Source organism: Ruegeria sp. H8 (genome assembly GCF_056532905.1).
In genome coordinates, this window is record NZ_JBQFNY010000007.1 from 57422 (window position 1) to 227940 (window position 170519).

Genomic DNA, 170519 nt, shown 5'->3' on the forward strand with positions numbered 1-170519 from the left:
TTCATTATCATTTTCTGGGGTACGATTGCCGTGATCCTGCAATATTCTCTGCCCCAGCATGACATTGTGCGCATCGTCAACACCTATGAAGAACGGCAGGATCTGAATGACTGGACCCGGATCTTTTGGTCAGAGCCGGAAGATCAATCCACCAGCCTGTCCAACCGGGATGTGCAGTTCATTCAGGCGGTGCGGGCCAACGGAAAACCCATCGTGTACCGAAATGAGGATACCGGCTGGGGATGGCCCCCGTATTTCAAGTTCGACACGGCGAACCTGTATACCGAGGCCAATGATGCGAAGTCCACCAAGGAAAACCCGAAATGGGTGGTCGTAACCCACTACGGGTGGCGCAACGAATTCATGTCGATCTTTCCCAACGCCATTTTCATCAAAGACGTTGAAGGGCCGGATGTTCGGATCATTCCCTGGTTCAATATCATCTTCCTGACGATCTTTGCGGCGTTCGTCTGGGCGATATGGGTGCGTTGGCGCAGGTTCCGGCAAGCACGGATTGATCCGATGATCGAAAACGTGGAAGATGGCCTATATGCGGCGGGTGACGCCATAGAAGAGCGACATAACAGATTTCGGCGCTGGCTGGACAGCTGGAAATCGAAATAGATACAAGCTTTGGTGGGCGTGCCAGCAGCGCGCCATCCAGCTGGCGGTGCCCTTCACCTGACGATGAATTCCGCATGCAGCGCGCCTGCTGCCTTGATCGTTTTCAGAATGTCGATCATGTCCTGAGGCGAGACCCCAAGCGCGTTCAGACCTGCGACAACCTCGGACAACGTGGTGGCCTCGGGGATTTCGGCGAGGCCGGTTCCCTCTTCTTCCTCGATCCCTGCGATTGTACGTGGCACGACCACTGTTTCACCTCTGGCGAACGGGTTAGGCTGCACCGCAATCGGTGCTTCCTGAACCGTCAGAGTCAGGTTGCCTTGAGACACCGCAACGCGCGAAATTCGGACCTCCTGCCCCATGACAATGGTGCCAGAGCGCTGATCGACAACAACGCGCGCTTTCGATTCAGGCTCGACCAGAATGTTTTCGATGCGCCCTATAGCGTGGGCTGTCGAAACCGCCTGCGTCGCCGCGACGTTGATCTCAACCGTTCCGGAATCCCGCATGATCGCCACGGCTCTGTTGAACTCAGTGTTTATCGCGGTTTCGATGCGCGCGGCTGTGGTGAAATCGGGCTCTCTGAGTGCAAGGCGCATCTGAGTGAGAGTTGACAAGTCGAAGTCAATTTCACGCTCGACCCTTGCACCGGATGGGATCACGCCCGAAGTCGGCACCCCACGCACGACCGAGGCTGCCTCTCCTTCAGCCGAAACGCCACCTGCAAGGATTGTGCCCTGCGCGACCGCATAGATTTGGCCATCGGCTGCGTTAAGCGGGGTCATGATCAATGTTCCACCCAACAGGCTGCTTGAATCGCCTATGGCTGAAACCGTTACATCGATTTGACCACCCACCCGTGCAAAAGGCGGCAGGCTGGCCGTGACCAATACCGCTGCCACGTTTTTGGGCCGAAAATCCTCACCTGTGACGTTGACGCCAAGACGTTCGAGGATATTGGACATGATTTCTTCGGTGAAGGGCGCGTTGCGTAACCCATCGCCGGTTCCGTTCAAGCCGACCACCAGGCCGTAACCCACCAGATCGTTGCCCCGCACACCGTCAAAATTCACGAGGTCCTTGAGACGGATTGTCCCAGCCCAAGCCATGCCGGGAAGGAAAATCAGGAGAAATATCAGCGCCCTCATCTCAGAAAGTTCACCAGCGACAGGTTCGCATTGCGAACGGTTACGGAATACAGGCTTTCCAACTGAAATTGCACCGTTTGCAGTTTCGCTGCCGTTTCAAAAGGATCGGCCGCGATCAGTTCGTTCCTGCTGAATTCTAGGCTGGTTCGGGCCGAGGAATTGCGTGTTGCGGCCTCTTCGATGCGGGCTTCGGCCGCCCCGACCTTTGCCCGGAGCTTGACAGTGGCATCCTTTGCGTTGGCCAGATCGACCCCTAACTGCGTGAACAAAGCCGTGCGTTGATCGGGGGAAAGTGCCAATGCGCTGTCGGTGGCCAGCGCCGCAACGGCGACATCCCTGAGTGCGGTCTTGAACGCCGGGTCCGTTGCCGTGATCGGCAGCGTGACGCCTTCGTTTTCCGAAATCTGCATCGGAGACAGTGTGCTGTTTGACCCCTGATAAATCACGGCGTCGAAACCGGCTGGGTCATTGAACCAGTTTTCTGCCGCCAGCCTGATATCAGCGACCGTGGCAAGCCCCGTCAACTGCGATTTCAGCGCCGTCAAAAGATCGTTCATAGATTGCAGGGGCGACACATCGGTGGCGGTACCGGAAAACAGGCTGCGCCCTCCTACGCGCGTGTTCAGTGCCGAGATCATCGTGTCCAGTTCATTCTTCGCCTGTTGGGACGCTTGTTCATGATTGACGGGCTGATTGGCGGTTCCGTAGGCCAGCAAAGACGCGGTCATGTCTCCGACCGAATCTCCGAAGGTTTTCAGGCTCAGTTGCATGGTATCGGTGAACAGGGCCGCTTCGGACGTTGCGATGCCAAAGGCGTCGAGTCTGGCGAGGCTGCGGTCGAGATCCAGAATTTGCGAATAATCCCCGCCAAGCCGCCCCGAGACGTCCTGTACCCGCCCGGTGGACATTTCATAAGACAGGGTTTCGATCTGGGTTTTGATATCTGTTGCGCGGGTTCGCAAGGTCATTCCTCGCGCCAAATCGCCGATAGAAGTGATATTCATGGTCACAACCTCAGAAGAGTTTCCATAAGCTCGTCAACAACCGAGATGACACGAGCGTTTGCGGCATATGTCTGTTCGACCTGCATGAGCCGCTGTAGTTCCTGATCGGTATCCACGCCCTGCGCGGCCTCGATCTGCGCCATTTGCTGCTGGAAGCTGTTTGCAAAAGTCTTGCGCTGATCTGCGGCATGGGCGTGTGCGCCCGCTTTCGACAACAGGGCCTCGGTCAACTCGGCAGCGCGCATGTTTCCCGTGCCGAACAGCCCGCCGGGTACCGGACGTGCGTCGTTCAATATGTTTCCGAACGCGCGCAATTGAGCAGCCTGCCCGGGATCACCCGGAGTTGCGGCACCCAGACCCGCGCGCAGTTTCCAACTGTCCCCGCCCTTGTCAGGGTCCACGGTTGAATTGAGTGAAATCCGTGATGCAAGCCCGACAACAGATGCAGGATCAAATCGGTTGCCATCGTCGGTGAACAGACCAGGATCTGTCGCAAGAGCCGACGAATCCAAACCGGGCGTTTCAAATCGTTCAATCAGGTCCCTTGCAACCGTGTCGAGCTGAACCTGCGCCTCGACTGCCAAGTCGTCGCGGATGGTGAACTGCGCCATCAGTGCCCCGCCGCGGATTTGAGCGTTGTCTCCGCTTGTCCGTACCGGGTTGCCGTTCATCTCCAGGCCGGACAACAGACCATTTGCCACGGTCATGTGAGGCTTTGTTTCGCCGGTCGTGGAAAAAGTGAACTCCGAGGCTGTGCCTTCCAGCAGGATCAGCCCGCCCTCAGAGTACAGAGATACCTGATCATTGGCGCGCGGCACGACATTGACCGGGATCAGGGTGTTGACCTGGTCGATCAGGACATGCCGCTGATCCAGCAGGGCACCGATGTCACCGCCAGAGTTTTGAACGGCGGGAATCTTGGCGTTCAGGTCTTCGATATCTTTCAGAGTCTGATTCAGGGTGTCGATCTGGGCGCCAATTTTTCGATCAGCATCCGAGCGTGCCTGGCGTACGCCTTCGGACGCCGCGTTCAGCTCGTTGGTCAGATCGCGGGCCGAGCGTGCAACCTGATCCAGCCGTTCGATCGAGTCAGGCAGACTGGCCGCCGTGATAAAGGCGTTTTCCAACGAGGAAAGACGAGTAGACAGCGAAGGGCCGCCATCAGGAGACCCCACCAGTTGTTCGAACCGTGCGTGAAAATCTGAAACGTCCGACCGATAGGCGAGTTCGGCATCAGACGAACGTCTGTTGGCGGTCAAAACCGGATCCTGATGCCGGATCACGCCAACGGTGCGTACGCCATTTCCGGAAATTGGGCTTGTGGCAAGTTCCAGGGACCGGCGCGCATAGCCGGGGGTCAGCGCATTCGCGATGTTTCCGGACACCACAGCTGCCCCGCGACTGGCCGCAGTCAGCCCGCCCAATGCGTTATTGAGTGCTGTCGACATGTTCATGAGGCCGCTCCTTTCTTGGGGTCAGAGCTGGATTAACGCTTCAGGTTTGTCGTTTCCTGCAACATCTCGTCCACCGTCTGGATCACCGTGGCGCTGGAGGAGTAAGCACGTTGCGTCTGAATCAATGAGGTCAGCTCGGTCGCTACATCCGTGGTGGATTCCTCACGCGCGAAAGAAACAAGATCCCCGGTCGGGCCTTCGCCGGCATTCCAAAGAAAGAAGGTACCGCTTTCACGGGAAGGCGCGTAAGTCTGACTGTCCAACGCGGTTAAACCGTTGGGATTGGGTACATCTGCCAACGGAATCTGGTACATCCGGCGACTGACGCCGGTGTCGTAGAACGCGTAGACATATCCTCTCTCATCGACCTGAACGCTGGTCATTGTTCCCACGGCAGAACCGTCACGTGTGATCGAAACAGGCGCGAACGTGTCGGACAATTGGGTTATCCCGTCTGCATCTCCGATCAGGCCGATATTGACCTCCATCGCTCCGCCGGCGACGTTGACCATGACACTGCCCGTTGCTGGATCATAAGCTCCGCCAGAAACAGGTGTGACGCTGGCCAGAGTGCCGCCTGCCGTACGGTTGTCGGTGAATGTCAGCGTGTATTCACCGATGACTGCGCCACCCGACGCCGAGTCACGCAAGACCATGGTCCATTCGTTGCTGCTGCCGGTTGCGGGAACCGTTGGGATCAGCTGGATATCGACGCTTTCAGACTTGCCGAGATTATCGAAATACTCAACCGACAAAGGTTGAACGTCGCCCGGCGCGCCCGCATTTGTCGCCGTGGCCGGAAGGTTCATACGCAGTTTCATTTCTGTGGTTGGTGAACCCGACAGCTGGTTCACGCTCAGCTGAATGGGTTCAAGCGCGGCGGGTGTATCGCGCGAAACCGGTGGAATAGTGCCATCAGGTGCCGCGGGCCACCCCAGAAGAACAAGGCCTGATTCGGTAACCAAATACCCTTCTTCGTTGGTGCGGAACGACCCGGTGGTGGTCAGTAGCATCTCGTTCGAATTATTCCCGATCTGCGAACTGGGGCGCACAGGCAACATGCCGCGCCCGCGAACTGCCAGATCGGTAGAGTTGCTCGTCGTCACCAGGGGCCCGCGTTGATCAATCATGCGCTGGCTTGTCGTCCGCACGCCGCCTGCCGAATAGCTGCCACCCTGGCCCGACGTGACCATTGAATGAAAATCCGTCTCGACCCGTTTATACCCGTAGGTTGAAGAATTCGCGATGTTGTCGGAAATCGTCGCCAACCTGTTGGCATTGGCTTTCAGCGCCGCCACACCGGCATTGAGCGAAGAGGAAATGGTCATGGGTGCGCCCTTCTGTTGCGTCCGTCTTTGATGCAACAGGTAACGCGCTGCCCCTTAACAGCGCGCTAACATGTAAAATACGCTCTATCATTTAGGGCTGGCGCAGAAAGATCACTTCGATCCTGTTGTTCCGCGCAGCCATGGGATTGTCGGCGAACAATTCTCGGTCTGCATGGCCCGTAACACGATCCATCCTTTGTGCCGCAACGCCCTTGTCCTGTAGCAATTGACGCAATTTTTGGGCCCTTGCCGTGGACAGTTCCCAGGCAGTGTTGCGCGCCTGCACAACCGGAGACGCGCTGACATGCCCTTCGACGGCGATCGAATTGACGACAAGATCCGAGGCTCGGGCGATGATCAGGGCCAGGGACCGCAAAAAGCTGGTTGGCTTGTCAGAACCCGATTCGAACAATGCCTGATCGTCGGTGTCGAACAGTTCCACCACCAATCCTTCATCGGTGACCCGTGTGACGATATGCTTGAGCAGTTTGTCCGAGACCTCGCTTTCACCCGTGCGCCCCAGCAGTTGCGCCTCCAACGTAGAGAAATCTTCCTTGGCCCCTTTGCCGCCGCCCTCGGCATTCACTCCGATCGAGCCACGGGCCTGATGCGATTCGGTCGGATGTGTGGTCGTGGCACCCTGACCGTCTCGCAGCAGCACTTCTTCAGACAGCATGCTGTCGCCGCCAAACGCCCCGTCCCCGCCGCCGGATTCCGGGCTTAGCGGGATTGTCGGCGCGAAATAATCCGCCAACCCTTTTCGTTGCTGTTCCGTTGTTGCGTTCAGCAGCCACATCAACATGAAGAAGGCCATCATGGCCGTCACAAAGTCGGCATATGCGACTTTCCACGCGCCACCGTGATGGCCATCGCCACCCGATACACGCTTCTTCTTGATGATGATTGGCGCCGCATTGGTTTGCGCACCCATCTCCACCACCTTTTTATCACCCGACTATTGGAATAGCAGTGCAGGTCTTAAGGCGGCCTTAATACTTAAAACTGTTCCGAGTTCACTAACGCGGCAGGCCGGCCGAGGCACGGCGCAGAATCAGGGACAAGCGGTTAAAGCTGTTTTCAATTCCTTCGGAATCGGGTTTGCCGAAAAACGCGTCCAACTCCTCATGAACGCGCACGGCCTGATCCAAGAGCGGATCTGATCCTTCTGAATACAGCCCGGCCTTTATCATGACTTCAGATTGTTCGTAGCTGCCGACAAGTTTGCGGGTTTCGTTGATCATCTGGTTCTCGGCCTCTGACGCGGCCTCTGGAAGGCTGCGGGATACGGATTTGCTGAGGTCGATGGCCGGGAAGCGCCCGCGTTCGGCAATCTCGCGGCTGAGTACGATATGCCCGTCCAACACACCGCGCAGAATGTCGGCGATGGGTTCATCCATGTCGGAGCCCGCAACCAGGACACTGAATACGGCGGTAATATCACCCTGCTCCTGCGTGCCGGGGCCTGCGCGTTCACACAGGTTGGCTATCAGGGGGGTGACAGAGGGCGGATACCCTCGGAGTGACGGGGCTTCGCCCATGGCAACGGCGATTTCACGGTGCGCTTCCGCGAAACGGGTTACCGAATCGGCCAGAAACAGAACGTTCAGCCCCAGATCCCGCAGGAACTCGGCCGCCGACATGGCCGACCACGCGCACCGTCTGCGCGCCAATGCAGACTGGTCGGACGTCGCAGCGACCACGATAGTGCGCTTCATGGCTTCCGGGCCTATGGCGCGGGCAACAAACTCGTTCACTTCACGCCCACGTTCGCCGACAAGAGCCACCACAACCACGTCAGCCTGCATGTAGCGCGCCAGCGTCGACAGCAGCGTCGATTTCCCCACACCCGATCCCGCAAACAACCCAACGCGTTGACCGCGTACAATCGGCAGCATGGTGTTGAGAACCGATAGTCCGGTGGCCATCCGCTTTCCCAATGGCTTGCGCGCCACCGCAGGCGGTGGGGCTTGCATGATGTCGCGATCCTGTGGCCCGTTCAGCAGGGGTTTGCCGTCCAGCGGTTTGCCAAACGGATCAATGACGCGCCCAAGCCAGTGCAATGCGGGCGCGAATCCAGGCGAGGGATCAAGGTACACACGGTCCCCCAGGCTGACACCGTCCGGGGCGGACCCCGGAATCATGTGGATATGGTCTGCACCGACATGCAGCACTTCGCCGGCCAGATCGGGCCCCGCGCGCCGCCGTAATGTAAGCAGGTCTCCGATTCGCGCATGTTCGTTGAGGCCACTGATCTCGATCAACCCTTGTGCGACGCCGCTGACCAGGCCCACGTGGCGGATCGAAGTCATCCGATCGAATTCATGTTTCAGAAGCATCGGGTCGAGATCGGACATCTTGGGTTCTCCAATTGGGTTCTGAAAACGGTTTCTAAAGGAATCGGGGTTAAGCCTTGATTGAAATTGATCGAGGGAGAAGCCCCGATGTTCTATGACTTGAACGTCCTTAAGACCGCGTACGCAATGGCAACCCATGCCGGGCAACGGCAGGCGGTGATTGCGCGCAACATGGCCAATGCGGATACGCCGGGCTACCAGCCGCGCGATATCGAGCCCTTCCACAAAGCACTTGAAACCTCGGGACGCGAAGTGACCATGATGGCCACGCGGCGGGGTCATCTGCATGGCGCTACGGGTGCACAGCCCTGGGCAGAGCACCAGGCCGCTCCGTCGGGTGATCCAAATGGTAACGGCGTATCGCTTGAAGAAGAGATGCTGAAATCGGTCGAGGTCAAACGACAGCACGACCGCGCATTGGCGATCTACAAATCCTCGATGAACATCCTTCGCACCAGTCTGGGACGTGGATAAGGAGGCCGAGGATGAGCGATTTTTCCCACTCACTTGCGGCATCCGCCAGCGCCCTGCGCGCGCAGGCAGCCCGGCTGCGCCACGTGTCCGAAAACATATCGAATGCGGATACGCCCGGGTACCGGCGCAAGACGGTGCCGTTTGAGACCATAGAAAAAGATGGTCAGAACGTGGTGCAAGCTGGCCGCGTAAAGCTTGATCGACGCGACCTGACACGAATTTTCGACCCCGGCCACCCGATGGCAGATGCCAGTGGTCACTATCTGGGATCGAATGTCGATCTGATGATCGAAATAGCCGACGCGCGTGAGGCGCAGCGGAGCTACGAAGCTAACCTCAAGATGTTCGATCAGACACGGCAAATGTCGTCGTCGTTGATGGAACTGCTCAGAAAATAAAGGACAGCCAGAATGGACATCCGATCCTTGACCGCCGCGCAGAATTATGCCGGCGCCCGTCCTGCAACCCAGGCCGACCCAGATCGCTCGGGCATGGTGCAGGGGCTGAAGGCAAGTTTTCAGGACTTTGCATCCACGTTGAAACACAGCGAGCAGATGTCGCAGACCGCGATGGTCGGGCAAGCCGACCCGCACGCGCTGGTGCAAGCGCTGGCACAGACCGAACTGGCCGTCGAGACAGCTGTGATCGTTCGCAACAAGGTGGTCGAGGCCTATCAGGAAATCCTTCGGATGCCGGTCTGATACCATGCTGAGCGAAGGTCTTTTCTATGACATCGTGCGTCAGGCTCTCTGGATCGCCGTCATCACATCGGTCCCGATTCTGGCTGTTGCTCTGGTGTCAGGCCTGATCGTTGGTCTGTTTCAGGCCCTGACGTCGATACAGGAAATGACACTGACCTTTGTTCCCAAACTGATCGCCATCGTCGTCGTGTTCTGGATCTCGATGGGGTTCATGACTCAGACCCTTGTTACGTTTTTCACCGGTACGCTTGTTCCATTGATCGCAGGAGGTCGCTGATGGACACCGCCTATGTCACCCTGTCCCGCCAGTCCGGGCTGATGAACGAAATGCGCCTGGTGGCGAATAACATCGCAAATGCCAACACGACCGGCTATCGCCAGCAGGGGCTGGTGTTCTCGGAATACATTCGAGATATGCCGAACAGCCCCTCCCTCTCCATGAGCCGGGCCGAGGCGCGAAATTCGTCAATACAACAAGGCGTGCTGACGCAAACCGGCGGGCAATTTGATTTTGCCATCGAGGGCGACGGGTTCTTCATGGTCGAAACCCAGGATGGCAACCGGCTGACGCGGGCTGGCAGCTTTTCTCCCAATGCCGATGGCGATCTGGTTTCAATGGATGGTGCGCGCGTGCTCGATGCCAATGGCGCGCCTGTGTTCATCCCGCCTGACGCAGCGTCAATCGATGTCGGCAGCGACGGAACGCTGAGTGTCGATGGTCAGCTTCTGGGTCAGCTGGGCGTTTTCAACGTCGCCGATACGAACGAACTTGTACGCGAAGGAAACACTCGTTTCCGCACCGACGGTGCAATTGAGCCGGTCGACGAGCCGGTGGTTTTGCATCGCTTTCTCGAAGGGTCAAACGTGAATGCGATTCAGCAAGTGACCCGTTTGGTGGAAATCCAGCGCGCCTATGAGCTGGGGCAAAGCTTTCTTGAGAGTGAAGATGAGCGCGTGCGTGGAGCACTCAAGGCGCTGATGCGCTGATTTGGATGAGGAGAGTTGGACATGCGGGCCCTTAAAATTGCCGCCACCGGGATGACAGCACAACAGATGCGGGTTGAGACGATCTCGAACAACCTCGCGAATATGAATACCACCGGCTACAACGCCCGACGGGCCGAATTCGCCGACCTGCATTATCAACAGATGGCGCGGGCCGGCACCGTGAACGCGTCGGACGGAACGGTTCTGCCCACGGGTATTCAACTGGGTCTGGGTGTGCGACCGGCCGCGGTGACAGTGCAATTGGAACAAGGGGCCTTGTCGGCCACCGGGAGCGACCTGGATGTTGCAATCGAAGGTCGCGGATATCTGGAGGTGACCTTGCCCAGCGGTCAGGCCGCGTATACGCGCGACGGCAGTTTGAAGCGGTCGGCAGAGGGCCTGATCGTCACCTCTGACGGGTTTGCGGTTTCGCCGGAAATCACCATCCCTGACGATGCGCGTTCTGTTTCGATCAACGTGTCGGGCGAAGTCTATGCGTATTTTGACGATTCCCCCGAAGGTCAGTTGCTTGGGGAGTTTACGCTGGCCAGTTTTTCGAACGCCAAAGGCCTGGAAGCCGTCGGAGGCAATCTGTTCAAGGAAACCGAAGCTTCGGGTGCTCCGGTTCTGGGTACGCCGGGCGAAGACGGTCTGGGAACTTTGCGGCAGGGTTATCTGGAAGACAGTTCGGTTGACGCCGTTCGCGAAGTTACCGAGCTGATCGAAGCGCAACGCGGCTATGAGATGAATGCCAAAGTCATCACGGCGGTGGACCAGATGATGAGCGCGACAACGCAGGTACGGTGATGCGACATCTGGTTCTTTCTCTGGTGCTTATGGCGCCAATTGCCGCCCAGGCTGACATTGTGGTGCCGACACGCACGATCCGGGCCAAGGAAGTCATTTCTGCGGCCGATCTCGAGTTGAAGCCAACAGATGTTGCCGATGCAATTTCAGACCCTGATCTTCTGATCGGACAAGAGGCCCGGGTGGCGCTCTACCCTGGTCGGCCAATTCGCGGCTCTGATGTCGGGCCACCTGCCATCGTGGATCGAAACGATCTGGTCGTGCTGGTGTTCAGCAGCCAACCCTTGTCGATCACCACAGAGGGCCGGGCCTTGGGGCGCGGCGCGGCGGGGGATCGCATTCGGGTCATGAACCTTTCATCCCGAACAACCGTAACAGGCCGAATCCGTCCGGACGGTCAAATCGAGGTACAGTGATGCACGGATTGCCAAAAACCCTTGTCCTGACGGCTTTTGCCTTGTCCGCATGTGGTCGAATGGATCATTTGGGCAAACCGCCAAGTTTCACACCCAACGAGGATTCCCCGGAACAGGTTGCAATGTTGTGGCCGGGATTGCCATTGCACACCCAACCCCAGCGAAACGTCGACCGGTCCTCTTTGTGGAGCGGCGGGCAGCATTCGTTGCTGGGCGACCAGCGGGCGATCAAGAAAGGCGACATCCTGACCGTCGTCATCGAGTTGGACGAGAAGGCAGAAATTTCGAACAATACCAGACGATCCAGATCTGGGTCCGAGAACCTCGAAGTCCCCAGCCTCTTCGGCCTGCCTCAGCGCGTGCAAAAGAACCTGCCCCAGGGCGCGTCATTGGATGAAGCCGTTTCGATTGAAGCGGATTCCTCGAGTTCTGGCCGGGGATCCGTCAGGAGAAACGAAAAACTGACTCTGCGTGTTGCCGCAACAGTGCTGGATGTGTTGCCGAACGGAGTTCTTTCAATATCGGGATCCCAGGAGTTGCGGGTCAACTTCGAACTGCGAGAGCTTCTTGTGACGGGATATGTCCGCCCGCAGGACATCTCGCGGCAAAACGAAATAACCTATGACAAAATCGCGTCAGCGCGCGTGTCATATGGCGGCAGAGGGCAGATAACGGATGTCCAGCAACCCCGCTATGGTCAGCAAGTTCTTGATTCCCTTTTGCCGTTCTGAGGTGAGATCGTGGTTGCGAAATTGATTCCCGTGATTTTTCTGATTGTTGGACTCGGCGCGGGTATTGGCGCGGGTCTGGTTCTTGCACCTGCAAAAAAACCTGAAACTGCCGGTGCCGAAAAAGAAGCAGTCAAAGAAGACAAGGCGGCCGGCAAGAAAACCGGGAAATCAAAGGAAAAAGGCAAGGGGGAAAGCTATGGTTATCTGAAAATGACCAAGCAATTCGTCGTCCCCGTTGTAAGTGACGACCAGATCGAAGCCATGGTAACGCTGTCGCTGAGCCTTGAGGCGAACCCGGCCATTACAGAAACCTTTTATGCAATCGAGCCTAAACTCAGGGATGGCTTTCTTCAGGTTCTTTTTGACCATGCAAACACGGGCGGCTTTGACGGGACCTTTACAGAATCCGGGAACCTGGATGTTTTGCGGAATTCCTTGCTGGAAGTGGCGCGCAACGAATTTGGCGACGACGTGTCCAAAGTGCTGATCCTGAGTGTAAACCGACAAGACAGCTGACACTGACCGGCCCGATACGCCGGGTCGGTCAAGCTAGGGCCCGAAGTGCTTTTCGGCATTTGCTTTTCGGTTTGCTTGCTGAACTTTCTTCCGCAGTGTTTCCACCGCTTGTTTTCGCCCAAAGGCAGTACGCAAAGCTTCCATTCCGGCCAGTTTCTGCGCGCGAGTTCGTGCCAGTTGCAGGTTCAATTGTCTCCGCGTCGCGGACTCCCAACTATTCCAGAGAACGTCGGTCCCTGAAACCTGATAGCCTTCGACCTTGGTGCTGTCTTGGCGCGCCTGACGGAGTTGACCGTCCAATCTGGCAAGTTGCTGCTTGATCCGTGCCTCGGCCTCCAGGATCGGTCGCAGCGCTTGAAATTGCTTCTGAAACGCCGCGTTGGTCACTTTTTCCAGATCGGGTAATTGCGTGTGAGTCATCGAACTTGCTCCTTCGCGCGTTTTCGCATCGCTTCGGCAAACCGGATCGCGGCGGCAACAGGACGATAGTGCTCTTCGGTGATCTCCTGACCTATGTCCACGGTCGCGTGAAGGGCGCGAGCTGTGGGAGGGTCTGAATGGATCGGAACGCCTGCTTCTCCTGCGGCGGATCGGATGGTGGCGGCGATTTCGTCCACCCCTTTGGCAACGCAAACCGGGGCGCTGCCGGCAACCCGTGTCCATTTAAGCGCCACAGCATAATGGGTGGGGTTTACGATCACGACATCCGCGCCGGGAACATCTGCCAACATTTGGTTGGTTGCGATTTCCTGCGCGCGCTGGCGCCGGTGTTGTTTGACATGAGGGTCGCCCTCGGCATCCTTGGTTTCATCCATGATCTCCTTGCGCGACATACGGTTCTTGCGCATGTGTTCGGCATATTGCCAAAGGAAATCGACAACCCCGATGGCCAGTGCGATTGCGATCACGATGAACAGAAAGCGAAACAGCAGGTTCATCATGAGCAGAATGGATGACTTTGTCGGCGCCGCGCTGGCAGACAGAATCTCGGTTAGATTGGCTTTCAGAAAAAGCGCAAGGCAGGTGCTGTAGATCAACAGTTTGGTGGTGCTTTTGGCAAACTCGAACAGGCCGCCCCGCCCGAACTTGTTCTTAGCGTTCGAAACCAGAGAGATACGCGATAGCTTTGGTTTCAATTTGCTTGGGGCAAAGATCAGCGCGCGCTGGGCGATCAAGTTCAGCAGAACAGCCGCCGCAGGAAGACAGAACAGCAAAGCAACAGGCAGCAGGGCACTTTTCAAAACCCCCGCAACCGGAGCATGCGATGGCCCATCCGTCAGAAGCCGTGCAAATGCGTCGGACTGATCGATCAGAACCATGAACCCGGTGCCCATATGCTCGACGCTGTATTGACCGACTGTGAGCAGGGCGGTCAGAAACCCGGTATATGCCGCCACGACCGACAAGTCGTTGGATTTTGGAACCTCACCCTTCTCGCGCGCCTTCAGCAGCTTTTGCGGTGTCGGCTCGTATGACTTGTCGCTGTCGTCATCACCTGCGCTCATCTTTGCGCTCCTATCGGGTTGGTGAAGAAGGCAACCAGCGCGTCAGCCCACACGGACAGGATCAGCGGTGTACCGGCGAACAGCAGAAACAGCCCGGCGAAGGTGATTGCAGGAGCACCAACGAAGGCCACCATCAGCTGGGGCATTGCCCGGTTGATGACCCCAAGTGCCAGGTTGTAGATCAAAGAGGCGATGACGAACGGTGTTGCCAGTGCAAAAGCCAGCCCAAAGCTGTTGGCGACCTGATGCAATCCCCAGCGCGACGCATCCGCGGCATCAGGTGCCAGCCCTATTGGGAACAGGGCATAACTCTGGATCAGGAACTGCGCGGCCCGGATGTGCAGGTCCATGATTACGGCAAGTGTCAGTCCTGCCAGGGTCAGCAGGTATCCCATGGCGGGGATCGGATCGGCCGCCGCGCCACCCAGCAGTTGCGACAATGACGTGGACTGAGCCGCAATGGACCCCGCGGTTTGCAGCGCGAGAACGAACAGGCGCAGGCCTATCCCCAGGACAAGCCCGATCAGAACTTCGGTGCCGACCAGCCGCACGGTCGCCCAAAGGCTGGGATCTATTCTGACGGGGGGCGCAGCGGGCAGTATGATCAGCGTGAAAGCAACGGAAGCACCAAGCTTTACCCGTGTCGGAATACTGCGCTCACCGAAAGCTGGAAGCAGCGAAACAAGAGCGGAAACGCGCAGAAACACGACAAAGGCCTGCCAGATTGCTTCGGCCAGCTGCGACAGCATCTCTGGCGGCAGGGCAATCACGCTGCAACAGTTCCGACCAAGGCAGGTTTGGCTTCCAGCCCGATTTCTTCGAAGGACAAAACCGGGTTGGACACGCCGCGTGCTTGCATGACGGTGCGCAGCAACCGACGACGCCGGGTCGAGGTCACGACGGCTGGAAACAGACCGTTGTCAGCGGATTTGGCGATGGTGCTCACGACTCCGTCGGCCAGTTTGTTGAACACGTTCGGGGGCAGCGCGACATCCATGCCGGTATTTGGGGCGTCGATCTGGTAAGAGGCGAATGTGTCCTCCCATTCCGGGGCCAACTGGATCAGAGGGATCGAACCATCCTCGCGCTTCATGTCCGCGACCAACTGAAAGCCAAGACGCTGACGCACAAGTTCACAGATGCCTTCGGGCTGGGTTGTGGTCAGCCGCGCCTCGGCGACACTTTCAAGAATCAGCGCCATGTTCCGGATCGACACACGTTCGTCGAGCAACAGGCGCAGAACAGCGTGCAACGTGTCGATCGGCACTTTGTCGGGGATCAGTTCATCCAGCAGCTTACGGTTGGCTTCGGCGCGTACCGGGTCGCTCAGGCGGGTCATTTCCGACAGCAGGCGCCGGAGGGATTTCAGTGTCAGCAGGCGCGAGAAGTTCTGTTTGATGATCTCCAGCAGATGGGTTGCAAGAATCTCGGGCGGTGAAACTATGGTGGCACCGCTCAGCGCGGCGTCCTCCTGATCCTTGGGCAGGATCCAGCGTGCCGGAGCACCATAGACCGGCTCGGTCACGTCATTGCCCTCCGGCAAAAGGTCTAAACCGTCCTGCACGAGCGCCAGGATCAGATCGGGGTGCAAGACACCGCGTGCCTGTTCGACGCCCTGAACCTTGATCACATACGTTCCGGTCGGCAGGTCGGCGCGGTCGGTCAAGCGGATTTCGGGCAGGATCAGGCCAAAGGTCGACGCCACATAGGTCCGCATATTGGCAATTCGGGCGTCCAGCCCGGTGCCCGGATTCAGAACCATGCTGACCAGATCCGGCGCGAACTCCAGATGGACATCATCCAGGTCCAGGATGTCGCCGATAGCTTGGGATGTCGGCGCTTCGGTTTCGGTCGAGGGCAGGTTTGCCGATGCGGTTGCGTCTTGCTGTTTTCGGTGAACATTGTAAGCCGCGTATCCCAGAATGGCCGCGCCAAGGATGAATGGCAAAAAAGGGAGACCGGGCACCAGCGCGAACAGGACCATGAGCACCGCGACAGTGGACAATGCTGCCGGGTGGCGGCCGAGTTGAGAAAAGATGGCGGTGTCTGTTGCCCCCTGCGTGCCGCCCCGTGCCAGCAGCAGGGCAGACGCTATGGAAATGATGACGGCGGGAATTTGCGACACCAACCCGTCGCCGACGGTCAGAATCGCATAGGTTTCGAACGCCGAGGCCACGGGCATTCCATGCACGACGACGCCCATGACCAGGCCCATGACGAGGTTCAGCAACGTGATCAGAAGCCCGGCGACGGCGTCTCCCTTCACGAATTTCGACGCACCATCGAGAGAGCCAAAGAATGTCGTCTCCTGCTGTTCCAGCTCTCGCCGTTCCTTGGCTTGCTGATGATCGATTGCCCCGGCGGACATGTCGCTGTCGATCGCAAGTTGTTTGCCGGGCATCCCGTCCAACGCAAAGCGCGCGCCGACTTCGGCCATTCGGGCGGCGCCTTTGGTGATGACCATGAAATTCACGATCAGCAGCACGCCGAACACCACCAGGCCAAGAAAAATGCTGCCGCCCATGACGAAACTGGAAAAACCTTCGATCACGTCTCCTGCAGCATTCGGGCCGGTGTGCCCCTGCCCGATGATCAGTTTCGTCGACGACACATTCAGCGACAGGCGCAACATCAAAGACGCCAGCAGAATCGTCGGGAAGGACGAAAAGTCCAGCGGGCGTTCAATGAACAGCGTCAGGGTGAAGATCAGGATGGCCAGGGCAAAGGAGGCCGCCAACCCCACGTCCAGCACCCAGGCTGGCATGGGCAGGATCATCATGACGATGACCGTCATCAGCGCAATCGCCAGCAGGACAGTAGGCGAAAACAGCGACTGGATGTTTACCTTGGGCACGCGAAACTCCTAGTTGAAGGCGATAAACGCGGTTGCGGCGCCTGCGGCTGGCACCAGAGACCCAAGCGCGCCGGTGCGGGGCGAGGCCGTCGGAATGGGAATCAAGGGGAGTCCGGCCTCGGTGAACGGATCCCGAGACGTGCCCGCAACCCGGGTTCGGGGGGCCCCTTCGAGCTGTGCCAGCACCGTTTGAAACCGCTCTTTGTAAGCTTCGGCAAGGGGTGTCGTGCGGGAATGATAAGCCCCCGCGGCTGCGGGCCACGAACCTAGCTCGGCATGGAGTTCATTCAGGAACCGGGCGGCGTAGGTCGCGTTCTCATCTGGATCGAACATCGCGTCGATCGAACGGAAGGCTTTGCCGTGCCAGCGATAATTGATCTGAAAACAGCCGACATCAAAGCTGCGGGTGCCCGATTTGAAGATTTTGAATGCATAGGCCTTGGCTTCGACCTCGGACTTGAACCAGTATCCCTGACCGCCGACGTTGATTGTCCAGGGCCAAGGCTGCAACCGGCCGTCCAGCCTGCGCCCGGTTTCAACGCGCGAGATGGCGCGGAGCACGTCCAGGGGCACGCCTTCGGACAAAGCGGCGCGGCGCGCGGCATGATCGCACAGGTCACCGGTTTTGGCATCTGGCATGGCAAACCCTGCCTGCGCCAAAAGCACATGCACCAACATGAGTAACAGCGGGAACTTCTGATTTGGCATTCTGCCGGTCCGGGATTCTGATCTCTCCCGGCCAAGCTAGCCAACGATCGGTTTACAGAGAGTTATCGCCGCTTCAGTTTCGATCTATCCTGCGCCCGAAAACAACGCTGGTATTGGTGCGCAGGACACCGGGAATTTTCGCCAGGTCATCGACCAGAATGTCCAGATCCTCCAGCCTCGGCGCCTCTGCGGACAGCATAAGGTCGAACTCTCCGTTGATCGACAGGCACAGTTTGACTTCGGGGTAGGCTTCGAGCCGCTTGATGATCCGGCTGGTTTCCTTTTGCTGCACTTCGAGCATGACGATGACTTGCACTTTCGGCGTGTCTTCGGTGGACCCGAGGCGCACGGAGTATCCTTCGATCAGGCCGCGCTGTTCCATCCGGTTAATTCGCTCGTGCACGGTTGTCCGGGCAACACCCAGCGTGGTCGCAATCTGCGTGGTCGAGGCGCGTGCGTTGGCTTGCAGGGCGGCGATGATGCGACGGTCAAGCTGGTCCATTGGGGCTCTGGTTTGTGGTCATTGCGGGTTGAGATCAGGTCGAAGCGCTCGCTCAGGGTTCGCGCGGGATGCGCGGGTGCAGATCGTCGATTATGATCGGATGCGCGTGCGGGCCTGACCCGGCCAGATGTGGATGATCGGGCGGCAGGTCGGGGTGATCATGGGTGATCGGTTCCTGGTCGAGGCGCGGCCACAGGCCGATTGCACCGACGACGCCCGCCACGGACAGCGTCGCCATGCTGCTGAGTGTGACGGTCGGGCCGAACACGGTCATCAACCACCCCGCCAGCGGATAAAGAACCAGCCAGCAGCCATGCGACAGGGTAAACTGTGCGGCGAAGACGGCTGGGCGATCCTCGGGGTGGGCCGACCGGGTCAAAAGGCGGCCCGAAGGTGTCAGGGTGGTGGAGTATCCGAAACCGGTAAATGCCCACAACGCGGTCAGCAACCCGAGCGACAGAGGAGCAATTGCGGCCAACATCGCGGCGACGGCCATGGAGCCAGTGGCAAAAACGGCGCCCGCGACCATGACCCGACGGTCCTCGATCCGGTCCAGAAGGCGGGGCAAGGTAAAGGCTGCAAGCATCGATCCGCCCCCGAACCCCGCCAGGGCAATGGCCACCGCGCTTTCCGACAGGCCCAGATTGGAACGCACGATGACCACGGTGTTCACGATTACCATCGAGCTCAGGGCCGCCGCACTCCAGCTGAGCGCAAGCAGCCCGCGCAACCGGGGTGTTTTCAGATAGATACGTATGCCGCGTGTGGTGCGGTCATAGATACCGCGGGGTCGGCTTGGTTTGGGCGACGGAAGCACGGCCGAGACAACCAGCAATGCCGATGCGACAAAACCAAGCGCGGTACCCCAGAACAGGCTGTTGAAGCTGACCAGCAGCAGCAATGCGGCGGCGAACATCGGGCTCAGCAGGCTTTCCATATCGTAGGCCAGGCGTGACAGCGACAAGGCACGCGTGTATTCGGCTTCGTCTGGCAGAACGTCTGGAATCGTGGCCTGAAAGGCGGGCGTAAAGCCCGCCGACGCCGATTGGAGCACGAAGATCAGCACGTAGATTTGCCAGACTTCAGTCACGAAAGGCAGACACACTGCAACCGCTGCGCGGATCAGGTCCAGCACGACCAACATCTTGCGACGATCCAGACGCTCGGCAAAAGCAGCGGCGAGCGGTGCAACGGTGACATAAGCCACCATCTTGATCGTCAGTGCCGTGCCAAGGACAAGTCCCGCAGCATTCCCGGCCAGATCAAAGGCGAGCAGCCCAAGGGCGACCGTGGCCAGCCCGGTTCCGGTCAGAGCAACGATCTGGGCGGCGAACAGGTGGCGGTAGGTGCGGTGTTTCAGAATACTCAGCATGGCTTAGAGGTACTTTGTAATCGCCTTGAAGTCTTCGATCCCGCCGCCATCGTCGTCAGCGGACAGGCAGTGTTCGATATGATCATGAATCAAAGCGCGTTTGGCATTGGTGACGGCTTTTTCTACTGCAAACAACTGTTGGGCGACGTCCGAACAGGGCGCGTGCTCTTCGAGCATGGCAATGACCTTGGCCAGGTGCCCATGGGCCCGCTTCAGCCGGGCCGTGATCTGCGAATGTGACTGGTGGGTGTTGTCTGACATGGCTTATCCATATCCTCCCGATGGGGATATGGTCAAGGATTTGGCATCGAATGGCCCGCGACTTTCGGACGGCGTTGAGTTTGGGGACCAAACCGCCTATCTCGGGGGCGATATCGCACAAAGGAATAGTCGCGTGGCGAACCATTTGTACAAAAACGATCTGCCGGATGGGCTGGATCTGGGCCCCGTTGTGGCCATTGACTGTGAAACCATGGGGCTGAACCCGCATCGCGATCGCCTGTGCGTGATTCAAATGTCAGGCGGTGACGGAAACAGCCATATCATCCAGGTGGACAAGGGCCAGACCGAAGCCCCGAACCTGAGTGCCATGCTGGAAAACCCCGATGTCCTGAAGCTGTTCCATTTCGGGCGGTTCGACATCGCCGCGATGTATCACACCTTTGGCGCCCTGGCCGCGCCGGTTTACTGCACCAAGATCGCCAGCCGGCTGGTGCGCACCTACACCGACCGCCACGGGCTGAAGAACCTGTGCCAGGAACTGATCGGCGTGGATATCTCGAAACAACAGCAGATGAGCGATTGGGGCGCTGATACCCTCACGGATGCTCAGCTGGACTATGCGGCCTCGGACGTTCTTTATCTGCACCGCCTGCGCGACGAGTTGAACAAACGGCTGGCGCGCGAGGGCCGGACCGAGATGGCGCGGGCCTGTTTTGATTTCCTGCCGATGCGTGCGAAGCTGGACCTCGCCGGTTGGCCCGAAACGGATATCTTTGCACACTCATGACCGACACCGAAGCATTCCTGAGAACCGCCCGCCAGGTCGTCACCGACGAGGCCCGCGCGCTGGACGTGCTGGCCGACAGCCTTGACGAGCATTTTGCAGAGGCGGTGCATCTTATCCTGAAAGCAACCGGGCGCATCATCATCAGCGGCATCGGAAAATCGGGCCATATCGGCCACAAGATTGCCGCCACTCTGGCCAGTACCGGAACGCCCGCCTATTTCGTGCACCCGGCCGAGGCCAGCCATGGCGATCTGGGCATGGTTTCCAAAGGCGATGTGGTGCTGGCGATTTCGAATTCGGGCGAAGCGCCCGAGCTGGCCAACCTGCTTGCCTTTACGCGCCGCTTTGGCATTCCGCTGATCGGGCTATCCAGCAAGCCAGAAAGCACGTTGATGAAACAGGCCGATGTGCATCTGCTGATACCGTCGATGGGCGAGGCCTGCGGTTTCGGCATGGTGCCTTCGATCTCGACGACGCTAACCCTAGCCATGGGCGATGCGCTGGCCATTGCGCTGATGAAGTATCGCGACTTCCGCCCCGAGGATTTTCGCGCCTTCCACCCCGGCGGAAAGCTGGGTGCACGGCTGAGTACGGTGCGTGACCTGATGCATACCGGCGACGCCTTGCCTCTGGTCGCGGCGAACACCCCGATGAGCGACGCGCTGATCGAAATCAGCCAAAAGGGTTTCGGCGTGGCCGGTGTAACGGATGCGCAGGGGCATTTGTCGGGCATCATTACGGACGGTGACTTGCGGCGACACATGGACGGTCTGCTGGACAAAACGACCGAGCAGGTCATGACCGCCAATCCGACCACCATAACACCGGACGCATTGGCCGAAGAGGCGGTGGCGATCATGAATGATCGCAAGATCACTTCGCTGTTTGTGGTCGACGAGGCTGCATCCGGGCAGGCGCTGGGTCTTCTGCATATCCACGACTGCTTGCGCGTCGGTCTGGGCTGAGGGAGGCCGAATTGGACAGGTATTCCCGCATGGTACAGTTCCTGAAGGTTCTGTTGCCGCTTGCGGCCATTCTGATGCTGTCTACAGTGTTCCTGCTATCCCGCAGCATCGAAACCAACGTATCAGTGCCATTCGCAGAAAAAGACATTGACGAGCGGTTGGCGCAACAGGTGGTCACACAGCCGAAATATCGCGGGACAACCCGCAAAGGCGAGGATGTTCAGATCGAAGCCATCCAAGCCAAGCAGGGCGGCGAAGACGAAACCCCGACCGCATCCGAATTTCGGGGCCGGCTGGGGCTTCTCAGCGGTGGAACGATATTTCTGGATTCCAATTCAGGTTTGATCCGCCCTGATGAGGGCACGGCAACTTTTGTCGGCGACGTGGTGATTACCACTGCCGACGGGCTTCAAGTCACGACTGACCTGCTCAACACGTCGCTGGACGAAATCCGGGGCGACACGCCGGGGCGGGTGAACGGAACCGGGCCGATCGGCAATTTTTCCGCCGGCCGCATGACCTTTGGGACTGAAAAAAAGGACGGACCGGTCCATATTGTTTTTACAGACGGCGTGAAGCTGGTATACGAGCCTGAAAAAGCAGAAAGATAACCTGTGTTCGATTTTCGTTTTGTTCCTTTGTGCCTTGCTCTGTTTGCAGGTGCCGTAACCGCGACTGCGCAGGAGGCGCAGGTGGCTTTTGGTTCTGCAAATGCCGACCCGAGCCTTCCGGTCGAGGTCACATCCGAAATATTGAACGTCAACCAGGAGGACGGTTCTGCCGAATTCCTCGGAAATGTCGTCGTCATTCAGGGCGAAATGCGGCTGACCGCTGAACGGGTTCTCGTGATCTACAACGAGGAACGTTCGGCGATTGAACGGATGGAAGCCACCGAGAATGTTGTTCTGGTCAGCCCGCCCGATGCGGCAGAGGGCGATTGGGCAGAATACACGATCGAATCCGGTGTGATCGTCATGAAAGGCAATGTCCTGCTGACGCAAGGCCCCAGCATCATCAGCGGCGATCAGATGAACGCCAATCTGACAACGGGCACAGCGACCATGACCGGACGCGTCAAGACGATCCTTCAGCAGGGAAACAACTGATGGCGCGACCCGACCTGTCAGTGGCCGAAGGCAATTCCGGGCTGCGCATCGAGAAACTGCGGAAATCCTACCGTAAGAAAACGGTGATCCGCGATGTCTCGATGACACTGGACCGGTCCGAAGTCGTTGCCCTGTTGGGACCCAACGGATCGGGTAAGACCACGACCTTTTATTCCGTGGCAGGGCTTGTTTTCCCAGAGGCCGGCAAAGTCACGATTGACGGCCAGAATGTTACGACGTTACCGATGTACCGGCGTGCGCGAATGGGCATCGGTTACCTGCCGCAGGAGATGTCGATCTTTCGCGGCATGAGCGTCGAGGACAACATCGCCGCGGTACTGGATATCACGGTTCCTCATGCTCACAGGCGGAAAGAACGGCTGGAAGAGCTGTTGTCGGATTTCTCGATCGAACATCTGCGCCGCGCGCCCGCTCTTGCCCTTTCCGGCGGTGAGCGCCGCCGCGTTGAGATAGCGCGATGTTTGGCCGCAGACCCGAAATATCTTTTGCTGGACGAACCATTTGCGGGTGTTGACCCGATCAGCGTCGGCGATATCCGACATCTGGTTGCCGACCTTAAAAAACGGGGGATCGGTGTTCTGATCACCGACCATAACGTGCGGGAAACGCTGGAAATTGTCGACCGCGCCTATATCCTACATGACGGGCAGGTTCTGATGTCGGGCACACCGGACGAGGTCGTCGAGAACGAGAATGTCCGCCGTGTCTATCTTGGCGAAAACTTCCGTATTTCATAGGCTTGTTATGGTCTGCGTCGGATGCATGGCGGAAATCGCGTATATACACACCTGTTTTGATTGACTCTTCCCTCGTCTCTTGCCTCAATTGTCCCATGGCATTTACCCGGTTCCAGTCTGGAGATCGTTGTCCCTTCGTTGAAGGGCTGGAGTTAAGACAACCGCGGAAAGTGTCTCGACCCCCCACCCGATAAAAACAAGTTCGTCGCGTAACGTGACGTCAGAATGGGTGTGAATTGTGAAGGAGATCACATGCGTTACCAAATCAGCGGAAAACAGATCGACATCGGTGCGGCGCTTCAGACTCACGTGCAGACCGAATTGGGCGAGGTTGTGGGTAAATATGCCCAGCGGCCTACCGATGCCAACGTCGTCTTTTCCCGTTCAGCGCATGAATATGTATGCGAAACAACAGTGCACCTGTCCACCGGGCTGACCGCTCAGGCCAAGGCGCATGCAACCGAAATTTATGCGGCATTCGAGGCATGCTGCGACAAAATGGAAACACAACTGCGGCGCTATAAGCGTCGTTTGAAGGACCACCACAAGGATCGGTCCGAGCCGGTTGAACTCTTTGGAGCGTCCTCTTATATCCTCGCTTCTGACGAATCGGACGCGGCCGATGAACCCGAATCGCTGCAGCCCATGATTGTGGCTGAGATGGAAACAAAAATCCCATCTTTGAGCGTTGGTGAAGCCGTGATGCAAATGGAACTTGCCGGCGCCCCGGTGCTGGTGTTCAGAAATGAGAACAAGGATGGATTGAACGTCGTGTATCGTCGCGAAGACGGTAACATCGGCTGGATTGATCCTTAACAGGCAAGGATACGGGGCCGCACCCGCCAACGCGGGTGCCGTGCCTATGGAGCATGATCATGGAGCTTTCGAGCATACTGAAGCCCGAAGCAGTACGTGTACTATCCGCCGCTTCCAGCAAGAAGCGGTTGTTTCAGGAAATCGGCGATGTCGCAGCCGCCAATCTGGGCCTCGATTCTCAGGCCGTCGTCGACTGTCTGCTTGAACGGGAAAGCCTGGGCCCGACCGGCGTGGGGCATGGCGTTGCGCTTCCGCACGCGCGGTTGCCCGAGCTTGATTCGGTTTCGGGCGTATTCGTCATGCTGGAAAAGCCCATCGACTTTGGGTCGGTTGATCGTCAACCCGTGGACATCGCCTTTGCACTGTTTGCGCCGGAAGAGGCCGGCGTCGATCACCTCAAGGCGCTGGCCCTTGTGTCACGCACGCTGAGGGACACGTCGGTGTGCACCAAGCTTCGGGCGAACCCCGATCCGGTCAAGCTTTATGCGATCCTGACCGAAGCGCAGTCCATGCAAGCAGCGTAATCAGAAAAAAAGCCCCCGGATTTCGGGGGCTTTTTTCTGTGTACGGTGATCGGGGTCAGCCGCCGGTTCCCATTTCCAGCGTCCACCAGATTTTCCCGCCTTTTTCCTGATGCCAGGCGAACCCCATCTGCGTGGCCTTGGGGTCCATGATCACGGCGCGCGGTCCGGGTTCCTGCATCCAGGCGGCAAGGGTTTCGGTTTCGGTTTCGTAGGTCTCGGAAATTGCTTCACCGAGGAACGTGCCGAAATATCCGACCCGTGCAGCCCGATCGATCGGAGAGGAGCCGTCGGACCCAAAGTGCCAGGGCCGGTTCTGTCTGGCCATGTCCTTGGAATGGGTCGCCGCTGCTGCGTTCAACTGCGCGTTCAGCTGGACAGGCTGCAATCCCTGAGCCTGACGCAGGGCATTGACCGAATCAACCATACGGAACTGCAACTTTTCCGGGTTGCCGCGAATTTTGTAGACCGTGGGCAGCGGGCGACCGTCTGCACCAATGGTCGTGGTGCCGGTGTCTGTACATGCCGCCAGCGCGACAAAGCAAATCAAGAGTAAAGAAACGATACGCGTCATGATCGACCTGGTTATTGTGTCATTACAGGGCATAGCGCGCCTGACAGCTCTGAGCAAACGTGCAATAGCCTAAACTTGCGTGATTCTGCCGGTTTGATTTGCGACTGAAGCATTCTGGCAATAGAATGTCACGGATTTCAGACCTCACTTGAACACAGGACCCGTTGTCATGGTCAAAAAGCGCATTCAAACGTCCACACGCAGGGGTTTTCTGGCTGGGGCCACTGCAACGCTGGCAACACCCGCACTGGCGCAGTACATCCCCGGTGATCCGCTGCGCCCTGCACCCGAACCCGAACCGTCGGTGCGCCGCAACGTATCGGGTTTCCGGGCGCTGGATTGGCAGCCGTACTTTTCGAACACCAGAAACGGTGCCATTCTGGTCGATACCGTGTCGCGCGCGCTGCACTATTGGTCAGATGATCAAAGTATATACAAACTCTACCCTTCATCGGTTCCCCTGACCGAGGAACTGACCCGCCGGGGGCGTACCAGCGTGATCAGAAAGGTTGAAGGGCCCAGCTGGTCTCCGACACCGTCCATGAAAAAGCGAAACCCGGAATGGCCTGACTATATCCCTCCGGGACCGGATAACCCGCTGGGAACACATGCTTTATACCTGAGTTGGAAGTACTATCGCATTCACGGAACGCACGATACGCGAAAAATCGGACGCCGGTCGTCGAATGGCTGTATCGGTCTGTTCAACGAAGACATTGCCGAGCTGTTCTCGATGGCGAAGGTCGGCACGCAAGTGTTGCTAATTTGACGACATTTTCGTGTGGGAACCCGCTTAGCGGTCAAGTTGCAATTGCATTCCAGCGTCAATGCTGATTAGAAAAAACCACGAGGTAAGTCTTAGATGTGTGGTTCCGGGCATTGGAACTGCGCAAATTCTGGAGGTTAATATGAAGAAACTCGTTCTCGCTGCTGCACTGACTGCTGCTGCTTCGACCGCTTATGCTGGTAACCTGGAAGAGCCGGTTGTTGAAGCACCTGTTGTTGTAGAAGAAACTCAGGGTTCGTCGCAGGGCATCCTGCTGCCGCTGATCCTGCTGGTCGTTGTTGCTGCTGCTGTTGCTGCAAGCTAATCCGACACGGAATTCATGAAAAAGGCGGTGGAGCAATCCACCGCCTTTTTTATTTTCCCAAGGCTGTGCAGGTCAGTCCAGCCAGCCGCGCAAGTTTTCTTCGATCACTGTGCCCAATGCAGCTATGTGCGCCGCATCGTCATTGAGACATGGAATATAGGTGAAGGTTTCGCCGCCCGCTTCTTCGAAGCTTTCCTTGATCTCTTCGTTGATCTCTTCCAGCGTTTCGATGCAGTCGGCCGAGAAAGCCGGCGCGATGACCGCTATGTTCTTTTTGCCCTGTTTGGCCAAATCCGCCACATGATCCACTGTATAGGGTTTCAGCCATTCCTCGGGGCCGAATCGCGACTGGAACGTTGAAACCAGTTGATCGTCAGACCATCCCAGCCGTTCCTTCAGCAGCCGTGTCGTCTTGGCGCACTGGCAATGATAGGGGTCACCCTGTTGCAGATACCGTTCCGGCATCCCGTGATACGAGCAGACCAGAATATCGGGTTTTATCTCCGCCGCTGCATAAGCACGTTCAACGGATTGCGCCAGAGCGTCGATATAGGCGGGTTGGTCGAAATAGGCCGGTACGGTTCGCGTGGCAGGCTGCCAGGCCTCATCCATCAGTGCACGAAAGAACTGGTCATTGGCGGTGGCCGTGGTTGCGCCCGCGTATTGTGGGTAAAGCGGGAAGAACAGAATACGGTCACAGCCCGCGGCAACCATCTCGCGCACTTTGGATTTTGTTGACGGGTTGCCGTAGCGCATGCAGAAATCGACCATCACCTGATCCCCATACCGATCCTGCATCGCGTCGCGCAGCTTGGCAGTCTGGTCCTTGGTGATCGTCATCAGCGGGCTTTCGCCCTTCTCGTGATTCCAGATCGATTTGTAGGCTTCACCCGAACTGAATGGCCGTTTGCTGAGGATGATTCCCTGAAGAATCGGTTGCCATTTCCATTTCGGATAGTCGATGACCCGCTGATCCGACAGAAACTCGTTCAGATAGCGACGCATCGGCCAATAGGTGTAATTGTCCGGTGTGCCCAGATTGGCCAGCAAAATGCCAACACGGCCCATCTTGACCTTGGGATGGTCGGCAGGGGCATGAGCGGGACGAGTGGCATCAAACATTGGGCATTCCTGAATTTTCGTGTTCCGACCTGAGATAAAGGGATTTGGTTGCGCGTCAATCCGACAGTTTGCCCTCTTCCGTGCGCAGGGCATCTGCCAGGCGCATTTGGGCTGACCCCGGGCGCAGCGGCTTTGGTTGGCTGTCATCGGGGGACCAACCGGTCAGGCAAATCAGTTCGAAGGTTGCGGCAAGACGGCCTGTTTCCGTCGAAAAGTGATCCGAATAGACGCGCTGCGCGGCTTCGAACACTTTGCGTCGGGTCGGACATTTCAACCGGGCAGCCAGAGCGTTGGTCTCACCCATGTCCCTCAGATCATGCATCAGGTGCCAGATATCGCGGTATTCTGCCGTCAGCGGTACGGCATCGGCCACTGGCAATGCCAGACCGGCCCTTTGCAGCAACCCACCCAGATCGCGCAGTTCGGCCATGGGGACGATGCGGGGGCTGAGCCCGCCCGTGACTTCGATTTCGGCCTGACCCAGCGCGGCGCGCAATTCGTGAAGGGTCTCACCCCCAAGGCATACAACAAGAACCAACCCATCCGGTTTCAAAGCCCTTTTGCATTGGATCAACTGGCCGACCGGGTCATTGGCGCAGTGCAGCGCCATCGCATGAATCACCAGATCATGCGCACCGGGTTGCAGCGACAGCACATCGTCATCCGCGACAATGGCGGCATCCGGAAAAACGTCTGCCCAAAGCTGTGGGAAAGGGGTCACAACCGCAGGTGCCGTAAAGGTTCTGTTAACCATGGAGAGCCGATCCTGAACCTCATCAATGGCGGCGCGGTGCAAGAACAGTGCGTCGTCCTTCGCGCGGGCGCGATGATGCAGAATGGCGTTACGGTCGAAAAGAGAGGGTGCGGTGGGCTCGGGCAGTTTCATAGGTCGCAAGTATCGCATTGCGCAGCGGATTCAAACTGCCCTTGCACTGATCTACCCGCCGCGTTGCATGAGCTGCGGAGAGCTGACGGAATCCGATTTCGGCCTGTGTGGGGCGTGTTGGCGGGATACGCCGTTCATCGGTGGCACGGTTTGCGAAAGCTGTGGTGTGCCCGTGATCGGAAGTGCAGACAGGTTCCGGACCGAGTGCGACGATTGTCTGAAAACCCCTCCGCCCTGGAACACGGGCCGCGCTGCGCTGATGTATGATGGGAAGGCGCGGTCACTTGTTCTGGCCTTGAAGCATGGTGACCGGACCGAACTGGCCCGCCCCGCTGCCCGTTGGATGGCGCAGGCCGGGCGCGATCTGCTGCGTCCCGGGATGGTGATTGCTCCGGTGCCGTTGCATTGGTCACGCCTGCTGAAACGGCGATACAATCAGTCTGCGCTGCTGGCACGCAACTTGGGGCAAGAAACCGGATTGGACTACGTGCCGGATCTGCTGGTGCGCAAACGGCGGACCCCTGTGCTGGACGGAAAGACCGCGCGGGAAAGGGGCGAAGCCTTGGCAGGCGCAATTGACATCCACCCAAGGCGGGCGCTGCATTTGAAGGGGCGCGATGTCCTGCTGGTGGATGACGTGATGACATCCGGCGCGACGTTGGCGGCGTGCACGCGTGCGTGTCAGGCCGCAGGGGCAAATCATATTTTCGTGTTGGCACTGGCGCGCGTTGCCAAGGATGCCTAATTCGCCCAAGATCGCACGAAACCCAAAGGGACCGGAACATGAAGCCCGTAGAAATCTATACCTCGCCGCTCTGTGGTTTTTGCCACGCGGCCAAACGTCTGCTGAAGCAGAAAGGCGTTGAGTTCAAGGAAGTTGACATTCTGATGCACCCCAAACGCAAGCCCGAGATGATCCAGCGCGCAGGCGGCAAACGCACCGTGCCTCAGATTTTCATCGGGTCACAGCATGTGGGCGGCTGCGACGACCTTTACGAGCTGGAGCGGCAAGGCAAGCTTGACCGTCTGCTTGCGGCCTGATGAAGACCGCGCTGCTGCAAATCACGTCGTCGGATGATCCGGTCGAAAACTTGGACATGGTGCGCGCCATGGCGGCCGACGCGGCAGGGCAGGGTGCGCGGTTTATCCTGACGCCAGAGGTCACGAATTGCGTGTCAAACAGTACGACGCGGCAAAACGAGGTTCTTCAGCACGAAGAAGACGACATCACCTTGGCCGGCCTGCGGGATCAGGCCGCCCGACTGGGCGTGTGGGTGTTGATCGGGTCACTGGGAATCAAGACTCATGACGCTGACGGGCGGTTTGCCAACCGGTCTTTCATGATCAATCCGCAAGGTCAGATCGTGGCGCGCTACGACAAGATCCATATGTTCGACGTGCAGGTCACCGAGACCGAGACGTTTCGCGAATCAAAGAACTATCGCCCCGGCGAAAAGGCGGTCATAGCTGAAACCGATTTTGGCAAGGTGGGTTTGACCATCTGTTATGACATCCGGTTTCCATACCTGCATGCGGCTTTGGCGCAGGCAGGCGCGCGCATCCTGACCGTTCCGGCAGCGTTTTCACCTGTTACGGGCGCCGCGCATTGGGAATCGCTGTTGCGGGCCCGGGCGATCGAGACAGGCTGTTGGGTCTTGGCCCCCGCGCAAACGGGGGAACACCCATCAACGCGCGGAAAGACGCGTTTTACCCATGGGCACAGCATGGTTGTGGACCCTTGGGGAAAGGTGCTGATCGACGCAGGGACAGATCCGGGCATTCACATTTTCGATTTGGATGATAGTTCTGTGACAGAGGCGCGCCGCCGCGTGCCGTCGTTGACACACACCCGGTCTTTCACCGGACCCTGACAGAATTGAACAATGACGGAAGACACCAACGCCCTTGCGGTCACGCTGTTCAGCGAGATCCTGACCGCGGATCAGTTGTTGCGCAACCGGCTCAGCCGGGTGCTGCCCAAGGGTATGGAAATTTCGCATTTCTCGGTGCTGAATCATCTGGTTTTCGTCGGGGACGAGCGTAGCCCGGCGCAACTGGCCAACACATTCCACGTGACCCGTGGCGCGATGACCAATACTTTGGCCAAGCTGGAATGGGCCGGTTACATCCACATCCGCCCCGACTGGGACGACGCCCGCCGCAAGATGGTGGCGATCAGCCCCGCAGGTCGACGGGCGCGGGATCAGGCGATTTCCTCGATTGCCCCGCTGATCAACCGCGTGGTCGGAGAGCTGGGGCTGGAGCGTGTGCGCAGCGCCCTACCAGTGCTTCGGGATTTGCGCATGCAGTTGGAGGGGGAATAACTCCCTACTGTGGCTTCACGCTCGCCGTCACGTAGTTCACGCTCAAGTCCCGATCCGAGATGGACCAGCTCCAAAGGATCGGGTTGAACACGAACCCTTTGCGGTCCACCGGGTCCAGCCCGGCCTGACGCAGCAGGTCGAACAGCTCGTCCGGCGTGATGAACTTGTTCCATTCATGCGTTCCGCGCGGCAGCCAACGCATGACGACCTCGGCCCCGAAAATCGCCATGGCGTAGGATTTCGGGTTGCGGTTGATAGTTGAACAAATCTCCAACCCGCCGGGTTTGAGCAACTGACGCGTGGCGGTCAGATAGGACAGGGGATCAGCCACGTGTTCCACCACTTCCATGTTCAGCACAACATCGAATTGCTCACCGGCAGCGGCCATGTCCTCGGCCGTGGTATGGCGATAGTCGATCTTCAGCCCGGACTGTTCCGCGTGAATGCGCGCCACGGGCAGGTTGCCTTCGGCCGCGTCGGCGCCCACAACGTCGGCCCCCAAACGGGCCATCGGTTCGCTCAGCAGCCCGCCGCCGCAGCCGATATCCAGCAGGCGCAGGCCTTCGAACGGCACAGGCGACTTTAGGTCGCGATCGAATTCACCGGCGATCTGCTGCGTGACATAATCCAGTCGGCACGGATTAAGCATGTGCAATGGTTTGAATTTTCCGTGCGGGTCCCACCATTCAGCCGCCATCGCCTCGAATTTTGCGATCTCGGACGGGTCCACCGTGTTCGGATGCGCTTGCATTCCTGTCTCCGTGTGCTCTTTTACGCTTAAGGACTATATAGGGCCATAATGGACAAGTACCCGGACCAAAAGCGCGCAGTTCAATATCTGTACCCGCCGATCGACCCTTTCGACCAGCGGATGGTCGATATGGGCGATGGGCACCGTATTTATGTGGAACAATGCGGAAATCCTGACGGCATACCCGTCGTGATCCTGCACGGGGGGCCGGGTGGTGGGTGCAGCCCGGCCATGAGGCGATACTTCGATCCACAGGCCTACAGGGTGATTCTGTTTGACCAGCGCGGATGTGGCCGGTCGCGCCCCACCGCCTCGGTCGAAGACAACACGACGTGGCATCTGGTAGCCGACATAGAGCGGCTGCGCAAACTCTTCGAGATCGAAGAATGGATCGCTTTTGGCGGAAGCTGGGGGGCGACTCTGGCGTTGATCTATGCCCAGACCCATCCCGATCGCGTCAGCCGGTTGGTGCTGCGCGGGGTGTTCCTTGCGACTCAGGCCGAGCTTGACTGGTTTTACGGCGGCGGCGCTGGGCGGTTCTGGCCCGAGCAATGGCAGAAATTTACCTCGCTGCTGCCCGAGGTTGAACTGGACGACACCATTGCCGCCTATAACAAACGTCTGTTTTCGGGCGACCGCGCGACAGAGATCCTGTATGCGCGGGCCTGGTCGCATTGGGAAAACGCGCTGGCCTCGATCCACACCAACGGATCGGTTGGCGAAAGCCCCGGCGAATACGCGCGCACCTTTGCGCGGCTCGAGAATCACTATTTCACCAACAAGGCGTTTCTGGAAACGGACGGGCAGATTCTGGAACAGATGGACCGGATCGCGCATATCCCCGGCCATATCGTGCAGGGGCGCTATGATATGATCTGCCCGCCGCAGGCCGCCTGGTCCCTGGCGGAACGTTGGCCGAATGCCGAACTGAAGATGGTTCGTCAGGCGGGGCACGCCCTGTCCGAGCCGGGTATCAGCGCGGAACTGGTGCGGATCATGGACCGTGTGGCGGAGGGTGTCGCATGACCCGCATCGATCGCCGTGCTCTCTTTGCCTCTGGTGCCGCTGCCGCATTGCTGGCGGCGACAGGAGCATCCCTTGCCGGTACGCCCAAGAAAGGCGGGACATTGCGTCTGGCCGTTCCGCGCGATGACAGTCTCGAGCAAGTGGCGCGTGGGGCCGTTTTCGACACAATGACCGAAATCGCCCCGGATGGTACGTTGCGCGGTGAGCTTGCGACCGGCTGGCAAACCGACGCCGACGCACGGGTCTGGAGCTTTGATCTGCGTGATGATGCGGTCTTTCACGATGGCGAACCGTTGCAGATTGCCGATGTCCTGGCCGTTCTGGCCGAAATCGGAAGGCCCGAGGCGCTTGCCCCCAACCGCCTGCGGCTGGAACTTGCCGAGGCAAATCCCGGATTGCCTTTCCTGTTGGCCGACAGCCGCTTTGTCGTTGCGCGCGCCGGTGAAACCGTATCCCCGTTGCGCAAGGCCAACGGCACCGGCTGCTATCGTGTCGAACGGGCAGAAGATGGCCGCCATTTTCTGGGTCGCCGTGTCGAGGGGCATTACAAAGAGGGTCAGGCCGGATGGGCTGACGCGTTTGAGGTCATTGTAATCCCGGACCCTGCCGTGCGGGCCGAGGCGCTGCGGGACGGGTATGTCGATATCGCGGCGCTTCCGGATCGGGCCGGAATGCGAGGCACGCGCGGTGTCCGGTTCCACCCGTCCGAGGCCGACATGGCCCTTGCCGTATCGGATGCTGTCGGGATGCCGCGGCATATTGCCGGGAACGGTGCGCTGGACGATGGCCGCATCGCCGAACGGTGGTGGATGGTGTAAATCCGAATGCGAATCCCTCGGGGGGTTGCAGACTCGGGCCATCCTGCGTATATGCAGTTTCAACAGCGGCGCGTTGGACTTCTGGTCCAAGGCTCCACCGGAAAATTCGACGGGCCGCGCGCCCGTTTTTTTGTGCCCGATTGAAGGGTAGAGAACCAGATGACAAACGACCTGATAGCCAAAGCTGCCATTGACCGGCGACTGGCCGAGATCATCACCCCCGTGATTGAGGATCTGGGGTATGAACTTGTGCGCATTCGCTTGATGAGCGGCAAGCAGACCACGCTGCAGATCATGGCTGACAAGCCAGACGGTGGCATCGAAGTGGACGACTGCGCTGAGATTTCCAATGCGGTCAGCGCCACGCTGGACGTCGAGGATCCGATCCTTGATGCCTATACACTGGAAGTTTCCAGTCCCGGAATCGACCGTCCTCTCACGCGCCTCAAGGATTTTGAGACGTTTGAAGGCTATGAGGCCAAGATCGAGACCGCCGAGCTGATCGACGGCCGCCGCCGTTTTAAGGGTGAATTGGCCGGGATCGAAGGGGATGAGGTTCTGATCAACATCCCCGAGGGGGACGAGACGATCACCATCGGTTTGCAATTCGACTGGTTGAGCGACGCCAAGCTGGTCCTGACCGACGATCTGATCAAGGAAATGCTGCGCCAGCGTAAAGACGCCGGTGCCCTGAACGAAAACGCTTTCGACGAGATTGAGACCGAAGGGTCCGAAGAGGAGACGAACTGATGGCAATCACCTCAGCCAACCAGCTGGAGCTGCTGCAGACCGCCGAGGCCGTGGCACGCGAAAAGATGATCGACCCCGGTCTGGTTGTCGAAGCGATGGAGGAATCGCTCGCCCGTGCCGCCAAGAGCCGTTACGGCGCGGAAATGGACATTCGCGTGTCCATCGACCGCAAGACCGGCAAGGCGACCTTCACTCGCGTGCGCACCGTGGTCGAGGATGAAGAGCTTGAGAACTATCAGGCCGAGATGACTGTTGAGCAGGCGCGCCAGTACATGGAAGCGCCTGAGGTTGGCGACGTCTTCGTCGAAGAAGTGCCGCCGGTTGAAATGGGCCGGATCGCGGCGCAGTCTGCCAAGCAGGTGATCCTGCAAAAGGTCCGCGAAGCGGAACGCGACCGTCAGTACGAAGAATTCAAGGATCGCGCGGGTACCATCATCAACGGTGCTGTCAAACGCGAAGAGTTTGGCAATGTCATCGTCGATCTGGGCGGTGCCGAGGCCGTTCTGCGCCGCAATGACAAGATCGGCCGCGAAAGCTATCGCCCGAATGACCGCGTGCGCGCCTATATCAAGGAAGTGCGCCGCGAAGTGCGTGGCCACCAGATCTTCCTTTCGCGTACCGCGCCGGAATTCATGGCCGAGCTGTTCAAAATGGAAGTGCCGGAAATCTATGACGGCATCATCGAGGTCAAGGCCGTGGCTCGTGACCCCGGCTCGCGCGCCAAGATTGCCGTGATCTCGTATGACGGATCGATTGACCCAGTCGGTGCTTGCGTCGGTATGCGCGGCAGCCGTGTGCAGGCCGTTGTGAACGAACTGCAGGGTGAAAAGATCGACATCATCCCGTGGAACGAAGATCAGCCGACCTTCCTGGTGAACGCGCTGCAGCCCGCCGAGGTCTCCAAGGTGGTTCTGGACGAAGAAGCCGGCAAGATCGAGGTTGTCGTGCCGGAAGAGCAGCTGAGCCTTGCCATCGGTCGCCGCGGTCAGAACGTCCGTCTGGCCAGCCAGCTGACCGGTCTGGACATCGACATCATGACCGAGGCCGAAGAATCGGCCCGCCGTCAGAAGGAATTCGAAGCCCGTACCAAACTGTTCATGGACAGCCTGGATCTGGACGAATTCTTTGCTCAGCTGCTGGTCTCGGAAGGCTTCACCAACCTCGAAGAGGTTGCCTATGTCGAGATTGAAGAACTGCTGGTCATTGACGGCGTTGACGAAGGTACCGCGCAGGAACTGCAAACCCGCGCCCGCGAATTCCTGGAAGCACAGGCCAAGGCGGCACTGGATGCGGCGCGTGAATTGGGGGCCGAGGACAGTCTCATTGAATTCGAAGGCCTGACACCCCAGATGGTAGAGGCGCTGGCCAGGGACGACGTGAAGACTCTGGAAGATTTCGCAACATGCGCCGACTGGGAACTGGCCGGTGGCTGGACGACCGTCGATGGTGAGCGTGTCAAGGATGACGGTGTATTGGAGCCTTTCGGCGTAACGCTGGAAGAGGCGCAAGATATGGTCATGACGGCGCGTATCCTGCTGGGTTGGGTTGATCCGGCCGAGCTGGAACAGGCGGAAGAAGACGTCGACGGCGACGCAACAGACGAGGAGGTCGAGGCCTGATCTCGGGCTTCGGGTGGCGTGTATGAGTCGCGGTGGCGCCCATAAGGATCGGTCCGACGGACCCGAGCGCAAGTGCATCGCCACGGGCGAGGTGCAGCCCAAATACGGGCTGATCCGCTTTGTGACGGGGCCGGACGGTCAGGTTTTTCCGGATGTCGCGGCGAAACTGCCCGGGCGGGGGGTCTATGTGGCGGCGGATCGTGCCGCCCTGGACAAGGCCGTTGGCAAGAAACTGTTTGCGCGGGGGTTCAAGGCGCAGGTGTCTGTGCCCAAGGACCTGGCGGAAAAGGTTGAACAGCAGATCGCGCGCCGCGTTGTCGAGCTGATCAGCCTGGCGCGCAAGTCCGGCGACGCAGTCGCCGGGTATGAAAAGGTCAAGACGTGGCTGGACCGGGAAGAGGCGCAGGTGCTGATTCAGGCCGCTGATGGATCGGGGCGCGGCAAGTCCAAACTGAGCACGCCGCACTTCGGGAAATACATAGGTTGGCTGACGGCAGACGAATTAGGACAGGCATTTGGGCGCCAAACGGTGATTCATGCGGCCTTGGCCTCTGGCGGACTCGCCAAACGTGTTGTAGAGGAAGCGCAGCGCCTGCGTGGCTTGCGCGAAACGGATGACGGCGGCAGGGGCCGCGCGGAAGGGTAAGTAGCTTTATGAGCGATAATGACGGCAAAAAGACATTGGGTCTTCGTGGCGGGGCACGCCCCGGAAATGTGAAACAGAGTTTCAGCCACGGACGTACCAAGAATGTCGTGGTGGAAACCAAACGCAAACGCGTGGTGGTTCCCAAGCCGGGCGCAGCAAAGCCGGGTGGCGGTGCTGCACCTTCGGGTGATCCGTCGCGTCGTCCTGCGGGCATTTCCGATGCGGAAATGGCGCGCCGCATGAAGGCGTTGCAAGCGGCCAAGGCACGCGAGGCCGAAGAGGCCGCGGCGCGCGAAGCTGCTGAAAAGGCGCGCGAAGAAGAGCGCGCACGCCGCCGTGCGGAACAGGAAGCCAAAGAACGCGAACAGCGCGAAGCCGAAGAGCGTGCGCGTCAGAAGGCTGAGGAAGAAGAACGCAAGCGCAAAGAGGCGGAAGAAGCTGCCAAACGCGCCGCTGCCGCGCCCGCACCGGAAGAGCCCAAAGCGGCTCGTGCCCCGGCCAGCAAACCTGCGCCGGCAGCCACACCGCGCAAACAGGACCGCGAACGTGAACAGCGTGGCCGTGGCAAAGGACGCGACGACAACCGCCGTTCGGGCAAGCTGACTCTGGGTCAGGCGACCGGTGGCGAAGGCAACCGTCAGCGCTCGATGGCCGCGATGAAGCGCAAGCAGGAGCGTGCGCGTCAGAAAGCCATGGGCGGTGCCGTTGAACGGGAAAAGGTGATCCGCGACGTACAGCTGCCCGAGGCCATCGTGGTGTCGGAACTGGCCAACCGTATGGCCGAGCGTGTGGCTGACGTGGTCAAATCGCTGATGCAGATGGGCATGATGGTCACGCAGAACCAGACCATCGACGCAGACACCGCGGAACTGATCATCGAAGAATTTGGCCACAAGGTCACGCGCGTATCCGATTCGGATGTTGAAGATGTCATCAAAGAGGTCGAAGACAGCGAAGACGATCTGCAACCGCGTCCGCCGGTCATCACCATCATGGGTCACGTTGACCACGGCAAGACCTCGCTGCTGGACGCAATCCGCGACGCGCGCGTTGTGGCGGGTGAGGCCGGTGGCATCACCCAACATATTGGCGCGTATCAGGTGAAAACCGATGGCGGCACCACGTTGACCTTCCTCGACACTCCGGGCCACGCGGCGTTTACGTCGATGCGCTCGCGCGGTGCTCAGGTGACGGATATCGTGGTTCTGGTCGTCGCGGCTGACGACGCGGTGATGCCGCAGACGATCGAAGCGATCAACCACGCAAAAGCGGCCGAAGTACCGATGATCGTGGCGATCAACAAGGTCGACAAGCCGGATGCAAACCCGGACAAGGTGCGCACCGATCTGCTGCAACACGAAGTGATCGTTGAGAAAATGTCCGGTGACGTCCAGGATGTCGAAGTGTCCGCTATCACGGGTCAGGGTCTGGACGAATTGCTGGAAGCCATCGCGCTTCAGGCCGAGATTCTGGAACTGAAGGCAAACCCGAACCGCGCCGCCCAAGGGGCCGTGATCGAGGCGCAGCTGGACGTGGGTCGTGGCCCGGTCGCCACGGTTCTGGTTCAGAACGGCACATTGCGTCAGGGCGACATCTTCGTTGTAGGTGAGCAGTACGGTAAGGTCCGCGCGCTGATCAACGACAAGGGTGAGCGCGTCAAGGAAGCTGGCCCCTCGGTTCCGGTCGAGGTTCTGGGCCTGAACGGTACACCCGAAGCGGGCGACGTTCTGAACGTGACCGAGACCGAAGCGCAGGCCCGTGAAATCGCCGCTTATCGCGAACAGGCCGCCAAGGACAAACGCGCCGCGGCAGGTGCCGCGACCACCCTTGAACAGCTGATGCAGAAGGCCAAGGAAGACGAGAACGTGGCCGAGTTGCCGATCCTCGTCAAAGCCGATGTGCAGGGTTCTGCCGAGGCCATCGTTCAGGCGATGGAAAAGATCGGCAACGAAGAAGTGCGCGTGCGCGTTCTGCACTCGGGTGTGGGCGCGATCACCGAGACGGATGTTGGTCTGGCCGAAGCGTCGGGCGCGCCGGTCTTTGGCTTCAACGTCCGTGCCAACGCATCGGCGCGGAACACGGCGAACCAAAAGGGTGTCGAGATCCGCTACTACTCGGTGATCTATGACCTGGTCGACGACGTGAAAGCGGCCGCATCCGGCCTGCTGAGTGCCGAGATCCGCGAAAAGTTCATCGGCTATGCCGAGATCCGCGAAGTCTTCAAGGTTACCGGTGTCGGCAAGGTTGCCGGGTGTCTGGTGACCGAAGGCGTTGCCCGCCGTTCGGCAGGCGTTCGCCTGCTGCGCGACAACGTAGTGATCCACGAAGGCACGCTGAAGACCCTGAAGCGCTTCAAAGACGAAGTGGCCGAGGTCCAGTCGGGTCAGGAATGTGGTATGGCGTTCGAGAACTACGACGATATCCGCCAGGGCGACGTGATCGAGATCTTCGAGCGCGAAGAGGTTACCCGCACCCTGGATTGATCCCAAGCGGGACGGACGCAAAAAAACAGCGGCACCGATCGGGCCGCTGTTTTTGTTTGAAAAATGCCTCATTGCGTGTCGGGCTGGAATGTCCCGGAATGCAGGATGATGTCGAAATGGTGCATTCCGTGTTTCAAGGCAAAGCTGACCGAGTGCCCGGCCTTGCGCAGCCGTTCCGCATAGTCGCGGCTTTGACGAATGAATTCACCGGTGTCCCGTTCCCCCACTGAAACATGATAGCGGGGGCCCGGTGGGGGCAGGTTGCGGATTGGGGACAGATCGTTCACTTCGACCGGGGTCAGTTGCAGAGGATCATTCACGGATGTCAAACTGATGGGTTCCAGATCATAAACACCGCTGATCAGAAGCACGTCACGCACACGCAGCCCGGCGCGGGCCAATGCGCCGGCCGAGGTCGCCATGACCATGCTAGCCAGATGGGCGCCGGCACTGTGTCCTGACAAGGTGACCCGCGTCGGGTCGAGTCCCAGTGCCTCGGCCTGTGACGCAAGCCACAGGAGGGCGTCGCGACATTCGTCGACCATTTGATCCAGCCGCGCATCCGGGGCGAGCGTGTAGTTCAAGGTGGCAAAGGATTGCTCGGCTTCGATCAGCGCCGGGGCCATCATGGCCGATTCGCGCTGGCTGAGATCCTGCCAATACCCACCGTGAATAAAGACATGCAACGGGGCGCCGGCCCCCTTCGCGGGAAAGAAATCCAGCACCTGGGCCGGGGCGTCGCCATAGGTCAGGTTGGCCTGAACGGGCAGCTCGGCACGGGCTTGCGCACTCAGCGTTTGATAGCTGGCCAGATAAGGGGTCAGGTCGCCACCGATCATCGAACTGGGAGAGTATTCCCGCTCCAGTTCGGCTTGTGAAAATCCGCGATACAGCATGGCTCAGCCCTGCCCGCTGTACATCAGTTCCGTCCGCACATCATAGAGGTCATGGAAGAACCGCAACTCAAGTGCTTTTCGCAAGAAAGCCACGCCGCTGGAACCTCCGGTACCGGGTTGCATTCCGATCACACGTTCAACCGCGGTGGCGTGGTCAAAGCGCCAGCGTTGAAACAGGCTTTCCACATCCATGAGCTTTTCTGCCAGCGCATACAAATCCCAATACTTGTCCGTGTTGCGGAACACGTCGACCCAGATCTGAACCACGCGCGGATCACCGGAATAGGGTTCGGAGTAGTCCCGCTCGATCAAATCCCTTGGAACGTCGAACCCCTGCCGGGCCAGCATGTGCAACACTTCGTCATACAGGGACGGTTTGGTCAGGGCGGCGTTCAGCATCTCCATCACCTCGGGGTCATGCTCGTGCACTTTCAGGGTCGAGGCATCCTTGTTGCCCAGAATGAACTCGATCTGCCTGTACCCATAGCTTTGAAACCCGGAAGAATTGCCGAGGGCCTGCCGAAACGTCATGTAGTCGGCTGGCGTCATGGTCAGCAGCGTTTCCCAGGCCGCAATCAATTGCCGTTGAATGGCCTTGATGCGGTCGAGGTTTTTCATGGCGGGTCCGAATTCGTCTTGTTGCAGGAACCGACGCACCTCGACCAGTTGGTGATGCATCAGTTTCAGCCACAGCTCACTGACCTGATGAATGATGATGAACAGCATCTCGTCAGGTTGTGCGGGGTCCTGAAAGGTTTTTTGCAGGTTCAGCAGCGTCTTCAGTTGCAGGAAGTCGCCATAGCTTTTGCGGTGCGTTTCGGCGAAATCAGTGACTAGGGTGTCTTCGACCCCCCGTTGCAACAGACGATCGTCTTTGTTCTCGCCCATCTCATGCCTCCCTTGTGCAAGTTCTGCACCTGTCTAGGGGCTGAGGGTGCAACTTTCCAGCGCGTTAGGTCCAGTCCAGAACAACCTTGCCGGACAGGCCTGATTTCATCGCGGAAAACCCTTTGGTGAAATCATCAACCGCAAAGCGGTGCGTGATCACGCGGGACACATCCAGACCGTTTTGCAGCATGGCGATCATCTTGTACCACGTCTCGAACATCTCTCGCCCATAGACCCCCTTGATCGTGATCGCCTTGAACACGATGCGCGACCAGTCAACCGGAGATTTGCCCGGAGGAATCCCCAGCAACGCGATCTTTCCACCCATCACCAAGGCTTCGACCATCTGGTCCAGGGCGGCTTGCGAGCCGGACATTTCAAGCCCGACATCGAACCCTTCTTTCATCCCAAGCTCGGCGATGACGCCCTGCAAGTCCTCCGTGGAGACATCGACGGTCCGCACCGAGGGAACCACATGTTCGGCCAGTTTCAATCGGTCTGCGTTGATGTCGGTGATGACCACGTTGCGTGCACCCGCATGACGAGCGACGGCAGCGGCCATGATGCCGATGGGGCCCGCACCCGTGATCAGAACGTCCTCGCCCAGCAAATCAAAGCTGAGGGCGGTATGCACCGCATTGCCCAGCGGATCGAGGATGGCTCCGATCTCATCCGGTATGTCCTCGGGCAAGGGCACCACGTTGAAGGCAGGCAGTTTCAGATATTCGGCAAATGCGCCCTGTTCATTCACTCCGATGCCCCGAGTTCCCGGATCCAGGTGAAACTTTCCGGCGCGGCTCTGACGGCTGTCGGTGGTGATCAGATGACCCTCGCCCGAGCATCGCTGGCCGATTTCAAGCCCTGTCACGTTGCGCCCGATCTCGACGATCTCTCCAGCAAACTCATGGCCGGTGATCATCGGAACCGGCACGGTATGAGACGCCCATTCATCCCAGTTCCAGATATGGATGTCGGTGCCGCAGATACCCGTCTTGTTGATGCGGATCAGCACATCATCCGGGCCAATTTCGGGGATCGGGGCCTGCACCATCCACAACCCTTCTTCGGGTTTGGATTTTTCCAGTGCTTTCATTGTGTTGGGTCGCATATGTTTACTCCCACAAATCGGTCGACAGGTATTTCAGGCCGCTGTCACACATGACGATGGCGACGCAGCCGCCTTCTTCGGGGCCGCGCAGCAGTTCAATCGCCGCAGCAAGATTCGCGCCTGCCGAATAGCCGGCGAATATCCCCTCGGTCCGCGCCAGAAGCCGGGCGCAGTCCCGCGCGGCCTTCCCCGAAACAGCAAGGTGTCCGGCCAATTGGCTATCCTTCAAATGCACCAGATCATCCATGGCGTAACCGCCGCCCTGAATGGGATGGTCCGGGGTCGAAACCGGCTCACCGGCCAAAGCGCGCGCGCCCGCAGGTTCCACGGCATAGCATCGCACGCCGTGCCGGTTCAGATACTCTGCCGCTCCGGCCAGCGTTCCGCCCGATCCTGCAAAGTCGCAGAATGCCGTGACGGTGCCTTCGGATTGCGCCCAAACCTCGGGCCCGGTCCCGGTTTCGTGGGCCTTGGGGTTTCCCGAATGGCCAAACTGATCCGCACGAAACGCGTTGCGTGCGGCCGTGATGCGTTTCGCCTCGACATCGACCAGTTCAAGATCGGCCCCAGAGACTTCGCCGGGTTTGCTGCCGGGGGCCTGGGGCACGATGACAACTTCGGCCCCCAGGGCCCGCATCATACGTGCGCGTTCGATCGAGTTTCCGGCGCTCATGACAGCCACGAAAGGATGGCCCAGAATACCGCAGACAATGGCCAGCCCGGTGCCCATATTGCCCGACGTCAGCTCGACCACCGTTTGCCCTGGTGACAAAGTCCCGTCTGCGCGCGCCGTTTCGATGATGGACTTCGCCGCGCGGTCCTTTTTCGAAAATCCCGGCAGCAAGTAGTCAAGCTTGGCGATAATACGCCCGTTCAGCTTCTGCTGGGCGCACACGCGCGACAGTTCCACCATGGGGGTGCCGCCGATCACATCGATGACCGATGGAAGGATCATTCGATGACCCCCAGCTCTTTGCCGACCCTGCCGAATGCGGACAGGGCGCGGTCCAGTTCATCCCTGGTCAGAGCCGCATTCATCTGCGTTCTGATCCGAGCTTGCCCGCGTGGGACGACCGGAAAGAAGAAGCCCGAAACATAGACGCCTTCGTCGAACAGCCGTGACGCCATGTCTTGTGCCAGCGTCGCCTCACCCAGCATCACCGGGATGATCGGGTGTTCCCCGGGCAGCAGGTCAAAGCCAAGCTTTTCCAGCCCAGCGCGCCAATACTTGGCGTTTCCAAACAGTTGCGCGCGCAGCATGTCGCCTTCTTCGACCAGACGGATCGCCTCCAACCCGGCAGCGACGATCGAGGGCGGCAGCGAGTTTGAGAACAGATAGGGCCGCGCCCGCTGCCGCAGCAGGTCGATCACTGGCTGCGGCCCGGCGATATAGCCGCCGATTGCCCCCCCAAGTGCCTTGCCCAAGGTTCCCGTCAGAATATCCACATCGACGCCGAAATGATCGGGTGTGCCGGCCCCGTTCGGCCCCATGAAGCCGGTCGCATGGCAATCGTCCACCATGACAATCGCATCGTATTTATCGGCCAGTTCCCGGATTTTCGGCAGGTTGGCCAGATAGCCGTCCATCGAGAACACGCCATCGGTGGCGATCATGGTATGCCGCGCCCCGTCCTCGCGCGCCTGTTTCAGCCAGGCTTCGAGGTCGTTCATGTCATTGTTCAGATAGCGATAGCGCTTGGCCTTGCACAGCCGCACGCCGTCGATGATCGAAGCGTGGTTCAGGCTGTCCGAAATGATGGCGTCTTCCGGTCCCAGCAGAGGTTCAAACAACCCGCCATTGGCGTCGAAACAGGCGGCAAAAAGGATGGAGTCGTCCTTGTTCAGGAAATTGGCAAGACGTTGTTCCAGTTCGCGGTGAATGTCTTGCGTGCCACAGATGAACCGAACCGACGCCATGCCGAATCCTTTGGGCGCCATCGCTTGTGTCGCGGCCTCGATCAGCGCCGGGTGATCCGCCAGACCCAGATAGTTGTTGGCACAGAGGTTGATCACCTGCTTGCCGCCCACAGTGATCTCACCGCCCTGAGGCGAGGTGATCATTCGTTCGCGTTTGTAAAGACCTTCAGATTCGATCTGCGCAAGTGTGTCCGTGATATGGGACAGGAATGCATCTGCCATGGCGACCTCCGTTCAACTGAGTCGCACATCTAACATAGCGGATGAAATTCCCAAATAGGGGAAATTCAATATGAAGGAAAAATATCCGTGAAGGCGGAATTTCGCGGATGTCAGGCGTTTTTTACGATCAGAAATACCCGGGCTGGCCCCTGGGCACAGATGGAATGCGCAATGTCGGCGGCGTATCGGGCCGTGTCCCCCTGGTTCAACTCGGACACCGCATTGCCTGAAGTGACTTTGACCGCGCCTTCCAGCACGGTGAGCTGTTCGCGGGCACCGCGGGCGTGGGGTTGGCTGTTCAGGGCCCCGTCCTCGTCGAATTCGATATCATAGACTTCATGACCCCCGGCCTCTTCCGGCGGTGACAGGATGCGAATTCGGCAGTTCTGCCCCATATTGTCGATGCTGGGCACTTCGGAGTTTCTGAGCACCTCGATCTGGTCCGTGGCCTTTGTGCCCTCCAAGAGACCGGCGAAATCCACCTGCAAGGCGCGTGTCAGATTCCACAAGGTCGAGATCGTCGGGCTGCTTTCCCCGCGTTCGATCTGACTGACCATGGACCGGGACACACCGCTGAGATTGGCGACCACTTCCAGGGACAGGCCTTTGGCCCGGCGTGCCTCTTTCAGGCGGGCGGGCAGGAGGTTCAGGATATCGTCTGTGTCTTCCGTCATGACGGAATCCATGGGGGGTGCGCAACGCAATGTCAATTCCCGGCGTGACGGGACGTTTGGGGCGACAGTGCCATTCTGCGCATGCATAATGCAGCGAAATTCAGGAGGAGTAGCTCATGAGCGATATCGTTATTCTCGACGGTGCCCGCACCGCAATTGGCACCTTTGGTGGTGCGCTGGCTTCAACCGCGCCGATTGATCTGGCCACTGTCGCGACCGAAGCGGCGCTTGAGCGATCGGGGGTCGAGGGGGCGCAGATCGGGCATGTGGTGTTCGGTCATGTGATCAACACTGAACCGCGTGACATGTATCTGTCGCGCGTCGCCGCCATGCAGGCTGGCATCCCCAATAGTACGCCGGCCATGAACGTGAACCGCCTGTGCGGATCGGGCGCGCAGGCGATCGTGTCAGCCGTTCAGTCCCTGATGCTGGGCGATGCTGACTTTGCGGTGGCAGGCGGAGCAGAAAGCATGTCACGCAGCCCCTATATCGTTCCGCAGGCGCGCTGGGGTGCAAAGATGGGCGACGTCACCTCGCTGGACATGATGCTGGGTGCGCTGAACTGCCCCTTCGGCACTGGACATATGGGGGTGACGGCCGAAAACGTGGCGGATGAGCATCAGATCAGCCGCGAGCAGATGGATGCGTTCGCATTGGACAGCCAGACACGTGCGGCAGCGGCGATCGAGGCCGGGTACTTCGACAGCCAGATCACTCCGGTACAGGTCAAGGTCAAGCGGAACATGGTCGATTTCAAAGTTGACGAGCATCCAAAGGCGACGACTGCCGAAGCGTTGGCCGGTCTGCGCCCGGTGTTCAAGAAGGACGGGCGTGTGACAGCCGGCAATGCCTCGGGCATCAATGACGGGGCGGCGGCGATGGTGCTGGCGACAGCGGATGCGGCCGAAAAGGCCGGTTTGCAACCGAAGGCGCGCGTGATTGGTTATGCGCATGCAGGCGTGCGGCCGGAAGTCATGGGCATCGGTCCGGTTCCGGCAGTGCAAAACCTGTTGAAGAAGACGGGCCTGTCAGCGGATGATTTCGACGTGATCGAAAGCAATGAAGCCTTCGCCGCGCAGGCACTGGCCGTGAATCAGGAGCTTGGATTGGACGCGAGCAAGGTGAACCCCAACGGCGGTGCGATTGCGTTGGGGCATCCGGTGGGGGCCACGGGTGCGATCATCACGCTGAAAGCACTGTACGAGCTGGAACGTACCGGCGGGTCCAAAGGGTTGATCACCATGTGCATCGGGGGCGGTCAGGGGATTGCCATCGCCATCGAGCGGCTCTGACCCGGAAGGGGTGCGGGGGGCTGTCTGCCCCCCATCGCGCCAGGGCGCGATTCCCCCCGAGGATATTTGTGGCCAGATGAAGCAGGCGGGTTGGTTCAGCTGAGCGCGTTGACCAGCAAGACCAGTGCCGCACCTGCTGCGGCGCCGATCGTGGCGGGCAGAGCAAAGGACCAAAAGGTGGGCGTCTGCGGTTCGTCCTTCTGGGTCTGCGCGATCAGTGCGTTTTCGACCAGTGCCGGCAGACGCGGGCCGAAGCGGGCCAGCACCATTGCGGTTTTCCCAAAATCACGCAGGGCCGCCCGGGGGCCGATGGATTGTTTGATGTAGTCTTCGACCACGGGGCGGGCGACTTCCCAGATGTTCATATGAGGGTCGAGTGAGCGCGCAACGCCTTCGACGACAACCATGGTGCGTTGCAGCAGGATCAGCTCGGTTCGGGTTTCCATCCCGAACCGTTCGGTCACTTCGAACAGATAGCTCAGCAACCGCCCCATGGAAATATGCGTGGCGTCCATGCCGAAGATCGGCTCGCCCACGGCACGTAGAGCGCGTGCGAACTCGTCCACGTCCTGGTTGGCGGGAACATAGCCGGCTTCGAAATGCACCTCGGCCACGCGTTTGTAGTCGCGGCGGATGAAACCGAACAGGATTTCGGCATAGACCCTGCGCGTGTATTCATCGATATGCCCCATGATGCCGTAGTCATAGGCTATGATGTCTCCGTTCGCGGCCACCTTCAGGTTGCCCTGGTGCATGTCGGCGTGGAAAAAGCCGTCGCGCAGGGCGTGGAGAAGGAACAGGCGCAGGACACGTTCGGCCAGATCATTGCGGTTGTGACCTGCGGCATCCAGGGCATCATTGTCACCCAGCGCGATCCCGTCCGCCCAGCTGAGCGTCATGACGCGCCGCGCGGACAGTGACCATACAACGGGGGGCAGCCAGAAGCCGGTGTCGTCCTTGGTGTTGGCGGCATATTCGGAGGCCGCCGCGCTTTCCAGACGCAGATCCAGTTCGCCGCGCACGACACCGTCGAAATGCTCGATCACTTCCATCGGTCGCAGGCGGCGCGCGCCGGGGGCGAAGAGCTGGACGATCCGGGCGGCGAAATAGAACGCATCGACATCTTTGCGGAACGCGCGTTCGATCCCCGGGCGCAGGACTTTCACCGCGACATCCTCGCCCGTGCTGGTCAGCTTGGCCTTGTGAACCTGCGCAATCGAGGCTGCGGCAATCGGTTCGCTGAATTCGCTGAACATGTCTGAGATCGGCTGACCCAGTTCTTTCTCGACTTCGGCCATCGCGTCGGCTTTGGAGAAAGGGGGCAGTTTGTCTTGCAGAACGCGCAGTTGCTCGGCCAGTTCATTTCCGACGACGTCAGGGCGGGTCGAAAGCACTTGCCCGAATTTGATATAGGCGGGGCCAAGCGCCGTCAGGGCGCGCGTGGCCGGTGGCATACCGGGGTCGCCTTTGTAGCCAAGCCATTGAAAGGGTTTGCCCAATGCGTGGGCCAGAATGCGAACGGCGCGCGGGGCTTCGAACGCATCCAGCACCACGTTCATGGCGCCTGTGCGCTCGAGCGTGGCGCCTGTGCGGATCAGGCGGATGATGTTATGGGGACCACGCATGTGTCAGATTTTCCAGCCGGAATGCAGCGCGGCGATACCCATGCTCAGGTTCCGGTATTTGGCGTTTTCGAAACCTGCGGCGCGAACCATGTTCAGAAACGTTTCCTGATCGGGGAATTTTCGGATCGATTCGACCAGGTACTGATAGCTGCCATAGTCATTGGCGATCAGTTTTCCCATGCGCGGGATGACGTTGAAGCTGTAAAGGTCATAGAGCTTTTGCAGCCCCTCATTGGGCAGCTGGCTGAATTCCAGCACCATAAGACGGCCGCCGGGTTTCAGCACGCGGTAAGCCTCGTTCAAAGCTTCTTGCGGGCGGGTGACGTTCCGAATGCCGAACGAGATCGTGTAGACATCGAATGTATTGTCTTCGAAGGGCAGGGCCATGGCATCGCCCACGACCCAGTTCAGGCTGTCCGACATCTGATCTGCCTCGGCACGTTGCCGCCCTTCGATCAGCATCGGCTCGGTCAGGTCCAGCACCGTGGCGTGGCCGTGACCCGCGCGCTTGAGGAACCTGAACGAGATGTCGCCCGTACCGCCGGCCACGTCCAGCAGCCGCTGGCCGGGGCGTGGCGCCAGCCAGTCCATCATCGCGTCCTTCCAGACCCGGTGGATGCCCATCGACATGACGTCGTTCATCACGTCATATTTCGAGGCAACCGAGTTGAACACGCCCTGCACGCGCCCGGCCTTTTCGGCCTCGGGGACGGTTTCGAAACCGAAATGAGTGGTCTTGTCGATGTTGTCGGACATTTGCCTTGCCGTTTGTCGATTTTCGCCTCTGTTATAGGGCCAAGAGAGGCGGGCACAATGCGGCCCTTTGAATTAGGAGCCCTGTAATGCCCGAATTACCTGAGGTCGAGACAGTAAGACGCGGCCTGAGTCCCGCCATGGAAGGGGTCTTGATCGAACGGGCTGATGTGAACCGCCCCGATCTGCGCTGGCCGTTCCCCGAACGTATGGCCGAACGGCTGACCGGGCAGCGGGTGGAGCGGCTGCGGCGGCGGTCGAAATACATTCTGGCGGATCTCAGCAGCGGTGAGACGCTGTTGATCCATCTGGGTATGTCGGGGCGGATGACGGTGTCGGGTGATCCGTTGGGGCAATTCGTCCATGACCATCCCGCCGTGCAAAAACATGACCATGTGGTCTTTCATATGGCCAACGGCGCGCGCATCACCTTCAACGATCCCCGCCGGTTTGGCGCGATGGACCTGTTGCAAACGGCCAACGCCGAAGATCACAAGCTGCTGTCGGTTCTGGGGCCTGAACCCTTGGGCAACGATTTTCACGACCAACACCTGATCAAGGCGTTCAAAGGCAAGAACACCCCTGTCAAATCCGCCCTGCTGGATCAGGGAATCGTTGCCGGTCTGGGCAATATCTATGTTTGCGAAGCTCTTTATCGCGGCCGAGTGTCGCCACGTCGCAAAGCCGGACAGATTTCCGAACCCCGCGTGGCGGCGCTTGTTCCGATCATCCGGCAGGTGTTGCAGGACGCCATCGAAGCCGGTGGGTCTTCGCTGCGGGATTTCCGCCAAGCCGATGGAGAACTTGGATATTTTCAGCACAAGTTTGATGTCTACGGCCGCGAGGGCGAGGCCTGCCGGACCGAAGGGTGCGGAGCGCCGATCAAGAGAATCACCCAGTCCGGTCGCTCATCCTTCTATTGTGCGCAATGCCAAAGATAGCTTGATCCAAGTTTTTCGCGTGGTAAGGAATCGTACCTGAACGGAACAACCGGAAGCTTTCTCCTCATGGCTTTTGAGACGATCATCGTCGAAATCGAAGACCACGTCGCACTTATCAAACTCAACCGACCGGATGCGCTGAACGCGTTGAACACCCAGCTGCTGGGTGAGCTCTGCACCGCGCTGGAAGATGCGGACAGCAACGACAAGGTGCGCTGCATCGTGATAACCGGATCGGACAAGGCCTTCGCCGCCGGCGCGGACATCAAGGAAATGTCCGAGATGAGTTTTGTCGACGTCTACAACATCAACCTTTTTGCCGATGCGAATGATCGTGTGACCGCAATTCGCAAGCCGATCATTGCGGCCGTTGCAGGTTACGCCCTGGGCGGTGGATGTGAACTTGCCATGCTGTGCGATTTCATCATCGCGGCGGACACCGCGAAATTCGGCCAGCCCGAGATCAATCTTGGCGTCATTGCCGGTCTGGGTGGAAGTCAGCGTCTGACGCGGTTTGTGGGTAAATCCAAATCGATGGACATGAACCTGACCGGGCGTTTCATGGATGCCGACGAAGCCGAGCGTGCGGGTCTCGTCAGCCGGGTGGTGCCAGCCAAGAAGCTGATCGAAGAAGCCGTGAGCGCAGCGCAGAAGATTGCCGAGAAATCGCAGCTGACCGCAATGGCCGCGAAAGAAGCGGTGAACCGCAGCTACGAGCTTCCGCTGAGTGAAGGCATGTTGTTCGAGCGTCGTGTCTTCCATTCGATGTTCGCAACCGAAGATCAGAAGGAAGGCATGGCCGCGTTCCTGGAAAAGCGCACAGCGCAATTCCGCGACAAGTAAAGCGCGGGACTTGTGTGGCGGGTGGCTTTAGCCCGCCCCATATTCTTGGCCATGGTTCCAAGAATCAACTTGGCAATCTCTTTGAACTTGGCTAAAGACCCCCGTTATACATGCGCGTGCGGCCCGCTTGGCCCGACTCACACTCGTGATTTCTGATCCGGTGCGGATATGTCCGTGGCGCGCAACCCAAGATTAACGTACCTAACGAAGGTCAGATTCACATGGCAAACTCGCCTCAGGCAAAAAAGCGCGCTCGTCAGAACGAAAAGCGTTTCGCAATCAACAAAGCGCGTCGTTCGCGCATCCGCACCTATCTGCGTAAAGTCGAAGAAGCGATCGCATCCGGCGACAAGGACGCGGCGACTGCTGCTCTGCGTGCGGCTCAGCCCGAGCTGATGCGCGGTGTCACCAAGGGTGTTTTCCACAAGAACACTGCTGCCCGTAAAATGTCGCGCCTGTCTTCGCGCGTCAAAGCACTGGGCTAAGCTTTGGGGTGACCCTAGGTCACGTCAGAAAGGCTGAACCATTCTGAAAAGGCGCCGCACATCACGGCGCCTTTTTTCGTGTTGCCAGAAAACCGCGCCTTCACAAAACCGAGAGATTCTTTCGCCCAAAGACCCGAGTCAATATCAGAGTTTCGTTGCCGCGCCCCTCTCGGAATTGCTACGACTGATGTCAGCGATTCACTCGCTTGGGGGGACAGGCTGTTTTCCCGATCGAACTGACGGGCATCAGAGCGATCAGGGGACAATTGTCGACGACTGGCTTGAGCCAGGCTGCCGATCTGCCATGGAAGCCGGAATAAACCCGGTGATCTTGGCCCTGTCTAAAAATTGAGATTGCGACGTGCAACCCGATTTTCGGGACGTTCCGTTATTGCTGAGCGTCAGAACTGGGGTTGCCGAGCTCTTCGGGATGGTCCCGCCAAGCCGACTGGTTTGGCGACTGGATACCTATTGCGTGTGAATACAACACCGGGAAACCGGCTTCGTATGAATAAGGCTGACAGGCCAATAAGAATGGGATGCGTGAGGCGCTTAATGACACAAGAGAAATGGGGACTACTGCGTAACAAGTTGCTGAAGGCCATCGGTCGGAACAATTATACGACCTGGATCGAGCCTTTGGAATTCAAGGAGCTTCAGGACGGCGTGGCGGTTTTCTCGGTGCCGACCAATTTCATGGGCAATTACGTCAGCCAGAATTTTGCGGACCTCATTTTGTACGAGCTGAACACCGCAGGTGAAACTGTGCAGCGTCTGGATTTCCGCGTCGCTGCAAACTCACCTGCCCGACCCAAGCCAGCTGTCGATACGCCGCCGGTGGCAAAGCCTGAACCTGTCGCCGCGCCGAGCGAGGACCCGGCGCAGGATACATTGGAATCGCTTCAGGCCGCCCCGTTGGATTCCCGCTTTACCTTTGAAAGTTTTGTCGTCGGCAAGCCCAATGAACTGGCCCATGCGGCTGCGCGTCGGGTATCCGAGGGCGGACCGGTGACCTTCAATCCGCTGGTTCTGTACGGCGGCGTAGGGCTGGGTAAGACCCACTTGATGCATGCCATCGCATGGGAGCTGAAAACCAAACATCCGGAACTCAATGTTCTGTACCTGTCGGCGGAACAGTTCATGTACCGGTTCGTGCAGGCCCTGCGCGAGCGTCGGATGATGGATTTCAAACACCTGTTCCGTTCGGTTGACGTTTTGATGGTTGATGACGTGCAGTTCATCGCCGGCAAGGATTCCACTCAGGAAGAGTTTTTCCACACGTTCAACGCGCTGGTGGATCAGAACAAGCAGATCATCATCTCGGCCGATCGCGCCCCGGGTGAGATCAAGGATCTGGAAGATCGGGTGAAATCCCGCCTGCAATGTGGTCTGGTGGTTGACCTGCACCCGACCGATTATGAACTGCGTCTGGGCATTTTGCAGAACAAGGTGCAGCAATACAGCTCATCCTATCCGGACTTGGCGATTGCTGATGGCGTTCTGGAATTTCTGGCGCATCGCATCTCGACCAATGTTCGGGTGCTGGAAGGTGCCCTGACCCGTCTGTTCGCCTTTGCCTCGCTGGTTGGTCGCGAGATCGACATGGAACTGACGCAGGATTGTCTGGCGGATGTGCTGCGCGCCTCGGAACGCAAGATCACCGTTGAAGAGATCCAGCGGAAGGTGTCCGAGTATTACAACATCCGGCTTTCTGACATCATCGGCCCGAAGCGCCTACGCTCTTATGCACGTCCGCGCCAGGTGGCGATGTATCTGTGCAAGCAGTTGACCAGCCGGTCGCTGCCCGAGATCGGCCGCCGTTTTGGCGGGCGCGATCACACGACGGTCATGCATGGCGTCAAGCGCATTGAAGAGTTGAAGCTGACCGACGGCCAGATCGCTGAAGATGTGGAAATGCTGCGCCGGTCGCTTGAAGCCTGATCCGCGCCTGTAGTCTAGGAAACCGCCCCGGTTCCTCGGACCCGGGGCGTTTCTTGTGCGCATTAGTCCACGGTTGGATCAGAACTGGTGCTCGTCAGGCACGCTGCCCTTGACGCTGGACGCAATCCAACCCAGAAATCCGTAAAAAATCCTTGTGCCTCAGGGTGGAACCGCTAACGTGCCAGTCCCGCCCATGTCGGTACGCAAGTCAGAGGAATTGAGGGTATGAAGATCAGCATCGAACGCGGCACCCTTCTCAAGGCCGTTTCGCAGGCCCAATCCGTTGTAGAACGCCGCAATACCATTCCCATACTTGCCAATGTCCTGATCGAGGCGGAAGGCGATCAGGCGCTGTTTCGCGCGACCGATCTGGATATCGAAGTAGTCGACAAAGCCCCGGCGCAGGTCGAGAAAGCCGGTTCCACCACCGTGGCAGCGACCACTTTGCACGAGATCGTGCGAAAACTGCCCGACGGAGCGTTGGTCACGCTGACCGCCGACAGCGCGGCAGGGCGTCTGACGGTTGAGGCCGGTCGGTCAAATTTCTCGTTGGCGACGCTGCCGAAAGAGGATTTCCCGGTCATGGCGTCCTCGGAGTATCAATCAAATTTCACGGCTTCGGCTGCCCTGCTGCGACGGCTGTTCGACAAGTCGAAATTCGCAATCTCAACAGAAGAGACACGGTATTATCTGAATGGTGTCTACATGCATGTGGCCGACGGATCCGATGGCGGCAAGGTACTGCGCTGCGTGGCCACCGACGGCCACCGGCTTGCTCGGATCGATGCCGATTTGCCGGATGGTGCAGAGGGCATGCCAGGCGTTATCGTCCCGCGTAAAACCGTGGGCGAGCTGCGCAAGCTGCTGGACGATGATGAAATGGATATCGCGGTTTCGGTCAGCGAAACCAAGGTGCGTTTCGCCACGCCGGATATCACGCTGACCTCGAAGGTCATCGATGGCACTTTTCCCGACTACACGCGCGTTATCCCGCAAGGGAATACGCGCAAGCTGGAAGTGGATGCTGCCGAGTTCGCACAGGCCGTGGACCGGGTGGCAACGGTGTCTTCCGAGCGTTCGCGTGCGGTGAAGCTGCAACTGGATGGCGACAAGCTGGTCCTGTCGGTGAACGCGCCAGACAGTGGCGCGGCCGAGGAAGAACTGGCCGTCGCCTATGGTGATGAGCGTCTGGAGATCGGGTTCAATGCCAAATATCTGCTGGAGATCGCGTCTCAAGTGGATCGAGAGAATGCGGTGTTCATGTTCAATTCAGCTGGCGACCCGACCCTGATGCGCGAAGGCAATGATCAGAGCGCAGTTTACGTCGTCATGCCAATGCGCGTCTGATCGCGCGGACGCGCGATGCCTTCGGCGGGAGTATTTTTGAAAAGATGAAGGGAGGGGTCATGGGATTGGCCCTGACCGAGCTTACGGTCTCGCATTTTCGGTCTCACATGCTGGCGCGGTTGTCTCTGGACGGGCGGCCGGTGGCGATTCACGGGCCGAACGGGGCGGGCAAGACCAATATTCTGGAAGCGGTATCCTTGTTTTCACCCGGTCGCGGGATGCGGCGGGCAAGCGCGGCCGAGATGACGCGGCGGCCCGAGGCGTTGGGCTGGAAGCTGTCGGGACTGTTGCAATCGCAGGGTCAGAATTTCGAAATCGAAACCTGGTCTGAGGGGGGTGCAGCACGGCAGGTAAGGATTGACGGAAAATCTGCCACTCAGATTGATCTGGGTAAACTTGCCCGGGTGGTCTGGCTGGTTCCGTCCATGGACCGCCTGTGGATTGAAGGGGCCGAAGGCCGGCGCCGGTTTCTTGATCGCATTGCGCTCAGTTTTGATCCGTCTCATGCAGAGGCCTCGCTGACGTACGAAAAAGCGATGCGCGAACGGAACCGTTTGCTGAAAGAGCAGGTTCGGGACGCGCATTGGTATGCTGCGCTTGAGGGTCAGCTGGCCGAGATGGGGCATCGTATCCACGCAGCGAGATTGGCGGCGTTGAGCCATCTGCGGGTGGCGCAGGATCAGGCGGAAACGGCTTTTCCGTCTGCCGAGTTGGAATTGGTGCAGACCGAAGGCGCGATGCCCGAAACGGCTGAGGATTTGCGCGAAGCTTTGAATGAAAGCCGGTTCAGGGACTTGGCTGCGGGTCGGACTTTGGTTGGTCCGCATCGGTCAGACTTGTATGGCGTCTTTTCTGCCAAGGGTGTTCCCGCCAAGGATTGCTCGACCGGTGAGCAGAAGGCGCTGCTGGTTTCATTGATCCTGTCCAATGCCCGAGCTTTGGCCGCAATGGTCGGTGCGCCACCGATCGTATTGCTGGATGAGGTGGCCGCTCATCTGGACGCGGGTCGGCGCGCTTCACTTTATGACGAGATTTGTGCGTTGGGTGCTCAGGCCTGGATGACGGGCACCGGGCCTGAACTGTTTGAGGAGTTGGGTGACCGGGCCCAGACGCTGATCGTGACCGAAGGCGATGAGGGGTCGGTGGTGTCGGCTTAGGCCGGTTCGTTGACTTTGCGCTCCCACAGGAATCCGCGCATGACTTCATCGACCGGTGTTTTGGCCATGTGGTTGACGTAGTTTGACATGGTTTTTTGTGCCAGGCCCAGCACCACGTCCAGAACCGCACGATGCGAATAGCCCGCGTCGAAGAACGCCTGAAGCTGTTCCTCGGTCGGGTTGCCACGGGTTTCCATCACTTGCAGGGTGAAGGTGCGCAGCGCTCCGAGTTTGGCGGAAGGCAGTGGGGTTTCATTGCGCAGAGCCTGCGAGATTTCGTCTGATACCTTCATCATCTTTGCGATGCCGGTGTGCGCGGGCACGCAGTAATGGCATTCGTTTTCCACATTGATGGTCTGCCAGACGACGGTCTTCTCATTGTTGTCGAAATCGGTCTGCAAGAACAGGCTGTGCAGAACTTGATAGCCTTCAAGGTGCTGTGGGCTTTCTGCCATCACCTTGTGCAGGCCCGGCAAACGGCCAAAGGCGGCCTGGGACTTTTCCAGCAGTGGTTTGGATGCTTCGGGTGCGGATTCGATATCATGAGACGGGAAAGTGGCCATGTCGGAACTCCTGTTTCTGGCGCGATGGGTGGTATTTAGGGTTTCTTGAGTGATCACTCAAGTATATATTTGAGCGAACGTTCAAAAATTGGTGATGCCGATGCCCCGTAAACCCGCATATGATCGCGACGCGTTGATCGAGAAGGCCCGTGACATCTTTTGGCGTCAGGGCTGGGCTGGTACGTCGCTGAAGGACCTTGAGCGGGAATTGAAACTGAAACCCGGCAGTTTCTACGCGGCTTTCGGGTCGAAGGATGCGCTTTATGCGTTGACGCTGGAAAGCTACACGCAAGAAGGCGTGGCGCGCCTGAACGCCCTTGCTGAAAGACTGGGGCCGAAGGAAGCGCTCAAGGCGCAACCTCGTTTGGTCATCGAAGCGGTCGAGAACCCGGCAAAGGCTTGCATGTTGGCAAAGACATATGCCGAGTTGCAGGCGAAGGATCATGCGCTTGCGGATCAGGCCGCGCTTCACATGGCGGAAATGAAGGCGTGTTTCGCCGACCTGTTTCGCAGCGCCCAGGCTGCCGGTGAAATCCGGCCTGAACATGACCCGGATCGGCTGGCGGCCCGGTATCAGTCGGACATTCTGGGGCTTCGGTTGTCGGCCGAACGCAAGGATGTCGATGCGCTGGAAATCGCGGCGGATATCGCTTCTGACATCGACCGGTTATGAGGTGGATTCGGATGGGCAGAAAACGACCCGAGCACACACAAAATATTGGGGGATCGCGTGACAATCCCCACCAGAAAACGTATAAGGTACCAAAATAATATAGGTACTGACTGAATGTCCGAAGACGCACAGGCTCCTCAAGAATACGGCGCAGATTCCATCAAAGTTCTCAAGGGCTTAGAAGCCGTTCGCAAACGCCCCGGGATGTATATCGGGGACACGGATGATGGATCGGGCCTGCACCACATGGTGTATGAGGTTGTCGACAACGGAATTGACGAAGCGCTGGCGGGTCACGCCGATCATGTGACCGTGAAAATTCACGCGGATTCCAGCGTTTCGGTCAGCGACAACGGTCGCGGAATTCCGGTTGATATCCACCCGGAAGAAGGCGTTTCAGCGGCAGAGGTCATCATGACCCAGCTGCACGCAGGCGGCAAGTTCGACAGCAACTCGTACAAGGTGTCGGGCGGCCTGCATGGTGTGGGCGTTTCGGTGGTGAACGCCCTGTCGGACTGGCTGGAACTGCGCATCTGGCGCGCGGGCAAAGAGCACGTGGCGCGATTTGAGGGTGGTGAAACGGCAGAGCATCTGAAGGTTGTCGGCGAATGCGGCGATCGTACGGGAACCGAAGTGCGGTTTCTGGCGTCGACCGACACGTTCTCGAATCTCGAATACTCGTTCGAGACGTTGGAAAAACGGCTGCGCGAACTGGCATTCCTGAACTCGGGCGTGCGGATCATCCTGATCGACGAACGCCCTGCCGAGCGGCTGGAGACTGAGCTGTTCTACGAGGGCGGCGTAAAAGAATTCGTCAAGTACCTCGACCGATCCAAAACGCCGGCCATGCCCGAGCCGATCTATATCAAGGGCGAGCGCGACGATATCGGTGTCGAGATCGCCATGTGGTGGAATGACAGCTACCACGAAACGGTGCTGCCATTCACCAACAACATCCCGCAACGCGACGGCGGGACCCATGTGGCTGGGTTCCGGGGGGCTTTGACCCGGACGATCAACAACTATGCGCAGTCCAGCGGGATCGCGAAAAAGGAAAAGGTCAGCTTCACCGGTGACGATGCGCGCGAAGGTTTGACCTGCGTATTGTCGGTGAAAGTGCCCGATCCGAAATTCTCGTCCCAGACCAAGGACAAGCTGGTTTCCTCCGAGGTCCGTCCGGCTGTCGAAGGTCTGATGAATGAAAAACTGGCCGAGTGGTTCGAAGAAAACCCCAACGAGGCCAAGAATATTGTCGGCAAGATCATCGAGGCTGCGTTGGCCCGGGAAGCTGCGCGGAAGGCGCGCGAGCTGACCCGGCGCAAGACGGCGATGGATGTGAACTATCTGGCTGGCAAGCTGAAGGATTGTTCCGAGAAAGATCCGTCGAAAACCGAAGTTTTCCTCGTCGAGGGTGACTCGGCAGGTGGATCGGCACAGACCGGACGGGATCGTCTGACGCAGGCGGTTCTGCCCTTGCGGGGGAAAATCCTGAACGTCGAACGCGCCCGGTTCGACCGGATGCTGTCGTCTCAGGAAATTGGCAACCTCGTCATGGCGCTTGGCACTGGCATTGGCCGCGATGAATTTAACATCGAAAAGCTGCGCTACCACAAGATCGTCATCATGACCGATGCGGATGTGGACGGCGCGCATATCCGGACCCTGTTGCTGACCTTCTTCTATCGGCAGATGCCGGAACTGATCGAGGGCGGGTACCTCTATATCGCGCAACCACCACTGTATAAGGTTTCCCGCGGAAAGTCAGAGGTTTACCTGAAGGATCAGGCCGCTCTGGATGACTATCTGATCAATCAGGGCGTCGAAGGAGCGGTGCTGAAACTCGGCTCGGGTGAGGAAATCATCGGCCAGGACCTGACCCGCGTGGTCGACGAGGCGCGTCAGCTGAAACGTGTGCTGGACGCGTTTCCAACGCATTACCCGCGTCATATTCTGGAGCAGGCCGCCGTGGCTGGGGCTTTCGTGCCGGGTGCGGTGGACGCCGATCTGCAAGGTGTGGCTGACAAAGTCGCCGCACGGCTGGATCTGATCGCGTTGGAATACGAACGCGGTTGGCAGGGTCGGATCACACAGGATCACGGCATCCGGCTGGCCCGTATCCTGCGCGGTGTCGAAGAGGTTCGCACGCTGGACGGCCCGATGCTGCGCTCGGGCGAGGCGCGCAAGACCGGCAGCTTTACGCAGAGCCTGCAAGAGATCTACAACTCTCCGGCCACTTTGAACCGTCGTGATCGCAGCCAGATGATCCACGGTCCGCTGGACTTGTTGCGCGCCATTCTGGAAGAGGGTGAAAAGGGCTTGTCCTTGCAGCGCTATAAAGGCCTGGGTGAGATGAACCCTGACCAGCTGTGGGAAACGACACTGGATCCGGATGCGCGGACTCTGCTGCAAGTGCGCGTGGATGACATGGTCGAGGCGGATGATCTGTTCACCAAGTTGATGGGTGACGTCGTGGAACCTCGTCGGGAGTTCATCCAGAAAAACGCCTTGAGTGTTGAGAATCTGGATTTCTGATCATGTTGTAGCAAGTTCCTTTGCCAAACAGACCTGCGAATGAAGTCGGATGAACAGCTTTATCTGACTGGTCCCTTGAAATTCTGGACTGATCATTCCACATCTACGCCATGAGCAAAGAAATCCTTCCAATTGCCGACATCAAGTCGCCCGCAGGCCCGGGTAGGCCTCGTGCCTTTGACGAAGCCGATGCTTTGGAAAAAGCCTTGTGCGTATTTTGGCACAAGGGCTACGAGGCCGCGTCGGTGGACGATCTGACCAAGGCCATGGGTTTGAGCCGTTCCAGCTTTTATGGAACCTTCGGAAACAAGCAGGCATTGTTTCGCAAAGCCCTCAGCCACTATTCAAGACGTGGTTTGAAAGCTTTGCGCGACGTCGCGGACGCGGGCGGAGATGACCCCGTCGGCGCGATAATGGAAGCCTTGGCGAATCCGCAAGGAGGTCGTGACGGCTGCATGCTGATCAACTGCCTTACCGAGCTTGCCCCGCATGATGATGAAGTGGCCGATCTCGGGCGCCAACATTTGGAGAGCATTGACAAAATTATTGCGGAAGCGCTTGAGCCTTCAGATCCGGGTCTGGCGCTCGACAGGGCGCGCGCCTATGCCTCCCTTGCCATTGGCACGCTAGCCTTGCGTAAGGCGGGCGTTCCCGCTGAGCAGATATCGCAAACCCTGAAACAAGCCCGGTTGGTGATTTCGCCATAAGGTCTCCCGCCGCCATAACGAAATGAAACCTAACACAAACTCAAACAAGAGACAGTGAGCACAATATTGGACTAGTTGGTCCAATAATATCTGAACGAAGTTTACCAAAGAAGGAAGCAGCAATGGCTGATGAAAAACTGTTCTCGGGCATCAAAGCTGGTGCAATCGAGCTGAAGAACCGAATTGTCATGGCGCCACTGACCCGTAACCGGGCAAGAGCTGAGGATGACAGTGTCCATGAATTGCAGGCCGAGTACTACGCGCAGAGGGCATCTGCTGGTCTGATCATCACGGAAGCATCGCAAATCTCGCCCCAGGGCAAAGGCTATGCCTGGACGCCCGGCATTTATTCCAAATCGCAAGTCGACGGCTGGAAAAAAGTGACTGACGCCGTCCATGCCAAGGATGGGAAGATCGTAATCCAACTTTGGCATGTGGGCCGGATTTCGCATACCAGCTTGCAGCAGGACGGCGGCGCCCCTGTAGCGCCATCCGCAATCGGCGCAAAGGCCAAGACCTTTGATGGCGAGCAGTTTGTTGAAACATCGGAACCGCGGGCTCTGGCCATCGAAGAAATTGCAGGCATTGTCGCCGACTACCGGAAGGCCGCGGAAAACGCCATGAAAGCCGGATTTGACGGTGTCGAGGTCCATGCCGCCAATGGATATCTGATCGATCAGTTCCTGCGCGACGAGTCCAACAAGCGTGAAGACGAATACGGAGGTCCAGTTGAGAATAGAGCGCGATTCTTGAAAGAAGTCATGGACGCCGTTGTCGACGTGTGGGGTGCCGACCGCGTCGGTGTCCGCCTCAGCCCGTTCTCGAACGCCAACAACATTTCCGACAGCGACCCGCAGGCGACGTTCTCGCATGCGATCAAATTGCTGAATGGCTATGGGTTGGCCTATCTCCATCTCGTAGAAGGGCAGACCGGCGGCCCGCGCGATATTCCGGAAGGTGGTAACCTGAAGGCGCTCTATGAATTGTTTGACGGAGTGAAAATGGGCAACAACGCTTATGACCGAGACATGGCGATTGAAGCGGTTGAGACCGGCGCCGTCGATCTGGTGGCCTTTGGTCGGCCGTTTATTTCCAACCCGGATCTTGTCAACCGGCTGGAGAAAGACGCCGCGCTGAATGAGCTCGATCCAACCACTCTCTACGGCGGCAATGAAAAAGGGTACACCGATTATCCGGCACTGGAAGAGGAAGCGGTCGCCGCAGAGTGATACATCGCTCGTAACCCCTTAGCGACGGGCTATACCAAGCAAAGTGAGCGCGCCGGGTTGGACGCGCTCACCCGGCAACTACGGAGATCTCTATTCTTAAGGCGAGGGCCTGTCACAAACCTGCAAATGAACTGCTGCCATATGATCAGGGTTGAATGTATCCAATCAGGATGCATCCTTGATTGAGGGGCGCCCGGTTTTAGTTGAGGAAGATGTGCGGTGACTACAATCAATTGAACGCGTTTCTCGAGCCGCGCATTGTCGCAAGTAAATCGTGCAAAATAGTTCAGTCTTATGGCGTAGTCTTGGCCGTTACGGCCCCTTGCGTTGCTGAATCCCGCAAAAGTCCTCCTTAGGAACCTTGGGTTCTATGCAGCCTTTATTGCTTGGACTTTCGCAAATGTCTCCGATGCGCAGAAAGCGGGCTGTGCAGAGCCGTCCGGATTCGCCAATTCTTGCAATCTGCAATGGCGTTCAACGCTGTAAAGCCTTCGGACCAAGACCAATCATTCGAGTTCAACGTCGCATTGTACCTCTGAATGTGACATCAAGAATTGACCCTAGAACACTTTGCATCGGCTGCGATACGATTTGTTTGATCAGTATCTAGTCAGAGTATCAAGTATCGCTTGCCGCGTTGCGTCATCATTGTGGAAGATCCTGCCGGCGAGAAACTCCGATGGAAACTCAGGCCACGTTTTGCGCATTTCGGTGACCAGTCGTTGTGCTTCTTGCGAATGTCCCAGCTGATCGTGCGCAACGGCCTGGAATAGGAGCGACGGAGCACTTACGGGCGCACCGGCAGCGGGCGCGCCTTGAAATGCTTCGACAACCTTTTTGTAATTCCCGAGCATAAGCTGCGATACACCCCAAATATTACGTGCGCCAAAGCGGCCCGATCCTGACCTTAGTCTTTCGGGATTGCTAACCTCGGCAGCAAGTTCCGGTGCGTTAGCCAGGATGGCTGTGATGCCGACAAGATCCAGGATATGACCATCATTCGGAGCAAGTTCGACGGACATTCTTGCATATTTCTTAGCCTCGACTGGATTATTTTGGGCAGCCAATACCCAACCATTTGCGCCGTTTGCCCAGGCATCTGTCGGAGACAGATCAAGCGCCCTTCCCGACATCTCCGAAGCCTTGCTGATGAGGTCATCTCTTTGCGCTGTGTCCGGGGCCAAAATAGCCAAAGTCGCCAGAACTTGTGCCGATCCGGCGTAGCCATCGGAAAGTGCCGGGTCCAACTCTGTGGCATGCTGGAACATTCCCAATGCTATTTGCTGTCGTTTGACATCGAAAACAGGAAAAAACATGCCTCTGGCTTGATCCGCAAGGTTAGCCGCCTGAAGTCTCGTCAAGGACTGCTCACCAAGCGCTGCTCTTTCAGCCTGCCCTAGGGATTGGGTTGGGGGCAAAACCACATTGCTATCTTGAGCCAGCCAAAAGCCAATTCCAGCAATCAGTACAAGGCCACCCAGTCCAAACGGCAGCATTTTTTTCAAACGCGGATGTTCTGCAAGCACATCGCTACTCGGTACCTCTGAGGCGTCGTATGCTGTCGTATTTTTTTGCGAAAACCGTGGCTTGTATCCACCCGGATCAACAAAAATGCGAACTCCTTTGCCGTTCCATTGATCTTCGTAAAACTCATGAAGCAGTCGACGCAGCCGTCTGGCTTCAACGCGAACGAGATTTCGGCCACCGGTGCCATCAATACTTCGACCGTAAACTTCGACTGCGATTGCTTTGCCACGGATTTGGGCGCCGCGACCAGCGAGAGTTTCTTCGACCACGTAAGTAATAAATTGCTGGAGTCGCGGCGAAGCCTGGAACGCGACGCTTGAAACAACGCTCTGAAGTGCCTGTCGGACAAGCTCCGGCGATGGCGGTGCAATATCTGGATCTATCGGCAATTCATTAGCTTGGTTCAAAGCAAACTCACCCCCAACTCACGGTGACTCACTTGGCCTGCATCGTCAACCGCACTCATCTTGATCTGAGAATAGATAGTGGGAACCATGGATAATCCAGTGACTTGGGAACTGAGTGACGAGCTTCCAGAGCTTTCCGATGCGCTCTCAGGGTTTAACGAAACGGATGCGTTGCTCAGCGAGGCAATCGAAGACCTGAAGAAAGTATCGGCACTGTTGGATGACACATCAATACCAGCCCCAGAGCGCGCGGAATGGACCCACATCAAATCTGAGCTGATCAACGAGCTTCGCCGGATGGTGAAGCGAAACCTTCGCAACACTTCTAACTGAGGACTGGTCCATGACTAAGGAAGACAATGGGAAAGACCTGGACAACAAACAGGGGCAACCAACAGAGCAAATCGAAGACCCGTCGCGGAGGAGTGTTCTAAAGGGCTTGGCCACTGGAGCGGCTGCGACAGGGGCAGCAGGGTTTGCGGCAGGAAGTGCCGAGGCCCACGAAGGAGACGGCCCCCTGGGAGAAACACTCAAGAACCCATATGGCGGTCGACCCGCAGGCGGCATATCATTGCCAGAGTACTTCCGCCCGACGAAGTACATGACCGGTTCAAACGCGAACTATTTTCCATTGAGTGAGGAGTTGGGGCCAGATGAGATGCGAATCTCATTCTGTGGCTCAACACCATATCCGCCGCGCGAAGATCAGGCGGGTACTTGTATCATGGTGGAGTTGGGGAATGGAAAACGGTTCTTCTTCGATTTTGGATCCGGTTGTGTCCGCAACATCATTGCCATGCAAGTACCGGGGCAACTGATCAACGACATCTTCATCTCTCACCTGCATGTCGACCACTATGCCGACATTCCGTATATTTACCCGTTTCGTGCCTGGTCGGGTGGCTACACACCGCTGCGCATTCACGGTCCCTCTGGTCGGACACCCGAACTTGGGACAGCCGGAATGGTCAAAGGCATGCAACAGATGCTCAAATGGCATCTGGAGGCCTTTGATGTGTTCCCGATTGGGGACGGCTACGAGATCGAAGTCAACGAATTCGATTTCCGTCAGGAAGGCGGCATCGTTTATGACGAAGATGGCGTGACTGTTCGGTCCTGGCCACGAAGCCACGCCAAGGACGGTGCGGTTGGCTATCGGCTCGATTGGAACGGGCTGAGCTTTGTATGGACCGGCGATGGTCGCCCGGATGAGCTTTCACGTAAATACGGCGAAGGTGTTGATGTCTTTGTAACCGAAATGTCGGGACAGGATATTGGTCAGCTGATGACCTACAAATATGGTATCCCACAGGATCTCTTTAACTACACTATCGATACGCATCACACCTCCCACTATGCCGTGGGTAAGCTCTTTGCTGACACAAGGCCGCGTTTGGGAATGGTGACACACTATACCCAGGACGAAGACATCGACGCTGAAATGCTGGCTGGTATTCGCGCTCATTACGACGGTCTGTTCCAATGGGGTCTCGATGTAGCCGTTGTGAACGTGACCAAGGATGCAATTTGGTACAGGAAAGCTGCACTGCCCGGAAAATCCGGTACCGTTCCGCCATTCCGGGAACTGGCTGCGGCAGCTGAGGCCGGACGTATTGAGCTTCCGGATGAAATCACACTACCGAACCCGAGGCTCACCCGAGCAGATCAGCAAGACCAGAAGTACAGAGATATGGAGATTGATCCACGCGAGTACTACCCAACTGACGTTTTCCGAGCACCCGGCGGGGACTGGCCGCAGGACTTTACCATCAAAGTTTCGGATGTAATCGGCACGCGTGATGAAGACTGAGAGGAGATCGAACGATGATTGAATTTGGTTCGACTTCTGCGATCCCCGTGACGATCCTTACCGGCTTTCTAGGAGCCGGTAAGACAACACTTTTGAACCGCATCCTGACAGGCAATCACGGGTTGCGGGTTGCGGTTCTGGTAAATGACTTTGGATCCATCAATGTCGATGCCGATCTTGTAGTCGGCCTCGAAGATGATGTGATGAGCTTGGCTAATGGTTGCGTTTGTTGCTCGATACGAGATGACCTGATCGAAACGGTGGAAGCCGTACTTGCCCGGCCTGAGAAGCCGGAATACATCGTCCTTGAGGCAAGTGGTGTGTCGGACCCGTCGTCAATCGCGATGACATTTACCGATCAGAAGTTTCGGGACATGATCCGCTTGGACAGCCTAATGTGTCTTGTCGATGCGGAACAGCTATTTGCTGCGCCGGAACAAATGGAACTGAAGCTCCGTCAAATCGCGTTCTCGGACATGGTTATTTTGAACAAAGTCGATCTCGTCGACAGGGCAGCTGTTCAGAAGGTGCACGATTGGCTTGGGTCTCGCTTCCGTCGATATCGCCTGGTCGAAGCTGTCAATGCCGACGTCCCACTGGATATACTTCTTTCCGTTGGTCGCTTTGCCGCCGAACAGCTCGAAACAACAATACCCGATCATCACGAACATGGACCAGATTGTGGTTGTGACCACTCTGATCACTCGGACAGTTTCTCAACAACCATGATGAAAGCTGAACGCCCGATAAGCCTATCTTCTCTCCGGAACGCAATTCGGAAGCTTCCAGGCGATGTCTATCGCCTCAAGGGTTTTGTTTTTAGCGAGGAGGACCCGGATCATCGCATTCTCGTTCAGGTCGTTGGAAAACGTATGGACATCGCAAGGGATGGGGTATGGGGCCACCGAAAACGCGAAACAAGGCTTGTTGCAATAGGTGCACCGGGTGCCCTGTCAGAATACGAGCTTTCCGATGCGTTGTTGGCGACCGCATAGCGGCAAGTTCGACCAAACTTGCTTGCGTGTGATTCTTAAATTCCAACTCGTAACCGCTCGAAAACCCGCAGCGCCAACGACCAAATAAGGAGAAACACCTGATTGCCGATACAGAATAGGGAATTGGTTCAAGCGATCACATGGCCCAAACCTGCCACTGCGTTTGTATTATCGGGCAAGGTTGCTTGCGCGCAGGACGCCTCAGATCCAGAACTTGAAGATGCGGCCCCAGTACCCGGATTGCCGAGTACAGCCGGAGGACAAGATGCCGAGTTGTTTTCTGCTTTCCACGGGCCCGAGGCGTTACCTCGGGTCGCAAATCTCCTTTTCTGGGGTTCTAGGGGCAAAGACAGGATGCCTATATTTTTTCAACCGAGGAAAATCTGGAAGCCATGCAGCGGGTGACGTCAGTGTTTTGACAAAGTCAGGCGAGGTCGGAACAAAGCACTGCGCGTCAGTGTTGCCCGCCAATGTTCCCGGTGAATTGCGTGCGGAGCTTCTTATCAGGGACTTTGGGAGCGATTCCGACGATCCACCCGTGGCAGTCGAAGTTATTGGCCACCTGCATTTCATCGAGGCCGCACTTGATCTCCGAGGCGCGATTGTAGCCGCAACTTCGAAAGCAATTATTGGCTGAACCACGATAGGCAAAAGGTGTAATCTGATCCAAGACACCCGCCGAGGCGTATTTATCAAGTACCTCTTAATCAGGAGAAAAGAATGCTTCCACCCGGCATTATCGCTGCGACCCTTGGGTTTTTCGCAGCCACATCGCTTCAAGCTGGTGTTCAAATTCGCTTCGTAGAGGGCGCACCAAAGGATCGTTTTGTTCTGACAAATGTCGGAACTTGCGACGTCGTAGCCTCGACCGTCAAAATTGACTTGTCGCAATCTGCCGGACGTTTGATTTTCGACGTTACCGAAAAAGGCGCGGGCGTGGAGGTTTTTCAACCTCTCGAATTCGTTGAAGGTGCTGACGCACTGCGTCAGCTTCCTTCGGTCGTGGACGGGCAAAATACAATTGAACTTGAGATCGCCTCCCTCGGGGCAGGGGAACAACTCGCTTTTACCATCGATGTAGATGACACCATTGGGCAACGCGAAATCACTGTTTCTGGGTCGGAGATCGAGGGCGCCATGGTGTCATATACTGCCTCGGATGAGACCAATACTGCGACCTTCTCTTCCGAAGCGTTCGTCAACGTGATGACCAAGGATTGCTGAGAACTGCCCGGCAATGTCGAACTGGTTGATCCGCATAGCATTTCTTGCGCTCATGCTCGGAGGCGGCATCCTGATCGGGATACTAACCGCACCCGGTGATTGGTATGCGCAACTTTCTAAACCTGCTTTCAATCCACCAAATTGGATTTTTGGCCCGGTTTGGACGGCGCTTTATGTTTTGATCGCGATGGCGGGCTGGCGCCAGTTCGAAGCAGACCGGAGCTCGGCCGCCATGAAGTTGTGGTGGGCGCAGATGGGGCTGAACTTTTTGTGGTCACCAACCTTTTTCGTACTGCAAATGCCGTGGGTTGCCTTTGTGGTCATTGTTGCGTTGCTGGCTGTCATCTTCGTGTTCATCGCTCGGGTGAGGAACTCGGATCCAGTCTCCGCGCTGGCCTTCCTGCCGTATTGTGCATGGGTCGCATTTGCCACGGCGCTTAATCTTTCCATTGCGATACTGAATTGAGACGGAACAACATGCGTGCCAACTTCTTTGGGCTTTTTTCGGGGCTTGTTATGCTCGGATCTACAATGGCACAGGCTGATGAAAACCTTGCTGAGGACTTTTCCAAGTCTCCGGAGACGCGTTGGGACTATGTTGCGGACACAGTCATGGGAGGCGTCTCTTCAGGGCAAGTGCAGTTTCGTTTGGAAGGTGATGTCGCATTCGCGCGTCTGACCGGAACCGTCAGTACAAAAAACAACGGCGGCTTCATCCAGTTCCGACACAAGGTGCCTGATCGGCCCGATGTTGGCGTATCGGGCGTAAGGCTGTTGGTCCGGGGTAACGGCGAGCAATAATTTGTTCACCTCAGGACACGTGGCACCGTGCTTCCTTGGCAATACTATCAGGCCGAGTTTCCAACTTCAGAAGACTGGACCGAAGTCTCTTTGCCTTTGTCAGACTTCAAAGCTTCAGGTGCCATGTTGCGCGCTATTCCCGTCGCTGACGAAATCACCTCGGTTGGAGTTGTAGCCTATGGGCGTGATCACGAGGCCCGTGTGGATGTCAGCGAGATTGGGTTTTACTGAAGGTCGCCCGGGCGATGGCCCAAAATACGTCTGGGCATCCCCATTTCGGTGTAGCCGCGCCCCCCAAAAAGGGCGACACGCCATCAGATTATTTGTCAAAAAGACCTAAAGCTGCGACCCAATTGGCAAAATACTCAGGAAACCGGAAACTATGTGATCCCAGGCTGATCCTGTCGGCTCGGATTCGTATTCAAGGACGTTGCCATCATCATCTCTTGTCGTCCATTTAAGCTGGCCAGCTTGCTCGAGTGTGACGTGATATGTGTATGCGGGCAGCGCGTCGTCCAAGGCACCCATCGTCTGTGCAGTCATTGCTGGCGAGTCAATCAGAATTCCCATCTCGGTGTTGATGTTGACAGACCGGGGGTCCCAGTTGAACGACCCTACGAACAAGTATCGGTCATCAACCGCAAATGCCTTGGAGTGTAGGCCTGATCGCGATTGAGCCCAGTTAATCCCGCGGCGTTGAACTTGATAAGCGTCGGGTCGCAGTTCGTAAAGTTCTACTCCACCGCGTAAAAGTGCTCGGCGTTTTTTAGCGTAGTGTGCGTAAACGGGTGCGACGTCGTTAGATGCAAGTGAATTGGTTACGACCTTTACGTCGACCCCGCGCTTCTCGAGTTCGGTCAACCATTTCACACCGTTGTTGCGCGGCACAAAATAGGCGGACACGATATTCACCTCACTGCGGGCATTCTCAAAATACGGAAGCAATTGAGATGCCAGAACGGGGTCTGAACTATCCAGACCCGCCGCTTTTGAAGGCGGATCAGCATATAGTTTCGCAGGCAGCCAATCCAGTGACAGGGCTCCATCTGCGAAGTTCTCTTGTGCTGACTTTCTGAGGGCGGCGCCGTACTGCGTTTGCTTCGCTTCTTCGACCAGTTCCTTCAACCTGCCTCGCGCATCGCTAAGGTCAAATTCTTCGGGTTCCCCAACGACCGCACGCGCCGGAACGGCGAACTCGCTGTTCCAGTAAGAGTCAAAGCTACGCGACACCTCGCGCACAACGGGGCCTGCGGCCAGCACATCCAGATCAGCGTAGTTCATTTCTTCCCGGGCCAGAAAGTACTCGGCACCGATGTTCCTTCCACCCACAATCGTGAACACATTGTCTGCCGTCATGGACTTGTTGTGCATTCTTCGATTGATGCGTTTGAAATCTGTGATACCTGCAATCAAAAGGCTCTGATCTCGCCAAAATGGATTGAATAGCCTGATCTCAATATTTTTGTGATTGTCCAACGCGGCCGTCATCGCGTCATAGCTGGACGTGTCCATGTCATCCAGCAACAATCGGACACGAACACCCCGATCTGCTGCCTGCAAAAGACTGGCTGCAAAAAGGTGACCTGTTGGGTCATCGTGCAGAAGGTAGTATTGCGCGTCTATCGTTCGCTCGGCAGCAGCCGCCAACAGCAGCCGTGAAACAAGCGCTTCTTCTCCATCACTGATCAGCTTGATGCCTGACCGACCGTCTTTGGGGTCCCCTAGGCGATCGGCCGCCTGGCCCAGAGCCGTGCCCGAATTCGCCGGCAGCGCAGCCGATGCTGTCTTTTCATATGTACGGGATTTTGGAGCGCAAGCGACAAGAAACAGCGCGCAACAAAACCCAATCACGAACTTCCATTGCGCCATAGGTTTCCTCCAACCGTATGCCCTAGGTGACTACGCCGGACCATGCGATGGCAAGTTTGTTCTATGACGCCTGAGGTTGTTTCGTTTGTAAGTGTTGATTTCGCATACCAGCAATGGCGGAATTGTCAGTCTGATGCTGGGCGACGGTTTGATGGCTCTTTTTGGAGTTCCGCAGCCGCCGCCGAACTTGGCGCAAAGCTCAGCGTAGGAAGGGCACGAAATGCATAACACGATTGAGATGTAAGTTCACGAACGGCGCTCAGAAGGGAAAAGTAACCTGAAAATCAGCATCGGAATAGCGACTGGCGAAGTCGTCGCAGGCTATGCCGGTACGGATAATTGGGCGACGTATACTTGTATCGGATCGACCGTAAACCTTGCTGCTTACCTTGGGACAGAGACGCAGAAAACCGGAAGCCTTTAATTGATTGATCAAGAAGTCTTCGATCTGTCGGTGGCGGCATATGTGTTGGACACATTTGGTGGAACCATGATCAAGGGTTTCTCCGATCCATTCGGCATCCATGCGCTATGACCAATCGAGCGACCTCAAAAAATGGCTGAAATACTTGAAGTATTCGACGCAGTTTATGAGGGCTTAGAGCGTAAAGCAGAACAGTCAGTAAGCTCGGACTATCGGTCAGGGGCGTACCAAATTGGCGAAGTGTATGCGCGTTCCTGCGCTGTCAATGGGACATTGTCTGGCATTTGTATTCCAAACTTAACGGCATCATACGCCGTCCAGCGGGGTGTCGGAATTTCAATCACTCGGGCGTAGTAAAACGCGCTTTCTAACGGATCAAAGTCGGGATCCTGCCACACGGTTCCCAACTCAGAAGCACCTATCGTGTTGGTCCACGAGGGGATTGAAAGGTTAACTGTGGTGCCTATGGATGGCAGCTTACCAGCGGCATCTGGTTCGCGGGAACCGGACCAGGCCACATCGTAGACTTTTTCCCGTTGCTCTCCATCTGCATCTAACCAACCCTTTATGATCTGGATTCGATCCAAGTTTGCTCCTATCGGATCACGAAGCGCGTATACCAGAAAAGTAGGAGAGCCTTCCCCAGGGCCAAGATCGCCACCCATCGGCACACCTTTGGTGTATCCCACAAGCGCCAAGTCCCGCCGCAAGGCATCCTCTTCGGTAAAAGTATATCCACCGAACATACGGACGCGCATTCGGGGACCTGTTGTTGCGTAAGTTTCACGCCGATGCATCGCATCCCAGATGGCTGTGCGGGAATTCTCCTCGGCCCATACTGCTGTCAGACCGCCGGTAATATATTGCGACGACCGCAGCGCAACAGTCCCGTCAGCATACGTCTTGCTGACATGTTGGCTCCGTTCTTCGCTGGGCTCGTAGCCGGTAAATTTTCCGAAGAAATTGTCGTTGTCAGGGGCGGTCAAACCTGTGTGCGTGTCACTGGCCCCACCCAAACCAAACTTGAAAGGGTTCACCCCAAGAATTTTTTGAAGCGACAGGCCGCGAAGCAACCCGGATCGGGCATATTCGCCGGGCAACATATCCGCCTCTTTTCGAACCGAAGCATCAAGGTTACCGAAGTCCCACGTTTCGAAGTCAGCAAATTCATCATCAGGTGAAAGGAGCGGGTGGGCCTCACCGTCCCCCTTTATCTGGGTTGGTTCATATAGCCTTTCCCATTTGTTTCGCGCTTCTGCATATGCGGGATCCAACGGCACCCCGTCTGCGAAATCGTCAACGAGCGGGAACATCCAGCCGTTCGATAAGTTTCCATTGTGCGGAATAGCAAGCACACGCCCGCCAGTTGTTTGCTCATAGTTTTCCAACCACTTCCAAAGCTCACGAGGGTTTGGTGAGCCTACCGGGGGCGTCGTTGTATAAGGCAGTATCTGCCTTGTGAGCTCAGGGCCGTCGCGAAATATCACATTTCGGTGCAAATTGTTCCCTGCAACCAGAGATGTCCATTCATAGGCTATTAAGGTGCTGAACACGCCTGGGTCATTGTACTCCTCCGCGGCATCAATAATGTCGTCCCAAACACGGGCGTAAGCGGGATTGCCGGGTTGATAGTTCAGCGCAGGGGAAACCTGTCCTTGAGCAAATGCCGCGGTAAGCTCAAGCGCAGCTGCCAAGGCGGCTTCCCCACCTTTGTTGAATTCCTCGTGGAAATATCTGCCTTGCTCATCCGCCAGGATGTTGGGTGCACCCCCAATGATGTCGGTGATTGCTCCCATCGCATCCGAATGGTCTGTAATCATGAAGAAATCGAGAGGTATCGAAAGTTTTACTGGTTGACCCGTGTTAGAGATTACCTCTTCGCCACGCGCAAACCGATAAGCATCTCGCGGCATCAGGCGTGTCCCGCCGCCGCCAGCGTCCCCGGAAAGTCCGGTATGAACGTGGGTGTCTCCAAAATAGACTTGAGTTGGATACGCACGCTCAGCGTAAGGTGAATAAGGGCGACCAGAAGGTCCAGAAAGCCCAGACGGGTTTATTGCATCCTGAGCATGGATTGGGTTCCCCAAAATGAGAGCGACGGGCAAAACATAGCGAAACAACTTTTCCTCCATAATTGTAGGCATCATAACACAACTCCGGTACGGAGTATTTCCGGCCGAGAATAAATGTCTTCTACACTTGAGGAGTAGACCCTCGGTGAACTTCACCAAATGGCTGCAACGAGCCGGGCGCAGCAAATTATCCCGTGGTCCTAGCGATTTAATGAATTTTCGAAGAGCCGTCCAAGTGGCTCAAAGGCTGTTGAGCCGATGCTTCTCGAGTATCCCACAAAGCATAGTCTTGGCTTGGAGCCTGTGTTCTCGATGGCGTTCGCGCGCCACATCCGGACGACCTTCACTTATCGCTTGGAAAACAACACGATGATCCTCATTGGATTTGACTGGTAGCGGCCTGATAAACAGTGTCGTTGCGCGTGCGCGACGAACTTGGTCGCTCATCATGGCCACAATCGCTTCGACCCGTTTGTTGCCACCTAAACGCACGAGTTCCTGATGAAACAGCTCATCGGCCTCGGCCCAGGCTTCAAGGTCTTCGGCTTCGATGGCTTGGTCCATCTTTGCAATTGATCCGGCGAGTACCGCCAATTCATCTTCCGAGTAACCCGCTTCGGCGGCGCGCTGTGCTGCGAGACTCTCGAGTTCCGTCAGTATGTCGTAAATTTCACGCATATCGTCTGATGAAACAGGCAGTATCCGCACACCCTTGCGGGGCCGCATTTCCAGCAACCCCTTACTTTCCAACATCAGCGCAGCTTCTCGTATCGGGGTGCGGGACATGCCAAGGGTTTCGGCGAGTTCCGACTCCAGATGGTCAGTTCCGGCAGCAAGTTCGCCGGATAGGATCATCCGCCGCAAATCCCTTACAGCGCGTTGTGTATTGGAAAGAGTTTTTGCGTCCTGATCCTTCACGGCGTCTCCAGGTTGATCTTTCGTCCCTCCGCAGCCGAGAGATAGATTTCCTCTTCTATGCGGATCACATCCAAATATTCTCGGGCCGTGTTTTCCAACAGCGTGCCCCGTAGAAGGCCCGAAATGACGTGACTTTGCAAGGCGTGGACGCAGTCTCCTCCAAATCCATCGTGATCGCTCGGAGGTAGAATCTGCTGTCGCTTCTGTTTTCCAAAAGCGCGCAGTTCAACTGAACCGTCGCCGTTAAGAACCAGCGATCCTTTCGTTCCTTCAATAAGCGCTTCGCCCATGGTTTGGCGCAGGTTTTCGGCACTGTGATCAAGGCACCTGTTCCCGTCGAACAGAGCTTTCAAGCCGTTGGGGTGATCAAACAAGATGTAACCTGCGTCCTCGCCTGCGATGACGGGGTTCACTCGACGCAGGTCGGCATAAACCGCGCTGGGCGCCCCGAACAAAAAACGGAACGTGTCTACCCAGTGAACCGCTGTTTCATGAACGAGGAAACGCGGCATGTCCTGAAAGTAGGGCTGCCGGTCCAGATAGGCGCGTGGTCCCTGTCCGTCACCGGGCCGAAGCCGGAAAGTCGCTTGTAGAGGCGTTCCAATTCGACCTTCAGCCATCGCTTCCTTGATTGCGCGGTACCAAGGCTGGAAGCGAAAGTTCTCGTGTACGACAATAGTTGTGCCAACCTCATCTGCTTCGGAAACAACCTCCTCCGCTTCACCCAGAGACAAACAGAATGGCTTTTGGCAGATCAGCCACTTGATACCAAACCGCAGTGCCGTGCGGATGGCCTCGGCCTGCGCCACAGGTGGAAGGATGATGTCCACGAGATCCGGTTCTTCTGCCTCCAACATTTTCGACAGATCATCATAAGCCGCCAGCCCAGTTTCCCTCGCTTTTTTGATATCACGGTTGCAGGATGCAACTGGAACAGCGCCAGGCATTCTTGACCAGCTTTCGTAGTGGAACTTGCTGAAGTATCCCGCACCTACACACGCGACCCGAACGGCTTCTTTAGTACTCATGCCGGCAATGCTTCCAATACCGCTGAGGCCGCTTCCTGAGTTCCAGCTTTGCCGCCCAAGTCTCGCGTCAGGTTTTGACCGTTCGCCACCACCTTTTCCACGGCCTCGCGCAATCGAGCGCCGTCGCTGGACAGTTCCGGGTGATCATGGATCAAACCCAGCCATTCAAGCATCATTACCGCGGACAGGAACATTGCAAAAGGGTTGGCAATACCCTGTCCCGCAATGTCCGGAGCGGAGCCGTGGCAGGGTTGGAACACGGCGTGGTTCAATCCGATATCTGCTGAAGGAGCCAGTCCAAGACCGCCCATAAGACCTGCACCAAGGTCAGAGAGGATATCTCCGAACATATTCTCAGTTACCAAAACATCGAATTCCCAAGGCTTCTGGACCATCCAGAGGGCGGTCGCATCAACATAAGCATGGTCTGCTTGTAAATCGGGATGGCGTGCGGCCTCGGCGACAAAGATTGATCTGAAGAATGCAAAGGCGCGGAATACATTGGCTTTGTCGACACAGGTGACCCGTCCTTGGCCGCGACCGGATGCTTTCCGGTTTTTAGCGAGGTCAAACGCGAAGCGGAATAGTTTTTCGGATACCTCTCGGGTGATCACAAGGGTTTCACGCGCCTCATCTTCCGTGACTTCGCCCGTTCCTTGGGTGAAGAACAACCCTTCGGTGCTTTCACGAATCAAAACAAAGTCGATCTCCTTTCCGGGAGGCAGCGCCAAGGGGGTCATTTGTCCGCTGCTTACCTTTACCGGACGCACGCCGGCAAAAAGGCCAAGCTGCTTTCGCAGGTCTATCTGAGGAGAAATCTCGGTTCCGTCAGGATATCGAACATCCGGTAAACCCATTGCTGACAGCAGAATCGCGTCGGCCTTGCGTGCAATTTCGAGTGATTCTGTTGGGAAAGATTCTCCAGTTTTGGCGTAGTGGCCTGCGCCTGCTGGTGCGTCTGTAAACGCCAGCTCGTAGGTCGGATTGCCGCGCGAGAGATGGCGCAAAATTTCAAGCGTAGGCGCCATAATTTCCGGGCCGATCCCGTCCCCGTGGAAAACCGCGATATCGTAAGTCTTTTTCATTTTGGCCCGCTTCCTTCCCGTTTTGCATTCATAGCGCGATAGCAGCTTCCACTACAGCCCGTTGACAATGCATTCTTTAATGTATACGCAAATAAATGCAACAATAAACGCGAAGTTGTTTTGGGAGGACTTGGAAATGAAACTAAAGCTAGGGCGGTTAGCGGCCGCAGCCGTGATGGCGACCGGGATCGCAGGGGCAACTGCCGCGCAGGATTATCCCTATCGTGATATCACCACAGCTGTGGTCTGGGGGGCCGGTGGTGGCACGGACACGATCAACCGAATGATCATGGCCGAGATGGAAAAACACCTTCCGGTTTCGATCAATGTGATCAATCAAACAGGTGGGGTCGCAGGCTCCAACGGCATGGTCTACGTCATGAACCAACCAGACGATGGCTACACGTTGGTTGGTCTGTCTGAATCGAATGTCACGGCCGCTGTGCAGGGGGGGTGGGACAAGAAATTTGATTTTTGGTATCCGTTTATTGTCGGCGGATCGCCTGATCTGATCTCGGTTCCAGCGGACAGCCCTTACAATACGCTGGAAGAACTGGTCGACGCTGCCAAAGCTGCTCCGGGTACTATTCCAGCAGCGGCTTCCGGTGCAGGTTCGATCCACCACTTGAACCTTCTGGCCATCGAAAAAGGGTCCGGTGCAGAATTCAAATTTGTTCCATACAAAGGCTCAGCACCCGGGCAGGAAGCGGCGATAGCGGGTGAAGTTGCGTTGGTTGTGACTTCACTGGCTGAACAGGCCCCATTGATCGAGGGTGGCCAATTGAAACCGCTTGCGATGTTGACGCCCGAAGATGCGCAGATTGCGGGCACAACAGTGCCATCTGCCTTTGGCATCTATGACGGGCTCGACCAGTATCTGCCGCTCAAACAAGCCATCGGGTTTGCAGTTCACAGTTCAGCCGGAGATGACGTAAAGGCCGCACTTGGTGATGCCTTCGAGCAGGCGATTGCGTCCGACACCGTCGCTGAATGGGCTGCGGCAAACAAATACGATGTCGGCGGTCAGCACGGCGAAGAAGCTCAAGAATTGTTTGCGAATCTTGAGGCTACCTTTGCCTATACCTTGCAGGACCTAGGTGCCGCCACTGTCGATCCGGCCTCGCTGGGTATCGAAAAGCCCTAATCCGATCAATTTTGAAAGGGCGCGTTCGATCGCGCCCTTTCCTGAAGGAGGCAGGCCATGGACAAACCTGACGAAACACTGATCCTGCGGACGCGCGATTTTTGGGCAGCGATTGCTCTTATCACAGTGTCCCTCTTTTTCCTTTGGAAGACATTGGACATTCCACTTTGGGGTGAAAACCGCGCCGGTGTAAGTGGATCTGATTGGTACAACTCGGCTGCAATTGTACCGTTATTCATCTTCGGCGGGTTACTTGTCCTTTCCTTCGTTTTGCTGGCTATTTCGGTCCGTTCGGGCGGAGCTCAAAACGCGTTCAGTGCCTTGGGGATTGGATGGGATAAGTGCGAAGCCTACCGTGCTTCGACAATAGGCCTGATCCTTCTTGCATATGTCGTCGGACTGGTTCCCAGAGTGGACTTCATTTTGTGCTCTGGGTTGCTGATCACGGCTTTGACTTACGGCTATTACGGGGGTCATGCGCGGCGTGCTTTGGTGGCCTGTGTCGCAGTTGTCGCTGCCGGTTTGTTTGCGTTCGCCGTGTTTCCCGCGCAGGCGGATTGGAATGAACACGGTGATGATTGGTTTACATTGGCCGTTTGGGTCACGCTTACACTTGTGGTGTTGTCCAAAGCGGTTACTGAACGCGTTTTGCGGTTCGTTCCAGTGGTGGCGATACTTGCCCCGCTCATCCTTGTAAGCGCGATGGCCTTTGTTTTCCGGCAGAACGTGCCCGCGCGCGGCGGACTGATCTTCAAGCAAATCGAATACCACTATTACGTGACGCTTCGTCCGCTTTGGAAAGACTGACCGGATGGACTTTATCCTTTCGCAACTCGCTGGATTTGGGGCCGCTTTCGTGGGCCTGGCAGTGGACCCGCTGACCTATCTGTACTTGGTCGCATCCGTATTCCTGGGCATCGCATTTGGAGCATTGCCCGGACTTACGGCAACCCTGGCCGTGACGATCTTGACGGGCTTCTTCGGTAACAAAATCCCGCTCGACTATTCGCTCATTGCCTTGCTCGGGGCCTATGTCGGCGCGATTTACGGTGGTTCTTACCCTTCAATCCTGCTGAATATACCGGGCACGGCAGCCAGCGCTGCGACGGCCATGGATGGCTACCCTCTGGCCAAAGCGGGTCGAGGGGGCGAAGCACTAGGGCTGACCACAACAGCCAGTTTCATTGGCACGGTTATCGGAACCATCACGCTTTTGATTTTTGTCTGGGCGCTGCTTTTGGTTTCAAAGAACATCGCAAGCCCAGAGAAAGCATTGTTGGCCCTGTTCGGCATTCTGCTTTCTGGCACTTTGATGAGCGAAGACCTGGTGATTAAGGGATGGATCGCGGGTTTGATTGGGCTTGCGATGTCCATGGTGGGGCTCGATCCTCTGTTGTCTGAGCCGCGCTATACTTTCGGCTGGTCGTACCTGATGAGCGGATTTCAGGTCGTGCCAGTTTTGATGGGGGCCTTTGCCATTCCCCAAATCATTGACGGTTTGAGGCACGTTGAGGCCGGGAAAGTTCTGGAACTGAAAGGCCGTATTCTTCCAAACCTTCGATCTATTCGACGCTACCTGCCCACCATTGGCCGGTCAGGAGTGATTGGGACTGGGGTAGGAGCACTTCCCGGCGTCGGCGAAGATGTCGCCGGGTGGGTTAGCTACGGTGTCGGTAAGACCGTATCTGCTGAGGGCGACAAGTTTGGAAAAGGGTCATTGGAAGGTCTGCTGTGCTCTGAGACTGCAAACAACGCCTGTATTGGTGGTGCGCTAATCCCGCTCTTAGTGTTGGGTATCCCCGGTTCGCCACCCGCCGCGGCTTTGATGGGGGCGTTCAAGATCAACAACGTGATCCCAGGACCCACGATAGACCCCGAGATCATTCTGCGCGTGGTTGCAATTTTAGTGCTGGCGTCACTGACGATGTTCCTTATGGGGCTTTTCACCGCTCGTGTATTCATCAAAATACTTGCCATCCCGCAGACCATCTTCTTGCCCGTCGTTATGGTTCTGACAACAATTGGGTCTTTCAGCGTTGGTGGCGGCATCAATGATCTCTACCTTATGCTTGGTGTGGGTGCCGTTGCCTATTTCATGAACCTGATGAAATACCCAATCGCGCCGTTGGTTATCGGCGTTATTCTGGGCGGCCTGTTTGACGAAACCTTCCGCCGGTCGCTGTTCTTGTCGGACGGGGATCTTTCGGTCTTCTTTTCTCGACCCGGTGCGACCATTCTGCTGCTGCTCAACATTGGTTTGATCCTCAGCCAACTGCCTGTCGCAAAGCGCGCTTTCTCACGCCTAAAAGGAATTTCTGTCTGATGTTTGCGGTTACTGTCACCTTCACTCTCAAGCCCGGTACGAGAGACACCTTTTTACCGCTGATGGTCGAAAACGCTTCAACCTCTTTGCGTGAAGAACCCGGATGCCATCAGTTTGACGTTTGCCTCGGTGACGATCCCGAGACAGTGTTCCTCTACGAGGTTTATGAGGACGCTGCCGCGTTCGGCGTTCACCTCGAAAGCCCGCATTTCAAGTCCTTCGATGCTGCGGTGACTGATATGATAGAAGCCAAAGCTGTTCACCAGTATTCCGAGGTCATCCGATGAACGATTGGGAAATCCACGCCGTCAAATATGCAGATCGCAATGCCCGCACTCGGCGCGATAGCTTCATCTTGGATGACAATCACGACGCGCCTCATGCGATGGATTATTTCGTTTGGGTGCTCAAACGTGGCGACAAAGTCATTCTGGTCGATACTGGTTACGATAGCGGCGAGGCCACTGCCCGGGGTCGTCCCATCGCGATGGACCCTCGCGAGGCTTTGCGGCCCTTAGGTATTTCGCCCGAAGCGGTGACCGATGTCATCGTGACCCATCTTCATTATGACCACGCGGGGGGGCTGCATATGTTCCCTAACGCGAAGTTGCATATGCAATCGGCGGAAATGGCCTTCGCCACGGGCCCCTGTATGTGCCACGATCATCTGCGTGCGCCTTTCTCGGCGGGCCATATTTGCGAGGTCGTAAAGCGTCTCTATTCAGGCCACGTCATATTCTACGACGGAGAAGCCGAGATAGCTGATGGGGTCACGGTGCACTGCATCGGGGGGCATTCGCGCGGGTTGCAATGCGTTCGGGTAAGGACGTCAGGCGGGTGGATGGTTCTGGCCTCGGACGCCTCGCATTACTATGAGAATTTCATGGCGCGCAAAGCTTTTCCCATCGTCGTCGACCTGCAGGACATGATGGATGGTTTCGAGACGCTCGAGAGGTTGGCTTCGCATCCTCGACTCATAGTGCCCGGCCATGATCCACTTGTGCGCGAGGTTTATCCCATCGGAGCAGCACCGCATATCCATAGGTTGGATCCAGGGCCGACGAGGGACATCAAATTATGAAGATCGGCGTCATAGCGGACGACTTCACTGGTGCGAGTGATATTGCGAACACCTTGGCAAAGGGCGTTGAGCCGGAAGGTGGGTTACGAACGGCTCAGTTTACAGGCATTCCAACTACCCCGGCGGACGAGGCGATCGAAGCGGGTGTGATCTCTCTCAAAAGCCGCACTGCACCCGTCGATGAAGCCATTGCAGATAGCGTGCGCGCCCTGCGCTGGCTCGCGGATCAAGGATGCGGTCAGTTCATTTTCAAGTATTGCTCGACCTTCGATTCCACGTTGGCGGGAAACATCGGCCCCGTTGCGGAAGCGTTGGCCAATGAACTGAGTGCGCAAAAGGTGGTTTTCTGTCCGGCCTTTCCCACCACGGGGCGTACCGTCTATCAGGGACATCTTTTTGTGCACGGCAAGCTGTTGCACGAGTCTGGGATGGAAAATCACCCTCTTACTCCGATGACGGATGCAAACATCCGGCGATGGTTGCAGCGTCAGACCGAAGAAGCGGTCGGGTTGGTGCCCATTGACGCCGTGAAGCAAGGATCCGAGGCGATTGCTGCTGCTTTGCAGAACGCCGACGAACGATTTGTGATTGGCGATGCGATTTCGGATGAAGATTTGTTGGTCTGGGGCGAAACTCTAAAGGATGCCAAGCTCATTACTGGGGGATCGGGCATAGCACTGGGGTTACCAAGAAACTTCTTGAGAGGGGCTTCACCCAATAGTGCTGGAAGTGTGCTCCCTGGTATCACGGGGCCCGAGGCGATCCTTGCGGGGTCTTGTTCAGGCGCTACTCGTGAGCAGATCGATGTTCATGCGAGTTCCCATCCGACCTTCGCAATTGATGTTCCGGGCGTCATGTGCGGAGATGTGACCACGCAAACGCTTTTGGAATTCTTTGAAACGCACTTGGGTCAGGCGCCGCTCGCATATTCGTCGGGAAACCCGGAAGATGTGCGCGCGATCCAAAACCAATTTGGTCAGGAAGAAGTAGCGGAAAAGCTGGACAATCTCTTTGCAGATACCGCGCGAGAACTTGTCCTGACAGGGTACAAGCGATTGGTGGTGGCAGGAGGGGAGACGTCGGGCGCTGTCGCCAAGGCTGTGTCTGCGGCACTGGGGTCTCCTGCCATGTCGGTTGGGCCAGAGATTGACCCGGGCGTGCCGGTCCTGAGCGTTGGAAAAACCGAACCCATCGCGCTGGCGTTGAAGTCTGGAAACTTTGGCGCTCCGAACTTCTTTTTGAAGGCTCTCAGAATGATGGAGGCAGGCACATGAAATCTGAAGAATTGGTATTGCGGCAGCAGATGTCGGAGTTATGTGCCTCGCTGTTTGAGCGTGGATTTTCCGTCGGCACTGCGGGCAATGTCTCCGCACGTCTACACGACGGTATCCTGATGACGCCAACCAACTCAACTTTAGGAGATATCTACCCCGAGCGCATCGCCAAGATTGACTTGGATGGAAACCACGTCTCTGGCGACAAGCCGACCAAAGAGGTTTTTCTGCATCAGGCCTTTTATGAGACTCGACCAGAAGCGGGCGCGGTGGTTCATTTGCACTCGACCTGGGCCACCGCCCTGTCGTGTCTGGAAGACACCAATCCAGATGATTGTATTCCTCCGCTGACGCCGTACGTGGTGATGCGCGTCGGCACGGTCAAACTTGTTCCATACGTCAAGCCGGGTGATCCGAAATCTGGTGACCTGATCCGCGAACTGAGCGGTAAATACAGTGCTGTACTGTTGGCCAACCACGGACCCGTCGTCTCGGGAAAGGATCTTTTCTCAGCGGTCTGTGCAGCAGAAGAGTTGGAAGAAACGGCCAAGTTGCTCGTGGCACTGCGGGGTATGCCAACCCGAACGTTGGATGCAGAACAAGTCGCAGAACTCAAAGAGACATTCGGAGGGAACTAATCCAACGCAAAATACTGACTGTGCAGACTTTTGGGCAAACCGTGCAGGGCTATGGGCGTTAAACTTGAGTTTAATGAACGGAATCTATGGCAAGAAAGCCGCGTTTTGAGGCACCTAAGCCCGGTGTGGCTTATCAATTGCGGGCGTTCTTTGCTGGCCGAATGCAAATACTGCACCGGTCTCCGACTAACGCTTATGTTCTCAATGTCTCATTTCTCACGGGTGACCGGGACTTCAGTTTAGATGACAGAAATTAAATTTCGGCGGAGCGTGCGGTTCAAATACAGGGGTGTTTTTGATGAACTGTGGGCGGAACTTGCGGCCTAGCTGCTTCTTCCGCCGCCGGTTCTCGGAATCCAAAGCACGCAGCTTCTCGTCAGACAGTTCCATGCCGCCAAACTTCGATTTGTATTTGTAGAAGGTGCTCTGGCTGATCCCAAAGCGCTAGTAAACATTCCCGTATTCTCGCAAGCTTCCTGTTGCTTTATCATCTGAATGATCAGTTCGCGGGTGAATCTCACTTTCACTTGTCCGTCCTTTAGTTGACCAGACTCTACGCAAAACAGGAGAAGATTTGCGGGCTCAGGTCATGTCCTGAAGAAACACAAAAGTCTTGATCTGAACAAATCCCGGCGGCAGCATTGACCTGCGTTGTTCGAAAAATGGGGATACCGTTTGCAAGGCCTTCTTAGTTTCTTCCCATGTAGAGTCTCGGGTTGCTTGCGATGATACATTCCTCACCTGAACTGCTGGCAGTTTCCAGGCGTTGGTACGAGATTCTCAGAACCAAAAAGAATACTGAGGAATTGCGGAACTTTCTGTCGAAAGCAGAAGAACTTCGGTTCGTTGGAACCGGCGAAGGCGAGTATTGGAGCGGCCAAGCCGTTCGTGATGGGGTTAGCGGCTTTTTCGCGGAAATCCCGGCACCGGTCGTTTTCGAAGAAATTGAAGCGGAAGCCTTCGAAAACGGAGAAACGGGATGGTCATCCTTTGTCCATAAGATTCAGTTTGTCGGCTTTGATGAAGCCGTCTTCTATCGCACCGTCCTGATTTTTGTCCTGGAGGGAGCGGCCTGGAAGATCATCAATCGCCACGCTTCAGTGCCCACTCCGAATATTGAACTTGTGGGTAAGGAACAGCTGGCCATCCAAAAACTGATTGATGCCGCACGCGATGAAGGGCCCGAGCTGACCCAAACTGAAGGTCTAGCTTCGGTACTTTTCACTGATGTGGAGGGCAGTACGGCATTGGCAGAGGCGTTGGGTGATCAGCGTTGGTCGGTGCTGATCGAAAACCATTTCCGGGTTTTGTCGGCGATCATTGAAAAGCATCATGGCCAGTTCGTAAAATCCCTTGGAGACGGAACGTTGTCTGTCTTTCCGTCTGCGAAAGAAGCATTAGCGGCTGCCATCAAAATTCAGAAGGCCATTGCGTCGGTATCCGAAGAGCCGTTTTTCGGTATTCGTATTGGAATTCACACTGGTGATGTCGTGCAATCACGTGGAGATTTTTTCGGTACCGTGGTCAACAAGGCGTCACGCATTACAACGGCTGGTGTGGCAGGTGAAATACTCGTTTCAGATGTGACCCGCGCCATGGTTGCCGGACAGACCGGTTTTTCGTTTTCCGGCCTAGAACCCAGACTGCTCAAAGGTCTACGTGGCCACCACGTACTATATCGGCTACAGTGGAATAATTGAGCGTTGACTTTAACTTAACCCGACAAGTCGAATAGCGCCCTCGCGGATCAGTTGGGTACAAAGCACTGTGTTGCACAGTACAGAAAATCGCTAAAATACTCCGGTGGATTGCGGCTATCGCCCTATTGTCACGTGTGCAGTATGCAACAAGATCAGCATACAATTTCTCGCGTGCCGGATGGTTCGGTTGGGTCAGTGTCACGTCCTTGCAAAGACGAGATGTGCTGTAGATGCTTCTGTCACTCGTCCACAACACGAAACTCACCGGAAGGCGCGTCAGTAGGTGGTTCTTCGAACTCATTGGAAATCAGACCGCGACGGATGAGTTCTCGAATGGCGGCCGCTCTGGATGGTAGTCTGTTCTCGAACCGCCAATCATCGATGGCCTTAAGCTCTTCGAGGTCGAGCATTAGTTGCAGTTTTTCAGTGCGCTTTGGTGGTCGATTTTGATCAGACACTGGCATGACCTCAGTAGCTTACGTCAGTTACTCCAAGCATGTATGGCAATGGGCCTGTGTGTCTACATCAATGTTGGCATGTTGGGCTGGATACCCATGATCATGAAGCGCCCCATTATGTGTTGGATACATATAATAAGTATATGATTTTAATTGAAATTTTTCATCTTCTCCCTAGTTTCTACTCTGTAAGAAACGAAATGGAGTGAAAATGATACAGCAAGTTTTAAAGTCTGAAGTTCAGGAAGAAACGAACGATACAGGCATCGACAAAAATGCGTGGATCGCCAACGCGGTGACAGAAATACTGGCCGATACAATGATCCTGATGGTGAAAACGCAAGGCACACATTGGAACGTCGTCGGCCCGCTTTTCCTGCCGATTCATGAGCTGACAGAGCGTCAGTATCGTGACCTGTTTGAGGCCGCTGATGAATTGGCCGAGCGCGTGCGCGCGTTGGGTCAGGTGGCACCGATTTCGTTCACTGACATGGTTAGCCAGGCAAAGTTGACCGAAGAAGAAACGGTCAAAGACGCAGAAGGTATGATCAAGCAGTTGGTTGCAGACCATGAAGCGATCGCCCGAAACCTGCGTGAGACTGCCGCGACCGCCGCCCGTTATGGCGATGGGGCTACAGAGGATCTGATGAACGCCAGGATGGCCAAGCATGAAGAAGCAGTCTGGATGCTCAAGGCGATTGTTGCGGCCTAGTGGGCGGCTCCCGTCGATCTGAACCACCGTTTGAGAAGAAAGGAAAACTCATGACACGTGTTGGGTACGAGAAAAAGGCGCAGCTGCAACTGGATAGTTGGAATGCCCAGATTGATGTTCTTGAAGCCAAGCTGAAAGTGGCGGAAGCGGATGCCAAGATCGAGCTCGAGGAACAACTCAGCAAGCTCTACAAGGTAAGGTCTGACGCAGAAGCTCAGCTGAAAGAGTTGAAGTCGACCAGCGACGAGGCCTGGGAAGACGTCAAAGAGGGCTACGAGGCTGCATGGAATGACATGCAGAGTGCTTTGAAAAAAGCGGCCGACCGGTTCGCGTAAAGCAGAGTTCGTTTAGAAAGCGCGTGTTGTGAATGGGGACTGGAATGCAAACACCCAGAGAATTAGTGAGATATTTTCGCGGGTTCCTAACCATCCCTGCCGCCATAAGTCTTTCAGGTCTTGTGGTGGCTGGGATTGTCTTCAAGACCGAGCAAGCGCTTGTGAAGTGGGGTTGGTCCGCGTCCGATTGGCTCAGCGTTTCGAATCGCACTGCGAGCGATGTACTGAGCGCAATCTCGGCAGCATCCATGTCCGCATTGGTCATGGTCTATTCCATTGTTCTTCTGGTCTACACCTTGGCAGCTGGATCTATTGGCCCCAGGCTCTTGCAACGCTTTGGCGAAGACAGGGTAAATCAGATTGCAGTTGGTTCACTTGGAGCAACGTTTTTATACAGCTTGATGATCTTGTGGTTGGTACGCGATGACACATCAGTGAACCTAGCCGTGGTGGTTGGCATAATCTATTCGATCGTCTCAGTTCTATTGCTGCTGCTCTTCGTCCATACAGTATCGACGCGCGTAACCATTGATCAGGAGGCGGCGCGGATTTCTGAAGCCTTGGATGGTCAAGTGAGCACCGCGATCGAAAACAGTGCAGATATTCCATCTTCAGAGGCAATCCCCGAGGAGGGAGACAAGCGCCCGGTCCCGGCTTCGGGAACTGGTTATGTGAACTCGATCAACACCGAAGAACTGGTGCGTGCGGCCAAACAAGCAGGAGCAGTCGTCTTTTTTGATGTGCAGCCTGGTGACTTTATGGTTCCATCAGACATTTTGGCCAGTGTTCATGGTGATTGTAATGAGAGCCTCAATGATCTGGTGCAGGCGGCAGCTCCGTTGATCCCCGCGCGAGACCCTAACGGAGATATCCGTTTTTCTGTCCATCTTCTCGTTGAAATCGCACTTCGGGCATTATCGCCGGGTGTCAACGACACGTTCACCGCAATTGTCTGCATCGACCGTCTATCGGCCTCTCTGGCCCGTGCGTGGTCGTCCAAGCTCTGCACGGGTGTGTATCGAGATGACGACGGAGCCGTGCGGGTGGTTTACCCATCCATCACGGCAGAGTCGTTGTTTCACGACTCGATGCCAGCTCTAAGACGCGCCGCTCGGGGCAATGGCCTCGTGACGGCCGCCTTTATTCGAGCTTTGGTGCGCATTGCTGAAGCGGCTCCAGAAAAGGAAGCGCGGGCTGTTGTAGATGAACTATCCGCAGTCAGAGATGAGACCCGAGAAAGCGACATGCTGGAGCGCGATATTGATAAGTTTTGTGGTCAAATCGAAACCGCAATGCGAAGGCTTAGTTAAACATCCCATACACTTGTAGTCCCGTTCTGCCGGGGAGAAGTGCTTGGGCCTTCCGCAGTGTTATCGAGACGTACTTGAGTGCCGGGCTTGCCTTCAAGTTAAAAAAAGACGGCAAGCAGATGATGAAAGCAGACAGCAGGGAATGATCGCATAAAGCCCAAAACGGGCGGGCACTGAATTCAAGTAGAATTGACTTTCCCAGCTTTCAGATAAAAGGGTTGTGAGTTTCCTTCTTTAACTCGAAGTACCCCAATTCATGCCAAGGTGGGAGGAGTTGCCATGAAAACAACGGTTGTGACTGGCGCCGCGGGAGGGATGGGGAAGTCCATCTGCCGCCAATTGCGGGCAGATGGGGTCCACGTCGTTGGACTGGACCTTAATGAAGGGGGTCTGGACGAACTGGCAACAGAATTGGGCCCAGATTTCACGCCGATCTCCGTTGACCTAACGGATTCCATGGCTATCGCTCAGACGTTTGATGGCATTAAGTCAGCGCACGGCGGTCTGGATGCTTTGGTAAACAACGCGGGCACCTGCTTCATGTCCGACTTCCCGCACATTCCGCCCGAGGAACTCGAAAAACAGATGGCAATCAACTTTAACTCTGCGTTCCATTGTTGCCAGCAGGCGGTTCAGTTGATGTTGGAACGCGAAGGCATCAAAAAGATTGTGAATATCTCTTCGAACGGAGCTTACAATTTCGATGTTTTCGACCCTCCGCACTACCGGGCGTCAAAGGCTGCTATGGATACCCTTACGAAAGACCTTGCCCGTCGATACGCAAACGAAAAAATCTGTGTGAATTCACTGGCACCTGCCATGACCGAGACATCCTTGTTCAATGTCTTGACTGAGGAAGTCTTGGAGAAAGCCGTTAATGCCATGCCGCATGGTCGCGCGATGCTACCCGAGCAAATCGCCTCTTGGGTCAGTTTTCTCATTTCGCCGGCCGGTGATGTTTCCAGCGGGAACGTGATTATTCTGAATCAAGGGCGCGACGTCAGATAACTGGCAGGCGCGACATCACTTTTCGGGAAAAGTGAGCCACAGGTTGGGATCAACGGTAGACTTCTGGTGCTTTCTTCAGAACGGGCCACTGCTTTGGGCAATGCCCATAGATTACAAAGGCATCTCGCTCGGATGCTAGACGCATCAACCTGTCTGCGCTGGCAATTGCGGCATCTTCGTCCCACGAGCCTGCAAACTTCTCGTCGATTTCTGCCGGTCGGGATATTGCATCACTCGTTAATAAAATTGCACCCGAAGGAAGATCTACCATCACGGCGATCTGACCTGGCGCATGACCGGGTGAGGCCAAAACGAAGATGCCCGGTCCAATCTCTACGTCGTCATCAATAACCAGGTAATCCTGCTCGGGCCATTCCATCGGCCGCATATCGCCCCAATACAATGGGCGAGGCAAGGCTCGCTCCGCGGAAGAGATAAGAATTGGACTGCTTGGAAAGTCGCCCAATGCGCCGATATGGTCGATATGAGTGTGCGTACAAATCTGCAATGTGATGTCCGACGGAGTCAGTCCGAGTTTTGCCAGTTGTGCGCGTGGCAGATTGTCTGGTTCACACTTCAGGACCTCGCCGAACTCGTCCAATCGATCTTCTTTGACTGCGGCGTCGGTATCGGTCGCGTATTTTTCAGGAAACCCAGTGTCGATGAGTATTGCTTCTCCTAAGTCCGTCCGGACCAGAAACCCGCAGATCCCAATAATGCGGCCGGTGGAATGGACCTTGAACAGCCCGTAGTCCAGAACTGCCAAGTCACTCGGTCGCCCTTTGACAAATCCTTCTGCTTGCACAGACTCTCTCCCTGATTGACTACAAGGATTTTGAGTACAGCATGAAAGTCAAGATACACACACTTTTTCAGTACCTGCTGGATACCACCGAAGCGGATCCAGAAGCTTTCGTTGGGTTTTCCTTGTCAGAGTCGCCGCGTTTGGGTGAGTTCATGGATGCGTTGGACCCAGCAGTGCCGCTGGATTGGAACCAAAAAAGCTTTCGGGGCCTGCCTGCTTTACGACGACATGTCTTGGACCGCGCAGGCTTGTCTGATGTTTGCAAACCAGACGATGTTCTGATCACCGCAGGCGCTGCGGAAGCCAATTATCTTGCATTCATGCAATTGGTCCAACCGGGCGACGAAGTCGTAACAGAACGCCCAGGCTGGCCGCAAGTGGGCGTCTTGGCAGAGGCTGTTGGCGCGACTCTCAAAGTTGTAGACCGAGAAGAGAGCGCTGGTTGGTTATTGCCGCTGGACGAAGTTGAAGCCGCAGTAACAGCGCGCACGCGGCTCATCTTTGTCACCAACCCCAATAACCCAACCGGCCGCCTGATGACCCGGGCAGAGCTGGAAAGGCTTGTACAAATTGCAGACCGTGTCGGCGCATGGCTGGTTGTTGATGAAGTTTACGCAGGATTGGAATGGGACGGGTCCCGTGCCCCTTCGATTGCCGGTTTGTATCCGAGAGGTATCACGACGGGCAGCGTGTCCAAAGCATTGGGGCTCCAGGGGCTGCGCACCGGCTGGATGATTTGCCGTGATCCCGATCTGATTTGGGATGCCATAATTCTGCGGGAAAACTCCAGCGAGATTATGAATATACTCGGCGAAGTCATTGCCGAAATCGCTTTGAGGCCTGACCGATACAATCAGTCAATGAAAACTGCGCGGGCAGCTGGGATGAAAACACTGGAACGCCTTGATCGGTTTGTTGCCGAACAACCCCGCCTCGATTGGGTCAAACCTCAGGCTGGATTGATTGGTTTGGCACGGCTTGACGGGATTGATGGCGATGTTTTCGCCAAACGCTTGCTCGCCGATCCGTATCGGACATTTCTTTTACCGGGTTCGTCTTACGGGATGCAGAACCACGTCCGACTAGGCGTCGGAGGAGGTGCTGCTGCCAATCTCGACCTTGGCCTAGAGCGCATGGGTGAACTGTTGGCGAACTGGCAGACTTAGGACATTCATTTTGACGGTTCGGGCTGCAAAGTCGGTCTAACAGTGCAGCCCGATCAAAGCTGACACTAAGCCCAATTGTGGTTCAAGTTCGCCTACCTTGTGTTGAAAGTTCTTTCGCTAGAATAACGCTGTCGGCGCGCTATCTCGACGAAGGAACAGCCTAATACACAACCCGGTTCCACAATGACAGCTTTGACAATTGAAGACGTGCAAGACTATCCGCGGCCACCTGCGCTGCGGGAGGTGCCCCATAACGTGCGGATAGAGTTTGGCGGTCGAACAATCGTAGAAACCGATCAGGCGTTTCAGGTACTCGAGACCCACCACGCCCCAACGTACTACATCCCACCGCATGACATTGATGCCGTTCTGACAAAAACCTCGGTCAGGTCATACTGCGAATGGAAGGGCGTTGCGAGTTACTGGGACGTTCAGAGCGGGGCGGCCAAGGCCACAAAAGCCGCATGGAGTTACGAGGAACCAACCACCAGGTTTGAACAGATAAAGGGCTATGTCGCCTTTTACGCCGGGCTTATGGACGGTTGTTTCGTTGGCAAGCATCGCGTGATCCCGCAACCCGGGGACTTTTATGGAGGTTGGGTCACCGAGAATTTGAAAGGTCGCATCAAAGGCTCTCCGGGCACGGAATTTTGGTGAGGATGGATGACGGACCCTAAATCCTCAACAACCTCTTTGGCAGTTCCTACAAGCCGTTTGGTCCGTGTTGCCGGTTTAAGCAGCATGACGGCAGGCATTGTAGGAAACGTGGCAGTGCGCGCCCTTCGAGAGATCGGTCGCGGTGCGCGACCCGATATGCGTGGTTTGTTGATGACCCCAAGTAACGTGACACGGATCGCGGATCAGCTTTCGCGCATGCGAGGGGCAGCGATGAAGGTGGGTCAGCTGATTTCGATGGATGCAGGCGAGGTCTTGCCACCTGAGCTGGCTGACATCATGGCACGTTTGCGGGATCAGGCGCATTTCATGCCACCGAAGCAATTGCGTGACGTCCTGAATCGAAACTGGGGTACAGATTGGCGCAAATCCTTCAAAACGTTCAATGTAAGGCCCATTGCGGCGGCGAGTATCGGGCAAGTACATCGTGCAACTTTGAAAGACGGGCGCGATGTGGCGATCAAAGTGCAATATCCCGGTATCGCTCGCAGTATCGACAGCGATATTGCCAATGTGGCCGCGTTGGTTCGAATGTCCGGTCTACTTCCCAAAAGCTTTGATCTGGGGCCGTATATCCAAGAGGCGCGCAGTCAATTACATGAAGAAACGGATTATGAACGCGAGGGGCGGCACATGCGCCACTTTGCTGACCTCTTGCAGGGTGATGAAGCCTTCGAAATTCCGGAGTTCTTTCCGGATTGGAGCACTCCCGAAGTTCTAACGATGTCCTTTCTGGAAGGTCGCCCTATCGAGACCGTGATTGATGCGACCAGAGAGGAACGCAATCGAGTCTCAGAAGCCTTGGTCGATCTCACGCTGCGCGAGGTTTTCGAGTTCGGTATCATGCAAAGCGATCCAAATTTTGCCAATTACCGATACAACCCGTCAAATGGGAAGATCAGCCTCTTGGATTTTGGCGCGGCCCGAGTCCTGCAACCATTGGCAATTGATGGGTATATGCATCTGCTGCGTGCAGGCCTGCGGGAAGATGACGAAGAGCTTCGTAACGCTGCCATCCAATTGAAGCTTGTTGAAGGTGATGGCCCGTTCGACGACCGGATCCACGGAATGATCCGCAGTGTTTTCGACGCTATTCTATCCGCGAATGAATTTGATTTTTCTGACCGAACGCTCTCTAACCACCTGAAAAAGGAAGGCATGGCCTTGGCCCGGGCCGGGTATATCCCGCCCCCAATGCCAATGGATATTCTTTATCTTCAGCGAAAGATTGGGGGGATGTTCTTATTGGCCACGCGATTGAGTGCCTCGCTGCCTGTAAAGACGCTTCTTGCAAAGTATGTCGTCTGAACGACCACCATCCTCCCTAACCCAGCAAACCGAGCAATAGCAGAACCCGCGGCACCGATATGCGTGACCAACCCAAAACAAAGCGCGAGTATAATGCGAGTGTTGCCAAGTGCGGGTTCGAGCCCCCGTTTTACGAGCCAAACCAGTCCTTGAAAACGACCATCGTCCAGATTGATCATGTCGACGAACCTGTCCCGTTAGCCGACTTCGCTCCGACCCAAGACGCGATCCTCGAAAGCATCGGTCTTAGTGGCAGGAAGCACCGGTATGCAAGCTCTAGCAAAGGCGTTATCCCCGGCAAGCTTGCCGCCCGTGCCAGCCAATGCCATTTGGGTAAAGTGCCCCAGAGTTCCGTAAACGCGCGTGCACCGGATACTAGTTGTCCATCTGGTCGACGCACAGTGAAACGATCCATAGCTTCTTGCCGCGTTAGATCTTCATCAATTCGAACATTGGATTTGGAAACGTCGACAAACCTCAGGCGTTCAGCGCCCTCGCAGGAGGCATAGTGTTCGATCTCAACGGAGCAAAGCGGGCAAGATCCGTCGTAATAAACCGTAGCAAACGAATGATGGGTTGCGGCGTCATCAGATGTGAGCGCAACCTCAGCTTTGTCCGTTTTGTCCATTTTGTTTGACCTCGTCTTGCGGGCTTCATCCGTCCCGTTGCAAGACTTAGCGCAGATACCGAAGAAACGAGGGTTCAGCAGTGACATAAAGATGCGTTATGAGGCCGCAACTTGTGATGATGCTAGCAAAATTTTAGCGATTGCGTCGCCTGAATAGCAGGCGTGCGGGCAATTTTGTTGAATAAGGTGAGGGGCTTGTAGGTACCTCGCTGTTTTTCGAAAGGCACTGAAAAGTTGCCCTACCAGAAGATGACTACTGCAATCTCACAAGCTCAGCCTCACAAGCTCAGCGGTTGGCGCAGCTCATGATCCACGGGGCTTGATACCGCATAAGTCAAGCTTCTGCTTTCGATGCGCAAACAGGATGGTCCCGTTTGAATACCTCCCTCTTGCGTTTACAGAGCTTTCGGGGTGGATGCTCTGAGGTCCGTTGCAAACCGTGCCTGGTAGCGTTCAAATCGACGGGCTGGTCTCTTTATCCTTTACTCAGAAATCAGACATTCAAATAAGACAGAGATGGGCTAACCCGCTCCTTTTTTGGTGGTTTAGGGCCCAGAGCGATCACTTGCCAATGTCACCTTTGTCGGGGTCTTTTTCTCTTGGCCACATGCCTTGGTTGGGTTCGCGAGCGCTTCCGACATTCATGTTCCGAAGGCCAATGGTTTCTCTGCAAAAAACCACGTCACAGCGGAACGCGAGGAAGACTGGAACATAGATCCATTTCTAGTGGCCATGCGTACAATCCTTGAAAACGGAGGTATCGTGCAGGTCGTCTGGTTCAAACGGGATTTACGGGTAAATGATCATCCGGCACTGGCGCAAGCGTCTGAGGTCGGGCCAGTTCTGCCACTCTATGTGGTTGAACCTGAGCTTTGGCAGCAACCTGACGCGTCAACACGGCAGTGGAACTTTGTTGCTGAGACAATCGCTGAGTTGCGTGATGACCTTGGGAAACTGGGACAACCACTCATTTTGCGCAAGGGACAAATTGTGGCGGTCCTTTCCGAGTTAAAAGATCGTGGTCTGATAGACGTACTTTGGTCACATGAAGAAACAGGAAACAATTGGACGTATCAGCGGGACCGTCAGGTTGCTGCATGGTGCAGGGACCACGGCGTGCGGTGGCACGAAGTACAAAACCATGGCGTTCTTCGCAGGCTCAGGTCTCGCGATGGCTGGGCGGAACGTTGGGACCGGTTTATGGCTTTGCCCGTTGCTTCACCAGTTGCGCTTAAGCATATCGACCTAGAACCAGGCTATATTCCCACGGGGCGCGACCTTGGCTTGCGGGATGATACATGTGTTGGTCGTCAAGCCGGTGGACGAGCTGTGGGTTTGGAACGTCTGAGCAGTTTTCTGACCCACCGTGGCAAAAGATACCAACGCGAAATGTCCAGCCCCTTGGAGGGGGCCGTTGCGTGTTCGCGGCTGTCGCCCTATCTGGCTTGGGGTGCGCTTTCGATGCGCGAGGTGTCGCAAGCTACTGAAAATCAGAGACGCCGGTTGCCGCCGCAGGCAAAGGATTGGCGTAAATCGCTTCGCTCGTTTTCGGGCCGTTTGCATTGGCATTGCCATTTTATTCAGAAACTTGAGGATGAACCCCGGATTGAATTTGAAAATCTGCATCGGCTCTACGATGGTCTTCGACCGAAAGCGCCAGATGCCCAGCTCTTGACCGCATGGTCCAACGGAGAAACGGGATATCCATTTCTGGACGCATGCATGCGGTCACTGCAGGCAACGGGCTGGCTTAACTTTCGGATGCGCGCAATGGTGATGGCCACTGCAAGTTATCATCTTTGGCTGGATTGGCGGGCCCCGGGTGAGCATTTGGCGCGCATGTTTACCGACTATGAGCCGGGCATTCACTGGAGTCAGGTGCAGATGCAATCAGGCACCACTGGCATCAATACCGTGCGCATCTATAATCCGGTTAAGCAGGGCTATGATCAGGATCCAGAAGGGTTGTTCATTCGGACATGGTTGCCGGAATTGTCCCAAATTGCGGATCAGCATATCCATGAACCCTGGAAAGCTCACAACGCGAAAGACATCCTTGGAACGCTTTATCCAGAGCGTGTTTTTGACCATCTAGCGGCAGCCAAGGCCGCGCGCGAGCGGGTTTGGGGAGTCCGCCGAAGTGCGGAGTTTCGTTCCGAAGCACACGCCATCGTGACAAAACACGCCAGCCGAAAGAATCGGCGGAATCCTCGCAAAGTCGCGCGGGCGTCTCAAAATCAAAAGCAACTCAGCCTGCCTCTGGAGGATCAGTGATGAAGATGCGCAAGAAAGCCGACTTACCCCAGAAGGTTTGCCCGGTCTGCCAGCGCCCGTTCACGTGGCGGAAGAAATGGGGAAACGTTTGGGATGAGGTGAAATACTGCTCAAAAAAATGCAGATCGGCTGCATGATCGAGATGTTTTCAGAACTTGATGAAGCGAAAGAGACGTTCGATTTCAAACCCACACGGACTAGCGGTCTTATAAGGCTGAAGCAGTTCGTGGGACGCACCGGGCGCCATTACGCAAGTGCGCGAAACTACGATTTTGGGACTGAGCGTCGCAGCAATGTTTCGGGTTTGTCACCTTGGCTGCGCCACCGTTTGATAACGGAGAAAGAAGTACTGGCAACGGTTTTAGCGTCGCATAATTTCAACGCGGCGGAGAAATTCGTGCAAGAAGTTTTTTGGCGCACGTACTTCAAGGGTTGGCTGGAACAAAGGCCCAGCGTCTGGTCACTGTATCAGCGGGATTTGCTGAGCGCTTGTGAGCGATTAAGGGATGATGAGGGCCTTAAGGCCCGTATCAATGATGCAGTGAACGGCAATACCGGCATCGACTGTTTCGACCATTGGGCGCGGGAACTGGTGGCGACAGGCTACCTTCATAACCATGCGCGCATGTGGTTTGCATCAATCTGGATTTTTTCACTTCGCTTACCCTGGCAGCTTGGTGCAGATTTCTTTTTGCGACATTTGCTGGATGGCGATCCCGCATCGAACACGCTGAGCTGGCGCTGGGTTGGCGGATTGCACACGAAAGGCAAAATTTACCTCGCGCGCCCTGACAATATTGCCAAATACACTGAAGGACGGTTTCAACCTAAAGGCCTTGCCAAATTTGCAGAACCGCTGACCGAGCCGGTAGATCACCCGCTCGTTCCCCTTTCAAGTCCGCACATGCACTCAGACAGCCCTTATCTGTTGCTGTTGACAGAGGATGATCTGTCAGCTCATCAATTGATGCCGACACCGCCCGTTGCCGCGATTGGACTTTTGGCGACGCGTGGTCGGTCTCCAAACCCGTTGGGAGACGTTGTACAGGATTTTGCCAAGGGCGCGATGAGCAGCGCTTTGGAACCCCACGGAAAACTCGGGCAATCGACCGAGGACTGGTGTGGTACGTTGATCGAGGCAGCACGGAATGCAGGTGTTACGACCATTGCAACAGCCTATGCGCCTGTCGGTCCCACTCGGTCACGGCTGGATCGTGCGGAACCTGTATTGAGAGACGCAGGCCTTTCTTTGAACAGGATAATGCGGCCGTACGACGCTTTAACATGGCCTCATGCGAAGGCCGGGTTCTTCGGCCTTCGAAAGAAGATCCCGTCGCTTCTACGCCAACTGAACTTGGCCACCCAACAAAGACCATAGCCCATGTCCACTGCCGCCCTTTTGCTTCCCAGCCAATTGTTTGACCAACACCCGGGCCTGGCCGCCCGGCCCGATACTGTTGTGCTTTTCGAAGACCCGCTGTTCTTTGGCGACGCGTATTATCCCGCCACGATGCACAAGCAAAAGCTTTGGCTGCACCGCGCCACAATGGCGCGCTATCGCGATGGCTTGGTCGCCAAGGGCTTTGATGCTGCGATCTGGCCCTTTGAGCGGCAGCCGGGTGCATGTCTGCGGCTTTTTCAGAACCTGCGTGATCGTGGTGTCAGCCGAGTGATCATGGCTGATCCAGTAGACTTCATTGCAGAAAGACGTTTTCGGGCAGCGGCTGGCAATACCGACATCACGCTCGATATCCAGCCATCCCCCGGCTTTCTGAATACGCGGGCCGACAATCTGGATTGGTCTGCCGGTCGAAAACGCTGGTTCATGGCAGAGTTCTACAAGGGCCAACGCCGCCGTTTGAACGTGTTGATGGACAGCGGCCAACCGGCCGGGGGACAATGGAGTTTTGACGAGGAAAACCGCAAAAAAGTGCCCAAGGCGCTGTTGGGCAGCCTGCCTTGGATCGACTGGCCTGCCCATGACGCAGTTGATGAAGCTGCAAAAGCGAGCGTTATCGCTGAATTTCCAGATGCATTGGGCGGCCTGGATACGCTATTTTATCCGACGTCACACAAAGCTGCATCCGACTGGCTGACGCAGTTTCTGGAACGGCGGTTCGAACACTTTGGCGACTATGAAGATGCCATTGTCGAGGGCGAAAACTGGCTGTGGCATGCCGTTCTTACGCCTGCTTTGAACATTGGCTTGTTGACGCCGAAGCAAGTTTTGGACGCTGCCCTGGCGCATGCTGATCGCAAGGGCATTCCCCTTAACTCGGTAGAAGGATTCATCCGCCAGATCATTGGCTGGCGCGAGTTTATGCGTGCTACCTATGAGAACCTTGGTGTGCAGATGCGCACTACAAACCATTGGGGCCATCACCGCCCTATGCCTCGTTCTTTCTACAACGGAACCACTGGTATTGATCCGCTGGACGACACGATCAAAAGGGTGCTCGAAACCGGGTATTGCCACCACATTGAACGCCTTATGGTACTGGGAGGATTTATGTTTCTGTGTGAGATTGATCCAGACCATGTCTATCGCTGGTTCATGGAAATGTTCGTCGACAGCTATGATTGGGTGATGGTTCCCAATGCCTACGCGATGAGCCAGCATGCCGATGGCGGGTTGATCACCACCAAACCGTATTTTTCCGGCTCAAACTACATTCGAAAAATGAGCCATTGGGGCAAAGGGCCCTGGGCAGATATCTGGGACGGGCTTTATTGGCGCTTTATCCTGAAACACACCGATAGACTTGCTGGCAATCCCCGTTGGGCGATGATGTGCCGTACGGCTGGGCGCATGTCGCCAGAGGTCAAAAACAAGCATGTCACGACGGCTGAAGACTTTTTGCGACGTATGACGTGAGCATGAAATTTACCCGCGCAGTGTCCTGCGCTGGATTAAGATCGCTTAATCCCAGCCACACTCTAACGGAGGTTCTGATTGAGGCGGACAAAGGCAGATGCGTACAAAGCAAGCTGAAATAACTTGCGGAAGCCATTGTGGCGGTGTGAGCTTCGTTTTCTAGCTATCAAAATTCGGGAATATCAAAAACATACAGTCGCGATTTCTCGGCAACATCTGTCAGGATGTAGAGAAGCCCATTGGGTTCATCCAGGGCGATCCCTTCTGGATGCTTTACAACCTTACGGTCGCCGTCTTTCATATAAGTTAGTTCTATTGTCTCTGCCGTTCTCTTCTCGGGATTGTACAAAAAGATCTGGCGCCCTTTGTCGCTCAGAATCCACAGTACACCTGAGGACGCAGACCAAGCCAATCCGCTTACATCCAGCTCGTCGTCATTTACGCGATCGGAAATAAAACCAGATTCGCGATCCAAGGGGGTGATTTCCTCAATCTCCGTCAGCTCTGGGGACAATACCAGCAACAACCGCGGTTTCCCTTCGATGACCACGAATACTCGCCCAGTGTCCGGATCGACTGTGATGCCCTCAGGCCCTTTGTTCAATGGATTGCCGACGAGCATTTCAGCTGCATCCGAATAACCCTTGAGAGTAGCAAGTGGAACCGTTGTCAGTTGAATGGGGTCGGTTGGGTGAACGACTAGAATTGACCGGTCAGTTTCCTGAAGCACCAAAACAGATCCATCTTTTCGCGAAGCGACACCCTCGAGGTCTGATCCCTTCAGTGATGGCAACTTGAAAGAGTTTCCCAATGCCCCGTCGATTCCAAGGAGATGCAGTTTAGGTTCGGCATCGCTGACAGACCACAAGAAGCCTTCTGCGCTGGAAAGCGACAGACCTGAAGGCTCTGAAAACCCTTCTGATTTGTCTGCGACCTTGAACCTATCGACCAGAACCAGATCAGCACTTTCGGCGCAGGCAAGACCAGCCCATGGCAGGAACGCCGCCGCCAATAATCCGGGCGCAAAAGCGAGCCGTCTAAGTATAAAGAAGCTCCGTGAAATTTCAGGTTTTGACGGAAACAGTTTGATTTCTGCCATTCAGTTTTCTCGCCCGTGGAACACATCCCTTTATCGCGTTCTTATCACAACTCAGATGCGATGTCGGAAGAATGCTCATTGAACTCTTTACCTGATCCCGCTTGTTGCGATTGAATTGAATGGGGCACGATGTGCCTGTGGTGAAGCCTAAGCCCTTGGCCTGAGCAGGAAGGAAGAAAAGCTGAATACGACATTCCCGTTTAAAACCGTGTTGTTGATGCTGCTGTTGCCAGGCGCTGCGGTGTCGCAAATCGATCCTGCAACGATGCTGGCCGGAGCTTCGGAATCAGAAATTCTGATCGAACGCCAATGGACTCAGTTTCGCGGCAAACAGGAACTGTATTTCTTTACTCTCGATGTGGTGGTCACGATCATTCTGGCTGGCTTGATCGTCTATCATCCGGTGAGACGCAAAGCCCGTAGAAGCATCGGCGACTTGGTCATGCCGAGGCTTTTCTTCCTTTATGCTCTTATTGGCATGGCTGTTGGATTCCTGGTGGTTCAGCACGGATCAATGATTGGTTTTGTCATATTTGGCATCGGAGCTTTGCTCAGGTTTCGCTCCAATCTGGATGATCCGGTAGACACCGTCGAAATGATAGTCGTAACTGTTCTTGGTCTTGCGGTCGGTTTGGGCTTGCCGCTGATGGCCACACTGGTGGCGGTTGTATGTTGGTGTTTCATTTGGCTTGGAGGGCGAAACAAGGGCGTGGAAATTTCGCTCAAAGCTTCAGACGAAGAACACTCATTGAACGTCAGCGGCGCCATTGAAGCCATGGCCGCAGACGCTGGCTGGAAGCTGGTCAGAAAACACCACGTCCCTGGCAAGTCTCGCGTTTCATTGCTTTTCATTACTTCGGGTGGACTTTCAGAAGCCCGGATCGAAGAGATGATAAACGATCTGGTCCCCGAAAAAGTTGAGTTGAAACTCAGCCTCTAGTTATTTCACAAGGTCCAATCGTTTCAACACCGCATTCGGGGATCTGATCTCTTTCGGGAGCGACTTGAAGTTTACCGACCTTTCGAAATCGGGCCCTCGATATACTGCTATCCCAAACTCTCCGTTCGGCTGGAACGTAACATGAGTGAAGCTGTGAGGTGATCTGACATTATCACCAATCAGCCGTCGTGGACCACCGCCCAAACAAGCTTGGGAAACATAAGCCACACCGTCTTTCCAGCCTGGGTAGAAGGCATGATGGTGGCCGGACAGATGCAGAACGACCCCGCTTTGCAGGTAGATTTTCTCAAGTGCCGGGTCACCGATGATTTCGCGTTCGCGCTGGATCGCGAAGGGCCAAAGCGGCAGGTGACTGAAAGTGACAATCGGGTTTCCATTCGCCCCCAGTTCCTCAAGTTGGTCCTGCTGATCGCCGGATAGCGGCCCAAGGGTCGTGGCATCCAAAGACGCAAACGTGACGCCTTGCATCTCAAACGCGTAGAAGAACGGATAGTCATCCGAAACCAGGAAATCGACGTCTGGTTTTCTCGGCGCCCATTCCTCGGCGTATATTTTTCTTTCACGTTCGAACCCGCGATAGGCAGAGGCATCATGGTTTCCCGGCGTGACCGCAAATGGAATTCCGGCAGCCTCAAGCGGGTCTGACACTGCCTTGTGAAACGCCTTCCACATCTCTCTGACCTGTTTGTCTGACAAGTTGGGAATGCGCTGACCCGCAACCATATCTCCGGTCGAAACCACCAGATCGGGATCAATCTCGATTATGCGCTCAATCGCCTTGTCGACGCGGGCATCGTATCTTACCGAACCATAGCTTCCATTCAGATCCGATATGACGATTACATCCAAAGCCGCCGCTTTGCAGGTGAGCAGAGCGGACCAAATCAACACCGCCGCGGTGACGGAGCGCTTACGGGTCATTACAGTCCACAGCCTTTACCTCGGTGTCGTTTTTCAAAAAGAATGCGACGGGGTCCAAGTCGAACATCAAAACACCTTTTGAACAATTGCTCTGGAGAATGGACGTTGCCAGCGCTGTATTTTTAACGGCTTGCGCAATCTGCCTATCTGACAGGCCAAAGCTTTGCGACAACCAGTCATAAATCGGGCCTTGCGTTTGAAGGTCGTTATTCAAAGCAAACAAGCGCTGGTAAGTGCTTGGAGAAAAGTGTCGCATTTTCTCCAGCATCTGAGTGGATTTCGCAAAGTTGGCATATTCGACACGCCCACCAGCATCGTTGTCGTTCAGATTGCTGCGACGGATCAATAATGCGTCGGCTGGAACATCTCCATCGTTTGGCTTATGGTGCTTGGCCTTCTTGTGCTTCAGGTCTCCGTCTTCGACCCAATACCAATAGGGTGTGAAGTCTATGTTTCCTACGCGGTCCTGCTGGCTAAAGATGAAGTCGAGCAGAACAATCTCGGTAAGTTCTTGCATCCAAAATGCCATCTGTTGGTCGCTGACATCGGGGCCGAGATCCTTGTTGATCTGCCGATCCTTTCGACCTTCCCTGACACCCTCTGCAATGGCCTCGGGCAAGGGTTTTGAAGACCGCAAGGCCAAGAAGGCGGGTGTTTCCTGAAAATCGCGGTTTTGGCCTTTGCCCCAACCGGATTTACGGGTGCCGTTGATTTCCGAGCCGTAGCGATGACCGGGGCTGTCAAGCAGGACACCGTATATCTGCGTTCGATCCGCGGTGAACAGATCATCGGTTGGCTGGTACGAGTTCGGATCGGCATCCGCAGCCAAGAATACCCGCCAACCTTCATGGTTCATGCGCCCGCCATGAGAGCCACCAGAAATCGCAAGGCCGGGCTCTGCGACCTCGGTGAGATGCGCCTGAGCGTCCATGCTACGCCAGACCGCCACCGGAACGTTCACCGTCGCGTCGAAATACCTGGAGAAATGGTAGTAGAGCAGCGAAGAGGTTGAAAACGTTCCGCTTGTACCCTTCTGGTTCATGGTGGATTTGAATTTAGCCACCCTGTCCTTTGCCAGATCTTTTGCCGCCTTCCCCTCTTTGCAAGCGTTTCTCTCGAATTCGGAACGGTTCCCGGCGTAGGGTCCTTCCGAAATATCGTAGACGCCCATTCCTGGGCTGGTGCTCCAGGTTTTTGGGCAAACAGCAATTTCGGAGGCATAGAAATCAATCTCGCAATAGGTTGTTTCTTCCTCAAGATCGCTTTTCTTATACTCGCCCGTTGGAACTTTTTCGATCCGAATACAGCGTTCAGTAACGCCGTTGGGACTATCAAATGTCGTGGCTTCACCCAGAACATCGTCGTTCGCACACAAGATGGTGGGTGCAATGAAAGCAAGAGACCCCAGAAGATGGAACTTCATTTGAATAGTCCTCCGGATATCATCTAGGGCAAATCGCAGCCCGTTGTTCGGCGGAAATCTTCAGATTGGAGTCGACACTGAAGTTGGAGAATTTTGAGTCAATCCACTTGTCGCATCCGCCTGAACATGGGGCACCGTTTCGGGCATCATTCCAATATTCCTTGGCCCTTTCTTCCGTCCAACCGCAAAACTGAACAAGCGCCATTGCCGACAGTGCGCCAGAGGAATGAACGCCCCACATGCAGTGTACCAGGACAGGGCCCTTTCCAGGGTTTTCAATTACTTCGTGTATGGATGCCATGACGGCACCGGGACGGGAGGATCTGGCGCTCTGATAGTCAAAGGATCCGTTCCCACAACTGGTGCGGCCGTACTGAGTGTTTTTGCCGAAGTCGGCATAAAATCCGGTTGAAAACCCTTTTTCGCACAAGGTTTCGCGTTGAACGTCACTCAGACCTGTTCGATCCTTGTCGCCGCCCTTGAAACCGGATCGATACAACACACCGCTTAAGACTGGGCGGAAGAAAGCGACGCCATCGACCCCTCCGTCGCCACTTTTTGAAAGCATTTGGCTGTTGCTAGGGCCACCGTTTCGGCTGGTGACGTCAGAAGTCGCAGCGGTTGCCAGAACACCAATGAATATGAGTGACGTCAAAAACCGCATGCGTGTTCCTTTCTGTATTCAGCCCGTGATGCTCACACTTTTCCAGCCGGTAATCTCTCGGAGAGACACATTCACTGTAAACATCTTTGGTGGCGGTTAGCGTCCCGCCGTGAAGCTTCAAATTGGCCACACCAGATTGATGATAACGACGACCACGAAGTAGGCCAGAACAACTTTCCAATTCCACTGGTGTTTGTTTTCTTCGTTGATCACGCCGGCCGACTTCAATGCCAGGTTTGTGATAATCAAAGCGACAACGATGACCGCCGCATGTGCCAGATCGAAATGCAAACTAGAGCTCCTTTTTTTCAGATTTGGGATTGTTGAAAATTGTCAGCAGTCGCCTGATGGCAGCATAGTTACATCTGAATACCTTCCTTCAGATGTCGTGATCCGCGCACATGCGCCGGTATCTTTGTTAAACCAGTAAGAGGTCAGCCCTTCGCTTCGGATAAGTTCAAACCCAAGACTTTGGATGCCCATTTCAGCCTGACCCGCTCTGGCCCCTTCAAATGACGAAAGATCGCTAGAGCTGCCCACAGTTGGTGCACTCGCATCCACGGACCCGCCACTCTCGTCGCATGCTGCGAGTACAGAAATACACACTGTACCGATCGCCAATAAGACTTTGGATTTCATCTGTATTTTCCTAGCTGGTTTGAGTTTCCGTTCCAGGGTTTTCCGTCGATCACCTATTCAATTCCGAAAATTACGTTGTAGCCGACGGAAGAGTTGCCGCGGTTGATAACCTCGACAACATGATCACCGGATTGCCAAAGCTGCCCTCGATACTCCTTGTCCGCCGACATCAATCCCAACAGTTCAGAACCATCGGGGTTTCGAATAACGTAGTCCAAGGTGCCATTTCGCGGAGCAACGCGAACGTAAAGGAACTGTTCGTTTTTGGCGCCAAGGACATATTGCTGGGACGCTCCGGGCGCGAGTTGGCCAACGAGTTCGGCGCCAGTTGAACCAGCATCAAATTTGACGCGTTGGCTTTCAGTAGATCCTTCGGCACCGGCCATAGCTCCACCACCATCATCCATCGCCTCGACAACCGACATCTCTCCAATGCTTCCATCCTTGTACGCGATGCATCGCCAGAGTGTCCCACCTGCGTCACGTAGCATAACCAGCGTGCCAGCTTCGGAAAACTCTGAGCTCTCAATCGTACCGGATTGACCGTCTGGCCCACCAACTTGCCGTAAATGATCGATACACGCGTCATCGGCTTCCGACATTGCAAGAGCAGCTGTGCCCGAAATTGCAAACATGGGTGTGAGGAGGTTCAGTAAACGGAGTTTCATCAGATTGTCCCCTGTTGGCTAATCCTTACAGTGTTCTTCTGTACAAAGCGGAACTTCATTTCGCTTCCCGCAACTTGGACAGAAACTCATCGCATGCCTGTGCGCTGCCGACGATCTCGTCCGTCGTTTCAATTCCTTGCAGTGATGCCATCTCGGAATTCACGCGATTGAGGATCTGATCCGCTTGCTCGGCGGTGATCAGATTCTCGGCTTGTGCGCCTTTCAATGTAGAGCAGACACCGGCGGACAAGCCTGTCGCAACGCCAACACCCATCGCGGCACCTCCACCCAAGGTCATCGCCCCAACCACGCCGAGTACGAGCCCGATCACGATACCCAAGATCACTTTTCCCATGTTTTCCTCCCTTTTGGTGAGAATGCGTTCGGCGTTCACTACTGCCGCAAACTGCGTACCCATTTGCAAATCAAGACCAGCGCTAAAAGGTTGAAAACCGGTGCGAGCGCCGCGAACCACGGTTTGGTCGACTCCGAGAGCAAGTCCGCTAGAAGTATCCAAGGCAATCCCAAGGGCAAAAGGAACACCCCGGACAAAGGGTCTTTTTCTTGCCCCAACCAGCCAAATGTACCCGTCATGAACGCAATCAACGCCAACAGGTAAAGGATCGCGAATACGATGGTGGTTATTCTACAAACCAAGTCGAGCTTTCCGATGAGCGAGCCAGTGCTGCGCGGCCGTGTTCAGCCACGCACCAAACAGGTCACAATGCGCCTTCGTCGCCCAGGAACTCGATACCGGCTGTGGCGCCATCACTGTAAGCAATACAGTTCCATGGGGCACGATCCTCGCCAACGCCGACGGTGACCTGGGTTCCCGCCTCGCTAAACGCAGACGACAGCACAACGACTTGCGAATTGTTCGTTGTGTTGGCTACGTCTCGCAAACACGCTTGCTGAGCGGGCGTGAGCTCGGCAGACGCGCTTGATGTACCCGTATCGTCGCAGGCCGCAAGCAGTGCGAAACATGTCGTGCCTGCAACCATCACCATTTTGTTGGTCATTTTCTTCTCCCTCTGGGTTCTTTGATCTCAATTGAATTAGAGGCGACGTTTTGAAGCTCCAGCGCCTAAGCGGCCAATCGTGCATACCTCGAACTGGTGACTGCCGTTCCCAAAAGACTCGCCATTCAAGGTTTGGCCGGCAGAACAATATTGCGTTGATCGCATGCACTGCCAACAACGCGTGACCGCACTGGAAAAAGCTGGAGCGAATGTTGGAAGAAGAGCTAGTATTTTGAGTCTTGGCATCGCGTTCTCCCAACGCTCGGTCATTGAAAACGCCTTCCGACTGCCAGCACTCACTCCGACAGTCGGAAGGGCCCGGTAAAACGGGCGACAGCGACAACAACGGAGGTAAAATAAAGTTGCGTCGAATTCTCATATTTGAATCTAATTTTTCATAAATCAATATTTTTTCCGCGCGTAAATTCCCCTAATCTTTCGTGCGAAAGGCTTTTGCTTTCAAACAAAAAGAATGTGGGGATTTTCAGAAAAGCGAGTGTTCCCTACGCGGCCAAGCGTTTTTGACGCCGCCAAGAAACGACGAAGGGACAAAAACATGGGATTCGTTGAAGCAGTAAAAACGTGTTTTTCGAAATACTTCCAGTTCTCGGGTCGGGCTTTACGATCAGAATACTGGTGGTTCTTCTTGTTCGTGGTTCTCGTGAGTGCCGTATTAGCTGTGCTGGATACGATCATATTCGGAACCAATCCCGAAACGGGGCAGGGATCTCGGGTTCTGTCCTCTGTTTTCCAACTGGCCGTTCTTATACCCATGCTGGCCGCCGGTTGGCGGAGGCTGCATGATACAGGGCGACCTGGCTGGTACTTGCTGCTGCCGATGGCGCTTAGCATTACAACGCTTTTTGTTATGCTGGGCGGGGTGGCGTTCTTTTCGGTATTGGAGCAAGGAACGGAAAACCCCGATACATTACGTGGACCCGCGGCAGTTTTGGGCGCAACCGGCATTGTTGTTTTCTCAATTCTTCAATTGGTTCTGTCCATCCTGATGATCTGGTGGCTAACGCGCCCTTCTCAAGAAGGCGCAAACGAATACGGCGCACCTGTTTCCTGATCTGGTTACCCGGGCGGTGGGCCCGACGCTCTGCTGAAAGAAAGAGCCAAATGCAACGCCGTGGAGAGAGAAAGAATGAATTTCAAGCCGATTTCCGTTGGAGCGCTGATGATGGCAATGGCAACCACAGCATCGGCGGAGTGGTCGTTCAGTTCCGGGCCTAGTCCCAATGCATTTATTCAGACCGGAAACATGACGCTGGAACTTCAGTGTAACCGTATCCGCTTTGCTCCGGCTGGATATGAGGACAGCCAGGACATTGTGCAGAAGCAGGGGCTTTCCATTCGATTTTTGAAGAACGGCACCACCGAAGTTGGGGCATTTCAGGTTGGCGCAGAAAACGCTGCCGTGCAGATCGTCGACAACTATCCCGTCGAATATCCCGTCGAAGTCAGTTTCAATAGTCAAGAGGACTATGGTTTTGTACTGGACCAGCTTGCGGCCAATGCATTGGTTAATCTGTCCATGATTGATCAAGATATCAGCTATGGAATCTTTGACTTGAAAGGTTCCAGCGCGGCAATTCAGTCCCTTCGCTCCGCCTGCGATTCAGGTGCTCGCCAGGGGGCCTCCTACGAAGCGCCCGAAGGCATCGCCTATTGTGGTGGCGGAGCGGTAGAGCGCGTGATCGAACCCGTAATTTTGGACACTCCGGACGGGGAGTGGGACGCGCGAGTATCGGTCAATGGCGAGTTGATCAGAGCCATGACCGCCTATAGTTATTTTGGAAACTCTAAGCCGCCGGCCGGATTTGTCGTCGCCCTGCTTGGGGAAGACAGGTCCGAGTTTCTGATTTTTAACGGAGGCGCGGAAAACTGGCTGGAATACGGGGACTTCAGATATGATCAATGCAATTGACGCCGCCTTCCAATCAGTTTCCCCAATAGAGCACCAGCTGAAGTAATTGGTTTCCGGGATCGTACTTGTTTCGGGACTAGTTTGGACCTCACCAGCTGTCGCGGCTGATGTATCGCAACTTCCGCCCGGTTTGCAGGCGAAGGTTGATCTGGCGGCACGAGCCTGCGCGGAGTTCAACGACGGTCAGTTTGACATAGCCTAGGGCGCGGTTGAAAGGGTCGATCTCGACGGAGATCTACAACGCGACTGGGTTCTGAATGAGTCTGGTTTTGCGTGTTCGAGCGCCGCATCCCTTTACTGTGGTACCGGCGGGTGCATGTCGCATTTTTGGATTAGCGAAGAGGTGCATTCCTTGCTCAACCAAGGCTGGACGGTCGTTGATTTTGGGAGCCAACGTATTGTCCTTGCGGACGTCCATGGATCCGATTGCGAGGGAATAAATCCGACGCCATGCGTCAGCGCCAGTGTTTGGGATGCCGAAGCCAAGACTTGGCGCTCGACTTCTGGAAGCTGGGAGTAAACTGTTTTTGTGTTTAGCAACTGTGTCAGAGGACCCTTTGTTCCTGGGGTTCTCTGTGGCATGCAGATCTATGGGAAAGCTGTGACCAAACACCGCGTAGATTTATGGGTTAGGTTCTGCGGTTTTTCTTAAGTCACAGGGCGGCCTATACGCTTCAACCGCAGGTAAATCCCCACGACCTCAGACAAAAGAACAGATGACAAAGAGGCAACAAGCAGCAGTTCAGAGTGGTCGGCTCCCGCTGCATTTTGAAGCTTCAGCATGTGCTTCCCCGCAAGTTCTGCGTCACGACACCTCAGGTGGTACCAGTATTAATCGAGCTGATCGGCAGCTCTTCTGGCTTTCAATTCAGCGATCATGGGCGACTTTGCGCGAAGGGAAGGCACGCGAGCAGCAACCAGACCACAGCCATTGGCAACTTGCCGATTTTGGGAAGGACGGGAATGGATGTAGGCATCACAGTGTTCGAAAACCAAGTCCCCGTTTTCGCAACACGTCGCGCCCCTGGAACAAGGGAGGGCTGTTGGTACAGAAGCGGCTATTGCAGCCAAAGCAGGCTTGGGTCATTCACCCCCGGCTTGAGCTCGCAACAACCTGAGAAAGCTTGCTCTGTTCCATCGTGCAATCGACAGCAATTTGTGTGGATGCCGTCGACAACACAGATCGCGAAGGACAGCAGCGAAACATCCAAGCACGCGAAACACTCTATTCGAAATCCCACATTTTCACAGATCTGCTGTAATCCAGTTGGGAGCTCGGCACCTGATCCGTGGCAGGCCAATTGCTCACGCTTGGGGCTTGGCCTTTTGCACAGTTTGCCCGCAGGTAGGGCAGTGATCGGCCTGTGACATGGTCTCAGCATGCACGCGGTTTCGGATATGATCGGCAGCGCGACGCGAGAGACCCAATTGCTTGCGAACGGCTTCAATAACGGCTTCGTCCGCGTCGCAGATATCGCCGTCTACCAGGGCCTTTCGAAATTCACGTTCCAGGCTGGCCCGTCGGCGGTGCAACTGGTCGTTCAGGCCGCTGGCAATGATCCCTGCGGGCAATGCGGCCATCCCAATGCCAATCACCGTAATCGCAGCGCCGAAGATCTTACCGGCAACTGTCACGGGCGTCACGTCGCCATAACCAACGGTCGTAAGCGTTGCCATCGCCCACCACATCGCCGCTGGGATCGATCCGAATGCCTCCGGTTGCGCCTCGTGCTCTGCCAGCCAGGCACCGCTGGCAGCAAAGATCAGCATCACCATCAGGATGAAAAAACCTGCAAAAAAGGCGCCGGCCTCTTCCTCAAACACAGCGAGCAGCATTCCGAGTGCAGGCGAGTACCGCGTGAGTTTGAGGAGCCGCAACATGCGGAAGGTCCGCAACAGACGCAGATCAACCGGGAAGATCAAATAGAGCAGCGCAGGTAAAATCGCTAATAAATCGATGATGGCGATCGGGGAGACGGCCCAGGCAGCGCGCGTTTTGTAACTTGGATTTTCGGTGGCGACCCACAGCCTTGCCGCGTATTCGACCACGAATACGAATAGAGAAAAACCCTCAAAGAGGTTCAGCGCCAGGCCCCAACGGGTATATATGGAGTCGACCGTCTCCAGGATAACGGCGGCCACGTTCAGTGTGATGAGGGTAATTAGAGCTATTTCAAGCAACCATGGACCGGTGGCCGCCCTGTTCGGGCGCTCGAGCCACCAATAGACTTTCCTTTTTAGATAGCCCGAATTTGTAACTGCCTCACTCATGTCGAAACTGCGTCCAGGCGCGCATCAGGGGGATCGCGATTTGCGATAGCAAGGCTGTGCCCCAGATCAGATTGCCAACCAACGAGGGAACATGGGGGACGATAAAGAAACAGGCAACAGCCAGAACGATCCCAAATACCCTTACATCCCAGCGCCCAAAGTCCGATGCAAGACGGTGTTCAATAACGTTCTGGAGCACCCAAAGCATGGCGATATATCCTGCAAGGCCGAAACAGCCAATGGCGGCATATTCGGTCGGGTATGGCTCCCAAAAACCGACTTTGACCTCGGCAGCTAGGGCCACGCCTACCATGACGCCGCATAACATCAATATCAGATGCGCAAGCCACCAGATGACCAATGTCGACACCTTCTTGTCGTTGGGCTTGGCGTTGCCGACAAAGTCAAAATAAATCCAGCACATGACGAACATCGAAACGCCGCCGATGACGAAGTTAACAAGCACATCAAGTGAGACTTTGTAGATGCCTTTCTCGGACAAAGTAACGACGAGTTTGAAGAACCCTTCGCCCAGAACGATCAGTGTCAGCAGAGCAAACCGTTCCGCCATATGGCCAAGGCGCGGGACGAAACGTTCGAAGCGCAATACAGTGAGGCCCGGGATCATGTACATCGCCTGCGTGGCCACCATTGCGGCAGCAAACACCCAATAGGCCAAGGGTGTTGGCAGAAATGCCGTGATGGCAAAGATCACCGCAAAAACCGAAAAATTCCGGATCTGAGCCGTCGACATGGACTCGCCAGATGAATTGGCCCGCCGGGCGCGATAGTACAGCGCCGCGAGCATGGCCCTGTTCGCTGCAAATCCTAACGCGAAGAAAACCCAACCCTTGCCGTCAATAGCCGGGGTCGCCGCTGCCATGAACATCACCGTGCAGATCATCACGGCCATAATCAGCCGGTGCCAGAAATCGGTGCTGACGAAGATCGAGTTGAATATGCTGAGTTCGCCCCACGCGTACCAGAGCGTGATGAAGATACCAGCGAACACAAGAAACCCATGCAGATCGAGATGATGCGACAAGTAATTGCCCAGCAGAAAGATTGTCACGACATGGATCAGGTCGTAGAACAGCTCGGCCCAGTGGACATGATCATGTGCATGGTCAAGGTCCTGGTGATGTTGGGGCTTTCGCCACATGGGGTGGTCATGCAATGCCATAAATTGGGAACTCTTCAAGGTTGAAAGGCTGTAGTGGCCGACAAGCGGCCACCCAGATTGAGTTTCACTATAAGATGAAGGTTGTCGCGGAGACTTTCGTCATGCAACCCCCACAATGGTTGTTCAGCGATTGCATGCCAGGCAATACCTGTTCGATCGTGGGTTTATTGCGCTGGCAGTGCCCGGTATCCACGGATGTCACGCGGCCCTGTCGTCTCGTAGATGCAGCAGGATGCGTGCGTAGTTTTCCTCGCCCTGCGCGCCGGTCACAAGGTGACGTTTGTCGAACACCATTGCGGGCACACCCTGAACTCCTCGGCTGATCCAGAATTGCTCTTTCTGGCGCACGTGATTGGCCCGATCTTGGCTTTGCAACATGTCCAACGCATCCGCGCGGTTCAGCCCGATGCCAGCAGCCGCATTTGCCAGAACCTGTATGTCCGAGACGTGTTCGCGGCGTGTAAAGAACGCCGAAAAAAGGGCCTGCTTCATTTCATGGCCTTTGCCTTGTTCGGCGGACCAGTCAATCAATTGATGCGCACGGAAGGTGTTATACATCCGCATGTCATCGGCGTAATTGAACGTGAACCCCAGTGCCGCGCCCATCTCTGTCAGGCGGGCTCGTGCCTTGATCGACCCTTCCAACGTCGTCCCGTATTTCGATGCCAAGTGTTCGCGCAGGTTCTCACCACCCTCGGCCATCTGCGGATTCAACTCGAATGGATGCCAATGGATATCCAGTTCGGTCTGAGTGTCGCGCGCGGCTTTGGCAAGTTGGTGATAGCCGATCACACACCACGGGCAAACGACGTCTGACACGATATCGACGCGAATAGGCAGAGCAGCTTGCACGGCTCAGGTTCCTTTCACGTCGCTGGAAAAACGCGCCGCGTTTTCCTTGGCAAAGGCGCTGGCATCTGCGTCAGCATCCCAGAACTGTGGGTTAGCCTTGGGGATGGTCAGCGCTCGCTGGACGGCAGGTCGCGCATCCATACGGTCGAACCAGGCGTTCAGATGCGGTAGGTCCGAAACATCCACCCGTGCCCAGACATAAGCACGCGCCCACGGGTACAGCATCATGTCGGCGATGGTGTATTCGTCCGCTGCGATCCAGTCCCGCCCGTCCAGACGCGTATTCATCACCTCCATCAACCGGCGGCTTTCGTCCACGTAGCGACGGATTGAAAAGGGCTCTTCATGGCCATTAGGTGCAGCGATGTGCTGGAAATACATCGCTTGACCCATCATCGGCCCGACGTGACCGACCTGAAACAGCATCCACTGCATTACCTCGGACCGCTTGGCCGGGTCCGAAGGCAGGAATTTTCCGTATTTCTCGGCCAGATGCCACAGGATCGCGCCGGATTCGAAGATCGCGCGGCCTTCCGAACGGTCCTCAATCGTTGGGATCTTTCCGTTCGGATTAAGCGCTAAATAGTCCGGCGCCTTCTGCTCGTGTTTGGAAAAGTTGATATGGGTCAGGTCGTAGGCGATACCTGCCTCTTCCAGAAAAATGACTGGTTTGTAGCCGTTCATCGTGCCTGCGGTATACAGGTGAATATCAGGCTGGGACATGTTCAACCTCGGCAAACGTGGTTTTCAGATGTGCGTCAAATCGAGCAAAATCGGCCTCGATTTCCGGGTTCTTCATAACATCGAATGCAGCAAAAGTCGTAAGGGGCTGCATGGCAAAGAACTTTGCGTTCAGGTGCATTGGCGCTAGCAGGTCGTCGACGCTGGCACCCGCAAAGAAAGGCTCGGACTCTTCATCGAATGCTTCTTTCGGGGCGTTGAAGGTAACTGACAGCATGTATTTCTTACCGTTTAGCGTGCCGCCGGTACCGTAATTGGCTTTGGGCGCGTCGGTCGTTCGGCCGTCACCTGCACACAACCGGCCGTCCATACCGGCCGTGTACACCTCATCGATGTATTTCTTGAAAATCCACGGAACGCCCATCCAGTTCACCGGGAACTGCATGATGACTGTATCGGCCCACAGGTGCGCGTCGACCTCTGCATTCGCGTCATATCCATCAGCGACAGTGGTCACGCGCACGTCGTGCCCCATTGCTGTCAGCGTATTCCGTGCACGTTCAACGAGGCTTGCATTCAACTGTCCGGGGGCGAATTCGTAGGGCTGGGTGCCGTTCACGATCAGGATTTTGCTCATGTCCATATCCATATGTGCAGTTTCTGAACCCTTGACTTTCGCCGGGTTCAGAGAGCATTTGAGAGTATAGGTATGAGAAATCAACCAGTATACTTTTGGTAACCTAGTTATCTGAGCGGAAGGATGACAATGCGAGCGCGGATTGAAGAGGACGCCAAAGGCCGTCGACAGGTCTCGGAGGCCTGTCTGGAGCCATGCGCAATCGAAAGAGGTATGCGGATCATTGGCGGAAAATGGACCGGCTCGATTTTGTGGCACCTCAAAGATGGTCCCGTGCGTTTTAACGATCTATCGCGTATGATCGGTGGGGCTAGTAAGAAGATGATCGCTGAGAGATTACGCCAACTTGAGGAGCAGGGTTTGGTTGCAAGACAAGTGATGGATACTTCCCCTGTTTCGGTTCAATATTCCATCACCGAGTTTGGCAGCACAGCCCTTGGATTCCTCGATGAGCTAAGAAAGTGGAGTGAAGAGCTGCCTAACGATTTACAGCGATGACTTTTAAATGCTTGCTCTTAGCTTATAGCCTAATTTTTTAATGACCCCGCGACAAACTTGTAATTTCTTCAACACTGCAGATGAAGGGGCTTGGCGACTTAGAGCAGAATTCCGCGAGACTGTTGTTTAAGAAAGCTAATTGCGCCAGTTTTGACAAAAAATGATAGAAATATACCAAAGCAAAGCTTTGGTGCAGCAGTGTGTTTTGGAACGACTTTCTACGGGGCCGTTCAATGACATTTGAACTGACACGTACCGTAACAGCCGTCCCGCAGACTGCTAGTTCTGCCAAATCAAGTTCTCGCGTCCGCAGCGAACGCCCGCTTTGTTCGCAAAGCTGTCATTCGAGGTATTTGTGTCAAATGTCCAATTCGAGCCCAAGGCCGACACTCGCTCAAACTTGGCTGGGGGCCGATAATTGTCCCATAACCGTCTATTTGACTGATTGGTTGCCAGAATCGCAGTCTTAGGTGATCCTTCAAGAAATCGAAGGATCGCAATATGTTCAGGTTTCTATTAATTGCATTCGGTATTTGCGTATCTACTTCCGCGTTAGCGCAAGAGTCGTCCGAAGATGTAGCGGCAAAAGATGGTATCTCGGCGACCTCATCCAGCCTGCTAACTGACGCTGAGTTGCAGACATTGGTCGCCCCGGTTGCTCTTTATCCCGACACGCTTCTCATACAGATATTTGTCGCGGCCACCCAGCCGTTGGAAATTGTTAAGGCTGAACGGTATCTACTGGACAACACCGATCGCGACCCTGTTGAGCTTGAGCTGGAAATCGAAGCAATGGGATGGGATCCTTCCGTCAGTGTGTTGGCGACGGCATTCCCCGAAATTGTTGGTCAGATGGCCACCCATATTGACTGGACCGAGACAGTCGGCACAGCCATGTTGGCCCAGTCCGATGATGTGTTGGATGCGGTGCAGGTCATGCGGGATCAGGCAATTGACAGCGGCGCTCTTGTTTCAGGGCCCGAGCAAACTGTCGAAGTATCTGACGACGACACAGTGATAATTACACCGACAGAGCCCGAAACAGTATACGTCCCACAATACAATCCCGAGACAGTTTATACCGGTCCGTCAACCGGGGATGTTGTGGGCGCCGCATTACTGACTTTTGGCACTGTCGCCCTGATCGACGAGATTTTTGACGACGACGATGATTGGTACGACTATTGGGGGTGCCGAAATTGCGGTGGCTGGGGCGGTGGTCCAATTTATAGAAAACCAGACATCGATATTGACGTCGATGGCAACGTCAAATTCGGCAATGACATAGATTTAGGTGACCGAACGAATATCGGATGGAATCCCGATCCTGACCGGCAACAGGAGGCCCGGAACAAAATAGCGGACCACAAAAGACCTGAAGGTGGCCGTGGCGACTTGCCGGTTAACCGTCCTGACGGTCGCACCGATGAGCTGCGTGCAAAGTTGAGCCGAGAATCTGGTGCTGCAGATATTAGCCGGGACCGCGGGGCGGCCGCGGCTGCGGTCGGTGCAGGGGCTGTAGCAGGCGGGGCTTTGGTGAACCGTGGCAACGCTAATCGGGACAAGGTCGCCGCAAAGCAACAGGCTATTGATCGCACCAAACGTCCAGATGCAACGAAAAAGCCAGTCGCACAAAGACCGCAGACTGCGAAGAAGCCGTTGGCGAAGAAGGCCGTATCGGCGCAGGGCAAGCCCAAGGCATCCAAAGGGCAAGCGATGAAGAAAAAAGCGTCCGGTAGCAGAACACAAAGCGCGTCCAAGCGTGGACATGCAGCTAAAGGCAAGCGGAGACGGTAAGGTGCGTAGATCAGTATTTACAATTTTGTTGCTCGCCGGGAGTGCAAGCCCGGCCCTCTCTGGCGGGGCCAACTTCGATACCCCGCAATCCGCACTGGATGCTTTTGTTGGTGCGTTGAAGGCCAATGATCAGAGCAAGATGCTCGAAATTTTTGGTCCTGAGGCCGAAGATTTAGTGGGAACGGGCGATCCGGCGGAAGACCAAGAAAGAAGGCAGGAAGTGTTAGGCATGTACGCTGAGGGGTATCGCTTTCAGCCTGAGGATGAAGGGGTTGTACTTCTCCTGGGTGAAGACAGTTGGCCATTTCCAATTCCAATTCTTCGTACAGATGACGGTTGGCGCTTTGACCTAGAAGCAGGGATCGAAGAGCTTTCAGCCCGCGAAATAGGTTTGAATGAGTTGGAAGTGATCGAATTGCTTGAGGCCTATGTCGATCTGCAGGCAGCTTTCCGGCTTGTGGACCATAACGGGAATGGCGTTATGGAATTCGCTCAGACGATCATTTCCGATCCGGAAGAGCAAAACGGACTCTTCTGGCCTGGAAAAAACAGCTTTGTCGGTGCAGCGCTTGCCCGCGCCGCGGCTTCGGGGTGGAGTGACGGTCAGGTTGACTATGAAGCCGAACCGTTTCTTGGCTATTATTACACAATCCTGCAAGAGCAGGGCCCTAACGCTCCGGGGGGTGCCTACTCTTATTTTGTCGGGGATCACTTTGTTGCAGGACATGCCTTGCTGGCAATACCGGCAGACTATGGAGAAACTGGCATCCATTCCTTTCTGGTTGGCGAAAACGGCATAGTCTACGAGGCAGATTTTGGCCCGGAGACACTCAGTATTGCAGCTGAAATTTCTGCCTATGATCCAGGCACGAATTGGTCACCGGTCGAATAGTATTTGGATTGATAGTGGCGCTTAAGCTCTGCGCTTTGCTGCGACAGCCAGTTTTTGATTTTAAACTCCTTCAAGCGCACTTGGTTTTTTGCGCACCCACTAAATATGTCGGGATACTTGAACCGAAGAACTCGAACTTTCGAGTGCTTCTCACTGTGATCGGTTTCTCGGTGGCAAAAAGATTGCTATCAAATGAGAACGAATTATCGATTCCGATCATCTGAATGTGAGAATAAATGCGCTTAGCTCTTTTCATTCTCTTTCCGATTATATTTGTCGGTTTGCTTGTTTTTCTGATCTTTGGCTTGAAGCCGCCCAACAGTATTAAGCTAGCTGCTGGCATAAACGGCGGGGGATATTGGCAAGTTGGACAACTCTACAAAGCAGAACTTGCACGTGACGGCATTCAGGTAATTTTAGTAGAAACCGAAGGGTCCGTTGAGAATATTCAGAGACTTGTTTCTGGCGAAGTGGATGCCGCATTTGTTCAAGGCGGCCTCGAACTCCCTCAGGACGAAAGCTTACAGTCTCTGGGTGCCATTTTTCTTGAACCCATGGTGGTGTTCCGCGGAAAGTCTAGTCCAGTCGGAGCTAATGCAGGAGAATGGGGAGACATACGCTTAGCTGCAGGATCTCAGGCGTCTGGTACTCGCGCCGCCGCTTTAGCGCTAATTGAGGCCGCTGGGTTGCAAAATGTCGGCATAGACCTCGTCGATGTCGGGGGCCATGATGCGATAAAGGCATTGTATGCCAACGAAGCGGATGCAGCGTTGTTTGTCGCTCCACTCGATGCACCTTACCTTATGGATGCAATTTTTGATCCAGAGATCATTTTCGTCCCTATGGCTTTGGTCGACGCCCTTGCATTGAAACTTTCCGGAGCGAATTCGGTAACTGTGCCGGCAGGATCAATCACACTCGACCCTCCGAGACCACCAGAGGATGTTAAGATCTTAGCATTGCGAGCTTCACTTATCGCCGCATCCGATCTGCACCCTGCAGTAACCGATAGGTTAGTAAATGCAGCAAAGAACATTCATAGCGAACCTAATATTTTGCAAAGTGCGCGCGAGTATCCAAACACGGCTTCGCCACCTGTACCATTAAACAAGATTGCCACAGAACTTATAAACTCTGGGCCAAACTTTTTGCATGGCGTCCTGCCATATTGGATAGCGGCGCAGTTTGGCAGCGTATTGTTATTGCTGTTGCCTTTGTTGTTCTTAGTACCGTTTCTGCGGGTCGTCCCGTCCAGTTACGTGTGGTTTCAAAAGCGCCGGGTCTGGCGTTTTTATCAGCGCATCGCTGCGCTTGAGGAGGAACTCGGCAAGGCACAGACCTCAACTGAAGTCGAAGAGGTCGCCAAAAGTATCGAAGAAGTGGACACCGCCCTTGCAAATCTGAATCTGCCCCTCGCATACCGCCAGGGAGCATATGATGCACGTTTGCACATAGATCTAATTCGACAGGAGATTGCGCGTCGTCGAACTGCCAAAAGTGATGGAACTCCGGCCTTCTCAAGCAAACCTACTTAAAATACCATTTCTATTTGAGACTTCGGTACAGTCGTATGCTTTAGTTATTGCTTGAACAGTACTTTGGGCTCGCAGCCATCATTGGCAGAGTTTTCTTTAGCGGCAGCTATGCTAGGCGAAAACAGTTTAGGTATTGCGTCAGGGTTACTTGTATTGAGCGTTGTAAGCTCTGAACAAAATAAGAGGTTAGGAAATGTTCCGTTTAGCATCTATTTTGAGTGTTGCGTTTACTGCTGTCGCGTATGCCGAGGACATCCCAAGCACTCAACCCGGCGACAGAGAGTATTCCCCTTACCCACAACAAATCTTCCCTAATCAGGTCTTTTTCGGCGACACCCATTTGCATACATCATACTCTGCCGATGCTGGGATGATCGGGAATGTACTTGGCCCTGATGAAGCGTACAGGTTTGCCAAAGGCGAAGTCGTTACATCCAGCACCGGTGTCGAAGCGAGGTTGCGCCGACCATTGGATTTTCTGGTTATTGCCGATCACGCCGAGAACCTTGGTCTTGCGCCGCTGCTCTCAGCCAAAGATGCCACGTTGCTCTCTACAGAGTTTGGCCAGCAACTGAACGCTGCTGTCGAGGCCGGTGATCCGGTTGGCGCATGGTCGATTTGGAGCCAAGCCAAGTCCACTGGCACAGACCCCTTGGCGGATTATCAGGAGATTTACCAAACAGCGTGGAGCAACATTACCTCAGCCGCTGAGGCACATAATCAACCGGGTTTGTTTACTGCGCTTATCGGGTTCGAGTGGACCTCAAACCCACAGCGGAACAACCTGCACAGGAATGTCATATTCAATGGTGGCAAAGAGGGTGCTGACAAGATCATCCCGTTCTCGAACTTTGATAGCTTCGACCCCGAAGACCTTTGGGCATGGATGGAACAAGCCGAAGAGACAACAGGCCAAAAGCTGCTCGCGATCCCGCACAATGGCAATTTGTCCAACGGGTTGATGTTCGACGAAGTGCGCTTGTCTGGTGAGCCGTTCGATGTTGAGTATTTCAAACAGCGTGCCAAGTGGGAACCGATCTACGAAATCACACAAATGAAAGGTGACGGCGAAGCACATCCCATGCTGTCACCAGACGATGAATTTGCCGACTTTGAAACGTGGGACAAGGGACAACTTGGACCAGAGCCCAAGACACCGGAGATGCTTCCACGCGAGTATGCACGGGCAGCCTTGCGGCGGGGGCTGGGATACGAGGCGGAAACTGGGACAAACCCGTTCAAGTTTGGCGTGATCGGCTCAACTGATGCTCATACATCGCTGTCCACGGTTGGCGAGGACAATTTCTTCGGGAAAGTCGCGGCAGTTGAACCTACTGCTGACCCGATCCGATTTGAAGAAGTCGTCGGCGGTATTGGTGGTGACGAGAGTGTTGCACAATATGCATGGCAGACTTCGGCGTCGGGTTTGGCGGCCGTTTGGGCAAGGGAAAACACCCGCGAGGCCATTTGGGATGCTTTTGCTCGGAAAGAAGTCTATGCAACCACGGGGCCGCGCATGCGTGTTCGCGTATTTGCCGGATATGAATTCGACGAAACCGACCTAACACGTGCGGATTTTGCCGCGTATGGATATGAAAGTGGCGTCCCTATGGGGGCGGATTTGCCAGTGGATAGTGATGGTCGATCTCCGCGATTTCTCATCCGTGCTCTCCGCGACCCCGATGGGGCCAACCTCGACCGTATTCAGATTGTCAAAGGCTGGCTGAACAGTGACGGCACAACGTCGGAACGTATTTATGATGTTGCTTGCGGCGAGCGTGAACTTGTAAACGCGGCGTGTGACGGCCCGGTTGGCAATACGGTGGATGTAGAAAACGCGACTTGGACAAATGACATCGGCCAGGCAATTCTCGCCGGATATTGGGAAGACCCGGACTACGACCCGACGCAAAGCGCGTTCTACTACGTCAGAGTGCTGGCCATACCAACGCCGCGCTGGACGACATACGATGCCAAGGTGTTCGGGACAGAAATCCCTGACGAAGCCCCTTGGTCGATACAAGAAAGGGCTTATACGTCGCCTATCTGGTACACACCTCAGGGATGATTGGTGTTAGACTTGGATTAAAATTCACTTAGTCTGCCCTGGGCTCGAAGCCCTCTTCCAAGAGTTTTATTTAACGTCAGCTTTCGGGCCTTTGCAGACGCTGAATCCCATATGGTCTGGACGGCAAGGTCACGCATTTTGCGGATGCGTCACATCTTTATTGTCGGCGGCCACAGATTTCTGAACTCAGAACCTTTACTTTGTTTAATAGAAGCGGATCGAACTTCCTCGTGCCGCAGTGAGCAAATTAGGTTGATATACCAAAGATGACGCAAGTTCAGCTGGCGGAGCGGTGGCACATGGTGACTGCGATGGGCTGTGATCTGACGGTTGCTGCACTCTGCGCCATCACCAAGGGCCTCTACGTAACGCGGTCTTACAGGCACTTGGGTATGGCCCTTCAGTCGAAAATAGATGGCCACAGCCTTCGATAGCTTGACCGTCTCCCGCATAGTGGAAAACGCAACGAACGTCACCGGAGCGGCATTGGCGTATTGCGCCGTCGAAGCATGTGTTTGCCCGGTAAGTCGCTGTCCTTGACCCGAAGGTGATACCATTATTCGTTAAGCTGTTGTGCAGCTCTTGTAGCCCGTGATGCTACCACTGAAGCTGATCTTGTTCTCAGTAGGTGTGAGGTTTTCGACGACGTGTAGAGTTGCTTCAGATCCTTCGGGACTATCCGCACAAAGTAGAAAACGCCATCTTTGACAAATGAGTGGGGTGCAGTTTTGTTCTCCGCCACGCACTACCTTAGCTCCATCATGAGATAAAGCTGATGCTTTACAATGGCTTAGTGGATGCTATGGTGCCCCCACACGGACTCGAACCGCGGACCTACTGATTACAAATCTTATCACCATATTTTCGATAGCATTATAGCCAATTCGATTGGGCAGTATATTCTCTTAAATAACAGAAGTTTTAGCGTGCAGAGGTTTCTATAAGACCCTTCCCAACGCTCCGCACTTTGCTTACCTTGTGCTTACCCAATCCGTCCGAGACCAATATGCCCAACGTCAGATTAACAAAATCAAGTGTCGATCGCCTTTCAGCAACAAACCGGGACACGATCTATTGGGATGACGGTCTGCCGGGTTTTGGACTCCGCGTTAAAACAACCGGTGTCAAAAGCTTCGTAGTTCAATATCGAAACAAACAAACCGGACGGTCGAAACGCAAGACACTTGGGCGATATGGGCCGACCTTGGCATTGGGTGCCGCCCGCGAAATGGCACGCGCGATTCTTGCTGACGTGGTGCGTGGCGGAGACCCTGTCGCGGACGCTCAAACGCTCAGGCATTCACCAACAGTGAACTTACTTGCCGAGCAATACATGACCGCACATGCGGAGCCAAAGAAACGTCCCGGGAGTGTTCGGAATGATCGGTCAATGCTGGACCGATACATTCTCCCCAAGCTTGGTGACCTTAAAGTCATTGAAGTGACGCATCAGCATGTTCAGAAGCTTCACAATCAAATGCGTCGTACGCCCTATCAAGCCAATCGCACTCTGGCCCTCATGTCGAAAATGTTTGAACTGTCTGTGCGCTGGGGTCAGCGTTCTGACAATCCGGCGCGCGGCATAGAAAAGTTTCCCGAGGAAAAGCGGGACCGCTGGCTGTCGGACGATGAGCTGCAAAGGCTGTTGGTGGCTCTGTCAGAGCATCCAAATCAGGTTGCAGCCAACGCTATCCGACTGCAACTCCTGACAGGTGCACGGATCGGCGAAGTCCTGACGGCAAAATGGGAAGACTTCGATTTGGATCGAGCGGTCTGGACAAAGCCGTCGCACCACACAAAGCAAAAGCGACGAGAGCACCTGCCAATATCGTCAGCAACCTGTGATTTGCTTGCGGCAATGAGCGCAGGGGATTCTCCTGAGAGTCGCTGGTTGTTTCCGGGACGCTCTCCGGACCAACCGTACAAAGATCTGAAGAAATTTTGGCGCTCGGTCACCACATCAGCAGGTCTTCAAGACTACCGTATCCACGACAATCGGCATACGCATGCGTCGCATCTCGTTTCCAGCGGTCTGAGTCTGCCTATAGTCGGTCGATTGCTTGGACACACGAACCCGTCTACCACGCAACGCTACGCGCATCTCGCAGATGACCCGTTGCGGCAGGCAGCGGATGTGATGGGTAAGAAGATCAGCGGTGGCAGTTCCTGAAACCTGAGAATTTCCTGTGCTGAAGACACGCGAGCGGCAACTAGACTACAGCTGTCGGCACAGTGTCGATGTTTGGGACGGAAGGGAATGGACGGAGATATAAGATGTCCAAATCTCTACTTCCCGTTGTCACAACGCGTCGTCCGCCTTGGAACAAAGGCAGACTAGTCGGACAGAAGCGGCCATTGCAGTCAAAGCAAGTCTGGGCCATTCGCGCTCGGCTCGAACTTGCAAACAAGCTGAGAGACCTAGCATTGTTCAATCTTGCCATCGATAGCAAGTTGCGCGGGTGCGATCTCGTCCGCCTGAGGGTTAACGATCTCGCCGTCGGCAATTCTGTTCGCGATCGGGTATCCGTTGTTCAACGTAAAACTGCGAAGCCAGTGCAATTTGAAGTGACGGAGAATACACGTGAAGTCGTGTCGCAATGGGTCTCTTCTCAATACATGCATGGACAACCGTATCTGTTTCCAAGTCGTATGCACGCTTTGCCGCATCTTTCGACCCGGCAATACGCTAGGCTTGTCCGGGAATGGGTGTCAGCGATTGGTCTCGATCCGTCCAGCTACGGCACGCATTCGCTTAGGCGAACCAAAGCGGCTTTGATATACAGAAAGACCGGAAACCTACGTGCCGTTCAACTTCTGCTCGGTCACAGCAAAGTGGACAGTACGGTGCGTTACCTTGGCGTCGAGCTTGAAGACGCGCTTAGTATTGCCGAACGTATCGATCTTTAACGATTTAGGCGGGCGGGATCGTCCGCTCGCCGCTCCCAAGCAGACATTTGAAATCACCCTTTCATCTTCCGCTGAGAGCCCAGACCAGCCACTTGAAGTTAAATGCATGCTGCTGTCGCTTTCGGTAGTTCGCAGCCGAAAGCGGACGTTCACCAGAGAGCTTCGCAAATCCCGAGAAGTGGACAACTCAAGCAGATGATTTTTTGGCTTTCCATACAAAGCCAGTTTTCAACGAGTTCACCAAAGCAGGTGAAAACCGAGCATCCGATCCGTCCCTGCTCTGTTGCAGACACGACTGGCGAGAGACACTCGCCAGTCAATTTGTCGGTTTTCAGTTGGCCACTTACTGTTCGGGTGTTTGCACCATGTATAGGAACTCTTGGACCGCAGCTTCGGATTCAGGGCGTAGGTTGTCGATCCCTTCGTAGGGCATCCCGACAGCTGGCCCCTCATCAGGATAAAGCTCCTTACGTTGAATGTGGCGTTGGATCATCCGCACAAACTTGGCTCCGCCCCATGCTCCGATCTCGGTGGAGACTGGGTATTTTTCCTGCGGATCGCGGTAGAGGTCGAAAAAGTCAGCGAGGATTGCATTGTCAATGCTGCCGCCGGGAATGGCCAGCTTGTACTGATCTTTGACGACCGCCTCCAGCGAGTTGATGGCGTAGAGGAACACATGGTCACGACGCCCGAAGGTATCGCCATTTATGAGCAAAGACGTCTGATCAACCCCGTCGATAACGCGGTCGCGCGGGATGCCTTCTGTACCACCCCCGATCCGTGCGAGCGTTGTGAAGAGATCACTGACGTGCGTTATGTCATTCACGATGGAATTCGCCGCGATCATGCCTGGCCACCGCACGAAGGCATCAACCCGCACGCCGCCTTCGGTTGTCGCCCCTTTGCCACCGCGATAGAGCATTGGCGTGTAGCCGGATTGGGGAGAAAACTTGGTCGCGTGGCCGTTGTCGCCCATGACGATAACGATAGTGTTTTCTGCAATCCCCAGCGTATCAATCTCTGCCATCAGATCACCGATCCACTCATCTACCAGCTTCATCTTCTCGACGTAGACCCCGCCGTTAGGGGTTGTGTACTCCTCAGTGGTCGTGCGTGGCCCTACAATCGGATAGAGCGGCCAGTAATTCAGAAAGAACGGTTCGTCTTTGGCGGCAAGCTCGCGCAATTGCTCCATCGCCTGTTCCTGATACCGCAAGTTCATTTCGTGATATTTGGCTTCGGTCCAGCGTTCGCCAGGTTCCATGTGAACTTCGAGCACGTTTTCGTCGCGGAAACCCTCAACACCGGTTGCCATTGCAGATGCATCGGTACGGAACCAACTATCCTTCAAATACCGCCCATCGAAGTTTTTCTCTCCGATGCCGATGGTTATTTCTTCATTCGCGCCGTCATCATGGTAAAGCGTCAGTTGACCTTGTTGATGGATAGGGAAAGCAGCGTAGTCAAAGCCCTGCCAGTTTGGCCAAGCTTCACGGATGTCCCCCAAATGCCATTTGCCAATGTGAACTGTATTGTAGCCCGCTTCTGACAAGACTTCCGCAAGAGTGACTTCCTTGTCGGCAAGCCCGAAGCCAGAAATATCGACCGCCGTGTTACCCATGCCATTCCGGATAGGGTGGCGTCCCGTCATGAAAGCGACACGTGTTGGTGTACAGGAAGGCTCCGTATACATCCGCGCCAACCGCATACCTTCTGTCGCGATCTCGTTGACGGCCGGCGTCGAATACCCACGAACGGCATTCATGGTTGGATTACCCATATCTCCGAACCCGACATCATCCAAAAGGATGTAAAGAATGTTTGGCGACTTGCCGCCGTTAGAAGCTCTGAAGTCCTCCAATGCAGCGTCGATTGTTTCGTCCTCAGTTGCCCATTGCTCGCCGTTCTGAGCTTCGAGGATGTAAAACTCAGAGTCATGGACTATTGGGGCGTCTTGCGCCGCAACAGGCACAGCTAAGCTAACGAGAGCTGCCGCACCAATTAGTGATGGTCTTCTCATGATGTTTCCTCTGCTTTTACGTTGGTTTTAGTTAACTGTCTGCCTTGCAGGCGGCCGTAGTGGCGCTCCCGAGCCAGATGTTCTTTGATTTCCAGCTCAAGTCCTTCGAGGCTGTCGCGTATGTGATGGGCGAGTTCGTCAGCCACCTGGCAATCCAACAACTTTGCCAGCTGATCGTAGTCGCGGCAGATTTCTTTGAAATCACTGTCAACGTCGATCAGTGTGTCGATCTGCAAGCGATGGCTTGCGAACAGTTCCTGTACTCTGCCCATGAAGGAAAGGCCTTTGACGCGATGACTTTAACTGAAAGCAAGTGTACGCCCGATTGTTCTGGTCACGTCAGGTATCTTGAGGTATTTTACGGGGTAACTCCTTTAGGTTCAGTGGCTTAGATACCAGAACCTGAACTCTCTGGTCGAAGGCACTGACCCTCAGAGCGATACGGACACAAAATGACTGAACTGCCAATCGACCCAATTCAGGTTCGAGAAGAGCTAAAAGCCATCCTATACAGCCCAGAGTTCGAGGGATCGCCTCGGCTGCGAGCATTCCTGGCTTACGTGGTGGAAGAAACGCTGGCAGGACGAGGTGCTGACATTCGCGCCAAGACGATTGGCGAAAATGTCTATGACGTACTCTCAAATCAAGGGGATGATCCTTTGGTCGTCGTGCGCGTTGACGCAGGGCGGTTGAGGCGAAAACTGAAGTCATACTACGACGATGCTGAAAATTTTGGGAAGGTCAGGATTCATGTGGACGTGGGTGGCTACGCTCCTCGATTTGAACTGCGGCACAGTTTGAGCGGAGCCGCGCAGCCTCGTGAATTTCCTTTTTCTCTAAAAAAGTGGCGCCTGTTCGCTTTTGGCGCCATGGCTTGCCTTACGGTCGCAATTTTTGCGGTATTCGGGCTGCGGCAAAACTCCAATGGCGATATAGATACCGATGCGCGTGAGACGCTGTTTCTAGCTTCCCCGACAAAACTCCAGGCTAAGAACCTCGCGGACGAAGCGCGCGATCTTATGTTCCCCGCACTGGAGAGAAAACGCTTGATGGCGGCCCTAGCCTTGTTTGAACAGGTCATTGAACTGGACGAAGATTACTATGCAGGTTTTGCAGGTGCCGGACAGATTAATGCAATGCTGGCATCTCAAATGCCGACCAGCCCAGCCCGTGCTGCGTTTTTGACATCCGCAAAAGAGCAATCATTGCGGGCTGTGAACCTCGAGCCGACTTCTTCCTGGGCACAGTCCGCCATGGCTATGACGCACTACGCTGACAAGAACTGTGGCGATGCCGTAGAAACGTCACAACGGGCGATCCAACTTAGTCCCGACAACCTGTACACACTTAATTTTGACTCAATAATCTCGCTATTCTGCGGGCGCTTTGAAGACGCGGTAGACATCGCAAAACCGCGTATTGGCAAGAATGAGCTATCGGACAGGCTGGTGTTTAGAAATGTCGCGGCAACAGCCGAGTTCCACCGAGGCAATTTCCGCGAAACAATTGACTTGTATACTGCGGCGATAAATTCAGGCGATCCAGTCGGCGCTCTCACATTGGCCTATCTCGCAGCTTCCTACGCAGAGTTGGGAGATCAAAAAGAAGCGCAGCGGTATGCAACGTTACTTCAAAACACTTGGCCGGACTTCCCTTTGGTGAGTCTGATCAACGCCCTCTACGTGCAGCCACGGCACGCGGAAGCTATCATCAAGTCTTTGCAAAAGGCGGGTTGGCAAGCCAATGCCGGCTAGGACGCTTGCACCGCTCAGCTCACTCCGGACTTCCATCAGTAAGAGTTGTAGATCCCGAGAAGTGGACAATGGCTGTTTTCTGGGCATTGCCGACGTTCCTAAGTCCAGATGCTGCGTGGCAGCAAATTGGAGCTTTGTCCGCATTGCAGCCGTTCGCGATATTCAGGCCAATGTCCGCATCGAGCCCAAAGCGGCCTTTATCTATCTACGCCTTTATCGGAGAATTGGGTTTTCTGGACCGATCACTCCAAATCACCATTTTGGGTCATCAAAGCCAACTTCGCGCATATCAATTCCGGCTGGGTGTTGGAAAATGGGACCGAGAAATGTAATCTCTGCTCAGCTCCATTGATTGGAGATGAAGTGGCCTGCACGCCGCTAGACCGTTCAGAAGGACGTGGAACGCGATCGTTCGAAATTTGACGGTTTTGATAAGACGGTCATTGTAAAACGCTGGGGGGGGGAAGCATGAGCTATTTCGACCTTGGGACCTATTCACGGCCCGGCGCATCCGCATTAAATGAAGCGCAAACGTGGTTCGACCGCGGTCTGAATTGGACCTTTGGCTTCAACCACGAAGAGGCGGCGGATTGTTTTCGCAAGGCAATTGCAGCGGATCGCACCTGTGCGTGGGCCTATTGGGGGTTGGCCTTCGCGATTGGTCCGAACTACAACAAAGAGTGGGATTTTTTCGAGCTTGAGGAGCGGATCTCAGTCCTGAAAGAAGCGCACGAAGCCCTGTCGACGGCCAAGGCGCAAGCAGGTATCGATACAGTCGCCGCGGCGATGATTGAGGCGCTCACGGCGCGGTATCCGACCGACCCGGAAGTCGAGGATTTTGGTCCGTGGAACGACGCTTTCGCTGATGCGATGCGCCCGATCTACGCTGCCCACCCGAACGACCTTGAGGTCGCGACGATATTTGCCGAGGCGTTGATGAACCGCACTCCCTGGGGGCTTTGGGACATTGAGAAAAATCAACCGTCAGACGGCGCGTCGACAGAAGAGGCGCGAAACGTTCTCGAAACCGCATTCTCAAACAACGCTGGCGCTTGGGACCATCCGGGGTTGTTGCACCTCTATATCCACCTAATGGAGATGTCGCCCTGGCCCGAGCTGGCCTTGTCGCATGGGGATCGCCTGCTGAACCTTGTGCCGGACTCCGGGCATCTGGTGCACATGGGGACGCACATCGACGTGCTGTGTGGTGACTATCAGAATGTCATTTGGCGAAATCACCGGGCCGCGGAAGTTGACGAAGCATATGAAGCCTACGCTGGAGCCCAGAATTTCTATACTGTCTACCGTTTGCATAACATCCACTTTGAGGCCTACGGCGCGATGTTCATGGGGCGCAAGTCGCAGGCGCTTGCCGCTGCAACGCGGCTGCAGGAAGTCCTGCCGCGCGAAACGGTCGCGTACCTTCCCGAATTGTTTGAAGCCTTCTGGGGTATGCGTATTCACGTGATGGTGCGGTTCGGCATGTGGCAGGCGCTGTTGGATGAGACGCTTCCTGAAGATCAGGCGCTGTTTTGCTTCACTACCGCGCTGACCCTTTACGGGCGCACCGTCGCCCTGGCCAACTTGGGGCGCATCGACGAGGCCCGGGCGGTATTTGACAAATTCCGTGCTGCGCAGGACAAGGTCGGCGAGGATCGCTTCATGTTCAATAACGAAGCCCGCGACGTCTTGAAAATTGCAGCGGCCATGGCCGAAGGCGAGTTGCTATACAAATCAGGCGAGGTTGAGAAAGGCCTTCTACGTCTGGAGGCGGCCATCGCTGCGTCTGACGGGCTGGTCTACGATGAACCCTGGGGCTGGATGCAACCACCGCGGCATGCATTGGCTGCCCTGCTAATGGATCAGGGCCGGTTCGCCGAGGCCGAGCTGATCTATCGCGCCGATCTGGGTCTAGATGATACTCTGCCGCGCCCGGTTCAGCACCCGCGCAATGTCTGGTCGCTCCACGGGCTGCACGAGTGCCTTGAGGCCCGCGGAGAAGAGGTTGAGCGGCGCCACGTCGCGGAATTACTTGACCAGGCGCTGGCACGGGCAGAGGTTCCCATCCGAGCATCGTGTTATTGCAGAAGCGCTGCGGCAGAATAGGTGTGATGGAAGGTAATTTAGTCCCACTCGCTGTACAATTCATGAAGCGAACCAAAAATTGGGGTTTTGAAACCACTTCAATCGACTGCCTTGAGCCCAAAACAACCTACCCGCAAATGACGGCGAACGCCCATTTCACTTGGCGAACTTTACGATTTGCCCCTTTCGGCGGTTCTCTAAAACGTGGCGACTGAGGAGATGTTGGATGCCTGACAATCAGGAACAGGACACATTTGCCGCCCTCGAAAGGCGCGAATGGGCCAAGTGCGATGTGGCACAGTCCTATGCCGAGGTGTTTGCCAAGGCGGCAGACATGGTTGTCCCACACCTGGTCGCTGCAGTTGGTGCTGGACCGGACACTCGTGTGCTCGATTTGTGCTGCGGACATGGCAATGTATCCGCAGGGCTTTTCAACACAGGCGCTCGCGTAACGGGCCTTGATTTCTCACCCGCCATGCTTGAGATGGCACGGCTGGCGGTGCCAGAGGCTCAGTTCGTCGAAGGCGATGCGATGGCCTTGAGCTTTGAAGACAATACGTTTGACGCTGTAACAATTGGCTTTGGAATGCCGCATGTGCCGGACCCCCCGAAAGTGTTGGCAGAAGTTCGCCGTGTTTTGCGCGACGGCGGTCGGCTGGCGTATTCGGTGTGGTGTGGGCCCGAAGTTGACACTGCGCTGGGGTATGTTTTTGGTGCCATTGAGGAACACGGGTCACCAGAGATTACCTTGCCACCGGGTCCCGGGGCAAATGATTATGCCGATCCGACTATCGCCTTTCCCGAACTCGCCAAGGCCGGTTTTTCAGATTGCCATCAAACCATCGTCGCGTCGAAATGGCAGGTTAGTGATCCGGGTGCACCGTTCGATTTCTTTCTTGAAGGAACGGCCCGAGGTGGCGCCCTTTTGCGCCCTCAACCCACAACGAATTCGGCCGCAATTCGAGCGGCAGTTGTGGCCGAAGTTCTGGCAAAGCACGGTGCGGGTCCTGAATGGGACGTGCCAATTCCGTCTGTAGTGACCTCGGCGGTCGTTGCCTAGCCGATCAGAAAGATGTGCTGAAATGGGCGTAGCCGCCATTCATCCAAGTGTCCGGATTGTCCGCACAGCAGACATTGGAGCAAGCTGCAACGAACGTCTGCTCTGCGGACAAAGCACCAATTCGCTGCGCGTGCGCCAATGGCGGCTTTGGCGACACAGCGTCTTTAGAAAACAGTCGTTTCCGCATATTGGCAGCCTTGCAGCGATGGAGTGAACCTGCCACTAGGTAACACTGCGGGTCTGAGAAAGCCCTACATGATAAGGAAACGACAAAACCCTCGAAGCTATTTCGTTATTTCCAATCACTCCTTCTCACGCATACTCAGTCATTGAACATCACGTCTTCGACTTGTGGCGGTCCTCCGCGGCGCAAAGGTTTCGTCATGGTGTTCGACAGCGTCTCCCAATCGATGGGATTAAGGTCAAATCTGCGCACACGGGCCTCGTCGTCAGTGAAGTAGTAGACTAGCATATTGGCGGTATCGAAAGAGATCGTGTATTGCGTGCTGCCGAACTTCAATGGGTCCAAGCCCTCTGGCAGATTGGAGAAGTTACTTTCAATCGGTAGTTGGAAGTGACCCAGAATACGAAAGTGCTCCAACGTTGTGTCGTAACCGCCCTGTGTCTCTCGCGCGGTTTCCTTGTAGGCGGTGGCACGGACGAACCGAGAGGGTGGCGTGTAGTCACCGGGTACACCGAGTAGACCGGTTCCCACGCCAATGCCGCTGACGCCAAGGCTCTCGACCGCGATCTCTGGCCAATCGACGGGGCGCAGGTTCAGATAGTTTCTGAGGTTTGTCAGGTGCCAGTCATAAGGCGGCGCATTTGTCATGACCCCTATCGTCTCTTTAAAGATGTGAAGTTCCCCATTGATATACTCGACGACAATTTCGTCGCCACTGGGGTCAGACACAACCACGTGGACAGGAGCCGTGAACCCGAGTGCCGGTTCGACCACTGGGACAACGCGAACACTGTGGGTTGCTTCAATTACTTCCTGCACCGTGGCAAACTGGCTGGCCATATAGGTCATGTAATCCGTAGCACTGATGGAGTTGTCCGCCTGCGCAGGATCATAAGGTTGATACTCTGCAAAGCCCGGAAAGTAGAGCAGATTCAGTACAAGGCCCTTTTCATTGACAATGTCGCCGAAGAGATCATCGCGTTCCAAGAGGGTCACTCCTGCATACCCGTATTGCCCAGTCCACGTCGCGCCATCCGCACCGTCAGGCATGGTCGTGGCCCGATGCTCGCGCCCACGCGGGACAATTGTGAAAGCGGGCTTAATGTCAAAGTTACCCCATTCCATCGACCGCCCTGGATGTTGAGAACCGTCTGCTCCGGTAAGCCGGATATAGGTGCAAGCTTGCGCAGCTTGCGTGAAAGTGAGCGTCGCAACAGCAACCGCACCAATCAACGGTTTGAGACCATTAGGAACGATCATCTTTAAACTCCTTATGAGACCACGCGCTTGAAGTTTAGGCCATCAAACGAAACGAGTCGTCGACACTATTCGACGCACAATTACCCTTCGGCATGTCAACTCTGGTCGGGATAGGCGCTGACTCATTGTGTTCGAACCCATAAAAAACGTATCAAGTCTGTGGTCTTTGTCGCTAGCGGCAACATCACAAGGTTCGTTGGAGAATGCCGTGCCACACTCGATTTTGGTTTTGTCACGTTCTTGGCTACATTCGAAACAGCAAACGTTGGCGCACATCGCAGCATTCAGTTTATTGGGCTCTTCTGTTTGGCTCGCCGCGCATAGTTCGAACAGCCGCACTTGTTTAGCGTAGGCCAACGCACTCTCTCGCAATGGCCCCCAGATACTCCGGTGACTGAAGGGGATACCATCCGTGCCTCTATTGCCACTGAGACGGCGGAGGCGCAGAGCAGAGCCCTTAACACTATTTCAGATGCAGTGCGTTCTGCCGCGTATACTAAGTAGTAGTGGTCTCTTCATCCTCCAGACGCGAGTGAATTTCCCGATACGGGAGACGCTTCGTCAATTGCATTTCTCTGTGAGGGGTCGTGGATAAACGTGCTAACGAACAATCCAATGCCAAGAGCGAAAACGCATGATGCGCCTGCGAGGCGGGCGCCGGTCGCGAAAGGCAGGCGACTGTGACCCCCGGACGCGAACCGCTGCTCTGCCCATTCGCGGCCCCAAAGGGCCGCGATCCCGATACCTGCCATGGCAACCGCCATGCCTGCGGAAATCGCAATCACCATGAGAATGGCCGGCCAAATCAGATCGTTTGCGAGCCCAAAGAGCATCACGATTAACGCCCCGGTACAGGGCACGACCCCGACAGCAGCAGCAATCCAGCCGCCGCGTACTGTCGTTTGTGCCCTGCACGCAGAGCAGCTTGCATGTTCATGGCCGGTTTGGTCGCGACCATGCGAATGCGTTGACTCGGGTGATGTTCGCCAGATCGCGCGAACAGCTTGCCAGAGCATGACAGTGCCGATGGCTACAATAAGGGCGTAACTAAAAAGCCGTATCAATCGATAGTCGGCTGGCGCCGCCCCGGTCGCTTGGCGTACGGCAAGATCAAGCAAGAATACCAAGACGATAGCAGAGATTACGTGGAATACCGCGATACGGGTGCCCATGGTGAGTCCACGTCGAAGGCTCCCGCCGGTGCCGATGAAGTACGAGATTACAACCGCCTTGCCATGACCCGGCCCCAGTGTGTGCAACGCGCCGTAGCCGAAAGCCATAAGAACCGCGAGCAGTATCGCCTTTATCGAACCCTCACGACTGATTTCGGTCATGCCTGACGTAAACAGGTTGTTAACCCAGATCTGCGCTCTCGCGAGGGCTGGTACGTCAGAAGCGGACGCGGCTACGATTTCGCCGGGCTGGCCGGCCAGCGTGGCACCGGCTAGTCCATACGAGACGCGTATCTGCCGGCTCCCATCGATGAGAAATAACGCATGTTCCGCAGGTTCATGTCGTAACGTCCCTTGCAACCGGACTGCTTCGAAACGCCGCTCAAGTTTAAGTCCCTCCGGATATGAGACATGCACAATCTGATTGGGCGATGGCGGTGGCGTGTGGATACAGGCGCCAACCCACGGCACCAGCAGAAACTCGATCACGCGCTCACCCTCCCAGGCGAGGGGCAGAACAAAACCGTCGATCAGGATCTGGCTGTCCAGAAACGTCGACGTGACACCTGTTGCTTCCTCGCGCCGACGCTCCATCACGATCAGTCTTTGCGCCAGCAGCACGTCCGCGTCCAGACCGTGAACGGACAACCGGGCCCGCGCACCTTCTGCCAGCCGCCGCGCGTCAGGGTCATCCTGTCCGCTTTCGACGATTTGCTGGTAGATCAGCACATCACGCAAATCTGATTTCTGGGCCAGTGTCATATCGAGGAAGGGATCTTCATAGGGTTCCACGGAAGGAGCCAGGTCGTCCCAATGGACCAAGTCGTCTTGTTTCGCGTGCGATGGAAGAGCCATACCAACGAACAAGACGAAAATGCAGAGCATAAATATCAGTATTGGCGCCCACCCACGTATGGTCGGACCGGGGGAAGGCCACTTGCTCGCTGGTAATAGCTTCGGTGCATACAGACACATCGATTCTACTCCTCGGTCTCGTTGGAAGACGACGTATGCGGTTCGGTCACAATGGCACGGGCGAACCGAGCGAAGAGAGCGACGAATACGCCGACGCCAGCAAAGATATAGAAGACGGTAAAGATCTTGCCGAATTGCGTTTCCGGACTGAGGTCCCCGAAACCGACCGTCGACATGGTCGTGACCGAAAAATAGAGGCTGTCGGTCCAGGACCACCCTTCGACGGCGCGGTAAAACGTGGTGCCGGACAGCAAGATCAGCGCCGCGACGAAGAGCCCGGCGCGAAACGTCGGATCGGACCAAGAGCGGTATATTGCCTTGAGAAATCGCAAAACGGTAAGAGCGAACGGCAACATCTTGTTACAGGTCGTTTTTGTAGATCACACCGTCCTTCATGATGAGATCGAAGTTCTCATGCGGATCAGCCACGAGGTCTATATCCTCTAGCGGATTTCCGTCGACGAGGATTAGATCGGCGTATGCCCCTTCCTTGATCACGCCTAGCGGGCCTTCTTGATACGGTAGACGTGGACCGGAGAGTGCCAATAATTCGGCGTTGATCGAAGTCGCCATTTCCAGCACCTCGAAGGGCGTGTACCAGCGCTGAAGCTTCGCAAGAAACGCGCCCTGTCGTTCCGCGAGAGCTGGGTCGAACAGGATGTCAGTGCCGAAGGCGACTTTCACGCCAACCTCTTTCGCCGTGGTGTAGGTGGCGTCGGTACCGTCCGTCACCTCGATCCACTTTTGCTGGCTCACAGGGTCGTCAAAAGTGAAACCGTCCTCGTCGTCCAGCAGCGGTTGCACCGACAACCAGACGTCATTGTCACGCATCATTTCCATAGTCTCGCGGCTCATCAGAAAACCGTGCTCAATGGATTTCACGCCCGCCTCGATGGCGATGCGCGTGGATTCATCGGTAAAGATGTGTGAGGCCACGTAGGTGTTATAGGTATCGGCCACTTCGACAAAAGCTTCGATCTCAGCCTTGGTGAACTGCCGCACATCGAGCGGATCATAAGTCGACGACACACCGCCGCCGCCGGCAATCTTTATCTGTGTGGCGCCCATTCGCATGATTTCGCGCGTGCGCTTGATCACTTCTGGCACGCCATCTGCCTGCATCATCAACCCAACCTGATACCAGTACCAGAGACTGTCGCTGTCGTTCGCCGGCACCGCCTGATAGGGGCGGTAGTCAAAGTGACCCCCCGTCTGCGTGATGGGCGGGCCAGAGGGCAGCATGCGCGGCCCAACAAGCTCGCCGTTTTCGATCATGCGATGGATTGCGAAGGAATTGCCGCCCACATCCCGCACGGACGTAAACCCGCGCATGAGCGTTTTCTCAGCACCCTGCGCGGCGCGGATAGCCACCTCAAGAATATCGCCCGTCACAACCGTGCTTTGTGGGTTGCAGCAGTAAAGCGTGTGCCAATGCACGTCGATCAGCCCAGGAATCATGGTGCGCCCGCCGCCGTCGATGACCTGACCGCCTGCAACGACAAGGTCTTCAGTTGAAACCTGCGTGATGAGATTGTCGGTGATCACCACATTGGCGTTTTCGATCAATGCTTCGTTCTCGCCGTCAAATACATTGACGTTGGTGATCAGAATTGGACCTTCCTGGGCGCTGATTGGCCCAGCCGCGACGAAAAGGCTCGTCGCCAAAAGAACATGCCGCACGGTAACGTCTCCTAATCAATGACTGTATTGACCCAACCTTATCGCAAACTTTCGATCGCGGGCCTAAAAACGATATGCAGTTCTTAAACTACTCACAGACAGGCCTTGAAATACGTCGGCAGCGCACATCGCTGCAGGCTGTGATGGCGAGCGGCTGTTGGCAGGGTGAGATTGTACAGATTGCCCCTTTCAAAGGCGACGACTTGATCGACACCGTCTCATTTGGCGCATGCGGCTTGACCCATGTCCGTTTCCCGCACGAGGCCGCTGTGCATCTGCAACAACCGAAAGGGTTTGTCACCTTCACTTTGCCGGTCGCGGGCACACAGAGGCTGTGGGTCAATGGCGTAGCCACCCATCCCCAAGGGCTTTTTATCAATTTCGGCTGTGACGAAACACATACCTACGGGATGGGAAGGAACCTCATCGCTGGCCGCATCGAAACCGGCGCATTTTTAGCGGCGCTAGGTGAGGTCACGTGCAGCACGCCGGAAGAAGATGTCATTCCCCGCGGGCTTTTGATCCTTGAGCCGGTGTTGCGTGAGCGCCTTGTTGAACTGTTACTGACTTGCATCCATTCCAGAACCGACCTGACCGGGAACGCCGCTCCGCTTGAAAGTTTTGTGATTGCGGCACTGGCGCACGCAGTTTCGTCTGCGCGCAATGCGGGGGTGACATCGGCTAGGGCGCTGAAAGTTTTCGAGCGTGCCCGCATCCGCATTGGCCAATCGGTGGACCACAGGCCCGCACTTTCGGAAATATCTGACGCGGCAGGCTACAGCGTGCCTGTTGTAAACGACGCGTTCAGGGGGGTGGTCGGGCTTTCGCCTTCCAGATACGCACGACATCTGAGCTTGGCGCGGGCGCACCGAACCCTTTTTCAAGCCAAACCAGAAAATGCATCGGTCAAGGCAATCGCCTTGGAAACCGGTTTCACCGAAGGTGGGCGATTTAGTGGTTTATATAAACAGGTCTACGGCGAACTGCCTTCCGAGACCCTTCGCCTGTGATAGTGAAGCTACTTCCTAATTCGTGCATTTTCGTTTCTTGATCATTGGTGAGGTAGCCCAAATTCACCGCTAAGGCTCGTGGGCCATGATTGCGCAATCGAGAAAGCCGGACGTCTTGGGCATGAACAGCTCCAAGTACTAGGATCAAACCGGACACGCACAAGCGACTTGGATCAAGGCCAAAATGGACTTCTTGACCGGCGACTTTGATCCACTTTGCGGACCTCGGTTCGAACTGCAGCATCAGTCAACTTAAGCTCGAAGCGGTCATTCGCCGCGACCAGCGCGAACGACCGCTCTGCGGACATAGCACTAGTTCGCTGCGTTTGCTCGAATGTCGGCAATCTGGCCAACGCTTGGACTAGAATCGAGCTTTCAGCGAGGCCTTCGAATTTTGCCGGTCATTCGCAAGCCATCACGAATGTTCAGTCCCATCATCGTTAGGTTGGCCGCCCCGGCGACTAGTTCAATCACCTGAACCGTGTAAAAGGTGCTGTCGAATTCGCCAGCGGCGGCTTTGCCTGCAAGAAACCAGGCGGCAGGTACGAGGATCAGCAAGCCGTTGAGCGCAATGATCGGCATACGGGTCTTCTTTGCTGTCGTCAGTGCATCTTTGCGTTTCCGACCCATTGCCATGCCCGATCCGCCAGCAATCGCCATTGCCGGGATGAGGATGAACATGCCTTTCAGGATCAATGCCTTGACGGTCGCGACTGTTTCATGGCTCGCAAAGAGTTCGCTGGTGGCCGTTGACGTCCAGAAGAGGAGGATCATCACAAAGCCGATGCCGCCCGCGATGGCGTGAATCTTTGTTTTCATAGCGGTTCACTCAAATTGGCTTTTGGAAAGGATTACGTCAGGCCGTACAGCAATTCAGCACCGCAACCTTCTCGAACAGGTGGGGTGCGGTCACAGCGCTTGAAGGATAGTGGCTGAGCTGCTGCTGAAACTCGGGGTTGGAAAACGCGGCGCGGAAGTCCGCAACAGACTCCCAGACCGCGTAGTTCAGGTACATGCTGCCGTCGCCAACGGCTTTGTGCAGTTGGGTGCTGATGTAACCCGGTTGCTTCTTCATCCATTGGGCATCGCACTTCCAAGCTTCTACCAAGGCGACTTGGTCAACGAGATCGACTGTGAAGAGATTGACGAGAACGACAGGTCCAGCGTCGATGTCCAATTGCCGTTCAATGGGAAACTCCGGGTCGAGGGGTTTGAAACTTACCATTTCGGTGCTCCTTGAAAGTAGCTTCGTTTTGGTGTCATGTTGTCATATTTAGGAAGTATCAAACATAATGACAACACGTTGTCAAATGAAATGAGGAATCGACATGCCGGATGCGCGAAGGACTGAAGAAGGAGAAGCCGTGACAGCGCTGATACTGGATGTGTTTCGGTTGAACGGTCGATTGCAGCTTGCCGGCGATCGCCTCGTAACAGAACTCGGTCTGACAAGTGCCCGATGGCAAATCCTTGGCGCGATTGCTTATTCGGATCGGCCGGAATCCGTTGCCTGGCATGCACGGACGATGGGTGTTCACCGGCAGGGCATACAACGGATCATCAATGAATTGAGCAAAGAAGGCATCGTGGAGTTTCGGCCAAACCCGCACCACAAACGTGCGCATCTTGTTGCTCTGACGCAAAAGGGGCAGGAGTTGTACGAAGCCGCAATTGCGAAGCAAATCCCATGGGTCAATGAACTCTCGGAAGGCCTGTCGCCAGATGATATTGCGACAGCGCAAAATGTTGTTGGTCGTCTCAAGGCACGCCTCGAAGAAACCTCAACGCGACAAGATCAGAGTTCGACCCAAAGCTGACACTCGTACAGAGTGCAGCATCGGACGTTCTTGGGCTCGAAGCCGTCTTCCAAGCATTTTTGATTAACGTCAGCTTTCGGGTCGTTTGCAGCCGCTGACTCCCTGCGATTTGGGTGGCAAGGTCACGCATTTTGCGGATGGGTCACACCTTTCTGATTCAAGTCACATAATATCAATGATTTAGCCCTGGCATGTGTCACGCCTTTATTGGCGGCGGCCACAGATTTTAGAGATCCGAACCCTCACTTTGTTCAACAGAAGCGGACCGAACTTCCTCGTGCCGCAGTGAGCAATTGAGGTTGATATGCCCAAGTTGACACAAGATCAGCTGGCGGAGCGGTGGCACATGTCGCCGCGGACGCTGGAGCAGTGGCGCTGGCTCGGAAAGGGCCCCAGGTTTTTGAAGATCGGCGCGCGCGTTTTATACGATGAAGGCGTGATCGAAGCCTTTGAGGAGGCGCAGGTCTGCCAGAATACATGCGGACCGATTTCCGGGGAGGGTGTGTAATGGCAAAGTCCTTCCCCTCACACAAAGTCAAATCGCACCTTGTCTACACAGTCTGGGAGGTGGCGGACGTTCTGGGCTGTCATCGCCAGACCGTCATTCGCTGGATTGGGAACAACGGACTCGCGGCTGATACCAGCAGTAAGCCTTGGTTGATCGAAGGACATGTGCTCAAGGACTTCCTCGGACAAAGACAACGCAAGGCGCGGTGCAAGTTGGCATTGCATCACTGCTACTGCCTCAGCTGCAGAGGTCCGCGCGAACCCGACGGCAAGATCGCTGACTACGTTCAGGAAACAGCTTCCAGCGGCCGCGTAACAGCCCTCTGTCCGACGTGTGGTGCGGTCATGAACAAGATCATTCGCCGTTCAGATCTGGAAGCCATTCAGGCCAAACTGGAGGTCACAATTCAACAAGCCTCCCCAAGATTAGTGTCCTGTGCTGAACCCCATTCAAAAGTGACCTTGAAAGAGGAGCCCGAGACCCATGTCAAAACACACCTCGGATAACCTGCGTATCAAGCGCAAACACCTCGTCTGGCTGAAGGACGCAAAGGGGCTGTCGCAATCTTCGATCGACAAAGCTGCAGCGTCGATTGCCATCTATGACAGATGGCTCAACGGTAAGGACTACAGGGCGTTCCATTCAGAAAGGGCGCGCGCGTTCAAACGCCATCTGCAAGGTCTGCGCAATGAACGAACGGGCGCGCCACTGTCGGCAGCTACGATCAACGGAGTGTTGCGCGATGTCATGAAGCTTTTTGACTGGATGGCGGACCAACCGGGGTACAAGTCCAGGATCTCGCGCGCAGACATTGCCTATCTCACGCCGGATCGCAAATCGGAACAGGCCCGTCGAAGCACCCTATGGAAGCCGCATCCGTCCCCTGAACAAGTAAACCACCTGTTGTCCATCATGCCTGCAGAAACAGTGATCCAGCGCCGTGACCGCGCCCTGATCGCTTTCCTTTTCTTGACCGGATCACGTGAAGGTGCCGCCATCACCCTGCGGCTGGGTCATGTCGATCCAGCCAATAAATGCGTGCAGTTTGACGGTCGTTCCGTGGATACAAAGTTTGGAAAGTCCTTCACGACCAGTTTCTTTCCCTTCGGTGATGATGTCGAAAGGATTCTGCGAGACTGGATCGCGGAGCTTCGTCAGGACCATCTTTTCTCGGACACGGATCCTCTGTTCCCCAAGACGCGCGTAGCTGTTGGCCCGTCCAGACGATTTGAGGCAGTAGGTATCGCGCGCGAGCCGTGGGCCGGCCCGTCGTCTGCGGCCAGGATCTTCAAGCAAGCTTTCGTTAACGCCGGGCTGCCACCGTTTTCGCCGCACCGCGTGCGAGATACGATCGCAGAGCTGGCAAAACTTCACTGCAGGACACCAGAGGACTATAAAGCCTGGTCGCAGAACATGGGACACGACGACGTGATGACGACGTTCAGCTCCTATGGTTCTGTTTCACCTGGCCGTCAGGTCGAACTGATGGGGCGGTTTCGCCGCCGTGGACCGTTGCCAGACGAGGACGCGGTTATTGATGAATGATCAGCTCCGGTGACGCACCCGAACGACCACGCGCTCGGGAGCAAGCCGGTATCCATGCCAAGGGAGATTTTCAATCAGCTCTTGGGGCTTATCAACTGACAGGCCAGCGGACTCCAATCTCCCTGCAAGCGTTCTGCGAGCAGTCTGAATTCTCCGTCTAACGGCTTCGTCGGATTCAACGCCTAATTTTTCGACGAGTTCGCCAGATTTCACGCAGTGATGGTCCATGGGTTCGAGACCTTCACCAGCAGAACGGAGCCACTCTTCAGCCAAGACCACTAACAGGTCAGCTGTGGCGTTTTTCTTAAGCTCAACATGTTCGCCGATCACAACCAAACGGGAGGCTTTGTCGATTTCTATGGACAGCGGAAGTTGCTGTTTCTCGTTTTTATCAACTGAGGCCGCAGGTACGAACGGCAAGGTCAAGGCGCTCTGCATCGCACCATATAGTCTTGGCAAACTCTGTTCAGGGAACTCACCGGGTGACTTGCTTTCAAGAGTTCTGCGCATCACCGATGTGACCGCCTTTCCATGGCGGTTCAGCAAATCTGCGATCATCACCATGGCTGTGTCTGGCGGATTGTCGAGGTGATTGACCGCATCCAACACAACGGGGAAATTTCGGATCAGTGCATCTGGCGTGGCGTTTTCAAACAACACTGCATTGCGCACATAGGACAACGCCATCTCCCGGTCGATGCCGTTCGGTCGAGCGTCCGACATCAAGTCCACGCGATACGCATCTTCAGGGTCAAAACGTTCAAGCCCTATTGAGAGCATCGCAAAACGCCGATCGATACACTGCGAACAGCGACCGCAATGGAAGTATTGATTGGTTTGATTATGCACATCCGCGCAACTGCGCGTCTCGACAATTTGATCTGCCATCCCAAGTTGGGAGATGCGCTCCACGACTTCAGCTTTAGTGCGCGCGAAGTAGGGATTGTCGACGCGCATATCGTTCTCGAAAACAAGCCGCAGAAAACCGGTCAACAGGTTGAGTGCCTTAGGATGGGTCGTTCTCGTCGCCCGCGTTCCAATGACACTGCCAACCGGCGGCAAGTTGAGGCTCACAACGCCGTTTTCATGAAACGACAAGCGGTCCAGTCCGAAGGCCTTTGCAGTGATCGACCCAAGTACCGCGAACAAGAATGAGCGTGTGCGATGCGTTCTTTCCGCAGTCGATCGGCCCTTCAACTGGGCGGTCATGGGAATGTGACGGCACTTTTCCGGTCCGTACCGTTTGCTCAGCGCTGAGATCAGCCGTTTCTGGACCGGCGCTATTTTCGTGGACGAGGCATGACTGACCAAAGCAACCCGATGTTTCTGTTCCACGATTTCTTCCACAGCGCCCGCAAAGGAATCGAGCCCGCCGGAAAACATCAAGACACGGTGGGGCTTCCATGAACTATTTCGGCCGAATTTGAAGAAGCGCGATCGCTCTGCATCCGGTTCGTCTTTGGTCGAAAAAGAAAATTCAAAGCGGTCGCCGGATAGAAACATCAACGTTTCTTCCAGAGCCTGTATTACGCTCTCACGTTGCCAGAAATCCAGATCGCGTACCGGCATAGTGGCTACGAACCGTCTGTGCCACTTCTCACCCATCTTCTGATCCGCCAGGCCACCACGGCTGACTGCCGCGTCCGCGCAATAGACAAGCGCGGCAATCTCCAGCAAATCGAGCGCACGATCCTGCAATCCCTCGACCAATTGACGGTTCAATTGTCCAATCCGTAGCGACATTGCGACTTCGCGGCCAGCAATGTCGAGACGCAGGACTTCATCACCGCCGCTTTTTGTCAGGGGCGGCAACCATCTGACTTCAACTTCAGGCAACGGCGCGACGGCGCCCAAACTCCGAGCGCATCTTTTTGAACGCGTGAGCTGTGAACTTGTCTATTGCATCGCGATCAAGCGCCTGCTTCTGCCAGACGGTTTTGCCATACCAGCCGCCCGCATATTCTTCGACAATTCTAGACACTTCAAATGTGTGCTGGGCGAGGGCTTGTTGAAATACCACTCGCTGTGCATCGGTTGAAAAGCGTCGATCCTCGCCAGTGTGATTGGCGAGTTCCCGGCTCAGATAGTAGTCTAGAGAGCGGTATGTCAGCCGGGCAAAGAAATCCCGCGCGAGTCTTGCAAAAGCATCGCCCACGGCGAAACTCGCGAGAGCTTGGCGAATTTCTTGCGGTGTCGGTTCAAACAGGGATGGCAACCGGTCGTGCAGCTGAACGGAAAGGCTTTCCAAGAGCGCGGCCTTCGCCAATTCTCCTGCATCTGAGGAACTTCGGAGATCGAAGCTCCTGCCATCAACGGCACGATCCAAACCGGCCAGCAAGCCGGTCACTGAACCGAGTTCCGACGTCGCAATACCCAAGTCAGCCAAAGCGTCTTCGAAGCCCGGAGCCCTTGCAAGTAAAGGCAGCCTCACGAGGAGATCACTTACAAACTGAAACCGAGGGTCACGACTCGCGCGCGCGAGATCTTTGTCGGATGCCTCAGCCGCCGCCTCGGCGATCTCTTCGACTGACGCATTGGTTGCGATCAGATTAACGACCTCGCGCCACTTCCTGGACCGAGGCAATGTGCCAAGCCTGATGTGTCCCATCAGTTCCTCCCTTGCCTGAAGAGTCATACAACCATCAGGCGAACGTAAAGGGAAAAATCGGCATCTACGCTTACCCTACGCTTACCCGAAGCGAGTGTTAAGCATGAGATCGCATCGTAAGTCTTTGAAAAAATTGGTGCCCCCACACGGACTCGAACCGCGGACCTACTGATTACAAATCAGTTGCTCTACCAGCTGAGCTATAGGGGCACTGGCTGTCGATTACTTCCTCTGGCAGTAGACTGCAAGCCTGAATTTTAGCCCAAACTTAGACATTGCCCGATTTCCTGAGAACGTGCAAAAAAACGCTGAATTCATCCGTTGCAAATATCTCGCGAGTGTAACGGACGCGGCTATGCAGAAAAGCCAAGGGGTAAAGGAAAAAATGCAGGTTGCCATACACGCCGGTGTTGCCTTTTCGGATGAAGGGCTGGTGATGTCCTCGCTTGGCGCGAACAGGAGCGTACTGGCCAAATACCGAACTGCGGTTCTGGGGCCGCGTCGGTCCCGGCTATTCGTCAAAGTGATGTCTGACTCGATTCTGCAGGGCGTATCTGATGCAGACGCACGGAACAGATTGTCCGAGCTTGTTGCCGGAAACCAGAATCTGGACCGCGTGGTTGTGTCGAGCGACAAGTTCTTTGGCCCCAGGCGTACCGCGCTGCAAGACGGCCAGATCTATCCGTTTGCGGGGAATAGAACAGCCCATACGGGTACTCTGCTGGACGGCGTGCAGGTTCAAGTGTTTGCAGGGCTGGTGAACCCCGGGGTTTTTATCCCAAAGATTCTGGCCTCGATCCATGAAGACCATCGGCGGGACATTCTGGCCAGCACTGATTTAAGCTGCCTCAGCTGGCTTGGCATGATCGAAGACCTGCGGGATCTTGCGCCTCAGGTTCAGCTCACCTTGTGGGAACACGAGAACTCCCCGCTTATCTGGGGCGATATCATCCGCGCCATAGCGGGACTGCCTGATGAGGCTGTGCTTCATGAAGAGTTTGCATTCCTGTCCTCCCTTTTGACAGAAGCCGGACAACGTCATGTATTGGACATCGTGAGAAAAGGGGACGCCATCGATCACGGCCGCCGACGTGAAGAGATGGCGAATATTCTGGACGAATACGCCCGGCCGGAGCAGATCGAAGAAGAGCTCGATTTACCGGGCTGGAATTCCGACATAGTTGAAGCGTTCACAGAGCTTTACGAGCAGGATCTGGCCACGATCCGGTCCATGCCGGAAGTTCGTGTCTTGCAAATCTGATCGGTTTGCGCAGTGCCGTTGGATTGGGTGCACAAATGGCGCGAAGGGAGCTTTTTTCACGAATCCAGCGTGATAGCAGGAACGCATGGGTATTTGGGGCCCTGCCGAATATCAGGCAACTAAGTAATCTCGCAATATCCCGTTGAACAGTTCAGCTTTTTCCAGATGCGTCGCATGTGCAGAGTTTGGTATCACCGCTAGGTTTGCATTCGGGATGGATTGCCACAGCTGTTCCGTCTGACTCCATGGGTAGGTGCGATCACGATCCCCCCAGATAATCAGCGTCTTGGTCCTGATTGCCGGTAGGTTTTCAGCGCCGCTCCAGGAATGCATCGCATCCAAACCTGACAGCATGGCCTTCAGGTTGCTTTTCTGGGCTATCGTGGCGCAAAGTTCATATTCCAAGGCTTTTTCGCGTTCGAGAAACCAGGTTGCCGCAATCCGCCGCGCCGTCACTTTCGGCCCGTCTGCACAGGCACGGGTTTTCGAAGTGTCGATGGTCTCAAACCGCCCGGGCAGCACACCTACGGACCCGGTGCCATAAAGAACCAAACGGTCAACACGCTCGGGCGCACGGGCAACCATTTCCTGCGCGACCATTCCACCCATCGAGTGACCAACCAGGTGGAATGTCTCGATGTCGCGCGCCTTCAGCTCATTCAGCGCCCAGTCCGCGAATCCCGAGATGCTGCAAAACGCGTCACGTTGCGCATTTTCGCCAAAACCCGGCAGATCCAGCGTGATGACATCGTAACCTTGCAAAGCCTCGACCTGCCGCTGCCATTGCCGACTGCCGCCCAGGAACCCGTGAACAAACACGATGGGTGTCATTTCCGGCCGCCCTGCACAATCCGATCGAGGATCATGGCACAGAACAGGATTGAGAACCCCGCAAGAATACCCTGGCCCACATTCGCGTATTGCAACGCTTCAAGAACATCCTCGCCCAGCCCTTTGGCACCGATCAGAGACGCAACAACAACCATTGCCAGTGACAACATGATTGTCTGATTGATCCCCGCCCGGATCGACGGGCTCGCCAGCGGCAAGTCGACTTTGGTGAGCAGGTACCATTTGTTGGCGCCGAAACTGATCGCCGCCTCGCGCACGCTTTCGGGCACGCCACGCAAGCCGAGAACGGTCAGGCGCACCACGGGCGTACCACCGAAAATCATCGTGACCACGACTGCCGCCGGCTTGCCTACACCAAAAAAAGCGATCACGGGGACCATGAAAACAAAGGCGGGCATGGTTTGCATGAAATCCATGATCGGCTGGATGAAAGCATAGAACCGAGGGCGACGCGCCGCGAACATGCCCAGCGGAATTCCGATGACAATCGACAGGCACGCCGCTGTCCCCAACAAGGCCAGCGTGGTCATTGCGCCCTCCCAAAAGCCCAAAAGCCCCATATAGGCCAGAAACGCGCCCGAATAGATTGCCGTGCTGACGCCCGCAGTCAGCCATGTCAGCAGAATGATGAGACTGGCGATCACGATCCATGGCGTCTGCACCAAGATGACCTCAAGCGCGTCCAGCAGGGTACGGATACCGAATGTCAGCCCGTCAAAGAACGCTTCGCTGTTGCGCACGCACCAGGCGATGAAATCTTCCACCCAAGTGATGCTGGTCAGGCGGATATTGGGGTCTGTCGGGAAATGGCTGAGCAACGAGAAACGCCCCGGAAAGCTGTAATGCATCATCGCCGCAGCAACGATCAGCGCCATGAAGATCGCGCTGAACACGATCTGCGATACCGGCATTGCTGATCGGATTGAACGATCTGACAGCCATTCCGAGAAACGCGCCTCGAGCGCCCAGTTTGCCACCTGAGACTGAACAAGCTTGACGATGATCAGAATGATCAGGCCGGTCAGAACGATGTAAGGCCCTTCAGCGGCCATAGCTTCGGCTTCGGCGCGGATGCCACCTATGTTTTCCTCGAGCGAGTCCACCGTTCGCTGATAGACGTCGATCTTGTCCGAATTGTTTTCGATGGCAGCGGCCAACTGCTGTCGGCGCAGCTCAAGCGTCCCTTCAATTGACGCGATGCGTTCCATCGCCTCGGCCGCCAGGTCGCCGAACAACCCGCGCGCGATCTGCACGTAGGCTATTGTTTCGAGGATCAGAAATGGCAACGCCCATGACCACAAGCCCCGTGCACCGAACCAGACCGGGCCAAACAACCCGGCCATCAGATTGAAAGTCGGTGTAAAGCGGGACGACGCGCCGATCTTGTCGAAGTTGCGGATGTAATAGTCGGGGCTGGTGCGAACAAAGGCCCGGATGTTTTCGCGCCGCTCTTCGGCATATGCCAAAGCGGCCTCGTTCTCTGTATCTTCCAGCGGGTTCACATCTGAAGAACTCATGACACTTCGGTTCCTTCGATCACGGTGCGCAACAGATCGGCACGGGTTATGACGCCAACATCCACGCCGCCGTCCTCCACAAGGATCGCGCTGTCGGTGTCGATTGCCAGATTGATCAGCGTGCTCAGGTTTTCGCCTTCATTCACACGCGGGGCGTCCGAGGGCAGAGGACCATGGGTCGCGACATGTTCCGGTATGGGCCGCATGACGGCGTGGGCACGCACCACCTTGAGCCTTGAGATACCCGCCACGAAATCGGCGACATAGTCATCGGCGGGGTTCATTACGATGTCTTCGGCCGTTCCGATCTGCACCACCTTGCCGTCGCGCATGATCGCGATCCGGTTCCCGATGCGGACGGCTTCATCCAAATCATGGGTGATGAAGATCGTCGTCTTTTTCAGGATTTTGCTCAGTCGAATGAACTCATCCTGCAATTGCCGCCGGATCAACGGGTCCAACGCCGAGAACGGTTCGTCCATCAACAACACATCCGGGTTCGCTGCCAGTGCCCGGGCAAGGCCCACACGTTGCTGCATACCCCCGGACAGCTCGTGTGCGAATTTCGATCCCCAGGCTCCGAGTTCGACGATATCCAGAATAGCAGCGGCCTGACGCATGCGTTCATTCTTGCTGACCTGCCGGATCTCCAGCGGCATTGCGACATTGTCCAGCACAGACCGATGCGGCATCAGCGCAAAGTTCTGAAAGACCATGCCAATCTTGTTGTTGCGAAACTGCTGAAGCTCTTTCGGGCCCAGGGCCATCACGTCAGTGCCTTCGATTTCGATCTTGCCTGCGGTGGGTTCCAACAGCCGGTTGAAATGGCGAACCAGAGTGGACTTCCCGCTGCCTGACAGGCCCATGATGCAGAATATCTCGCCCCGATTGACCGAAAGACTGACATCCGCGACGCCCACAACGCAGTTGTATTCCGCCAGCACCTGGGCTTTGTCCAATCCACGGTCGCGGATTGCCTGCAGCGCCACCTCGGGCCTGCCCCCGAAAATCTTCCAGACATTCGAGATTTCAATAACGGTATCGTCGCTCATAAGTCCCCCAGAGGTGCGCATCTGGGTGGCGCCGTCCATCGCCGCCACCCTGTTTTGGGACGAGAGATCAGAGACCCAGCCAGGCGTCGACACGATCCGGGTTCGCTTCGACCCATTCACGGGCAACGTCCGCCGGGTCGCGGCCCTTGCCGCTGATCTCATAGGCGAACTCGCTGACATCATCCGCCGTCAATGCGAAATTCGCCAAGAAATCGGCAATCGCCGGAGAACGCTCTGGCAGCGTGTTGGACCACGCAATCTGCACGTTCTTGAGGGCGTCCTTGGTCGCAACATTGGATTTGTTGTACCAGTCCGGGTCATCAGACGGTTGGACCATCACGTATTTTGCCGGGTCGAATTGTGGCTCGGTCAACATCTGGACGTCGAACATGTACCAGACGGCATGCGGCTTGTAGCAATAAAAGGCGTAGCCTTCGCCCTTGGCGATGCTGTCCTTGATACGCGCGGTTTTCACGCTTTCCTCGGCACGTATCGGCTCAATGAAATCAAGTAAACCATAGTCGCGGGTTTTGACTTCGTTCACGTTGGCCGAAGCCCAACCCGGCGCGCCAATCCACATTTCACCTTTGCCATTGCCGTCACTGTCCATCAATGCGGCCACATCCGGGCGGCCCAGATCGGCGATGTCGGTGATGTTGTTGGCTTCACCAAAGTCTTTGCTGACGCAGAAACCCTGATTGCCCTCGTAGGGGTTCGATGACAGGGTGACGGTGCCCGCTTCGTCCACATACTTCTTGGTGAAGCTTTCCTGGTTGGGCAGCCAAACGTCGGGATGAACGTCGATATCGCCCTTGCCCTGATCCATCGCCTGAAAGATCGTGGCGTTGTTGCCGGGCACATATTCCACTTTGCCCCCGATGCGCATTTCCACGACCGCGCCCAGAACATGGGCAATCGCCTGGGCGCCGGTCCAGGATGGCACGCCGATTTTCACTTCTTCGGCTGCGAATGCCGGCACAGCGCAGACGCTGAGCGCAGCAGCCATCCCCAGCTTTTTCAGATTTGTTCTCATGGTCTTCTCCTCTGTTGAAATGCGCCGTGGTTCGGCGTCGTTCTTTCCGTTGTTCGATTTTCCCGTCGCGCAATAGGGGCGCGCCAACTTGCCTTTGGCGACACATTCGGACGGGAGGCTGAAAACAAGGCCAACCGCCACACCCTGCCCGGAAGTCTAGAACAGGAGCTTTTCCGAGAGCCAATTCGAACATTTCATCAAACTATTCTGTTTCTGCATAGTTTTCTGTACCCTTGCTGAAAATGCTCTTTCACAAGCGGGGACACGCTTTGGATCTGAATTGGCTACGCGATTTTGAATGCCTCGCCCGGACCTTGAACTTCACCCGTGCGTCTGATGAACGTAACATCACGCAATCCGCATTCAGTCGCAGAATCAAAGCGTTGGAAAGCTGGGTGGGGCTGCCTTTGGTCAATCGGGCAACCTATCCGGTTCAATTGACCGAGGCCGGCAAACAATTCCTGCCTGTTGCCCAGGCGGCAATTTCACAGCTGTCTGAATCCCGCCAATCCCTGCGGGACGCCGACCGGGGCGACAGTCGGTTCATCCGGTTTTCGGTTCTGCACACCATTGCGGTTAATTTTTTGGCAACCCGCATAGAAGAGTTGCAGAAACAGATCCCCGATTTGCGCACACGCGTCCTGTCCGATTCTCTGAGCACCTGCTGTGATCTTTTGGTCGAAGGCGCGGTGGATATCCTGCTGTGCTACTATCACCATACTGTCTCGCCCATGATCGACGAAACCGCGTTCGAGCGTAAGGATCTGTTGAAGGACCGTCTGATACCGGTGGCTGCCGCTCAGCCGGTGCGGACACTGGGTTGGGATTTGTCCCGGCAGGATGGCCCGCCGATCCCCTATCTGGCCTATGACCGATCGTCCTTCTTGGGCATGGTCGTTGAAAACACCGTTGACCGGAAACCCCAGAATACCGAAACGATATATGTCGATAGCCTGGTCGAAACGATCAAACGTAGATTGATGACCGGCAGCGGATTTGCCTGGATGCCCGAAACGTCGATCTCAGCGGAGCTGGATCAGGGCTTGCTGGTGCCGATCGGTGACGATGCATGGTGTGCGACGTTGACGATTTCAGCCTTTTCCAATCCGGCCAGTTTGGATCAGATCGCGCACCAGCTTTGGCAGCGTTTGTGACCGGACGGATTCGTTTTGGCGCACCAACCGGCCATTGAACGGAAGATGCGCCTTTACCTCGTATGCCGGTCCGTCTGAGAAAAACTGACGATCGCGCGGACCAGCAGATCAATCGTATCCACTGCATTGGCGTCATCCGCGACGCTGTCGGCAATGAGGGAGAATTCAGAGCAAGCGACAAACTGCAAGTCCGCCCCCGCCTTGACCAAGGCCCTTGAGGACGCTCGCAGAGTTTCGCGCGCCTTGTCGCTTTGACCGTTGACCTTGATCGCGCGGATCGCCTCCAGCATCGCGCCGTCATCCGTTGGCCAAACGGTTGACAGCCCGCGCGCTTGCAGGGCTGTTTCGAAAAGGCCAGTACGGCGCACCGCCGGAGAAGCGAGCACACCAACGCACCCCCCCTTCCCGAGTGTCCCGACGGCGTGATCCGCGGCCAGTTCAACCATGTTCAACAGCGGAACGGTCACGGCCTCGGTGATCGCCTTTGCATAGTGATGCGCCGTGTTGCAGGGCATTGCCAGCGCCATGGCACCGGCATCCTGAAGTCGTCGTGCCATCGCCGCCAGTGTCGGCCCCGGATCTTCGCCCGCCCCGTCGATCAGATGCGCGATCCGCGACGGGACCTGAGTGTTCATGTCGATCAAAAGCGGAATGTGGTCCCGGTCGTCGCTCACCGGCACGGCCTCGACCAGCTTGCGCTGGAGGAGGATCGTTGCCTCGGGGCCCATGCCGCCAAGAATACCGATGGGGTGCTGCGTCATTGCTCAGATATTCACCCAGCGGTCTTTGCGATCGAAGGCAAAGTCATACCCCGCCAAAGCCGCCGCGCCGCCCGTGTGAAGGAAAACGACCCGTTGGTCTTTGAATTCGCCTTTGCGCGCCAGATCGATCAGGCCCGCCGCACCCTTGGCCGAATAGCAGGGATCCAGAAGGATACCTTCCAATTCGGCAAACATCTGGATCGCTTCGATGCCGCTTTCAGTGGGCAGGCCATAGCCTTCGCCGACATAGTCGGTATTGGCCATGACATCTTCACGCTTTACCACGCCCGCGCACCCCAGCTTTTCGGCCGTCTTGCAGGCGAGGTCGTACACCATCTGTTCCTGCTTTGGCCGAGGTGCCCTTGTCCCGATGCCAAGCACCGGCACCTGCGCATTCATGGCGCACATTCCCGTCACCAAACCTGCCTGCGTACCGGACGACCCGGTTGCATGTACCAGCCGGTCAATCCGCAATCCGCTGTCATTGGCTTGACCCAACAATTCAAAGGCCGCGTTTACATAGCCCAGCGCCCCGGTCGGGTTCGAGCCGCCGCCGGGAATGACATAGACATTGCGGCCTTCTGCCCGTTTCTTCGCGGCAGCCTTTTCCATTTCGCCCGGCATATCGTGACCCCCGGGAAACTTCTGGGTGGTCGCGCCGTGCAAGTGGTCCAGCAGGACATTGCCGTTTGTATTGTAGTTGCCATCTTGATAGCCGGTGCGATCTTCCAGAAGAATATGGCAATCAAGGCCCAGCTTGGCGGCGAACGCTGCGGTTTGTCGGCCGTGGTTGGTTTGGGTGGCACCTTGCGTCATCACCATGTCGGCGCCCTGTGCTTCTGCTTCGGCCATCAGGAATTCCAGCTTGCGGGTCTTGTTGCCGCCGGTTGACATGCCGGTGCAATCGTCGCGCTTGATCCAGATTTCCACCCCCAGTTCTTTGGAAAGCCGCTTCATCGGTTCAAGCGGTGTCGGAAGATGGGCGAGGTGAAGGCGGGGAAAGCGCGCAAGATGCATGTCACAATTCCTAATATCGATTTTCGTCAATTTACGCTGTGTGTATCCGCTCTGCTAATTCGAAATTCGGCAGATATGTTGCAAAAATTGCATATTAGTAAGGCCTGCGCTATCTGACTCACATGCGTTTGGAATGGATCGACGACATATTGGCCGTGCTGGACAGCGGATCGCTGACACGGGCTGCGGAAAAACGGCTGCTGACCCAATCTGCCTTTACCCGTCGGGTGCGGCTCATCGAAGGCAGTATCGGTGCGACCCTGTTTGATCGTCGCCGCAAACCCGTATCCCTGATGCCGGGCGTTCAGGCGTTGGAACCTGAACTGCGCGAACTGAGCGCGCGTCTGCACAAACTGCGTCACAGTTTGAAAACAGAAAGCGATCAGGCCAGCCAGTCTTTGTCGCTCGTGTGCCAGCATGCGCTGACGACAACCGTCTCGCCGAAAGTGGTCCGGATGTTGACCGAAAACAGCGATATCTCGGTTCAGGTGCGATCGGGGAACCAGGACGAATGCCTGTTGCAACTGATCTCGAAAGAAGTTGATTTCGCGATCATGTACGCGGCATCGGACGGCGTTGTGCAGAACCTCGAAAGTGCGTTTGAGGCAAAGACGCTTGGTGCCGACAAATTGATCCCGGTATGCGCACCTGCAATGCGCGGGGAATTGGATGGCAAGACCATTCCTGCGATTGTCTACCCGCCTGATGTTTTTCTTGGGCAAGTGTTTTCCCAATTGATTGCACCGCGGTTGCCCGACGAAACCAGACTCGTGGCCAAGGCCGAGACGGCCCTGACGCTGGCGATGCTGCATTATGCCGTGAAGGAAATCGGTGTTGCCTGGTTGCCCTATTCTTTGGTCGCCACGCCGCTTGCTCAGGGACAGCTTGTAAGCGTTGAAGACGCCCTGCCTGCGCAGGCGCTGACAATAAGAATGGTCCGTTTGGCCGAAGCGAAGCCAGAGTTCAGTGAACAGATTTGGCAACGTCTTGCCGGGCAATCGCAAAGCTTTTGGTTGTCGCAGGATCAAAGCGACGAGGCGACCTGAGCCGTTCACCGAGAAAGGTGCTGGGTCTGCCGATCAGCATCGGAAGAATACGCAACGGAATAGTGGCAAAACCGAGCTGGATGTATCTAACCTGTGCTGAAATGACAGCAACAGGGCAGGTCAGCGGATGTTCAGGAAGGTATTGAAAACGGGTATAGTTGTCGTGGTTCTGGGCGTCGTGGTGCTGCTTGGTTATCTGCTGATCGCCCCGCCCGATTTGTTGAAAGTAGGCACGAATTACTCGGCCAAGATTGTCTGTTCGAATGTTTTCATTGCCGGACGTGATCCGGAAGAGGTCCTTGCGGTGGATGTGCAGGCCCCGGGGCATCCGCTGCTCAAACATGTTTCGATTGAGGTCGATCGAGAGGCGCAGACTGTTCATGCGCGACTCTTTCGGTTCTTCGCGCCCGCCACATCGCAGTTCCGGCAGGGGCTTGGCTGCACCAACGTGCATGCTACATCCCTGAGTGCGCAGCGACTTGAGGCCGCCAAGCCCGCGCCGACAGGTCTTTGGCCAAGCGGAAACGACGTTGCACAGTCTCAGGATCCCAAAATTCAGGCCGTCTTGTCGGATGATACGCTGCTTGGCGAAGGGTACCGCGCCATAGTGGTGGTTCAAGGCGGCCGCATCGTGGCCGAACGCTATGCGGAAGGGTTCGACGCCGACACACCGTTGCTGGGCTGGTCCATGACCAAGACGGTCACGGCCGGGCTGATCGGAACGTTGATCAACGCGGGTCAGATGAATGTATCGGACACCCTTGTCGACAGCTTTCCCAATTGGGCAGAAGACGCAAGGCGAGACATTACTGTTGCGGACATGCTGGCAATGACAAGCGGTCTGCAATGGAATGAAGAATACGGAGACGTGTCAGACGTGACCAGGATGCTGTATCTCAGCAATGACATGGCCGTTTTCGCTGCCGACCGTGCACTGGAAGCCGGCATTGGAACCGACTTCAACTATTCCTCCGGCACGTCCACCGTGTTGTCCCGGGTGTGGCAGGACAAGCTGGCCGATGGCGGTTTGAGCTATCCTCGGGATGCGCTTTTTGAACCGCTTGGCATGGCTTCGGCGATCATCGAGACAGATGTCGCCGATACATTCATCGGATCCAGCTATATGTACGCCACGGCCCGAGACTGGGCGAAGTATGGCCAGTTTCTGCTGCAAAAAGGGGTTTGGGACGGCGCACAGATTCTGCCCATAGGTTTTGTGGACTGGATGTTCGAACCCGTTGCGGCGTCTGGTGGGGAATATGCCAAAGGTCATCTTTGGTTGAAATCGCCGGGCGACCTGCCACCGTTTGAAGACGCGGTTTGGTTGCAAGGGCATGACGGTCAGTCCATCGGAATTTTCCCGTCGCGTGACATGGTCGTCGTGCGGATGGGGCTTACACCTTCACGGGTGGGCTATTCTTCTTTTCCCTTGGCGAAAGCGCTTATTGCGGCTTTCGGGGGGTAGGGGATCGAACATTCACGTCGACCCACCGCCCGACATTGCGGCGGGCATCGCCCGTAGGGCAGGACACTGGGTCGCAGATCGGTATCTTGCACGCCGGCACAGTTTGGTATACCGCCGCATACAAATTCAAGGTGCCGGGCTTTCACATGGCCCGGTGCATCAGCTAAATGGTCGGAACCGTCATGAGCCTTTACACAGAATACCTGAACGAAATCGAGACGCGCAAAGAACAGGGTCTGCACCCCAAACCCATCGAAGACGGTGCTCTTTTGCAGGAAATCATCGGGCAGATCAAAGATACGGGTCACGCTCATCGTGCCGATTCACTGAACTACTTCATCTACAACACGCTTCCGGGCACAACCAGCGCCGCAGGTGAAAAGGCGCGCTTTCTGAAAGAGATCATCCTGGGTGAAGCGACGGTCGAAGAAATCTCGCAGGATTTCGCGTTTGAATTGCTGTCGCATATGAAGGGCGGCCCATCGGTAGAGGTTCTGCTTGATCTGGCGCTGGGCGATGACGCAGAGATTGCGCAGAAAGCGGCGGCAGTTCTGAAAACCCAGGTGTTCCTGTACGACGCAGATACCAACCGTCTGAAAAAAGCCTTTGAGGCCGGGAACGCCGTTGCCAGGGACATTCTGGAAAGCTATGCCAAGGCCGAGTTCTTTACCCGGCTTCCCGACATCGAAGAAGAAATCAAGGTTGTGACCTATGTGGCGGCCGAAGGGGATATTTCGACCGATCTTCTGTCGCCCGGCAATCAGGCGCATTCGCGGTCGGACCGTGAATTGCACGGCAAGTGCATGATCTCACCCGAAGCACAGGCCGAGATTCAGGACTTGCAAAAACAGCACCCGGACAAGCGTGTCATGCTGGTTGCTGAAAAAGGGACGATGGGCGTTGGATCGTCGCGCATGTCCGGTGTCAACAACGTTGCATTGTGGACCGGAAAGCAAGCCAGCCCCTATGTTCCTTTCGTGAACATCGCGCCGGTTGTTGCCGGTACAAACGGGATTTCACCGATCTTTCTGACTACAGTCGGCGTCACCGGCGGGATCGGCATCGATCTCAAGAACTGGGTCAAGAAAGTGGATGCCGACGGCAATCCGATCCTGAACAATGACGGCAATCCTATCCTCGAGCAGAAATATTCCGTCGAGACCGGAACGGTACTGACCATCAACACCAAGGACAAAAAGCTGTATAATGACGCAGGCGACAAAGAGCTGGTCGATCTGTCCTCATCCTTCACGCCGCAAAAGACCGAGTTCATAAAGGCCGGAGGATCTTATGCCATTGTCTTTGGCAAAAAGCTTCAGACATTCGCGGCTGAGACGCTCGGCATCGAGCTGAAATCTGCTTTCGCACCGTCCAAAGAGATCTCGCATGAAGGGCAGGGCCTGACGGCGGTTGAAAAGATATTCAACAAGAATGCGGTTGGCGTGGCCGAAGGTAAAGTTCTGCATGCGGGCTCGGATGTTCGGGTGAAGGTCAACATCGTCGGTTCGCAGGACACCACCGGCTTGATGACGGCACAGGAACTGGAAGCCATGGCGGCGACAGTGATATCGCCCACCGTTGACGGCGCCTATCAGTCTGGTTGTCACACTGCTTCGGTTTGGGATTCCAAAGCGCAGGCAAATATCCCAAAACTGATGAAATTCATGAACAACTTTGGTCTGATCACCGCGCGTGACCCCAAAGGTGTTTATCACTCGATGACAGACGTCATCCACAAGGTTCTGAACGACATCACCGTTGATGACTGGGCGATCATCATCGGTGGCGACTCGCATACACGTATGTCCAAAGGCGTCGCGTTTGGTGCTGACTCGGGTACTGTTGCACTGGCGCTGGCCACTGGCGAAGCTACCATGCCGATCCCGGAATCGGTCAAGGTGACGTTCAAGGGCCAGATGGCGGATCACATGGATTTCCGCGATGTGGTTCACGCCACCCAGGCGCAGATGCTGAAGAAATTCGGCGACAACGTGTTCCAGGGCCGGATCATCGAAGTTCACATCGGCACATTGCTGGCGGATCAGGCATTCACCTTTACTGACTGGACGGCCGAGATGAAGGCCAAGGCCTCGATCTGCATCTCGGCGGATGACACGTTGATCGAATCTCTGGAAATCGCGAAAAGCCGTATCCAGATCATGATCGACAAGGGAATGGACAACGAAGCCCGGACACTGCAAGGTCTGATCGACAAGGCCAACGCTCGGATCGCGGAAATCAAGTCGGGTGAAAAGCCGGCCCTGAAACCGGATGAAAACGCCAAGTATTTTGCCGAGCTGGTGGTTGACCTGGATGAGATCAGCGAACCCATGATCGCCGACCCGGATGTCAATAACGCCGATGTCTCAAAGCGGTACACCCACGATACGATCCGGCCGGTTTCCCACTACAAGGGGGAAAAGAAGGTCGATCTGGGATTTGTTGGATCGTGCATGGTGCACAAGGGCGATCTGGTCATCGTCTCGCAAATGCTGAAAAACATCGAGCAGGAGAAGGGCACAGTAGAATTCAAGGCCCCGCTGGTCGTTGCTGCGCCCACCTACAACATCATTGATGAGCTGAAAGAAGAAGGCGAGTGGAGCATTCTTCAGAAGTATTCAGGCTTTGAATTCGACGATCTGTTCCCAAAGAGCAAAGCGCGGACGGAATACGAGAACATCCTGTATCTGGAGCGTCCGGGATGTAACCTCTGTATGGGCAACCAGGAGAAAGCCGCAAAGGGTGACACTGTGCTGGCCACGTCCACACGCCTGTTCCAGGGGCGCGTTGTTGAGGACGCGGCGGACAAGAAAGGTGAATCCCTGCTGGCATCGACCCCGGTGGTGGTGCTGTCGGCTGTTTTGGGCCGAATGCCGACCGCCGAGGAATACAAATCGGCCGTGAAAGGTATCGACCTGACCAAATTTGCGCCTCCGATGGAAAAGCCCGCAGGCACGAAGTCAGCGCATTTCTAAACGCAAGGCACCAAGTTGATTGCTCGGTCATCCCTTCAGGTGGCCGGGCGATTGAGTTCCGCTGTGGTCAGGCCTGGTTGCAGCGCGCGCTGCGCAAAAGCGCGGCATGGGAATGCCCCGGACCTTTCGCACGACTTCGCGTGGACCACTGGGGAAAAATCCATGATCCACGACCATACGGTCGCTGTTTGGGGTCAGGCTGACAGCTCTTTATACATGTAAGTTGTGGGTTCCAGCCTGGTTTCGAACGGGTTCCGGCAATAGTTCGGAATTTCCCCGGCGATCCGAAACCCCAGGTCCAGATAGAGCAATCGAGAAGGATCGGTGCTGCGCGTATCCAGAACCAGCATCGTGCGCTCCAACTCTGCCGTTCGTTGAAAGAGGGCTTCCATCAAGGCGCGGCCAAAACCGCGCCGTCTGGCGTTCGGGTGCACCAGAAGCTTTGCGACATCCGCGCGATGCGGCTGATTGGGCATGGTCGCGGGGATCAGTTGCACCGTGCCCTGAATGCGCCCGTTGTGGTGGAGGACAAACAGCTCCAATGCACCGGATTTCAGCCCGGGCCGAACATTTTGCAGCCAGTAGTTTCGTGCGTCACCCTCGGTAAACGGAAGAACAAAGCCGATGCTGGCCCCGTCATGCACACAGGCGTGGAGGATTTCCGCCAGATCATCCACTGCCGCGCTGAAATCGAGATCGGTCAGACGCGAGATCATATCAGCACCAAGAGATAACGCGCACCGCGAGATGCCCCGGTTTCGAACCGGGTTGGGCCCGACAGGTGATAGCGCAGGCAATCCCCGGCGCTCAGCGCATGGGGGGTTCCGTCAACTGTCAGTGTCAGGGCGCCGTCAATCAGGATCAGATGGTGTTCCTGCCCGGATTTGGGCGGCGCCTCGTAAGTGATGACAGTGTCGCGCGGCAGGTGGCATTCCACGACCTCGGCGTTCAAGCCGTTTGCAGGGGGTGAAACCGCACGGCGGGTAAAGCCGGTTTCGGGATCCCGCCATTCGGTCTGGCGTTCAAACGCCACTTTGGGGTCAAAGCTGTCTTCGACCATCATCAAAAGCCGGGACATCGGCAGGTCATAAGCGGCACAGAGGCGCCCAAGAGTCTCAGCGGTGGGGCTGACCTCTCCTTTCTCCATGCGGGACAGCGTGGCGCGGCTGATTCCGCTGTGGGCGGCCAGTTGATCCAGGGACCACCCGCGCCCGTGACGGAGTTCGTTCAAACGGACGGCAAGGCGGTTTGAGAGGTTGTCGAGCATGGTTCACAAACGAGAGAAATTTTCATTTACGGGAAAATTACGTAAAAATTTTGTATGTGTAAATGAAAAAGGGCGCAGAAACTCCGCGCCCTTTGCTAGCTTTTGACGAGGTGGTGGATTACTTCCAGCCGACTTCGTTAAAGATTTTCTGTGCTTCCGGGATGTTCTTTGCGACTTCCGACAGGTTCACGTCGTCAGCTTTGAACTCACCCAGGGCCTTTACCGATTCCGCCAGCTCAACGCTCTGCACTGCCGGGAATTCGTCATTGCCCGCCGAGAAGTACTTCTGCGCCTGATCGCTTGCCAGATACTCGAGGAACAGGATTGCGTTTTCCTTGTTCGGCGCGTGTGCCGCGACGCCACCGCCCGACAGGTTCATATGCGCACCATAGCTGTCCTGATTGGGGAAGACCCAGCCGATCTTGTCGAGGTCAGAGGACAGGCCTTTGACGTCTTTGCGGATAGCCCGCGCATAGTAATAGGTGTTCGATACAGCGATGTCGCATTCACCCGAAACGATGCCACGCAGCTGGTCGGTGTCACCCCCCTGCGGGTCTCGGGCCATGTTGGCGACAACGCCTTCGGCCCAGGATTTTGCAGCTTCTGCGCCTTCATGTGTGATGATCGAAGCGAGCAGGGTCTGGTTGTATGTGTTGGTCGAGGACCGGATGCAGATCAGGCCCTTGTATTCCGGCTTGGCGAGGTCTGCGTAAGTGGCCGGCGGATTGGCAACGTTTTCTTTGTTGTAAAAGATGATCCGACCGCGCTGCGAGAAGCCGAACCACTGGTTGTCTTCGTCCTGAAGGTTGGCGGGGATGCGCTCTTCCAGGGTTTCGCTGTCGATGGCTTGCAGAATGCCGGCATCTTTCGCGCGCGCCAGGCGAGACGTGTCGACCGTCAGCATGACATCCGCCGGAGAGTTCGCGCCTTCGGCTTCCATGCGCGCGATCAATTCATCCGCCTTGCCCTCGATCCGGTTGATCTTGATTCCGGTGGCTTCTTCGAAATCGGTGTAGAGGCGTTCGTCGGTGTCATAGTGGCGCGACGAATAAAGGTTCAGCTCGCCTTCGGCGGCGGCTGATGTTGCGATCAATGCCGACAGAGCGGCGGCCAGGCAGGTTGTGGATTTCAGCATAGTTTGCCCCAACAATTGAATTTCGCGTCGGTCGATAACCCGACTGATTTGCTCAATTATACGATTCTCGGCGAGATGCAAGAAAATCCGACAGATTTACTTGGTCAAATGAGCGCAGGCACCCTTGCGAGGCTTTTCCGGGCGGGCGCGAGTTGTGTTGAACGGAAAGATACAAGTCATGTGGCGGTGTCTGGATCACTCACGATCAAGCACCTCAACTGCAAGGATCGTGGGCAAATGGCGCGCGACTTCCGTCCATGTGTCCCCTTCATCAACACTGGCAAAAACCGAGCCGCTGTTGGTCCCGAAATAGATACCGGCGGGGTCTCGGTGGTCTCCGGCCATGGCCTGTCGCAGAACAGTGAAAAAACAGCTTTCTTGCGGCAACCCACGCCGCTGGTCTTGCCATGTTGCGCCTCCGTTTGTGGATTTCCAAACTGCCGCGGCGGCATCCGGTGGATAGCGCCCGATGCTGTCTCCGTTCAAGGGTAATGTCCAGATCGTGTCCGGATCACGTGGGTGCACATGAATCGGAAATCCAAAGGTGGATGGCAGGCCTTTGGTGATGTCATCCCAACTGCGCCCTCCGTCGGCCGAGCGCCAGACACCGTGATGGTTTTGCTGGTACAGCAGATCCGCGGTTCCCGGAGCTTGAACCATGTTGTGGACGCAATGACCCGTTTCACCATCCCTGGGGGCAGCGGGATGATCATGATGCGTGCAAGATTCGGCGTTGGACAATCTGTTGCGCCGCTCCCAGCTTGCGCCGCCATCCTCGGTTGCAAACACACCCGCAGCGGAAATGCCGACCCAGAGCTTTTTCGAATCATTTGGGTCAGTCACGATTGTATGCAGGACCAGCCCCGCACCGCCGGGATTCCAATCGGGTGCTGAGGGGTGGTTTGTCAGGCCCTCAAGCGTGTCCCATGTCCGACCATTATCGTGGCTGGCAAGCAGGCGGGCCGGTTTTGTGCCAGCGTACAACGTTCCATGTTGATAACGCAAAGACCAGACCTGCGAAAACTCATCGGCGAATGGTGCGGGTTCTCCGGTCCAGCCGATCATCTGGGCAAAATCCTGATCGTTGGCGGCCCACTCGTCCATTTGGCCCTTGGTGAGTTTTGCGACCTGCCAAGTCACACCGCCGTCTTCGGAACACCAGACACCGGCGCCATGCCAGTCACCACCGCCCCCAGCCCAAAGCGTGCCCGTTTCCTTGTCGCCGATGACGTGGTTGATCGGCCATCCTTCGCAATGCGGGCCCGTCACTTTCCAGTCTGACCTGTTCTGATCACCAGAGACAATGAACGTTCCCTTGGTCGTCCCCACCAGTACGTCGATGCCGTGTTCGCGCATGGGTTTTACACTCCGCAATATCGAAGCAAGGGTAGCACGTCGGGCGCACAGGTGCAGAAAACAAAAAAAACCGCGCTCAAGAGCGCGGTTTTCTAAAACGATGTTCCGTTGTTCTCAGCCCTGGCGAGCTTTGAACTTGCGCTGCGTCTTGTTGATAACGTAGACGCGGCCTTTGCGACGCACAATACGGCAGTCGCGGTGCCGATTCTTGAGCGAGCGGAGCGAGTTCTTGACCTTCATGGTCTGTCTCCAATCTGCGGCGCCTTCATCAAGGACGTGGCCAGCGCCTGGGTTACTCGGGTGTCCCGGATCTCCGGAACAGTGAAATCATGGTGGGCGGTACAAGGATCGAACTTGTGACCCCTTCGATGTCAACGAAGTGCTCTACCGCTGAGCTAACCGCCCACTTTCCCTTTGCGTGCCCAGCCCCATAACGAAATGGGGCGCGGAACCCCGCGCCGGTAGCGGGGTCTATAAAAGGAGTCGCAAAGGGGTTCAAGGGGTTTGGTAGAACTATTTTCCGGTCTATGTTGATTGCGAACATGGAGGGATCATGCAGAACGCAGCCTTTGTATTGGATATGCCAGAAAACCGCAGTTCATGCGTGGTTTTTTCATCTCCGCATAGCGGGCGGAATTATCCAGAAGCGTTTTTGAAGCGGTCCGTTCTGAATCAAAGCGTGATTCGATCCTCGGAAGACGCCTTCGTGGATCAATTGTTTGCTGCTGCGGCCGAAAATGGCGCGCCTTTGATCAAAGCGACCATGCCGCGCGCCTATCTGGACCTGAATCGCAGTCTGGACGAACTGGACCCGGCGCTGATCAGCGGTGCCCGCAGGCATGGGCACAACCCCAGGGTCGCATCAGGGTTGGGTGTGATACCCCGCGTTGTGGCCAATGGACGGGCAATCTACAGCGGCAAGCTGACCATGGACGAGGCGCGGCTGCGTATCGACACCTATTGGCGTCCCTATCATGCACGTTTGAAATCCCTACTGGCCGAATCACACGAGAAATTCGGCCAGGCCATACTGGTGGATTGCCACTCCATGCCGCATGAGGCGGTGGCCATGGCTGGTACGACCCGAAACAAACGGCCCGAGATCGTGCTGGGTGATCGGTTCGGTGCTTCGGCCTCGTCTGAAATCGTGGACCTCATCGAATCGGCATTTGCTGCGGCAGGTCTGAATGTGGTGCGCAATGCCCCGTTTGCCGGGGCCTATGTGACTCAGACTTATGGCCGCCCCACCCGCCAGCAACACGCGATCCAGATTGAAATCGACCGGGCCTTGTATATGGACGAAGAAAAGATTGCGCCGAACGCCAATTTCATGACGTTTTCGAAACTCCTTCGGCAGGTGGTGCGCGACATATCCAGGATCGGTTCCAAACCTCATCGTCTGGCGGCGGAATGAAACTAGCGCAAAGCACGGCCCTTCACGATTGCTTCCGGGCCGAACCTCTGGCGGATTTGGTCGGTGGCCCGCTCGGCCTGTGATCTGCGGGCGGCGCCGGGATCAAGCAGGTCGCCGGAGATGTCGGCCTGATCCGCCGGGCACAGGTCAGACAGGCCACACCCCAACAGGCGGTACGGCCCCTGATCCCCCACCTGATCGAAAAGCCCTTTTGCGGTGCGATAAATCCTGTCCGCGATCTGCGTTGCGTCCCGCAATGACACGCGCCGTGTCAGAACCTTGTGATTGGCTTTCTTCAGCTTCAGCGTAACGACCCGGCCAGCCAGATCCTTGGCCTTGGCCCGGTCCGAGACCTTCAGGGCCATGCGCCACAAATGTCCGTCCAGAACATCAATATTGGCGGTGTCCTCGAAAAACGTGGTCTCATTGCTGATGGATTTCATCGGTTCATGGGCTGAAACGCGCCGTTTGTCCTGACCCCGTGCCAAATGCCACAGGCGATACCCCATCGAGCCGAAACGCGCAGTCAAAGCCTCCTGATCCCAACGCAGCAGGTCGTTGAAGGTTCGAATCCCTGCCCGGTCCAGTGTTTCCTGCGCGGCGGGGCCAATGCCCCAGATCAACCTTACGGGTTTGTCATTCAGAAACTCTGCCGTCTCTGCCTTGCCGATCACCGAAAACCCGCGGGGCTTGTCGAGGTCCGAGGCAACCTTGGCCAGAAACTTGTTGTGACTCAGCCCGATGGATCCTGTCACACCCAGTTCATCCTTCATGCGTTTGACCAGGCGCGCCAGCATGACGGCCGGGGGGGCTCCGTGCAGGCGTTCGGTGCCGGACAGGTCCATGAAAGCTTCGTCAAGGGACAGGGGTTCGACCACTGGTGTCAGTTCGTCCATCATGGCGCGGATGTCCCGTGACACCTGGGCATATACGGACATGCGTGGTTTGATCACGACGGCATCGGGGCACAGTTGCAGCGCTTTGAACATGGGCATGGCGGATCGCACACCGCGAATTCGGGCCACGTAGCATGCCGTGGACACAACACCGCGTTTGCCGCCGCCGATGATGACAGGCTTGTCTGCCAGTTCCGGATTGTCCCGCTTTTCCACCGAAGCATAGAAGGCATCGCAATCCATATGCGCGATGGACAGATCAAACAGTTCGGGATGAGACTTTACCCTGGGGCTGCCACAGGCCGTGCAGCGCCGTTCGTTCGTCAAAGGGGTCAGGCAATCTCGGCAAAGACCGGGCATCTGCGTCCTCGTGTGTTCCGCAGTTGTCTTGGGGGTTCCTTATATCATCCAGTGGTATCGATCAAAGATCATTCAGAGAAAAGAAACCCCCCGCGCTTTGCGGGGGGAAGTAACGAACCTCAGGAAGAGTAGGTTCGTTGGGGAGTAAATCCCCTTAAGAATCGCTAAGATTTTCGGGCTGAGATAGGGTTAAGCGCGCTTTTCAAAAACTCGCTTTTTGAATGTGTGTTTTCTGGCACAGGGACGATTTGGCGCGGATTCGCGAAAAATTGACGTAAGGTCAACCTGTTGCGGCGGTTTTTTCAGCATGAATCCCAGTTGAAACGAAGGCCCTTCTCATCACGTTTTCAGAGAATTTAACTCGGTCAAAACGGCCGCGGCCGCGGATTTCGGATCTTCGGCCTGATAAATGGGGCGGCCAACTACGATATGATCCGCTCCGTCCTGGATGGCGCTGGCCGGTGTGGCCACACGTTTTTGATCGCCCAGTGCCGCGCCTGCCGGACGCACGCCGGGGGTTACGATCAGCCGGCCCGTCGCCTGGGGTAGGGCGCGGATCAGGGCGGCCTCCTGCGGGCTGGCGATCACGCCATCGGCCCCGGCCTCGAAGGCGTGGGCGGCGCGTTCCACCACCATGTCCTGAACGTCACCGGCCTTCATCATGCCGGCATCCAGGTCGTCGCGGTTCAGCGAGGTCAGGATGGTCACCGCCAGGATTTTCAGATCCTTGCCCGCCGCGCCTTCCTTGGCGGCGCGCACCACATGCGGGTCGCCATGCACGGTCAGGAAATCCAGATCGAACTGCGCCAGCCCCCGCACCGCGTTTTCCACCGTGTTGCCGATGTCGAACAGCTTCATGTCCAGAAAGATGCGCTTGCCGTGTTCCTGCTTGAGCTCATTGGCCAGTGCCAGCCCGCCGCCTGTCAGCATGCCCAGGCCGATCTTGTAGAACGAAACGGCGTCGCCCAGCGTCTCGGCCAGCTTCAGCCCTTCCAGCGCGTTGGGGACGTCGAGGGCGACGATCAGGCGGTCATCTGCGGTTCGGGACATTGTTTCGGCCTTTCAAACTTGACGGGATCGGCGCTTCTGTAGAGCGTGTGACGCATTGAGACAAGAAAAGACGCAGGAAAATACGGGATGATACGGTTGGGTGTGGTGGCCTCGGCGGCTGTTCTGGTCGGGGTGGGCGCGGTCTGGGCCGGTGAAACGGATTGCGGCGAGGCCCGACTGGTCTGGGCGGACGTCAAGGACAGCGGGTCGGCGACGGCGATCGAGAATTTTGCACAGATCTATGCCGATTGCCCAATCTATTCGCAACTGGCGCGCGATCTGCTGGTTGGGTTGACCGGCGAGACCCCTGCGCCGGCAAAAGCCGACGACCCCAAGGAACCGCAACGGCGCCTGCGGGTTTCCGACCTGCGCCCCGGGCCGGAACCCGACCCCGACGATCCACCGCAGGACCCCGACTATTCGGACGGAGAGTATGACTGCCTGATGGCCGCTGCCGCTCCGGGGCAGTCGCCCTATTTCGACGGGGTGAAATGGGCCGACATGGACGCCGAGAATGCGATGGCGATCTGTGCCGATCTGCTGCTGAAAGACCAGGATGTCGATGCCGAGGTCGTGGCCGCCTTTGGCCGGGCGCTCATGAAGGGCGGCAAGCTGGAAATGGCGCTCGAGTTCTCGGAACTGGCCGCGATGGAGGGCAGCGGGCTGGCGATGAACACGCTCGCTTCGCTCTATAATGATGGCGAGATCGTTCCCGCGGACCACGAGACCGCATTTGCCTGGTACATGGCCGCTGCCGAAACCGGTCTGCCGATGGGGAAGCACAACGTCGCCTATGGCTACGAGAACGGGAAAGGTGTTGCGCCCGACATCGACAAGGCGCTGTACTATTATGAAAGGGCCGCGTTCTTCGGATATGAGCCGTCTCTGCTGCACCTCGGCGCAATCTATCGCGAAGGCACGCATGTCACGCGCGATATGCAGCGCGCGGTCGACTATCTGAAGATGGCGGCCCGAAACGGCAGCGCCGATGCCGCGGCGCGTCTGGGCTACATCTACGAGATCGGCGAGAACGGCTACTCCAAGGACATCGAACAGGCGCTGGATTATTATTTCCAGGCCGCCGGGCAGAACAATGTCGTGGCGTTGCACAACCTCGGGTCTTTGACCTATCACGGGCGGGACGGTGTGCCCCAGGACACGGAAGCAGCCTTGTTGTTTTGGGGCAGGGCCGCAAAGCTGGGCGATGTGAAATCGCAGCGCAAATTCGGCCGGTTGCTCTATGAAACCGGCGATGTCGAAAAGGCGCTGAGGTTTCTTCGCCTCGCGGCCGAGCAGGGCGATGACGAGGCGCAAAAGCTGATCCGGCAGATCGAAGGCGGTTGACCCCCACGGCTGACAAACGAGCCAGCGGTGTCCCCGCTTTGTCCCAACTGTGCTATGGTGCTGCCATTCTGAAACGAAAATTGCATCAAGGGGACAGACCATGAAGCACTTTGTTCCGCTGGCCGTCGTCGCCACGCTGGCCGCCTGCGACGACACGCCGCCACAGACCGAAACAGGCGCCGCGCCGCCCCCGACCAATGATGATTTGTATCTTGTCCGCGGCTATCGGTCCGAAGATGACTGGTGCCAGTTGACCGGCGAAACCGCCTTTACCGGCAATTTCCTGGACCACACCGCCGACCTTGTATCCTGCCCCACGGGCAGCGCCGCCGCTCAGTCGCTGGTCGAGACGAGCGATGCCCAGCAGGTGGCCGAAACCGGGGGCTACACCGTCTATACGATTCCGCGTGGTTGAGGCGTTTTTTCACTCTCTAGCCTCTTGAAGCAGCGGAGAAGTTTCCCAGATTGAGGTCAAGGCCCGGACCACTGCGTGCTGCCAAGCGGGCGCAAATCCACCGGGCGCTTGGAAAAGGAGAATACCATGGACTTGAACAAGTTCACTGAACGGGCACGGGGGTTCGTGCAAGCGGCGCAGACCATTGCGCTGCGCGAGGGGCACCAGAGGCTGGAGCCCACTCATATACTCAAAGCATTGATGGATGACGATCAGGGGCTGGCAAGCAATCTGATCACACGCGCGGGCGGCGCGCCGAACCGCGTGGTCGAGGCGCTTGACGCAGCCATGGGCAAGATCCCGAAAGTCAGCGGCGATGCCGGCCAGATTTACATGGACGGGCAGACCGCCAAGGTTCTGGACGAGGCTGAAAAGATCGCCACCAAGGCGGGCGACAGCTTTGTGCCGGTCGAACGCGTGTTGATGGCGCTGTGCATGGTCAAATCCAAGGCCAAAGAGGCGCTGGAGGCGGGTGCGGTATCTGCGCAAAAGCTCAACGAAGCCATCAACGACATCCGCAAGGGGCGCACTGCTGACACCGCAACGGCGGAAGAGGGCTATGACGCGCTCAAGAAATATGCCCGCGACCTGACCGAGGCTGCGCGCGAAGGCAAGATCGACCCGATCATCGGCCGCGACGAGGAAATTCGCCGCGCCATGCAGGTCCTGTCGCGCCGCACCAAGAACAACCCGGTTCTGATCGGTGAACCCGGCGTCGGTAAAACCGCGATCGCCGAGGGCATGGCCCTGCGCATCGTCAACGGCGACGTACCGGAATCGCTGAAGGACAAGAAGCTGCTTGCGCTCGACATGGGTGCGCTGATTGCCGGTGCGAAATACCGTGGTGAATTCGAAGAACGCCTCAAGGCCGTTCTGACCGAGGTCACCGAGGCCGCCGGTGAGATCATCCTGTTCATCGACGAGATGCACACGCTGGTTGGCGCGGGTAAATCCGACGGTGCCATGGATGCTGCCAACCTGATCAAGCCTGCGCTTGCACGGGGTGAGCTGCACTGCATCGGTGCGACCACGTTGGACGAGTACCGCAAATACGTCGAAAAAGACGCGGCCCTTGCGCGCCGCTTCCAGCCGGTGATGGTTCAGGAACCGACGGTCGAGGACACGATCAGCATTCTGCGCGGTATCAAAGAGAAATACGAGCTGCACCACGGTGTGCGCATCTCGGATTCGGCGCTGGTGTCGGCGGCGACTCTGTCGCATCGCTATATCACCGACCGGTTCCTGCCCGACAAGGCCATCGACCTTGTCGACGAGGCGGCCTCGCGTCTGCGGATGGAGGTGGACTCCAAGCCCGAAGAGCTTGATCAGCTGGATCGTCAGATCCTTCAGATGCAGATCGAAGAAGAGGCGCTGAAGCTGGAAGACGATGCGGCATCGAAGGATCGCCTGGAAACCTTGCAGAAGGATCTTGCCGAGCTTCAGGAAAAATCCGCCGAGATGACCGCGCAGTGGCAGGCCGAACGCGACAAGCTAGCTGGCGCGCGGGATTTGAAGGAACAGCTCGACAAGGCGCGGGCCGATCTGGAAATCGCCAAGCGCGAAGGCAACCTCGCCAAGGCGGGTGAGCTGTCCTATGGCATCATCCCCGAGCTTGAGAAAAAGCTGTCCGAGGCCGAGAATGCCGAAAGCAACGCCATGATGGCCGAGGAAACGGTACGTCCGGAACAGATCGCCAGCGTTGTCGAACGCTGGACGGGCATCCCGACCGCCAAAATGCTGGAAGGCGAACGCGAGAAACTGCTGCGGATGGAAGAAGAACTGCATTCGCGCGTGATCGGTCAGGATGCGGCTGTCACCGCTGTTGCCAATGCAGTACGCCGTGCGCGTGCGGGTCTGAATGACGAAAACCGCCCGCTGGGCTCGTTCCTGTTCCTTGGGCCGACCGGCGTGGGTAAGACCGAGCTGACCAAGGCCGTGGCGAATTTCCTGTTCGACGACGACAACGCGATGGTGCGCATCGACATGTCCGAGTTCATGGAGAAACACGCGGTTGCCCGTCTGATCGGTGCCCCTCCGGGCTATGTCGGCTATGACGAAGGTGGTGTGCTGACCGAAGCCGTGCGGCGCAGGCCCTATCAGGTCGTGCTGTTCGACGAGGTCGAAAAGGCGCACCCGGATGTCTTCAACGTGCTGTTGCAGGTTCTGGACGATGGCGTTCTGACCGATGGTCAGGGCCGCACCGTGGACTTCAAACAGACGCTGATCATCCTGACGTCGAACCTTGGGTCGCAGGCGCTCAGCCAGTTGCCCGAAGGTGCGGACAGTTCACAGGCCAAGCGCGACGTGATGGATGCGGTCCGGGCACATTTCCGGCCCGAGTTCCTGAACCGTCTGGACGAAACGATCATCTTTGACCGCCTCAAGCGGGCCGATATGGATGGCATCGTCGATATTCAGATGGCACGTCTGCAAAAACGTCTGGCCGCCCGCAAGATCGAGCTGGCCCTGGATGACAGCGCCAAGGAATGGCTGGCCAATGAAGGCTATGATCCGGTCTTCGGTGCCCGCCCGCTGAAACGCGTCATACAGCGCGCCTTGCAGAACCCGTTGGCCGAAGCTCTGCTGGCCGGGGAAATCAAGGATGGTGACGTCGTTCCGGTCACCGCCGGGCCCGATGGTTTGATCATCGGTGATCGTTTGGGAACTTCCGAGCGACCCCGCCCGGACGATGCCGTGGTGCATTGATCTGACACCGTGAACTGAAAGGCCCGCTTTTTTTGGCGGGCCTTTTTCATGTCGGCTTTCCATAGCCTTTGTTCAGATAATCACTGAGGACCTTCATCCAGACCTGCGCTTTCTCCATTGGAAACTGGGCCGTGAACCTCAGCTTCACAATACAATTGTCCACGACGCCGACTGCCAGAAGTTCGGACAGGCCATCTGATGCTTTGGCCTCGGCCCGATACGGCAACACCTGTGACGGATCACGCAACTGATAGGCGTTGATTTCGCCAAGCTCGGCCCTGCGCCGCGCAGCTATTGCAGCGATATCGCGTGCAGCTTGTTTAAAGCTTTCAAGGGCCATTTCGGATGAGACGTCCCTTTGTTGATGGTCATAGAAGAAAACCGTGATCTTGGAGGACGAGTCTGCAAAAGTGGCGGAATAGCCGAGGCCCGGATGGCTGTCTTCATAAACTTCCGACCCGATCTGGTTCAGATCACTCAGGACCTGCGGCGCGCGCTCAAACAGCTTTTTGCATGATTGCACATCAGCCAATGCCGATCCGCACAGCAAAGACAAAAAAACAACAAGGGGTCTGAGCAACATGAAGGCAGGGTGTCCCGAACAGATCAAGAATGCACGAAGTCTTGTTCTGCAACTGTGGCAGAAGTTTGGCTCTGCCGGAAAGATGGCCGGGCGGGCGCTGATCGGCCGCCCGGGCATTAGTCAGATCAATGCAAAGATCCGCGCCGGCCCGCCGGTGCCGCCTTGGTGCTTGGGTGCGCCGATCACCAGCGTTGCACCAGATGCTGGCACGCGATCCAGCCCAGCCAGGCATTCGATCCCGAACCGACCTGACGGCAACCACGCGTAATGCGTCGCGAAATCTGCGGACATGCCGTGATCAAGGGACAGGGTATCAACGGCAATTGATCGTGCTCCGGTCTCGTCCATCAGCATCTGCGCGGCTTCAACGTGGAAGCCCGGGTAATGCTGCGCTTCGCCGTCGAAATTGCGGAACTCATCCGTGGCGGTTTTGCCTGCCCATCCGGAATGCATCGCCACGCAGGCACCATCAGGGATATCACCATTGGCCGCAATCCAGGCTTTCAGATCGTCCGGGGTGACGCGCGTGTCAGCGTCCTCGGCCGCTCGGGCGGCGATGTCCACGACGCATAAGGGGGCGACCAGATCGGTGACGGGGATTTCATCAACCGACGTCCCATCCGCCGAAAAGTGAAGCGGCGCATCGATATGCGTGCCCGTATGTTCGTTGATTGACAGGTTGAACAGATTGAAGCCGTGATCAGCAAAGTTGAACGCTTGCTCGGCGGAAATGCCGGGTTCGCCGCCCCATGTCGGGAAATCCGGGCTCAGCGTATGGGTCATATCTTCGACACCGCCATGCCCGGCCGCCAGTGCCGCCGGCGCGACGGCCCCGGTTGCGGCTGCTGCAACACCCGAAGCGGCGGCAGCTTTGAAGAACCCGCGACGAGACAGCATCTTGTCTTTGACGGCATTCATTACGCAGATATCACACATTTTTCTTCCTCCCATTGCGGCCAAAAGGCTGCAATCGCAGCCTTGCCTCGCGTTCGGCTTGGCGTGGCGCCCGTCTGACAGAGTGCAGCCTTGCGCCCGCAGTTGTAAAGTTTTGTGCCCGTTTTCTGACGGCAATCCACGAAAACCGCGGTTTTCCGCCGGGCTCCAAAAGCTCTCGGGTCTATGGGTTTCGGTGCTGAAAACGTTACCCGAATGACCGATCACATTGGAACGTTACAATCACTTCGCTCAATCGTTACGCCTGTTTCCGTGGCTCTGTGCTATCAGCACACTACGTCAATAGCGACCACTGAAGATGACGGAGACCCATATGGCGCATCGCTGGACCAATACTTTGACACATGCCGACGTCACCCCCCGGGCGGCGTTCCTCAACCGGCGGCAGGTTATGGCCGGGCTGGCAGGTGTCGGCCTGACTGCGATGGCCAAACCGGCGGCAGCACAGGATGGGTTGGAGCCGAACACGTGGGAAGAGATCACCACCTACAACAACTACTATGAGTTCGGGACCGGAAAAGATGACCCGGCGAAATATGCTCATACGCTGGTGACCGAACCCTGGAGCGTCACGATTGACGGTCTGGTCGACCGCCCCGGCGACTATGATTTTCAGGCCATCCTGTCCGAGATGACGATAGAGGAGCGGATCTACCGCTTCCGCTGTGTGGAAGCCTGGTCGATGGTAATTCCGTGGAACGGGTTTGAACTGGCCGACCTTCTCAATATGGCGGGCGTGCAAGACGGCGCGAAATATGTGGCTTTTGAGACGGCCTATCGCCCGGACGAGATGCCGGGAACGCGGTTTCCCGTTCTCGATTGGCCGTACCGAGAGGGCTTGCGCCTGGACGAGGCGATGCACCCTCTGACAATCATGGCAACCGGAATTTACGACCGCCCGATTCCCAACCAGAACGGTGCGCCCTTGCGTCTGGTCGTCCCTTGGAAATACGGCTTCAAATCGATCAAGTCGATTGTTCGGATCACGCTGACCGAGGATGAACCGCCCACCAGCTGGAACATGTCCAATCCACGCGAATACGGGTTCTACAGCAATGTGAACCCCAACGTGGACCATCCACGCTGGTCTCAGGCTTCAGAGCGCGAGATCGGGGGCGGGCTTTTCGCGTCACGAAAGCCGACGCTGATGTTCAACGGCTATGAACAAGAGGTCGCCAGCCTTTATGAAGGCATGGATCTGGCCAAGAACTATTAGGACCATGTCGGCGATTAACCAGACACTCCGCCGTATTCCGGTATGGGTCATATATCTGCTGGGGGCGTTGCCCGCGCCCTGGCTGTTTTATCTTGGCCTGAACGGTGGTCTGGGGGTCGAACCGATCGAGGCGTTGGAGCACAGATATGGGGAACTGGCCCTTCAGTTGCTGATTGCCGGTCTGGCGGTCACACCCCTGCGCCGGCATGTCGGCCTCAACCTGATGAAGTTTCGCCGCGCAATCGGGGTGCTCACGTTTGTATACGTCGCGTTGCATCTTCTTGTGTGGCTGGTTCTGGATGTGCAGCTTCCCAGCCAGATCTGGGCGGATATCCTCAAACGCCCGTACATAACGGTCGGCATGGCGGCGTTTCTTCTTCTGCTTCCGCTGGCGTTGACCTCCAATAACTGGTCGGTGCGCCGACTGGGACCGCGTTGGCGCAAGCTGCACTGCCTTGTGTACGCGGCCGCATTGTTGGGGGCGATGCATTACCTCTTGCTGGCAAAAGGATTTCAGATCGAGCCGCTTGCTTACCTGGCTACCATCATCGCCCTGCTTGCCCTGCGGCTGCCGATTCCCAACCTGTCTTTCCGGTCCAACAGGGCCGATTCCGCCTGACTCGGACATGAGTCTGTGGGTAATCATGTGTATAACGCGCTGAACCGTGAATTCTGACCTGCTTTTACATAGTTATCGGCGGTAGCGCGCTTGGTTGTCCTGAATTAAGTATCTGTAATTGTTGGATAAACGAACTTTTCAAGAATTTCTTCTGTTTTTGCGTATTTTCCGCTTGCGGGATTTGTTTGTTATACTTAGAACCCCCTTCACCGGCGCTGCTGAGGCGCTGGGACGCGGCGGAAGCGGCGGTTACACTCGGGAGAGACCGGGGGCATCTGAGGTTGGGATTTAG

172 protein-coding genes, 3 tRNA genes and 2 pseudogenes (1 of these 177 cut by a window edge) are annotated in these 170519 nt (G+C 56.2%); 98 read left to right on the forward strand and 79 right to left on the reverse strand.

The features are described from left to right. Positions 1–624, forward strand: partial view of a DUF1523 family protein gene (locus tag ACR0A2_RS15815; protein WP_480836014.1) — the 3' portion only. 21 nt of this gene lie to the left of the window's left edge; 624 of the gene's 645 nt are visible here — the last part of the coding sequence; its start codon lies off the left edge, out of view; its stop codon occupies positions 622–624. A gap of 53 nt (positions 625–677) precedes the next feature. On the opposite strand, the gene ACR0A2_RS15820 is transcribed toward ACR0A2_RS15815, so the two are convergent. The 6 genes from ACR0A2_RS15820 to ACR0A2_RS15845 form a co-directional block, all read right to left on the reverse strand. Next, entirely contained in the window at positions 678–1772 is a 1095-nt protein-coding gene (locus tag ACR0A2_RS15820) for a flagellar basal body P-ring protein FlgI (RefSeq protein WP_480836016.1), read from the reverse strand. Then, positions 1769–2776, reverse strand: coding sequence for a flagellin (locus ACR0A2_RS15825; RefSeq protein ID WP_480836018.1), 1008 nt, complete (start codon positions 2774–2776; stop codon positions 1769–1771). The genes ACR0A2_RS15820 and ACR0A2_RS15825 overlap by 4 nt, the downstream gene beginning before the upstream one ends. 2 nt (positions 2777–2778) lie before the next feature. Then, a complete protein-coding gene (gene flgK, locus ACR0A2_RS15830) occupies positions 2779–4230 on the reverse strand; it encodes a flagellar hook-associated protein FlgK (RefSeq protein ID WP_480447200.1) in 1452 nt (483 codons plus the stop codon). Positions 4231–4262: 32 nt separating this feature from the next. After that, positions 4263–5558, reverse strand: coding sequence for a flagellar hook protein FlgE (locus ACR0A2_RS15835; protein ID WP_152459745.1), 1296 nt, complete (start codon positions 5556–5558; stop codon positions 4263–4265). A gap of 91 nt (positions 5559–5649) precedes the next feature. Further along, positions 5650–6489, reverse strand: a complete 840-nt coding sequence (locus tag ACR0A2_RS15840; RefSeq protein ID WP_171120122.1) for a flagellar motor protein MotB — start codon at positions 6487–6489, stop codon at positions 5650–5652. An 85-nt stretch (positions 6490–6574) separates the two neighbouring features. Beyond that, positions 6575–7894, reverse strand: coding sequence for a FliI/YscN family ATPase (locus ACR0A2_RS15845; protein WP_480836222.1), 1320 nt, complete (start codon positions 7892–7894; stop codon positions 6575–6577). A gap of 105 nt (positions 7895–7999) precedes the next feature. Between ACR0A2_RS15845 and ACR0A2_RS15850 the strand changes: the two genes are divergently transcribed. The 9 genes from ACR0A2_RS15850 to ACR0A2_RS15890 are packed head-to-tail and all read left to right on the forward strand — an operon-like array spanning position 8000 to position 12544. Next, a complete protein-coding gene (locus tag ACR0A2_RS15850; RefSeq protein WP_480836021.1) occupies positions 8000–8386 on the forward strand; it encodes a FlgB family protein in 387 nt (128 codons plus the stop codon). Between the two features lie 11 nt (positions 8387–8397). Continuing rightward, positions 8398–8784 (forward strand): flagellar basal body rod protein FlgC, encoded by a 387-nt coding sequence (gene flgC, locus ACR0A2_RS15855; protein WP_170345698.1) that lies wholly within the window; start codon positions 8398–8400, stop codon positions 8782–8784. A 12-nt stretch (positions 8785–8796) separates the two neighbouring features. After that, on the forward strand, positions 8797–9087 hold the full coding sequence (fliE, locus tag ACR0A2_RS15860) for a flagellar hook-basal body complex protein FliE (protein WP_171666661.1): 291 nt from the start codon (positions 8797–8799) through the stop codon (positions 9085–9087). A gap of 4 nt (positions 9088–9091) precedes the next feature. Beyond that, complete coding sequence (locus ACR0A2_RS15865) at positions 9092–9364, forward strand: flagellar biosynthetic protein FliQ (protein WP_152459750.1); 273 nt, start codon at positions 9092–9094, stop codon at positions 9362–9364. Then, on the forward strand, positions 9364–10074 hold the full coding sequence (locus ACR0A2_RS15870) for a flagellar hook-basal body complex protein (RefSeq protein WP_480836024.1): 711 nt from the start codon (positions 9364–9366) through the stop codon (positions 10072–10074). The genes ACR0A2_RS15865 and ACR0A2_RS15870 overlap by 1 nt, the downstream gene beginning before the upstream one ends. A gap of 21 nt (positions 10075–10095) precedes the next feature. After that, positions 10096–10881 (forward strand): flagellar basal-body rod protein FlgG, encoded by a 786-nt coding sequence (gene flgG, locus ACR0A2_RS15875; RefSeq protein WP_480836026.1) that lies wholly within the window; start codon positions 10096–10098, stop codon positions 10879–10881. Then, the gene (gene flgA / locus ACR0A2_RS15880) at positions 10881–11297 is read left to right on the forward strand and encodes a flagellar basal body P-ring formation chaperone FlgA (protein ID WP_480836028.1); all 417 of its coding nucleotides are present in this window, start codon (positions 10881–10883) and stop codon (positions 11295–11297) included. The genes flgG and flgA overlap by 1 nt, the downstream gene beginning before the upstream one ends. Beyond that, complete coding sequence (flgH, locus tag ACR0A2_RS15885; RefSeq protein WP_171120216.1) at positions 11297–12028, forward strand: flagellar basal body L-ring protein FlgH; 732 nt, start codon at positions 11297–11299, stop codon at positions 12026–12028. The genes flgA and flgH overlap by 1 nt, the downstream gene beginning before the upstream one ends. Before the next feature lie 30 nt (positions 12029–12058). Continuing rightward, entirely contained in the window at positions 12059–12544 is a 486-nt protein-coding gene (locus ACR0A2_RS15890; RefSeq protein WP_480836031.1) for a flagellar basal body-associated protein FliL, read from the forward strand. Between the two features lie 33 nt (positions 12545–12577). Here the strand turns inward: ACR0A2_RS15890 and ACR0A2_RS15895 are convergent, their stop codons facing one another. From ACR0A2_RS15895 to ACR0A2_RS15930, 8 genes are all read right to left on the reverse strand, one after another. After that, positions 12578–12964 (reverse strand): hypothetical protein, encoded by a 387-nt coding sequence (locus ACR0A2_RS15895; RefSeq protein ID WP_480836033.1) that lies wholly within the window; start codon positions 12962–12964, stop codon positions 12578–12580. Next, positions 12961–14049 carry a flagellar type III secretion system protein FlhB gene (gene flhB, locus ACR0A2_RS15900; protein ID WP_480836035.1) on the reverse strand — a complete coding sequence of 363 codons (1089 nt, stop codon included), beginning with the start codon at positions 14047–14049 and terminating at the stop codon, positions 12961–12963. The genes ACR0A2_RS15895 and flhB overlap by 4 nt, the downstream gene beginning before the upstream one ends. Further along, on the reverse strand, positions 14046–14819 hold the full coding sequence (locus ACR0A2_RS15905) for a flagellar biosynthetic protein FliR (RefSeq protein ID WP_480836037.1): 774 nt from the start codon (positions 14817–14819) through the stop codon (positions 14046–14048). The genes flhB and ACR0A2_RS15905 overlap by 4 nt, the downstream gene beginning before the upstream one ends. Beyond that, entirely contained in the window at positions 14816–16843 is a 2028-nt protein-coding gene (gene flhA / locus ACR0A2_RS15910; RefSeq protein WP_480836224.1) for a flagellar biosynthesis protein FlhA, read from the reverse strand. Before flhA ends, ACR0A2_RS15905 begins: the two co-directional genes overlap by 4 nt. Before the next feature lie 69 nt (positions 16844–16912). After that, positions 16913–17611, reverse strand: coding sequence for a transglycosylase SLT domain-containing protein (locus ACR0A2_RS15915; protein WP_480836039.1), 699 nt, complete (start codon positions 17609–17611; stop codon positions 16913–16915). Positions 17612–17684: 73 nt separating this feature from the next. Next, complete coding sequence (locus tag ACR0A2_RS15920; RefSeq protein ID WP_152459759.1) at positions 17685–18113, reverse strand: Lrp/AsnC family transcriptional regulator; 429 nt, start codon at positions 18111–18113, stop codon at positions 17685–17687. A 52-nt stretch (positions 18114–18165) separates the two neighbouring features. Then, a complete protein-coding gene (locus tag ACR0A2_RS15925) occupies positions 18166–19485 on the reverse strand; it encodes an MFS transporter (RefSeq protein WP_480836041.1) in 1320 nt (439 codons plus the stop codon). Positions 19486–19488: 3 nt separating this feature from the next. Beyond that, complete coding sequence (locus ACR0A2_RS15930) at positions 19489–19746, reverse strand: metal-sensing transcriptional repressor (protein WP_152459761.1); 258 nt, start codon at positions 19744–19746, stop codon at positions 19489–19491. Positions 19747–19879: 133 nt separating this feature from the next. Here ACR0A2_RS15930 and ACR0A2_RS15935 point away from each other — a divergent pair, with 133 nt between their 5' ends. From ACR0A2_RS15935 to ptsN, 7 genes are all read left to right on the forward strand, one after another. Continuing rightward, the gene (locus ACR0A2_RS15935; RefSeq protein ID WP_480836044.1) at positions 19880–20494 is read left to right on the forward strand and encodes a ribonuclease D; all 615 of its coding nucleotides are present in this window, start codon (positions 19880–19882) and stop codon (positions 20492–20494) included. Continuing rightward, on the forward strand, positions 20491–21459 hold the full coding sequence (locus tag ACR0A2_RS15940) for a KpsF/GutQ family sugar-phosphate isomerase (RefSeq protein WP_171171788.1): 969 nt from the start codon (positions 20491–20493) through the stop codon (positions 21457–21459). Before ACR0A2_RS15935 ends, ACR0A2_RS15940 begins: the two co-directional genes overlap by 4 nt. A 29-nt stretch (positions 21460–21488) precedes the next feature. Further along, a complete protein-coding gene (locus ACR0A2_RS15945) occupies positions 21489–22070 on the forward strand; it encodes an LPS export ABC transporter periplasmic protein LptC (protein ID WP_245218082.1) in 582 nt (193 codons plus the stop codon). Positions 22071–22073: 3 nt separating this feature from the next. Then, positions 22074–22565: an LptA/OstA family protein gene (locus ACR0A2_RS15950; RefSeq protein ID WP_480447230.1), complete on the forward strand. Its 492-nt coding sequence runs from the start codon at positions 22074–22076 to the stop codon at positions 22563–22565. Further along, a complete protein-coding gene (gene lptB, locus ACR0A2_RS15955) occupies positions 22565–23323 on the forward strand; it encodes an LPS export ABC transporter ATP-binding protein (RefSeq protein WP_152459766.1) in 759 nt (252 codons plus the stop codon). Before ACR0A2_RS15950 ends, lptB begins: the two co-directional genes overlap by 1 nt. A gap of 252 nt (positions 23324–23575) precedes the next feature. Then, the gene (gene hpf / locus ACR0A2_RS15960; protein WP_152459767.1) at positions 23576–24139 is read left to right on the forward strand and encodes a ribosome hibernation-promoting factor, HPF/YfiA family; all 564 of its coding nucleotides are present in this window, start codon (positions 23576–23578) and stop codon (positions 24137–24139) included. Positions 24140–24198: 59 nt separating this feature from the next. Then, on the forward strand, positions 24199–24663 hold the full coding sequence (gene ptsN / locus ACR0A2_RS15965; protein ID WP_117872900.1) for a PTS IIA-like nitrogen regulatory protein PtsN: 465 nt from the start codon (positions 24199–24201) through the stop codon (positions 24661–24663). A gap of 55 nt (positions 24664–24718) precedes the next feature. Here ptsN and dalA read toward each other — a convergent pair whose 3' ends face one another. After that, positions 24719–25234: a divisome-associated lipoprotein DalA gene (gene dalA / locus ACR0A2_RS15970; RefSeq protein ID WP_171120163.1), complete on the reverse strand. Its 516-nt coding sequence runs from the start codon at positions 25232–25234 to the stop codon at positions 24719–24721. Between the two features lie 169 nt (positions 25235–25403). On the opposite strand from dalA, the gene ACR0A2_RS15975 reads away from it, so the two are divergent. After that, on the forward strand, positions 25404–26003 hold the full coding sequence (locus ACR0A2_RS15975) for a L,D-transpeptidase (protein WP_152459769.1): 600 nt from the start codon (positions 25404–25406) through the stop codon (positions 26001–26003). A gap of 139 nt (positions 26004–26142) precedes the next feature. Next, the gene (locus ACR0A2_RS15980) at positions 26143–26325 is read left to right on the forward strand and encodes a hypothetical protein (RefSeq protein ID WP_117870963.1); all 183 of its coding nucleotides are present in this window, start codon (positions 26143–26145) and stop codon (positions 26323–26325) included. A 72-nt stretch (positions 26326–26397) separates the two neighbouring features. On the opposite strand, the gene hemH is transcribed toward ACR0A2_RS15980, so the two are convergent. Next, on the reverse strand, positions 26398–27447 hold the full coding sequence (gene hemH / locus ACR0A2_RS15985; protein WP_171171784.1) for a ferrochelatase: 1050 nt from the start codon (positions 27445–27447) through the stop codon (positions 26398–26400). A 55-nt stretch (positions 27448–27502) separates the two neighbouring features. Next, positions 27503–28333, reverse strand: a complete 831-nt coding sequence (locus tag ACR0A2_RS15990; RefSeq protein ID WP_171364222.1) for a methyltransferase domain-containing protein — start codon at positions 28331–28333, stop codon at positions 27503–27505. Between ACR0A2_RS15990 and ACR0A2_RS15995 the strand changes: the two genes are divergently transcribed. From ACR0A2_RS15995 to ACR0A2_RS16010, 4 genes are read left to right on the forward strand one after another with little or no spacing between them, the layout of a single operon-like run. Beyond that, entirely contained in the window at positions 28314–29078 is a 765-nt protein-coding gene (locus ACR0A2_RS15995; protein ID WP_480836049.1) for a double zinc ribbon domain-containing protein, read from the forward strand. The genes ACR0A2_RS15990 and ACR0A2_RS15995 overlap by 20 nt on opposite strands. A 38-nt stretch (positions 29079–29116) precedes the next feature. Next, the gene (gene grxC / locus ACR0A2_RS16000; protein ID WP_224857906.1) at positions 29117–29374 is read left to right on the forward strand and encodes a glutaredoxin 3; all 258 of its coding nucleotides are present in this window, start codon (positions 29117–29119) and stop codon (positions 29372–29374) included. After that, positions 29374–30204, forward strand: a complete 831-nt coding sequence (locus ACR0A2_RS16005; RefSeq protein ID WP_480620240.1) for a carbon-nitrogen hydrolase family protein — start codon at positions 29374–29376, stop codon at positions 30202–30204. The genes grxC and ACR0A2_RS16005 overlap by 1 nt, the downstream gene beginning before the upstream one ends. A 12-nt stretch (positions 30205–30216) precedes the next feature. Further along, positions 30217–30657 carry a MarR family winged helix-turn-helix transcriptional regulator gene (locus ACR0A2_RS16010; RefSeq protein WP_480447240.1) on the forward strand — a complete coding sequence of 147 codons (441 nt, stop codon included), beginning with the start codon at positions 30217–30219 and terminating at the stop codon, positions 30655–30657. 4 nt (positions 30658–30661) lie between these two features. On the opposite strand, the gene ubiG is transcribed toward ACR0A2_RS16010, so the two are convergent. Further along, positions 30662–31408, reverse strand: a complete 747-nt coding sequence (ubiG, locus tag ACR0A2_RS16015; RefSeq protein ID WP_480620242.1) for a bifunctional 2-polyprenyl-6-hydroxyphenol methylase/3-demethylubiquinol 3-O-methyltransferase UbiG — start codon at positions 31406–31408, stop codon at positions 30662–30664. Positions 31409–31456: 48 nt separating this feature from the next. On the opposite strand from ubiG, the gene pip reads away from it, so the two are divergent. The 6 genes from pip (at position 31457) to infB (ending at position 38750) form a co-directional block, all read left to right on the forward strand. Continuing rightward, a complete protein-coding gene (pip, locus tag ACR0A2_RS16020) occupies positions 31457–32434 on the forward strand; it encodes a prolyl aminopeptidase (protein ID WP_480620244.1) in 978 nt (325 codons plus the stop codon). Next, positions 32431–33252 carry an ABC transporter substrate-binding protein gene (locus tag ACR0A2_RS16025; RefSeq protein ID WP_480620246.1) on the forward strand — a complete coding sequence of 274 codons (822 nt, stop codon included), beginning with the start codon at positions 32431–32433 and terminating at the stop codon, positions 33250–33252. Before pip ends, ACR0A2_RS16025 begins: the two co-directional genes overlap by 4 nt. A 159-nt stretch (positions 33253–33411) precedes the next feature. After that, a complete protein-coding gene (gene rimP / locus ACR0A2_RS16030) occupies positions 33412–34002 on the forward strand; it encodes a ribosome maturation factor RimP (RefSeq protein WP_152459779.1) in 591 nt (196 codons plus the stop codon). Continuing rightward, the gene (gene nusA / locus ACR0A2_RS16035; protein WP_480836053.1) at positions 34002–35621 is read left to right on the forward strand and encodes a transcription termination factor NusA; all 1620 of its coding nucleotides are present in this window, start codon (positions 34002–34004) and stop codon (positions 35619–35621) included. The genes rimP and nusA overlap by 1 nt, the downstream gene beginning before the upstream one ends. 22 nt (positions 35622–35643) lie before the next feature. Then, positions 35644–36267 (forward strand): RNA-binding protein, encoded by a 624-nt coding sequence (locus ACR0A2_RS16040; RefSeq protein ID WP_480836055.1) that lies wholly within the window; start codon positions 35644–35646, stop codon positions 36265–36267. Between the two features lie 8 nt (positions 36268–36275). Continuing rightward, positions 36276–38750, forward strand: a complete 2475-nt coding sequence (gene infB / locus ACR0A2_RS16045) for a translation initiation factor IF-2 (RefSeq protein ID WP_480836057.1) — start codon at positions 36276–36278, stop codon at positions 38748–38750. Positions 38751–38818: 68 nt separating this feature from the next. On the opposite strand, the gene ACR0A2_RS16050 is transcribed toward infB, so the two are convergent. The 6 genes from ACR0A2_RS16050 to ACR0A2_RS16075 all read right to left on the reverse strand — a co-directional run bounded on the left by ACR0A2_RS16050 (position 38819) and on the right by ACR0A2_RS16075 (position 44455). Further along, complete coding sequence (locus ACR0A2_RS16050; RefSeq protein ID WP_480836059.1) at positions 38819–39646, reverse strand: alpha/beta hydrolase; 828 nt, start codon at positions 39644–39646, stop codon at positions 38819–38821. 3 nt (positions 39647–39649) lie between these two features. Further along, positions 39650–40534, reverse strand: coding sequence for a tryptophan 2,3-dioxygenase (locus tag ACR0A2_RS16055; protein WP_152459784.1), 885 nt, complete (start codon positions 40532–40534; stop codon positions 39650–39652). Between the two features lie 64 nt (positions 40535–40598). Further along, the gene (tdh, locus tag ACR0A2_RS16060; RefSeq protein WP_480836226.1) at positions 40599–41627 is read right to left on the reverse strand and encodes an L-threonine 3-dehydrogenase; all 1029 of its coding nucleotides are present in this window, start codon (positions 41625–41627) and stop codon (positions 40599–40601) included. A gap of 19 nt (positions 41628–41646) precedes the next feature. Then, a complete protein-coding gene (locus tag ACR0A2_RS16065; protein WP_480836061.1) occupies positions 41647–42597 on the reverse strand; it encodes a PLP-dependent cysteine synthase family protein in 951 nt (316 codons plus the stop codon). Further along, entirely contained in the window at positions 42594–43781 is a 1188-nt protein-coding gene (locus ACR0A2_RS16070; protein ID WP_480836063.1) for a glycine C-acetyltransferase, read from the reverse strand. Before ACR0A2_RS16070 ends, ACR0A2_RS16065 begins: the two co-directional genes overlap by 4 nt. A 110-nt stretch (positions 43782–43891) precedes the next feature. Further along, positions 43892–44455: a helix-turn-helix domain-containing protein gene (locus ACR0A2_RS16075; protein ID WP_480836065.1), complete on the reverse strand. Its 564-nt coding sequence runs from the start codon at positions 44453–44455 to the stop codon at positions 43892–43894. Between the two features lie 116 nt (positions 44456–44571). Between ACR0A2_RS16075 and ACR0A2_RS16080 the strand changes: the two genes are divergently transcribed. Beyond that, positions 44572–45747, forward strand: coding sequence for an acetyl-CoA C-acyltransferase family protein (locus ACR0A2_RS16080; RefSeq protein WP_480836067.1), 1176 nt, complete (start codon positions 44572–44574; stop codon positions 45745–45747). A 95-nt stretch (positions 45748–45842) separates the two neighbouring features. On the opposite strand, the gene ubiB is transcribed toward ACR0A2_RS16080, so the two are convergent. Both ubiB and ubiE read right to left on the reverse strand, forming a co-directional pair. Then, entirely contained in the window at positions 45843–47372 is a 1530-nt protein-coding gene (gene ubiB / locus ACR0A2_RS16085; RefSeq protein ID WP_480836069.1) for a 2-polyprenylphenol 6-hydroxylase, read from the reverse strand. Positions 47373–47375: 3 nt separating this feature from the next. Continuing rightward, positions 47376–48128, reverse strand: a complete 753-nt coding sequence (gene ubiE / locus ACR0A2_RS16090; RefSeq protein ID WP_480836071.1) for a bifunctional demethylmenaquinone methyltransferase/2-methoxy-6-polyprenyl-1,4-benzoquinol methylase UbiE — start codon at positions 48126–48128, stop codon at positions 47376–47378. Positions 48129–48214: 86 nt separating this feature from the next. Between ubiE and mutM the strand changes: the two genes are divergently transcribed. From mutM to recF, 6 genes are all read left to right on the forward strand, one after another. Then, entirely contained in the window at positions 48215–49066 is an 852-nt protein-coding gene (gene mutM / locus ACR0A2_RS16095; RefSeq protein ID WP_480836073.1) for a bifunctional DNA-formamidopyrimidine glycosylase/DNA-(apurinic or apyrimidinic site) lyase, read from the forward strand. A 66-nt stretch (positions 49067–49132) separates the two neighbouring features. Further along, positions 49133–49909 (forward strand): enoyl-CoA hydratase, encoded by a 777-nt coding sequence (locus ACR0A2_RS16100; RefSeq protein WP_117870917.1) that lies wholly within the window; start codon positions 49133–49135, stop codon positions 49907–49909. 221 nt (positions 49910–50130) lie between these two features. Then, entirely contained in the window at positions 50131–50394 is a 264-nt protein-coding gene (gene rpsT / locus ACR0A2_RS16105) for a 30S ribosomal protein S20 (protein ID WP_152459792.1), read from the forward strand. A gap of 555 nt (positions 50395–50949) precedes the next feature. Continuing rightward, positions 50950–52335 (forward strand): chromosomal replication initiator protein DnaA, encoded by a 1386-nt coding sequence (gene dnaA, locus ACR0A2_RS16110; RefSeq protein WP_480836075.1) that lies wholly within the window; start codon positions 50950–50952, stop codon positions 52333–52335. Positions 52336–52560: 225 nt separating this feature from the next. Then, positions 52561–53682 carry a DNA polymerase III subunit beta gene (gene dnaN, locus ACR0A2_RS16115; protein ID WP_171727033.1) on the forward strand — a complete coding sequence of 374 codons (1122 nt, stop codon included), beginning with the start codon at positions 52561–52563 and terminating at the stop codon, positions 53680–53682. Positions 53683–53741: 59 nt separating this feature from the next. Then, positions 53742–54839: a DNA replication/repair protein RecF gene (recF, locus tag ACR0A2_RS16120; RefSeq protein WP_480620257.1), complete on the forward strand. Its 1098-nt coding sequence runs from the start codon at positions 53742–53744 to the stop codon at positions 54837–54839. Here the strand turns inward: recF and ACR0A2_RS16125 are convergent. Continuing rightward, entirely contained in the window at positions 54836–55402 is a 567-nt protein-coding gene (locus ACR0A2_RS16125) for a carboxymuconolactone decarboxylase family protein (protein ID WP_480836078.1), read from the reverse strand. The two genes, recF and ACR0A2_RS16125, sit on opposite strands and share 4 nt — an antisense overlap. Before the next feature lie 100 nt (positions 55403–55502). On the opposite strand from ACR0A2_RS16125, the gene ACR0A2_RS16130 reads away from it, so the two are divergent. The 4 genes from ACR0A2_RS16130 (at position 55503) to ACR0A2_RS16145 (ending at position 60543) form a co-directional block, all read left to right on the forward strand. After that, positions 55503–56075: a TetR/AcrR family transcriptional regulator gene (locus ACR0A2_RS16130; RefSeq protein WP_152456614.1), complete on the forward strand. Its 573-nt coding sequence runs from the start codon at positions 55503–55505 to the stop codon at positions 56073–56075. 114 nt (positions 56076–56189) lie between these two features. Then, positions 56190–58607, forward strand: coding sequence for a DNA topoisomerase (ATP-hydrolyzing) subunit B (gene gyrB / locus ACR0A2_RS16135; RefSeq protein WP_152456615.1), 2418 nt, complete (start codon positions 56190–56192; stop codon positions 58605–58607). 110 nt (positions 58608–58717) lie between these two features. Beyond that, positions 58718–59314 carry a TetR/AcrR family transcriptional regulator gene (locus ACR0A2_RS16140; RefSeq protein ID WP_171230307.1) on the forward strand — a complete coding sequence of 199 codons (597 nt, stop codon included), beginning with the start codon at positions 58718–58720 and terminating at the stop codon, positions 59312–59314. A gap of 122 nt (positions 59315–59436) precedes the next feature. Then, positions 59437–60543, forward strand: a complete 1107-nt coding sequence (locus tag ACR0A2_RS16145; protein ID WP_480836080.1) for an alkene reductase — start codon at positions 59437–59439, stop codon at positions 60541–60543. Positions 60544–61142: 599 nt separating this feature from the next. Here ACR0A2_RS16145 and ACR0A2_RS16150 read toward each other — a convergent pair. Continuing rightward, the gene (locus ACR0A2_RS16150) at positions 61143–62477 is read right to left on the reverse strand and encodes a tetratricopeptide repeat protein (protein WP_480836082.1); all 1335 of its coding nucleotides are present in this window, start codon (positions 62475–62477) and stop codon (positions 61143–61145) included. A gap of 87 nt (positions 62478–62564) precedes the next feature. On the opposite strand from ACR0A2_RS16150, the gene ACR0A2_RS16155 reads away from it, so the two are divergent. From ACR0A2_RS16155 to ACR0A2_RS16185, 7 genes are all read left to right on the forward strand, one after another. After that, entirely contained in the window at positions 62565–62810 is a 246-nt protein-coding gene (locus ACR0A2_RS16155) for a hypothetical protein (RefSeq protein WP_480836084.1), read from the forward strand. 10 nt (positions 62811–62820) lie between these two features. Beyond that, the gene (gntH, locus tag ACR0A2_RS16160; RefSeq protein WP_480836086.1) at positions 62821–64287 is read left to right on the forward strand and encodes a guanitoxin biosynthesis MBL fold metallo-hydrolase GntH; all 1467 of its coding nucleotides are present in this window, start codon (positions 62821–62823) and stop codon (positions 64285–64287) included. 14 nt (positions 64288–64301) lie between these two features. Further along, positions 64302–65282, forward strand: a complete 981-nt coding sequence (locus ACR0A2_RS16165) for a CobW family GTP-binding protein (protein WP_480836088.1) — start codon at positions 64302–64304, stop codon at positions 65280–65282. Positions 65283–66164: 882 nt separating this feature from the next. Then, positions 66165–66506 (forward strand): aggregation factor core, encoded by a 342-nt coding sequence (locus ACR0A2_RS16170; RefSeq protein ID WP_480836090.1) that lies wholly within the window; start codon positions 66165–66167, stop codon positions 66504–66506. Between the two features lie 13 nt (positions 66507–66519). Then, on the forward strand, positions 66520–66972 hold the full coding sequence (locus ACR0A2_RS16175) for a TspO/MBR family protein (protein WP_171171727.1): 453 nt from the start codon (positions 66520–66522) through the stop codon (positions 66970–66972). Positions 66973–67022: 50 nt separating this feature from the next. Beyond that, the gene (locus tag ACR0A2_RS16180) at positions 67023–67307 is read left to right on the forward strand and encodes a CIA30 family protein (protein WP_480836092.1); all 285 of its coding nucleotides are present in this window, start codon (positions 67023–67025) and stop codon (positions 67305–67307) included. Positions 67308–67334: 27 nt separating this feature from the next. Next, complete coding sequence (locus ACR0A2_RS16185; RefSeq protein WP_480836094.1) at positions 67335–67538, forward strand: hypothetical protein; 204 nt, start codon at positions 67335–67337, stop codon at positions 67536–67538. A gap of 105 nt (positions 67539–67643) precedes the next feature. Here the strand turns inward: ACR0A2_RS16185 and ACR0A2_RS16190 are convergent, their stop codons facing one another. Then, positions 67644–69176, reverse strand: coding sequence for a phospholipase D family protein (locus ACR0A2_RS16190; RefSeq protein WP_480836096.1), 1533 nt, complete (start codon positions 69174–69176; stop codon positions 67644–67646). A 271-nt stretch (positions 69177–69447) separates the two neighbouring features. Here ACR0A2_RS16190 and ACR0A2_RS16195 point away from each other — a divergent pair. Next, positions 69448–69600: pseudogene (locus ACR0A2_RS16195) on the forward strand (adenylate/guanylate cyclase domain-containing protein); the annotation flags it as partial. Positions 69601–69809: 209 nt separating this feature from the next. Here ACR0A2_RS16195 and ACR0A2_RS16200 read toward each other — a convergent pair. From ACR0A2_RS16200 to ACR0A2_RS16215, 4 genes are all read right to left on the reverse strand, one after another. Then, a complete protein-coding gene (locus ACR0A2_RS16200; RefSeq protein ID WP_480836098.1) occupies positions 69810–71744 on the reverse strand; it encodes a DUF3604 domain-containing protein in 1935 nt (644 codons plus the stop codon). Between the two features lie 168 nt (positions 71745–71912). Next, positions 71913–72590, reverse strand: coding sequence for a GntR family transcriptional regulator (locus tag ACR0A2_RS16205; RefSeq protein WP_171641878.1), 678 nt, complete (start codon positions 72588–72590; stop codon positions 71913–71915). Further along, positions 72587–73618, reverse strand: coding sequence for a Gfo/Idh/MocA family protein (locus ACR0A2_RS16210; protein ID WP_480836100.1), 1032 nt, complete (start codon positions 73616–73618; stop codon positions 72587–72589). The genes ACR0A2_RS16205 and ACR0A2_RS16210 overlap by 4 nt, the downstream gene beginning before the upstream one ends. Continuing rightward, the gene (locus ACR0A2_RS16215; protein WP_480836102.1) at positions 73615–74703 is read right to left on the reverse strand and encodes an isocitrate/isopropylmalate dehydrogenase family protein; all 1089 of its coding nucleotides are present in this window, start codon (positions 74701–74703) and stop codon (positions 73615–73617) included. Before ACR0A2_RS16215 ends, ACR0A2_RS16210 begins: the two co-directional genes overlap by 4 nt. Positions 74704–74839: 136 nt before the next feature. On the opposite strand from ACR0A2_RS16215, the gene ACR0A2_RS16220 reads away from it, so the two are divergent. The 7 genes from ACR0A2_RS16220 to otnC are packed head-to-tail and all read left to right on the forward strand — an operon-like array spanning position 74840 to position 81163. After that, on the forward strand, positions 74840–75847 hold the full coding sequence (locus tag ACR0A2_RS16220) for a Bug family tripartite tricarboxylate transporter substrate binding protein (RefSeq protein WP_171364195.1): 1008 nt from the start codon (positions 74840–74842) through the stop codon (positions 75845–75847). A 57-nt stretch (positions 75848–75904) separates the two neighbouring features. Then, complete coding sequence (locus tag ACR0A2_RS16225; protein ID WP_480836105.1) at positions 75905–76654, forward strand: hypothetical protein; 750 nt, start codon at positions 75905–75907, stop codon at positions 76652–76654. A gap of 4 nt (positions 76655–76658) precedes the next feature. Then, a complete protein-coding gene (locus ACR0A2_RS16230; RefSeq protein WP_480836107.1) occupies positions 76659–78170 on the forward strand; it encodes a tripartite tricarboxylate transporter permease in 1512 nt (503 codons plus the stop codon). Further along, the gene (locus ACR0A2_RS16235; protein ID WP_480836109.1) at positions 78170–78457 is read left to right on the forward strand and encodes a putative quinol monooxygenase; all 288 of its coding nucleotides are present in this window, start codon (positions 78170–78172) and stop codon (positions 78455–78457) included. The genes ACR0A2_RS16230 and ACR0A2_RS16235 overlap by 1 nt, the downstream gene beginning before the upstream one ends. Next, on the forward strand, positions 78454–79251 hold the full coding sequence (locus ACR0A2_RS16240; protein ID WP_152456633.1) for an N-acyl homoserine lactonase family protein: 798 nt from the start codon (positions 78454–78456) through the stop codon (positions 79249–79251). The genes ACR0A2_RS16235 and ACR0A2_RS16240 overlap by 4 nt, the downstream gene beginning before the upstream one ends. Further along, positions 79248–80525, forward strand: a complete 1278-nt coding sequence (otnK, locus tag ACR0A2_RS16245) for a 3-oxo-tetronate kinase (protein WP_171233614.1) — start codon at positions 79248–79250, stop codon at positions 80523–80525. The genes ACR0A2_RS16240 and otnK overlap by 4 nt, the downstream gene beginning before the upstream one ends. Then, positions 80522–81163 carry a 3-oxo-tetronate 4-phosphate decarboxylase gene (otnC, locus tag ACR0A2_RS16250; protein WP_171233613.1) on the forward strand — a complete coding sequence of 214 codons (642 nt, stop codon included), beginning with the start codon at positions 80522–80524 and terminating at the stop codon, positions 81161–81163. The genes otnK and otnC overlap by 4 nt, the downstream gene beginning before the upstream one ends. A 234-nt stretch (positions 81164–81397) precedes the next feature. Here otnC and ACR0A2_RS16255 read toward each other — a convergent pair whose 3' ends face one another. Next, positions 81398–81598: a hypothetical protein gene (locus ACR0A2_RS16255; RefSeq protein WP_480836228.1), complete on the reverse strand. Its 201-nt coding sequence runs from the start codon at positions 81596–81598 to the stop codon at positions 81398–81400. 290 nt (positions 81599–81888) lie between these two features. Between ACR0A2_RS16255 and ACR0A2_RS16260 the strand changes: the two genes are divergently transcribed. Then, positions 81889–82863 (forward strand): adenylate/guanylate cyclase domain-containing protein, encoded by a 975-nt coding sequence (locus tag ACR0A2_RS16260; protein WP_152456636.1) that lies wholly within the window; start codon positions 81889–81891, stop codon positions 82861–82863. A gap of 239 nt (positions 82864–83102) precedes the next feature. Here ACR0A2_RS16260 and ACR0A2_RS16265 read toward each other — a convergent pair whose 3' ends face one another. Further along, on the reverse strand, positions 83103–83273 hold the full coding sequence (locus tag ACR0A2_RS16265) for a hypothetical protein (RefSeq protein ID WP_170791963.1): 171 nt from the start codon (positions 83271–83273) through the stop codon (positions 83103–83105). 259 nt (positions 83274–83532) lie between these two features. Between ACR0A2_RS16265 and ACR0A2_RS16270 the strand changes: the two genes are divergently transcribed. From ACR0A2_RS16270 to ACR0A2_RS16285, 4 genes are all read left to right on the forward strand, one after another. After that, positions 83533–84033, forward strand: a complete 501-nt coding sequence (locus tag ACR0A2_RS16270) for a Dps family protein (protein ID WP_171171700.1) — start codon at positions 83533–83535, stop codon at positions 84031–84033. A 50-nt stretch (positions 84034–84083) separates the two neighbouring features. Then, positions 84084–84368: a sll1863 family stress response protein gene (locus tag ACR0A2_RS16275; RefSeq protein WP_152456639.1), complete on the forward strand. Its 285-nt coding sequence runs from the start codon at positions 84084–84086 to the stop codon at positions 84366–84368. 44 nt (positions 84369–84412) lie between these two features. Then, complete coding sequence (locus ACR0A2_RS16280) at positions 84413–85678, forward strand: DUF2254 domain-containing protein (RefSeq protein ID WP_480836113.1); 1266 nt, start codon at positions 84413–84415, stop codon at positions 85676–85678. 279 nt (positions 85679–85957) lie between these two features. Next, positions 85958–86686 (forward strand): SDR family NAD(P)-dependent oxidoreductase, encoded by a 729-nt coding sequence (locus tag ACR0A2_RS16285; RefSeq protein ID WP_480836114.1) that lies wholly within the window; start codon positions 85958–85960, stop codon positions 86684–86686. Positions 86687–86735: 49 nt separating this feature from the next. On the opposite strand, the gene ACR0A2_RS16290 is transcribed toward ACR0A2_RS16285, so the two are convergent. Beyond that, complete coding sequence (locus tag ACR0A2_RS16290; protein WP_480836116.1) at positions 86736–87491, reverse strand: N-acyl homoserine lactonase family protein; 756 nt, start codon at positions 87489–87491, stop codon at positions 86736–86738. A gap of 41 nt (positions 87492–87532) precedes the next feature. On the opposite strand from ACR0A2_RS16290, the gene ACR0A2_RS16295 reads away from it, so the two are divergent. The 3 genes from ACR0A2_RS16295 (at position 87533) to ACR0A2_RS16305 (ending at position 90640) form a co-directional block, all read left to right on the forward strand. Beyond that, positions 87533–88657: a pyridoxal phosphate-dependent aminotransferase gene (locus tag ACR0A2_RS16295; protein WP_480836118.1), complete on the forward strand. Its 1125-nt coding sequence runs from the start codon at positions 87533–87535 to the stop codon at positions 88655–88657. 183 nt (positions 88658–88840) lie between these two features. Then, positions 88841–89314 carry a DUF427 domain-containing protein gene (locus ACR0A2_RS16300; RefSeq protein ID WP_171641851.1) on the forward strand — a complete coding sequence of 158 codons (474 nt, stop codon included), beginning with the start codon at positions 88841–88843 and terminating at the stop codon, positions 89312–89314. Positions 89315–89569: 255 nt separating this feature from the next. After that, complete coding sequence (locus tag ACR0A2_RS16305; protein ID WP_480836120.1) at positions 89570–90640, forward strand: ABC1 kinase family protein; 1071 nt, start codon at positions 89570–89572, stop codon at positions 90638–90640. Between the two features lie 175 nt (positions 90641–90815). Here the strand turns inward: ACR0A2_RS16305 and ACR0A2_RS16310 are convergent, their stop codons facing one another. After that, a complete protein-coding gene (locus ACR0A2_RS16310; RefSeq protein ID WP_480836122.1) occupies positions 90816–91355 on the reverse strand; it encodes a thiol-disulfide oxidoreductase DCC family protein in 540 nt (179 codons plus the stop codon). Positions 91356–92000: 645 nt separating this feature from the next. Here ACR0A2_RS16310 and ACR0A2_RS16315 point away from each other — a divergent pair. The 5 genes and pseudogenes from ACR0A2_RS16315 to ACR0A2_RS16335 form a co-directional block, all read left to right on the forward strand. Beyond that, positions 92001–92357: pseudogene (locus ACR0A2_RS16315) on the forward strand (deoxyribodipyrimidine photo-lyase); the annotation flags it as partial. 372 nt (positions 92358–92729) lie between these two features. Then, positions 92730–93542 carry an FAD-binding domain-containing protein gene (locus ACR0A2_RS16320; RefSeq protein WP_480836230.1) on the forward strand — a complete coding sequence of 271 codons (813 nt, stop codon included), beginning with the start codon at positions 92730–92732 and terminating at the stop codon, positions 93540–93542. A gap of 5 nt (positions 93543–93547) precedes the next feature. Then, positions 93548–93679 (forward strand): DUF2256 domain-containing protein, encoded by a 132-nt coding sequence (locus tag ACR0A2_RS16325; RefSeq protein ID WP_371419754.1) that lies wholly within the window; start codon positions 93548–93550, stop codon positions 93677–93679. Next, positions 93676–94920, forward strand: a complete 1245-nt coding sequence (locus tag ACR0A2_RS16330) for an FAD-binding domain-containing protein (protein ID WP_480836124.1) — start codon at positions 93676–93678, stop codon at positions 94918–94920. Before ACR0A2_RS16325 ends, ACR0A2_RS16330 begins: the two co-directional genes overlap by 4 nt. A 3-nt stretch (positions 94921–94923) precedes the next feature. After that, positions 94924–96417, forward strand: a complete 1494-nt coding sequence (locus tag ACR0A2_RS16335; RefSeq protein ID WP_480836126.1) for a cryptochrome/photolyase family protein — start codon at positions 94924–94926, stop codon at positions 96415–96417. A 166-nt stretch (positions 96418–96583) separates the two neighbouring features. Here the strand turns inward: ACR0A2_RS16335 and ACR0A2_RS16340 are convergent, their stop codons facing one another. After that, positions 96584–97516, reverse strand: a complete 933-nt coding sequence (locus ACR0A2_RS16340; protein ID WP_480836128.1) for an SdiA-regulated domain-containing protein — start codon at positions 97514–97516, stop codon at positions 96584–96586. A 217-nt stretch (positions 97517–97733) separates the two neighbouring features. On the opposite strand from ACR0A2_RS16340, the gene ACR0A2_RS16345 reads away from it, so the two are divergent. After that, entirely contained in the window at positions 97734–98456 is a 723-nt protein-coding gene (locus ACR0A2_RS16345; protein WP_480836130.1) for a DUF4956 domain-containing protein, read from the forward strand. Here the strand turns inward: ACR0A2_RS16345 and ACR0A2_RS16350 are convergent, their stop codons facing one another. The 7 genes from ACR0A2_RS16350 to ACR0A2_RS16380 all read right to left on the reverse strand — a co-directional run bounded on the left by ACR0A2_RS16350 (position 98457) and on the right by ACR0A2_RS16380 (position 103811). Beyond that, positions 98457–99398: a metallophosphoesterase family protein gene (locus ACR0A2_RS16350; RefSeq protein ID WP_480836132.1), complete on the reverse strand. Its 942-nt coding sequence runs from the start codon at positions 99396–99398 to the stop codon at positions 98457–98459. It lies immediately after the preceding gene. Continuing rightward, positions 99388–100821, reverse strand: coding sequence for a hypothetical protein (locus ACR0A2_RS16355; protein WP_480836134.1), 1434 nt, complete (start codon positions 100819–100821; stop codon positions 99388–99390). Before ACR0A2_RS16355 ends, ACR0A2_RS16350 begins: the two co-directional genes overlap by 11 nt. Before the next feature lie 781 nt (positions 100822–101602). Continuing rightward, positions 101603–101776: a hypothetical protein gene (locus ACR0A2_RS16360; RefSeq protein WP_170755412.1), complete on the reverse strand. Its 174-nt coding sequence runs from the start codon at positions 101774–101776 to the stop codon at positions 101603–101605. 42 nt (positions 101777–101818) lie between these two features. Continuing rightward, a complete protein-coding gene (locus tag ACR0A2_RS16365) occupies positions 101819–102124 on the reverse strand; it encodes a hypothetical protein (protein WP_171331608.1) in 306 nt (101 codons plus the stop codon). A 53-nt stretch (positions 102125–102177) separates the two neighbouring features. Beyond that, a complete protein-coding gene (locus ACR0A2_RS16370) occupies positions 102178–102792 on the reverse strand; it encodes a hypothetical protein (RefSeq protein ID WP_171331607.1) in 615 nt (204 codons plus the stop codon). Between the two features lie 55 nt (positions 102793–102847). Beyond that, on the reverse strand, positions 102848–103147 hold the full coding sequence (locus ACR0A2_RS16375; protein WP_152456656.1) for a hypothetical protein: 300 nt from the start codon (positions 103145–103147) through the stop codon (positions 102848–102850). A gap of 364 nt (positions 103148–103511) precedes the next feature. Next, a complete protein-coding gene (locus ACR0A2_RS16380) occupies positions 103512–103811 on the reverse strand; it encodes a hypothetical protein (protein ID WP_152456658.1) in 300 nt (99 codons plus the stop codon). A gap of 556 nt (positions 103812–104367) precedes the next feature. On the opposite strand from ACR0A2_RS16380, the gene ACR0A2_RS16385 reads away from it, so the two are divergent. Next, positions 104368–104883 (forward strand): DUF805 domain-containing protein, encoded by a 516-nt coding sequence (locus ACR0A2_RS16385; RefSeq protein ID WP_171206323.1) that lies wholly within the window; start codon positions 104368–104370, stop codon positions 104881–104883. Between the two features lie 75 nt (positions 104884–104958). After that, entirely contained in the window at positions 104959–105741 is a 783-nt protein-coding gene (locus ACR0A2_RS16390; protein WP_480836137.1) for a hypothetical protein, read from the forward strand. Positions 105742–107046: 1305 nt separating this feature from the next. Here ACR0A2_RS16390 and ACR0A2_RS16395 read toward each other — a convergent pair. From ACR0A2_RS16395 to ACR0A2_RS16415, 5 genes are all read right to left on the reverse strand, one after another. Then, entirely contained in the window at positions 107047–108012 is a 966-nt protein-coding gene (locus ACR0A2_RS16395) for an ion transporter (protein ID WP_480836139.1), read from the reverse strand. Beyond that, entirely contained in the window at positions 108005–109195 is a 1191-nt protein-coding gene (locus ACR0A2_RS16400; protein WP_480836141.1) for a low temperature requirement protein A, read from the reverse strand. Before ACR0A2_RS16400 ends, ACR0A2_RS16395 begins: the two co-directional genes overlap by 8 nt. Before the next feature lie 198 nt (positions 109196–109393). After that, a complete protein-coding gene (locus ACR0A2_RS16405) occupies positions 109394–110047 on the reverse strand; it encodes a DsbA family oxidoreductase (RefSeq protein ID WP_480620320.1) in 654 nt (217 codons plus the stop codon). A 3-nt stretch (positions 110048–110050) separates the two neighbouring features. Continuing rightward, on the reverse strand, positions 110051–110770 hold the full coding sequence (locus ACR0A2_RS16410; protein ID WP_480836143.1) for a glutathione S-transferase family protein: 720 nt from the start codon (positions 110768–110770) through the stop codon (positions 110051–110053). After that, positions 110757–111365, reverse strand: a complete 609-nt coding sequence (locus tag ACR0A2_RS16415; protein WP_480620324.1) for an NAD(P)H-dependent oxidoreductase — start codon at positions 111363–111365, stop codon at positions 110757–110759. The genes ACR0A2_RS16410 and ACR0A2_RS16415 overlap by 14 nt, the downstream gene beginning before the upstream one ends. 213 nt (positions 111366–111578) lie before the next feature. Here ACR0A2_RS16415 and ACR0A2_RS16420 point away from each other — a divergent pair, with 213 nt between their 5' ends. From ACR0A2_RS16420 to ACR0A2_RS16445, 6 genes are all read left to right on the forward strand, one after another. Continuing rightward, a complete protein-coding gene (locus ACR0A2_RS16420) occupies positions 111579–111863 on the forward strand; it encodes a winged helix-turn-helix transcriptional regulator (RefSeq protein WP_253286204.1) in 285 nt (94 codons plus the stop codon). A 501-nt stretch (positions 111864–112364) separates the two neighbouring features. Next, on the forward strand, positions 112365–113660 hold the full coding sequence (locus ACR0A2_RS16425; RefSeq protein ID WP_171233932.1) for a DUF3300 domain-containing protein: 1296 nt from the start codon (positions 112365–112367) through the stop codon (positions 113658–113660). 1 nt (position 113661) lies between these two features. Continuing rightward, entirely contained in the window at positions 113662–114552 is an 891-nt protein-coding gene (locus ACR0A2_RS16430; RefSeq protein WP_480836146.1) for a DUF2950 family protein, read from the forward strand. A gap of 236 nt (positions 114553–114788) precedes the next feature. Continuing rightward, the gene (locus tag ACR0A2_RS16435) at positions 114789–116087 is read left to right on the forward strand and encodes a TAXI family TRAP transporter solute-binding subunit (RefSeq protein WP_480836148.1); all 1299 of its coding nucleotides are present in this window, start codon (positions 114789–114791) and stop codon (positions 116085–116087) included. 193 nt (positions 116088–116280) lie between these two features. Continuing rightward, positions 116281–118155, forward strand: coding sequence for a DUF3604 domain-containing protein (locus ACR0A2_RS16440; protein WP_480836150.1), 1875 nt, complete (start codon positions 116281–116283; stop codon positions 118153–118155). Between the two features lie 266 nt (positions 118156–118421). Then, positions 118422–118589 (forward strand): hypothetical protein, encoded by a 168-nt coding sequence (locus tag ACR0A2_RS16445; RefSeq protein WP_480836152.1) that lies wholly within the window; start codon positions 118422–118424, stop codon positions 118587–118589. Positions 118590–118711: 122 nt separating this feature from the next. Here the strand turns inward: ACR0A2_RS16445 and ACR0A2_RS16450 are convergent, their stop codons facing one another. Together ACR0A2_RS16450 and ACR0A2_RS16455 are read right to left on the reverse strand one after the other, a co-directional pair. Next, entirely contained in the window at positions 118712–118897 is a 186-nt protein-coding gene (locus ACR0A2_RS16450; protein WP_480836154.1) for a DUF6538 domain-containing protein, read from the reverse strand. 61 nt (positions 118898–118958) lie between these two features. Next, positions 118959–119049: transfer RNA gene (locus ACR0A2_RS16455), tRNA-Thr, on the reverse strand. Between the two features lie 112 nt (positions 119050–119161). Between ACR0A2_RS16455 and ACR0A2_RS16460 the strand changes: the two genes are divergently transcribed. Then, positions 119162–120325, forward strand: coding sequence for a tyrosine-type recombinase/integrase (locus ACR0A2_RS16460; protein WP_480836156.1), 1164 nt, complete (start codon positions 119162–119164; stop codon positions 120323–120325). Positions 120326–120429: 104 nt separating this feature from the next. Further along, complete coding sequence (locus ACR0A2_RS16465) at positions 120430–121062, forward strand: tyrosine-type recombinase/integrase (protein WP_480836158.1); 633 nt, start codon at positions 120430–120432, stop codon at positions 121060–121062. Between the two features lie 343 nt (positions 121063–121405). On the opposite strand, the gene ACR0A2_RS16470 is transcribed toward ACR0A2_RS16465, so the two are convergent. Both ACR0A2_RS16470 and ACR0A2_RS16475 read right to left on the reverse strand, forming a co-directional pair. Next, on the reverse strand, positions 121406–123082 hold the full coding sequence (locus ACR0A2_RS16470) for a sulfatase-like hydrolase/transferase (RefSeq protein ID WP_480836160.1): 1677 nt from the start codon (positions 123080–123082) through the stop codon (positions 121406–121408). Beyond that, entirely contained in the window at positions 123079–123354 is a 276-nt protein-coding gene (locus ACR0A2_RS16475) for a hypothetical protein (protein WP_480836162.1), read from the reverse strand. Before ACR0A2_RS16475 ends, ACR0A2_RS16470 begins: the two co-directional genes overlap by 4 nt. A 180-nt stretch (positions 123355–123534) precedes the next feature. On the opposite strand from ACR0A2_RS16475, the gene ACR0A2_RS16480 reads away from it, so the two are divergent. The 3 genes from ACR0A2_RS16480 to ACR0A2_RS16490 all read left to right on the forward strand — a co-directional run bounded on the left by ACR0A2_RS16480 (position 123535) and on the right by ACR0A2_RS16490 (position 127981). Beyond that, on the forward strand, positions 123535–124836 hold the full coding sequence (locus tag ACR0A2_RS16480) for a tetratricopeptide repeat protein (RefSeq protein WP_480836164.1): 1302 nt from the start codon (positions 123535–123537) through the stop codon (positions 124834–124836). 468 nt (positions 124837–125304) lie between these two features. After that, positions 125305–126942: a hypothetical protein gene (locus ACR0A2_RS16485; protein WP_480836166.1), complete on the forward strand. Its 1638-nt coding sequence runs from the start codon at positions 125305–125307 to the stop codon at positions 126940–126942. Positions 126943–127147: 205 nt separating this feature from the next. After that, positions 127148–127981, forward strand: a complete 834-nt coding sequence (locus ACR0A2_RS16490) for a class I SAM-dependent methyltransferase (protein WP_480836168.1) — start codon at positions 127148–127150, stop codon at positions 127979–127981. A gap of 322 nt (positions 127982–128303) precedes the next feature. On the opposite strand, the gene ACR0A2_RS16495 is transcribed toward ACR0A2_RS16490, so the two are convergent. From ACR0A2_RS16495 to ACR0A2_RS16510, 4 genes are all read right to left on the reverse strand, one after another. Next, on the reverse strand, positions 128304–129425 hold the full coding sequence (locus ACR0A2_RS16495; protein WP_480836169.1) for a linear amide C-N hydrolase: 1122 nt from the start codon (positions 129423–129425) through the stop codon (positions 128304–128306). Between the two features lie 515 nt (positions 129426–129940). Further along, positions 129941–131482, reverse strand: coding sequence for a HoxN/HupN/NixA family nickel/cobalt transporter (locus ACR0A2_RS16500; protein ID WP_480836171.1), 1542 nt, complete (start codon positions 131480–131482; stop codon positions 129941–129943). A 95-nt stretch (positions 131483–131577) separates the two neighbouring features. Next, on the reverse strand, positions 131578–131928 hold the full coding sequence (locus ACR0A2_RS16505) for a potassium channel family protein (RefSeq protein WP_480836173.1): 351 nt from the start codon (positions 131926–131928) through the stop codon (positions 131578–131580). A 4-nt stretch (positions 131929–131932) separates the two neighbouring features. Further along, positions 131933–133252 carry a metal-dependent hydrolase family protein gene (locus ACR0A2_RS16510; protein ID WP_480836175.1) on the reverse strand — a complete coding sequence of 440 codons (1320 nt, stop codon included), beginning with the start codon at positions 133250–133252 and terminating at the stop codon, positions 131933–131935. A 308-nt stretch (positions 133253–133560) separates the two neighbouring features. Here ACR0A2_RS16510 and ACR0A2_RS16515 point away from each other — a divergent pair, with 308 nt between their 5' ends. Continuing rightward, positions 133561–134262, forward strand: a complete 702-nt coding sequence (locus tag ACR0A2_RS16515) for a helix-turn-helix domain-containing protein (RefSeq protein WP_480836177.1) — start codon at positions 133561–133563, stop codon at positions 134260–134262. 375 nt (positions 134263–134637) lie between these two features. On the opposite strand, the gene ACR0A2_RS16520 is transcribed toward ACR0A2_RS16515, so the two are convergent. Continuing rightward, a complete protein-coding gene (locus ACR0A2_RS16520; protein WP_171641448.1) occupies positions 134638–135081 on the reverse strand; it encodes a hypothetical protein in 444 nt (147 codons plus the stop codon). 37 nt (positions 135082–135118) lie between these two features. Further along, positions 135119–135487, reverse strand: a complete 369-nt coding sequence (locus ACR0A2_RS16525) for an antibiotic biosynthesis monooxygenase family protein (RefSeq protein WP_171641450.1) — start codon at positions 135485–135487, stop codon at positions 135119–135121. A gap of 139 nt (positions 135488–135626) precedes the next feature. Between ACR0A2_RS16525 and ACR0A2_RS16530 the strand changes: the two genes are divergently transcribed. From ACR0A2_RS16530 to ACR0A2_RS16545, 4 genes are all read left to right on the forward strand, one after another. After that, positions 135627–136079, forward strand: coding sequence for a MarR family winged helix-turn-helix transcriptional regulator (locus ACR0A2_RS16530; RefSeq protein WP_371809353.1), 453 nt, complete (start codon positions 135627–135629; stop codon positions 136077–136079). 304 nt (positions 136080–136383) lie between these two features. Continuing rightward, the gene (locus ACR0A2_RS16535; protein ID WP_058272705.1) at positions 136384–136587 is read left to right on the forward strand and encodes a helix-turn-helix domain-containing protein; all 204 of its coding nucleotides are present in this window, start codon (positions 136384–136386) and stop codon (positions 136585–136587) included. After that, positions 136587–137093, forward strand: coding sequence for a helix-turn-helix domain-containing protein (locus ACR0A2_RS16540; protein WP_480836180.1), 507 nt, complete (start codon positions 136587–136589; stop codon positions 137091–137093). Before ACR0A2_RS16535 ends, ACR0A2_RS16540 begins: the two co-directional genes overlap by 1 nt. After that, positions 137071–138132: a tyrosine-type recombinase/integrase gene (locus ACR0A2_RS16545; protein ID WP_480836182.1), complete on the forward strand. Its 1062-nt coding sequence runs from the start codon at positions 137071–137073 to the stop codon at positions 138130–138132. Before ACR0A2_RS16540 ends, ACR0A2_RS16545 begins: the two co-directional genes overlap by 23 nt. On the opposite strand, the gene ACR0A2_RS16550 is transcribed toward ACR0A2_RS16545, so the two are convergent. The 3 genes from ACR0A2_RS16550 to ACR0A2_RS16560 all read right to left on the reverse strand — a co-directional run bounded on the left by ACR0A2_RS16550 (position 138133) and on the right by ACR0A2_RS16560 (position 140950). Next, positions 138133–139986 carry a 7-cyano-7-deazaguanine synthase gene (locus ACR0A2_RS16550; protein WP_480836184.1) on the reverse strand — a complete coding sequence of 618 codons (1854 nt, stop codon included), beginning with the start codon at positions 139984–139986 and terminating at the stop codon, positions 138133–138135. It lies immediately after the preceding gene. Then, positions 139961–140740: a hypothetical protein gene (locus tag ACR0A2_RS16555; RefSeq protein WP_480836186.1), complete on the reverse strand. Its 780-nt coding sequence runs from the start codon at positions 140738–140740 to the stop codon at positions 139961–139963. Before ACR0A2_RS16555 ends, ACR0A2_RS16550 begins: the two co-directional genes overlap by 26 nt. 134 nt (positions 140741–140874) lie before the next feature. Then, positions 140875–140950, reverse strand: a tRNA-Thr gene (locus tag ACR0A2_RS16560). Between the two features lie 145 nt (positions 140951–141095). Between ACR0A2_RS16560 and ACR0A2_RS16565 the strand changes: the two genes are divergently transcribed. Beyond that, positions 141096–142001: a hypothetical protein gene (locus ACR0A2_RS16565; protein WP_480836187.1), complete on the forward strand. Its 906-nt coding sequence runs from the start codon at positions 141096–141098 to the stop codon at positions 141999–142001. Between the two features lie 111 nt (positions 142002–142112). Here ACR0A2_RS16565 and ACR0A2_RS16570 read toward each other — a convergent pair whose 3' ends face one another. The 4 genes from ACR0A2_RS16570 to ACR0A2_RS16585 form a co-directional block, all read right to left on the reverse strand. Continuing rightward, the gene (locus tag ACR0A2_RS16570; protein WP_480836189.1) at positions 142113–142832 is read right to left on the reverse strand and encodes an alpha/beta fold hydrolase; all 720 of its coding nucleotides are present in this window, start codon (positions 142830–142832) and stop codon (positions 142113–142115) included. After that, a complete protein-coding gene (locus ACR0A2_RS16575; protein ID WP_171230773.1) occupies positions 142829–144370 on the reverse strand; it encodes an ABC transporter permease in 1542 nt (513 codons plus the stop codon). The genes ACR0A2_RS16570 and ACR0A2_RS16575 overlap by 4 nt, the downstream gene beginning before the upstream one ends. Beyond that, positions 144367–145422: a quaternary amine ABC transporter ATP-binding protein gene (locus tag ACR0A2_RS16580; RefSeq protein WP_152456674.1), complete on the reverse strand. Its 1056-nt coding sequence runs from the start codon at positions 145420–145422 to the stop codon at positions 144367–144369. The genes ACR0A2_RS16575 and ACR0A2_RS16580 overlap by 4 nt, the downstream gene beginning before the upstream one ends. Before the next feature lie 67 nt (positions 145423–145489). Next, positions 145490–146455: an ABC transporter substrate-binding protein gene (locus tag ACR0A2_RS16585; protein ID WP_480836192.1), complete on the reverse strand. Its 966-nt coding sequence runs from the start codon at positions 146453–146455 to the stop codon at positions 145490–145492. A gap of 242 nt (positions 146456–146697) precedes the next feature. Between ACR0A2_RS16585 and ACR0A2_RS16590 the strand changes: the two genes are divergently transcribed. Continuing rightward, the gene (locus tag ACR0A2_RS16590) at positions 146698–147609 is read left to right on the forward strand and encodes a LysR family transcriptional regulator (RefSeq protein ID WP_480620793.1); all 912 of its coding nucleotides are present in this window, start codon (positions 146698–146700) and stop codon (positions 147607–147609) included. 53 nt (positions 147610–147662) lie between these two features. Here the strand turns inward: ACR0A2_RS16590 and cuyB are convergent, their stop codons facing one another. Further along, positions 147663–148370 (reverse strand): cysteate racemase, encoded by a 708-nt coding sequence (cuyB, locus tag ACR0A2_RS16595; protein WP_480836194.1) that lies wholly within the window; start codon positions 148368–148370, stop codon positions 147663–147665. 3 nt (positions 148371–148373) lie between these two features. Beyond that, positions 148374–149387 carry a D-cysteate sulfo-lyase gene (gene cuyA, locus ACR0A2_RS16600; RefSeq protein ID WP_480836196.1) on the reverse strand — a complete coding sequence of 338 codons (1014 nt, stop codon included), beginning with the start codon at positions 149385–149387 and terminating at the stop codon, positions 148374–148376. A 122-nt stretch (positions 149388–149509) separates the two neighbouring features. Between cuyA and ACR0A2_RS16605 the strand changes: the two genes are divergently transcribed. From ACR0A2_RS16605 to ACR0A2_RS16615, 3 genes are all read left to right on the forward strand, one after another. Continuing rightward, positions 149510–150433 (forward strand): LysR family transcriptional regulator, encoded by a 924-nt coding sequence (locus ACR0A2_RS16605; protein WP_480836198.1) that lies wholly within the window; start codon positions 149510–149512, stop codon positions 150431–150433. Positions 150434–150560: 127 nt separating this feature from the next. Next, positions 150561–151898 carry a serine hydrolase domain-containing protein gene (locus ACR0A2_RS16610; protein ID WP_480836200.1) on the forward strand — a complete coding sequence of 446 codons (1338 nt, stop codon included), beginning with the start codon at positions 150561–150563 and terminating at the stop codon, positions 151896–151898. A 182-nt stretch (positions 151899–152080) separates the two neighbouring features. Beyond that, the gene (locus ACR0A2_RS16615) at positions 152081–154873 is read left to right on the forward strand and encodes a bifunctional aconitate hydratase 2/2-methylisocitrate dehydratase (RefSeq protein WP_480836202.1); all 2793 of its coding nucleotides are present in this window, start codon (positions 152081–152083) and stop codon (positions 154871–154873) included. 194 nt (positions 154874–155067) lie between these two features. On the opposite strand, the gene ACR0A2_RS16620 is transcribed toward ACR0A2_RS16615, so the two are convergent. From ACR0A2_RS16620 to ACR0A2_RS16645, 6 genes are all read right to left on the reverse strand, one after another. Then, positions 155068–155589, reverse strand: coding sequence for an N-acetyltransferase family protein (locus ACR0A2_RS16620; RefSeq protein WP_480836204.1), 522 nt, complete (start codon positions 155587–155589; stop codon positions 155068–155070). Continuing rightward, positions 155586–156140, reverse strand: a complete 555-nt coding sequence (locus tag ACR0A2_RS16625) for a helix-turn-helix domain-containing protein (RefSeq protein ID WP_480836206.1) — start codon at positions 156138–156140, stop codon at positions 155586–155588. The genes ACR0A2_RS16620 and ACR0A2_RS16625 overlap by 4 nt, the downstream gene beginning before the upstream one ends. 118 nt (positions 156141–156258) lie before the next feature. After that, on the reverse strand, positions 156259–157275 hold the full coding sequence (locus tag ACR0A2_RS16630) for a Fe(3+) ABC transporter substrate-binding protein (protein ID WP_152456684.1): 1017 nt from the start codon (positions 157273–157275) through the stop codon (positions 156259–156261). A gap of 195 nt (positions 157276–157470) precedes the next feature. Beyond that, positions 157471–158631, reverse strand: coding sequence for a WD40/YVTN/BNR-like repeat-containing protein (locus ACR0A2_RS16635; protein WP_480836208.1), 1161 nt, complete (start codon positions 158629–158631; stop codon positions 157471–157473). 114 nt (positions 158632–158745) lie between these two features. After that, a complete protein-coding gene (ykgO, locus tag ACR0A2_RS16640; RefSeq protein ID WP_008755722.1) occupies positions 158746–158871 on the reverse strand; it encodes a type B 50S ribosomal protein L36 in 126 nt (41 codons plus the stop codon). Positions 158872–158961: 90 nt separating this feature from the next. Beyond that, positions 158962–159036, reverse strand: a tRNA-Val gene (locus ACR0A2_RS16645). A gap of 148 nt (positions 159037–159184) precedes the next feature. On the opposite strand from ACR0A2_RS16645, the gene ACR0A2_RS16650 reads away from it, so the two are divergent. Continuing rightward, on the forward strand, positions 159185–160045 hold the full coding sequence (locus ACR0A2_RS16650) for an N-formylglutamate amidohydrolase (RefSeq protein ID WP_171230762.1): 861 nt from the start codon (positions 159185–159187) through the stop codon (positions 160043–160045). Positions 160046–160047: 2 nt separating this feature from the next. Here ACR0A2_RS16650 and ACR0A2_RS16655 read toward each other — a convergent pair whose 3' ends face one another. Both ACR0A2_RS16655 and pyrF read right to left on the reverse strand, forming a co-directional pair. After that, a complete protein-coding gene (locus ACR0A2_RS16655) occupies positions 160048–161301 on the reverse strand; it encodes a DNA polymerase IV (protein WP_480447655.1) in 1254 nt (417 codons plus the stop codon). A gap of 339 nt (positions 161302–161640) precedes the next feature. Beyond that, the gene (pyrF, locus tag ACR0A2_RS16660; protein WP_480836210.1) at positions 161641–162351 is read right to left on the reverse strand and encodes an orotidine-5'-phosphate decarboxylase; all 711 of its coding nucleotides are present in this window, start codon (positions 162349–162351) and stop codon (positions 161641–161643) included. Positions 162352–162438: 87 nt separating this feature from the next. Between pyrF and ACR0A2_RS16665 the strand changes: the two genes are divergently transcribed. The 3 genes from ACR0A2_RS16665 to clpB all read left to right on the forward strand — a co-directional run bounded on the left by ACR0A2_RS16665 (position 162439) and on the right by clpB (position 166855). Continuing rightward, positions 162439–163695 carry a tetratricopeptide repeat protein gene (locus ACR0A2_RS16665; RefSeq protein ID WP_480836212.1) on the forward strand — a complete coding sequence of 419 codons (1257 nt, stop codon included), beginning with the start codon at positions 162439–162441 and terminating at the stop codon, positions 163693–163695. Positions 163696–163795: 100 nt separating this feature from the next. After that, on the forward strand, positions 163796–164110 hold the full coding sequence (locus ACR0A2_RS16670; RefSeq protein ID WP_480836214.1) for a hypothetical protein: 315 nt from the start codon (positions 163796–163798) through the stop codon (positions 164108–164110). 126 nt (positions 164111–164236) lie between these two features. Next, a complete protein-coding gene (clpB, locus tag ACR0A2_RS16675) occupies positions 164237–166855 on the forward strand; it encodes an ATP-dependent chaperone ClpB (RefSeq protein ID WP_171230757.1) in 2619 nt (872 codons plus the stop codon). A gap of 46 nt (positions 166856–166901) precedes the next feature. Here clpB and ACR0A2_RS16680 read toward each other — a convergent pair whose 3' ends face one another. Further along, complete coding sequence (locus tag ACR0A2_RS16680) at positions 166902–167438, reverse strand: hypothetical protein (RefSeq protein WP_480836216.1); 537 nt, start codon at positions 167436–167438, stop codon at positions 166902–166904. A gap of 120 nt (positions 167439–167558) precedes the next feature. Further along, complete coding sequence (locus tag ACR0A2_RS16685) at positions 167559–168374, reverse strand: cyclase family protein (RefSeq protein WP_480836218.1); 816 nt, start codon at positions 168372–168374, stop codon at positions 167559–167561. A gap of 331 nt (positions 168375–168705) precedes the next feature. Between ACR0A2_RS16685 and msrP the strand changes: the two genes are divergently transcribed. Together msrP and msrQ are read left to right on the forward strand one after the other, a co-directional pair. Continuing rightward, the gene (gene msrP, locus ACR0A2_RS16690) at positions 168706–169608 is read left to right on the forward strand and encodes a protein-methionine-sulfoxide reductase catalytic subunit MsrP (RefSeq protein ID WP_171331574.1); all 903 of its coding nucleotides are present in this window, start codon (positions 168706–168708) and stop codon (positions 169606–169608) included. A gap of 4 nt (positions 169609–169612) precedes the next feature. Beyond that, a complete protein-coding gene (gene msrQ, locus ACR0A2_RS16695; RefSeq protein WP_480836220.1) occupies positions 169613–170227 on the forward strand; it encodes a protein-methionine-sulfoxide reductase heme-binding subunit MsrQ in 615 nt (204 codons plus the stop codon). The last annotated feature ends 292 nt before the right edge of the window (positions 170228–170519 follow it).

Coding starts and splice junctions, on each gene's coding strand:
- ACR0A2_RS15820 (WP_480836016.1), bottom strand. CDS start 1,772: ATGAGGGCGCTGATATTTCTCCTGATTTTCCTTCCCGGCATGGCTTGG.
- ACR0A2_RS15825 (WP_480836018.1), bottom strand. CDS start 2,776: ATGAATATCACTTCTATCGGCGATTTGGCGCGAGGAATGACCTTGCGA.
- flgK (WP_480447200.1), bottom strand. CDS start 4,230: ATGAACATGTCGACAGCACTCAATAACGCATTGGGCGGGCTGACTGCG.
- ACR0A2_RS15835 (WP_152459745.1), bottom strand. CDS start 5,558: ATGACCATTTCCTCTTCGCTCAATGCCGGTGTGGCGGCGCTGAAAGCC.
- ACR0A2_RS15840 (WP_171120122.1), bottom strand. CDS start 6,489: ATGGGTGCGCAAACCAATGCGGCGCCAATCATCATCAAGAAGAAGCGT.
- ACR0A2_RS15845 (WP_480836222.1), bottom strand. CDS start 7,894: ATGCTTCTGAAACATGAATTCGATCGGATGACTTCGATCCGCCACGTG.
- ACR0A2_RS15850 (WP_480836021.1), top strand. CDS start 8,000: ATGTTCTATGACTTGAACGTCCTTAAGACCGCGTACGCAATGGCAACC.
- flgC (WP_170345698.1), top strand. CDS start 8,398: ATGAGCGATTTTTCCCACTCACTTGCGGCATCCGCCAGCGCCCTGCGC.
- fliE (WP_171666661.1), top strand. CDS start 8,797: ATGGACATCCGATCCTTGACCGCCGCGCAGAATTATGCCGGCGCCCGT.
- ACR0A2_RS15865 (WP_152459750.1), top strand. CDS start 9,092: ATGCTGAGCGAAGGTCTTTTCTATGACATCGTGCGTCAGGCTCTCTGG.
- ACR0A2_RS15870 (WP_480836024.1), top strand. CDS start 9,364: ATGGACACCGCCTATGTCACCCTGTCCCGCCAGTCCGGGCTGATGAAC.
- flgG (WP_480836026.1), top strand. CDS start 10,096: ATGCGGGCCCTTAAAATTGCCGCCACCGGGATGACAGCACAACAGATG.
- flgA (WP_480836028.1), top strand. CDS start 10,881: ATGCGACATCTGGTTCTTTCTCTGGTGCTTATGGCGCCAATTGCCGCC.
- flgH (WP_171120216.1), top strand. CDS start 11,297: ATGCACGGATTGCCAAAAACCCTTGTCCTGACGGCTTTTGCCTTGTCC.
- ACR0A2_RS15895 (WP_480836033.1), bottom strand. CDS start 12,964: ATGACTCACACGCAATTACCCGATCTGGAAAAAGTGACCAACGCGGCG.
- flhB (WP_480836035.1), bottom strand. CDS start 14,049: ATGAGCGCAGGTGATGACGACAGCGACAAGTCATACGAGCCGACACCG.
- flhA (WP_480836224.1), bottom strand. CDS start 16,843: ATGACGGTCATCGTCATGATGATCCTGCCCATGCCAGCCTGGGTGCTG.
- ACR0A2_RS15915 (WP_480836039.1), bottom strand. CDS start 17,611: ATGCCAAATCAGAAGTTCCCGCTGTTACTCATGTTGGTGCATGTGCTT.
- ACR0A2_RS15920 (WP_152459759.1), bottom strand. CDS start 18,113: ATGGACCAGCTTGACCGTCGCATCATCGCCGCCCTGCAAGCCAACGCA.
- ACR0A2_RS15925 (WP_480836041.1), bottom strand. CDS start 19,485: ATGCTGAGTATTCTGAAACACCGCACCTACCGCCACCTGTTCGCCGCC.
- ACR0A2_RS15930 (WP_152459761.1), bottom strand. CDS start 19,746: ATGTCAGACAACACCCACCAGTCACATTCGCAGATCACGGCCCGGCTG.
- ACR0A2_RS15940 (WP_171171788.1), top strand. CDS start 20,491: ATGACCGACACCGAAGCATTCCTGAGAACCGCCCGCCAGGTCGTCACC.
- ACR0A2_RS15945 (WP_245218082.1), top strand. CDS start 21,489: ATGGTACAGTTCCTGAAGGTTCTGTTGCCGCTTGCGGCCATTCTGATG.
- lptB (WP_152459766.1), top strand. CDS start 22,565: ATGGCGCGACCCGACCTGTCAGTGGCCGAAGGCAATTCCGGGCTGCGC.
- hpf (WP_152459767.1), top strand. CDS start 23,576: ATGCGTTACCAAATCAGCGGAAAACAGATCGACATCGGTGCGGCGCTT.
- ptsN (WP_117872900.1), top strand. CDS start 24,199: ATGGAGCTTTCGAGCATACTGAAGCCCGAAGCAGTACGTGTACTATCC.
- dalA (WP_171120163.1), bottom strand. CDS start 25,234: ATGACGCGTATCGTTTCTTTACTCTTGATTTGCTTTGTCGCGCTGGCG.
- ACR0A2_RS15975 (WP_152459769.1), top strand. CDS start 25,404: ATGGTCAAAAAGCGCATTCAAACGTCCACACGCAGGGGTTTTCTGGCT.
- ACR0A2_RS15980 (WP_117870963.1), top strand. CDS start 26,143: ATGAAGAAACTCGTTCTCGCTGCTGCACTGACTGCTGCTGCTTCGACC.
- hemH (WP_171171784.1), bottom strand. CDS start 27,447: ATGTTTGATGCCACTCGTCCCGCTCATGCCCCTGCCGACCATCCCAAG.
- ACR0A2_RS15990 (WP_171364222.1), bottom strand. CDS start 28,333: ATGAAACTGCCCGAGCCCACCGCACCCTCTCTTTTCGACCGTAACGCC.
- grxC (WP_224857906.1), top strand. CDS start 29,117: ATGAAGCCCGTAGAAATCTATACCTCGCCGCTCTGTGGTTTTTGCCAC.
- ACR0A2_RS16005 (WP_480620240.1), top strand. CDS start 29,374: ATGAAGACCGCGCTGCTGCAAATCACGTCGTCGGATGATCCGGTCGAA.
- ACR0A2_RS16010 (WP_480447240.1), top strand. CDS start 30,217: ATGACGGAAGACACCAACGCCCTTGCGGTCACGCTGTTCAGCGAGATC.
- ubiG (WP_480620242.1), bottom strand. CDS start 31,408: ATGCAAGCGCATCCGAACACGGTGGACCCGTCCGAGATCGCAAAATTC.
- pip (WP_480620244.1), top strand. CDS start 31,457: ATGGACAAGTACCCGGACCAAAAGCGCGCAGTTCAATATCTGTACCCG.
- ACR0A2_RS16025 (WP_480620246.1), top strand. CDS start 32,431: ATGACCCGCATCGATCGCCGTGCTCTCTTTGCCTCTGGTGCCGCTGCC.
- rimP (WP_152459779.1), top strand. CDS start 33,412: ATGACAAACGACCTGATAGCCAAAGCTGCCATTGACCGGCGACTGGCC.
- nusA (WP_480836053.1), top strand. CDS start 34,002: ATGGCAATCACCTCAGCCAACCAGCTGGAGCTGCTGCAGACCGCCGAG.
- ACR0A2_RS16040 (WP_480836055.1), top strand. CDS start 35,644: ATGAGTCGCGGTGGCGCCCATAAGGATCGGTCCGACGGACCCGAGCGC.
- infB (WP_480836057.1), top strand. CDS start 36,276: ATGAGCGATAATGACGGCAAAAAGACATTGGGTCTTCGTGGCGGGGCA.
- ACR0A2_RS16050 (WP_480836059.1), bottom strand. CDS start 39,646: ATGCTGTATCGCGGATTTTCACAAGCCGAACTGGAGCGGGAATACTCT.
- ACR0A2_RS16055 (WP_152459784.1), bottom strand. CDS start 40,534: ATGGGCGAGAACAAAGACGATCGTCTGTTGCAACGGGGGGTCGAAGAC.
- tdh (WP_480836226.1), bottom strand. CDS start 41,627: ATGAAAGCACTGGAAAAATCCAAACCCGAAGAAGGGTTGTGGATGGTG.
- ACR0A2_RS16065 (WP_480836061.1), bottom strand. CDS start 42,597: ATGATCCTTCCATCGGTCATCGATGTGATCGGCGGCACCCCCATGGTG.
- ACR0A2_RS16070 (WP_480836063.1), bottom strand. CDS start 43,781: ATGGCAGATGCATTCCTGTCCCATATCACGGACACACTTGCGCAGATC.
- ACR0A2_RS16075 (WP_480836065.1), bottom strand. CDS start 44,455: ATGACGGAAGACACAGACGATATCCTGAACCTCCTGCCCGCCCGCCTG.
- ACR0A2_RS16080 (WP_480836067.1), top strand. CDS start 44,572: ATGAGCGATATCGTTATTCTCGACGGTGCCCGCACCGCAATTGGCACC.
- ubiB (WP_480836069.1), bottom strand. CDS start 47,372: ATGCGTGGTCCCCATAACATCATCCGCCTGATCCGCACAGGCGCCACG.
- ubiE (WP_480836071.1), bottom strand. CDS start 48,128: ATGTCCGACAACATCGACAAGACCACTCATTTCGGTTTCGAAACCGTC.
- mutM (WP_480836073.1), top strand. CDS start 48,215: ATGCCCGAATTACCTGAGGTCGAGACAGTAAGACGCGGCCTGAGTCCC.
- ACR0A2_RS16100 (WP_117870917.1), top strand. CDS start 49,133: ATGGCTTTTGAGACGATCATCGTCGAAATCGAAGACCACGTCGCACTT.
- rpsT (WP_152459792.1), top strand. CDS start 50,131: ATGGCAAACTCGCCTCAGGCAAAAAAGCGCGCTCGTCAGAACGAAAAG.
- dnaA (WP_480836075.1), top strand. CDS start 50,950: ATGACACAAGAGAAATGGGGACTACTGCGTAACAAGTTGCTGAAGGCC.
- dnaN (WP_171727033.1), top strand. CDS start 52,561: ATGAAGATCAGCATCGAACGCGGCACCCTTCTCAAGGCCGTTTCGCAG.
- recF (WP_480620257.1), top strand. CDS start 53,742: ATGGGATTGGCCCTGACCGAGCTTACGGTCTCGCATTTTCGGTCTCAC.
- ACR0A2_RS16125 (WP_480836078.1), bottom strand. CDS start 55,402: ATGGCCACTTTCCCGTCTCATGATATCGAATCCGCACCCGAAGCATCC.
- ACR0A2_RS16130 (WP_152456614.1), top strand. CDS start 55,503: ATGCCCCGTAAACCCGCATATGATCGCGACGCGTTGATCGAGAAGGCC.
- gyrB (WP_152456615.1), top strand. CDS start 56,190: ATGTCCGAAGACGCACAGGCTCCTCAAGAATACGGCGCAGATTCCATC.
- ACR0A2_RS16140 (WP_171230307.1), top strand. CDS start 58,718: ATGAGCAAAGAAATCCTTCCAATTGCCGACATCAAGTCGCCCGCAGGC.
- ACR0A2_RS16145 (WP_480836080.1), top strand. CDS start 59,437: ATGGCTGATGAAAAACTGTTCTCGGGCATCAAAGCTGGTGCAATCGAG.
- ACR0A2_RS16155 (WP_480836084.1), top strand. CDS start 62,565: ATGGATAATCCAGTGACTTGGGAACTGAGTGACGAGCTTCCAGAGCTT.
- gntH (WP_480836086.1), top strand. CDS start 62,821: ATGACTAAGGAAGACAATGGGAAAGACCTGGACAACAAACAGGGGCAA.
- ACR0A2_RS16165 (WP_480836088.1), top strand. CDS start 64,302: ATGATTGAATTTGGTTCGACTTCTGCGATCCCCGTGACGATCCTTACC.
- ACR0A2_RS16175 (WP_171171727.1), top strand. CDS start 66,520: ATGTCGAACTGGTTGATCCGCATAGCATTTCTTGCGCTCATGCTCGGA.
- ACR0A2_RS16180 (WP_480836092.1), top strand. CDS start 67,023: ATGCTCGGATCTACAATGGCACAGGCTGATGAAAACCTTGCTGAGGAC.
- ACR0A2_RS16190 (WP_480836096.1), bottom strand. CDS start 69,176: ATGGCGCAATGGAAGTTCGTGATTGGGTTTTGTTGCGCGCTGTTTCTT.
- ACR0A2_RS16200 (WP_480836098.1), bottom strand. CDS start 71,744: ATGCCTACAATTATGGAGGAAAAGTTGTTTCGCTATGTTTTGCCCGTC.
- ACR0A2_RS16210 (WP_480836100.1), bottom strand. CDS start 73,618: ATGAGTACTAAAGAAGCCGTTCGGGTCGCGTGTGTAGGTGCGGGATAC.
- ACR0A2_RS16215 (WP_480836102.1), bottom strand. CDS start 74,703: ATGAAAAAGACTTACGATATCGCGGTTTTCCACGGGGACGGGATCGGC.
- ACR0A2_RS16220 (WP_171364195.1), top strand. CDS start 74,840: ATGAAACTAAAGCTAGGGCGGTTAGCGGCCGCAGCCGTGATGGCGACC.
- ACR0A2_RS16225 (WP_480836105.1), top strand. CDS start 75,905: ATGGACAAACCTGACGAAACACTGATCCTGCGGACGCGCGATTTTTGG.
- ACR0A2_RS16230 (WP_480836107.1), top strand. CDS start 76,659: ATGGACTTTATCCTTTCGCAACTCGCTGGATTTGGGGCCGCTTTCGTG.
- ACR0A2_RS16235 (WP_480836109.1), top strand. CDS start 78,170: ATGTTTGCGGTTACTGTCACCTTCACTCTCAAGCCCGGTACGAGAGAC.
- ACR0A2_RS16240 (WP_152456633.1), top strand. CDS start 78,454: ATGAACGATTGGGAAATCCACGCCGTCAAATATGCAGATCGCAATGCC.
- otnK (WP_171233614.1), top strand. CDS start 79,248: ATGAAGATCGGCGTCATAGCGGACGACTTCACTGGTGCGAGTGATATT.
- otnC (WP_171233613.1), top strand. CDS start 80,522: ATGAAATCTGAAGAATTGGTATTGCGGCAGCAGATGTCGGAGTTATGT.
- ACR0A2_RS16260 (WP_152456636.1), top strand. CDS start 81,889: ATGATACATTCCTCACCTGAACTGCTGGCAGTTTCCAGGCGTTGGTAC.
- ACR0A2_RS16265 (WP_170791963.1), bottom strand. CDS start 83,273: ATGCTCGACCTCGAAGAGCTTAAGGCCATCGATGATTGGCGGTTCGAG.
- ACR0A2_RS16270 (WP_171171700.1), top strand. CDS start 83,533: ATGATACAGCAAGTTTTAAAGTCTGAAGTTCAGGAAGAAACGAACGAT.
- ACR0A2_RS16275 (WP_152456639.1), top strand. CDS start 84,084: ATGACACGTGTTGGGTACGAGAAAAAGGCGCAGCTGCAACTGGATAGT.
- ACR0A2_RS16280 (WP_480836113.1), top strand. CDS start 84,413: ATGCAAACACCCAGAGAATTAGTGAGATATTTTCGCGGGTTCCTAACC.
- ACR0A2_RS16285 (WP_480836114.1), top strand. CDS start 85,958: ATGAAAACAACGGTTGTGACTGGCGCCGCGGGAGGGATGGGGAAGTCC.
- ACR0A2_RS16295 (WP_480836118.1), top strand. CDS start 87,533: ATGAAAGTCAAGATACACACACTTTTTCAGTACCTGCTGGATACCACC.
- ACR0A2_RS16300 (WP_171641851.1), top strand. CDS start 88,841: ATGACAGCTTTGACAATTGAAGACGTGCAAGACTATCCGCGGCCACCT.
- ACR0A2_RS16305 (WP_480836120.1), top strand. CDS start 89,570: ATGGATGCAGGCGAGGTCTTGCCACCTGAGCTGGCTGACATCATGGCA.
- ACR0A2_RS16310 (WP_480836122.1), bottom strand. CDS start 91,355: ATGTCACTGCTGAACCCTCGTTTCTTCGGTATCTGCGCTAAGTCTTGC.
- ACR0A2_RS16320 (WP_480836230.1), top strand. CDS start 92,730: ATGCGCGAGGTGTCGCAAGCTACTGAAAATCAGAGACGCCGGTTGCCG.
- ACR0A2_RS16325 (WP_371419754.1), top strand. CDS start 93,548: ATGCGCAAGAAAGCCGACTTACCCCAGAAGGTTTGCCCGGTCTGCCAG.
- ACR0A2_RS16330 (WP_480836124.1), top strand. CDS start 93,676: ATGATCGAGATGTTTTCAGAACTTGATGAAGCGAAAGAGACGTTCGAT.
- ACR0A2_RS16335 (WP_480836126.1), top strand. CDS start 94,924: ATGTCCACTGCCGCCCTTTTGCTTCCCAGCCAATTGTTTGACCAACAC.
- ACR0A2_RS16340 (WP_480836128.1), bottom strand. CDS start 97,516: ATGGCAGAAATCAAACTGTTTCCGTCAAAACCTGAAATTTCACGGAGC.
- ACR0A2_RS16345 (WP_480836130.1), top strand. CDS start 97,734: ATGCTGCTGTTGCCAGGCGCTGCGGTGTCGCAAATCGATCCTGCAACG.
- ACR0A2_RS16350 (WP_480836132.1), bottom strand. CDS start 99,398: ATGACCCGTAAGCGCTCCGTCACCGCGGCGGTGTTGATTTGGTCCGCT.
- ACR0A2_RS16355 (WP_480836134.1), bottom strand. CDS start 100,821: ATGAAGTTCCATCTTCTGGGGTCTCTTGCTTTCATTGCACCCACCATC.
- ACR0A2_RS16365 (WP_171331608.1), bottom strand. CDS start 102,124: ATGAAATCCAAAGTCTTATTGGCGATCGGTACAGTGTGTATTTCTGTA.
- ACR0A2_RS16370 (WP_171331607.1), bottom strand. CDS start 102,792: ATGAAACTCCGTTTACTGAACCTCCTCACACCCATGTTTGCAATTTCG.
- ACR0A2_RS16375 (WP_152456656.1), bottom strand. CDS start 103,147: ATGGGAAAAGTGATCTTGGGTATCGTGATCGGGCTCGTACTCGGCGTG.
- ACR0A2_RS16380 (WP_152456658.1), bottom strand. CDS start 103,811: ATGACCAACAAAATGGTGATGGTTGCAGGCACGACATGTTTCGCACTG.
- ACR0A2_RS16385 (WP_171206323.1), top strand. CDS start 104,368: ATGGGATTCGTTGAAGCAGTAAAAACGTGTTTTTCGAAATACTTCCAG.
- ACR0A2_RS16390 (WP_480836137.1), top strand. CDS start 104,959: ATGAATTTCAAGCCGATTTCCGTTGGAGCGCTGATGATGGCAATGGCA.
- ACR0A2_RS16395 (WP_480836139.1), bottom strand. CDS start 108,012: ATGAGTGAGGCAGTTACAAATTCGGGCTATCTAAAAAGGAAAGTCTAT.
- ACR0A2_RS16400 (WP_480836141.1), bottom strand. CDS start 109,195: ATGGCATTGCATGACCACCCCATGTGGCGAAAGCCCCAACATCACCAG.
- ACR0A2_RS16410 (WP_480836143.1), bottom strand. CDS start 110,770: ATGTCCCAGCCTGATATTCACCTGTATACCGCAGGCACGATGAACGGC.
- ACR0A2_RS16415 (WP_480620324.1), bottom strand. CDS start 111,365: ATGAGCAAAATCCTGATCGTGAACGGCACCCAGCCCTACGAATTCGCC.
- ACR0A2_RS16420 (WP_253286204.1), top strand. CDS start 111,579: ATGCGGATCATTGGCGGAAAATGGACCGGCTCGATTTTGTGGCACCTC.
- ACR0A2_RS16425 (WP_171233932.1), top strand. CDS start 112,365: ATGTTCAGGTTTCTATTAATTGCATTCGGTATTTGCGTATCTACTTCC.
- ACR0A2_RS16435 (WP_480836148.1), top strand. CDS start 114,789: ATGCGCTTAGCTCTTTTCATTCTCTTTCCGATTATATTTGTCGGTTTG.
- ACR0A2_RS16440 (WP_480836150.1), top strand. CDS start 116,281: ATGTTCCGTTTAGCATCTATTTTGAGTGTTGCGTTTACTGCTGTCGCG.
- ACR0A2_RS16445 (WP_480836152.1), top strand. CDS start 118,422: ATGACGCAAGTTCAGCTGGCGGAGCGGTGGCACATGGTGACTGCGATG.
- ACR0A2_RS16460 (WP_480836156.1), top strand. CDS start 119,162: ATGCCCAACGTCAGATTAACAAAATCAAGTGTCGATCGCCTTTCAGCA.
- ACR0A2_RS16465 (WP_480836158.1), top strand. CDS start 120,430: ATGTCCAAATCTCTACTTCCCGTTGTCACAACGCGTCGTCCGCCTTGG.
- ACR0A2_RS16470 (WP_480836160.1), bottom strand. CDS start 123,082: ATGAGAAGACCATCACTAATTGGTGCGGCAGCTCTCGTTAGCTTAGCT.
- ACR0A2_RS16475 (WP_480836162.1), bottom strand. CDS start 123,354: ATGGGCAGAGTACAGGAACTGTTCGCAAGCCATCGCTTGCAGATCGAC.
- ACR0A2_RS16480 (WP_480836164.1), top strand. CDS start 123,535: ATGACTGAACTGCCAATCGACCCAATTCAGGTTCGAGAAGAGCTAAAA.
- ACR0A2_RS16485 (WP_480836166.1), top strand. CDS start 125,305: ATGAGCTATTTCGACCTTGGGACCTATTCACGGCCCGGCGCATCCGCA.
- ACR0A2_RS16490 (WP_480836168.1), top strand. CDS start 127,148: ATGCCTGACAATCAGGAACAGGACACATTTGCCGCCCTCGAAAGGCGC.
- ACR0A2_RS16495 (WP_480836169.1), bottom strand. CDS start 129,425: ATGATCGTTCCTAATGGTCTCAAACCGTTGATTGGTGCGGTTGCTGTT.
- ACR0A2_RS16500 (WP_480836171.1), bottom strand. CDS start 131,482: ATGCTCTGCATTTTCGTCTTGTTCGTTGGTATGGCTCTTCCATCGCAC.
- ACR0A2_RS16505 (WP_480836173.1), bottom strand. CDS start 131,928: ATGTTGCCGTTCGCTCTTACCGTTTTGCGATTTCTCAAGGCAATATAC.
- ACR0A2_RS16520 (WP_171641448.1), bottom strand. CDS start 135,081: ATGAAAACAAAGATTCACGCCATCGCGGGCGGCATCGGCTTTGTGATG.
- ACR0A2_RS16525 (WP_171641450.1), bottom strand. CDS start 135,487: ATGGTAAGTTTCAAACCCCTCGACCCGGAGTTTCCCATTGAACGGCAA.
- ACR0A2_RS16535 (WP_058272705.1), top strand. CDS start 136,384: ATGCCCAAGTTGACACAAGATCAGCTGGCGGAGCGGTGGCACATGTCG.
- ACR0A2_RS16540 (WP_480836180.1), top strand. CDS start 136,587: ATGGCAAAGTCCTTCCCCTCACACAAAGTCAAATCGCACCTTGTCTAC.
- ACR0A2_RS16545 (WP_480836182.1), top strand. CDS start 137,071: ATGTCAAAACACACCTCGGATAACCTGCGTATCAAGCGCAAACACCTC.
- ACR0A2_RS16555 (WP_480836186.1), bottom strand. CDS start 140,740: ATGGGACACATCAGGCTTGGCACATTGCCTCGGTCCAGGAAGTGGCGC.
- ACR0A2_RS16565 (WP_480836187.1), top strand. CDS start 141,096: ATGCAGAAAAGCCAAGGGGTAAAGGAAAAAATGCAGGTTGCCATACAC.
- ACR0A2_RS16570 (WP_480836189.1), bottom strand. CDS start 142,832: ATGACACCCATCGTGTTTGTTCACGGGTTCCTGGGCGGCAGTCGGCAA.
- ACR0A2_RS16575 (WP_171230773.1), bottom strand. CDS start 144,370: ATGAGTTCTTCAGATGTGAACCCGCTGGAAGATACAGAGAACGAGGCC.
- ACR0A2_RS16580 (WP_152456674.1), bottom strand. CDS start 145,422: ATGAGCGACGATACCGTTATTGAAATCTCGAATGTCTGGAAGATTTTC.
- ACR0A2_RS16585 (WP_480836192.1), bottom strand. CDS start 146,455: ATGAGAACAAATCTGAAAAAGCTGGGGATGGCTGCTGCGCTCAGCGTC.
- ACR0A2_RS16590 (WP_480620793.1), top strand. CDS start 146,698: ATGCTCTTTCACAAGCGGGGACACGCTTTGGATCTGAATTGGCTACGC.
- cuyB (WP_480836194.1), bottom strand. CDS start 148,370: ATGACGCAGCACCCCATCGGTATTCTTGGCGGCATGGGCCCCGAGGCA.
- cuyA (WP_480836196.1), bottom strand. CDS start 149,387: ATGCATCTTGCGCGCTTTCCCCGCCTTCACCTCGCCCATCTTCCGACA.
- ACR0A2_RS16605 (WP_480836198.1), top strand. CDS start 149,510: ATGCGTTTGGAATGGATCGACGACATATTGGCCGTGCTGGACAGCGGA.
- ACR0A2_RS16610 (WP_480836200.1), top strand. CDS start 150,561: ATGTTCAGGAAGGTATTGAAAACGGGTATAGTTGTCGTGGTTCTGGGC.
- ACR0A2_RS16615 (WP_480836202.1), top strand. CDS start 152,081: ATGAGCCTTTACACAGAATACCTGAACGAAATCGAGACGCGCAAAGAA.
- ACR0A2_RS16620 (WP_480836204.1), bottom strand. CDS start 155,589: ATGATCTCGCGTCTGACCGATCTCGATTTCAGCGCGGCAGTGGATGAT.
- ACR0A2_RS16625 (WP_480836206.1), bottom strand. CDS start 156,140: ATGCTCGACAACCTCTCAAACCGCCTTGCCGTCCGTTTGAACGAACTC.
- ACR0A2_RS16630 (WP_152456684.1), bottom strand. CDS start 157,275: ATGCTGAAATCCACAACCTGCCTGGCCGCCGCTCTGTCGGCATTGATC.
- ACR0A2_RS16635 (WP_480836208.1), bottom strand. CDS start 158,631: ATGCGCGAACACGGCATCGACGTACTGGTGGGGACGACCAAGGGAACG.
- ykgO (WP_008755722.1), bottom strand. CDS start 158,871: ATGAAGGTCAAGAACTCGCTCCGCTCGCTCAAGAATCGGCACCGCGAC.
- ACR0A2_RS16650 (WP_171230762.1), top strand. CDS start 159,185: ATGCAGAACGCAGCCTTTGTATTGGATATGCCAGAAAACCGCAGTTCA.
- ACR0A2_RS16655 (WP_480447655.1), bottom strand. CDS start 161,301: ATGCCCGGTCTTTGCCGAGATTGCCTGACCCCTTTGACGAACGAACGG.
- pyrF (WP_480836210.1), bottom strand. CDS start 162,351: ATGTCCCGAACCGCAGATGACCGCCTGATCGTCGCCCTCGACGTCCCC.
- ACR0A2_RS16665 (WP_480836212.1), top strand. CDS start 162,439: ATGATACGGTTGGGTGTGGTGGCCTCGGCGGCTGTTCTGGTCGGGGTG.
- ACR0A2_RS16670 (WP_480836214.1), top strand. CDS start 163,796: ATGAAGCACTTTGTTCCGCTGGCCGTCGTCGCCACGCTGGCCGCCTGC.
- clpB (WP_171230757.1), top strand. CDS start 164,237: ATGGACTTGAACAAGTTCACTGAACGGGCACGGGGGTTCGTGCAAGCG.
- ACR0A2_RS16680 (WP_480836216.1), bottom strand. CDS start 167,438: ATGTTGCTCAGACCCCTTGTTGTTTTTTTGTCTTTGCTGTGCGGATCG.
- ACR0A2_RS16685 (WP_480836218.1), bottom strand. CDS start 168,374: ATGTGTGATATCTGCGTAATGAATGCCGTCAAAGACAAGATGCTGTCT.
- msrP (WP_171331574.1), top strand. CDS start 168,706: ATGGCGCATCGCTGGACCAATACTTTGACACATGCCGACGTCACCCCC.
- msrQ (WP_480836220.1), top strand. CDS start 169,613: ATGTCGGCGATTAACCAGACACTCCGCCGTATTCCGGTATGGGTCATA.